Origin of the sequence: Candidatus Pelagibacter sp. HIMB1623, from assembly GCF_052047695.1 — a bacterium.
Classification (GTDB): Bacteria; Pseudomonadota; Alphaproteobacteria; order Pelagibacterales; family Pelagibacteraceae; genus Pelagibacter.
In genome coordinates, this window is the sequence record NZ_JBNAJN010000012.1 from 57,672 (window position 1) to 278,558 (window position 220,887).

Annotated in this window: 221 protein-coding genes, 2 tRNA genes, 1 rRNA gene and 1 other RNA gene (1 of these 225 cut by a window edge); 86 read left to right on the forward strand and 139 right to left on the reverse strand. The window is 30.7% G+C overall.

Annotation, left to right across the window (positions count from 1 at the left end; translation table 11 throughout):
• The 3 genes in view from ACTTBN_RS03325 to ACTTBN_RS03335 are tightly spaced (at most 11 nt apart) and all read right to left on the reverse strand, a layout consistent with a single transcriptional unit that may run on beyond the window.
• Positions 1-428, reverse strand: the beginning of a protein-coding gene (locus tag ACTTBN_RS03325; RefSeq protein ID WP_440680982.1) for a hypothetical protein. 655 nt of this gene lie to the left of the window's left edge; the window shows 428 of its 1,083 coding nt (coding positions 1-428); its start codon is at positions 426-428; its stop codon lies off the left edge, out of view.
• An 8-nt stretch (positions 429-436) separates the two neighbouring features.
• Positions 437-1,477 carry a homocysteine S-methyltransferase family protein gene (locus ACTTBN_RS03330; protein WP_440680983.1) on the reverse strand — a complete coding sequence of 347 codons (1,041 nt, stop codon included), beginning with the start codon at positions 1,475-1,477 and terminating at the stop codon, positions 437-439.
• A gap of 11 nt (positions 1,478-1,488) precedes the next feature.
• The gene (locus ACTTBN_RS03335; protein ID WP_440680984.1) at positions 1,489-2,676 is read right to left on the reverse strand and encodes an aromatic ring-hydroxylating oxygenase subunit alpha; all 1,188 of its coding nucleotides are present in this window, start codon (positions 2,674-2,676) and stop codon (positions 1,489-1,491) included.
• A gap of 273 nt (positions 2,677-2,949) precedes the next feature.
• Between ACTTBN_RS03335 and ACTTBN_RS03340 the strand changes: the two genes are divergently transcribed.
• The 5 genes from ACTTBN_RS03340 (at position 2,950) to ACTTBN_RS03360 (ending at position 7,737) form a co-directional block, all read left to right on the forward strand.
• Positions 2,950-3,960: a glycine betaine ABC transporter substrate-binding protein gene (locus ACTTBN_RS03340; protein ID WP_440680985.1), complete on the forward strand. Its 1,011-nt coding sequence runs from the start codon at positions 2,950-2,952 to the stop codon at positions 3,958-3,960.
• A 56-nt stretch (positions 3,961-4,016) separates the two neighbouring features.
• A complete protein-coding gene (locus tag ACTTBN_RS03345) occupies positions 4,017-4,904 on the forward strand; it encodes an ABC transporter permease (protein ID WP_440614127.1) in 888 nt (295 codons plus the stop codon).
• Positions 4,905-4,961: 57 nt separating this feature from the next.
• Positions 4,962-5,690, forward strand: coding sequence for a methylenetetrahydrofolate reductase (locus ACTTBN_RS03350; protein ID WP_440680986.1), 729 nt, complete (start codon positions 4,962-4,964; stop codon positions 5,688-5,690).
• Positions 5,683-7,041, forward strand: coding sequence for an aminomethyl transferase family protein (locus ACTTBN_RS03355; protein WP_440680987.1), 1,359 nt, complete (start codon positions 5,683-5,685; stop codon positions 7,039-7,041). Before ACTTBN_RS03350 ends, ACTTBN_RS03355 begins: the two co-directional genes overlap by 8 nt.
• A gap of 150 nt (positions 7,042-7,191) precedes the next feature.
• A complete protein-coding gene (locus ACTTBN_RS03360; RefSeq protein ID WP_440680988.1) occupies positions 7,192-7,737 on the forward strand; it encodes a hypothetical protein in 546 nt (181 codons plus the stop codon).
• Here ACTTBN_RS03360 and ACTTBN_RS03365 read toward each other — a convergent pair.
• The 4 genes from ACTTBN_RS03365 to ACTTBN_RS03380 are packed head-to-tail and all read right to left on the reverse strand — an operon-like array spanning position 7,734 to position 11,138.
• The gene (locus tag ACTTBN_RS03365) at positions 7,734-7,901 is read right to left on the reverse strand and encodes a hypothetical protein (protein WP_440680989.1); all 168 of its coding nucleotides are present in this window, start codon (positions 7,899-7,901) and stop codon (positions 7,734-7,736) included. The genes ACTTBN_RS03360 and ACTTBN_RS03365 overlap by 4 nt on opposite strands.
• On the reverse strand, positions 7,894-8,505 hold the full coding sequence (locus tag ACTTBN_RS03370; protein WP_440680990.1) for a DUF3726 domain-containing protein: 612 nt from the start codon (positions 8,503-8,505) through the stop codon (positions 7,894-7,896). Before ACTTBN_RS03370 ends, ACTTBN_RS03365 begins: the two co-directional genes overlap by 8 nt.
• A 2-nt stretch (positions 8,506-8,507) precedes the next feature.
• Positions 8,508-10,169, reverse strand: coding sequence for a hypothetical protein (locus ACTTBN_RS03375; protein ID WP_440680991.1), 1,662 nt, complete (start codon positions 10,167-10,169; stop codon positions 8,508-8,510).
• A 3-nt stretch (positions 10,170-10,172) separates the two neighbouring features.
• Positions 10,173-11,138 carry a membrane dipeptidase gene (locus ACTTBN_RS03380; RefSeq protein ID WP_440680992.1) on the reverse strand — a complete coding sequence of 322 codons (966 nt, stop codon included), beginning with the start codon at positions 11,136-11,138 and terminating at the stop codon, positions 10,173-10,175.
• Between the two features lie 94 nt (positions 11,139-11,232).
• Between ACTTBN_RS03380 and purE the strand changes: the two genes are divergently transcribed.
• The 7 genes from purE to ACTTBN_RS03415 all read left to right on the forward strand — a co-directional run bounded on the left by purE (position 11,233) and on the right by ACTTBN_RS03415 (position 15,733).
• Positions 11,233-11,724: a 5-(carboxyamino)imidazole ribonucleotide mutase gene (gene purE, locus ACTTBN_RS03385; protein ID WP_440680993.1), complete on the forward strand. Its 492-nt coding sequence runs from the start codon at positions 11,233-11,235 to the stop codon at positions 11,722-11,724.
• A 1-nt stretch (position 11,725) separates the two neighbouring features.
• On the forward strand, positions 11,726-12,772 hold the full coding sequence (locus ACTTBN_RS03390) for a 5-(carboxyamino)imidazole ribonucleotide synthase (protein WP_440680994.1): 1,047 nt from the start codon (positions 11,726-11,728) through the stop codon (positions 12,770-12,772).
• Entirely contained in the window at positions 12,773-13,231 is a 459-nt protein-coding gene (locus ACTTBN_RS03395) for a GNAT family N-acetyltransferase (protein WP_440680996.1), read from the forward strand.
• A gap of 122 nt (positions 13,232-13,353) precedes the next feature.
• The gene (locus ACTTBN_RS03400) at positions 13,354-13,560 is read left to right on the forward strand and encodes a cold-shock protein (protein WP_440680997.1); all 207 of its coding nucleotides are present in this window, start codon (positions 13,354-13,356) and stop codon (positions 13,558-13,560) included.
• Between the two features lie 132 nt (positions 13,561-13,692).
• On the forward strand, positions 13,693-14,439 hold the full coding sequence (locus ACTTBN_RS03405) for an aspartate/glutamate racemase family protein (RefSeq protein WP_440680998.1): 747 nt from the start codon (positions 13,693-13,695) through the stop codon (positions 14,437-14,439).
• Positions 14,440-14,442: 3 nt separating this feature from the next.
• Positions 14,443-14,877, forward strand: a complete 435-nt coding sequence (locus ACTTBN_RS03410; protein ID WP_440680999.1) for a hypothetical protein — start codon at positions 14,443-14,445, stop codon at positions 14,875-14,877.
• A 7-nt stretch (positions 14,878-14,884) separates the two neighbouring features.
• Positions 14,885-15,733, forward strand: a complete 849-nt coding sequence (locus ACTTBN_RS03415) for a DMT family transporter (protein WP_440681000.1) — start codon at positions 14,885-14,887, stop codon at positions 15,731-15,733.
• 6 nt (positions 15,734-15,739) lie between these two features.
• On the opposite strand, the gene ACTTBN_RS03420 is transcribed toward ACTTBN_RS03415, so the two are convergent.
• From ACTTBN_RS03420 to ACTTBN_RS03435, 4 genes are read right to left on the reverse strand one after another with little or no spacing between them, the layout of a single operon-like run.
• Complete coding sequence (locus ACTTBN_RS03420; protein ID WP_440681002.1) at positions 15,740-16,324, reverse strand: sarcosine oxidase; 585 nt, start codon at positions 16,322-16,324, stop codon at positions 15,740-15,742.
• Positions 16,321-19,317, reverse strand: coding sequence for a sarcosine oxidase subunit alpha family protein (locus ACTTBN_RS03425; RefSeq protein WP_440681004.1), 2,997 nt, complete (start codon positions 19,315-19,317; stop codon positions 16,321-16,323). The genes ACTTBN_RS03420 and ACTTBN_RS03425 overlap by 4 nt, the downstream gene beginning before the upstream one ends.
• Positions 19,317-19,586, reverse strand: coding sequence for a sarcosine oxidase subunit delta (locus tag ACTTBN_RS03430; RefSeq protein ID WP_440681005.1), 270 nt, complete (start codon positions 19,584-19,586; stop codon positions 19,317-19,319). Before ACTTBN_RS03430 ends, ACTTBN_RS03425 begins: the two co-directional genes overlap by 1 nt.
• Positions 19,587-20,843, reverse strand: a complete 1,257-nt coding sequence (locus tag ACTTBN_RS03435) for a sarcosine oxidase subunit beta family protein (RefSeq protein ID WP_440681007.1) — start codon at positions 20,841-20,843, stop codon at positions 19,587-19,589.
• A 124-nt stretch (positions 20,844-20,967) separates the two neighbouring features.
• Between ACTTBN_RS03435 and ACTTBN_RS03440 the strand changes: the two genes are divergently transcribed.
• Positions 20,968-22,653 carry a formate--tetrahydrofolate ligase gene (locus tag ACTTBN_RS03440; protein WP_440681009.1) on the forward strand — a complete coding sequence of 562 codons (1,686 nt, stop codon included), beginning with the start codon at positions 20,968-20,970 and terminating at the stop codon, positions 22,651-22,653.
• On the opposite strand, the gene ACTTBN_RS03445 is transcribed toward ACTTBN_RS03440, so the two are convergent.
• From ACTTBN_RS03445 to ACTTBN_RS03455, 3 genes are read right to left on the reverse strand one after another with little or no spacing between them, the layout of a single operon-like run.
• Complete coding sequence (locus tag ACTTBN_RS03445) at positions 22,645-23,433, reverse strand: type 1 glutamine amidotransferase (protein WP_440681010.1); 789 nt, start codon at positions 23,431-23,433, stop codon at positions 22,645-22,647. The genes ACTTBN_RS03440 and ACTTBN_RS03445 overlap by 9 nt on opposite strands.
• Positions 23,433-24,584, reverse strand: coding sequence for an iron-containing alcohol dehydrogenase (locus ACTTBN_RS03450; protein WP_440681011.1), 1,152 nt, complete (start codon positions 24,582-24,584; stop codon positions 23,433-23,435). The genes ACTTBN_RS03445 and ACTTBN_RS03450 overlap by 1 nt, the downstream gene beginning before the upstream one ends.
• A 26-nt stretch (positions 24,585-24,610) precedes the next feature.
• Complete coding sequence (locus tag ACTTBN_RS03455) at positions 24,611-25,687, reverse strand: ABC transporter ATP-binding protein (RefSeq protein WP_440681012.1); 1,077 nt, start codon at positions 25,685-25,687, stop codon at positions 24,611-24,613.
• Positions 25,688-25,769: 82 nt separating this feature from the next.
• Here ACTTBN_RS03455 and ACTTBN_RS03460 point away from each other — a divergent pair, with 82 nt between their 5' ends.
• Positions 25,770-27,101, forward strand: coding sequence for an NAD(P)-binding domain-containing protein (locus ACTTBN_RS03460; RefSeq protein ID WP_440681013.1), 1,332 nt, complete (start codon positions 25,770-25,772; stop codon positions 27,099-27,101).
• On the opposite strand, the gene ACTTBN_RS03465 is transcribed toward ACTTBN_RS03460, so the two are convergent.
• The 7 genes from ACTTBN_RS03465 to ACTTBN_RS03495 form a co-directional block, all read right to left on the reverse strand.
• Entirely contained in the window at positions 27,102-28,064 is a 963-nt protein-coding gene (locus ACTTBN_RS03465; protein WP_440681014.1) for a 2-dehydropantoate 2-reductase N-terminal domain-containing protein, read from the reverse strand.
• A gap of 8 nt (positions 28,065-28,072) precedes the next feature.
• Positions 28,073-29,551, reverse strand: coding sequence for a glycerol kinase GlpK (gene glpK, locus ACTTBN_RS03470; protein WP_440681015.1), 1,479 nt, complete (start codon positions 29,549-29,551; stop codon positions 28,073-28,075).
• Positions 29,552-29,555: 4 nt separating this feature from the next.
• Positions 29,556-31,709 carry an ABC transporter permease gene (locus ACTTBN_RS03475; RefSeq protein WP_440681016.1) on the reverse strand — a complete coding sequence of 718 codons (2,154 nt, stop codon included), beginning with the start codon at positions 31,707-31,709 and terminating at the stop codon, positions 29,556-29,558.
• 3 nt (positions 31,710-31,712) lie between these two features.
• Positions 31,713-32,744, reverse strand: a complete 1,032-nt coding sequence (locus tag ACTTBN_RS03480) for a quaternary amine ABC transporter ATP-binding protein (protein ID WP_440633620.1) — start codon at positions 32,742-32,744, stop codon at positions 31,713-31,715.
• A gap of 65 nt (positions 32,745-32,809) precedes the next feature.
• The gene (locus ACTTBN_RS03485) at positions 32,810-33,361 is read right to left on the reverse strand and encodes a hypothetical protein (protein ID WP_440681017.1); all 552 of its coding nucleotides are present in this window, start codon (positions 33,359-33,361) and stop codon (positions 32,810-32,812) included.
• On the reverse strand, positions 33,361-33,738 hold the full coding sequence (locus ACTTBN_RS03490; protein WP_440633621.1) for an MORN repeat-containing protein: 378 nt from the start codon (positions 33,736-33,738) through the stop codon (positions 33,361-33,363). Before ACTTBN_RS03490 ends, ACTTBN_RS03485 begins: the two co-directional genes overlap by 1 nt.
• A gap of 83 nt (positions 33,739-33,821) precedes the next feature.
• Positions 33,822-34,766, reverse strand: a complete 945-nt coding sequence (locus ACTTBN_RS03495) for an ABC transporter substrate-binding protein (RefSeq protein ID WP_440681018.1) — start codon at positions 34,764-34,766, stop codon at positions 33,822-33,824.
• A 145-nt stretch (positions 34,767-34,911) separates the two neighbouring features.
• On the opposite strand from ACTTBN_RS03495, the gene gcvT reads away from it, so the two are divergent.
• The 17 genes from gcvT to ACTTBN_RS03580 all read left to right on the forward strand — a co-directional run bounded on the left by gcvT (position 34,912) and on the right by ACTTBN_RS03580 (position 53,013).
• A complete protein-coding gene (gene gcvT, locus ACTTBN_RS03500) occupies positions 34,912-37,251 on the forward strand; it encodes a glycine cleavage system aminomethyltransferase GcvT (RefSeq protein WP_440681019.1) in 2,340 nt (779 codons plus the stop codon).
• Between the two features lie 4 nt (positions 37,252-37,255).
• Positions 37,256-37,606: a hypothetical protein gene (locus ACTTBN_RS03505; protein ID WP_440656951.1), complete on the forward strand. Its 351-nt coding sequence runs from the start codon at positions 37,256-37,258 to the stop codon at positions 37,604-37,606.
• Positions 37,607-37,708: 102 nt separating this feature from the next.
• On the forward strand, positions 37,709-39,037 hold the full coding sequence (locus ACTTBN_RS03510) for an NAD(P)/FAD-dependent oxidoreductase (RefSeq protein ID WP_440681020.1): 1,329 nt from the start codon (positions 37,709-37,711) through the stop codon (positions 39,035-39,037).
• A 70-nt stretch (positions 39,038-39,107) separates the two neighbouring features.
• A complete protein-coding gene (locus ACTTBN_RS03515; RefSeq protein WP_440681021.1) occupies positions 39,108-40,577 on the forward strand; it encodes a glutamine synthetase family protein in 1,470 nt (489 codons plus the stop codon).
• A 38-nt stretch (positions 40,578-40,615) separates the two neighbouring features.
• A complete protein-coding gene (locus tag ACTTBN_RS03520) occupies positions 40,616-41,560 on the forward strand; it encodes a glutamine amidotransferase (RefSeq protein ID WP_440681023.1) in 945 nt (314 codons plus the stop codon).
• Positions 41,548-42,402, forward strand: a complete 855-nt coding sequence (locus tag ACTTBN_RS03525) for a GXGXG motif-containing protein (protein ID WP_428079748.1) — start codon at positions 41,548-41,550, stop codon at positions 42,400-42,402. The genes ACTTBN_RS03520 and ACTTBN_RS03525 overlap by 13 nt, the downstream gene beginning before the upstream one ends.
• Positions 42,402-43,805, forward strand: coding sequence for an FMN-binding glutamate synthase family protein (locus ACTTBN_RS03530; protein ID WP_440652227.1), 1,404 nt, complete (start codon positions 42,402-42,404; stop codon positions 43,803-43,805). The genes ACTTBN_RS03525 and ACTTBN_RS03530 overlap by 1 nt, the downstream gene beginning before the upstream one ends.
• Before the next feature lie 9 nt (positions 43,806-43,814).
• Complete coding sequence (locus ACTTBN_RS03535) at positions 43,815-44,228, forward strand: hypothetical protein (protein ID WP_075506197.1); 414 nt, start codon at positions 43,815-43,817, stop codon at positions 44,226-44,228.
• A 126-nt stretch (positions 44,229-44,354) separates the two neighbouring features.
• A complete protein-coding gene (locus ACTTBN_RS03540) occupies positions 44,355-45,755 on the forward strand; it encodes an ammonium transporter (protein ID WP_440681024.1) in 1,401 nt (466 codons plus the stop codon).
• Positions 45,756-45,766: 11 nt separating this feature from the next.
• Positions 45,767-45,997, forward strand: coding sequence for a hypothetical protein (locus ACTTBN_RS03545; RefSeq protein WP_440618156.1), 231 nt, complete (start codon positions 45,767-45,769; stop codon positions 45,995-45,997).
• Between the two features lie 58 nt (positions 45,998-46,055).
• Entirely contained in the window at positions 46,056-46,208 is a 153-nt protein-coding gene (locus ACTTBN_RS03550; protein ID WP_440634356.1) for a hypothetical protein, read from the forward strand.
• A gap of 12 nt (positions 46,209-46,220) precedes the next feature.
• Positions 46,221-47,099 (forward strand): class II glutamine amidotransferase, encoded by an 879-nt coding sequence (locus ACTTBN_RS03555; RefSeq protein WP_440618154.1) that lies wholly within the window; start codon positions 46,221-46,223, stop codon positions 47,097-47,099.
• 3 nt (positions 47,100-47,102) lie between these two features.
• Positions 47,103-47,783 (forward strand): protein glxC, encoded by a 681-nt coding sequence (locus ACTTBN_RS03560; protein WP_440681025.1) that lies wholly within the window; start codon positions 47,103-47,105, stop codon positions 47,781-47,783.
• The gene (locus ACTTBN_RS03565) at positions 47,784-49,091 is read left to right on the forward strand and encodes an FMN-binding glutamate synthase family protein (RefSeq protein WP_440681027.1); all 1,308 of its coding nucleotides are present in this window, start codon (positions 47,784-47,786) and stop codon (positions 49,089-49,091) included.
• 34 nt (positions 49,092-49,125) lie between these two features.
• Entirely contained in the window at positions 49,126-50,451 is a 1,326-nt protein-coding gene (gene glnT / locus ACTTBN_RS03570) for a type III glutamate--ammonia ligase (RefSeq protein WP_440681028.1), read from the forward strand.
• A 4-nt stretch (positions 50,452-50,455) separates the two neighbouring features.
• Positions 50,456-51,586, forward strand: coding sequence for a diaminopropionate ammonia-lyase (locus ACTTBN_RS03575; protein ID WP_440681029.1), 1,131 nt, complete (start codon positions 50,456-50,458; stop codon positions 51,584-51,586).
• Positions 51,587-51,591: 5 nt separating this feature from the next.
• Positions 51,592-53,013 carry a cryptochrome/photolyase family protein gene (locus ACTTBN_RS03580; RefSeq protein ID WP_440681030.1) on the forward strand — a complete coding sequence of 474 codons (1,422 nt, stop codon included), beginning with the start codon at positions 51,592-51,594 and terminating at the stop codon, positions 53,011-53,013.
• Position 53,014: 1 nt separating this feature from the next.
• Here the strand turns inward: ACTTBN_RS03580 and ACTTBN_RS03585 are convergent, their stop codons facing one another.
• From ACTTBN_RS03585 to ACTTBN_RS03620, 8 genes are read right to left on the reverse strand one after another with little or no spacing between them, the layout of a single operon-like run.
• A complete protein-coding gene (locus ACTTBN_RS03585) occupies positions 53,015-53,434 on the reverse strand; it encodes a secondary thiamine-phosphate synthase enzyme YjbQ (protein WP_440681031.1) in 420 nt (139 codons plus the stop codon).
• Positions 53,431-54,486: a cell division protein ZapE gene (gene zapE, locus ACTTBN_RS03590; protein ID WP_440681032.1), complete on the reverse strand. Its 1,056-nt coding sequence runs from the start codon at positions 54,484-54,486 to the stop codon at positions 53,431-53,433. The genes ACTTBN_RS03585 and zapE overlap by 4 nt, the downstream gene beginning before the upstream one ends.
• Positions 54,486-54,917, reverse strand: coding sequence for a hypothetical protein (locus tag ACTTBN_RS03595; RefSeq protein WP_440614082.1), 432 nt, complete (start codon positions 54,915-54,917; stop codon positions 54,486-54,488). Before ACTTBN_RS03595 ends, zapE begins: the two co-directional genes overlap by 1 nt.
• Before the next feature lie 2 nt (positions 54,918-54,919).
• Positions 54,920-56,218 (reverse strand): PQQ-binding-like beta-propeller repeat protein, encoded by a 1,299-nt coding sequence (locus ACTTBN_RS03600; protein ID WP_440681033.1) that lies wholly within the window; start codon positions 56,216-56,218, stop codon positions 54,920-54,922.
• Entirely contained in the window at positions 56,211-56,855 is a 645-nt protein-coding gene (locus ACTTBN_RS03605) for a tetratricopeptide repeat protein (protein ID WP_440681034.1), read from the reverse strand. The genes ACTTBN_RS03600 and ACTTBN_RS03605 overlap by 8 nt, the downstream gene beginning before the upstream one ends.
• A 1-nt stretch (position 56,856) precedes the next feature.
• Entirely contained in the window at positions 56,857-59,526 is a 2,670-nt protein-coding gene (acnA, locus tag ACTTBN_RS03610) for an aconitate hydratase AcnA (RefSeq protein ID WP_440681035.1), read from the reverse strand.
• Positions 59,527-59,529: 3 nt separating this feature from the next.
• Positions 59,530-60,123 (reverse strand): LysE family translocator, encoded by a 594-nt coding sequence (locus ACTTBN_RS03615; RefSeq protein WP_440681036.1) that lies wholly within the window; start codon positions 60,121-60,123, stop codon positions 59,530-59,532.
• 2 nt (positions 60,124-60,125) lie between these two features.
• Positions 60,126-60,467, reverse strand: coding sequence for a tRNA-binding protein (locus ACTTBN_RS03620; protein ID WP_440681193.1), 342 nt, complete (start codon positions 60,465-60,467; stop codon positions 60,126-60,128).
• Between the two features lie 27 nt (positions 60,468-60,494).
• Here ACTTBN_RS03620 and argE point away from each other — a divergent pair, with 27 nt between their 5' ends.
• Positions 60,495-61,673, forward strand: coding sequence for an acetylornithine deacetylase (gene argE, locus ACTTBN_RS03625; protein WP_440681037.1), 1,179 nt, complete (start codon positions 60,495-60,497; stop codon positions 61,671-61,673).
• Here the strand turns inward: argE and ACTTBN_RS03630 are convergent.
• Both ACTTBN_RS03630 and speB read right to left on the reverse strand, forming a co-directional pair.
• Complete coding sequence (locus ACTTBN_RS03630) at positions 61,670-63,103, reverse strand: aldehyde dehydrogenase family protein (protein ID WP_440681038.1); 1,434 nt, start codon at positions 63,101-63,103, stop codon at positions 61,670-61,672. The genes argE and ACTTBN_RS03630 overlap by 4 nt on opposite strands.
• A gap of 20 nt (positions 63,104-63,123) precedes the next feature.
• On the reverse strand, positions 63,124-64,083 hold the full coding sequence (gene speB, locus ACTTBN_RS03635; RefSeq protein ID WP_440681039.1) for an agmatinase: 960 nt from the start codon (positions 64,081-64,083) through the stop codon (positions 63,124-63,126).
• Between the two features lie 53 nt (positions 64,084-64,136).
• Here speB and ACTTBN_RS03640 point away from each other — a divergent pair, with 53 nt between their 5' ends.
• Together ACTTBN_RS03640 and ACTTBN_RS03645 are read left to right on the forward strand one after the other, a co-directional pair.
• Complete coding sequence (locus ACTTBN_RS03640; protein WP_440681040.1) at positions 64,137-64,865, forward strand: putative zinc-binding metallopeptidase; 729 nt, start codon at positions 64,137-64,139, stop codon at positions 64,863-64,865.
• On the forward strand, positions 64,862-65,512 hold the full coding sequence (locus tag ACTTBN_RS03645) for a peptidylprolyl isomerase (protein WP_440681041.1): 651 nt from the start codon (positions 64,862-64,864) through the stop codon (positions 65,510-65,512). The genes ACTTBN_RS03640 and ACTTBN_RS03645 overlap by 4 nt, the downstream gene beginning before the upstream one ends.
• Here ACTTBN_RS03645 and ACTTBN_RS03650 read toward each other — a convergent pair.
• The 5 genes from ACTTBN_RS03650 to ACTTBN_RS03670 all read right to left on the reverse strand — a co-directional run bounded on the left by ACTTBN_RS03650 (position 65,505) and on the right by ACTTBN_RS03670 (position 73,240).
• The gene (locus tag ACTTBN_RS03650; RefSeq protein WP_440681042.1) at positions 65,505-67,727 is read right to left on the reverse strand and encodes a 3-hydroxyacyl-CoA dehydrogenase NAD-binding domain-containing protein; all 2,223 of its coding nucleotides are present in this window, start codon (positions 67,725-67,727) and stop codon (positions 65,505-65,507) included. The two genes, ACTTBN_RS03645 and ACTTBN_RS03650, sit on opposite strands and share 8 nt — an antisense overlap.
• Positions 67,728-67,787: 60 nt before the next feature.
• The gene (locus ACTTBN_RS03655; protein ID WP_440681043.1) at positions 67,788-69,815 is read right to left on the reverse strand and encodes an ABC transporter ATP-binding protein; all 2,028 of its coding nucleotides are present in this window, start codon (positions 69,813-69,815) and stop codon (positions 67,788-67,790) included.
• Between the two features lies 1 nt (position 69,816).
• Positions 69,817-70,701 carry an ABC transporter permease gene (locus tag ACTTBN_RS03660; protein ID WP_440681044.1) on the reverse strand — a complete coding sequence of 295 codons (885 nt, stop codon included), beginning with the start codon at positions 70,699-70,701 and terminating at the stop codon, positions 69,817-69,819.
• 2 nt (positions 70,702-70,703) lie between these two features.
• Positions 70,704-71,660, reverse strand: coding sequence for an ABC transporter permease (locus ACTTBN_RS03665; protein ID WP_440681045.1), 957 nt, complete (start codon positions 71,658-71,660; stop codon positions 70,704-70,706).
• 92 nt (positions 71,661-71,752) lie between these two features.
• A complete protein-coding gene (locus tag ACTTBN_RS03670; protein WP_440681046.1) occupies positions 71,753-73,240 on the reverse strand; it encodes an ABC transporter substrate-binding protein in 1,488 nt (495 codons plus the stop codon).
• A gap of 158 nt (positions 73,241-73,398) precedes the next feature.
• On the opposite strand from ACTTBN_RS03670, the gene ACTTBN_RS03675 reads away from it, so the two are divergent.
• Positions 73,399-74,622: an aminomethyltransferase family protein gene (locus ACTTBN_RS03675; protein ID WP_440681047.1), complete on the forward strand. Its 1,224-nt coding sequence runs from the start codon at positions 73,399-73,401 to the stop codon at positions 74,620-74,622.
• Here the strand turns inward: ACTTBN_RS03675 and ACTTBN_RS03680 are convergent.
• The gene (locus ACTTBN_RS03680; RefSeq protein WP_440681048.1) at positions 74,619-75,347 is read right to left on the reverse strand and encodes a transporter substrate-binding domain-containing protein; all 729 of its coding nucleotides are present in this window, start codon (positions 75,345-75,347) and stop codon (positions 74,619-74,621) included. The genes ACTTBN_RS03675 and ACTTBN_RS03680 overlap by 4 nt on opposite strands.
• 57 nt (positions 75,348-75,404) lie before the next feature.
• Here ACTTBN_RS03680 and ACTTBN_RS03685 point away from each other — a divergent pair, with 57 nt between their 5' ends.
• The 7 genes from ACTTBN_RS03685 to ACTTBN_RS03715 are packed head-to-tail and all read left to right on the forward strand — an operon-like array spanning position 75,405 to position 82,526.
• A complete protein-coding gene (locus ACTTBN_RS03685) occupies positions 75,405-76,094 on the forward strand; it encodes a Type 1 glutamine amidotransferase-like domain-containing protein (protein ID WP_440681049.1) in 690 nt (229 codons plus the stop codon).
• Entirely contained in the window at positions 76,091-77,245 is a 1,155-nt protein-coding gene (locus ACTTBN_RS03690; protein ID WP_440681050.1) for an alpha-hydroxy acid oxidase, read from the forward strand. Before ACTTBN_RS03685 ends, ACTTBN_RS03690 begins: the two co-directional genes overlap by 4 nt.
• A gap of 4 nt (positions 77,246-77,249) precedes the next feature.
• Complete coding sequence (locus ACTTBN_RS03695) at positions 77,250-78,992, forward strand: thiamine pyrophosphate-binding protein (protein ID WP_440681051.1); 1,743 nt, start codon at positions 77,250-77,252, stop codon at positions 78,990-78,992.
• A gap of 4 nt (positions 78,993-78,996) precedes the next feature.
• Positions 78,997-79,332 (forward strand): hydroxyisourate hydrolase, encoded by a 336-nt coding sequence (locus tag ACTTBN_RS03700; RefSeq protein ID WP_440681052.1) that lies wholly within the window; start codon positions 78,997-78,999, stop codon positions 79,330-79,332.
• Between the two features lie 20 nt (positions 79,333-79,352).
• The gene (locus ACTTBN_RS03705) at positions 79,353-80,498 is read left to right on the forward strand and encodes a dimethylsulfoniopropionate demethylase (RefSeq protein ID WP_440681053.1); all 1,146 of its coding nucleotides are present in this window, start codon (positions 79,353-79,355) and stop codon (positions 80,496-80,498) included.
• Between the two features lie 19 nt (positions 80,499-80,517).
• On the forward strand, positions 80,518-81,639 hold the full coding sequence (locus ACTTBN_RS03710) for a thiolase family protein (RefSeq protein ID WP_440681054.1): 1,122 nt from the start codon (positions 80,518-80,520) through the stop codon (positions 81,637-81,639).
• A gap of 11 nt (positions 81,640-81,650) precedes the next feature.
• Positions 81,651-82,526 (forward strand): branched-chain amino acid aminotransferase, encoded by an 876-nt coding sequence (locus ACTTBN_RS03715; RefSeq protein ID WP_440681055.1) that lies wholly within the window; start codon positions 81,651-81,653, stop codon positions 82,524-82,526.
• 15 nt (positions 82,527-82,541) lie between these two features.
• Here the strand turns inward: ACTTBN_RS03715 and ACTTBN_RS03720 are convergent, their stop codons facing one another.
• From ACTTBN_RS03720 to ACTTBN_RS03745, 6 genes are all read right to left on the reverse strand, one after another.
• Complete coding sequence (locus tag ACTTBN_RS03720; protein ID WP_428079710.1) at positions 82,542-83,396, reverse strand: ABC transporter permease; 855 nt, start codon at positions 83,394-83,396, stop codon at positions 82,542-82,544.
• A gap of 2 nt (positions 83,397-83,398) precedes the next feature.
• Entirely contained in the window at positions 83,399-84,658 is a 1,260-nt protein-coding gene (locus ACTTBN_RS03725) for an ABC transporter permease (protein ID WP_440681056.1), read from the reverse strand.
• A 64-nt stretch (positions 84,659-84,722) separates the two neighbouring features.
• Entirely contained in the window at positions 84,723-85,847 is a 1,125-nt protein-coding gene (locus tag ACTTBN_RS03730) for an extracellular solute-binding protein (protein WP_440681057.1), read from the reverse strand.
• A 116-nt stretch (positions 85,848-85,963) separates the two neighbouring features.
• Positions 85,964-87,049 carry an ABC transporter ATP-binding protein gene (locus ACTTBN_RS03735; protein WP_440618131.1) on the reverse strand — a complete coding sequence of 362 codons (1,086 nt, stop codon included), beginning with the start codon at positions 87,047-87,049 and terminating at the stop codon, positions 85,964-85,966.
• Between the two features lie 45 nt (positions 87,050-87,094).
• Entirely contained in the window at positions 87,095-88,264 is a 1,170-nt protein-coding gene (locus tag ACTTBN_RS03740) for a M24 family metallopeptidase (protein ID WP_440681058.1), read from the reverse strand.
• The gene (locus ACTTBN_RS03745) at positions 88,264-89,010 is read right to left on the reverse strand and encodes a maleate cis-trans isomerase family protein (RefSeq protein ID WP_440681059.1); all 747 of its coding nucleotides are present in this window, start codon (positions 89,008-89,010) and stop codon (positions 88,264-88,266) included. Before ACTTBN_RS03745 ends, ACTTBN_RS03740 begins: the two co-directional genes overlap by 1 nt.
• Positions 89,011-89,069: 59 nt before the next feature.
• Between ACTTBN_RS03745 and ACTTBN_RS03750 the strand changes: the two genes are divergently transcribed.
• The 3 genes from ACTTBN_RS03750 to ACTTBN_RS03760 are packed head-to-tail and all read left to right on the forward strand — an operon-like array spanning position 89,070 to position 92,332.
• Positions 89,070-89,939: a DMT family transporter gene (locus tag ACTTBN_RS03750; RefSeq protein WP_440681060.1), complete on the forward strand. Its 870-nt coding sequence runs from the start codon at positions 89,070-89,072 to the stop codon at positions 89,937-89,939.
• Positions 89,939-90,880: an NAD(P)-dependent oxidoreductase gene (locus ACTTBN_RS03755; RefSeq protein WP_440681061.1), complete on the forward strand. Its 942-nt coding sequence runs from the start codon at positions 89,939-89,941 to the stop codon at positions 90,878-90,880. The genes ACTTBN_RS03750 and ACTTBN_RS03755 overlap by 1 nt, the downstream gene beginning before the upstream one ends.
• A 21-nt stretch (positions 90,881-90,901) precedes the next feature.
• Complete coding sequence (locus ACTTBN_RS03760) at positions 90,902-92,332, forward strand: aldehyde dehydrogenase family protein (protein WP_440681062.1); 1,431 nt, start codon at positions 90,902-90,904, stop codon at positions 92,330-92,332.
• Between the two features lie 2 nt (positions 92,333-92,334).
• Here the strand turns inward: ACTTBN_RS03760 and ACTTBN_RS03765 are convergent, their stop codons facing one another.
• The 6 genes from ACTTBN_RS03765 to ACTTBN_RS03790 form a co-directional block, all read right to left on the reverse strand.
• Positions 92,335-93,255: a glycerophosphodiester phosphodiesterase family protein gene (locus tag ACTTBN_RS03765; protein WP_440681063.1), complete on the reverse strand. Its 921-nt coding sequence runs from the start codon at positions 93,253-93,255 to the stop codon at positions 92,335-92,337.
• Complete coding sequence (locus tag ACTTBN_RS03770) at positions 93,252-94,310, reverse strand: ABC transporter ATP-binding protein (protein WP_440681065.1); 1,059 nt, start codon at positions 94,308-94,310, stop codon at positions 93,252-93,254. Before ACTTBN_RS03770 ends, ACTTBN_RS03765 begins: the two co-directional genes overlap by 4 nt.
• A 5-nt stretch (positions 94,311-94,315) precedes the next feature.
• Entirely contained in the window at positions 94,316-95,170 is an 855-nt protein-coding gene (gene ugpE / locus ACTTBN_RS03775) for a sn-glycerol-3-phosphate ABC transporter permease UgpE (protein ID WP_440681066.1), read from the reverse strand.
• Positions 95,170-96,051, reverse strand: a complete 882-nt coding sequence (ugpA, locus tag ACTTBN_RS03780; protein WP_440681067.1) for a sn-glycerol-3-phosphate ABC transporter permease UgpA — start codon at positions 96,049-96,051, stop codon at positions 95,170-95,172. The genes ugpE and ugpA overlap by 1 nt, the downstream gene beginning before the upstream one ends.
• Before the next feature lie 45 nt (positions 96,052-96,096).
• A complete protein-coding gene (gene ugpB / locus ACTTBN_RS03785; RefSeq protein ID WP_440681068.1) occupies positions 96,097-97,407 on the reverse strand; it encodes a sn-glycerol-3-phosphate ABC transporter substrate-binding protein UgpB in 1,311 nt (436 codons plus the stop codon).
• A gap of 113 nt (positions 97,408-97,520) precedes the next feature.
• Complete coding sequence (locus ACTTBN_RS03790) at positions 97,521-98,648, reverse strand: TauD/TfdA family dioxygenase (RefSeq protein WP_440681069.1); 1,128 nt, start codon at positions 98,646-98,648, stop codon at positions 97,521-97,523.
• A 131-nt stretch (positions 98,649-98,779) separates the two neighbouring features.
• Between ACTTBN_RS03790 and ACTTBN_RS03795 the strand changes: the two genes are divergently transcribed.
• From ACTTBN_RS03795 to ACTTBN_RS03810, 4 genes are all read left to right on the forward strand, one after another.
• Entirely contained in the window at positions 98,780-99,796 is a 1,017-nt protein-coding gene (locus tag ACTTBN_RS03795) for a glycine betaine ABC transporter substrate-binding protein (RefSeq protein WP_440681070.1), read from the forward strand.
• 239 nt (positions 99,797-100,035) lie between these two features.
• Complete coding sequence (locus ACTTBN_RS03800) at positions 100,036-100,887, forward strand: ABC transporter permease (protein WP_428081204.1); 852 nt, start codon at positions 100,036-100,038, stop codon at positions 100,885-100,887.
• Positions 100,887-101,912 carry a quaternary amine ABC transporter ATP-binding protein gene (locus ACTTBN_RS03805; RefSeq protein WP_440681071.1) on the forward strand — a complete coding sequence of 342 codons (1,026 nt, stop codon included), beginning with the start codon at positions 100,887-100,889 and terminating at the stop codon, positions 101,910-101,912. Before ACTTBN_RS03800 ends, ACTTBN_RS03805 begins: the two co-directional genes overlap by 1 nt.
• 3 nt (positions 101,913-101,915) lie before the next feature.
• Positions 101,916-102,704, forward strand: coding sequence for an SDR family oxidoreductase (locus ACTTBN_RS03810; RefSeq protein ID WP_440681072.1), 789 nt, complete (start codon positions 101,916-101,918; stop codon positions 102,702-102,704).
• On the opposite strand, the gene ACTTBN_RS03815 is transcribed toward ACTTBN_RS03810, so the two are convergent.
• Genes ACTTBN_RS03815 through ACTTBN_RS03825 form a run of 3 tightly spaced genes read right to left on the reverse strand, consistent with a single transcriptional unit; the run spans position 102,701 to position 104,930 of the window.
• Positions 102,701-103,099 carry a GFA family protein gene (locus ACTTBN_RS03815; protein WP_440681073.1) on the reverse strand — a complete coding sequence of 133 codons (399 nt, stop codon included), beginning with the start codon at positions 103,097-103,099 and terminating at the stop codon, positions 102,701-102,703. The genes ACTTBN_RS03810 and ACTTBN_RS03815 overlap by 4 nt on opposite strands.
• Entirely contained in the window at positions 103,099-104,043 is a 945-nt protein-coding gene (locus ACTTBN_RS03820) for a 3-hydroxyacyl-CoA dehydrogenase NAD-binding domain-containing protein (protein ID WP_440681074.1), read from the reverse strand. The genes ACTTBN_RS03815 and ACTTBN_RS03820 overlap by 1 nt, the downstream gene beginning before the upstream one ends.
• Positions 104,043-104,930, reverse strand: a complete 888-nt coding sequence (locus ACTTBN_RS03825; protein WP_440681075.1) for a 3-keto-5-aminohexanoate cleavage protein — start codon at positions 104,928-104,930, stop codon at positions 104,043-104,045. The genes ACTTBN_RS03820 and ACTTBN_RS03825 overlap by 1 nt, the downstream gene beginning before the upstream one ends.
• A gap of 48 nt (positions 104,931-104,978) precedes the next feature.
• Between ACTTBN_RS03825 and ACTTBN_RS03830 the strand changes: the two genes are divergently transcribed.
• The 14 genes from ACTTBN_RS03830 to ACTTBN_RS03895 all read left to right on the forward strand — a co-directional run bounded on the left by ACTTBN_RS03830 (position 104,979) and on the right by ACTTBN_RS03895 (position 119,590).
• The gene (locus tag ACTTBN_RS03830) at positions 104,979-105,446 is read left to right on the forward strand and encodes a thioesterase family protein (protein WP_440681076.1); all 468 of its coding nucleotides are present in this window, start codon (positions 104,979-104,981) and stop codon (positions 105,444-105,446) included.
• 2 nt (positions 105,447-105,448) lie between these two features.
• Positions 105,449-106,276, forward strand: coding sequence for a TauD/TfdA dioxygenase family protein (locus ACTTBN_RS03835; protein ID WP_440681077.1), 828 nt, complete (start codon positions 105,449-105,451; stop codon positions 106,274-106,276).
• A gap of 3 nt (positions 106,277-106,279) precedes the next feature.
• The gene (locus ACTTBN_RS03840; RefSeq protein WP_440681078.1) at positions 106,280-106,816 is read left to right on the forward strand and encodes an HD domain-containing protein; all 537 of its coding nucleotides are present in this window, start codon (positions 106,280-106,282) and stop codon (positions 106,814-106,816) included.
• The gene (locus ACTTBN_RS03845; protein WP_440681079.1) at positions 106,813-108,396 is read left to right on the forward strand and encodes a choline dehydrogenase; all 1,584 of its coding nucleotides are present in this window, start codon (positions 106,813-106,815) and stop codon (positions 108,394-108,396) included. The genes ACTTBN_RS03840 and ACTTBN_RS03845 overlap by 4 nt, the downstream gene beginning before the upstream one ends.
• Positions 108,393-109,343: a DMT family transporter gene (locus ACTTBN_RS03850; protein ID WP_440681080.1), complete on the forward strand. Its 951-nt coding sequence runs from the start codon at positions 108,393-108,395 to the stop codon at positions 109,341-109,343. Before ACTTBN_RS03845 ends, ACTTBN_RS03850 begins: the two co-directional genes overlap by 4 nt.
• Positions 109,340-110,296, forward strand: a complete 957-nt coding sequence (locus tag ACTTBN_RS03855; RefSeq protein WP_440681081.1) for a DMT family transporter — start codon at positions 109,340-109,342, stop codon at positions 110,294-110,296. The genes ACTTBN_RS03850 and ACTTBN_RS03855 overlap by 4 nt, the downstream gene beginning before the upstream one ends.
• On the forward strand, positions 110,293-111,261 hold the full coding sequence (locus ACTTBN_RS03860; protein ID WP_440681082.1) for a 2OG-Fe(II) oxygenase family protein: 969 nt from the start codon (positions 110,293-110,295) through the stop codon (positions 111,259-111,261). Before ACTTBN_RS03855 ends, ACTTBN_RS03860 begins: the two co-directional genes overlap by 4 nt.
• Positions 111,262-111,315: 54 nt before the next feature.
• Positions 111,316-112,467, forward strand: a complete 1,152-nt coding sequence (gene glpD, locus ACTTBN_RS03865; protein WP_440681083.1) for a glycerol-3-phosphate dehydrogenase — start codon at positions 111,316-111,318, stop codon at positions 112,465-112,467.
• Positions 112,468-112,590: 123 nt separating this feature from the next.
• Positions 112,591-113,760 (forward strand): LLM class flavin-dependent oxidoreductase, encoded by a 1,170-nt coding sequence (locus tag ACTTBN_RS03870; protein ID WP_440681084.1) that lies wholly within the window; start codon positions 112,591-112,593, stop codon positions 113,758-113,760.
• Entirely contained in the window at positions 113,757-115,460 is a 1,704-nt protein-coding gene (locus ACTTBN_RS03875; RefSeq protein WP_440681085.1) for a thiamine pyrophosphate-binding protein, read from the forward strand. Before ACTTBN_RS03870 ends, ACTTBN_RS03875 begins: the two co-directional genes overlap by 4 nt.
• Positions 115,457-116,044: an amino acid synthesis family protein gene (locus tag ACTTBN_RS03880; RefSeq protein WP_075506232.1), complete on the forward strand. Its 588-nt coding sequence runs from the start codon at positions 115,457-115,459 to the stop codon at positions 116,042-116,044. The genes ACTTBN_RS03875 and ACTTBN_RS03880 overlap by 4 nt, the downstream gene beginning before the upstream one ends.
• Before the next feature lie 6 nt (positions 116,045-116,050).
• Entirely contained in the window at positions 116,051-116,833 is a 783-nt protein-coding gene (locus ACTTBN_RS03885; protein WP_440681086.1) for an alpha/beta fold hydrolase, read from the forward strand.
• Positions 116,826-118,307: an aldehyde dehydrogenase gene (locus tag ACTTBN_RS03890; RefSeq protein ID WP_440681087.1), complete on the forward strand. Its 1,482-nt coding sequence runs from the start codon at positions 116,826-116,828 to the stop codon at positions 118,305-118,307. Before ACTTBN_RS03885 ends, ACTTBN_RS03890 begins: the two co-directional genes overlap by 8 nt.
• A 92-nt stretch (positions 118,308-118,399) precedes the next feature.
• On the forward strand, positions 118,400-119,590 hold the full coding sequence (locus ACTTBN_RS03895; RefSeq protein ID WP_440681088.1) for an ABC transporter substrate-binding protein: 1,191 nt from the start codon (positions 118,400-118,402) through the stop codon (positions 119,588-119,590).
• Between the two features lie 50 nt (positions 119,591-119,640).
• On the opposite strand, the gene ACTTBN_RS03900 is transcribed toward ACTTBN_RS03895, so the two are convergent.
• The 17 genes from ACTTBN_RS03900 to ACTTBN_RS03980 all read right to left on the reverse strand — a co-directional run bounded on the left by ACTTBN_RS03900 (position 119,641) and on the right by ACTTBN_RS03980 (position 133,927).
• On the reverse strand, positions 119,641-120,402 hold the full coding sequence (locus tag ACTTBN_RS03900; RefSeq protein WP_440681089.1) for a sulfite exporter TauE/SafE family protein: 762 nt from the start codon (positions 120,400-120,402) through the stop codon (positions 119,641-119,643).
• Positions 120,402-121,571, reverse strand: coding sequence for an MFS transporter (locus ACTTBN_RS03905; protein ID WP_440681090.1), 1,170 nt, complete (start codon positions 121,569-121,571; stop codon positions 120,402-120,404). Before ACTTBN_RS03905 ends, ACTTBN_RS03900 begins: the two co-directional genes overlap by 1 nt.
• A 74-nt stretch (positions 121,572-121,645) precedes the next feature.
• Complete coding sequence (locus tag ACTTBN_RS03910) at positions 121,646-122,977, reverse strand: branched-chain amino acid ABC transporter permease (RefSeq protein WP_440681195.1); 1,332 nt, start codon at positions 122,975-122,977, stop codon at positions 121,646-121,648.
• Positions 122,978-123,012: 35 nt separating this feature from the next.
• Positions 123,013-124,023: a branched-chain amino acid ABC transporter permease gene (locus ACTTBN_RS03915; RefSeq protein ID WP_440651770.1), complete on the reverse strand. Its 1,011-nt coding sequence runs from the start codon at positions 124,021-124,023 to the stop codon at positions 123,013-123,015.
• Between the two features lies 1 nt (position 124,024).
• The gene (locus ACTTBN_RS03920) at positions 124,025-124,732 is read right to left on the reverse strand and encodes an ABC transporter ATP-binding protein (protein ID WP_262590337.1); all 708 of its coding nucleotides are present in this window, start codon (positions 124,730-124,732) and stop codon (positions 124,025-124,027) included.
• Positions 124,732-125,520: an ABC transporter ATP-binding protein gene (locus ACTTBN_RS03925; protein WP_440681091.1), complete on the reverse strand. Its 789-nt coding sequence runs from the start codon at positions 125,518-125,520 to the stop codon at positions 124,732-124,734. Before ACTTBN_RS03925 ends, ACTTBN_RS03920 begins: the two co-directional genes overlap by 1 nt.
• A complete protein-coding gene (locus ACTTBN_RS03930) occupies positions 125,521-126,288 on the reverse strand; it encodes a pyrroline-5-carboxylate reductase (protein ID WP_440681092.1) in 768 nt (255 codons plus the stop codon).
• Between the two features lie 34 nt (positions 126,289-126,322).
• Positions 126,323-127,234 (reverse strand): glutarate dioxygenase GlaH, encoded by a 912-nt coding sequence (glaH, locus tag ACTTBN_RS03935; RefSeq protein WP_440681093.1) that lies wholly within the window; start codon positions 127,232-127,234, stop codon positions 126,323-126,325.
• A gap of 40 nt (positions 127,235-127,274) precedes the next feature.
• Positions 127,275-127,598: an AzlD domain-containing protein gene (locus ACTTBN_RS03940; protein WP_440614041.1), complete on the reverse strand. Its 324-nt coding sequence runs from the start codon at positions 127,596-127,598 to the stop codon at positions 127,275-127,277.
• Entirely contained in the window at positions 127,588-128,292 is a 705-nt protein-coding gene (locus tag ACTTBN_RS03945) for an AzlC family ABC transporter permease (protein ID WP_440681094.1), read from the reverse strand. The genes ACTTBN_RS03940 and ACTTBN_RS03945 overlap by 11 nt, the downstream gene beginning before the upstream one ends.
• Positions 128,292-129,077: an ABC transporter ATP-binding protein gene (locus ACTTBN_RS03950; RefSeq protein WP_440681095.1), complete on the reverse strand. Its 786-nt coding sequence runs from the start codon at positions 129,075-129,077 to the stop codon at positions 128,292-128,294. The genes ACTTBN_RS03945 and ACTTBN_RS03950 overlap by 1 nt, the downstream gene beginning before the upstream one ends.
• Positions 129,077-129,817 (reverse strand): ABC transporter ATP-binding protein, encoded by a 741-nt coding sequence (locus tag ACTTBN_RS03955; RefSeq protein WP_075506243.1) that lies wholly within the window; start codon positions 129,815-129,817, stop codon positions 129,077-129,079. The genes ACTTBN_RS03950 and ACTTBN_RS03955 overlap by 1 nt, the downstream gene beginning before the upstream one ends.
• The gene (locus ACTTBN_RS03960) at positions 129,814-130,866 is read right to left on the reverse strand and encodes a branched-chain amino acid ABC transporter permease (protein ID WP_440681096.1); all 1,053 of its coding nucleotides are present in this window, start codon (positions 130,864-130,866) and stop codon (positions 129,814-129,816) included. Before ACTTBN_RS03960 ends, ACTTBN_RS03955 begins: the two co-directional genes overlap by 4 nt.
• On the reverse strand, positions 130,853-131,035 hold the full coding sequence (locus ACTTBN_RS03965) for a hypothetical protein (protein ID WP_440681097.1): 183 nt from the start codon (positions 131,033-131,035) through the stop codon (positions 130,853-130,855). Before ACTTBN_RS03965 ends, ACTTBN_RS03960 begins: the two co-directional genes overlap by 14 nt.
• Positions 131,032-131,925: a branched-chain amino acid ABC transporter permease gene (locus ACTTBN_RS03970; protein WP_440681099.1), complete on the reverse strand. Its 894-nt coding sequence runs from the start codon at positions 131,923-131,925 to the stop codon at positions 131,032-131,034. Before ACTTBN_RS03970 ends, ACTTBN_RS03965 begins: the two co-directional genes overlap by 4 nt.
• A 64-nt stretch (positions 131,926-131,989) precedes the next feature.
• The gene (locus ACTTBN_RS03975; RefSeq protein ID WP_440681101.1) at positions 131,990-133,228 is read right to left on the reverse strand and encodes an amino acid ABC transporter substrate-binding protein; all 1,239 of its coding nucleotides are present in this window, start codon (positions 133,226-133,228) and stop codon (positions 131,990-131,992) included.
• Between the two features lie 84 nt (positions 133,229-133,312).
• A complete protein-coding gene (locus tag ACTTBN_RS03980) occupies positions 133,313-133,927 on the reverse strand; it encodes a LysE family translocator (protein WP_440681103.1) in 615 nt (204 codons plus the stop codon).
• Positions 133,928-134,052: 125 nt separating this feature from the next.
• Between ACTTBN_RS03980 and ACTTBN_RS03985 the strand changes: the two genes are divergently transcribed.
• Positions 134,053-134,349: a TIGR03643 family protein gene (locus tag ACTTBN_RS03985; protein ID WP_075506249.1), complete on the forward strand. Its 297-nt coding sequence runs from the start codon at positions 134,053-134,055 to the stop codon at positions 134,347-134,349.
• A 3-nt stretch (positions 134,350-134,352) separates the two neighbouring features.
• Entirely contained in the window at positions 134,353-134,610 is a 258-nt protein-coding gene (gene grxC / locus ACTTBN_RS03990; RefSeq protein WP_440681104.1) for a glutaredoxin 3, read from the forward strand.
• Positions 134,611-134,618: 8 nt separating this feature from the next.
• Here grxC and msrB read toward each other — a convergent pair whose 3' ends face one another.
• From msrB to hflK, 23 genes are all read right to left on the reverse strand, one after another.
• The gene (gene msrB, locus ACTTBN_RS03995; protein WP_440681105.1) at positions 134,619-134,993 is read right to left on the reverse strand and encodes a peptide-methionine (R)-S-oxide reductase MsrB; all 375 of its coding nucleotides are present in this window, start codon (positions 134,991-134,993) and stop codon (positions 134,619-134,621) included.
• The gene (locus ACTTBN_RS04000) at positions 134,994-135,887 is read right to left on the reverse strand and encodes a histone deacetylase family protein (protein WP_440681106.1); all 894 of its coding nucleotides are present in this window, start codon (positions 135,885-135,887) and stop codon (positions 134,994-134,996) included.
• A 2-nt stretch (positions 135,888-135,889) separates the two neighbouring features.
• On the reverse strand, positions 135,890-136,840 hold the full coding sequence (locus tag ACTTBN_RS04005; protein WP_440681107.1) for a D-2-hydroxyacid dehydrogenase family protein: 951 nt from the start codon (positions 136,838-136,840) through the stop codon (positions 135,890-135,892).
• Positions 136,833-137,735, reverse strand: coding sequence for a DMT family transporter (locus tag ACTTBN_RS04010; RefSeq protein ID WP_440681108.1), 903 nt, complete (start codon positions 137,733-137,735; stop codon positions 136,833-136,835). The genes ACTTBN_RS04005 and ACTTBN_RS04010 overlap by 8 nt, the downstream gene beginning before the upstream one ends.
• Positions 137,736-138,977 carry an NAD(P)/FAD-dependent oxidoreductase gene (locus ACTTBN_RS04015; RefSeq protein WP_440681109.1) on the reverse strand — a complete coding sequence of 414 codons (1,242 nt, stop codon included), beginning with the start codon at positions 138,975-138,977 and terminating at the stop codon, positions 137,736-137,738. It lies immediately after the preceding gene.
• A gap of 62 nt (positions 138,978-139,039) precedes the next feature.
• Positions 139,040-140,167 carry a rod shape-determining protein RodA gene (gene rodA, locus ACTTBN_RS04020; RefSeq protein ID WP_440681110.1) on the reverse strand — a complete coding sequence of 376 codons (1,128 nt, stop codon included), beginning with the start codon at positions 140,165-140,167 and terminating at the stop codon, positions 139,040-139,042.
• Positions 140,168-142,072 (reverse strand): penicillin-binding protein 2, encoded by a 1,905-nt coding sequence (gene mrdA, locus ACTTBN_RS04025; RefSeq protein ID WP_440681111.1) that lies wholly within the window; start codon positions 142,070-142,072, stop codon positions 140,168-140,170. It abuts the gene before it with no gap.
• Complete coding sequence (gene mreD / locus ACTTBN_RS04030) at positions 142,065-142,583, reverse strand: rod shape-determining protein MreD (protein ID WP_440681112.1); 519 nt, start codon at positions 142,581-142,583, stop codon at positions 142,065-142,067. Before mreD ends, mrdA begins: the two co-directional genes overlap by 8 nt.
• Before the next feature lie 2 nt (positions 142,584-142,585).
• A complete protein-coding gene (gene mreC, locus ACTTBN_RS04035; RefSeq protein WP_440681113.1) occupies positions 142,586-143,431 on the reverse strand; it encodes a rod shape-determining protein MreC in 846 nt (281 codons plus the stop codon).
• A 3-nt stretch (positions 143,432-143,434) separates the two neighbouring features.
• A complete protein-coding gene (locus tag ACTTBN_RS04040; RefSeq protein WP_440681114.1) occupies positions 143,435-144,469 on the reverse strand; it encodes a rod shape-determining protein in 1,035 nt (344 codons plus the stop codon).
• Positions 144,469-146,040, reverse strand: coding sequence for a 2-isopropylmalate synthase (locus ACTTBN_RS04045; RefSeq protein ID WP_440681115.1), 1,572 nt, complete (start codon positions 146,038-146,040; stop codon positions 144,469-144,471). Before ACTTBN_RS04045 ends, ACTTBN_RS04040 begins: the two co-directional genes overlap by 1 nt.
• Before the next feature lie 101 nt (positions 146,041-146,141).
• Positions 146,142-147,821 (reverse strand): dipeptide ABC transporter ATP-binding protein, encoded by a 1,680-nt coding sequence (locus ACTTBN_RS04050; RefSeq protein ID WP_440681116.1) that lies wholly within the window; start codon positions 147,819-147,821, stop codon positions 146,142-146,144.
• Positions 147,818-148,750, reverse strand: coding sequence for an ABC transporter permease (locus ACTTBN_RS04055; RefSeq protein WP_440681117.1), 933 nt, complete (start codon positions 148,748-148,750; stop codon positions 147,818-147,820). The genes ACTTBN_RS04050 and ACTTBN_RS04055 overlap by 4 nt, the downstream gene beginning before the upstream one ends.
• Positions 148,743-149,726 (reverse strand): ABC transporter permease, encoded by a 984-nt coding sequence (locus ACTTBN_RS04060; protein ID WP_440681118.1) that lies wholly within the window; start codon positions 149,724-149,726, stop codon positions 148,743-148,745. Before ACTTBN_RS04060 ends, ACTTBN_RS04055 begins: the two co-directional genes overlap by 8 nt.
• Positions 149,727-149,788: 62 nt before the next feature.
• Positions 149,789-151,351, reverse strand: coding sequence for an ABC transporter substrate-binding protein (locus tag ACTTBN_RS04065; protein WP_440681119.1), 1,563 nt, complete (start codon positions 151,349-151,351; stop codon positions 149,789-149,791).
• An 81-nt stretch (positions 151,352-151,432) separates the two neighbouring features.
• Positions 151,433-152,455: a ketol-acid reductoisomerase gene (gene ilvC, locus ACTTBN_RS04070; protein ID WP_440681120.1), complete on the reverse strand. Its 1,023-nt coding sequence runs from the start codon at positions 152,453-152,455 to the stop codon at positions 151,433-151,435.
• Positions 152,456-152,472: 17 nt separating this feature from the next.
• A complete protein-coding gene (ilvN, locus tag ACTTBN_RS04075; protein WP_440681121.1) occupies positions 152,473-153,021 on the reverse strand; it encodes an acetolactate synthase small subunit in 549 nt (182 codons plus the stop codon).
• A gap of 5 nt (positions 153,022-153,026) precedes the next feature.
• Positions 153,027-154,793 carry an acetolactate synthase 3 large subunit gene (locus tag ACTTBN_RS04080; RefSeq protein ID WP_440681122.1) on the reverse strand — a complete coding sequence of 589 codons (1,767 nt, stop codon included), beginning with the start codon at positions 154,791-154,793 and terminating at the stop codon, positions 153,027-153,029.
• Between the two features lie 52 nt (positions 154,794-154,845).
• Entirely contained in the window at positions 154,846-155,754 is a 909-nt protein-coding gene (gene miaA / locus ACTTBN_RS04085) for a tRNA (adenosine(37)-N6)-dimethylallyltransferase MiaA (protein ID WP_440681123.1), read from the reverse strand.
• A gap of 2 nt (positions 155,755-155,756) precedes the next feature.
• Positions 155,757-157,172, reverse strand: a complete 1,416-nt coding sequence (locus ACTTBN_RS04090; RefSeq protein ID WP_440681124.1) for a Do family serine endopeptidase — start codon at positions 157,170-157,172, stop codon at positions 155,757-155,759.
• A 1-nt stretch (position 157,173) separates the two neighbouring features.
• Positions 157,174-157,359 carry a DUF2065 domain-containing protein gene (locus tag ACTTBN_RS04095; protein WP_440681125.1) on the reverse strand — a complete coding sequence of 62 codons (186 nt, stop codon included), beginning with the start codon at positions 157,357-157,359 and terminating at the stop codon, positions 157,174-157,176.
• A 7-nt stretch (positions 157,360-157,366) separates the two neighbouring features.
• Positions 157,367-158,239, reverse strand: coding sequence for a protease modulator HflC (gene hflC / locus ACTTBN_RS04100; protein ID WP_440681126.1), 873 nt, complete (start codon positions 158,237-158,239; stop codon positions 157,367-157,369).
• Between the two features lies 1 nt (position 158,240).
• Positions 158,241-159,350 carry an FtsH protease activity modulator HflK gene (gene hflK, locus ACTTBN_RS04105; protein WP_440681127.1) on the reverse strand — a complete coding sequence of 370 codons (1,110 nt, stop codon included), beginning with the start codon at positions 159,348-159,350 and terminating at the stop codon, positions 158,241-158,243.
• Between the two features lie 51 nt (positions 159,351-159,401).
• Between hflK and ACTTBN_RS04110 the strand changes: the two genes are divergently transcribed.
• Positions 159,402-160,226, forward strand: coding sequence for an Mrp/NBP35 family ATP-binding protein (locus ACTTBN_RS04110; RefSeq protein WP_440681128.1), 825 nt, complete (start codon positions 159,402-159,404; stop codon positions 160,224-160,226).
• Here the strand turns inward: ACTTBN_RS04110 and thyX are convergent.
• On the reverse strand, positions 160,207-161,154 hold the full coding sequence (gene thyX / locus ACTTBN_RS04115) for an FAD-dependent thymidylate synthase (protein ID WP_440681129.1): 948 nt from the start codon (positions 161,152-161,154) through the stop codon (positions 160,207-160,209). The two genes, ACTTBN_RS04110 and thyX, sit on opposite strands and share 20 nt — an antisense overlap.
• A 4-nt stretch (positions 161,155-161,158) precedes the next feature.
• On the opposite strand from thyX, the gene ssrA reads away from it, so the two are divergent.
• Positions 161,159-161,457, forward strand: a transfer-messenger RNA (tmRNA) gene (gene ssrA / locus ACTTBN_RS04120).
• On the opposite strand, the gene ACTTBN_RS04125 is transcribed toward ssrA, so the two are convergent.
• From ACTTBN_RS04125 to ACTTBN_RS04145, 5 genes are read right to left on the reverse strand one after another with little or no spacing between them, the layout of a single operon-like run.
• The gene (locus tag ACTTBN_RS04125) at positions 161,458-161,664 is read right to left on the reverse strand and encodes a DUF1737 domain-containing protein (protein ID WP_440681130.1); all 207 of its coding nucleotides are present in this window, start codon (positions 161,662-161,664) and stop codon (positions 161,458-161,460) included.
• Between the two features lie 10 nt (positions 161,665-161,674).
• On the reverse strand, positions 161,675-164,335 hold the full coding sequence (gene ppdK, locus ACTTBN_RS04130) for a pyruvate, phosphate dikinase (RefSeq protein WP_440681131.1): 2,661 nt from the start codon (positions 164,333-164,335) through the stop codon (positions 161,675-161,677).
• Positions 164,335-166,401, reverse strand: a complete 2,067-nt coding sequence (gene glyS / locus ACTTBN_RS04135; protein ID WP_440681133.1) for a glycine--tRNA ligase subunit beta — start codon at positions 166,399-166,401, stop codon at positions 164,335-164,337. Before glyS ends, ppdK begins: the two co-directional genes overlap by 1 nt.
• Positions 166,401-167,297 (reverse strand): glycine--tRNA ligase subunit alpha, encoded by an 897-nt coding sequence (locus ACTTBN_RS04140; RefSeq protein ID WP_440681134.1) that lies wholly within the window; start codon positions 167,295-167,297, stop codon positions 166,401-166,403. Before ACTTBN_RS04140 ends, glyS begins: the two co-directional genes overlap by 1 nt.
• Positions 167,263-168,066: a S49 family peptidase gene (locus ACTTBN_RS04145; RefSeq protein WP_440681135.1), complete on the reverse strand. Its 804-nt coding sequence runs from the start codon at positions 168,064-168,066 to the stop codon at positions 167,263-167,265. Before ACTTBN_RS04145 ends, ACTTBN_RS04140 begins: the two co-directional genes overlap by 35 nt.
• A 114-nt stretch (positions 168,067-168,180) precedes the next feature.
• On the opposite strand from ACTTBN_RS04145, the gene ACTTBN_RS04150 reads away from it, so the two are divergent.
• Entirely contained in the window at positions 168,181-169,194 is a 1,014-nt protein-coding gene (locus tag ACTTBN_RS04150) for a polyprenyl synthetase family protein (protein WP_440681136.1), read from the forward strand.
• Here ACTTBN_RS04150 and pdxH read toward each other — a convergent pair.
• The gene (pdxH, locus tag ACTTBN_RS04155) at positions 169,191-169,817 is read right to left on the reverse strand and encodes a pyridoxamine 5'-phosphate oxidase (protein WP_440681137.1); all 627 of its coding nucleotides are present in this window, start codon (positions 169,815-169,817) and stop codon (positions 169,191-169,193) included. The genes ACTTBN_RS04150 and pdxH overlap by 4 nt on opposite strands.
• Positions 169,818-169,850: 33 nt before the next feature.
• Between pdxH and aroC the strand changes: the two genes are divergently transcribed.
• Positions 169,851-170,933 (forward strand): chorismate synthase, encoded by a 1,083-nt coding sequence (gene aroC / locus ACTTBN_RS04160; protein WP_440681138.1) that lies wholly within the window; start codon positions 169,851-169,853, stop codon positions 170,931-170,933.
• A 4-nt stretch (positions 170,934-170,937) separates the two neighbouring features.
• On the opposite strand, the gene dxs is transcribed toward aroC, so the two are convergent.
• The 3 genes from dxs to ACTTBN_RS04175 are packed head-to-tail and all read right to left on the reverse strand — an operon-like array spanning position 170,938 to position 173,956.
• A complete protein-coding gene (dxs, locus tag ACTTBN_RS04165) occupies positions 170,938-172,854 on the reverse strand; it encodes a 1-deoxy-D-xylulose-5-phosphate synthase (protein WP_440681140.1) in 1,917 nt (638 codons plus the stop codon).
• On the reverse strand, positions 172,851-173,723 hold the full coding sequence (locus ACTTBN_RS04170; protein ID WP_440681142.1) for a polyprenyl synthetase family protein: 873 nt from the start codon (positions 173,721-173,723) through the stop codon (positions 172,851-172,853). Before ACTTBN_RS04170 ends, dxs begins: the two co-directional genes overlap by 4 nt.
• Positions 173,720-173,956: an exonuclease VII small subunit gene (locus ACTTBN_RS04175; RefSeq protein WP_440681143.1), complete on the reverse strand. Its 237-nt coding sequence runs from the start codon at positions 173,954-173,956 to the stop codon at positions 173,720-173,722. The genes ACTTBN_RS04170 and ACTTBN_RS04175 overlap by 4 nt, the downstream gene beginning before the upstream one ends.
• Positions 173,957-173,976: 20 nt before the next feature.
• Here ACTTBN_RS04175 and ACTTBN_RS04180 point away from each other — a divergent pair, with 20 nt between their 5' ends.
• The 3 genes from ACTTBN_RS04180 to ACTTBN_RS04190 are packed head-to-tail and all read left to right on the forward strand — an operon-like array spanning position 173,977 to position 176,425.
• A complete protein-coding gene (locus ACTTBN_RS04180) occupies positions 173,977-174,912 on the forward strand; it encodes an L-threonylcarbamoyladenylate synthase (protein WP_440681145.1) in 936 nt (311 codons plus the stop codon).
• On the forward strand, positions 174,909-175,637 hold the full coding sequence (locus ACTTBN_RS04185; protein WP_440681146.1) for an ABC transporter ATP-binding protein: 729 nt from the start codon (positions 174,909-174,911) through the stop codon (positions 175,635-175,637). Before ACTTBN_RS04180 ends, ACTTBN_RS04185 begins: the two co-directional genes overlap by 4 nt.
• Entirely contained in the window at positions 175,634-176,425 is a 792-nt protein-coding gene (locus tag ACTTBN_RS04190) for an ABC transporter permease (protein WP_440681147.1), read from the forward strand. The genes ACTTBN_RS04185 and ACTTBN_RS04190 overlap by 4 nt, the downstream gene beginning before the upstream one ends.
• Position 176,426: 1 nt before the next feature.
• On the opposite strand, the gene ACTTBN_RS04195 is transcribed toward ACTTBN_RS04190, so the two are convergent.
• Positions 176,427-176,503: transfer RNA gene (locus tag ACTTBN_RS04195), tRNA-Arg, on the reverse strand.
• Between the two features lie 23 nt (positions 176,504-176,526).
• On the opposite strand from ACTTBN_RS04195, the gene ACTTBN_RS04200 reads away from it, so the two are divergent.
• Positions 176,527-177,507, forward strand: coding sequence for an RluA family pseudouridine synthase (locus ACTTBN_RS04200; RefSeq protein WP_440681148.1), 981 nt, complete (start codon positions 176,527-176,529; stop codon positions 177,505-177,507).
• A gap of 53 nt (positions 177,508-177,560) precedes the next feature.
• Positions 177,561-178,442, forward strand: a complete 882-nt coding sequence (gene rpoH, locus ACTTBN_RS04205) for an RNA polymerase sigma factor RpoH (RefSeq protein ID WP_440681149.1) — start codon at positions 177,561-177,563, stop codon at positions 178,440-178,442.
• Here the strand turns inward: rpoH and ACTTBN_RS04210 are convergent.
• From ACTTBN_RS04210 to ACTTBN_RS04295, 18 genes are all read right to left on the reverse strand, one after another.
• Positions 178,439-179,731 carry an adenylosuccinate synthase gene (locus ACTTBN_RS04210; protein WP_440681150.1) on the reverse strand — a complete coding sequence of 431 codons (1,293 nt, stop codon included), beginning with the start codon at positions 179,729-179,731 and terminating at the stop codon, positions 178,439-178,441. The two genes, rpoH and ACTTBN_RS04210, sit on opposite strands and share 4 nt — an antisense overlap.
• Positions 179,731-180,543: a bifunctional hydroxymethylpyrimidine kinase/phosphomethylpyrimidine kinase gene (gene thiD / locus ACTTBN_RS04215; protein ID WP_440681151.1), complete on the reverse strand. Its 813-nt coding sequence runs from the start codon at positions 180,541-180,543 to the stop codon at positions 179,731-179,733. The genes ACTTBN_RS04210 and thiD overlap by 1 nt, the downstream gene beginning before the upstream one ends.
• Position 180,544: 1 nt before the next feature.
• Positions 180,545-181,876, reverse strand: coding sequence for a phosphoglucosamine mutase (gene glmM, locus ACTTBN_RS04220; RefSeq protein WP_440681152.1), 1,332 nt, complete (start codon positions 181,874-181,876; stop codon positions 180,545-180,547).
• A complete protein-coding gene (gene folP, locus ACTTBN_RS04225; RefSeq protein ID WP_440681153.1) occupies positions 181,876-182,928 on the reverse strand; it encodes a dihydropteroate synthase in 1,053 nt (350 codons plus the stop codon). Before folP ends, glmM begins: the two co-directional genes overlap by 1 nt.
• 4 nt (positions 182,929-182,932) lie before the next feature.
• Positions 182,933-184,840, reverse strand: a complete 1,908-nt coding sequence (ftsH, locus tag ACTTBN_RS04230; protein WP_440681154.1) for an ATP-dependent zinc metalloprotease FtsH — start codon at positions 184,838-184,840, stop codon at positions 182,933-182,935.
• A gap of 63 nt (positions 184,841-184,903) precedes the next feature.
• A complete protein-coding gene (gene tilS, locus ACTTBN_RS04235; RefSeq protein WP_440681155.1) occupies positions 184,904-185,932 on the reverse strand; it encodes a tRNA lysidine(34) synthetase TilS in 1,029 nt (342 codons plus the stop codon).
• Positions 185,892-186,899, reverse strand: coding sequence for a tol-pal system protein YbgF (gene ybgF / locus ACTTBN_RS04240; RefSeq protein WP_440681156.1), 1,008 nt, complete (start codon positions 186,897-186,899; stop codon positions 185,892-185,894). Before ybgF ends, tilS begins: the two co-directional genes overlap by 41 nt.
• An 81-nt stretch (positions 186,900-186,980) precedes the next feature.
• Entirely contained in the window at positions 186,981-187,541 is a 561-nt protein-coding gene (gene pal, locus ACTTBN_RS04245) for a peptidoglycan-associated lipoprotein Pal (RefSeq protein WP_440681157.1), read from the reverse strand.
• Positions 187,542-187,659: 118 nt separating this feature from the next.
• Positions 187,660-188,997 (reverse strand): Tol-Pal system beta propeller repeat protein TolB, encoded by a 1,338-nt coding sequence (tolB, locus tag ACTTBN_RS04250; RefSeq protein WP_440681159.1) that lies wholly within the window; start codon positions 188,995-188,997, stop codon positions 187,660-187,662.
• Between the two features lie 14 nt (positions 188,998-189,011).
• Entirely contained in the window at positions 189,012-189,878 is an 867-nt protein-coding gene (locus ACTTBN_RS04255) for an energy transducer TonB (RefSeq protein WP_440681160.1), read from the reverse strand.
• Between the two features lie 5 nt (positions 189,879-189,883).
• On the reverse strand, positions 189,884-190,300 hold the full coding sequence (gene tolR, locus ACTTBN_RS04260) for a protein TolR (protein ID WP_440681161.1): 417 nt from the start codon (positions 190,298-190,300) through the stop codon (positions 189,884-189,886).
• Entirely contained in the window at positions 190,301-190,975 is a 675-nt protein-coding gene (tolQ, locus tag ACTTBN_RS04265; protein WP_440681162.1) for a protein TolQ, read from the reverse strand. It lies immediately after the preceding gene.
• Positions 190,976-191,053: 78 nt separating this feature from the next.
• The gene (locus ACTTBN_RS04270) at positions 191,054-191,533 is read right to left on the reverse strand and encodes a crossover junction endodeoxyribonuclease (protein WP_440681163.1); all 480 of its coding nucleotides are present in this window, start codon (positions 191,531-191,533) and stop codon (positions 191,054-191,056) included.
• Positions 191,533-192,255, reverse strand: coding sequence for a YebC/PmpR family DNA-binding transcriptional regulator (locus ACTTBN_RS04275; protein WP_440681164.1), 723 nt, complete (start codon positions 192,253-192,255; stop codon positions 191,533-191,535). The genes ACTTBN_RS04270 and ACTTBN_RS04275 overlap by 1 nt, the downstream gene beginning before the upstream one ends.
• 6 nt (positions 192,256-192,261) lie before the next feature.
• Entirely contained in the window at positions 192,262-193,065 is an 804-nt protein-coding gene (locus ACTTBN_RS04280; RefSeq protein WP_440681165.1) for a TIGR00282 family metallophosphoesterase, read from the reverse strand.
• Positions 193,062-193,607 carry a 5-formyltetrahydrofolate cyclo-ligase gene (locus ACTTBN_RS04285; RefSeq protein WP_440681166.1) on the reverse strand — a complete coding sequence of 182 codons (546 nt, stop codon included), beginning with the start codon at positions 193,605-193,607 and terminating at the stop codon, positions 193,062-193,064. The genes ACTTBN_RS04280 and ACTTBN_RS04285 overlap by 4 nt, the downstream gene beginning before the upstream one ends.
• Positions 193,608-193,611: 4 nt before the next feature.
• Positions 193,612-194,058: a cell division protein ZapA gene (locus ACTTBN_RS04290; protein ID WP_440681167.1), complete on the reverse strand. Its 447-nt coding sequence runs from the start codon at positions 194,056-194,058 to the stop codon at positions 193,612-193,614.
• On the reverse strand, positions 194,046-194,369 hold the full coding sequence (locus ACTTBN_RS04295) for a 5-formyltetrahydrofolate cyclo-ligase (protein ID WP_440681168.1): 324 nt from the start codon (positions 194,367-194,369) through the stop codon (positions 194,046-194,048). The genes ACTTBN_RS04290 and ACTTBN_RS04295 overlap by 13 nt, the downstream gene beginning before the upstream one ends.
• A gap of 53 nt (positions 194,370-194,422) precedes the next feature.
• Here ACTTBN_RS04295 and tkt point away from each other — a divergent pair, with 53 nt between their 5' ends.
• The 12 genes from tkt to ACTTBN_RS04355 all read left to right on the forward strand — a co-directional run bounded on the left by tkt (position 194,423) and on the right by ACTTBN_RS04355 (position 204,184).
• Entirely contained in the window at positions 194,423-196,375 is a 1,953-nt protein-coding gene (gene tkt, locus ACTTBN_RS04300) for a transketolase (protein ID WP_440681169.1), read from the forward strand.
• Between the two features lie 10 nt (positions 196,376-196,385).
• Positions 196,386-197,393, forward strand: a complete 1,008-nt coding sequence (gap, locus tag ACTTBN_RS04305) for a type I glyceraldehyde-3-phosphate dehydrogenase (RefSeq protein WP_440681170.1) — start codon at positions 196,386-196,388, stop codon at positions 197,391-197,393.
• Positions 197,393-198,568 (forward strand): phosphoglycerate kinase, encoded by a 1,176-nt coding sequence (locus tag ACTTBN_RS04310; protein WP_440681171.1) that lies wholly within the window; start codon positions 197,393-197,395, stop codon positions 198,566-198,568. Before gap ends, ACTTBN_RS04310 begins: the two co-directional genes overlap by 1 nt.
• 1 nt (position 198,569) lies before the next feature.
• Entirely contained in the window at positions 198,570-199,580 is a 1,011-nt protein-coding gene (locus ACTTBN_RS04315; RefSeq protein ID WP_440681172.1) for a class I fructose-bisphosphate aldolase, read from the forward strand.
• A complete protein-coding gene (locus tag ACTTBN_RS04320) occupies positions 199,567-200,181 on the forward strand; it encodes a thiamine phosphate synthase (protein WP_440681173.1) in 615 nt (204 codons plus the stop codon). The genes ACTTBN_RS04315 and ACTTBN_RS04320 overlap by 14 nt, the downstream gene beginning before the upstream one ends.
• Positions 200,178-200,738 (forward strand): elongation factor P, encoded by a 561-nt coding sequence (efp, locus tag ACTTBN_RS04325; protein ID WP_440681174.1) that lies wholly within the window; start codon positions 200,178-200,180, stop codon positions 200,736-200,738. Before ACTTBN_RS04320 ends, efp begins: the two co-directional genes overlap by 4 nt.
• 4 nt (positions 200,739-200,742) lie before the next feature.
• Complete coding sequence (locus ACTTBN_RS04330; RefSeq protein ID WP_440681175.1) at positions 200,743-201,483, forward strand: inositol monophosphatase family protein; 741 nt, start codon at positions 200,743-200,745, stop codon at positions 201,481-201,483.
• Positions 201,484-201,582: 99 nt separating this feature from the next.
• Positions 201,583-202,944: a hypothetical protein gene (locus ACTTBN_RS04335; RefSeq protein WP_440681176.1), complete on the forward strand. Its 1,362-nt coding sequence runs from the start codon at positions 201,583-201,585 to the stop codon at positions 202,942-202,944.
• An 87-nt stretch (positions 202,945-203,031) separates the two neighbouring features.
• The gene (rpmE, locus tag ACTTBN_RS04340; RefSeq protein ID WP_440681177.1) at positions 203,032-203,262 is read left to right on the forward strand and encodes a 50S ribosomal protein L31; all 231 of its coding nucleotides are present in this window, start codon (positions 203,032-203,034) and stop codon (positions 203,260-203,262) included.
• On the forward strand, positions 203,262-203,843 hold the full coding sequence (locus ACTTBN_RS04345) for a cell cycle transcriptional regulator TrcR (protein ID WP_440681178.1): 582 nt from the start codon (positions 203,262-203,264) through the stop codon (positions 203,841-203,843). Before rpmE ends, ACTTBN_RS04345 begins: the two co-directional genes overlap by 1 nt.
• A gap of 63 nt (positions 203,844-203,906) precedes the next feature.
• Positions 203,907-204,101, forward strand: coding sequence for a 30S ribosomal protein S21 (rpsU, locus tag ACTTBN_RS04350; RefSeq protein ID WP_075521090.1), 195 nt, complete (start codon positions 203,907-203,909; stop codon positions 204,099-204,101).
• A gap of 6 nt (positions 204,102-204,107) precedes the next feature.
• A tRNA-Met gene (locus tag ACTTBN_RS04355) sits at positions 204,108-204,184 on the forward strand.
• Between the two features lie 6 nt (positions 204,185-204,190).
• On the opposite strand, the gene ACTTBN_RS04360 is transcribed toward ACTTBN_RS04355, so the two are convergent.
• The 18 genes from ACTTBN_RS04360 to ACTTBN_RS04445 all read right to left on the reverse strand — a co-directional run.
• A complete protein-coding gene (locus ACTTBN_RS04360; RefSeq protein WP_440681179.1) occupies positions 204,191-204,889 on the reverse strand; it encodes a transaldolase family protein in 699 nt (232 codons plus the stop codon).
• Between the two features lie 5 nt (positions 204,890-204,894).
• The gene (locus tag ACTTBN_RS04365; RefSeq protein WP_440681180.1) at positions 204,895-206,289 is read right to left on the reverse strand and encodes an NAD(P)(+) transhydrogenase (Re/Si-specific) subunit beta; all 1,395 of its coding nucleotides are present in this window, start codon (positions 206,287-206,289) and stop codon (positions 204,895-204,897) included.
• A gap of 3 nt (positions 206,290-206,292) precedes the next feature.
• The gene (locus ACTTBN_RS04370) at positions 206,293-206,601 is read right to left on the reverse strand and encodes a proton-translocating transhydrogenase family protein (protein WP_262590263.1); all 309 of its coding nucleotides are present in this window, start codon (positions 206,599-206,601) and stop codon (positions 206,293-206,295) included.
• A gap of 4 nt (positions 206,602-206,605) precedes the next feature.
• Positions 206,606-207,694 (reverse strand): NAD(P) transhydrogenase subunit alpha, encoded by a 1,089-nt coding sequence (locus ACTTBN_RS04375; RefSeq protein ID WP_440681181.1) that lies wholly within the window; start codon positions 207,692-207,694, stop codon positions 206,606-206,608.
• 19 nt (positions 207,695-207,713) lie between these two features.
• Positions 207,714-207,824: an aa3-type cytochrome c oxidase subunit IV gene (locus ACTTBN_RS04380; RefSeq protein ID WP_075506037.1), complete on the reverse strand. Its 111-nt coding sequence runs from the start codon at positions 207,822-207,824 to the stop codon at positions 207,714-207,716.
• A 4-nt stretch (positions 207,825-207,828) separates the two neighbouring features.
• A complete protein-coding gene (gene ykgO / locus ACTTBN_RS04385) occupies positions 207,829-207,954 on the reverse strand; it encodes a type B 50S ribosomal protein L36 (protein ID WP_008545413.1) in 126 nt (41 codons plus the stop codon).
• Positions 207,944-208,837, reverse strand: a complete 894-nt coding sequence (locus ACTTBN_RS04390) for an NAD-dependent epimerase/dehydratase family protein (protein WP_440681182.1) — start codon at positions 208,835-208,837, stop codon at positions 207,944-207,946. Before ACTTBN_RS04390 ends, ykgO begins: the two co-directional genes overlap by 11 nt.
• A gap of 9 nt (positions 208,838-208,846) precedes the next feature.
• Positions 208,847-208,961, reverse strand: a 5S ribosomal RNA gene (rrf, locus tag ACTTBN_RS04395).
• Between the two features lie 107 nt (positions 208,962-209,068).
• Entirely contained in the window at positions 209,069-210,322 is a 1,254-nt protein-coding gene (locus ACTTBN_RS04400; protein WP_440681183.1) for an O-antigen ligase family protein, read from the reverse strand.
• Positions 210,323-210,342: 20 nt separating this feature from the next.
• Positions 210,343-212,319, reverse strand: coding sequence for a polysaccharide biosynthesis protein (locus ACTTBN_RS04405; protein WP_440681184.1), 1,977 nt, complete (start codon positions 212,317-212,319; stop codon positions 210,343-210,345).
• Positions 212,320-212,547: 228 nt separating this feature from the next.
• A complete protein-coding gene (locus ACTTBN_RS04410; RefSeq protein WP_440681185.1) occupies positions 212,548-213,270 on the reverse strand; it encodes a sugar transferase in 723 nt (240 codons plus the stop codon).
• Entirely contained in the window at positions 213,267-214,373 is a 1,107-nt protein-coding gene (locus ACTTBN_RS04415) for a DegT/DnrJ/EryC1/StrS family aminotransferase (protein WP_440681186.1), read from the reverse strand. Before ACTTBN_RS04415 ends, ACTTBN_RS04410 begins: the two co-directional genes overlap by 4 nt.
• A 17-nt stretch (positions 214,374-214,390) precedes the next feature.
• The gene (locus ACTTBN_RS04420; RefSeq protein ID WP_440681187.1) at positions 214,391-215,380 is read right to left on the reverse strand and encodes an alpha-ketoacid dehydrogenase subunit beta; all 990 of its coding nucleotides are present in this window, start codon (positions 215,378-215,380) and stop codon (positions 214,391-214,393) included.
• 4 nt (positions 215,381-215,384) lie between these two features.
• Complete coding sequence (locus tag ACTTBN_RS04425; RefSeq protein WP_440681188.1) at positions 215,385-216,413, reverse strand: thiamine pyrophosphate-dependent dehydrogenase E1 component subunit alpha; 1,029 nt, start codon at positions 216,411-216,413, stop codon at positions 215,385-215,387.
• A 130-nt stretch (positions 216,414-216,543) separates the two neighbouring features.
• Positions 216,544-217,188 (reverse strand): methyltransferase domain-containing protein, encoded by a 645-nt coding sequence (locus tag ACTTBN_RS04430; RefSeq protein ID WP_440681189.1) that lies wholly within the window; start codon positions 217,186-217,188, stop codon positions 216,544-216,546.
• 69 nt (positions 217,189-217,257) lie between these two features.
• Positions 217,258-218,544, reverse strand: a complete 1,287-nt coding sequence (locus ACTTBN_RS04435; protein WP_440681190.1) for a nucleotide sugar dehydrogenase — start codon at positions 218,542-218,544, stop codon at positions 217,258-217,260.
• Between the two features lie 11 nt (positions 218,545-218,555).
• Entirely contained in the window at positions 218,556-219,881 is a 1,326-nt protein-coding gene (locus ACTTBN_RS04440; RefSeq protein WP_440681191.1) for a glycosyltransferase family 4 protein, read from the reverse strand.
• A partial coding sequence (locus ACTTBN_RS04445; protein WP_440681192.1) for a hypothetical protein occupies positions 219,878-220,887 on the reverse strand: 1,010 nt, incomplete at its 5' end. The genes ACTTBN_RS04445 and ACTTBN_RS04440, both read right to left, overlap by 4 nt.

A 220,887-nucleotide genomic window follows, 5' to 3' on the forward strand; every position in this document is an offset into this window, starting at 1 on the left:
CTCATTAAGGTCTTAGTAAAATCAATACCTTTTTTTCCAACTAATTCTAATTTTTCAAATTTTACATTTTCAGATGTAGAGTTATTTATATCTTTATAGCTACAGTTAGTAATATTAAAAATTAAAGTTTTATGTTCTGCAAATCTATCCCCTAAAAAACTTAGAAGCACATTAATATCATCGATACTTATTTCTTTACCTACAACAAATATAGGTTTATTTGGCAAATATTTATGCAGACCAGACAAAAAAGTAGATATAATTGTTCCCTCACCAGTACCCGCGTCTAAAACGTTAAAAATTGGTGACCGAGTACTGATTTTTTCTATTTTTTTAAATAAATAAAAAGCAATTTTTGATTTTTCATTAGTTGAGTTTACAAATGATAGATATTTGTCTCTAGAGTCAAAAAAAGTTTTTCTCTTCATATTTGTTATTAGTATTTGATCTCCTTATTTACTTTTTTTAGAGATTTATCTGTTCCATGGTGAAAATGTTTGCTCATATCTGGCATATATTTCATTGAAATTGGTTTTTTACCAATTGCAACAGACATTTCTCTGACATGATGAGCTTCGGCACCACAACATATACCAATAAAATTTATTTTATTCTGAACACACTCTTTTGCAAATTCTGCCATTTCAAATCTGTTGCAAAATAAATTATCTAAAGCTACGGGGAATGCATTTCCACCAGGAATACAATCACAACCATGATCGGTAATATTTAAAAAACCAGGTTCTTCCTCTGTAGTTCTGTAAGGAACTGGAAGCCCTGATACATGACATGAAACTTTGTCTCTAACTTTTTTTAAAAGTTTCATTGTCATCTCTGGTCCTCTATAACAATTCAATCCAACAACATCAGCACCCTGATCTTCCATCATCTTACATGCATCCTCAGCACTGTGTCCTTCTCTAGTTTTATCCCCTCTTGGAATTGCAAAATTGCACACTGCAATCAGTCCTGCATCCTTAATTGCTTTTAATGCAATTTTCATTTCATCAGTCCAACTTATTGTTTCGGCAATAACAAAATCAACTCCAGCCTCTTTTGCCCAAGCTACTTGCTCTTCGTACATTTGTTGACATTGTTTGTGAGTATTAGGATCACCTGGATCAAATACGTTTGTGTTTGCAACATCTCCACAAACCATCAAATCTAAATCTTTAAATTCAGCAGCAGCATCTTTTGCAATTTTAAGAGCACCTTTTTGCATTGGTTCTAACAAGTGTTCTTTGCCAATTATTCTTAGTTTTTCTCTATGACCATAATATGTAAACGCCTGAACAACATCTGACCCAGCTCTGATAAATTCTCGATGTAATTGAGTTACTACTTCAGGATGCTCTAACACAACTTCAGGGACAAATGGACCCGCTGAAAGATAACCTCTTCTTTCCATTGCAAAAAGATATCCTTCTGCACACATTATTGGACCTTCATTTAATCTTGTAATAAGATCTTTTTTCATAATTTACCCTCTCATTTAGTTAAATTGGTTGCAACCCACTTGTGAAACATCAAAGTAGGAGTATCCATTACAGGTGAAAAATTTCCACCATTGTAAGCTGGGGAACTTCGACCTTTTTGCATTCCTTCTATTGCAGTTACATCTTCGTTCATAACTTCTTGCCAAAATGCAAAATTTTTTTCTCTTATCCCTTTAAACTCGTCACTCGAAGCGCTTTCATCTCCGATATAATATAATTCAAAGTGTTCTTTTGTCTGATTGTTTGAAATTGGTTCTAACCAAAATGCATAAAAATGATCTATATGAATTCCTAACATCACATTTGGGTACAGTGATACATATTCAGATTTTTCAGAAAGTTCACTTGGCCAATTTGGAAAACATTTAAATTTTATGTTTCCATCAAACTGTTGTGAATATTTATTACTTCCTTGTCCAGAAAAATTAAAATTTTCATCTTCTATATGATAATGATCTGCAATATTTGAAACTCTATTTAATTCTGGATGTATCCAAGGTAAGTGATAGCTTTCACAATAATTCTCAATAGCAAATTTCCAATTACTATTTACTGTCATATTAAAGTAACCATTGTCAGAAGCATGTCTTATTAATTGTTGATCTTTTTTAGAAATAAACTTAGACCATCTATCTTCTAAGGGTTTAATATATTCTTCAAATGGTTTTGCATTAGAATTAATATTTATGAAGATTAAATCCATCCAAACTTTTGATTTTATTTCTTTTAGGTTGCTATTATTTTTATCAAATCCTTCTACATCATGTTTTCCTAAACCTCCTATATGAGGAGTAACAGTTAATTTCCCATTAAAATCATAAGACCAAGAATGATAAGGACATCTAATTACATTTTTTAATTTACATTCTTGATCAACTAATTTGAAACCTCTGTGACTACAAACATTATGAAAAACTTTTACTTCGTTCTCTTTATTTCTGACTATTAATATCGGTATGCCTAAAAGATTAAAAGGTTTTGCATCACCAGGATTTGGAACAGAGCTTGCAACTCCAATCATTGTCCAATTATTTGTAAAAACTTTTTCTTTCTCAAACTCTAAATAGTCATCATTTAGATAACATTCATTTGGTAATCCATGAGCTTTTTCTATGGGATTTTTAACAACTTCTATTTTTTTAGGATCTAAGATGTCTGATAATTTTTTATTTAAATTCATAAACCTCCTTTAATTAATTAATTAAAAAATTAATTTAGGGCTTAAAAATTACGACTCTCTAATGATGATTTGCTGAAAAACTGTTTTGCAATTTAAAATATAAACAAACTCTTTGAAAAAAAAATTTGCTGAAAATTTCATAATAAAACCATAACTAAATTTATTTGATAGTTAAAGACAATTTGACTTCAACTTATAATTGAATTTAATTTGCAATATTTCTCTCAATATGTTCAACTTGGTTTTTAAATGAATCAAATATTGGGAGATATAATGAAAATTAAAAGAATAATTCTTTCCCTAGCCGTTGTTTTTGGTCTTACTTCTTTTGGAAGTGTAGCTAATGCTGCTTGTGGAAATATAACTATCGCTAATATGAACTGGGCCTCAGCAAACTTTATGGCTGAAGTTGATAAAATTATATTAGAAGAAGGTTATGGATGTTCTGTGGAATTGGTGCCAGGTGCAACAATGCCTACATTTACATCTATGCAAGAAAAAGGTGAGCCAGATGTTGCTCCAGAATTTTGGGCTAACGCTGCAATAGTTGCTTTGAACAAAGCTGTTGATGAAGGCAAAATGCATTCAATCAATAAAGCACCAATCACTGGTTTAGGTGAAGGTTGGTGGGTATTACCTGCAACTCTAGAAAAGCATCCAGAGCTTACAACCGCTGCTGCAATTTTAGAAAGACCTGATCTGTTTCCTCACCCTGAAGATCCTTCAAAGGGTGGCTTCCACATTTGCCCTCCTGGATGGAACTGTGAATTAAGTAACAGAAACCATTTCAGAGCTTGGGGCATGGAAGAAAAAGGTTGGGCAATTGTTGAAACTGGTTCTGCTGCAGGACTTGATGGTTCAATTGCTAAAGCTGCTGAAAGAGGAGAAAATTGGTTTGGTTACTATTGGTCACCAACAGCTTTAATAGGAAAATATGATATGAGAGCTGTAGATATGGGTGAATGGGGTGGTAAAGATAACTGGGACAACTGTATAGTTTTACCAGAACAAGAATGTGCTGACCCTAAAAAAACTTCATGGGTTAAATCAGAAGTTTTCACTATCGTAACAGATAACTTCAAAAACACAGCTGGAAGTTCTGGTATGGATTATTTCAAAAAAAGAACTTATCCTGGTCCAGTGATGAACGGTATGTTAGTTTGGATGGGTGAAAACCAAGCAGAAGGTGCTGACGCTGCAATTGAATTCCTAAAAACACAAGAGGGTGTTTGGTCTAAGTGGGTTTCAAGTGACGCTGCTGCAAAAATCAAAAAAGCACTTTAATTAAATAAAATTATCGAACCCGTTGTCAAACGGGTTCGATTTTAGAAAAAAAATTTATGGATTTCTTTACTAAAATTCCAGTAATGGATAGGACAGCCTTAAGAGAGTTAAAAAAAGGTATTGATTTTAGCTTTAAAGAATTTTCACGAGCGTATGGTGATGGAATAGAAGGTTTTTTTGATCCCCTATTATATTTTTTAATTTGGCTAGAAAAACTTTTAGTAAATAGTCCTTGGCCAATCGTTATTGCAGTCTTTGCAATATTAGCATGGATAGGTTCAAGAAGTATAAAATTAACTATTGGAACGATTGTTTGCTTTTTGATAATTGGTTATTTTGGTATGTGGAAAAACTGTATGGCTACAGTTGCCATTATATCAGTTTCAACTTTAGTTTGTATTGTAGTTGGGATTCCAATTGGAATTTTAATGTCTAAATCTTCAAGAGCAGAAAAAGCAATTTTACCTATATTAGATATGATGCAAACTATTCCAAGTTTTGTTTATTTAATTCCTATAATTATGCTTCTAGGTATCGGTAAAGTTCCAGGACTTTTAGCTGTTTGTATTTATGCCTTGCCTCCAATTGTAAGACTAACCAATCTGGGGATTAGAGAAGTAGATAAAGAAACTTTAGAGGCAAGTGAGGCGTTTGGAGCAACTCCAATGCAGAAACTTAAATCTGTTCAAATTCCATTGTCACTTCCAACAATTTTTGCTGGGATTAACCAAACAATTATGATGGCTTTAGCAATGGTTGTGATTGCATCCATGATAGGTGTAAAAGGTCTTGGAGTGCCTATTTTACAAGCAATTTCTAACCAATATTTGGCATTAGGAATGATGAATGGTTTAGCTATTGTAGCCTTAGCAATTATCTTCGACAGAGTCACTCAGCAGTACGGTCAAAGAATTCAAAAGCACAGAGGTCAGCTTAAGAAGTAATTTTAGCGCGAACGAATTTTCTAGACTCATATTTCAAAATCAATAAAGATCCGAAATATGAATTTTTCTTTGGAGATTGGTCCAAAAACAGATCTTGAAACTTTACCTCCATTAAGTGATGTCTATATCACTATGCTCCCAGGAGGAGATTATAAAGAAACAGCAGACAAAGCAGTAGAACTTGTAAAAAAAGGATTTAATCCAGTTCCACATTTTCCAGCAAGGTCAATGCATGATGATAGAGAACTAAAAGATTATGTTACAAGATGCAAAGATGGAGGAGTGAAGCAAGCACTAATTATTGGGGGAGGAAGAGAACCTCTTGGAAAATTTGATAGTTCATTTCAACTTTTAGAAACAGGTTATTTTGAAAAAATGAAAATAGGAATAGCTGGACATCCAGAAGGGAGTCCTGATATATCCAACACAGATTTAGAAAAAGCAATGATAGATAAAAAGCCTTACGCTGATTATATAGTAACTCAATGGTTATTAGATCCTCAGCCTATCATTGATTTTATTTCTAAACAAAGCGTGCCAGTGCATGTTGGAATTACTGGGCCATTAAAAATATCTAGCTTAATTAAATTTGCTAATATTGTTGGGGCAAAAAATTCCTTAAACTTTCTTAAATCTAATTTTAGTAAGGCGTTAGATTTATTGAAACCTAAAGACCCTAATGATTTAATTGGGAAAGTTAAATCGCACACTGATAACTTCCACATTTATACATTCGGCGGCTTGAAGGAAACTAACAAGTGGTTGAGGGAGAATAGTTATGTCTAATGAATTTGACTATACTAAATTAAAACATGTTACTTCTGTTGATCAGTCAGACAGAGAAGTACCATATAACTTAAGACAAAGTGGGCCAACAAAAGTTGAAATGTTAATTTCAACAAGGGTAAGAAAATCACCTTATTGGCATTTATCAATGCAGGCAGGTTGTTGGAGAGCAACTGTATACAATCGTATTTATCACCCAAGAGGTTATGTAAAACCTGAAGATGGTGGAGCGATGGTTGAATACGATGCTATCGTAAACCATGTAACAATGTGGAACGTTGCTGTTGAAAGACAAATAAGAGTTAAGGGTCCAGATGCAGAAAAATTTACTGACTACGTGATCACCAGAGATGCAACTAAAATTTCACCAATGAGAGCAAGGTATGTAATTTTATGTAATGCCTATGGTGGAGTTTTAAATGATCCAATTCTTTTAAGAATATCTGAAGATGAATTTTGGTTTTCATTATCAGACTCTGATATTGGAATGTATCTTCAGGGTGTAAATGCAGATGGAAGATTTGATTGTACTATTGAAGAAATTGATGTGAGTCCAGTTCAAATACAAGGTCCTAAATCAAAAGCACTAATGAAAGATTTGTGTGGAGATCAAGTGGATTTTGACAACATGCCTTTCTACGGACTAGCTGAAGCAAAAGTTGGAGGAAGAGATGTTGTAATTTCACAATCTGGTTTTTCAGGAGAAGCTGGTTATGAAATCTATCTAAGAAACTCTACATTATATGCCGAAGATATGTGGAATGCAGTACTTGCAGCTGGAAAAGCACATAACTTAATGGTTATTGCACCAGCGCACCATAGAAGAATTCAAGCTGGAATTCTTTCTTGGGGTCAAGATATGGATGCTCAACATAATCCTTTCCAATGTAATCTAGGTTATCAAGTTTCATTATCTGGAAAAGGTGAATGGCAAAAAAAAGGTGACTACGTAGGTAAAGCTGCTCTTGAAAAAATGGGCGCTGAACTAAAAGAGGGAAAAAAACCATATAAACTTCAATTGGTTGGACTTGAATTTGGTGGTAAGCCAGTTGAAGATTATGCGCCTGACTTTTGGTTAATTTCACCAGAGAGTGGTGGAGATCCTGTAGGATTTATTACGTCTCCTTGGTATCACCCTGAGAAGAAGCAAAACATTGCAATGGGATATGTACCATTCGATGGAACTTTAAATGCAAATGGTTTTCCAAAAGGAAAAGTAGGAACTAAATTTAAAGTTCATCTACCTGAACAATACTCAGATACTCCAGGAACACCTGTTGATGCTGTAGTAGTGGATATTCCATTCAAAGAGTCTTTCAACGCTAACACAAGAGAAGTTGTAAAAGGCTAAATTTATTTAGGGGGAGTTATTCAAACTCCCCCAAAATTCGATGACAAAAGGGTTTTTAATCGCAGTTTGCATTATTATTGCGATTGCTTTAATAGTATTTCCATTAATCGTTTCTTACAAAGCTCAAAGAAATAAAAAAGATAAAAATTAATGTTTGGTGAATTTTTAAATATAGTTTTTAAGTCAATAAAATTAGATAAAACACTTTATTCTGATAACAGAAATTTTGGTGAGGCTTCAATATATTTTGCTGGATTGATAATGATTTTAGACGGAGTTGCTGGAGCCGTTGCTGCAAACACTGTAATTAAAACTGCTGTTGCAATGTCGGGTCTGACTGCAATTGTTACGTGGTTGATATGGGCTATTTTTATTTTTGTTATAGGAGTTAAACTTTTTCCAGATAAACAGACTAAAGTTTCATTTAAAAAAGTACTAACAGCAGTTGGATTTGCTCATGCACCAGGTTTATTAAGATTTTTTGCAGTAACTCCAGATTTAATGATACCTATAATTTTTCTTACTCAATTCTGGATTTTTGCAGGCTTAATAATTTCTACAAAACAAATTTTAAATTTAAAATCTAATTTCAAATCTTTTGGTATTATATTGTTGTCTTTTTTAATAATTGCTTTTTTGTCAATTTCTTTTGTAATGAGCAGAATGAATATGCTCCCAGTTAATCAAATTAGCTAAATTGGAAAAATAGTTTTAGAAACTCTGCAAGATTTACAAATTTTAAAACCAGTTAATATTAGATTTTGAGATACACTCTCATCTTCATCTTTACACTCATCACAAATATTATTTAAATCTTCAATATTTTCTTGATTATTAATTTCATCAAAATTATCAGTCATTGTCTGTCAAACCTGCTCCCGCTCCACCTTGTTTTAGACTGTCAGATTCCTCAACAAAAGTATCTTCAGACAATTTGTATAAATTATTCCACTCCTCTTCAGTAAAGCTATCTATATTTTCTAAAAAACTAATCTTCAAATGATTTGCAACAGATGGAAATTCATAGTTGGCAATATTAGAATAGATATTTACATTTAAATTTAAAATAATTTCTTTTTTATCAAGGTTTATTTGGATTTTTTTTCCAATAATTTCTGATGCCCTACTCAAAAAAGCTAAAAAAATTGATGGGTAAGCAACGTTATTTAACTCAATTTTCTTAAGTGTTTCCAAAAATTTTGATTGGTCTAAAAAACTAACTCCTAAGACAATTGGACAATAAGGATTTGTAGAAGGTATGTTGTTTTCTAATATTAAATTTAAATTCTCAAAACTATTTATTTTTCGTTCACAAAAATAATCATTTATATGTTTAATTCCTGGAAGACCAAACGATTCTAAAAGTCTAATACACTTTGCTGTTTCTTCAGCAACTCCCCATGAATATCCAATAGCTTTCGTTGCTCTTTTAACAGTAGTTTCAATTTCACTTAATGATTTCATGATTAAATATTAGTTTTATAAACCCACTGCTCGTCATAATTTTTTAATTCATGTGGTAGTGGTGCTCCTTGAAACATGCATATTCTTAACCATTTATCAGATCTTGGGTCAAATTTTAAAGCTCCAAAAAATGATAGCTTTAACCTTAACATATCTATGGGTATTATGTTTTTGCCAATAGTATTATCTTGAATTTCAGAATAAGGAAATTTTTCAACAATAAAAGCTCTTCTAATTACATGTCTTAAATCTGAATTATTTATTAAAAATTCAGATATACTTTGACTATTTTTTGAAACTGACAAAATATCATAAAGTTTTTTTATATCTCTTGCTATAGCTAAAGGTTGTTCTAATTCTGAACCATGTTCTTCAAATCTATCAGCTAATCTTGGTTCTTCTTTGTTTTTTGAGATGAACCAAAAATTTTGATTGTTTTCTTTTTTTTCAAAATTAATTTCTAAAATATTTGGATATTTTTTTACTATAACATTTCTTAAATCTTCAACAGTTCTATGAGTAGGTATATTAAAATATTTTTCTTCATCAGAACTCATTTCTTTTACTAACGGGTCAGTAATTTCATTGTATGGCTCCATCATAATAGATACTACATACTCAATGCATTCTTCACATGTTTCTTTCTCTAACCATTCATAAATTGAATTAAATGGATAATCACTTGTAAAACTAAACTCTGTTTCAATGAATTTTAAAAATTTTTGAATGTCTGTTAGTAAATTATTAATTTTATTTTTTTGATATTCGCTCTCTGTGTTCCAACTGGTAATATTAGTTAGTGATTTTTTTACACAATCGATAAAAAGCTCTCTATCATTCTTATTTACATCTTTTATTTCTCTAATTTTTTTTAGAGCCACTTCTCTACATAAAATCCAATTATTTAATAACGTTGGATGATTAACAATAAAAGGTGCCATGCCCAATCCTGTTGAGTTACCAATACCTAAATTTTTACAAATTTGTTCATCTAACTTAACAGCCTTTTTTGGATTCATGTGGTAAGCGACATGATTGACTTGATCAAACGTAAATTGTCTTACTAGATAAACCAACATCATTTCTAGTCTAAATGGTCCGTTGATTTCATCTCGATTTTTAATTCTAAATCTATCTGCTAAACCAAATTTACCAGAACCATAAACAGCTGTAGTTCTGTATAAATACCCAACTTTTGACAATAAATTTAAATCAGGCTGCAATCCTTTGCTTAAGTTTTCAGTTACATGATTAAATAATCTTACAGATTTATTTGCTCTTGATAATGTTAGCTCTTTATAAGATAGCCTTCCAACTTCCTGTTTGGGTACTTCATTTTTTAATCTTTCAATATCTTTTTTACCTGGAACCCCGTCATGGAGAGTGAAGGCAGCATCCCACTTTGTAGCTATAACTCTATCCGATCTTTCTTCATCTTTAATCTGGTTTGCAAAACAAACTAATGAATAAACTCTTTTATTTTTTTTAAATGAATAAACTGCTTCACCATATCCATTTTCATTTAAATTAAATAAATCTCTACTAAATTCCCAATCTTTAAATTCACTCAAAAAACTTCTCAAAAAAGATAATTTAGACTGATGAAACGAACCTAAACGAGATAATTTCATTATGGTATTAGGATCTCTTAATTGTACTTTCATAAATTAAATAGATTTATAAAAATTGTACCAGTTATTTCCTAGTATTCCATGTGTCTCATCATCAGAAAAACCAATTTTTTTAAGACCTATTTCTATATTTGAAAATCCTCTTGCATCCTTAAACCAATCAGGTTGTTCTGGGAAGCCTGGTTTATTTTTTGATCCTTCTCCATAATTTTTGGTTTTAGTCCAAGTGCCATTTCTCATCCACTCAACTACACTATCAGGTTGATCGAGACAAAGATCTGAACCTATTCCAATTTTACTTACATCCATAATTTCTGCTGTCTTGGCAACCATTTCACAGAAACTATCAAGACTGCAATTTGTATTATCTCTCAAATGATGTGGATATAAAGATAATCCTAAAATTCCTCCACTGTCACTTAAAGCCTTGAGTAAATCTGAAGATTTATTTCTTTTTGCTGCATGCCAAAAAGATGGGTTTGCATGAGTAATAGCTATTGGTTTTTCACTTATTTCAATTGCATCAAATGTACTTTTTTCTGCAGAATGTGACATGTCAACAACAATACCTACTCTATTCATTTCTTTAATTACTTCTCTACCAAAATTTGTTACTCCACTATCAATTTTTTCATAACAGCCTGTGGCCAACAATGACTGGTTGTTATATGTAAGTTGCATAAATCGACAACCTAATTGATGAACTTTTTCAACTAAACCAATATCATCTTCGATAGGAGAACAATTTTGAAAACCAAAAAAAATTGCAGTTCTGTTTTCATCTTTTGCTTTTTCAATATCTTTAAAACCATATCCAGGAAAAATAATATCAGAATTATCTTCAAATAATATTTTCCACTTATTTACTTCAGTTTGTAATTCATCAAAATCTTCATGATAAACTATCGTGACATGTACTGCATCAAGACCCGCTGTACGGTTAATCTCAAATATTTTTCTCGACCATTTACAGTATTGCAAATTATCAATTTTATAATTCATAATATTCTAAACTTTATTCAATCTGTTTTTTAAATACTATGAATTTTATTGAAATTTTTAAATTATTTTGAAATAAACATATTGATTAATTTTCATGAAAAAAAACATAAAACTTAAAGTGTCAATTGTTATGGGTAGCCAATCTGACTACAAAACAATGGCACTAGCTGAGAAAATACTTAAAAAAATGGGCGTAACATTTGAAACAAAGATTGTATCAGCTCACAGAACCCCAAAAAGAATGTATGAATTTGCTAAAAATGCAGAAAAAAACAATATTGGAGTAATTATTGCAGGCGCTGGAGGATCGGCTCATTTACCTGGAATGATTTCAGCTCTAACACATATTCCTGTTTTAGGTGTCCCTATTGAAAGTAAAAAATTAAAAGGCTTAGATAGTCTTTTATCAATCGCACAAATGCCAAAAGGAATTCCTGTTGGCAGCCTTGCAATTGGAGAGGACGGAGCTATTAACGCAGCGTTAATGGCATCTGCTATAATTGCGAATAATAATTTAAAGGTGAGAAAAAAATTAAAAAACTTTAGGACTTTACAAACAAAATCAGTGAAGAGATTACCTAAATAATATGTCAGAAATTACACTTGGTATCATTGGAGGTGGTCAACTAGGCAGTATGCTTGCTATTGCTGCTAAAAAATTAAAAATTAAAACTGTAATTTTTTGTGACGATAAAGATGCACCTGCTCAAAATTTTTGTACTCAATTTATTTGTGGAAATTACGAAAATAAAGAAAAGATAATGGAATTTGCAAGTAAAGTGGACTTAGTAACTTATGAGTTTGAAAACATTCCTTACAATACTCTTAATGAAATCAATAAATTAAAAACTGTTTCGCCCAAACCATCTGTAAATAGATTGATCCAACATAGATTGGCTGAAAAAGATTTTATAAATAAATTAAATATTAGAACTACAAGATATGCCTCGATAGATAAAAAATCAGATATGGAATCTTTGGAAGATTTGTTGCCAGGAATTTTAAAAACTACAACTCTTGGATATGATGGAAAGGGCCAATATCGAATTCAGTCAAAAGATGAATTTGACTCACTCAATGTAGACTTCACTAAAGGTTATATTTTAGAAAAACTAGTTAAATTAAAAAAAGAAATCTCAATTATAATTACAAGGTTTGATAGAGATAAATATGAAATCTATGAACCAATAGAAAATACTCATGAAGATCAGATATTAAAATACTCTAAAATACCATCAGAGATTAGTGAAAAAATTTTTAATCAATCTAAAGAATGGGCAATTCAAATTGCAGAAGAATTAAAATATATAGGAACATTGTGTGTAGAATTTTTTATAGATAGAAATGATAACCTATATGTGAATGAAATTGCTCCAAGAGTGCATAACTCTGGTCATCTAACCATAAATGCTTTTAACGTAAGTCAATTTGAAAATCATGTAAGGGCAGTTTGTGGACTAGAACAAATACCCTTAAAAAAACTATCAAATGCAAAAATGATTAATTTGTTAGGAGACCAAATTTTGCATTATAGAAATTTGCCAAAATTAAAAGATAATGAATTTTTCTTTGATTATCTCAAGAAAGAGGTAAAAGACAAAAGAAAAATGGGACACATCACAATTTTAGAGTAAATGTTAAAATCAATCGAAGGTAATTTTGATAACCCTGAAGTTAATGAACTTCTAAATAAACATTTTATAGAACTTAGAGCGGCTTCTCCAGAAGGGAGTGCTCATGTTCTAGATATCCCAGGATTAAAAGTACCATCTATAAAATTTTGGAGCTTATGGGATGAAGAAAAATTGATCGGATGTGGTGCATTGAAATTTTTAGATAATGACCACGGCGAATTTAAATCAATCAGAATTCATGACAATTTTAGAAAAAAGGGTCATGGAATGGATGTTATTAATCACTTAATTAACGAAGCTAAAAAGCTAAAAATAAAAAGATTAAGTATTGAAACTGGCGCAGGAGATTTTTTTATACCTGCAAGAAAGCTTTTCAAAAAATCTGGTTTTAATGTTTGTAAACCTTTTGCGCATTACAAAAAGGATGTTAATTCAGTATATTTAACTAAGCTAATTTAAACGAAACAATTAAATTTCTAAAAATTAATCAATTTTGTTGACAAAACTGAACAAAATCTAAAGAAAGCCAATATTACTTAATTATAAGTAATAAATTAATAACAAAAAGTAAGAAGAAAAATATGAGTCTACAAGGAAAAGTAAAGTGGTTCAATCCAACCAAAGGTTATGGTTTTATTGAAAGAGAAGATAAAGAAAAAGATGTTTTTGTACACGTATCAGCAGTAAGAGATGCTGGTATGAATGGTTTAGATGAGGGTCAGGCTTTGACTTTCGATGTTGAAGATGGTCCTAAAGGTCCTTCAGCAGTTAACTTAAAAACTGCATAATTTCACACTTCCTATTGGCTGGAAAAAATTATTTAAGAATATTAATATTTAAATTTCAGCCAATACCAAGAATTCAAAAACAATCTTTAAACACAATTTTTGTTTAAAGATTAAAAAATTAAAAAAAAATTTATGATTGGAATTTTAGGTGGAATGGGAACTCAAGCTGGTCTTGATTTCTGTAATAAAATAGCAATTTTAAATAGAGGAAAAATAGATCAAGAGTATCCTTTATTTATCCTTTATAATAAATCAAACATCCCAGGCAGACCAGAATCTATTGGGTCTCAAACTAAAAATCTATCAAACAAATCTACAAATAAAACTAGTAAAGTAAAATACAACAAAGTTTTAAATAGCTTGCTTAAAGGATGCAGGCTACTTGAAAAAAATAAATGTAAATTCATTGTGATCCCCTGCAATACAGCTCATTACTGGTATGACGATCTACAAAAAAAAATAAACATTCCTATTATAAATATGCCAAGTGAAGTTTTTAAATTTACTAAAAAAAATTGTAAAAAAAATTCTAGAGTAGGTTTGCTAGCAACTGAAGGAACTTTAAAAACAGGAGTTTATAACAAGTTTTTTGATAAAAATTATGAGTTAGTTCAACCATCAGAAAGTCTTCAAAAAAATTCTGTCAATAAAGCAATTAAGCTTGTTAAAATGGGTAATGTTAAAGCTGCTGCCAAAGCTATTAAACCAGCAATTAATTCTCTAATTAAGCTCAAATGTAAAAAAATTATTTTAGGATGCACAGAGCTTCCTATTGCAATTTTTGCGTTTAAATCTTTTAAAAATATTAAATCCTCAAAAATTTTCTTAGATCCTAATTTGATATTAGCTCATTCAGCGATGAATAAATATAAAAGATAATATATGTCATCAAAAACTGAGAAGCCTTATGTTTTGAGAGTTGCTGAATTTATTTATTTGAAAATAAATGAAATTAAAATTCAAAATCCAGAAATAAATAATATCCAGGCCTTTGAGATTTTTATGTCCACAAAAGATTATGACTTTGTAAGCTCAGGCGAATTTCATAATAAATGGCTATTAGAGCTGAAAAATAATGATTTTATAGATAACAAAACTGGTAAAAAAATTAATAATGAAACATTGAGATTACTAGAGCTTCAAAAAGACAGTATGATTAAATTTCTGATAAAAATTCCTAAACTTTATTATACAAAAAGTCATTTTCCTTTAGAAATATCCCAAAGAGCATTTGATCATCTTTGGAGAGTATGTGAAAGTTATGAGATGTGGTGTAAAGAAACAAAACAAAATAACTTAATTAAACTAAATTTGTAAAATAAGAATGGTTAAGATTTTTCCATTCATTTTTATTCTTCTTTGGTCTTCTGCTTTTATAACAACAAAACCAATAATTGATAATAGCGAGCCATTTGCAGCTCTTGCTTTTAGATTTGCATTAGTAGCTTTAGGTTTTTTTTTATTTTCTATTTATACGAAACAAAAAATTATAGTTGATAGAAAAAATTTTATAGAGTCTTTTTTAAGTGGTGTACTATTTCATGGTTTTTATCTTGGTGGAGTATTTTACTCAATATCAAAAGGCATGCCAACAAGTATAGCAGCATTGATTGTAACTCTTCAACCTATTCTCACAAATATTTTAAGTGGACCAATTTTAAATGAGAAAGTTTCAATTAAACAATGGATTGGAGTTTTCTTAGGTTTTGTGGGAGCGCTATTTGTTTTAGGTTTTGATGTAGGCTCAGAAATACCTACGCTTGGATTGGTTGCTACTATTATTGCTTTACTCGCAATAACATTTTCAACTTTATGGCAAAAAAAACTAAGTAATAATTTACCTCTGTCAGTAAGCAACATGAACCAAGCAATAGGTGGCTGTGTATTTCATTTGATAATAATATTTTTGTTTGCAGAACCTTACATTAATTTTACTCAAACATTTATAATAGCTATGAGTCATCAAATATTCTTGGTTTCATTTGGTGCTTTTACAATTTTAATGTTTTTGATTAAAAAAAACTCAGCGAGTAAAACAGTATCTATATTTTTTCTAATACCCACAACTTCTGCTATCATGGCCTGGTTATTTTTAAATGAAAACTTAACCACGTTAGATGTTTTTGGATTTTTGATTACTTCAATCGGTGTATATATAGCTACAAGAGATTGAGAATTATTAAATAGATTTATAACCAAACTCTAAACATGCATCTGTAATAGAGTGATATAAAGACTCTCCAAAACTTCTTAAAGCAAACAATCTTACTGTTTCAGGATTATTATCAAGCATATCGATGGTCAAAGCTATTCCGTTATATGTTGAGTTTATTGAATTATTTTTTTCTAAAATATTAAAATTATAAGGACATCCTTTTTTCAAAACTTCTTTTACATTTGGTCCCTCTAACTGAATAACTGCTCTTGAGTGAGATAAATCAGTTACTGCAAAATCACTTTCAATAAAAATTTCAGAAATATTTTTGATTAATTCTTTTTTTGTTGAAGTTAAAAGCCAATTTTTTGGTCCATTCCAAAAAATTCTCGTTTCATTATTGCAATTAACATTTAACGGCGTGTTATCTAATTTCAAACCATCAATACTAATATTTTCAGCTAAATTTGAATTTTTATACTGAACTATTTGAATTATTAACAAATCCTTGACCTCAGAAATTTTAATTAATTCAGCTTCTTTTTTTTCCCTGAAATCACCAAAATTTCCTTTTTTATGAACTTCTTTTAAAGCTGATATAGAACTCATGATCTAACTCTTTCTCCTTTTGGATCAACATAATGTGAAGAAACTATCTCAACTGGAATAACTTTGTTTTTTAATGGTGACATCACAAAAAGTTTTTCACCAATCATATTTTTTCCATCTTTAAGTATAGCTAAGGAAAAAGGATTATCATGCTCAACGCTCCAACAAGAAGCAGAGATATGACCTAGTTTTGGATTTGGAAGTGGCGCATTAGCATCTTTAACTAAATGAGAACCCTCTGGAATACTAGTTTTTTTATCCAATGGAACAACTCCAACAATTCTTTGTCTGTCTTCAGATATAAATGCTTTTCTTTGCAAAGATCTTTTTCCAATAAAATCTTTCTTTTTACTAACTAATCCTTCTAAAGCATTATCATATGGTATAGTTCTTCCATCAAGTTCAGAACCAGCCACATGTCCCATTTCTATTCTTAGAGTAGATAAGGCCTCTGTACCGTAGGGTTGTAAGTTAAATTCTTCTCCTAACTCAATTATCTTTTCCCACATAAAATTACCATTGTCAGATTCTACGTTTACCTCATAAGCTAATTCACCTGAAAATGATATTCTAAAAATTCTTGCTTTTACTCCAAACAAGTCTCCTTCCATGTAACCCATAAATGGTAGTCCTTCATTGGATACATCGTTCTTAGGAAATAACTTTTGTAGTAATGATCTTGATTTAGGTCCTGCTATTGCAGCTCCAGCCCACTGTTCAGTAGTTGATACAACATTAACATTTAAATCAGGCCATACCAATTGTAAGTAATACTCTAGATGAGATAGAACATTCGCTGCTTGTGCAGTTGTAGTTGTCATGTGATAATGATTTTCTGAAATTCTAGTAGTAGTTCCGTCATCCATTACAATTCCGTCTTCTCTAAGCATAACACCATATCTTGCTTTACCTATTGGAAGTTTAAGCCAGGCATTAGTATAAACTCTATTTAAAAACTCAGCAGCATCAGGTCCCTTAACGTCAATCTTGCCTAATGTTGTTACATCACAAACTCCAACATTTGTTCGAACATTTTTTGCTTCTCTTTTTGAGGCTTCAAATAAAGTTTCATTACCTCTTTTATAATATCTTGGCCTTAACCAAATTCCTGCATCTACAAAAACTGCTTTATTTTTTTCATGCCATGAATGCATTGGAGATTTTCGAGTTGGTTTTGAATGTTTTCCAACCTCTCTTCCGACAATTGCTCCTATAGAAATAGGTGTATAAGGTGGTCTAAAGGTAGTATGACCAACTGAAGGAACTACCTTGTTTTCAATTTCAGAAACTAGCTGTAATCCGTTTAAATTACTTGTTTTTCCTTGGTCTGTTGCCATACCTAAAGTTGTATATCTTTTCACATGCTCTATTGAACGGTATCCTTCCCTAAGAGCAATTTCTACATCAGAAACAGCGACATCGTTTTGAAAATCTAAAAATCTTTTATAGTTTTTTCCTTTCGGTAATGGAACGCACCAAAACTTATCATGCACAGAAGATTTTTTCTCTACGACATTTGGGATAGAAATTTTATTTTCCTCATTAGTTATTTTTTTTGATAAATCATTACCTGCCTCAAATGATGTTTTTAAAGTTTCCTCAAGAGAAAATATTCCATTAGCAGCACCCAATGTAGTTTCATTTTGTTTTGAAACACCTGGAACAAACGCGTCTATCTCTTCATTAAATTTAGTTTTATTTCCAGATTGTGATGCTAAATGAATAGTTGGCGTCCAAAAACCAGAAACGCATATGCAGTCACAAATTATATTTTCTGTCTTTCCCAATGTTTTTTTGTCTTCTGAAATAGTTGCTATATCTGCAGATTTAACTTTTTTATAACCTTGTGCCGCAACTACTACATATGAGTTTTTGATATTTATTCCTAAGTTTTTAGCTTCATCAATAATCTCAGATTGAGGACTTGATCTTGAATCTAATACAATTGGATCAATTCCATGTTTTTTAAATTCAATCGCAGTTTCATAACCGCTATCATTGTTTGTAAACACTAAAGGTTTTTTTCCAACCAAGACACCATAAACTTTTAAATATTCTTTTGCAGCAGAAGAAAGCATAACACCAGGAGTATCATTGTTTCCAAAAACAATTGGTCTTTCAATTGAACCAGAGGAAATTAGAACTTCTTTTGCTCTAATGTACCAAAGTCTTTTGTTTGGATGATATTTTTTAGTTTTGGGTAAATGATCACTAACCTTTTCGGACATCACCAACATATTATGATCATAATAACCAAAAACTTGAGATCTGTTTTTTACAATTACATTAGGCATTTCTTTTAATTCTGAAACAATACCTTCTGCCCAATCCTTTCCAGATTGATTTCCAATATTAACATCGTTTGTAAGCAAAGATCCTCCAAACCTTGGTTTGTCTTCTGCTAAAATAACCTTAGCTCCATTTTTGGCAGCAGCATATGCACTTGCTAAACCAGAAGGACCTGAACCTGCAATCAATAGATCGCAATATTCATATTTATGTTCATACCTCTCTTTGTCATGCTTAGTTGATGCAACGCCTAAACCAGCTGCTTTCCTAATGAATGGTTCGTAAATTTTGTACCAGAAACTTTTTGGCCACATAAAAGTTTTGTAATAAAAACCTGCAGGTAAAAATATTTTTAAAAAATTGTTTATCGCTCCAACATCAAAGTTTACACTTGGCCAACAATTAACACTGTTTGCTTCTAAGCCCTCAAATAATTCTTGTTCTGTTGCTTTAATATTTGGCTCCGTTTCACCATTTCTGTAAAGCTGTACAACGGCATAAGGTTCATCTACTCCTGCTCCAAAAAACCCTCTTGGTCTATGATATTTAAAGCTTCTCCCTACCAAATGTACACCATTTGCTAATAAAGCTGAGGCTAAAGTGTCTCCTTCGTACCCAAAATAAGTAACTCCGTTAAACTTAAAAGAAATTTTTTTACTTCTATCTATTAAACCACCTGTTTCTATTCGATAACTCTGAGTCATTAAGCAATTTCTTCGTTAGCTTTATAAGTTTTAAAAATTTCGTGTGTTGCGGTATCTCTTTCGACTTTTATCCACTGTCTGCAACCAGATAAATGCTGCCAAAGTTCTAAATGTTTTCCTCTAGGACTAATTCTATTGTATACGAAATTATCCCATTCTTGATCTGTAACTTCTTTATTTAGCTCAGGTCTTTTAACAGTTGCATCTCCACCATAAGTAAATTCATTTTGAGATCTCATTCCACAATGTGGGCATTTAATATGAAGCATTTATGAAATCCAAGTTTTTGTACCAAGACCTTTTTCATCAATAAGATGACCAGTACTAAATCTGTTCAAACTGTATCCTGCATTTAATTCATGAACTCTATCTTGAGCAATAGTATGTGCAAATGTCCATCCTGATGCTGGAGTTGCTTTAAAGCCTCCGTAACACCATCCACAATTTAAATACAAACCCTCAATGTGAGTTTTATCAATTATTGGTGAACCGTCCATTGACATGTCCATAATCCCACCCCAAGTTCTTAGCATTTTTAATTTACTTAAAAATGGCATCATCGCAATTCCTTCGGTTAAAACATGTTGTAATGTTGGAAGATTACCTCTTTGAGCGTAACTATTGTAACCATCGAGGTCTCCACCCATTACCATTTCACCTTTATCTGATTGACTAATATAAAAGTGACCTGCACCAAAAGTTACAACTTTATCTAAAACTGGTTTCACTGGTTCAGAAACACAAGCTTGTAAAAGATGTGTTTCAATTGGCAAAGTCATATTTAATTTTTCTGCTAAAATATTTGTGCTACCTGCAACGCATAGACCAACTTTTTTTGCCTTAATATTTCCTCTCGATGTTCTAATCCCCTTAATTTTTCCTGCAGAAATATCAAAACCTGTAACTTCACAATTTTGAATTATATCTACTCCCATTGAGTCAGCTTGACGTGCATATCCCCAAGCAACAGCATCATGACGAGCAGTTCCAGCACTTGGTTGCATCAATCCACCAAAGATTGGAAACCTTACATTATCTGAAAAGTCAGCCATAGGAATTAATTCTTTTACTTCTTCTCTATTTAAAAGAACTGCATCAATTCCATTCAATCTCATTGAATTTCCTCTTCTTGCATATGCATTCATTTGTGCATCTGAGTGTGCAAGATTAATAATTCCTCTTGGAGAAAACATTACGTTGTAATTTAAGTCCTGACTCATCTTTCTCCATAAATCCATTCCAAACTCACTGAAAAGACCATTTTCATCGTGCATATAATTGGATCTTATAATTGTAGTGTTACGCCCAACATTTCCACCGCCAATCCATCCTTTTTCAATGATAGCTACTTTTGTAATTTGATGCTCTTTAGCTAGATAATATGCGGTAGCTAGACCATGGCCACCACCTCCGATGATAACGACATCGTACTCTTCTTTAGGATTTGGATCTTTCCAAGCTAAATCCCAATTTTGATGGCCTGTTAATGCATTTTTAACTAAGCTAAAAATAGAATACTTTTGCATACTAGAATTTTATATTAATGAATTTAAATAGTTCTTATTTTTTTTATATATATATTTTAGAAGTTTCGAAAAATCTCAAATAAGATAATTATTATGCAAAAAAATTTACAATAAAGGATAACGAATGAGCGAAGTAAAATCAGATATACAAATAGCTAGAGAAGCTAAAATGCAACCAATAAATGATATTTTAGCAAAAATAAATGTACCTGATGAAAGCTCTGCGTTTAGTCCTATGGGCAGACACATCGCAAAAATAAATTTGGAATATTTAGAACAACTTAAAGACAAACCAGATGGAAAATTAATTTTAGTAACTGCAATTACTCCAACTCCAGCAGGTGAAGGAAAGACTACAACTTCTGTTGGATTAAATGATGGTTTAAATAAAATTGGAAAAAAATCTATCGTGTGTCTTAGAGAACCAAGCTTAGGTCCTTCTTTTGGTATGAAAGGTGGAGCAGCTGGTGGAGGTTATGCTCAAGTTGTTCCAATGGAACAAATCAATTTACATTTCACAGGTGACTTTCATGCAATTACTTCTGCTCATAATTTATTATCAGCATTAATCGACAATCATATTTATTGGGGAAATAAACTTGATATCGATGTTAGAAGAATTGTTTGGAAAAGAGTTATGGATATGAATGATAGATCATTAAGATCCATAAATATAAATTTAGGTGGAATAGCAAATGGTTTTCCAAGAGAAGATGGCTTTGATATCACTGTTGCATCAGAGATAATGGCAATCTTTTGCTTATCAAATGATTTGGAAGATTTAGAAAAAAGAATTGGAAATATAACTATTGGGTATACTAGAGATAAAAAACCAGTTTACGCAAAAGACTTAAATGCTCAAGGTCCTATGACAGTTCTTTTAAAAGAAGCTATCAGACCTAATGTTACACAAACTTTAGAAAACAATCCTGCAATTATTCATGGTGGTCCATTTGCGAATATTGCTCACGGTTGTAACTCAGTTATTGCAACAAAGACTGGTTTAAAATTAGCAGACTATGTAGTGACTGAAGCAGGATTTGGTGCTGACCTTGGTGCAGAAAAATTCTTAGATATTAAATGTAGAAAATCAAATTTAAAACCAAGCTGTGTTGTAATTGTTGCAACTATAAGAGCGTTAAAAATGCACGGTGGTGTTGCTAAAGATGATTTAAAAAATGAAAATGTTGAAGCTTTAAAAAAAGGGTTAGTAAATTTAGAAAGACATATTCAAAATGTTCAAAAGTTTGGTTTACCTGTAGCAGTAGCTGTTAATCATTTTATAAAAGATACTGATAATGAAGTAAAAGCGCTTATAGATTTTTGTGATAATTTAGGTGTTAAAGCTAGTCTATGTACTCATTGGGCAAATGGGGGTGAAGGAACAAAAGAATTAGCAGCTCATGTTTCAGAATTATGTGAAAAAGATGAAGCTAAATTTCAATTTTTGTATGAAAGCAAAACACCTTTGTTTAAAAAAATAGAGACTATTGCAAAAGAAATATATAGAGCAGATGAAGTAATCGCTGATACAAAAATTAGAGATCAACTTAAAAACTTTGAAGAAGCTGGATATGGTGATTTGCCAATTTGTGTTGCTAAAACTCAATACAGTTTTTCAACAGATCCAAATCTTAAAGGAGCACCGACAGGTCATGCTTTGCCAGTGAGAGAAGTAAGACTATCATCAGGAGCAGAGTTCATTGTTGTTATTTGCGGTGCAATCATGACTATGCCTGGATTACCAAGGGTTCCTGCAGCAGATTCTATTAAACTAAATGAAAAAGGTGAGATTGAAGGATTATTCTAAATTAAGATAATCTAACCAATTCTCTAACTCTCTCATTCTGGAAATTTTATCTAATTTTTTGTTTTCTATTTCTATATTTTTAATGTGATCATCAATATGATTTTGGTCTTTAAAAGCACCACGTTCTATAAGTCTATCTTTTCTAAAAATAATTAAGTTAATCATCTTATTGTAAGTAATTTCTGGATGATACTGAAGGCCCCACACATCACAATTTCCAATTTTAAAATTTAAACCTTGAACGTTATTAATTGGGTTCGAAGCTAGCAGTGTTGAATTTTCTGGAAGAGTTACAACTTCATCAAAATTAAATGCTGGAGTATTAAACTTTTTATTTTTGTTTTTATACAATGGATGATTTAGTCCATTTTCATTAACTTCAATATCTCTTGCAATGCCTCGATGTGATCCCTTCTCAGCTTTTTTTACTTCACCGCCAGCAGCAGTTACTGCAACTTGCATCCCCCAACAAATCGCTAGAACTTTTTTAATTTTTTTCTGACACTCTTTCATAAATTCTATTTGTCTAAAAATTTCAGGTGTCTTGTTATAAATATTTAGACTACTTCCGCCCCAAATAAGACCATCATAACTTTCTAGTGGATCTATATTCTCACTTATATTTTCATCTGAGGATGGATTAACCACATCTATATTTAATTGATCGGTAAAATAAGAAAGGCTATGCTTTAAGCTTTCTGTATGAGTTTGAATGCCAGCCTCTGTAAAACTTTGATTTTCCTCTTGTAAATTACCTTCTACTACCAAAATTTTCTTCATTAAAATAATTCTCCTGAAATACTTTTTTTATACATCTCTTTTAAATCATCTTGAGTTATTTTTTTTGGATTGCCTCCTGTAGATGGATCTTCAAATGCCATTAAAGAAAGTTTTTCTAAATCAATTTTACTACAGTCCATAACATCTGAAAGTTTATGGGGAATGTTTAATTCTTTACGCAAATTTAATATCCATTCTAAAAAACTTTCAAATGTATTATTTAAATTAAGATAATTACAAATAGATATAATTTTATTTTCAATAACTGATTTATTGAAAGTTAAAACATAAGGCATAAATATCGCGTTACTTAAACCATGATGCACATCAAATTGTGCATTTATTGGATGACTTAGAGAATGTATTGCACCAAGACCCTTTTGAAATGCAGTAGAGCCCATGCTAGATGCTGCTAACATTTCAGATCTAGCTTCTATATTCAAACCATTTTTATAAACCTCTGTTAATGAATTTTTAATTAACCTCATACCCTCAAGCGCGATACCATCTGCCATTGGGTGAAATCCAGGTGCACAAAAAGCCTCGAGATTATGAGCAAGTGCATCCATACCTGTTGCAGCTGTTATTCTTGGTGGAAGATCTTTGGTTAAATGTGGATCTAAAATTACAATAGAAGGCAAAATTTTTGGATGAAAAATTATTTTTTTTATTCCTGTTTCTTCATTAATAATGGCTGAAGCCCTTCCTGTTTCTGAGCCTGTTCCAGCTGTGGTTGGAATTGCTATAATTGTAGAAATTTTATTTTCATCAGCTCTTGTCCAATAATCTCCTATATCCTCAAAATCCCATATAGGTCTTTTTTGACCGCACATAAAAGCTATTCCCTTACCAACATCTAATGCACTACCTCCTCCAAAAGCAATTACTCCATCACAGTTTTTTTCTATATATAAAGAAACTCCTTCCATTACATTTTTCCCAGTTGGGTTTCCTGAAAATTGTGAAAATACTTGTAAATGATCAAAGTCATTTTTTAATTTTTCAATTACTTTTGAAGTCATTGGTAGATTTAAAAGATCATTGTCAGTTACAAAAAGTGGACTTTTAATTTTTAAGTTCAAACAGGCGTTTGTAAGATCTTCAATTTTACCTGCTCCAAACCAAATAGTAGTAGGATAATTCCAGTTCATAAATTAATTAATCACAAACAATATTTTTACCTAAATGCATTATTTTCAGAATCAAATAAATGACATTGATTTAAATCAAAACTTAAGCCAAGCCTGTCACCAACTTCAACTTTACTAGCTCCATCAGTTTGAACTACTAATGGCTCTCCCTCTTTTTCTAGATATAAAAAGGTAGAAGAACCTAATTTTTCAATTACGAAGACTTTGCTCTCCCAGCATTTTTCACCAGTATTGATTAAAATATGCTCTGGTCTAATACCAATCTTTACATTATCACCAGGTGAAACTGTATCAGAAGTTTTTGGAACGATAATTTTTCCTTGTCCTGAAATTTCAACTTCGGTGCTAGAGCTATTTGAGCTAATTACTTTAGAATTAATAAAGTTCATCTTTGGTGAACCAATAAAACCCCCAACGAATAAGTTTTCTGGCTTATTGTATAATTTTAAAGGTGATCCTTTTTGAGAAACAATACCTTGATCCAATACAACTATATCATCTGCAAGTGTCATTGCTTCTGTTTGATCGTGGGTAACATAAATCATTGTTGCATTTAATTGATCATGCAATTTAGCAAGCTCGACCCTCATCTGAACCCTTAAAGCTGCATCTAAGTTAGACAATGGTTCATCAAATAAAAATACTTTTGGTTTTCTTGTAATGGCTCTACCAATTGCAACTCTTTGTCTTTGTCCTCCTGACAATTGTTTTGGTTTTCTCTCTAAGTATTCTTCAATTTGAAGAATTTTAGCAGCCTCCATAACTCTCTCTGTAATCTCCTCTTTAGATTTTTTTTCAATCTTTAAACCAAAAGCCATGTTATCAAACACTGTCATGTGTGGATACAATGCATAAGATTGAAAGACCATTGCTATATTTCTTTCTTTTGGTGGAAGATCGTTTACAACTTGTCCGTCAATTGAAATTGTTCCCGAGTTGATCTCCTCTAAACCAGCAATCATTCTTAACATTGTTGATTTACCACATCCGCTTGGTCCAACTAATACGGTGAAAGATTCGCTTTTAATATTTAGAGAGACATCTTTGATTACATGTGTAGATCCAAAATATTTATTTATGTTTGAAATATTTATCTCTGCCATCTTAAGTTTAATATTTATATTGTAATTTTATTTTTAATTTGTTTATATTTAAAAAGCATATTTTTAAACTGGAGAAAATACAATGAGCAAAATTGCAATTATTGGAGCAGGACCTTGTGGTCTCTCAATGTTAAGAGCATTCGAACACCTTGAAAATAAAGGTGAAAAAATTCCTGAAATAGTTTGTTTTGAAAAACAAGAAGATTGGGGAGGTTTGTGGAATTATAATTGGAGAACAGGTAGTGACCAATATGGAGATCCAGTTCATAATAGCATGTATAGATATTTATGGTCCAATGGTCCTAAAGAATGTTTAGAGTTTGCAGATTATTCTTTTGATGAACATTTTGGGCAGCCAATTCCTTCTTTTCCTCCAAGAGAAGTTTTACAAGATTATATTCTTGGAAGAGTAAGCAAAGGCAAAATTAAAAATAAAATAAAACTAAACACAAAAGTAACCAATGTCACTTTCAACAATGAAAAATTTGAAATAACTTATCAAGACAAAGTAAAGGATGAAATTTCAAAGGATACATTTGATTATTTGGTTGTTTCTACTGGTCATTTCTCAGTTCCTTTTATTCCTGAATATAAAGGAATGAATTCTTTTCCAGGAAGAATAATGCACTCACATGATTTTAGAGATGCAGAAGAATTTAGGGGAAAAGATGTAATAGTTTTGGGAAGTAGTTATTCAGCAGAAGACGTTGCGCTGCAATGTAATAAATATGGTTCTAAAAGTGTAACTATAGGATATCGAAATGCGCCTATGGGATTTAAATGGCCTAAAGGTATGAAAGAAGTTCATTATCTAGATAGATTGGAAGGAAAAAAGGCAATTTTTAAAGATGGTACTGAACAAGATGCTGATGCAATAATTTTGTGTACAGGCTACTTGCATCACTTTCCATTTTTAGATGAAAGCATAAAGTTAAAGACACATAACAGATTGTATCCACCGAAATTATATAAAGGTGTTGTTTGGCAGGATAATCACAAACTTTTATATCTTGGTATGCAAGACCAATTCCATACTTTTAATATGTTTGATTGCCAAGCTTGGTTTGCAAGAGATGTAATTATTGGGAAAATTCAAATGCCAAGTGCAGATGAAATAAATAAAGATATCAACAAATGGGTTGCTATGGAGGAAAAATTAGAAAACCCTGATCAAATGATTGATTTTCAAACTGAGTACACGAAAGAACTTCATGATATGTCTGATTATCCAAAAATAGATTTTGAACTAATCAGAAAACATTTCAAAGAGTGGGAGCATCATAAAGTAGAAGACATCTTAACTTACAGAAACAAATCGTTTTCATCACCTGTTACAGGTTCTGTTGCACCTATACACCATACTCCATGGGAAACTGCGATGGATGACTCGATGAAGACTTTTTTAAATAAATAATTAATAGTTAAGTTTTAATTTTTTATTTTTTGTGATTGCACTTAATAGTGCATGCATAAGTGGTATTTTATTTTTATTAATTTTTTTCAATATGTAGGGTGCAATCTCTCTAGCCAGATCTGCGCCCTCAACTGTATCATTTTTCATAAACTTATTTTTTGCAATTTTAAAAGTATAGCCTTTTCCCAAATATTCGCCCATTTTGCTATTTCTTCCTCCAACTGCACTAACATATAAGTCACCCACTCCAGCTAACCCGTGAACTGTTTCTTTTTTACCTCTGAAATATTTTATTAAATATTCCATTTCATCTAATGATTTTCTAAATAAAGCTGAAGCAGTATTTTCACCTTCACCTGATCCAATAATCATTGAATATATATTTTTAATTGCAGATGAAAATTCAACGCCTTTTACATCGCTTGAATATTCTGTTTTGTAATATTTAGTTGAGATTAATTTTCCTATGTTTTTTGCGATATTAATATTCTTATCTGCTATCACAGTGTAACTTTTGATTTTTTTTGTCAACTCTTTTGCTAAACAAGGTCCTTTTAATACTGAAATATTTAAATTTTGATTTCCTTTGCTTAGTTGTTCCGACATAGTAATAATTTTTTTATTATTTCGATCATATTTAAGACCTTTGGTCAAAACGAGAATAGAAACTTTTTTCTTTATATTTTTTAAATGCTGTCTAACCATTTCAATTCCAATAGAACTTACTGCAACAACAACTAAATCCCATTTTTCATTAAGTAATTCTGATGAAAATTTTTTGATAGAAACTTTTTTTGATAATTTAAGTTTTAATGCTGGATGAAATTTTTTTTTTGTTATTAATTTATTTAAGAGATCTTTGCTGTAAGGCTCGGTTAAAGTTACTTTATGATTATTGTCAGCAAGAGGAAAAGTAAATGCAGCACCCATTGCACCCGCTCCTATTATTAAAACTTTTTTCATAAGAATGATTACGCTAATGTTTTTTTAATTGCTAGTTTCCACCCCGCTAAAAGTTCGTTTCTTAATGTTTTTTTAATATTTGGAGAGAAAACACGATCTTTTTTCCACATATTTTTGATTTGATTTAATGATTTATATTCTCCTATTTGAAGTCCAGCTAACAAAGCTACACCCAAAGCAGTTGTCTCTAATATTTTTGGTCTAACTACTTTTAAATTAATAATGTCAGCTAAAAATTGTGTAAACCAATTATTTGCAACCATTCCACCATCTACCTTAACTATTCTTGGTTTCAAACCATCCTTGTTCATTGAATCAAACAAATCAAAACTTTGATAACCAACAGATTCTACTGTTGCTCTCACTATACTTTTCCAATCACTGTCTCTTGTTAGTCCTGTAATTACTCCTCTTGCATCTGGTCTCCAATAAGGTGCCCCCATTCCGCTAAAAGCTGGTACAACAAAAACACCATCATTAATTTTAGATGACTTTGAAATTTTTTCTGTTTCAGGTGCTTTATTAATTAATTTTACTTTATCTCTTAGCCATTGTACTCCTGCGCCAGCTATAAAAATTGAACCTTCTAAGGCGTAAGTATTTTTATTATTTAATCGATAACAAATGGTAGTCAGTAATTTATTTTTTGAATTAATTTTCTTTGGACCGGTATTCATAATAACAAAAGCACCGGTACCATACGTACTTTTTATAGATCCTTTTTCAAAACAAGTTTGTCCAAATGCTGCAGCTTGTTGATCGCCAAGAACTGCAGAAATTGAAATTTCAACTCCTGTAATTTTTTTATCTGTTTTTCCAAAATTATCTGCTGAGTTTTTAACTTCTGGTAAAATTTTATGAGGAATATTTAGTTTTTTTAAAATTTCTTTATCCCATTTATTATTATTAATATTATACAGCATTGTTCTGCTTGCATTAGATGCTTCTGTTAAATGCTGCTTACCTTTTGTTAATTTCCAAATCAAAAATGTATCTACAGTCCCAAATAATAAATCATTTGAACTAAGAAGTTTTTTTGAAATTTTAACATTATCTAAAATCCATTTAATTTTAGTTGCTGAAAAATATGGATCTATAAATAATCCAGTTTTATTTCTAAATGAATTTTCATAATTTTTTTTCTTAAGTAATTTACAGTAGTCTTGAGTTCTTCTATCTTGCCATACAATTGCATTATAAATTGGCTTTCCTGTTTTTTTATTCCATAGAATTGTAGTTTCTCTTTGATTTGTAATTCCGATTGTGAGTATGTGGCCTTTTAATTTTTTTGCTTTATTTATTACTTGTTTTAAAGCGCTAAGTGTTGTGGACCAGATCTCATTTGGATTATGTTCAACCCAGCCATTTTTTGGAAAATATTGTTTAAATTCATATTGTGAAACAAAAACAATATTACCTTTTGTATCAAATAAAATTACTCTTGAAGATGTCGTTCCTTGATCGATGGAAATAATAAATTTTTTCAATGGACTAAGCTATACCTAAGTGTTTTTTTCTTTTCTCAACCCAAGTTCTGATTAAATTATCAAAAATCAATCCTATGAAAGCAACACAGATACCTAGTGTTAATCCTATTCCAGCTCCATTTTTATCTGACAATGCTTTTAAAATATATTGTCCTAAATCTTCTGTTCCAATAAAAGCTCCAATTATGACCATAAATAAAGCAAATACGATTGTTTGATTTATTCCAAGCATCATATGTGGGAAAGCTAATGGAAATTCAATCTTAGTTAATCTTTGAAATTTATTAACACCAGACATCGTTGCTGCTTCATGCAAACCAGCAGGTACACTTCTTAATCCTTCAATAGTGTATCTGGTTGCTGGAATTGTTGCGTAAACAATTACTGCAATTAAAACTGAAGTATCTGTAATTCCAAATAACATCATTACTGGAATTAAGTATACAAACGATGGGAACGTTTGAAAAATATCACAAACCCCTAACATAAACGCTGCAGACTTTTTATTTTGGAAACATAAAGTTCCAACTGTAAAACCTATTATGCAAGAAACTACTACTCCAAAAGTTGCCATGTATAATGTAACCAATGCTCTATCCCACCATGGACTTAATGCTATAAATAAAGTTAAAGCGGCAACAACTAATGCTGATCTAATTCCTCCAATTAGATAACCAGCTCCTACAGCTAATACTAAAGTGGCAACAGCTGGCATTCTTAAATATAAAGCTCTCATTGGTTGAAGCACTTCTGTAATTAACCATGTATTAAATGCTTTTATGTAAACAAAGAATGTATCAAAAATCCAATCAACACCCTTGTTCCAAAAATCAGCTGTTGAAAATCCTTTGTTGTGCGGAACTTCAAATAAATAATTAAATGTACCTTTGAAAACAAAAGTACCGATATAAGCAAGAACAATTCCAACAACTACTGATCCACCAAAAAATATAATATTTTTATTTCTTTGGAAAAAAGTAAGATTGCCGAAATAATCTTGTTGTTGATTTGCCCACGCTAATGACATTTTATCTAATAGAATTGCAATCAAACTAATACATAAACCTGCCTCAAGAGCGAGACCAATGTTAAGTTGGTTTAAAGCAAGCAATAGATTAAATCCTAGACCTTTAGCACCAATAAACGCAGAGATTACTGCCATAGAAAAACAAACCATAATTACTTGGTTAACTCCTATTAAGATATCTCTTCTTGCGGTTGGAATAAGTACTTTAGTCATTAACTGCCAATTTGTGCAACCACTCATTCTTCCTGCTTCGATCACCTCTGGAGGAACTGCTCGTAGTCCAAGAATGGTTAATAAAATCATTGGAGGAACTGCTACTACCATTGTAATTATTACAGCTGCATGATCACCAACGCCAAATAGAACAAGTGCAGGAACTAATACTGCATATTGAGGCATAGTTTGCATCACTAAAAGAATTGGATACAAAGCATTTTCAACTCTTTTACTTTTGTAAGCAGCAATACCTAGACTGATACCAAATGCAAATGACAAAGGAACAGCCACTAATATAAAAGAAAGTGTTTGCATTGAAGGTTTCCACTGACCAAAGATTGAAATATAGACCATTGTTAAACCTGCAAATAAAGCAAGTCCTATACCACTTAGTTTATATGCAAGTATTGTTGCTCCGGCTGCAACGATAGTCCAAGGTAAACCTGGTAATTCTAACCAAGGATAAGCATCAATAAAATCCCAGCTAGTGAACGCAACTATAGTTTCTAATCCACCAAGTAAAATTTCTCTAATCAACTCAATCAAAAACGTCATAAAAGACGTTAAATTTCTACTTATCTCTAATAACAGCGGTCTTGTTTTAAACTCTTGAGTATCTTCATTCCAAAACTCCATTGGCATCCACTCGTTCATTAAGAAAAATAAAGAGTCGTTTATCCAGATAGGCAACCAACCAAGTAAAGGTGGTAGTCTCCAAAACACATCAAACGCATAATAACGAACTTCTTTACCTAGAAAAAAATAAACACTTTGGTTAGGATCTTTTACAAATTCTGCTTGGCCTCTTATAAATTTATAAGTTTCAGGAACATCTATTGCAAAACATAGAGAAAAAAATACAACCAGCAAAAATATCCATTGAAACAACTTTGGGTATTTTTTTAAATATTCCATGGTCTAGCTACTATTTTTTCTTCCTCCAAAAACTGTATCAATGATTGTTGAAGGTTTTATTGAACCAATAATATTGTTATTGGAGTCAACCACTCCTACAATTTTTTCTTGGGTAAGAATTTTTTCTGCAACATTTTCGATAATGTCATCTTTTGAAACTTTTAAATCTCCTAAATTATCTTTATTTGAACTATCCATCACATCTTCAATAACTAAAACTTTTTCTCTTGGAACTTCTTCAGTAAATTTTCTTACATATTCTGTAGCTGGATTTAAAACAATGTTAGCAGGTGTATCTAGCTGTTCTATAATACCATCTTTCATAATCGCAATTCGATCCGCTAATTTTAAAGCTTCATCAAAATCATGAGTAATAAACATAATTGTTTTTTGTAATTTTTCTTGAAGTCTTAAAAATTCATCTTGCATTTCTTTTCTTATTAATGGGTCTAATGCTGAAAATGGTTCATCTAAGAACCAAATATCGGGTTCCACCGCTAAAGATCTAGCAATCCCAACTCTTTGTTGTTGACCTCCTGAAAGTTCTCTTGGAAAATAATTTTCTCTTCCATCAAGTCCAACTAGTTTGACCATTTCCATTGCTCTACTAATACTGTCTTCAGTTTTAATACCCTTTATCTGAAGTGGGAAAGCAATATTTTCTACAACTGTTTTATGAGGCAACAAAGCAAAGCTTTGGAAAACCATTCCCATTTTATTTCTTCTAAGCTCAATTAATTCTTTATTGTTTAATTGAAGTAAGTCTTGGCCTTCTATAAAAATTTTTCCTCCAGTTGCATCTGTTAATCTTGAAATACATCTTAGTAATGTTGATTTACCTGAACCAGATAAACCCATTACTACAAGCATTTCTCCTTTTGCAACTTCAAACGAAGCGTTGTTAACTCCAACTATGCAACCGTTTTCTTGAAATGTTTTTGCATCTACATTACCGTTAGATTCTTCAAGCATTTTTTTGGCATTCTCACCAAAAATTTTATAAACTGACTCACACTTAATAACGGTCTCAGACATAAATCTTTTCAAAGTTATATGAAATTCAATAAAATTTAAATGTTAATTATTGTAACCTTTCATCATTAAAAATTCTTAATATAGTAAACTCTTGTATCAATACCTGTGCTTAAAAAACTTAAGGCTTCTCCACTGACAGTGATACTTTCATCAATTCCTACATTGTTTCCACTTACAGTAAAACCTGCATAACACTTGCCTTTTTCTTGATCCCACTTAACAAATGTTTCATCAATTTTATTTCCATTTTTTGTGTAAATCTCATGTGCTCTAAAATTTAAAAAATTAGCTCCCATAATTGCACGTTGTGGAATTAATTTTGTAGCTTTACATACTTGTTCATACACTTCATCAGTTAATCTGTAATGATCAGTTCCATCGAACGATACTAATATTCCTGAAGGTAATTTAGATATTAATTCACTTAGTTTTCTTTCTTCAGCAATTCTTTGTTCTTCTAATTTCATTTTTTCTACAAGCTCATCTCCCCCTCCAAATATTCCATTTAAAACAGCAAAAAAAGCTATCACTATTGCTGTAACAATAACTAATCCAATAAATTGCTTTGTTGAGTTTGAATTGTCTTCAGTTTTATTTAAACTATTTTCTTTTGACATTACTCTTGTAACTTTCCGTTTACCCAAGTGCCTGATTTTTGTTTACCATCTGCCCAAGTAAATGTTCCTTGTCCATTCATAAAACCTTTGGACCATTCACCGTCATAAGTAGATCCATCTGGAAAAGTCAAAACTCCTTTTCCGCTCCATTGACTATTTTTAAATTCACCTTTGTAAATATATCCGTTAGGCCATGTCTCAACTCCTTGGCCTTCTTTTTTTGTTGCAACCCATTCACCTTCATAAGTTGTCTTATCGGTATAAATCCATTTACCAAAACCATTTTCACAGTTTCCTTCTTTACATCCTGTACTTCGAGCAAATGCAGATGAGTTAATTAAAGAAATTAAAAATATGAAAATTAGAAATTTTTTCATTTTGTCACTTTACACAAATTACAATAAAAAAAAATCCCCCCCAAACAAGTTGGGGGAGATTTTAATTTTTTTAACTTTTACCCTTATTTAGTAAAAGGTTTCCAAACTGACTCGTTGTCAGCTAACCATTTTTTAGCTGCATCTTCGTGAGTCATTTTATCAACATCAACTAAAGCTGCCATCGCACCAATGTGACTTGTTGAGAATGACATCTTTTTAAATGCTGCTGCTGCATCTGGGTGAGTTTTTGGGAAATCCTCATGAACAGCTTTTTTCAAGTATCCATCAGGAGAACCACATTTACCATCACCACCATCTTCCGGTCTGCAACCTGCTGTGTAAGGAGGGAAGTCAATAAATGTGAAACCAGCACCATCTGTAAAGTTTGGTGTCCAGTTAAAGATTATAGTTCCTCTTCCTTCTTTTTCAGCAGCTGCTAATTCAGCCCAAAGTGCATCTGCACCTCCAGCAAATTTAACCCACCAAAGATCACCTAAACCTAAAGCTTCAATTCTTTGTGGAATTAAATCACCGTGCCAACTTTGAGGTCCTTCCAACATTCTTCCTTTTCCATCTGGAGAGTCAGGTGTTGTAAAGTTTTTAGCACAGTCTGGATTTTTTAAAGCTGTCCAATCTGGTAGACCTGGGCACAAACCTTTTTCAACAACCCAGTTCGGGTAACCCATATCTTCAAGAGTTCTTGCCTCATGATCACCCCAGTCAAGTAAACCACCTTTGTCTAAAGCAGTAGTAAATGACTTACCGAATGCAGACTCCCATACTTCGTGAGAAATAGTTACGTCTCCAATTCTGATTGATTCATAAACTGCTTGTGAGTCAGCGTTTACATATTTTACGTTGTTACCCATGCTTTCAAAAATTCCACCAATAACGTAAGCCATTACAATTTGAGATGACCAGTTATGAGTTGGGATTACGATGGGCTTTTTGCTATCAGCGTTAGAAATTCCTGAGAAACTTACTACAGAAATAACTAGAGCAGATAATAATGACATTATTTTTTTCATTTTTTTCCCCTCTATTAATATTAATAACGACACTCTATGTTAAAACGAATAGCTAGGTAAAGAATTATTAGTTCTAAAAAATATATATATATTTAATCAATAAAAATGATGATAAAAAATATATCAATATTAAAAAATTTTAAAAATGTTTGGAACAAGTAAAGACATTAAAAATCCTGGATTAAATATTTTACCACCTGGGGTTGAAAGACATATTGTAAATGGCGGCGCTCTTACTGCTTTTCAAATTTTTCCAGACGATGAAATAGAAATTATTAATGATGAAGGAAATCAAATTTGTGAAATAATTTGTTTTAATAAAGATGGAAAGTCAGAATTAGGAATTTTAAATTTAAAAGAAAACAGTCAAAAAAATTTTATAAGAGACATTTTAAATAGAAAAGATGAAACAATCTTAGCAACAAATTATCAATTAAAAAAAAGAAACTTAAATATAAAAGAATCTAAATCGTCCATAATTTTTGATCTTGATACAAAAGCTGAAGAAAAGATTAAACTTAAATCAAAAGATAAATGTTATGCAATCTTTGCTGCACCTGGCGAAAATATGGATGTTACCAAACAAAATCCACCGACAGATTTAACTATATTTATTAAAAGAGCAAAAATTACAAATGATAAAGAGCTAAGCGTTATACCTGATCCAGTTTTTGAACCACTTTATGAAGAAAACATAGATAAAGAAACATCAACATCTTACCAAGTTAAAGAAGGAGATTACATTCAAGTTATAAGTCCAACTGGGAGACAATGTTCAGACTTTGTAGCATTTGATACAAAAAAATTAGAAAAAGGAATTGAAAAAGGATTGGATTGGCAAACTACTAGAACTTTTATGGGAAACACTTTTCCTGGTCCTGGATTACATTCAAAATTTTATGATACTGATCATGAACCCTTAGTAGAAGTAATAAGAGATACCGTTGGTAAACATGATACTTTTAATCTTGCATGCACTTCAAAATATTATGAAGATGCAGGTTACTTTGGTCATCCTAATTGCTCTGACAATTTAACTGAGAGTATGTCTAAATATGGAGTTCAAAAACAAAAGGGATGGCATGCAATTAATTTATTTTTTAATACTTCGGCTGCTGGATTAAACTCGGTAATATCAGACGAATCTTATTCTAGACCAGGTGACTATGTAATGTTTAGAGCGTTAAAAGATTTAACAATAGGTACTACCGCTTGTCCTAGCGATATTGATGCTTGTAATTCATGGAATCCTACTGAAATTTTTGTTAGAACTTATGACAAAAATAAAGAATTTAGAAAGTCATTTGCTTTTCGAATGAAAACAGATTCAGAAAAAAAATTAACAAGAAATTCAGGTTTCCACGAACGCACTTCTCAACTAACAAGAAATTTTGTTGATGCGAGAGGTTTTTGGCTTCCAAATGATTATACGAAACACGGAATAGTAAATGAATATAATGCCTGTAGAAACGATGCGGTATTAATTGATTTATCTTCACTTAGAAAATTTGAAATAATAGGTCCAGACGCTGAAGAATTATTAAACTACACACTTACAAGAAACATCAAAAAATTATCAGTTGGCCAAGTTGTATATTCTGCAATGTGTTATGAAAATGGAATGATGTTTGATGATGGAACATTATTAAGATTAAGCGAAACAGGATTTAGATGGATTTGTGGTGATGAGTATGCTGGAGAATGGTTAAAAGAAATAGCGAAGAAAAAAAATTTTAATGCAAATGTTAAAAATTCAACAGACCAAATCAGTAATGTTTCTATACAAGGTCCAAAAAGTAGAGAAATTTTAAAAAAGATAATTTTTACACCACCTACTCAACCATCTATTGATGAGCTTGGTTGGTTTAGATTTACAATTTGTAGAATTGAAGAATTACAAGGTATTCCATTAATCGTTTCCAGAACAGGTTATACAGGTGAGCTTGGTTATGAAGTTTGGTGTCATCCAAACCATGCTCCTGAGGTTTGGGATAAGTTAATGGAAGCGGGAAAAGATGATGGATTAATTCCTGCTGGTTTTGCTGCTCTTGATAAACTTAGAATAGAAGCTGGATTAATTTTATTTGGAAATGAATTTGATGGTCAACAAGATCCCTTTGAAGCAGGAATTGGATTTGCGGTTCCTTTGAAAACTAAAGAAGAAGATTTCATTGGTAAAGAAGAATTGATTAAAAGAAAAAACAATCCACAAAAAAAATTAGTTGGCTTAGAATTAATTGGAAAAGAAATTGCTGGGCATGGTGATTGTGTTCATATTGGCAGAGCTCAAGTAGGTGTTGTTACAAGTGGATGTCTATCATCAACTCTAAATAAAAATGTAGCCTTGTGTAGAATTGATGCTCAATACTCAGAAATTGGAACAGAAGTTGAAGTTGGAAAAATAGATGGTCACCAAAAAAGAATTAATGCAAAAGTTGTTGGGTTTCCATTCTACGATCCAACTAAATCTAGAGTAAGATCTTAAAAAAATGCCAAAAGAAAAGAAGACCCTTTTAGATTTTTGGGAAGAGCAAATGAAACAATCTCATACTTCTAGTAATTATTTTTTCAGAAAGTCACCTTCTCATTATCATATGATGTTGTTAGTTATGTCTGCATTTAAAGAAGGCTCAAAATTATCTGTTGAAGAATTAAAAACAAAATTATTTAAAACATCTAGGCCAAAATCAGCATTAATAATTACTGAAGCTTGTGAAAAAGGATTCTTTAAACTAGAAAAAACTTCAACTGATCAGCGAATTAAAAATATAGTCCCAAGTGAGTCATTTATTAAAGAATTTAATGACTACTTAGAAACACTAAAAAACATCAGTTATTAATTCATTTTTTGATTTATATAAAAAGTATCTAATTTTTATATATAATTTTTACTTCTATAAATAATTATATTAATTAACATTATCAAAAAATAATGTTTTGATATGACGACATTACCCTCAAAAGCAAAAGTAGTGATAATCGGTGGTGGTATTCACGGTTTGAGTACTGCATGGAAACTTTCAGAAACTTACAAAAATCCTGGTGACATAGTTGTTTTAGAGAAAAAAGATACAGCTGCTGGTGCGAGTGGAATTGCATGTGGAGTTGTTAGAAATAATTATTTTCAGCCAGCAATGAGAGAATTGATGGCTCATTCAGTTTCAGTTTGGGAAAGTGATCCTAAAGCATTCAAATATAATCCAGTTGGATACTTACAAATATCTCCAGAGGTAATGCATGAAGATGTTGCAAGTATTTATGAGCAACAAAAAGCAATTGGATATGAGTCAGTTTTTATTGAAGGTGAAAAAGATTGCACTAATTACATGAAGGGAATTTTTGATGATTGGCAAGCTCAAGGTATCACTTCTGTTCTTCATGAGAAAAAAGGTGGATACGCATTTAATAAAGATTCAATTAAAGCCCTTGAGAGTAAATCTACATCTAATGGTGTGCAAGTTATGAAAGGTGTAAGAGTAACAGGTTTTAAAAAAGGAAGTAACAGTCAAGCAGTAACTGGTGTTGAAACCGACAAAGGAACTATTGAGTGCGAACAAGTAGTTGTTGGTGCAGGACCATGGGCAAGAGATTTTTGGAATATGTTAGAGTTACCAAAGACAGCTCACATAAAAGGTAAAGATGGTAAGATGCATGAAACTGATATGTGGACTTACTGGATGCTTCAAGAAGGAGTAATTGGAGTTGAGCCAGATTTCTTAAAAACAAATGATGGTAAACAACCGCCTGTAGTTCACGTTGACTCAACAGCACCTTTGTACTCTGACAAAACAAAAAAATTATTAACAGATAAAATTTGGGGAATTTATTATAAACCTGATATTGAAGGTTTGGGTGTACAAGGTGGAACTTCTCCTTACATTGTTAAAAAACATTTTGATGAAGTAAATGTTGATCCTTATGGAATTGAATCTCCAGAGTATCAAACAACAGATGCTTTTAGTGAAATGTGGTGTTCAGCACTTGCGCACTGCCAAAAAAGATTTGAAGGAAAATCAGATTTATACAGAAAAGGACCATCGGGTGGTTTAGGCTGTATGACACCTGACTCTTTTCCTATCTTCGATAGATTTTTTGAAAACGTTTACATGATTGCTGATGCTAATCACGGATATAAAATGATTGGTGTTGGTGAACTTGTTGCAAAAGAAATTCTTGGTACTGAAAGTGATTTATTGAAGCCGTTTAGATTCAACCGTTACGAGAAGGGTGAACTTCATCCGACTTCTAACAGTCCGTTCCCTTGGAGTTAAACTCTAAGCCTAGACACGAATAAAGTTTTCAGCTACGCTTGAATATTTAATAATTCATTGAGGGGTGAAAATGACGGATCTAGAAAAACATGTTAACCAGCCAGGTAGAGCTAAACTAGTAAAAAAAGTTCGAGAAAAAATTAACGAACTTGGGATAACTTATATTTATTATCAATTTATTTCTGTAACAGGAAGAGTCGTAGGTAAAGGTATACCTGCAGATCACTGGGAAAGAACAGCAGAAAAAGGATTTCAATTAGTTTACGGAGCAACAGCAAACTTATTTTTAGATCGTCATAATAACTATATTGGTTATGGTCCAGAGGCTATGGAACTTGTTGGAATTCCTGATCCAGAAACTTTTGTTCAACTACCTTGGGACAAAAGAGTTGGAAGAGTTTTTGTAACATGTTTTAGAAACAGAGAAGAAAGAAAAAATCCAGGAGGTCACTTAACTTCAGACTGTAGAGGAAATCTAAGAATTTTCATGGATGAATTTAAGAAAAAACATGGTCTAGAATTAAGAGTTGGTACTGAGCCTGAAATGATGTGGTTAACAAAAAATGAGGATGGAACCCCTACAGGTAAAGGTTTTTCTAAACCATTCTGTTATCACATTGATCAATTTGAGTCGTTGAGACCAGTATTTATGAAGGTAATTGAATACGCAAAAGCGATGGGTCTTGATATGATTCAAGGGGATCACGAAGATGCACCAGGTCAATTAGAATTAAACTGGACTTATGATAACGTTTTAAGAAACGCAGATAGATTATCAACATACAGACAAATTTGTGCTCAAGTTGCAAGAGAACATAACTTGATAGCTTGCTTTATGACTAAACCTTTCATGGGAGTTTCTGCAAGTGGATGTCATACTAATATGTCTCTATGGAAAGGTGGAAAAGTTAAAGTAAACAAACTTGGAAACAAAAAACTTCCAGGTGTTGAAGAAGTATTTAGTTACGTTGAAGGTGGAACAAATACTTTTATGCCTGATACTAAAGATATGCAATTACCAGGTAAAATTGGTTTGCAATCAATTGCGGGTATCATGGAACACTTGCCAGCACTAACAGCATTAGGATCTTCTACTGTTAACTCTTATAGAAGATTATGGGACCAAGGTTTCTGGGCACCAGTTTATGCTGACTGGGGATACCAAAATAGAACTTGTGGATTAAGAGTTTCTGCACCAGGTAGATTTGAATACCGATCAGTAGACTCTATGCATAATCCATACTTATTAGGTGCAGCATTACTAAAAGCATGTGATCATGGAATTAGTAAAAAATTAAAACCAGCTGCTCCTGAGTCTAGAAATATTTACGAAGCTCAAAAAGCTGGTAAAGATGTTAAAAAACTTCCATTAAGTCTTGGTGAAGCTTTGGCTAGACTTGCAGAGGATGAGGTTATCAAATCTGCAATGCCAGATGAAATGTATAAAGTTTTCCACTGGTACAAAAATGATGAGTGGGAAAGATTCTTGGGTGCTACTACTCAATGGGATCTGGATACTTATCTTGATTGCTTACCGTAGGTCGTTAATTAATAGATAGATAGAAAGGTATAAAGGATATGTGTGGGATAGCAGGATTAATTCATAGAGGAAAATCCTCAAATGTTGGAAGCGAATTACAAGGAATGCTTCAAGCGTTAAAACATAGAGGTGAAGACTCTACTGGGTATGCTTTGTATGGAGATACAGACGGCAAAAATTTCATCATGCGTTTTAAAGTTGGTGAGAACGTTGGAGAAGGAAGTTCATCAATTATGGAAGATGTTTCTGTATATGATGAAAGAAAAAAAGTTGTAGATCAAACTTTAGCTGAAATGGGAGCTAAAGTTGTTAAAGAAGAAAGAACACTTCCCTACTCTTTAAGATATGAAATTGATTACAATGCAAAAGATTTGTTAGATTTTTCTCAAAGAATAGAAAGCATTCCGGGTGTAGAGATTTTATCTATGGGTAAATCATTAGAGGTTATTAAAGATTTAGGTAACGCGAAAATGGTTTGTGATAGATATAGTCTAGATAAACTTGTTGGAACTCATGCAATAGGTCATGCTAGAATGGCAACTGAGTCTGGTGTTGATATCAAATCTGCCCATCCTTTCTGGGGCTATCCTTTTAGTGACGTTTCTGTAGTTCACAATGGTCAGTTAACCAACTATTGGAACAATAGAAGAGTTTTAGAAAATAAAGGAATGAGATTTATGTCTGAGTGTGACTCAGAACTAATCGCAGTTTATCTTGCAGAAAAAATGAGAGATGGAGCAACTTTAGAAGAAGGTATGAAAGAGAGTTTAACTGGTTTAGACGGAGTATTTACTTACTTCGTGGCGACAAAAGACTCTTTAGGTATGGCTAAAGACACTATGGCTGCAAAACCTTTAGTTTTATATGAGTCAGATGATTTAGTTGCAATGGGATCAGAAGAAATAGCTATTAGATCTGTATTACCACAAGAAATAGACACATATGATCCATTTGATGGGGAGGTAAAAGTATGGCAAATCTAAAAACTGTATCTAAAAAATCTAAAGCCCAATCTATGGGTATGCATACTGAGGTTTTAACAGGAAGAACTCAACAAAAATTCTTTAATCCTGATGAAGCTGAAAACTTTTATTATTTTGGAACATACGATGTAGATTTTAATAAAAGAACTGAGCTTGATGTAAAAGACATGACAGCTCCAGAAGCTAACAAGGAAATTGATAATTTAATGAGCCAAGGTTACGGAACAATTGTAATCAAAAACCCTCAAGGAAAACACAGTTTAGGTGTTGGTATTTTAAATAAACTTAATTTAATTTTTGAAGGAAGTTTAGGGTATTTTGGAATGGGTTCGTGCGATGGTCCAATCGTTAGAATTAACGGAAGAGTTGGTTGGTCATGTGCTGAAAACCTTATGGCTGGAAAAGTGGTTATTGAAAAAAATGCTGGATCTTGTTTTGGCGCTGCTATTCGAGGAGGAGACTTAATCTGCAAAGGTAGCGTTGGTGCTAGAACTGGTATTGATATGAAAGGTGGAACTATCATTATTGGTGGAGATGCTGGTGCATTCACTGGTTTCATGATGCAGAGAGGAAGAATAATAATTCTTGGTAATGTTGGAATTAATTTAGGAGACTCGATGTACGATGGAACTATTTTTGTTGGTGGTGAAATTGGATCTTACGGAAGTGATGCCGTAGACGCTGAACTAACAGATAGTGACCAAGATTGGTTAAAAAGAAAATTAAAAGTTGCAGAAATTGGTGAAAATTTTGATGTAAGTAAAATGAAAAAAATTGTAGCTGGTAAAAAACTTTGGAATTACGATAATTTAGAACCTACAGAGAAGAAGGGAGCAATTTAATGCCTAAGAAAAAAAGTAAAAAGAATGGTAAAGGCGTTGGTGGAAAAGCTGATGTCCATGTACATGAAGAAGGAAAAAGAAATAAAAGTCTACTAGGACATAATGCTATTTTTACTCCTGAAGTAATAGACGACATTCACATTAAATCTCAATTAGGAAGATACAGAATGCGTGGAATGGCATTAATGAAAAAGATTCCAACATTTGATGATTTGGTATTTTTGCCTGGAACACTTACAAGATTTGTAATCGAAGGTTATAGAGAAAAGTGTGAAACTAAAACTGTAATTGGTCCAAGATGTGAGAACCCAATTGAATTAGATATACCTGTTTACATTACAGGAATGAGTTTTGGTGCACTTTCATATGAAGCAAAAACTGCTTTAGCAAGAGGAGCTACTATGGCGGGAAGCGCTACTTGTTCAGGTGAAGGTGGAATGATACCAGATGAAAGAAGATATTCAGAGAAATGGTATTACCAATGTATTCAATCAAGATATGGTTTTAATCCTCATCACGCTCAATTAGCTGATGGAATTGAAGTATTTATTGGACAAGGGCAAAAAGTTGGTATGGGTGGACACTTAATGGGTCAAAAAGTAACCGACCAAGTTGCAGAAATGAGATCACTACCATCAGGTATTGACCAAAGATCACCTGCAAGACACCCTGACTGGTTAGGTCCAGATGATTTAGCTCTAAAAGTTGAAGAGTTAAGACAATTAACGAAAAATAAAGTTCCAATTCAGTTAAAACTTGGCGCATCTAAAGTTTATGATGATGTGCGTATGGCTGCAAAATGTGATCCAGACTCTATTTATTTAGATGGTATGGAAGGATCTACTGGAGCAGGACCACACATTGCTGCTGCAAACACTGGAATTCCAGGAATTGCTGCTATTAGAGAAGCAAGAAGAGCAATTGATGATGTAGGTAAAACTGGAAAAGTAACATTAATTTATGCAGGTGGAATAAGAGATGGTGCTGATATGGCTAAAGCTTTAGCACTTGGTGCTGATGCAATTGCAATTGGTACAGGATCAATGATTGCACTTAATTGTAATAAAGATATTCCAGAGGCTGATTTCGAAAAAGAAATGGGTGTAAAAGCTGGAGAGTGTTATCACTGCCATACTGGAAGATGTCCAGTTGGTGTTGCCACACAAGATCCTAAATTAAGAGCAAGATTAAATCCTGATGATGCTGCATTGAGAGTATATAACTATCTTCACTCAATGACATTAGAAGCTCAATTGTTAGCTAGAGCTTGTGGTAAGACAAATATTCATTCGTTAGAACCAGAAGATTTAGCAGCTTTAACTTCTGAGGCGTCTGCATTAGCGAAAGTTCCACTTGCAGGTACAAACTACACTGTCGGTGTTGATAACTATCATAAAATATAAGAGGTAACGATGGCTAAAAAGAAAACTAAAAAAACTAAATCAAAAGCTAAGGTTTCAAAAGTCAAGTTTGGAGTAAAAAAACAAACTGCTAGAGAAAAAATGATAGGCCAGTCGATTGGTTATAGATATGACGTTAACCTGTTGCCTGATTATAAGAAAATAACTCCATTCTTAAAAAAATATATTGAGGCAATGGGATGGGATGATTTAAATTGGTTAGAAGATGTGCACATGGGTTATGAAGAAGGAAGACCTGCTGTGTTTTGCAGAAATGCAAATGGATGGGTAACAATTCCAAAATCAATAAAACTTCCTAACAATCAACAAGACAGAGACATGATTGCAAGAGAACTTTTAGTTAAGTTTCAAATGTCTCCAAAACATCCTCTTGTTGATTTGAAAAAAGCATACCTAAAATTTTAAATCACAATCAATAGTTGATTTTAAATCTAAAAACCTAGTGATCTCACTGGGTTTTTAGATCTCTTTATATTTGTAACAAACTCAATAATTTTATAAAGTTTAGCAAAACTAATATGGAGAGAGAAAATGACTGATCAGTTAGCTGCTCTTACTACCATATTTACAGAGTTCTACTATTGGGTAACAGTAGTACTGATGTTTTTAATTCACGTTGGATTCTGTATGTATGAAGTTGGAGCTTCTCGATACAAACACCATCAACATACTCTTATGAAAAACACAATGCTGATACCTTTGGTAACAGTAACTTGGTTTTTATTTGGTTGGTGGATTTACTGGGCTTTTCCAACAGGACCTGGATTAGCACCTTCAATAATGAATGAGAGTACTGCTCTAATCACAGACGAGTCTGCGTTTAGTGCTACTTGGTATACAGCTACAAGTGAACTTATGGCTATCAATCTAGGAGATCACATTTCTGGTGTCTTCTGGGCTGCTTTCCTTCTGTTTTCTTGGACAGCTGCTTCTATCGTTTCAGGAGCAATCATTGAAAGAATTACAACATTTGCATTTGGTGTTTTAGCAATTGCAATTGGATCTGTATTTTGGACAATTGATGCTGCTTGGGGATGGCACTTTGATGGATGGATGCTAAAACTTTTAGGATATCATGATGCATATGCATCAGGAGTAATTCACGCAGTAGCAGGTGGATTTGCTTTAGGTGTTCTTGTGGTTTTGGGTCCAAGAATTGGAAAATTCTCATCAAGTGGTGAACCAAGAAACATTGGGCCTAGAAATCCTTGGCTAGTAACAGTTGGATTATTTTTAATTTACACTGGTTTCTGGGGATTTTATGCTGCATGTAACATTCCAATTTTTGACTTAGGTCCAGAATATGGAATGGAAGGTATATCTTATTGGACAGCTACAAACATATATGTAACTCCTACAACACTTAGTGGTATTACCTTTAACTTCTTGATGTCGTTATCAGGAGGATTATTGGCTGGTTATTGGATTGCTAAAGGTGATCCTTTCTGGACATACTCTAGTGGACTAGCAGGTGTTATCTGTGCTTCAGCTGGAAATGACTTATATCATCCAATTCAATCAATGATCATTGGTATGATCGGTGTTGTGATTGCATACAAACTACATTACTGGGTTGAACGAAAGTTCAAAATCGATGATGCAGTTGGTGCAGTAGCAGTTCACGGTTATGCAGGAGTTGTTGGTCTAATAATTTGTGGTTTTGTTTTATGGGGCTACCCTTCATCTGGTTACAGTGTGGGTGCTATGTGGGATGGAACTACTTATGCAACAATCAATCCTCTTGGACAGTTCATTGGAGCAATAATTATGTTTGTTGTTCTTGGACTAATACCAGGCTATGTCATAGCTAAAGTGCTTCACGGTATGGGTAAATTAAGAATCCCTCGAGAGGTAGAAATAGCTGGACTAGATTATGAAATGATGGAGGCTGCTAAAGAAGATGAAAAAGCAGTTTCATCTGCAACCAGGTAAAGGAGAAATATATGGCTACAGTAACAAACTGGATAGATCACCTTAACAAACCAGCTGAGGAAGTGGTTGGTGCTGTTTACCCTGGTGCTGGATCTAGTGAAGGAATACTGGTAATCATTGCTGTAATCTTATGGATTGGTTGGCATGTCTTAACTGCAAAATCTGAGAGTGATGAACTTTCAAGATTAGCTAAAAAGAAACATGGTGCTAACGACCATAAAAGCAATATTACTGATTGGTAATTAAAATTAAAAGAAGGCGTCACATAATTTGTGGCGCCTTTTTTTTTTGGAAAAAATTATGAAAGATCAAAATAATGAAGAATTAAGACCCTCTAAAATGAGAGGGGTAGCTTTTCCTAAGGCGAAATACGGAGTTATAGCTGCTGTGATAATTATTGTAGTGGTTAATCTAATCTACTATAAGGATTTTTTAATATCTTTATTTAAATAATCTTAAGAAATTATGTGTGGAATAGTTGGAATTTATTTAAAAACAAAAAAATACGAAAAACATTTAGGTAAATTTTTATCTGGAATGCTAGATGGTATGGCAACAAGAGGACCTGACAGTGCAGGATTTGCAATTTACACCAAAGAAAATAATAAAAATTATAAATATTCAATTTGTCTTAACAAATTAGAATTCAGCGAATTTAAAAAAAAAATATCCAAATATCTAAAAGGAATAAAATTAAATAACTACTCAGATCATGTAGTTTTAGAAACAAGAGAGAAACCCGCTAAAACTCTTAATTTACTAAAAGAAAAAATACCTGAAGTTTCTTTGGTTGGTTACGGAAAAAGTATTAATATTTTTAAGCAAACTGGAAATCCTAAAGATGTAGTTAAAAAATTTAAACTTTCCTCTTTTTCTGGAACACATGGAATTGGACATACAAGAATGGCAACTGAAAGTGCAATCACAACTGAAGGGTCTCATCCCTACTCTACATCAGAAGATGAATGTTTAGTGCACAATGGTTCTTTATCAAACCATAACAATGTAAGAAGATCACTAATCAAAGAAGGTCAAAATTTTAATTCAGAAAATGATACTGAGGTCGCAGCAGGATATATTTCAAATCAAATATCAAAAGGCAAAGATTTAGAAAAAACTTTAAAAAATAGCTTAAAAGATCTTGATGGTTTTTATACATTTATAGCAGGAACAAAAAATGGCTTTGCATTGTTAAGAGATGAAATTGCTTGTAAGCCAGCAGTTGTTGCTGAAACAAAAGATTATGTTGCAGTCGCATCAGAATTTCAAGCAATGGCTCATCTTCCAAATGTAAACTCAGCTAAAATTTTTGAACCAAAACCTGGTGTGGTTTATCACTGGTAAAATATGAAGTTTGATTTAAATAAAAAAACACTTAGAGAGGTTAATAATCATCTGCAAAATATTGATCGAAAAAAAAATAATAGAAAATTTGAAATTTTAAATCCTCAAGGGCAACATGCTATATGTGCAGGATTAAAAGATGATATAGATATTAAAATTAAAGGACATACTGGATATTACTGTGCTGGTATGAATCAAAAAGCAAATATTACAGTTGAAGGAAATGTAGGAACTGGCGTTGCTGAAAACATGATGTCAGGTCAAGTTGTTGTAAAAGGAAATGCATCTCAATCTGCAGGTGCAACAGGTCATGGAGGAGTATTGGTTATTGAAGGTGATGCAAGCTCTAGATGCGGAATATCAATGAAAGGTATTGACATTGTTGTAAAGGGTTCTGTTGGTCATATGTCAGCATTCATGGCTCAAAAAGGAAATCTTGTTGTGATGGGTGATGCAGATTCTGATCTAGGGGATTCGATTTATGAGGCTAAAATATTTGTAAAAGGTAAAGTTAAAAGCCTAGGTGCAGATTGTGTTGAAAAGAAAATGGATAAAAAAAATATAGATGAATTAAGTAAACTATTTAAAAAACTTAATATTTCAGAAGATCCTAAAACTTTTAAAAGATATGGATCATCTAGAAAATTATATAATTTTAAAATTGATAATGTTGGATCTTATTAAATGAAAAAAAATCTTAAAGAATTTAAAACATTTCCAAGCTCAACCATTAAAGAGATACAAAGAGCTGCTAATGAAGGAATTTATCAAATAAGAGGTTTAGGAGCTAAACGTAAAGTTCCAGATTTTGATGATTTAGTTTTTTTAGGAGCATCAATGTCAAGATATCCATTAGAAGGTTACAGAGAAACTTGTAATACCTCAGTAGTCTTAGGAGACAGATTTGCCAAAAAACCAATTGAATTAAACATTCCAATTACAATTGCTGGAATGAGTTTTGGGGCCTTAGGAGCAAATGCGAAGGAAGCTCTTGGAAGAGGTGCTTCTGCAATGGGAACTTCTACAACAACAGGTGATGGTGGTATGACTAAAGAAGAAAGAGGTTCATCAAAATATTTGGTTTATCAGTTATTGCCATCAAGATATGGAATGAATCCAGATGATCTAAGAAAAGCTGATGCTATTGAAGTTGTTGTTGGTCAAGGTGCTAAACCAGGCGGCGGCGGAATGCTCCTTGGTCAAAAGATTAATAAAAGAGTTGCCGGTATGAGAACTTTACCTGAGGGAATAGATCAAAGAAGTGCATGTAGGCACCCTGATTGGACAGGTCCTGATGATCTTGAAATTAAAATTCAAGAATTAAGAGAAATAACTAATTGGGAAAAACCAATTTATATTAAAGTAGGTGCTGCTAGACCTTATTACGATACAACATTGGCAGTAAAAGCTGGTGCAGATGTAGTGGTGTTAGATGGAATGCAAGGAGGAACTGCAGCTACTCAAGATATATTTATAGAACACGTTGGAATTCCAACTTTAGGAGCTTTAAGAGAAGCGGTTGATGCACTTAAAGAATTAAATATGCATAGAAAGGTTCAATTAATTGTATCTGGAGGAATAAGAACTGGTGCTGACGTTGCAAAAGCAATGGCATTGGGTGCTGATGCTGTATCTATTGGATCAGCAGCAATGATGGCTCTAAATTGTAATGCTGAATTGTATGTTGATGATTATAAAAAACTAGGAACTGAACCTGGATATTGTCACCATTGTCATACAGGTAAGTGTCCGGTTGGAGTTGCAACACAAGATCCTAAATTAGAAAAAAGATTAGACCCAATAGAAGGTGGAAAAAGAATTAAGAATTATTTAACAACTTTAACTTTAGAGTTGCAAACATTGGCAAGAGCTAATGGAAAATCAGATGTAAGAAACTTAGAACCTGAGGATTTGGCGGCACTAACTGTTGAGGCTGCAGCAATGGCAAGGGTTCCATTAGCTGGTACAGATTGGATACCAGGAAAAAAATAATTGAATTCAACTTTTTAAACAAGTAGGATTAATTATGCCAAAAAATTTATCTCAAATTGCAAAGCAAAAAAAAATAAAATATTTTTTAATTAGTTTTGTAGATCTATTTGGAGTTCTGAGATCAAAATTAGTCCCTGCCCAAGCAATTGGTGAAATGCAAAAAAATGGTGCAGGATTTGCTGGATTTGCAACATGGCTAGATATGACACCAGCTGATAGTGACATGTTCGGTGTGCCTGATCCAGACAGTTTAATTCAATTGCCATGGAATAAAGAAGTTGGTTGGTTAGCATCAGACTTATATATGGATGGTAAACAAGTAAAGGCATCACCAAGAGTAATGCTTAAAGAGCAAATTAAAAAAATGTCTCAAAAAAAATTACAAATGAAATCAGGCGTTGAGTGTGAATACTTTTTAATATCAGAAGATGGAAATTCAATAGCTGATGGAAGAGATATCCAATCTAAACCTTGCTATGACCAGTCTGCATTAATGAGAAGATATGAATTAATCAAAGAGATTTGTGATTGTATGCTTGCTATGGGATGGAAGCCATATCAAAATGACCATGAAGACGCAAACGGTCAATTCGAAATGAATTGGGATTATTCAGATTCACTTGTCACAGCAGATAGGCATGTATTCTTTAAGTATATGGTTAAAAGTTTAGCCGAAAAACATGGTTTAAGAGCAACATTCATGCCAAAACCTTTTCATAATTTAACAGGTAATGGTTGCCATGCGCATGTATCAGTATGGAATGGAAAAAATAATAAATTCTTAGATAAAAAAGATGATCTTGGGCTTAGTAAATTAGCCTACAATTTTTTAGGTGGTATAATGAATAACACTCAAGCTTTGTCTGCTTTTTTTAATCCAACAATAAATAGCTACAGAAGAATTAATGCACCACCAACAAAATCTGGTGCAACTTGGTCACCAAGCAGTATTTCCTATACAGGTAATAACAGAACTCACATGATCAGAATACCGGATCAAGGAAGATTTGAATTAAGATTAATGGATGGGTCTGCTAACCCTTATTTGTTACAAGCAGGAATAATTGCTGCTGGTCTAGAAGGTATAAATAAAAAGCTAAATCCAGGAAAACCACTTCACTGCAACATGTACGAAGATTTTAAAAAATATCCTAATTTAAAAAAATTACCTAATGATATTGAACAAGCCATAAAAATGCTTGAAAAGAGTAAATCTTTATCAAATGCTTTTGGAAAAGATGTTATTGCTAGCTATACAAAATTAAAAAGATCTGAAATTAAAAATTTCAAAAGCTCATCAACTTTTAATAAGAGAAAACCTGTAACTAAGTGGGAAAAAGACAACACCCTAGATTGTTGAAACAATGACTGTTTTATCTAATGGTCATCAATGGAAATTAACTGAATTTGTAGATAATAAAAAATATTCATTTGATAAAGGTCAAATTTTAAACTCATTAACTTCAAAAGACCTGGATGATGCGTACAATTCTATCTCAAAATGGGAAGGATACTCCCCTACACCCTTAATTAAATTAAACAAATTAACAAAAGAATTAAATTTAAAAAATATTTTTTATAAAGACGAAAATAAAAGATTTAATTTAAAATCTTTCAAAGCTCTAGGAGGAGCTTATGCAGTTGAAAAAGTTACTAAAGGAAATAAAGAAATAGTAGTTGCGACTGCTACAGCTGGAAATCATGGTAGGTCTGTTGCTTGGGGTGCAAAAAGATTAGGTTTAAAATGTAAAATTTTTATTAGTGAATTTGTAAGTGATGCAAGGGGCAAAGCTATGGAGGCACTAGGTGCAGAAGTTATAAAAGTTAAAGGCAATTACGAAAATTCTTTGATTGAATGCATAAAACAATCTACAGAAAATGATTGGCAAATTGTTCAGGATGTTGCTTGGAAAGATTATATGCTAGTTCCTAAATATACTATGGCTGGGTATTCAGTTATGATGAAAGAAATAGCTGAACAAATTAATGATGAAAAAATTTCTCATATTATTCTACAAGCCGGAGTTGGTGGTATGGCCGGTGCAATGGTAGCTGGAATTGCAAGATATCTAGATAATATTCCAACGATAATTGTCGTAGAACCAGATAGTGCAGCTTGCGTAATGGAAAGTATTAAAACTGGTAAAATAGAAAAAATTGATATTAAACGAGAAAGTTTAATGGGTGGGATGTCGTGTGGAGAAGTGTCACTTGTGCCATGGGAGATCTTAAAAAACTCGGTTAAACACTGTATAAGTTTACCCGATGATGATATTGCAAAAACTATGAAATTACTTGGAAATGCAAGCTTTAGTGAAGAGAGTATAATTGCAGGTGAAAATGCTGCACCAGGTGTAATTAGTTTAATTGCAAGCTGCGAAGATGAAACAATTAAGACAAAAATTGATCTTAATGAAAATTCTAATGTATTAATTTTTGGTTGTGAGGGCGATACTGATCAAGAAATGTATCAAAAATTAGTAAATCAAAAATAATTATAATGAAAAGTACTGGAATATTTTGGATTAGAGAAGATTTTAGAATTGATAACAATCCAGCTCTTTCCTTTGCAACTAATAATCATGAGAATGTGATTGCGTTATATATTTATAACAATAATGAATTTGATAATAAAAGAGAAGCTCAGAAATGGTGGTTATTTAAATCATTAGAGTCAATAAAAACAGAACTTTCAAAATTTAAAATCAATCTAGAAATTTTAAAAGGTGATGAGTTGGATATTTTTTCAAAGCTTAAAAAAAAAGATAATGTATCTATCTATTGGAATAAAATTTATGAACCAGATGTTATATCCAAAGGAAAAAAAATAAGAGATGTATTTATAAAAAACGAAATAGAATACAAATATTTTAAAGGAAATATTTTAAATGAATTTCAAAAAGTAACTAAAAATGATGGTACACCGTTTAAAGTATTTACACCTTTTTGGAGAACTGCTGAACAAATTTATCTAAATCAAATACCAAGTAAAAATTACATAGTAAAAAAGAAAAGTAAAGCAATCAATTATTTTAAAAATTCTATTGATGTAAAAAATATTTTACCAAATAAAAAATGGTATGAAAAATTTGATAAATATTGGAAAGTTTCAGAAAATGATTCTCAAAAAATTCTAAAAGATTTATTAGAAAATAAAATTAAAGATTATGGGACTAATAGAGATATCCCTTCTATAAATGGTACTTCTAGGTTGTCCCCATATTTAAAATTTGGTCAAATTCATGTGAATACAATTTGGAAAAAGTGTAGTGAGCTAAAATCAAAAGGAATAGGATATAGAAAATATATAAACGAACTTGGTTGGCGAGAATTTTCTCATAGTCTAATTAATTACTTTCCTGAATTCTTAAAAGGCAACTTTAGAAAAGAATTTGATAAATTCCCATGGGCTAAAAATGAAAAATTTTTAAAAGCATGGAAAAAAGGTATGACAGGTTATCCGATAGTTGATGCTGGTATGAGAGAATTATACGAAACTGGATGGATGCATAATAGAATTAGAATGGTTGTAGGATCCTTTTTAGTAAAACATTTGAGAATTAATTGGATAGAGGGAGAGAAGCATTTTAGAAACTGCTTACTTGATTTTAATAAAGCTAATAACGTTGCGCAATGGCAATGGGTTGCTGGTTGTGGAGCTGATGCTGCACCATACTTTAGAATTTTTAATCCTATTCTTCAGGGAGAAAAATTTGATAAGGAAGGAATTTATGTAAAAAAATGGGTTCCTGAATTAAATAGAGTTCCTGCAAAATTTATTCACAAACCTTGGGAAATGGAAATCAAATATCAAGAGGCTATTAAAACAATTATAGGTAAAGACTATCCACAACCAATAGTTATTCATGAAAAAGCAAGAGCTGCTGCATTGGATGCATTTCAATCTCTGAAGAAAAAATAACTTATTCGCCCAAAAAATGATGAATTATAAATCTTTTTTGAGAGTCTAATCTATGTTCAAACAGATAGAGACCTTGCCAAGTTCCCAGTAATAATTCTTTATTTTTAATACTAAGAGAAATTTGATTATTCGTTAATGCAGATTTTATATGAGCTGGCATATCATCTTTACCTTCAGTTGTATGAATATAAAGCGAATTATCCATTGGTGCTAACTTATCAAAATATTTAATCAAATCAGTTTGCACATCTGGGTCGGCATTCTCCTGTACAATCAAAGATGCACTTGTATGCTGAATACTTAAATTTAAAATTCCATTTTTGAAATTATTTTCATTTATCCAATCAAGGGTTTGATGAGTAAATTCATATAACTTTTGACCATTGGTGTTTATTTGAAGGTCAAAAAATTCTTGTTTCATGAATTTATCGATTTGGATGTTAATTCATATAATCTGCTGATTGTTCTTTCAAACGGTTTTTCTAACAGTTTTGATGATGTAAATTTATCTAAACTTTGATCAGCTGTTACAGCAATTGGGACACTGTTATCATAAATTATGTCTAATAAAGTTATAAATCTTTGCTGTTGGTTAGAATTAAAATTATCAAACTGTGGTATTTGATCGATTACTATAAAAACACAATTTTTAATAATTTCTAAATAATCTTCTGCACCTAAATTTTGATCACATAATGTTTTAAAATCAAATCTAGCCACTCCTTCATAAAAATTTTCTATTTTAAAATTTCTTCCTTTTACATTAATTATTTTTTCAGTTTTGTTTTTATCTTTAGTAATAGTTCTAAAAAATTTATTTATTTTAAAATTAGTTTCTTCATTAAGTGGAAAAAAGTATCTATCTTGAGAATTATTAGATTTTCTATAGTCATCTTCAATTATAAGTTCGTATTGAAAAGATTGATCCTCCATTATTTTTATAAAAGGTTTGAACTGATCTCTTTGAAGACCATCTTTGTAAAGTTCAGAGATTTTAGTATTTGAAGTTACAATTATTTTTATATCTTCTTTGAAGATTTGATCAAATAATTTTCCTAAAATCATAGCATCAACAATGTTAGTTACTTGAAACTCATCAAAGTAAATTATTATTGCTTTTGATTTTAAGTCTTTAACAAATTCATTAATAATATTTTCTTGGTTGCTACCTTTTCTTTCGTGAACAAAATTATGAAAATTCAACATAAACTCATTAAAATGTAATCTTAATTTATTATGATCTAATTGATCAAAAAAGAAATCTAAAATCATTGTTTTGCCTACGCCAACATCACCATATAAATAAAATCCTTTTTTAGAAGATTGGCTTTGAAAAATTTTTGATATTATTGATTGGAAATTACCCTCATAGTATTCTTGTAATTTTTTGACTAAATCTATCTGACTAGGATTAATTTCTAAATTTTGTTTTTTACAGTGAGATATAAATTCTTTTTCAAAAGGTAGGGACATCAACTTCTTTTAGTTTTAAAATCAATACCATATTCTGATCGTGGTCCTTTTCGTAAACCAAATGGTCCTGGAATAAATATTGTCATTGGTTTTGTGCCTGGTTCTAAATCAACTCTATGAAAAGCATTTGCCGATCTAAAACCAATGTATCCAGGCTTTCTCCAAAACCTTCCATTTTTTGTTGTTTCCCAGTACCCTCCTCTTAAAATTATTGTAATGTATGGGCATAAATGGTTATGCACCCCATCACCATGGTCATCATCTAACATTTCGTGAATTAATATATTAAATGGAAACCATTTAGGTCTATTTCTGAATATCACATAATATCTATTCATCCACGGTTTTGCTTCTTCAAATTTTGGGTGTGATGGTCCTCTGTCTAGAACTACTTTTTTTCTTCCGATCTTTTCTAAAAATTTCAAGATCATATTTAATTGTATTGTACGATAGAACCGTTTCTAACTACATACAAATTATTATTAAATATAAATGGCTCTGAAACAATATCTCCAGAAATTTTTTCTACGTTTAAAACTTTTCCTTCACTTAAGTCAGCAATTATTATTTTTCCGTCAGTATTTGTTAAATACAAATTAGTATTCCCTATCACAAAGCCAACTGGTTCAATTTCTTTTCTTTTTTTAATTTTATAATTTTTAAAAAGATCTGTAATTCTAAGAATGTTGCCTTTGTTTTTTTCAACTACATACAAATATCCATCATTTGAAACTGTAAAAATCAAATTACCAGTAATTATTGGAGTAATATTTGAATTTAAATCATTTATCCAGTTAACTACTCCTGTTTTAACATCTACTGAATAAAATTCATTTTTATTATTAGAAAAAAAGATAGAATTTCCATCTGATACTAGTTTTGATATTTTAAAATTATAAGTTTCATTGATAATACTACTGCTTTGAGTCGGTAACTGCCAAGTGATTAATCCAGTTTCAATATCAACTGCTGTGATATCTCCAATTGAGTTACTAAACACCACCATTTCATCAATTACAATTAATGAATATTTTGCATTTGATATTGTAAAAGAATCTTCTGTTTGTAAATTCCAACATTCAGATCCATCTTCAATTTTATAGCATCTCAAAGTATTTTTATAATCAACAACAAAAATTTTGTCTTTATAACTTTTGATATCTGAATTAAATGGATAGGTATTATTTTTTGTCCAATTCAATTCACCTGTTTCAAGATTAACGGAGTAATATTTTGCAATACTGTCCGTAATGAATATACTATTTTCTCTAATTGCAAAATTTAATTTAGGTCTTAATTTTTTTTCTAACTTGGTGTAATGATTTTTTTTCCATAACACTTTTTTATTATTATCGTATCTAATAATTGTACCCTTTTTATCAAAGAAAATTAATCCATCTGATAGGAAAATTGGTTTGTAATTAAGATTATTTATTTCATCTAACTTTGAAAATTTAAAATTACCTATTTTTTCTAATTGGCCATCATAGCTTTGAGCGCCATAGTTATTGGTATTATCAATTATTTTATTAGATGTTCTTAATCCAGATAAATCAAGTTTAAGTTCTTGATTAAATTCAGAGGCTTTTACTTCTTTCTCTGCAAATATTTTTTTTACATTTTCTTTTTCAGATAAATCTTTATCCTTGTCTTTCCAAATTCTTGAATTTTCATTGAAGGAACAATTATTTAGAATAAAAAATGTAATAAATAATGCTAATAGTCTAATCACTCAAATCTCTGTTTAATCTTTTCTCTGATTCTATTCTTATATCTGGATTTGGATTTTCTAAAGTCGTTATTTGTTGAAAAAATTCTTTTGCTTTTTGTTTTTGATCTTGTGCATAAAAATACTCAGCCATTAAATATAATGCATGAGATTTCCATACACTTTCTGAATTAATTAATGGATTTAGCATATTTAGTAAATCAGCTTCATTTGCCTGATCTGCATTAAATAGTGCCTTTTTATAGATAACTAAATTTTTAATTTCTTTATCTAGTGATGTTTCATCAATTATGACATCAAATAATTTATTAACCTCGCTTTGATCAGAAAGGAGATTGTTATCAATTATAAAATAAAGAGAGAGCGGAGAATAAGTTGGATCTTTTTGATTAATTATCTCCAACAATTTATTTAAAGTTGTGTCTTTAGAACTTTCAGAATGATCAATCGTAATTGAATTAAAATTATCAGATATCTGTCTTTTTTTATCAGTGGTATATTTATCGTAACTATAAACACCTATTACTATTAAAACCAAAATAATAACTGAGGAAATTAAAAGTTTTTTGTTGTTTACAAAAAAATTCTTAATTTTTTCGTTTCTAGTATTTGAATTTATTATTGATAAATCTTCATCCATATTAAATCATGTTCCTTAACACATATTGGAGAATTCCTCCATTTTTATAATATTCCAACTCATTTTTAGTATCTATTCTAGATAAAGTCTTCACTTTTTTAATTTCTCCAGAGATATATTTGATCTCTATAATAACTTCATCAGAAGGATTTATGCCTTTTTCAATATCAACTACGCTTATTAGTTCTGAGCCAACTAAATTTAAGCTTTTTCTATTTTCTCCATTTTTAAATTGTAGTGGCAAAATTCCCATTCCAATTAAATTTGATCTATGAATTCTTTCAAAGCTTTCAGCAATAACCGCTTTTACTCCTAAAAGTTTAGTTCCTTTAGCAGCCCAATCTCTTGAAGAGCCAGTTCCATACTCTTTACCACCTATAACTACTAAATCAGTTCCTCTTTTTTTATACTCAACTACTGCATCATAAACAGGCATTACTTTTTCTTCAGGATATAATTTTGTAAATCCACCTTCAGTTCCTGGAGCCATCTCATTTCTGATTCTAATATTTGCAAAAGTTCCTCTCATCATAACTTCATGGTTCCCTCTTCTTGAACCATAAGAATTATAATCTTTAGGTAAAATTTGATGTTCCATAAAATATTCTCCAGTTGGACTATCTTTTTGTATACTTCCAGCTGGCGAAATATGATCTGTTGTTATCATGTCACCTAATATTAATAACGGTCTTGCATCTTTTATTTCTTTAAATCCTTCTGGCTCATCTGACAAATCTTCAAAGAACGGAGGTTTTTTTACATATGTTGAGCCCTCATCCCATTTATAAATACTGCTTTTTTCAGTTTTAATTTGTTGCCATTGAGCAGGACCATCAGAAACATTTGAGTATCGTTGAATGAACATATCAGCATTTAAAGATTGTTTTAAAGTATCTTCTATTTCTTGATTTGATGGCCAAATATCTTTTAAAAATATATCTTTTCCATCTTTACTTTTACCTAAAGGATCTTTGTATAAATCAAACTCCATGTGCCCAGCAATTGCATAAGCAACTACTAATGGTGGAGAAGCTAAATAGTTTGCTTTAATATGAGGAGAAATTCTTCCTTCAAAATTTCTATTTCCTGATAGTACAGAAACTGCATGAATATTTTCTTTTTGAATTGCCTCTACTATATTTTCAGGTAATGGTCCTGAATTTCCAATACAAGTAGTGCATCCATATCCAACTAAATTAAAACCTAATTGATCCAAATAAGTATTTAAACCAGCTTTTTCTAAATAGTCAGTTACTACTTGAGATCCAGGTGCTAATGATGTTTTAACCCATGGTTTAACTTCTAATCCATACTCAACAGCTTTTTTTGCAAGCAAACCTGCTCCAATTAAAACATTTGGATTTGAAGTATTAGTACATGAAGTTATTGCAGCAATTAAAATTGAACCATCTTGAATTTCATAATCAGTATTTGAAACTTTCGATATTGATTTTTGATCTTTATTAGTTGCTTCAGATAAAACTTTTTTAAATGAAGTTGGTGCATCAGTTAACAAAACTTTGTCTTGAGGTCTTTTTGGACCAGAAATAGTTGGCACAACTGTAGACATGTCCAAAGAAATTACATCAGTAAACTCTAAGTCATTACTTGCCCACAAACCTTGTTCTTTCGCATATTTTTCAACTACTTCAACAGTGTGCTCATCTCTTCCTGAAAATTTTAGATATTTTAAAGTTTCGTCGTCTATTGGAAAAAAACCACAAGTAGCACCGTATTCTGGTGCCATATTTGCAATAGTTGCTCTATCTGCAAGAGTTAGATTTTTTAATCCCTCTCCATAAAATTCTACAAATTTTCCAACAACACCTTTATCTCTTAACATTTTTACCACTGTTAAAACAAGATCAGTTGCCGTTGTACCTTCGGGCATTTTATTTTTAACTTCAAAACCAATCACTTCAGGTATCAACATAGATATAGGCTGACCTAACATTCCCGCCTCTGCTTCAATACCACCTACTCCCCAGCCTAAAACAGAAAGTCCATTAACCATCGTTGTATGACTATCTGTACCAACAAGAGTATCTGGAAATATATAATTTTCTCCTTTAAATTCTTCAGACCAAACTACTTTAGATAAATATTCTAAATTTACCTGATGACAAATTCCTGTTCCTGGAGGAACAATTCTAAAATTATCAAAAGCTTGTTGTCCCCATTTTAAAAATGAATATCTCTCACCATTTCTATTGAATTCTATATCTACATTTTTTTCAAATGAATCTGCTTTTGCAGATTGATCAACTTGAACAGAATGATCAATAACAAGATCAACTGCTGATAATGGATTGATTGTATTTGGATCTTTATTTTTTTCTTTAACAGCCTCTCTCATTGCAGCTAGATCTGCAACAGCAGGAATTCCTGTATAATCTTGGAGTAAAACTCTTGCAGGTCTATATGCAATTTCAGTTTTTGATTTTTTTGTTTCCAACCAATTTTTAATTGCTTCTATTTGAGATTTTGTAACACTCAAATCATCTTCATATCTCAATAAGTTTTCTAATAAAACTTTTAGAGATTTTGGAAGTTTATTAATCCCATCTAGTCCATTTTTTTCTGCTTCGCTTAATGAGTAATAGTTGTATTCTTTATTGTTGATGCTAATTTTTTTTAGTGAATTGTAAGAATTTTTGTTTCCTGGTCTCATATTTTATAAATAAAAAGTTATTATGCTTGTTAAAAGAAGCAGTGACATAGCATAATTAAAATAATTAATAAATTTCTGATTTGTCGCAAATTTCCTAAAGAATTTACCTAAAAATGTCCAAAGAGTTATACTCGTTACTGAAACTAATAAAGCCATAACAAGAATTTGAGTCGTATAACTCACAAATGTTTCGCCCGGATTAATATAAGTCGATACAAGAATAATAGATGCGATAACACCTTTTGGATTTAAAAACTGAAAAATAAAAGTTTCATAAAATTTAATCAGATTTTTATTTTTATTTTCTTGGTTTGATGGACCTGAAAAAGAAATTTTATAAGCTAAATAAATCAAGAAAAGAGTTCCTAAGTATTTTAATATTTCTTGAATTAGAGGGTAAAGCTTAAATATATTTATCAAACCTAAAGCTAGGCATAATAATAAAAATGGAAAACCTAGAGTAACCCCGATTATATGCGGAAGCGTTCTAAGTATACCAAAGTTAAAACCTGAATAAAAAGCTACAAAGTTATTAGGACCAGGTGTAAATGCAACAACAATTCCAAATAAAGTTATTGAGAGAATTTCAGGATGCATTGCTAAGCGATTGGTAAACCATTCTCAGCTTTTTGCGATGGGTGCACAAGTGTAACTTTTCCTTCATTATCAATTGCTCCTAAAACTAATACTTGTGAAACTACACCAGCAATATTTTTTTCAGGAAAATTACAAACTGCAATAACTTGTTTTCCTTTTAAATTCTCCTCATTATAATAATGAGTAATTTGTGCTGATGATTGTTTAATGCCAATTTCACTTCCAAAATCAACTTCAACTACTAAAGATGGTTTTCTTGCCTTTTCATTTTTTTTTACTGAAATTACAGTGCCAACTCTAATATCTACTTTGTCAAAAATGTCATAGGTAATTTGCTCTTTAATCATAATATAATATAGTGTCTTAAATTTATGAGTATAGATAACAATTTATATGAAAAATCAATCAAGATTTTAACTGACTTAATAGCATTTAAAACTGTTTCAGGACAAGATAATAGTAATTTAATTGATTATTGTGAAAACATTTTAAATAGCATTGGAATAGAAACTTTTAAAGTTTACGATGATGATAAGAAAAGAGTAAATCTTTTTGGAACTTTAAAAGCAAAAAACCAAAGTACAAAAAAACCAATCATACTATCAGGACACACTGACGTGGTTCCAGTTTCTAAAGGTTGGAGCAGCGATCCATTTGTTGCAACAATTAAAAACGATAAGCTTTATGGAAGGGGCTCATGTGACATGAAAGGTTTTATTGCATGTACACTTGCTTATGCACCAATCTTTAAAGAAAGTAATTTAGATAGAGATTTGCATTTCTGTTACACTTTTGATGAAGAGACTGCATGTATTGGCGCTCCCCTGTTGATAGAGGAATTGAAAAAAAGAGATATCAAAAATGGAATTTGTATAATTGGTGAACCAACTACAATGAAAATTATTGATGCCCACAAAGGTATGAATGAATACACAGTTCACTTTGGAGGACTAGCAGGACATAGTTCAAAACCACATTTGGGAGTAAATGCCGCTGAATATGCAACTAGATATGTTGGAAAACTTTTAGAGATAAGAGAACAACTAAAAAAAAGAGTTAAAGAAAATAGTATTTTTGATCCTCCACATTCAACTTTATCAATTGGAGGCATTAAAGGTGGTATTGCTCATAATGTTATTGCAGACAAATGTAGTGTTGAATGGGAAACAAGACCAGTTGCAAAAGAGGATGGAGAATTTGTAACAAATGAAATTGATAAATATGCAAATGAAGTACTTTTACCAGAAATGAAAAAAGTATTTCCAGATTCTTATATTAAAAAAGAAACAATTGGTGAAGTGGTTGGGTTTAATAGATTGGACGAGTCTGAGGCATGTGAATTTGTATCAAATATAACTGGTGATAATTCCAGGGAAGTAGTTTCTTTTGGAACAGAGGCTGGTTTATTTCAAGAACTAGGAATTAGCACAGTTGTTTGTGGACCTGGATCTATAGAACAAGCCCACAAAATCGATGAGTTCATAGAATTAAATGAGATGAAAAAATGCCTTAAATTTTTAGAAGGTGTAAAAAATAAATCAGTAAATTAACTCCAACCACCTACTGCTTTCACCTCTAAAAATTCTTCTAAGCCATGTTCGCCAGCTTCTCTACCGATACCAGAATGTTTGAAACCTCCAAATGGTGCATCAACAGCAATACCAGCTCCATTAACATCTACCATTCCAGATCTTAATTTTCTAGCAACTCTTTGAACTTTTTCAGAGTCTTGAGTTTGAATATAGTTTGTTAATCCATAAGAAGTATCATTTGCAATTTTAATTGCTTCTTCCTCTGTTTCAAATGGGATAACAGATAAAACAGGTCCAAAAATTTCAGTTCTTGCAACATCCATATCATTATTTACATCTGCAAAAACAGTTGGTTTAACAAAGTAACCTTTGTCCAATCCATCAGGTTTACCTACTCCTCCAGCAACTAATTTTGCTCCTTCATCAATACCTTTTTGGATTAAAGTTTGAATTTTATTGTATTGAGTTTCTGAAATAACAGGACCTATATGTTCACCCTCTTTTTTAGGATCACCTACCTCAAAGCTTTCAGTATATTTTTTTAATCTTTCTATAGCCTCGTCATACATTGATTTTTCAACCAACATTCTTGTTGGAGCATTACAAGATTGTCCAGAATTTCTAAAACATCTTAAAGCACCTCGTTCAATTGCTTCTGGATCAGCATCTTTAAAAATAATATTTGCTCCTTTTCCACCTAACTCTAAGCTTACTCTTTTAAAATCTTTAGCAGCATTTTGAGAGATTAAAGCTCCAGCCCTTGTTGAACCTGTGAAAGAAATCATATTAATATCCGGATGGCTTGTAAGAGCGTCACCTGTTGTTGCTCCATCACCATTAACTAAATTAAACACACCTTTTGGAAATTTTACTTCATCAATAATTTCAGCAAGTATCATAGATGAAAGTGGCGCTAATTCTGATGGCTTTAACACCATTGTGCAACCTGAAGCAATTGCTGGCATAACTTTTAAACAAACTTGGTTCATTGGCCAATTCCATGGCGTTATTAATGCACAAACACCTTTTGGTTCATAAATTAATCTTTGGTTAGGAGCGTGTTCTCCTAAAGGTTTTTCAAATTCAAAATTTTTTAAATATCTGATGAATGATTTAATATGACTTGCTCCTGTTCCTGCTTGCAATTTTGTAGCAAAATCTTTTGGAGCACCCATTTCAAGAGTTATAGCTTCTGCAATATCTGCCCATCTTTTCTTATAATTTTCATAAAGTTTTTCTAATAGTGCAATTCTCTCCTCTTTAGAAGAAAAGGCCCAAGACTCGTAAGCATCTTTTGCTGCAGTAACTGCTAAATCAACATCTGTTTTATTTCCCAAAGAAATTACAGCACAGTTTTCTTCTGTAGCTGGATCGATTACTTTAATTTCCTCAGCGCTATTTGGTTTAACCCAAGCACCATTAATATAAAAATTTTTTTTATCTAACATATTTTGACGTTATCCTTTCTTTATGTTTTTGCAAATAAATTTGTTAATTCGTAAACAATTGTAGCAGCTGCAAGGGATGTTACTTCTGCATGATCGTATGCAGGTGAAACTTCCACTACATCGGCTGAGACTAAATTTAATCCAGACAACCCTCTTAAAACATTTACCATTTCTCTGGTTGTCATTCCTGCTATTTCTGGTGTTCCTGTACCAGGTGCAAAAGCTGGATCTAACACATCAATATCTATAGATAGATAAAGTGGATTATCTCCTACTCTTTTTCTAATCCTTTCTGCAATTTTATCTGTTCCTTCAGTTTGAAATTCATCACAGTGAATTATTTTGAAACCAAAACTTTCATCATTTTTAATATCATCTCTACTATAAAGAGGTCCTCTAATTCCTACATGCATTGAGGCATCATCTAAAAATAAACCTTCTTCTCTTGCTCTTCTAAAAGGAGTTCCATGCGTATATGGAGCACCAAAATAAGTATCCCAAGTATCTAAATGAGCATCAAAATGAACTAAAGAAACTGGTCCTTTATTTTTTTTATTAATCGCTCTTAACAATGGCACTGCAATTGTATGATCACCGCCTAAACTAATTATTCCACCTACTTTATTTAATAAATCAGTTGCTCCCTCTTCTATTTGCTTAATAGCTTCATCAATACTAAATGGATTACACGAAATATCACCGGCATCTGCAACTTGTTGAATTTTGAAAGGCTCCACATCATAACTTGGATGATAATTTGTTCTTAAATGTCTAGATGCTTGTCTTATACTCTGAGGACCAAATCTCGCTCCTGGTCTATAACTGGTTCCAGCATCAAAAGGAACACCCACAATCGCTACATCACAGCTCTCGACATCTCTTAATTCTGGTAATCTTGCAAAAGTACTTGGACCAGCATATCGAGGTACTTTTGTTCCACTTACTGGTTGAATAGGATTTTTGTTTCTTTCTTTTGTCATTTTTTAATAATCTAAGATAATATTATCTAATCTAATTCGTCTATAATAAATTAATGAAAATTATTATTTTATTCATCTTAATATTTCAGTTTTCTCATGTAAATGCTGATGAATTATACAATCTAATCAAAATTCCGAACTTAGAAATCTATAAACTAAAAAATGAGAACAATATCCGTTATTTAAATGCAAAGGGAGATTTTAAAATAGGAGTAGATGACAACATTACTTGCAATAAGACAAATCAAGAAAATCTAAATACAAAATTTCCAATCATTGAGAGAAATATTAAAAGATACAATTCTAAATTTCTTAAAAAAATAAATTTAAAATACGTTGTATTTTGTGAAGGTTTATTTATTTCGAACATTAATACTGGTGGAGTACCAGATAACAAAAATAGAACTTTAATATTAGATATAAACTTTAACGAAAAATATTTTGAAAGAATGATTCATCATGAAATTTTTCACATGATTCAAGATAGTTATGAGGATGATTTTAATGATAAGAAATTTTCTTTATTTAATAATACTGATTTTGAATATGCTGAATGCTCTACTTGCTCAGATAGATTAAATTTAGATTTATATAAAAATACCAATGGTTTTTTAACAGAATACTCCAAATCAATTCCATCAGAAGATATGGCTGAAATCTTTTCTTTTTTAATGGTTAATAAAAATTTGATTGAAGAGAAAATAAAAAACGACCCTATATTAAATAATAAAGTTAATTTTATTAAATTAAACATATCTAAAATTGATGAAAATATTTTATGATTAAATCAATTAAAGCTTCAAACTCAGAAAAAATTTTATTTATTTTTTTAATAGTTTTAGCTGTTTCAGCTTTTTCGTCTTTTTTTTTATTAAAAAATAAATGTCTATTTATAGACAATAATAATTTAAAAAAATTAAACTTTAAAAACCCAGATAATATTGCAGTAATGAATTTAGAATGTGGAAATGTTATTATTGAATTATATCCTGAAATTTCTCCAAAAGCTGTTGAAAGATTTAAAATATTAATTGAAAAAAAAATGTATGATGGCTCAGCTTTCTATAAGGTAGTTGAAAATACTTTAGTACAAGCTGGTGATATTGAATTTGGAAACATTAAATATTTAGATTACTCAAAAATTGGAAGTGGAAAATCAGGATTAGGATTATTAAAATCAGAACTTAGTGATGATTTTGAATTTACTGAAGGTAGTGTTGGTTTTGCAAGATCAACAGAATTTGACTCTGAAGATAGTGAATTTTTTATTACCTTGAAAGATATCCCAATTTATCAAGGGGAATATACTCCACTTGGAAAAGTAAAGTTTGGTATAGATATTCTTAAGAAAATAAAAACAGGGAATAAAGCAATCTATGTACTTAGACCTGATTATATAAACACTTTTAGAATGTTAGAGACTAATTAACTAAAGGTTTTCCTGTTGAAAGAGTGTGTTTAATTCTATCTTGAGTTTGTTTGGTTTCTATCAATCTCATAAAAGAGTCTAGCTCTAATTTATAAAGATCATCTTCTGATAATGTCTTATCTATTGTGGTGTCTCCCCCACTTAGGACATGGGCCAATTCTTGAGCTACTAATAAACCATGATCAAGAATAACCTTGTCATTGTATAGTTTTTCTAAAATTTTATTCATCTCTTCTTTAACTACTTTTCCAGGAAGTTTAAATTCTGTCTCGAAGGGAGCTTTAAAGTCTTTGTTATTGTTTAAAATTTTTTTTGATACTTCTAAAAGACTATTTCTATTCATTATTTTTTTATCTTCAGGTCTCAAATATTTCATAGGCTCTGCTTCAACTGGAGAAGATGCTGTTCTTCCGTAACCAATAATATCAAAAACTTTCAATGGGGCGTAATTAGGATCATTTTTGGCCTCTTCTGTATCAAGCCATCTTGCTAACATTTCCTTACACCCACCTCCTGCTGGTATTAGACCAACGATGGTTTCGACTAGTCCAACTACAATATTTGTATGAGATGCTACGAAATTACTTTGAACCATTACCTCAAATCCACCACCAAGAGTTAAACCTGAAGGAGCAGATACTACAGGATGATCAGAATACTTAAGATGTTTGCATGTTTCTTGAAAGTATCCAACAAATTTTTCTATAGACTTAAAGTCACCTTTTTTAGCAAATTCCATAGTATAGCTTAAATTTACTCCAGCAGAAAATTGCATACTTTCATTAATAATTATTAAAGGTTTATCAGTAGCTTTTTTTAAAGCATCCATTGAGTCATAATCAAGAGCATTTGCTTTAGTAGTAAATTCAACAATATTGTAATCATTGAATCTATAAATAGATGCTGAGCTATTACCGTCAATATTTGATACCGTTTTTTTAACTTTTCCTAAAGTTTCAATGTCTGTATATTTTTGTCTTATTCCATGAAAATTTTCATTTTTTGTTTCAGCTAAATTCTCTAAAAATTTATTTCCTTTATAATTTTTGAACTTACTAAAAAAATTAGAAACACCAATTTCCTCTAACATTTCAAATGGTCCTTTGCTCCAATTAAATCCAAGTCGCATTGCTTCATCAATGTCATTAAATTCATCTGTAATTCCTGGTACTAACGAAGAAGAATAATTAATAATTTTTGAGATAACTGACCATGCGTATTCTCCATATTTGTCATCTCTATTGATTAATGTTTTTAAATCTACTTTATCAGACTGAATATTAATTTTTTGAGCAGGATAGTACTCACCAGATTCTAAATTAATTGCTTCAAGAATTTTTTTATTATCAACTTTATTCATTCTATAAAAGCCACCCTTGCCTTTACGTCCTGTATACCCAGTTTCAATTAATTTTTTTACTAGTGGTATTTCTTTTGCTACTTCTTGAAATTCATCTGACTCTGGCAACTCTTTAATAAAACTTTTTAAAACATCGGCCATTAAATCTATTCCAATTAAGTCATATAATCCAAATACTCCAGTTTTGGGGATACCCATTGGTCTTCCAAAAACAGCATCAGCTTCTTCTATGGATAATTTCATTTTAAAAGCCTCTGTCATCGCAACTTGCATTGCAAAAACTCCTATTCTGTTTCCTAAAAAGCCTGGGGTATCATTACAAACTATTGCACCTTTTCCTAAGCTAATTTCACAGAATTTCTTTAGTGAATTAATTTTATTTAGATCATTGTTTTCACTTTTTACAATTTCAAGTAAATCCATATATCTAACAGGATTAAAAAAATGGGTGATACAAAAATCTTTTTTGTCTTCAGCTGATAATTTTTCTGAAAGTACACTTATTGGTATTGAGGATGTATTAGATGATATTATAGATCCAGCTTTTCTTTCTTTAAAAATTTTTTCGTAAATATTATGTTTAATATCTATTCTCTCAACAACGGCTTCAACAACCCAATCTGCTTCACTAACAACATTAAAATTATCATTAATATTTCCAACATCAATATTAACTATTTTTGATTTATCAAATAACAGAGGTGGTCTTGATTTTCTAATTCTTTCTCTTGCCTGTTCACTTATCTCTGTAGTAAGGTCTAATAAAGTGACAGGTACATTTGCATTACACAAATGAGCTGCGATCCCACTTCCCATTGTACCAGATCCGATTACTACTACTTTCTTGATTTCCATAAATAAAGTGCTCTTATATTAAAATTAAATCAAACTTGAAATAAATAAATCGTCCCAACATTAACTTTGGAGAACCTTTAATTCTTCAATATTAATATGACATCGAATTGCATTTCCATTTTCTCCAAGTTGCCACGGAGGCACTTCTTCTCTACATTTGTCACCTAATATTCGTGGACAACGTCCTTGGAAACAACAACCTTTTTCTGGAGGTTTTTCCTCAACTATATCCTCTGCAATTAATTTTGGTTTAATATCTGGATCTGGTTCAAGAACAGCACCCAATAGAACTTCTGTGTATGGATGTGATGGAAATTTATAAACATTTTTAGATGGTCCAATTTCACATAATCTTCCTTGATAGAGCACTGCCACTCTGTCACTAATAGCTTTAACAACTGCTAAATCATGAGAAACAAAAATATATGTCGTTCCAAAATCATCTTTTAGTTTTTTTAATAAATTTAATACAGCCGCTTGAACCGAAACATCTAAAGCAGAAGTTACCTCATCACATAATATAATATCAGGTTTCGCTGCAAACGACCTCGCTACTGCAATTCTTTGTTTTTCACCACCAGACAATTGTCTAGGATATCTTGTCAAATAAAATTCACCCAATCTTACCTTTTCAAGTAATTCTATAATATTTTTTTTTAACTCATCTCCTTTAAGACCAAAGTATAACTTTAATGGTTGAGAAAGTATTTGTTCAACAGTATGATTTGGATTTAATGACTCGTCAGGGTTTTGAAAAATTAACTGTATCGCTCGCAAATCATCTGAGCTTCTATTCTTCAAATCTTCTGATAATATTCTATTCTGAGCAAAATTTATTTTGCCATCTTTAGTTTTTAATAAGCCAGCAATTGATTTTAATATTGTAGATTTTCCACTACCTGACTCACCAACTAAAGCAATAGTTTCTCCTTTGTTTACATTAATATTTATATCCTTAACGGTAGGATTAGAGTCCGTAAGTTTATTAAATAATTGATCCAAAAAACTTTGTTTTGCATAAGAAATAGACACATCTGACAAACTTAAAATTTCATTATTTTCTACATTTTTTTCATCTAAGTTTTTTATTTGAATATCTTTACTTTGATCAATAATAACTTTTTTATAATTAAAGCACCTAACACTAGTATCTATTTCTGATAAAAATTCTAAATCTGGAGCCTTAATTTTACATTTTTCATCTGATATATTGCAGCGATCATAAAAACTACAACCTTCTCCTATATGGCCTGGTTGAGGTTGAGCGCCTGACATTGACTCGGGAAGACCTTCAAGAGATAGTTTTGGTATCGATTTTAACAAACCATTTGTATAAGGGTGAATTGGTTCTTTTAAAATTTTTCTTACTGGTCCTTCTAAAACAATTTCACCTGCATACATAACGATAACTCTATCGCACACTTGCGCTATTGCTCCTAAATCGTGACTGACATAAACCATCGATGTCCCGGTATCTTTAGCAATATCTCTTAAAAGTTCTAAAACATGCGCCTGTGTTGTTACATCAAGTCCAGTAGTAGGTTCATCTAACAATAATAATTCGGGATTTCCAGCCAAAGCCATTGCAACTGCTACCCGTTGTTGTTGACCTCCTGAAAGTTCATGTGGATATCTTAAGGCCATTACGTCAGGTGATGGTAATCTAACGTTATTTAATAATTCAGAAATTCTATTTTTTCTATCATTTTCGTTTAAATTTGTATGCAGTTTTAAAGCTTCCTCTATTTGATAACCTATTTTAAGATTAGGAGTTAATGATTGACCAGCATTTTGAGGTATCATTGCTATTTTTCTACCTCGTATTTTTTCCAATTCATTATTACTTAAATCCAATAAATTTAGAGAATTAAACAAGCACTCACCACTCATAGTAAACAATCCATGTTTAACATAACCCATCATTGCTAATGCTAATGTACTCTTCCCAGAGCCAGACTCTCCAACTATCCCGACCGTCTCTCCTTTTTTAATATTTGTAGTAACATCTCTAAGAATTGAGATTTCTTTTCCTTTTTGACTTCTAAATCCTATTGATAAATTTTTAACTGATTGAATATTGTTGCTCATATTAAACAGGTGCCTTAGTAGATCTATCAATTCCTAATGCTTTAGCAAAAGCGTCTGCAGTTAAATTAATTCCAATAATTAAACTGCTTAAACCAACTATTGGGGCAATTACTGCCCACCAAGCAAAAGACATTAATCCACGTGCATTTGATATCATTAATCCCCAATCAGGTGTAGGTGGACTAACACCAAAACCTAAAAAAGATAAAGAGCTAAAACCAAGCAACATCCACGACCATCTCATTGCGCCTTCAACTAAAATTGCATCTCTAACATTAGGTAAAATCTCATTCCAAATAATTGATAAATTGTTATGTCCTCTTGCTTTAGCAGACAAAATATAATCTTTAGCAATTACGTCGTGAGTAGCTGCCCTAGCAACTCTCACAATTCCTTTTCCATAAAAAAAACCAAGTGCAGGAATTAAAACTTCAGTAGATGTTCCAAGAAGAGAAACTATTAAAAGCATAGCCAATATCCAAGGAATAGATAAAAAAGCATCAACTATTCTCATGACAACGTCATCAATTTTTCCACCAACTAATCCACAAAAAATTCCTAATAAACCACCCCACAAAAGCGCAATTAATGATCCAAAAAAAGTTACTATAAGTGCAGTCCTTCCACCTAACGCAGTCCTAGTAAAAACATCTCTACCCAAACTATCAGTTCCAAACCAAAAATCTGCTGACGGTGCCTGCAGCATTAGAGATGGGTTAATTGCCTTATAATCATAAGGCACAAACCATGGGCTTGAAATTGCTAAAATTACATGAAAAATTAATATTGCCAGTCCAATAAAACCAGATGGTTTAGATGCCATAGTGATTAGCACTTCTGAAATTTTATTAATGATATTTTTTTTATCTTCTTTATTAATTTCCATTATTATTTTCTAATTTGCATTGATTTTAATCTTGGATTCAACATTAAAGTCATTAAGTCTGCGATTAAATTTATGCTCACATAAATTGAAGCAAGTATTATTGCTAAAGCTTGAACAACTGGCAGATCTCTATTCGATATTGACTCTATGACTAGTCGACCTAGACCTGGATAATTAAACACAACCTCTGTAACTACAACTCCTCCTAAAAGCCAAGCAATAGTTAAGGCAACAACATTAATTGCTGGCAATAAAGCATTTGGCAAAACATGCTTAAAAACCATTTTCCAATAAGGAACTCCTTTTAAAATTGCCATTTGTACATAGTCACTTGCCATTACTTGAATTACACTTGACCTAACCATTCTGGCCATGTGTGCCGTCATTATCATTGCAATTGCAATAACTGGTAAAATTATATTTGGTAATAACTCTAAAATTGTTGCGTCGGTTGACACAATAACTATTCCAGGTAGCCATTCCAACCAGATCGCTACAATTAAAATTAGTAGAGTGGCACTGATAAACTCTGGGATAGTCATTGAAAATATTGCAATAGTTGAAATAACTATATCTGGGAATTTATCTCTCCATAAAGCTGTAATTATTCCAAGTATTAAAGCCATTGGTATTCCTATAATAATTGCAGCAGAAGCAAGGATCAGTGAATTTTTTACTCTTGGTCCTAAAACTTCATTGATTGGCATTTCTCCACTTAAAGAATAACCAAAATTACCTTGAACAGCATTGTAAGCCCAGGATATATATCTTTCATGAGCAGGCACGTCTAATCCTAATCTTTTTATACACGCTTCCAAAGCTTGTCCAAATGCTTCTCGCTCAAGATAAGCTGTACATGCGTCACCAGGCAATACTTCGACGCCAATAAAAGTAATTAAGGATACAATAAACAATGTTATTAATCCTAATCCAATTCTCTTACAGATTAAAAAAAGCATAATTAAGTTTTGACTTAATCTTAAAATTAATTTTAATAAATGGAAGTAAATTTACAGGCCTAAATTTAGGCCTGTAAAATAATATTTTTGTATTAATCTACTTTTACTTTATGCCACTGTATCGAAAAAACCTCAACTTCATCAAGGTTTTTTACTCTTGAATTAGTAACAACTAATTTAGATACATGGTAAGGAATCAAAGTACCTGATTCCTCCCATAAAGTTTTTTGCGCATTTTGATAAGCTTTTTTTCTTTTATTAAAATTAAGCTCAGCTCGTGCGCTAGCTAGATTTTTATCAAAATCTGAACTTTTATAGTATGACTCATTCCATTTTGCGCTACTGTGGTAAACTTCATGCAACACACTGTCAGCAGATCTCTCATTCCAACGTGTCATTGCAACATCTTTTTTCATCCAAGTTTCATTCCAGTAACTTTTTGATGGTGTCATAACAATTTCAGCTTTAATTCCTGCTTTAGCTACTTGTTGTTGAATTACTTCAGCAATTGTAGGCCAAGTAGGTTCTTTTGTAGATACATGGATTGCCATTTCTATTCCATCTGAATATCCAGCTTCAGCAAGAAGTTTTTTTGCTTTGCTAATGTTTTGAGGACACTTCATATTCAAACGATATTGATCAGCTGGTGCAACTGGTGTATCGCATGACACAATAGCTTCTCCACCCATAACAACATCTACAAGTTCTTGTCTATCAACAGCTAAACGCACAGCTTTTCTAACTTTTGGATCATTAAATGGAGCACGCTCTGTGTTCATAACCATCCCTCTCCAGTTACCTGTTGGAATTACTGAAGTTTTAAATTTAGGATTCCCCTCAAATATTTTTTTTTGACTAAATTGAACATATCTATTCATATCAATCTGACCAGTTAAAAGAGCTTGTACTCTTGCTTCACCATCAGGTATTGCAATAACATGAACTTCAGCAAGTCCAGGTGCTCCTTCCCAATAATTTGGGTTAGCTTTAAGAATAGTAGTTCCTTCTGCATCAAATTTATCAACCATAAAAGGACCTGTTCCAATTCCAGTTTGACCTATAGTGTCTCCAGATCCTGATGGTATCATTCTTAATCTGTAATCAGTTAAATTAAGAGGAAAATCAGCAAAAGAAGTGCTTAATTTCATTTTTACTGTATGAGAGTCAATTACCTCAATATCAGTCACAACACTTAAGCTTTTTTTTGCGGGTGAATTAATTTCTGGATCTTTAACTCTCATTAAAGAATATTTTACATCTTCGGCATCAAAATCTGATCCATCATGAAATTTAACTCCTTTACGAAGATTAAAAGTCCATTCAGTTGCATCTGCATTAGCTGACCATTTTGTAGCTAGTTCTTCTGAAACTTTACCTTTTAGATCTTTTCTTACTAAACGGTTTTGAGTCATTATTACTACTTGAAACAATCTACCTTTAGTAATTGCGTCTAAGTTTGTATCTTTTCCAAATCCAAGATCATGTGAAATTTTAAAAGTCCCACTTGATGCATTTGCAAATGAAAACGACATCATTAGTGATAACAGTGAAACTGATATCAATTTAAATACATTATTCATTATAAATTCCTATTAGTTAATTTAGGTAAGGCTAACATCTTACTTAATTTAGAACAATAATAATGTAGTATACAATCATAGATTGTAATTAATTTAGTTTTTTACTGTGACGATATTTTCTAGATTAAAATTTAGTTTTAATTTAATAAAAATTATTCATGCATAAATCTCTACAAAACATTAGATTTTCTATCAAACCTCAAAAAGATAAAGGTAATAGACCTGTAGAATTAGCTCGAACTATGAGCATTCATCCTTTAACTTATCAGGAGCTACCTTTTGACCCAGAATATTCGCATTACGCAGGAAGATTGACAACTGAAAAATTATCAAATGCTTCGCCAGATGAGCAATACTGGAAAACAAAAAAAGAAATTATTCTTAGACATACAGGAGAACATCCTTATGAAATTTCAGGTCCAGATGCGCTTAAATTATTACAGAAAATTTTTCCACGAGATATTTCAAAAGTTAAAAAAGGAAGATGCTCATATCAGTTTGCTTGCTACCACGACGGAGGAATGATAACTGATGGATTACTTTTGCGAATTGATGAAAATTGTTATTGGTTTGCTCAAGCAGATGGAGATTTGTTTTCTTGGTACAAAGCTAATTCTGAAGGATTAGACGTAAAAATAACTGAACCAAATGTGTTTGTAAGTCAAATTCAAGGACCAAAATCAATGGAACTTCTTGACCAGTTAATTGAAGAACCAATAGCAAATAAATGGAAATATTTTGATTGGGTTGAGATTACTATAGCAGGTGAAAAAGTAATAATTAGTCGAACTGGTTTTACTAATGAACTTGGTTGGGAAATTTATTTTCGTCCAGAGAATGATGCTGAAAAATTAGGGGATTTAATTCTTAGTGAAGGAGCAAAAATGGGAATGATTATTACAGCCACACCTTCATTTAGAGGCAGAAGAATTGAAGCTGGACTTTTATCTGCAGGTCAAGATTTTACAAGTGAGACAAACCCATTTTCTGTAGGACTTGGTCGTTTTGTTGATTTAGAAAAAAATAACTTTATAGGTAAAAAAGCTCTGTTAAATGCAGACAAAAAATGTCGAAGCTGGGGTATCAGGGTTGTTGATGGAATAGCAAAAAAAGGAAGGTCTATAAAAATAAACGACCAATACATTGGAAAAGTAACTTCCAGCACATGGTCTCCTTACCAAGTCTGTGGTGTGGGTATAGTGTTATTGGATAAGTCAGAAATTGGTCCTGGAACAGTAGTTGATGTTGAATGTACTGATGAAAAAACTCATAAAGCTGAACTTTGTAAATTACCAATGTATGATCCAAAAGGTGAAATTGTAAGAGGTATAAATAAGAAGATACCTACAAAGCCTGAACCATGGGTAGGAATAAAAAGCTAATCAATTTTAGGTATACTTAATTTATCCTGGACTTTGTGTTTTTTTAATAGTCCCTCTATAAAAGCTTCTTTAATTAGTTTAGCGATAAACTTATTTAAAAAATCTAATATTTCAGGATTACCTTTTTTAATACCAATAGATTGTTTTATATAAGTAAATGGATTTGATATAATTTTAAAATCACTATTAAACTCAAGCTCTTCTATTAATTTAGGTTTTAAGCCAGCAAGAACGTCTGCACCACCTTCTCTAAATAATTTATGAGAATTATCCATTGTATTAACTTTAATTAATTCAGCTTTTTTGAAATTTTCAGTTAACCATAAATCATAAGCACTTCTTTCAAGGACAGCTATTTTTACACCTGATGAATTAATCTCTTCATTGCAAATAAAATTATCTTTTTTTCGATAGATAAAATTAGCGTCAATATTTACATATGGGTCACTAAAATCTATAAATTTTTCCCTCTCCTTTTCAGAAGCTATATTACCTATGTCCCATTTATCATCATTTACAGCGTCAGCTAATAATCCAGGTTTTTCAAATTGAACTAATTTACAAGTTACATTTAATTCTTTTGCAAGTTTTTTTCCAATATCTGGAGACACTCCTTCAGGTAAACCATTTGAATCTATCGAGCTAACAAGTAAAAAGTTACTCATATTTAGACCAACACGTAGCTCTCCTGTTGGTGCTAATTTTTTAGATATACTATCAATCATTAGAAACTTTTTGTAACTAGTACTATATGTATTATTTTATAATTTAAATTTAATTAAATGAACAATATAGAAAAAAAAATAATTTCAATAGGTGGAGGTGGATTTACACATCAGTTAGATGAGGGTTTAGATCAATTTGTAATTGATCAATCAAAAAAATCGAAAAATAAAATAGGCTTTTTAGCAACTGCAAGTAATGATGATGAAAATAAAATAAATTTATTTTATAAAAGGTATCAAGATACTCAGTCTGAATTGTCACATTTTAATTTAACATCAGCTAAAGATGGATTTTCTGAATGGATATTAAATAAAGACATTATTTATATAGGAGGTGGAAATACTGCCTTTATGTTGGATATTTGGAAAAAAAATAAATTAGAAAATATTTTTAAAGATGCTTATGAGAAAGGCATTATTTTATCAGGCGTAAGTGCTGGGGCAGTTTGTTGGTTTGATTGGATACTATCAGACTCTGTTGGCCCTGGATTTAATGCACTAAGAGGAATTAATTTCATATCGGGAAGTTGCACACCCCATTCTTCGAATATTGAAAGAATAGATCAATTTGAATTAGATATTAAAAATAACAAATTACCTCATGGTATTGCAATTGATGATGGTGTGGCTGTAGTTTTTATTGACGGAAAACCAACTGAAGTTTATTCTTCAAGAAAAAATCATACAGCTTATTTTTTAGATAAAAATAAAAAAATTAATCTAGAAGAATATATAAAAAATATATGAAAAACATAACTGCGAGCAAAAAAATTCACAGTATAAATGATGCAAGAAATTTAGCTAAAAAAAGAATGCCTAAATTAATGTTTGATTTTGTAGATGGTGCATCTGGAGATGAAAAACTTTGTGAAATTAATAGTATAGCTTTGGATCAAATTAGACTTGAGCCAAAAGTTTTACGAAATGTTGAAAATAGAAATTTAAAAAAGAAATTTTTAGACATTGAGTTTGATCAACCATTTGGTTTTTCACCAATGGGAATGTGCAATCTCACTTGGACTGGTGCAGATAAAATGTTAGCTAAAGAAAGTATTGTAAACAATTTACCTGTGTGTGTTTCCATGGCTTCCTCAACATCTTTAGAAAAAATGTATGAATTATCTGAAGGTCGTTCTTGGATTCAATTATATAATTTTCAAGAGAGTTTTGTAATGGAGCTTTTGCAAAGAGCAGAACAGACTGGTTATAAAGTAGCAATACTAACTGTAGATGTTCCCATTCAATTTAGAAGAGCTAAGGATAATAAAAATGGTTTCACTGTCCCTTTTAAAATAGGTCCTAATCAGATGTTTGATTTTATAACTCATCCTCATTGGTCTTTATCAACTTTATTAGGTGGTATTCCAAAACCAATGAATTACGAAACATCAAAGAGTGGTAACAAATTTGTAAGAAGTGAAAGCAGAGGAGCTACAGATTGGAAAACTCTTAAAAGAGTAAGAGATGCTTGGAAGGGAAAATTAATAATTAAAGGAGTAATGTCGCCAGAAGATGCTTTAAAAATAAAAAATGAAGGAGTTGATGCCATACAAGTATCCAACCACGGTGGAAGACAACTAGATAGTGCTACTGCAGCTATTGAAGCATTGCCGCTAATAAGAAATGTGTTAGGTAAAGAATTTCCTTTGCTATTTGATAGTGGCGTTAGAGGTGGAAGCGATATTATAAGGGCTTTAGCATTGGGAGCAAATTATGTGATGCTTGGAAGACCGCTAATGTATGGTATTGGGGCTGATGGTGAAAAAGGCTTAAGAAGAATTTTAGATATTATTAAAGACGAATTAAGTACCGCACTAGGTTTAGTTGGTTTAACTGATATTAATGATGTTACTTCCGAAATAATTGCTAAAAAATTTATTGAAAATATGAAATACTAAAAAAATGTCAGAAAAAAAAATTAGAGGCGGATCACTTATAGCTAGAGCTTTAAAAGATAAAGGAGTTCAGCACGTTTTTACATTATCTGGAGGGTTCTGTAATCCTGCTTTAGAGGGATTTATGGAGTGCCAAATGGAAGTTATCAATTGTCCTCATGAACAAATAGCAGGTCATATAGCTGATGGGCATACTAGAATTACAAGAAAACCAGCAGTTTGTCTTGTTGGTCCTGAGGGATTTGCAAATGCAGTGCCATCAATGATGGAAGCTTGGGGTGAAAGATCACCTGTAATATTTATAACTGGTTCAAGTAGTTTAAAAAGACAAGGCTCTGGTGGATTTAAAGAAATCGATGATGTTGCAATCGCAGCACCTTTAACAAAATATAGCGCAAGTATTACAGATGGAACTAGAATTAGGGAATTTGTAGATAAGGCATATAGAATTGCAACAAATGGATATCCTGGTGCAGTACATTTAAGTATGCCAGTTGATATTATGTTTTCATCTTTTTCCGAAGATGCAGGACTTGAGGAAAGACCTTTTTCTCATCAAACAAAACCAATAGTAAAAGCTTGGCCTGACCCAGCGCAAATGTCAGAAATATTAGAACTTGCTTGTAATTCAAAAAAACCAGTTTTAATAGGTGGTCATGGAATTTGGTGGTCTGGTTCTGAAAAAAAATTAGAAGAAGCTGGAAATAATTTAAAAATTCCAATATTTAATATTCCTTATCATCAAAAATTACTTGGAGAAGAGGCTAATGCCTATATGGGTTTAGCAGATATTCACCAATATCCTCCTTCAAAATTTGCATTACATGAATCTGATTTAGTATTAATGATTGGAGCTAGATTAGATAATCAAATGAATTTTGGAAACCCACCACTTTTTCCTAAATCAACTAAGCTTGTATGTATTAATGGGTCTCATGAAGAAATAGAACTTAATAGAGCTGCTGATTTAAATTTATTATGTGATCCGGGAGTTTTTTTTGACACATTAAATAAACTTAAATCAAATAATAAATGGACTTTAAGTAGTGAATGGTTTGATCTTAACAGAACCAAAAAACAAGAATGGGTTGATAAGACTTTAGATGATTTGAGCAAAGACACAAAAGAAGCTGAAGCTAAAGGAGGTAAAATGCATCCACTTCAATTAGCCTTAGATGTTCAAGATGCTATTGGTGAAAAAGATTGGTTAGTCATTGATGGAGGTAACACTCACTTCTGGTCTGAAATTGCAATAAATATTGCTGGATCAAAAGGAAAAAAAATAGGTGGAATTCTTCATCCTGGTACATTTAGTATGTTGGGTGTTGGTGTTCCATTCGCGCTTTCTGCAAAAAATATAAACCCTGAATCAAATGTTATTTTAATCAGTGGAGATGGAGCTTTTTTATCTGGAGGATTATCAATAGAAGCTGCTTTTCAAGAAAGCAAACCTATTGTGGTAGTAATTGATAATAATGGTGGTTTAGATTGTATATCTCAACAACAAGAAAGATTATTTGAAAGTGGAAAACATTTTGCAACTGATTTTAGAGATATACCTTTTCATAAAATTTTTGAAGGATTTGGAGGTCATGGAGAGCTAGTCACAAAAAGAGAACAATTAGCTCCAGCATTAAAAAGAGCAATAGAAAGTGGAAAAACTGCTTGCATCAACGTAAAAGCAAAAGGTGTTATAAGCCCAATTGTGGCTGCAGTTAGCGACAAAAGAGACAAAGCTTCAATTGAATAACATAATGGCAACTATATCGTCTCACTTATTAAACTCAGTTGATGGAAATCATGCAAATGGTGTTAAAGTCACAATTTATCAAATAAATTCTTCTGGTGAAAAAAAAATTTTTTTTGAAACTGAGACAGATGAAGGGGGAAGAATTTTAAAAGATTTTGAACTTTCAAATAATGACTGTGCATGTGAATACGAAATGGTTTGCAAAACTGGAGATTATTTTTCTGAAAAAAAAGTTGTGTCAGAAATTATTGTAAAATTTAAAATGGAAAATCCTAAAAAAAAATATCACTTACCAATTATTATATCTCCAAATGGATATTCTATTTGGTGGTCTAAATAATTTTAAATAATTAATTCCTTATGTCAAAAAATTTAAAATTGAATATGTCTAGAAGAATAAGAAGAACGCCATATACTAATCGAGTTGAAGAACATGGTGTTTCAGATTTTACTGTAGTAAACCATATGCTTTTACCAAAAAGGTTTAAAAATTCTGTTGAGGAAGATTACTGGCACCTAAGTAAGGATGTCCAAATTTGGGACGTTTCTTGTCAAAGACAAATTCAAGTTAGTGGACCAGATGCAGCTACGCTTATTCAAAAATTAACACCTCGTTCCATTAAGAATATGCAAATTGGAAAATGTTTTTATATACCTATGCTTAATGATGATGCAGGAATGATAAATGATCCTGTTTTACTCAAATTAGATGATGATATGTTCTGGATATCAATAGCAGACTCTGACATTTTGCTTTGGGCAAAAGGATATGCTTTGGGTTTGAATTTAGATGTAAATATTGAAGAGCCCGATGTGTATCCATTAGCAATTCAAGGACCTAAATCTGAGGAACTACTGATATCAATATTTGGTCAGGAAATAAAAAAAATTAAATTTTTTAATTTCAGAGTTTTAGATTTTGAAGGAACAAAGCAAATTATTGCAAGATCTGGATATAGTAAACAAGATGGGTTTGAAATTTATTTCAAAACACATGAGAAATATTTTGATAATGTAGAAATGGGTGAAAAACTTTGGGATACAATCTGGGAAGCTGGAAAAAAATACAATATTTCGCCAGGCTGTCCAAATCTAATTGATAGAATTGAAGGAGGACTTATGTCTTATGGTAATGACTTTACAAATGAAAATAATCCTTTGGAATGTAACTTAGAAAAATATTGTAACGGTCATGTTTCTCATGATTTTATTGGAAAACAAGCTTTAACAAAAATTTACAATGAAGGAGTAAAACAAAAAATAAGGGGCATCATATTTGATGGAGATCGTTGTTCTGGTATAGGTCAGCCCTTAAAAGTATTATCCAAAGATGATAAAATAATAGGACAAATAACTTCAGGCATTTATTCCCCAAAAATAAAAAAAAATATTGGTTTATCTATGATTTTAAAAGACTACTGGAAAATAGGTGAAAAAATATTTGTCCGAAATCTTGATGGCACAAAAAGAAATGGGACCATAACAACTTTGCCATTTCCAGATTAAATAGCTATATATTAACCTTATGTTAAAAGCAGTTATTGCAGGTTACTCAAGATCACCTTTCACAATGGCAAGAAAAGGTGAATTAGTAGATGTAAAACCAGTTAATTTGCTTGCTGAAGTTATTAACAACCTTGTCTTAAAAACTAAAATCAATAAACAAGACATTGAAGACATTGTAGTTGGTTGTGCTTTCCAAACTGGAGAGCAATGTTTTAATATTGGAAAATTAGTAACTTTTTTAACCAACATGGATATCAACACATCAGGAATGACAGTAGATAGGTGGTGTGGATCATCAATGGAAGCTATTCATATAGCTGCAGGAAAAATATCAATGGGATCTGGAAAAGTTTTTATATGTGGTGGGGTAGAAAGTATGACTAGAGTAACAACAGGCTTTGATCCTATGCCATATCCTTATACAGAAGAAGATAACCCTAATGTTTATTTTTCAATGGGTATTACTGCGGAAAATGTAGCCAAACAATATTCTATATCAAGAACAGAACAGCAAGAATTTGCAATATCAAGCCATAAGAAAGCATTTGATGCTCAGTCGAAAGGTAATTTTAATAATGAAATTGTTGCAATAGGGAATTGTTCTCAAGATAGCAATATAAGACCTAATAGTAATCAAGAAAAATTGGATAGTTTAAAATTAGCGTTTGATCAAAATGGAACTGTAACGGCAGCAACATCATCACCACTGACAGATGGTGCAGCTGCTACTTTGATTTGTGAGGAACAATATGCTAAAGATAATAATTTAGAAATTTTAGCCAGGATTGTTTCAACCTCTGTTCAGGGATGTAAAGCTGACACCATGGGTCTAGGACCAATTGGAGCTTCACAAAAAGCATTAGAAAGAGCCAAATTAACAATCAAAGATATTGATATCGTAGAACTTAATGAAGCTTTTGCATCTCAATCATTGGCTTGTATAAAAGATTTAAAAATAGATCCAAACAAAGTTAACATAGATGGTGGAGCACTAGCGTTAGGCCATCCTCTTGGAGCAACAGGTGCAAGAATTACCGGGAAAGCAGCTCAACTATTAAGAAGAGAAAACAAAAAATTTGCTTTAGCTACTCAATGTATAGGTCTTGGAATGGGTATTGCTACAATAATTGAATCAATATAATAAATTTTTCTATGCAACAATTGCCTTTTGACAAAAGATCAGGAAAAATTTGGTTCAATAATGAACTGTGTGAATGGCAAGATGCCAGAGTTCACATAATTAGCCATGGAATGCACTATGCTAGTTTAGTCTTTGAAGGTTTGAGAGTTTATAATAAGAAAATTTTTAAATTGAAAGAACACACTGATAGACTTTTTAATTCTGCAAAAATTCTAGATATGAAAATTCCATATTCATCTAATGAAATTATGGAAGCAACAAAAAAACTTGTTTCTGATCAAGATATTAAAAACGGATATATAAGACCATTTGTATGGAGAGGAAGTGAAATGATGGGAGTTTCAGCACAGAATACAAAAATCAATGTAGCAATAGCGATATGGGATTGGCCTACATATTTTAATCCTGAATTAAAATTAAAAGGTATAAAATTAAATATATCTAAGTGGCAAAGACCACCTCAAAATTCATCACCATGGAAAAGTAAAGCAGCTGGCCTATATATGATTTGTACACTTTCAAAACATCAGGCAGAAAAAGATGGATACACTGACTCTTTAATGTTAGATCACGAGGGCAATATAGCTGAGGCTACAAGCGCAAATATTTTTTTTAAAGATAAAATTAATGAGCTACACACACCAATACCAGACTCTTTTTTAGATGGTATAACTAGGAAAACAGTAATTGATCTTGCAAAATCAAAAAATATAAAAGTTCATGAGAGAAAAATATCTCCAAATGAACTAGGTCACTTTAAAGGTTGTTTTATTACAGGTACAGCAGCAGAAATAACACCCGTTGGAAAGATTCTAGATAATAATTTTGAAATATGTGATTTAATTAATGACTTATCTAAAAGTTATGAAAAACTTGTAGGAAAATAATTCAAACTTCTTAATTTAACGATTTATTCCTCTTAATCTCTCAGATCTTCTTCTTAATAATTCTGCACTAATCAAGATTAAAGTTGAAAGAATAATTAAACATGTTGCAACAGCTAAAATTGTTGGACTTAACTGTTCTCTTAAACCAGTCCACATTTGAACTGGGATAGTAGTATTTTCTAAACCTGCAAGAAATAAAACTACAACTACTTCATCAAATGAAGTTACAAATGCAAATAAACCTCCTGATATTACTCCTGGTAATATTAAAGGAAGAGTAATTTTCATAAAAGTGTTTACAGGATTGCTCCCTAAACTAGCCGCAGCTCTTGTTACACTATGATCAAAACCAGATAATGTTGCGGTTACAGTGATTACAACAAACGGAGTTCCTAGTATTATATGAGCAAATACTATTCCTGTATGCGTTGCTGCTAAACCAACTTTTGCCATGAAAAAGAATATTGCAACACCTGATATAATTAATGGAACAATCATAGGTGAAATAAGAGTAGCCATTATAATTCCTTTATAGGGCATGTGCCTACTACTCAAACCAAGAGCAGCTAAAGTCCCAAGTATTATCGATCCTATTGTTGCAAATATCGCGATTATAAAACTATTTTTTGCAGCCAATCCCCATGGGTTTTTGGTTCCATAGACCATATCCTTATACCATCTTAGAGAAAAGGCATCAGGATCAAGATTTTTCATTCCCTCAGAGAAAACTAAAAATTCTTCAGCGTTAAATGATAACGGAAATATTACGAATAAAGGTGCAATTAAAAAGAAAAATACAAAAGCACAAATGGCTAAATAAAAATAATGCCAAATTCTATAACGTGTTTCTGTATAACTTGGTAATGCCATTTTTATCCTAACTTAATATTATCTACTCCAACTAATTTGTTATAAATCCAGTAAATTACTAAAACTCCAGTTAACAACATTAAACCCATTGCAGATGCAAAACTCCAATCCAAAGTTTGCTTCATATGAAATGCAATCTGGTTACTAATCAATGTTCCAGATGCTCCACCTACTAATGCTGGTGTAATGTAATATCCAATTGCTAAAATAAATACCAACAAACATCCAGCTCCAATACCTGGAATAGTTAATGGAAAATAAACTTTCCAAAACGCAACGAAGGGAGTTCCTCCTAAAGATTTTCCTGCTCTCATTAAGCTTGGTGAGATCGTTTTCATCACGCTGTAAAGTGGAAGAACCATAAATGGTAACAGTATCTGTGTCATCGCCACATAAGTTCCAACTTTATTGTACATCATTTCTGGCCTGTTATCGTCTGCAACTAATCCTATCATGACAAAGAAATCATTAACTACTCCCTGTTGTTGTAACAAAATCATCCAGCTTGCAGTTCTAACTAGTAGTGAAGTCCAAAATGGAAGAAGGACACAAATCATCAATAGATTTGAGTACTTCATAGGCAATGTAGCTAGTAAATGAGCAATTGGATATCCCATTAAAAAACAAAATAAAGTTACAAAGAATGCTATTTCGAGAGTTCTCAGCCACAAAATTCTATGAATCCTTCTATCTTCATCTACTTGGGCAATGCTTCCATCTGGTGCATAATACATATCCATACCTTTAAGATATTTAGCTAATGTGTAAGGTGGTGCTGTTCTTTTTATAGCCTGCCAATACTCAACCTTGCCCCAATTTTTATGCACTTTCATCATCTGTTCTTTGATGCTAGTGCTTTCATCTATTTTTTTTCTTTTAATATTTCTAAACAATCTTTTGGTTGTTGAATTAAAACCATTTTTTTCTTTATTTAATCTTTGGCCAAGTTTTCCATGTTCTTGTCTTTCAACAAGTGTCTTGTAATCATAATAGAAACCAGCAAAAACTTCTTCGGGTGGTAATTCTTTTCCATCCCAATTCTCCATTTCTTTAAATGTTTTAGGAAGCATATTGGTAATCATCTTGTCATCAATACTTCTTGTAAACATTTCTCCAATTGGAAAAATATAAGTGATAACTAAAAATAATAATAGAGGAGCCACTAGAAGAAAGGCTTTAATTTTGTTTTTTCTTTCAGCTTTTTTTAAGCTGACTTCAAGTGGTATACCGTCGGTAGTTAATATTTTAGTTTCTGAGCTCATAAAAAAAGGGCGGTTAAAAAAACCGCCCTTAAATATTATATAATTTTTAAATTAAAAACTAGGTTTAATTTAAACCTGCTTTCATTGCTTCCCATTTTTCACCAATCTCTGTTCCATAATCAGCCCAGAAGAACGGGTCAACTAAAAAGTAATTTTTAGTGTTAGCAGGAGCTGTAGGCATTTGAGGCATCATTTCAGTTTTACCATCTTTATACCAAGGCTCACCAGCTTTGATTATTTCAAGAGAAGATTTTCTCCATGGAGCGTATGCAATGTACTTAGCACTTCCAGCTAACATTTCAGTGTTAGTCATCATAGCTAAAGCTTTCATAGCATTCTCTTGGTCAGGACCACCATCAACAAGTGCAAAATATTCATAGTCTAAACCTTGACCATCCCATACTTGTTTAATAGGAGCACCTTCACCAACTTCAGCGTTGAAGAATCTTCCATTCCAACCTGTTGCCATAACAACTTCACCTGCAACTAATAATTCAGGTGGTTGAGCACCAGCAGACCAGAATACACATCCTCCATTTGGATCTTCACAAAGTGCTTTTATTTTGTTCATTGCTCTATCGATGTATCCATCTTTTTCTTCCATAAATCTATAAAGTCTATCACCACCTTGACCCATTTTAACTCCATCAGCAGCTAAAGCGATTTCAAGGTTAGTTAAAGCACTTGTGTAGATTGCTCTTTTTCCTGGGAATTTTTTAGTGTTAAAGAAGTCTTTGATTGTTTTAGGCTCTTTACCACCAAATGCTCTTGTATCAAACGCATAGTTCCAAGAATATAAGATGTTTCCTACAGCACATTCACTTGGCATTCCTGTGAAGAAATCTTCACTTGCAGGAGTTCCATCTGGTGCAGCTGGGAAGTCTTTGTCAAAATCAAATTTAACAAATAAACCTTCATCACATCCGTTAATTGTATCGAATGCAAAAAGATCGATGATATCCCAAGTGATCGCACCCGCTTCTTTTTGTGCTTTGATTTCTGATAAACCACCAGAGTAGTCAACCCAGTTGATTTCTACTCCAAGTGCCTTAGCAGTTGGATCACCATACCCTAACTTTTGAGACTCTGTATAAGCTCCACCCCAAGATGCAACAGTAACTGCAAATGCTGATGAAGTTATTGAAAGAGCAAAAGAAAGAGCAAGTAATAATTTACTTAATTTTTTCATTATTCCTCCGTTTAAACGTTAATATAAATTAATTTATATAATGAAAGTACACCAAAATGAGCAAGTGAAGTCAACAGCTCATTTTATCTTATAATGATTTGGATTTTTAAATGAAATTATTTTGGATCTAAAGCTCTAGCATCAACACTGTTCCAACCAATATTGATATCTTCTTTAACTTTTAGCTCAAGATTTGAGGTACTATTTGGTACTTTTAAAATAAACTCAGAACTACCAAGTAAGTCCAGTCTAACTCGTGTGTGGTCACCATGGTAAATAACTTCTTCAATTTTTCCAGTAAACATATTATCCATTTTGTCAGTTGGATTTATTAAAGCTCTTTCTGGTCTTAAAGATACTGTAGTTTTTTCACCTTTTGATTTTACCGAAATAGGATTAGCTAAAATTTCTGCATTACCTAATTTAACTTTACATTTATCTTTATCAATATCAGACACTTCACCATTAAAAGTATTATTTTCACCAATAAATTCTGCAACGAAAGAGTTTACTGGTTTCTCATATAGTTCTGCTGGATCAGATAACTGTTGAACTTTACCATCGTTAAATACAGCTATTCTGTTTGACATAGTAAGAGCTTCACTTTGATCATGAGTTACATAAACAACTGTTACACCAATACTTTCATGAATATGTTTAATTTCATACTGCATGCTCTCTCTTAAATTTTTATCTAATGCCCCAAGTGGTTCATCCATCAAGACAACTGCTGGATCAAAAACAAGTGCTCTTGCAACAGCAACCCTTTGTTGTTGTCCTCCAGAAAGTTGTGCTGGCATTCTAGATTCAAATCCATTTAAAGAAACCATTGATAAAGCTTTGTCTACTTTTTTATCAATTTCATCTTTTTCAACTTTTCTTACTCTTAAAGGAAAAGCTAAATTTTCGTAAACTGTCATGTGTGGAAACAGTGCATAATTTTGGAACACCATTCCAATTCCTCTTTTGTGAGGTGGAATATTTGAAATAATATTTCCGTCTAATAAAATTTCTCCATTAGTTGGAGTTTCAAATCCAGCTAACATCATTAGGCAAGTTGTTTTACCTGAACCAGATGGTCCAAGCATTGTTATAAATTCACCTTCAGCAATATCTAATTGAAGATCTTTAACGACGAGTACTTTCCCATCATAACTTTTATCTACTTTATCAAATTTTACAAATTCTGGATTTTTAGACATAAAATTGATTATTAAACATTTGTGAAAGTAGATTTCAATAGTAAATTAACTCTTGATATGAAGCTCTTTTGGAAAATTACAAAATAACTCTGATCCGCTTTCTGTAACCCTAATAGCCTCAGACGCCTCAACACCCCAATCACCAAATTGCATCACAGCAATCATATGAAAACAAACATTAGGCTCAAGAACTGTCTTATCTCCTTTATATATATTAAGAGTATGCTCACCCCAATCAGGAGGGTAACCAATCCCTATTGAATAACCAGTTCTTGATCTTTTTTCGATACCATATTTATCGAGTATTTTCCAAAAAGCTTGAGCAACATCATCTACAGTATTTCCTGCTTTAATTGCACTAATACCAGAGTTTAATGCTTCAATAGTTTTATTCATCGTATCAATTTTTTGCTGATTAGGCTCTCCAAGTAGTACTGTTCTAGCCATAGGAGCGTGATATCTTTTATAAACTCCAGAAAGCTCAATAATTGTTGCTTCTCCCTCAACAAATTTATCTTGAGTTGCTGTTAAATGAGAAGCAGAAGTCCCTTTTCCTGTGGGTAGTAAAGTTGCAATACTTGCATATTCACCACCAAATTCTTCTGTCCCATAAAAAAGTGCTTTTTGAATTTCACCAACTGCATCACACTGCCTTACACCAGGTTTAATAACTTCCATTGCAGTTTTCATTCCTTGTTCTGAAATTTTTGCTGCAGATTTCATATAATTTATTTCTGCATCAGATTTTGTAAATCTTGCCCAATTCACCAATCGATCACTGTCTTTAATTTTAGCATTTGGCAAACCTTGTTTTATTTTTTCATAACAAAAAGCTGTAAAATAGTGAGCATCCATCTCTAACCCAATTGATAAATTATCCCATTTTCTTTCTTTAATTATTTCAACTAATCTATCGTAAGGATGTTTTGGCCAAGTATGAATGTATTCTTCATCATACACTAAAATATTTTCATCTTTTAAATAAGTTTTTATATAAGCTCCTCCTGCATCTTGAGCTCTAACAAAACATAATGGCTCATCAGAATTTACATGAACAATAGCGCATTGAGCATAATAGAATGACCAAGCGTCATAACCAGTTAGATAATATAAATTATTAGTGTCATGAGAAATTAAAAGTTCGATGCCTTTTTCTTGCATCATTTTTTGAACTTTTTTTAACCTTTGTTTGTATTCTTCTTTAGTAAATGACATTAGTTTGCCTCAAATAGTTTTCCAAATCCCTCAACAGAGTTATTTTTATTTATTTTTACAAGTGTATCCCAAATTAATGCTTGATTACTAGATAAAACTACGGTGTTTAATTTTTTCTCAAGTTTATCAATAATTGGTAATACAGGTAGTGCTGTACATGAAACAAATAAAGCCCCTGCCCCATTTAAATCAATTTTAGATAACACTTCATATAAATAATCTTGATCTACTTTACCAATGTCATAATCAGCTTCGATATCAAAGTAAGAATTAGAAGTAATTTCAAATCCCTCAGTTTTAAAATATTCTAAAACCTCATCATTTAGTTTTTTGCTATAAGGAGTAAACAATGAAATTTTACTTATATTTAATTTTTTTAAAGCTTTAATTGCTGCAGTGCTAGGCGTTGTAACATCAGCCATTGGTTTTGCTGCTTTAACTTTTTGTTCAATAGAATTATATCCAGCTGCAATGGTTCCAGAAGTACAGCCATAAACCACACAATCTATATCTTGGTCTGGTAAAATATCTTTTGCAACCTCAGTTACTTTATTAGACATTTTAATTAGATTTTCTCTAGTTAAAGGATTGTAACACTCAATACGGTTAACAAAAAAATCAATTTCCCTGTCTTTTATGACATTAATGAAATCTCTCTCAATCATAAAGTCGCTTGCAAGAGCTATTAAGCCAACTCTTGGGTTTGATTTGCTAATATATTTTGGATCTATTTTTGTTGAATTCATATTTTAAAAGATGAATATATCAGAAGTTCTTTAATAATCATTAATATTAAATTTACGACATGAATTTAAAAGATACCTTCATTGCATCATTGGTTCCGATTTTTTTAGGCTTTGGATTTGTCATTGCTAAACCAGCATTTGAATCTTTTCCTCCAATTTTATTAATGGGTTTGAGATTTATCTTTGCGGCATCAATTTTAATATGGTGGTTTCCAATACCTAGAGGTTACTTGCTAAAAATCTTCATAGCTTCTTTGATAGCTAATACTTTGCAGTACAGCATTACTTATTCTGGATTAGATTTAATTGATGCATCATCTGCAGTTTTATTGGTTCAAATGGAAGTGCCGTTTGGAGTTATTTTTGCATATTTTATGCTTAAAGAGAAACCAACAGTTAGAGCATTAATTGGTATTGGTATAGCGTTTATCGGTGTTTATGTTTTAACTGGCTCACCAAATTTAGATGGAAAAATTATTGGTATAGGATTGACGATATTAGGCTCTGCTATTTGGGCTCTTGGGCAAGTAATGGTGAAACCTTTGAGTAAAGAAATAAATCCTTTAGCATTGGTTGCTTGGATGGCATTATTTTCTGGTCCAATTTTAATATTATTGTCGGCAATCATTGATGGAAATACTATAAATTATATTACTAATGCAAAAATTGATCATTGGATAATTGCAATTTACATTGGTTTTATAATGCAGCCAGTTACATATGGTTGCTTTTATTATGTCATAAAAAATAATCCAATTTATAAAGTTCTGCCTATTGTAACCATGGGAATTCCTCCAACAGGATTATTGGCTGCAATTTTTCTTTTAGGAGAAGAACCTACGAAAGAATTATTCATTGGTGGAGCAATAATAATAGTTGGTGTGATACTGATAGTCTTTACAAAAAATAAAAAAGAAGAGGTAAATTAATGAAGATAGGTTTTATTGGTCTAGGAAATGTAGGTGCTAAACTTGCAGGAAGTTTATTGAGAAATGGATTTGATTTAACTGTAAGAGATATAGATCAAAATTTAACAGATCAATTTAAAAATTTAGGTGCAAAAATTGCAAACTCTGGAAAAGAACTTGCGGAACAAGTTGATCTTATAATTACTTCTCTACCATCTTTAAAGGTAAGCGCAGAAGTGATGGAAGCTGAAAACGGAGTACTTGAAGGTCTTTCTCAAAATAAAATATGGCTTGAAATGAGTACTACTGATGAGGCTGAGGTAAAAAGAATTGGTAAAAAAGTAATTGCAAAAAATGCAGTACCTTTAGATGGTCCAGTAAGCGGCGGTTGTCATAGAGCTGCCACAGGAAATATTGCAATTTTTGTAGGTGGTGAGAGAAAAGCATTTGAAAAAATTTTGCCTGTTTTAACAGTAATGGGAAGAAAAGTGTTACATACTGGTGAGCTAGGTACAGCAAGTACTCTTAAGGTGATTACAAATTATTTAGCTTCTGTACATTTGGTAGCTTTAGGAGAAGCTTGGACTGTGGCTAAAAAATCTAACCTAGATCTTAAAAAAACATTTAAAGGTATTGCTGCATCATCAGGAAATTCATTTGTTCACGAAACAGAAAGTCAGGTAATTTTAAATGGTTCTTATAATATAAATTTTACTATGGATTTAGTTTTAAAAGACACAGGTTTATTTGATGATTTGGCTAGAAAGTTAAATGCTCCCCTGGAGATATCTCCAAAAATAGTTGAGATATTTAAAGATGGACAAAAAAAATATGGCTCTAGAGCATGGTCTTCAATGATCGTAAAGAGAATGGAAGATTTAAATAATATTGAATTTAGAGCAGATGGTTTTCCAGAGGAATTAATTGATAATGAACCTGAGGAAAAAGGATATGAAATTTAAATATTATGCTAAAATAAAATCATGTTAGATAAAAGAAAATTTTATATAAATGGTAAATGGATTGATCCTGTTAAAAAAAACGACTTTGAAGTAATTAACCCATGTAACGAAGATCCTTGCGCAATTATTTCATTAGGTTCAAAAGAAGATACGGATAATGCTGTAAAAGCTGCAAAAACTGCATTTGAGAGCTTTAAAGAAACTAGTAAAGAAGAAAGATTAGATTTACTAGAAAAATTATTAGCTGTTTACAAAAGAAGATTTGGTGAAATGGCTGAAGCTATTTCTTTAGAAATGGGTGCTCCTATGGATTGGGCTACAGATGTACAAACTGCATCGGGACAAGCTCACTTGGAAGATTTTATAATTAGGTTAAAAGAATTTGAATTTGATGAGCACTTTGATGAAAAATCAAACAACCATATTTATTATGAACCGATTGGTGTTTGTGGATTAATAACTCCATGGAACTGGCCTATAAATCAAATAGCTCTAAAAGTAGTACCTGCATTAGCAACAGGATGTACGATGATTTTAAAACCATCTGAAATAGCACCTATATCTGGAATGTTATTTGCTGAAATGATAGATGAAGTTGGTTTTCCAAAAGGTGTTTTTAATTTAGTTAATGGCGATGGTGCTGGAGTTGGAACTCAAATTTCAAGTCATCCTGATATTGATATGGTTTCATTTACTGGATCGACAAGGGCTGGGAGATTAATTTCAAAAAATGCAGCTGAAACAATAAAAAGAGTTTGTCTTGAGCTTGGAGGCAAAGGTGGAAATATAGTATTTGCCGATAGTTATAAAAATGCAGTTCGAGATGGTATCAGAAATGTAATGAGTAACTCAGGTCAATCCTGTGATGCTCCTACAAGAATGTTAGTTGAAAAATCAATTTATCAAAGAGCTGTAGATGAAGCGGTTGATGAAGCAAATAAAATTAAAGTAGATCAAGCCTCTAAAAAAGGAGATCACATTGGACCTGTTATTTCAAAAACTCAGTATGATAAAATTATAAATTTAATTGAAAGTGGAATAAAAGAAGGAGCAACCTTAGCTGCAGGAGGTCCTGAACTACCAAATGGATTAAACAAAGGTTACTTTATCAAACCAACCATTTTTACAGATGTTACAAATGAAATGAGAATAGCAAAAGACGAAATTTTTGGTCCTGTTTTATCCATTATTCCATTTGAAACTGAAGATGAAGCTATAAAAATTGTGAATGATACTTCTTATGGTTTAGGAAATTATTTACAAACCGAGGACAGAGAAAAAGCTCATAGAGTTGCAAAAAAATTAAGATCAGGTTGTGTTTATATAAATGGTAATGCTGCTGATGCAGGAACACCTTTTGGAGGTTACAGGCAATCTGGAAATGGAAGAGAAGGTGGAGTTTGGGGGCTTGAAGAATATTTAGAAGTAAAAACTGTTACAGGCTGGAAATAAATCTAAAACCACTTAACATTATTTGTATCGCAAACTTTTTTAAGTCTATTTGGATAATCTGTTATAATTCCGTCCACACCATATTTTATCATCTTAATCATATCTCTTTCACTATTTACGGTCCAAACGTTAACACCTAATCCAAGATCATGGGCCAGAGATACATTTTGTTTAGTTATATCTCTATGAAATGCACACCAAACATGACCATCTAATTTCTTAATCAATTTTGGTAATTCAAACATGTTAAACTCTTCATCTGTGTTCATCCAAGGAGAGCCTTCATAAATAGTTTTTTTGGAAGAACCTAAGTCTTGTTGGAAACTAAGATAGCCTCTTAATGTATCAGGTAACTGTTTTTTGCATTCAGATAAAATTCTCCAATCAAAGGAAGAAATTAAAATTTTATCTAAATATTTAGATTTTAATATTTCTTTCTTAACAATACTTACCATTTCTTTAGGATTTGGTGTCAGACCTTCTTCTAATGGTGTTGATTTAATTTCTAAATTTATAAAAAAATCTTCTTTTGGAAATTTCTCAACTAGCTCAAACAATTCCTCTAATTTAATTATTTTTTGATTATCAACACTTTTTTGATCTTTAAATCTTTTGCCATAACTTGTTGATTTATTTAATTTTCCTACTTCATATTTTTTCAATTCTTCATATTTTAAATCATAAATTTTGATGTTATTTTTTTCTATCCAATTTCCATTACTGTCTTTAGTTAAATCTGGGTTTAGATAAAAATCGTGAGTGATAACTGGAATTTTGTCTTTTGATATTAATATATCTGTTTCAAATGCTAAAACATTGGAGTCAAAAATATATTTAAAACCAGATAAAGTGTTTTCTGGCATATCTCCTCTCGCGCCTCTGTGACCATAAATTTTAATATAATTGGGTTTTGATAATATCAATTTTGATTGATCCTCATATTATTTTTTTGATCAAATAAATGAATTTTTGATTGATCAAAATTTAAATTTATTTCTTTTTGGGATAAATTTTCTTCTACTATTCCAGGTACACTTACAACAATTATTTCATTTGACGATTGTATCCTGCAATGAATTAGAGTATTGGACCCAATTAATTCAATAAATTCTACATGTACCTTAATTGACCCCCCTTTATCTATTGTTAAGTGCTCAGGTCTAATACCAAAATAAACATCCCCATTAAAAGAAATTGCAGATGAAGTTTTAAAATTTGCAAATTTAATTTCATTTCCATCCATTCTACCATTTAAAATATTCATCGCTGGGCTACCAATAAATTGTGCAGTAAACAAAGTTTCAGGCTGTTGATAAACATCAAGCGGTGTTCCGATGTGTTCCACGTTACCCTCGTTCATTACAATCATTTTATCTGCTAAAGTCATTGCTTCTACTTGATCATGAGTAACATATAGAGATGTGACATTTAATTTTCTTTGTAATTTTTTGATTTCTAATCTCATTTGAACCCTTAACTTTGCATCCAAATTAGATAATGGTTCATCAAATAAAAATACATCGGGCTTTCTGACAATTGCTCTACCCATTGCAACCCTCTGTCGTTGGCCACCAGACAATTGATTAGGTTTTCTATCTAATAATTCGCTTAGTTCCAAAATTTCAGCAGCCTCATTTACTCTTGATATAATTTCATCTTTGGGTGTTTTTTGAATTTTTAAACCATAAGACATATTTTCAAAGACTGTCATATGAGGGTAAAGTGCATAATTTTGAAAAACCATTGCAATATTTCTATCCATTGGCTCAAGATCATTCATTCTTTTTTCATTAATTATTATTTCCCCACTGTTGATCTCTTCTAGGCCAGCAATCATTCTTAATAGAGTTGATTTCCCACATCCTGATGGCCCAACTATAACTATCAATTCTCCATCTTTAATATCAACACTTAAATCATGAATGACATTGTTCTCCCCATATGATTTTTTTATATTTTGTAAATTTATCTTAGCCATATCTTTTATTTTTCACTTTCTAATAAACCTTTAACAAAGAATCTTTGCATAGTTATAACTATTAAAACTGGAGGTACCATTGCCAGAATTGAGGTTGCCATGATTGTTGGCCAATGGCCAAAGTCGTCACCACCTGGTATCATTTGATTAATACCCATCACAATCGTATTCATATTTGGATCAGTTGTCATCAATAGAGGCCATAAATACTGGTTCCATCCATATATAAATAAAATAACAAATAAAGCTGCAATATTTGTTCTACTTATAGGTACTAAGATATCCATGAAAAATTTCATAGGTTTCGCTCCATCCATTCTAGCAGCTTCAACCATCTCGTTTGGTATGGTCATGAAAAATTGTCTAAATAAAAAAGTCGCTGTAGCTGATGCTATTAATGGAAATATTAATCCTGCATAACTATTTAATAGATTCAATTTCGCTGCAATCTCATACGTAGGCACGATCCTTACTTCTACAGGTAGCATCAATGTTAAAAAAATTAACCAAAAGAAAAATTTTCTCCCAGGAAATCTAAAATAAACTATTGCAAATGCTGAGAGTAAAGAAATTGTAATTTTTCCTATAGTAATTCCAAGCGCCATTACCGCTGAATTAAACAACATTCTTAAAACTGGAATATTTTTTTCATATCCTTCTGCTGATTTCTCAGTTAAAGCATAGGTATAATTTTCAATAAAGTGAGACCCAGGTAAAAGTGGAAGTGGTGGCTGAATGATATCCTGTTGAGTAACTGTCGAAGCAACAAAAGTTAGCCAAACTGGAAAGAAAATAAAAGCAATTCCTATAATCAAACCTAGATGAGACATAAAATATCCTTTTTTATTTCTTTCAATCATCAGTAATGAACTTTTCTTTCTATGTATTTAAACTGAATAACAGTTAACAAACCAACAACTACTAATAAGATAACAGATTGTGCTGCACTAGATCCTAAATCTTGACCAACAAAACCATCTGAATAAACTTTATAAACTAAAGTTGTAGTTGATTGTTCAGGTCCCCCAGATGTAATTGTGTGAATTACACCAAATGTTTCAAAAAAGGCATAAACGATGTTAACAACTAATAAAAAAAACGTAATTGGTGATAACAAAGGAAACACTATTGTTCTAAATCTTTTCCAAAAACTGGCTCCATCAATTGCTGCTGCTTCTATGATTGATTTTGGAATTGCCTGTAATCCTGCAAGAAAGAACAGAAAATTATAGCTTATTCTTCCCCATGTCGAAGCTAATACAACTAATCCCATTGCCTCTTCGCTATTTAAAGCATGGTTCCAATCGTAACCCAATAAACCTAAATACCAAGAGACAACACCAACTCTACTTGAAAATAAAAACATCCACAACACACCTGCAACAGCAGGAGCTACTGCGTATGGCCAAATTAAAAGTGTTTTGTAAATTCCTGCTCCTCTAAAAATTCGATCAGCCAGTAAAGCAAAGTACAAACCTAGTCCCATTGATAGAACAGAGACACTTGTGGAAAAGAAAATTGTAGTTACAAAACTGGATAAATAATAACTGTCACCAAATAAAAATAAAAAATTTTCTATTCCAACAAATTCTGAACTTAATCCAAATGGATCAGGTAGATATAATGAATTTGAAATAGCCTGCCCCGCAGGATAGAAAAAAAATATTATAGAAATTATTAATTGTGGTGAAATTAATAATAAAGGTAACAACCATCCTCTAAAAAAAACTTTTTTTTCCATATGAAAAATCTGGGGGTTGGATAACCCCCAGATAGAATAAACTAATTACTTATTAGCTTTTTCAAATCTTCTTAAAAGAGCATCTCCTCTTTTAACAGCACTATCCATAGCCACTTGAGCTGATTTGCTACCAGTCCAAATTGCTTCTAACTCTTCATCGATAATACCTCTGATTTGATCAAAAGAACCAAGTCTTAAACCTTTTGAGTTATCAGTTGGTGCTTTTGCCATCATTTGTTTTCCAGCAATATCCGTACCAGGATTTGCATTGTAAAAACCATCTGCAGCTGTCTTTTCACTTGCTGCAATTGTGATTGGCAAATAACCAGTATCTTGGTGCCATTTAGCTTGAATATCAGTTCCTGATAGGAAATTAATAAAAGCTGCTACACCTTTATACTCGTCTGCAGAGTGACCAGACATTACCCATAATGAAGATCCTCCAATGATAGTATTCTGAGGAGCTTTTGTTCCTGCGTGATAAGGTAAAGGTCTAATTTCAAAATCAAACTTAGCTTCTTTTTTTATGCCAGCATATCCAGCAGAACTTTCTGTAAAGAACATACACTCACCCGCTCTAAAGTTTGCTCCACCTTCGTTTCTTCTTCCAGCATAAAAGAATTTGCCATCTTTGGCCCAGTTACCCATCATTTCTAAGTGCTTAACGTGTAATGCACTATTAAATGATAGAGAAGTGTCTAAACCTGCAAATCCATTTGCTTTACTTGCAAAAGGAACATTGTGGTAAGCAGAAAAGTTTTCTAAATGAATCCAACTTTGCCAAGCAGTAGTAAGACCACAAGAAGTTCCTGCAGATTTCGCTTTATCTAATGCCATACCAACATCTGACCAAGTAGCAAGACTCATGTTTGGATCTAATCCTGCTTTTTTCATCAAATCTCTATTAACCCATAAAACTGGAGTTGAAGAGTTGTATGGTAATGAAAGCATTTTACCATCTGTTGTGGTGTAGTATCCTTTAACAGGTGGAATGTATGCATCAGGATTAAAACCTAAACCAGACTCAGCCATTACTTCGTAAACTGGTTTAATCGCACCTTTTGCAGCCATCATGGTTGCTGTTCCAACTTCAAAAACCATAAGTAAATGAGGTTGTTGTTTTGCTCTAAAAGCTGCAATACCAGCGTTTAGTGTTTCAGAGTAATTTCCTTTTCTAGTATGAACAACTTCATAGTTATTCTGACTAGCATTAAATTTTTGAACCTGTTCGTCTAAAAGTTCTCCTAGTCTTCCTCCAAATGCATGCCACCACTCAATTTGTGTTTTTGCAAACACAGAAGTAGTAGAAAGCATTAGGAAAATACTAAATTGAATAAATAGTTTTTTGATATTCATTTTTTCCCTCTTGTTAATTTTTGTGAAGATTACAAAAAAATTTAAAAAAATTCCAAATTTAATTTGAAGTTATTCAAATTGAGACAAATAAGATATTAATTTCTACTTCAGGTTTAATTATTTTTTAAATATCTTAATCGACCAACTATTTCATCCCTATCCATATAGTAACCTTGTAAATGCCTGTGTCCTGAATTTGGATCAAACTCTGTTCTTCCATGAAGCAATCTTCTATTATTAAATGAAAATATATCACCCGGCTCTAATCTAAAATTTATTTGAAATTTAGAATCATGTAACAAATTTCCAAATCGATGATGAGCTTTATAAACTGAGTCCATTATATCTGGATGACAATCAAGGGCATCTAGTGTTGCAATACTATATCGAATATCATTATAATCTCCGTCTTTAGTGAGTGATATTGCTGTACCATAAACACTTCTTATAGCTTCTTGAGTATAATCTTTGTCTCTGAATTTTAATGGAGTATTTACTAATATATCAAAAGTATCTTTTTCATTATTTCTTAAATAATCTGCTACAGCAAATGCATCTACCGCTGATGAGTCGCCTCCTCTCGCTGAATTTATTAAGCAGTGTAAAAATTGATATCCAGGAGGATTTTCAAACCATGGTAAATCCATATGATTTCTCAAAGCATGCGCGGTATATGCTGAATTATTAGGTTTTGGAATATTAATTACTTCGAAAGGAGTATTAAAAAAAGTCTCTCGAGTATGACTAATACGATTTAAAACTTTTAATGCAGAATTTTTTTCTATTGGTGCATTTTTGACTATAGCTATACCTGTGTAGTGCAAAAGTTCTAGCCACTTAACCAAACCTTCGTCTGAATTTATAATTTCATCGTGATCGATTTGAATTGATTTTAAATTTTTTTGTAATGAACTATCCCATAACTTATAAGGAGAAACATATTTTTGTTTATTTTTTATGGTATAACAATTTTCTCTAAGCCAATTAGGATCATAATAACTTGTATGATCTCCTTCACTCCACTCTATTTCAAGTTTACCATCTTCTTTTACAGAATAATTTTTTGGATTAATGTCTTTGGAAACTTTCAAGATATTAAACATTCGATGTCTCGAATCTTTATCATGAGCAGTCGGGCAATTGTCTCTTAACCATAAATAATTAAATTTACTCTCTTCACCATCATTCCAAATGACTTTTAAATATGTTGAATTTTTTTCTAATTTAGAAATAGAGTTCATACTTAATAATTATCTAAAAGAGTATTCAAATCAACTCAATTTATAGTTGTATTATTAATTCAAAGCTTGTTTTTTATCCTCATTCATTATTAAATCTCTTAATTAAAACTTAACCTTAAGGAGATAATTAAATGAAGTTTTTTAAAAAATTAACTATCTCAATTTTCTTTTTATCATCTTTAATTTCTACAACTGCAAATGCTGGTGATTGTAAAGCAAGATTGGGGGACTTTGACTGGAGTAGTGCAAATATTCATACTGCGATTACACAGTTTATTCTAGAAAAAGGATATGACTGCGAAGTTTCAGTAACGAAAGGAAGTACTACACCAATTATGGCTGCACATTATGACAAGCAGTTAGATGTCATTACTGAAGTTTGGTATGACAATATCATAGCTAACTACGAGCCACACGAAAAAGCTGGTACTATTAAAAATATTGGAGTGAACACACCAGACTCGCAACAAGCTTTTTACGTTGATAAGGCAACAGCTGATAAATACAATTTAAAATCTGTAGAAGATATGAAAGATCCAAAAATAGCTGCGCTATTTAAAGATCCAGAAGATCCATCTAAAGGAAGAATGACTAGCTGTATTTCTGGTTGGACTTGTTACACGGTTAACATGGTTAAACAAAAAGAATATGGTTTAGATGAATTCTACACTAACTTTGACCCAGGTTCTGGAGGAGCTTTAGACGCTGCTATCGCAGGTGCTTTTGCAAAGAAAAAACCTATTTTCACTTACTACTGGGCACCAACTGGTTTAATGGGAAAAGTTGATCTTGTTAGATTAAGTGAACCTGCTTTTGATTCAGATTGTTGGAACAGAATGTCTGCAGTTGTTGAAGATATCAAAGCAAATGGTCCAGATGTTTATAAACCTAGCTGTGCTTGTGAATATAGAGATATGGCTTTAACTAAATCTGTTTTAACTGATTGGGCAAAAGCTCATCCAGCTGAAACTGCATTTTTAGAGAAATATACAATTCCAACAGCTACAGTTAACAAAATGTTAGCTTTCTACGAAGATGAGTCAGATGGTGACATGGAATTAACTGCTAAGGAGTTTTTAAAAACTGAAACAATGTGGAAAAGCTGGGTTCCAGCTGATGTAGCTTCTAAAGTTACTGCTGCGTTGTAGTCTTTAATTAAATTTGAAAGAGCCCTTTTTGAGGGCTCTTTCAATAATTTGAACAAATTCATCTTATGGAAATAAAAAAAAATAAAAATTTATTTTTCAATATTGGTCTACTGTTATTTTTTGTATGGCTATTAATTATTAGTTATAGCTCATCCAAAAGAAAACCAGACAACATAGGTGAATTGCTAAATGATTTTTCATGGCTTCAAAAATGGCCAAAGTGGTTAGACCTTCCTTTAATGAAGTGGATAAATATTGGTTTTAAAAAACTAAATGAAACATATGGTTTTATATTTGAAGCTATTAATAACTTTTTATTAGCTATGTTGGTTGCGCTTAAAAATTTTTTAATTTTAGCTCCATGGCCTACTGTAGTTTTGGGAGTTACTGCAATTGCATATTTTGCAAGTGGTAGAAAAATAAAGACAACTGTTTTTGTTGGTTTCTGTACTTTCTTTATTGGATTTTTACATCCAATTTTTTGGCAAAAAGCAATTGAGACAACAGCTATTATGCTGATTAGCATCTTTTTATGTTTAGTTTTTGGTATGCCTATAGGAATACTTATGTCTAGAGCTGAGAGAATAAGAAATAAAATTCTTCCTATTCTTGACTTGATGCAGACTATACCTGCATTTGTATATTTAATTCCTGGAATAATGTTGTTTGGTTTAGGAGCAGTTCCAGCAATTATTGCTACTTTTATTTATGCTGTGCCTCCTTTAGTAAGACTTACTGATCTAGGTATAAGGCTGGTCGATAAAGAAGTAATAGAAGCAGCAGATGCTTTTGGAGCAAGTAAAAAACAAAAATTATGGGGTGTTCAAATGCCTCTTGCTTTACCAAATATTATGCAAGGAATAAACCAATGTACAATGATGGCCTTATCAATGGTTGTTATTGCATCGATGATAGGAACAAGAGGTTTAGGTGACGAAGTACTTCTGGGTTTACAGCAGTTAAACGTTGGTAGAGCTGCAGAGGCAGGAATTGCGATAGTGCTTTTAGCAATTGTTCTTGATAGAATAACACAATCTTACGGAGAAACATTACAAGAGAGACGTGCTCCAGAAAAAAAGAAAGGTAAATAATGTCTAAAATAGAAATAAAAAATGTTTACAAAATTTTTGGAAACAATCCTCAATCTGTAATGCCAATGGTTAAAGAAGGCGCAAACAAAGAAGAAGTTTTAGAAAAAACTGGTCATACTGTTGGTCTTGATAATGTTTCATTGAACATTGAAGAGGGAGAAACATTTGTATGTATGGGTCTTTCTGGTTCTGGAAAATCAACATTAATTAGACACCTAAATAGATTAATCGATCCAACGGATGGGGAGATATTAGTTGAGGGTACAAATGTCATGTCTTTCAATAAAGATCAACTAATTGAATTTAGAAGACATAAAATGAGCATGGTGTTTCAAAGATTTGGATTATTCCCTCATAAAACAGTTTTGCAAAACGTTGGTTATGGTTTGGAAATGCAAGGAAAACCTGAAGATGAAAGAGACAGAGTTGCGATGGAAAAAATTGAAGCTGTTGGATTAAGTGGATTTGAAAATCAATTTCCAAATCAGTTATCTGGAGGTATGCAGCAACGTGTTGGCTTAGCAAGAGCTCTTGCTACAGACAGTGATATTATGCTTATGGACGAAGCTTTCAGTGCGTTAGATCCCTTGATTAGAAGTGACATGCAAAAACAGTTACTTGATCTTCAATCAGAATTAAAAAAAACTATTGTATTTATTACACACGACTTGGATGAGTCTCTTAGACTTGGTGATCACATTGGTATACTAAATGCTGGAAAATTAGTGCAAGTAGGAACTCCAGTAGATATCATAATGAACCCAGCTGATGACTATGTTAAAGCATTTGTAAAAGATGTTAATAGAGCAAAAGTTATTAAAGCTAAAGTCGTTATGAAAGATATTAACAATGCTAATGATATAGATAAATCTAGCTTAATAAAAGTAAATGAAGATCAGTTTATTGAAGAATTCCTGCCACAAATAGTTTGTTCAAATTCAAACTGTGAGGTGGTTGACAAAAGTGGAAATGTTAAAGGTTATATATCTAACAAGGAATTGCAGTCGTCTTTAACAAAATCATAATTAATGGTTAATCAATCATTAAAGAATAAAAAAATAATTATTTCTGCAGGAGCATCTGGTATTGGGTGGGCTACAGCAAAAGTATGTCTTGATAAAGGTGCTATAGTATTTATATGTGATATTAATAAAAAACATTTATTGAAAGCAAAAAAACATAAACTTAATAAAAAAAAACTTTTTGTTTATGAGTGTGATGCTTCAGATGAAAAAAAAGTTAAAGAATTATTTACTCAAATAAATAAAAAAACTAAAACAATTGATTGCTTAATTAATAATGTTGGCATTGCTGGTCCAACTGGAACTGTTGAAAAATTAAAATCAAAAGATTGGGAAAATACTTTAAAAGTAAATGTTATAAGTCATTTTTATTTTACTAAACTAGCAATACCAATGCTTAAAAAAAATAAAGGTGGATCAATAATTAATTTATCATCAGGGGCAGGTATTATGGGATTTCCACTAAGATCTCCTTATGCTGCTAGTAAGTGGGCAGTAATTGGAGTAACCAAAACACTAGCAATGGAACTTGGAAAATTTAAAATTAGAGTAAATGCAATTTGTCCTGGAACTATTAAGGGAGACCGTATGGTCAGAGTTATAAGAGATAAATCAAAATTCCTTAAAATTACAAAAAAACAAATCGAGAAAGAGTTTGTCTCTATGGCATCAATGAATTGTTGGATTTATGAAGAAGACATAGGAAAAATGTGTAGCTTCTTAATTTCTGATGAGGCATTAAGAATATCTGGCCAAGTCATTGGTGTGGACGGTAATGCTACAAGAATAGATTAATTGGAAAATCTTTTAAATTTAGGAAGCTTGTCATTAATTTTATAAAAATCTGATTTAGTTCCTACAAATATATTTCTAATTGTCTTAAGACCTGTTTTTCCATTAAACATACCTGCTGCAATAGAAATATTATCTGATTTTTTAAATTTAAAAAAAATACTTGCACCACATTTATTGCAAAATCCTCTTTTTGCATTCTTTGATGATTTAAACCAACGAAGAGTTTTTTTATTTATAAAACTAATGTCCTCATCTTTAACATTTGAATATGCGCCGTATATGCCATGAGTCTTTCTACATTGAATACAATGACAATTTGAAACATTTCTATGCTCACCGCTTGTTTTAAATTTAACCCCTTTGCACAAACAACTAGCAGTTAAAGTCTTTTTCATTAATTTCTTAACTTTTTTTCGTATTTTTTTCTTAACTTTTGAAGATCAACTAAATACTGATCTCTAATATTTGAAATCTTTACAATTGATTTACCTTTTGCTTGTTTTGCTGTCCCTGAAATCAGCCTTGATGATAATTTTTTTGTAAGTTTTGGTGCCTTTAATTTTGTCCAAGGTAGTTTTAGTGCAGGTCCAAACTGTTCTAACATATGCTTCATGCCTGCCTTACCTCCCGCAAGATGAAAGGTTAAAAATGTTCCCATTAAAGACCATCTCAAACCAGGCCCATCTTCAATTGCTCTGTCTAATTCCTCTGTAGTTGCATATCCTTCATTAATAATATGTAAACCTTCTCTCCATAATGCTTCCTGTAATCGATCTGATAAATATCCAGGTAATTCACTTTTCACCATAATTGGATTCATTGAAATTGATTTGTAAAAAGCTTTAGCAATATTTAAGTTTTTTTTTGAAGTTTTTTTTCCAGGTACAATTTCTACTGCAGGCAAAAGATATACTGGGTTAAAAGGATGTCCTATCAAACCTCTTTGTGGATTTTTACATTTTGAATATATTCTTGTTGGCAACAAACCTGATGAACTTGAAGAAATTATAGAATTTGGTTTTGCATATTTTCCAATAATATTCATTAATTTTGTTTTTAAAGAGTAGTTTTCTGTGGCACATTCTTGGATGAAATCTGCGTTCTTTAATGTTTCTTCAATAGAAGTGAAAAAATGAAAATTTTTTAAATTTAATTTTTTTTTATTAAATAATTTTTTTACAGAAGGCCAAGTTCTTTTTATTTCAAAGATTAAATTTTTTTTTAATTTTATATCTTTATCAAAAGCATAAACAATTTTGTTATGTGCTAAGCAACGAATAATCCATCCTGCTCCAATTACTCCTGTGCCTATTACTGCTACTTTATTTATTTTTGACATTACTTGTGTTTAACAAGTTTTAACTTTTCTCTAGTTTCTGCAGGTGTCATGGGTGAATACCCAATCTCATCTACAATTCTTATAGCTTTTTCAACTAGTTGAGCGTTGGTAGCAAGTTTTCCTTTTGATAAATATAAATTATCTTCTAATCCAACTCTTGGATTGCCTCCCATTAAAACTGTTTGAGCAACAAATGGCATTTCATTTTTTGAAATTGCAAAACCGGACCAAACACCCTCTTTTGGCATAATGTCTTTCATTGCTTGCATGGCTAATGTGGTTGCAGGTGCTCCCCATGGAATTCCTAAACACATTTGAAACATTGGTGGATCACTTAACAATCCTTCCTTATATAACTGAGCACCAAACCACATGTTTCCTAAATCAAATGCTTCTATTTCTGGTTTAACACCTATTTCTTTTAATTTTTTTGCAGCTTTTCTTAAATCATTTGGTGTATTAACTGTAATAACCGAACTATCACCAAAATTTAAAGTTCCAGCATCTAACGTACAAATTTCAGGTAAAAACTGTTCAGCATTTGCAATTCTTTCCATGACATTTGCCATATCTGTCATAGGTCCAAATTCTAAAGGATTGTCTCCCTGACCAATATCTAGATCTCCGCCCATTCCAGTTGTTAAATTTAAAATAACGTCTGTATCACTTGAACGGATTCTATCGACAACTTCTTTATATAATTCTAATCTTCTACTTGGGGTTCCATCTTCTTCTCTTACATGAATGTGTGCAATTGCTGCTCCAGCTTTAGCAGCCTCTATTGATGCTTTTGCAATTTGTTCTGGAGTTTTTGGTAAATCAGGATGTTTAGAAGCGGTGTCGCCCGAACCAGTTACTGCACAAGAAATAAATACTTTGTTGTCCATTTTAATGATAGATTTATACTATCAAATAAAGTCATAGGAAATAAAAATATGTCAGTTCACGTTTCTAATGAAATTATCAAATCTGAATGGACCGATTATAACAACCATCTTAACATGGCTTACTATGTGTTAATTTTTGATGTTGCTTGGGAAGTAATATTAAAAAAATTTAACATGGGTGAGCATTCTGCAAAAACTAGTGGCATGAGCACCATGGTTGTAGAAACAAGAACCACATATGATAGTGAAGTAAAAGAAGGTGATGAAGTTGAAATTTTACTTACTTTTTTTGATCATGATAAAAAAAGAATTCATTTCAAATTAGAAATGATAGAAAAAAAAACAAAAAAATTGTCTTCTACAATTGAAATGCTCTCACTTTTTGTTGATTTAAACAAAAGAAAAGTTTCAGAGTTTGATGAGGAAAGAATTAATTTAATGGAAAACTTTATTAAAGAAAATCAAGGAAAGTTCAAAAAAGATAATTTACAAATTTTAAATAAATTAAAAAAATAAACATGGAAATAAGTTTATTATCTGGTGCACTTGGAGCTGAAGTTAAAGGAATAAATTTAAAAGATTCTTCAAATGATAATTGGCAACAAATAAATAATTTGATGCTAGAACATAAAGTTCTTTTTTTTAGAGACCAAGATATTAGCTCTGAAGAACAAATTAATTTAGCAAAAAAATTTGGTCCTTTAGAAAAGCATGTGTATGTTAAAGGATTAAAAGATTATCCAGAAATTGTTAGAATAATAAAAGGTCCTGAAGAAAAGCATCAATGGGGTGAAACCTGGCATACAGATGTCAGTTACAGTTCAAAACCAACTAAAGTTATAATTTTAAGATCAAGAAAAATACCTCCTGTTGGTGGTGATACAATGTTTTCTAATATGGAAATTGCATATGAAACTTTAGAAGATGATATTAAAAAAAAAATTGAGGGAAAAAAAGCTATCCACACGTCTTTAGGTGCTGCTGCTTTTGTTGATAAGTATGAAGAAATGGAAGGTAACGGAAATTTAGTTGAATATACCAATGAACACCCAATCGTAAGAACTCATCCAGAAACAAATAAAAAAATTTTGTACGTAAACTCGATGTACACAAAAAAAATTATAGATATGGATAAAAAAGAAAGTGATGAAATTCTAAATAAAATTTTTCAACATCAAGAAAGATTGGATTTTACATGTAGATTTAAATGGACAGAAAATGCAGTAGCAATTTGGGATAATAGAAGCACACAACATCAAGGTTTAACTGATTTTTTCCCCGGAAGAGGTCTTGGTTTTGAGAGAATAATGGATCGTATCGCTGTAGAGGGTGATCATCCTAAATAATAGATGCAAACAATTCATAAAATAATTTCAAATTTCATCAATAACAAATCTTTATATATAGGTGAAAAAGTAACGATGTCAGAGCATATGATACAATCAGCAATGCTTGCAGAAAAAGCAAAGTGTGATGATGATTTAATTTGCTCTTGTTTGTTACATGATTATGGTCATTTTCTTCTAGAGGATCCTGACGAACTTGTAAAAAATAACTTAGATGGTGAGCATGAAAATATTGGATACCTTTACTTAAAAAAATTCTTTAGCGATAAAATTGTTGAACCGATAAAGTACCACGTTCTTGCAAAGCAGTATTTAGCAAGAGATAAAAAATATTTTAATTTTTTATCAGATGCCTCCAAAATTAGTCTTGAATTACAAGGTGGAATTTTAAATGATCAAAAGAGTAAAGAATTTGAAAATAAAAGTTATTTTAAACCCTCTATTCTGCTTCGAAAATTTGATGACGCGGCTAAAAGAACTGACATTAAAATGAAATCTATTCATAACTATGAAAAGTTGCTAAGTTCCAAGCTTATATGAATTTTGATTATTTAATAATTGGTGCAGGGAGTGCAGGCTGTGTACTTGCAAATCGATTAACAGAAAATGATCAAAATAATGTAGCAATATTTGAAGCTGGAAAACCAAGTGATATTTGGAAAGTAAACATGCCACTTGCAATATTATATACGATGCATGATCCAAAATATAATTACAAATATTATTCAGAACCAGAACCTCATTTACATAATAGAAAATTATTTTGTCCAAGAGGAAAAATGATCGGTGGATGTTCTGCGCATAATGGAATGGTATTTGTTCGTGGTAATCCTAATGATTATCAAAGATGGGCATCTTTTGGGTTGGATGATTGGTCATATGAAAAAGTTCTTCCCTACTTTAAAAAAATTGAAACATGGTCTGAAGGAGAAAATGAATACCGAGGTGGTAGTGGAATATTACCAGTAAACCAATCTAAAAATAAAAATCCTTTATTTAAAGCTTTTGTCAATTCAGCTGGTGAGGCTGGTTACAAAATAAATAACGACATGAATGGTAAAGAACAAGAGGGTTTTGGAATGTACGATGTAACTATTCACAAAGGTGAAAGAGCTAGTGTTTCAAAATATTATTTAAATCCTGCAAAAAAAAGAAAAAACCTTAAGGTATTTACAGAAGCTTTTGTTGAGAGAATTATATTTGATGGAAAAAAAGCTATTGGGATTGAAGTTAAAATTAAAGATAAAGTTGAAAAAATTTATGCGAGTAAAGAGGTAATTTTGAGTGGTGGTGCAATAAATTCACCTCAGCTACTTATGCTTTCAGGAATTGGACCAAGCCAACACTTAAAAGATAAAGGAATTAATGTTGTTCATAACTTAGAAGGTGTAGGTAAAAACTTACAAGATCATTTAGAAACTTATGTACAGCAAGAGTGTAAAACTAAAGATACTTTGTATTCATATGTGAATAAGCTTAATATGATTAGAATTGGTATCCAATGGTTTCTAAATAGAAGTGGTCCCTGCTCTACTTCTTTTTTAGAAGCTGGAGGTTTTTGCAAATCATCACCAGAAAGAGAATATCCAAATATTCAATTTCACTTTTTTCCAGCTTTTGTAATTGATCATGGATTAGTTGATCCTGATAGACATGGTTACCAGTTACATGCAAGTCCAAATCATCCAAAAAGTAGAGGTCATATAACTTTAAATAGTTCAAATCCTTATGATTATCCAAAAATTCAATTCAATTATTTAGAACATGAAGACGATTTAAAACAAACAATAGAGTGTATTCATGTTGCTCGAAAAATCTTAGGACAAGATTCATTAAAGCCTTTTGCTGGTAAAGAAATTGGACCTGGAGAACATGCTCAAACTAATGAAGTGTTTGAAGAATATATAAGGTCTAAAGCTGAGACTGCCTATCATCCATCCTGCACTTTAAAAATGGGTGTAGATAATATGGCTGTAGTTGATCAAAAATTGAAAGTTCATGGTATCGAAAATCTAAGAGTAGTTGATGCGTCTGTAATGCCTGAAATTACAAGTGGAAACCTTAACGCTCCTACTTTGATGATTGCTGAAAGAGCATCAGATTTTATTCTTAACTCATGACACAATCTCAAAATAACCCTAGGGGTATTGTCTTTATTCTTCTTGGAATGGCAACTTTTTCTATTCAAGATGCTTTGATTAAATTTATCTATGAAGATGCAGCTTTGTATGAATTGTATTTTGGTAGAACACTTGTTGCTTGTATTTTATTAATAGCTTATCTCATGATCTCTAAACAAAAAATAAATCTTAAGACTCATTATCCCGTTTTAACTGTTTTAAGAGTAATTTGTTTCTTTTTTGGATTTAGTTTTTTTTATATCTCTCTTACTTACATGTCTCTTGCAATGGCAAATGCACTTTTTTTTTCTAGTCCTTTTTTTATATCCATATTGGCAATAATCTTTTTAAAGGAAAAAGTTGGAATAAGAAGATGGATTGCAATTTTTGCTGGTTTTTTTGGAGTGTATGTAGTTTTAAATCCAGACTTTAATAATTTTGATTTCATGAAATTAGCACCTGTTGCATGTGCTTTGTGTTATGCAATTTCTATGACCATTACTAAAATTACATCTGATAAAGACAACGTTTATACTCAAATGTTACATTTATATTTTGGAGCACTTTTAATTAGTATTTTGTTTTTTATTTTTACAGGACAAGGACAATTCAGTAATTTTAATGATGAAACTTTTCAATTTATTTTTAGAGAATGGTTTACAAATCCTTCTTATACTTGGCCTTTTATAATAGCTATGGGATTTATTGGTGCATTTTCATTTTATTTCGTATTTAATGCCTATAGTATTGCATCACCCTCAGTTGTCTCACTATATGAATATTCTTTAATAATATGGTCAATTATAACTGGGTATTTGTTATTTAATGACATTCCTACAATAAGAACACTGATAGGTGTTTCAATAATAATAGGATCTGGGGTGTATATATACTTTAGAGAAAAAGTAAGAGATCAAATGATTGTGACTGATACTCCAAATCGATGACTAATACAGATAATAATTCAAAAGGGATAATTTTAATAATCATTGCAATGACTTTATTTGCAATGCAGGACTCATTAATTAAATTTATATTTGAAAAGGCAGCGTTATATGAAATTTTTTTTGGTAGATACTTTGTTGCTGCGATTTTACTCTTTTGCTACATCAAATTTAAAAAGCAAAAGGTTAGTTTAAAAACTCACTATCCAATATTAACTTTAGTAAGAGTAGTTTTACACTTTTTGGCATTTTCTGCGTTTTTTATTTCTCTAACTTACATGCCATTAGCAACAGCTAATGCACTTTTTTTCTCCTGCCCCTTTTTTGTATCAATCTTTGCCAAATTTTTTTTAAAGGAATTTATTGGAATTAGAAGATGGTCTGCAATTGTATTTGGTTTTGTAGGGGTATTTATAGTTTTAGATCCAAATTTTTCAGACTTTGAATACAAAAGTCTACTTCCAGTTGGATGTGCATTTTTTTATGCAGCCTCTATGACAATAACAAAATATACCTCTGATAAAGATGATGTAAACACTCAACTATTTTATTTCTATTTAATTGCTCTAATATTGTGTGGAGTGATTTATCTCTTTATGGGTAATGGTCAGTTGAACAATTCTAATTTTGATCCAACAACTCAATTTATTTTTAGAGAATGGTTTTCTAACATTGATTATACATGGAAATTTATATTATTTTTTGGTGTTGCTGCATCAATTGCTTTTCTTTGTATATTTTCTGCTTACATAGTTGCCTCTCCATCAGTTGTATCTTTATTTGAATATTCTCTGATTATAATGTCGATGATACCTGGGTATTTCCTGTTTAATGAAATTCCGTCTGGAAGAACATTTTTGGGTGTTGCCTGTATAATAGCAGCAGGAATATATATCTATTTAAGAGAAAGAGTTAGGGAGCAATACATTGCTACAGAAACACCTGTTAGAAGATGACCAAAAATTATATACCTACAATTAACATCTCTTCATTAATCAAAAATAATTTTGAAACTCGACACGCATTTAAAACAATTAAAGAAATTGAACAAGCTTGTATAAATATAGGTTTTTTTCAAGTGACTGGACATGGTCTTAGTGTGAAAGAAATTAAAAAAATTTGTGAAGTAGGTAACAAATTTTTCAAATTATCAGACAGTAAAAAAAGAAAATTATCACCAAAAAAGTGGAACAAAAAAAATAAAAATCTTTATAGAGGTTATTTTCCAAATGATGTGAATGGCAAAGAAGGATTGGATATTGGGGACTTGAAAATTACCAAAAAATATTCATCAAAAACTAAAAACCAATATATTGAATATTTAGATCTAAATACATGTTTTAACAAAACTTCTATTAAGGTCTTGAATAAATATTTCGAAAATATTTATAATTTAAGTGAAACTTTGTTTAAAAGTGTCATTAAATTAAACAAACTTAATCCAGATATTTCAAACAAAGCTTTTTCAAGACTAAAAACACTAAGCACCTTAAGATTTAATTATTATCCAAATCAAACGAAACCAGTAGAAATTTCAAAACAAGATGGAGTTGCACTTGGATGCGAAACACATGTTGATAGTGGAATATTTACAGTTCTATACCAAGATAAAAAAGGTGGTCTTCAGGTACAGAATAGAAAAACAAAAAAATGGCATGATGTACCATTTGACAAAAAAGCTTTGGTCGTAAATACAGGTAGAGCTTTAGAGTTTTTAAGTAAAGGTAAATTTAAAGCTACAAATCACAGAGTACTATGGAATAAAAGCAAGAGACTATCCATTCCTTTCTTTTTTGAACCTTCCTATGATTTCAAAATGAATAAATCTTTCCTTAATTCAAAAAAATATTCAAACACAGGACAGATTTATGAAAAATTTCTAAATCGATCTTTAAAAAAATTTGTTGAATACCAACGTTAAAATAATTTAAGTCGTTGAAAATTTATAATTACATTTTATAAACAATCTAATTTGATGTCTAAAGTATTTGATTTATTCATAATTGGTGGCGGTATAAACGGAGCTGGTATAGCAAGAGATGCTGCAGGAAGAGGTCTGTCTGTATGTTTGGCAGACAAAGGAGAAGTAGGAGGCGCAACTTCTTCTTGGTCAACAAAATTGATTCATGGAGGTCTTCGTTATTTAGAAAATTACGAATTTAAATTAGTAAGAGAGTCCCTTAAAGAGAGAGAAATTGTTTACAAAATTGCAAAACATATCTCAAAACCAATTCCATTTATTATTCCTCATACTGATAAAATTAGACCAGCCTGGTTAATTAAATTTGGTTTGCTTTTGTATGATAATTTGGGTGGGAAAACTACTATTCCAAAATCAAAAACATTAGATCTTAATAAAAAATTTCCAAGTATTCTTAAAGAAAAATACAAAACAGGTTTTCAATATTATGATATTCAAATTGATGATAAAAAATTAACAAAACTAAATGCTCAAGATGCAAAAAGAAATAAAGCCAAAATACTAGAATACAACAAAGTTAAAAAAGCTGAAATTATTAATAATGAATGGGTCATTAGTCTTCAAAATAGAAAAAAAATAAAATCAAAAGTTTTAATCAATGCCTCTGGACCATGGATAAATGAAACTTTACATAAAAATATAAAAATAAAATCTAAGAATAAAATAAGATTAGTTAAAGGAAGTCACATTATTACTAAGAAACTGTATAAAGAAGATGTTGCATTTACATTTCAAAATACAGATAAAAGAATAATATTTGTAATCCCTTACAAAAAAAAATTTTCATTAATTGGAACAACTGAGGTGGAAGTTAAATCTCCAGAAAACAGTGTAATATCAAAACAAGAAACTCAATATTTAATTCGTTCAGTAAATAATTATTTAAATAAACAAATTAGCAAAAAAGATATAGTTGATACTTATTCGGGAATAAGACCTCTAATAGAGGATTTTAAAGAGGCCTCAAAAGTTACAAGAGATTATGTTTTTGATTTACAAATTGTAAAAAAATTGCCACTTTTAAACATTTATGGAGGAAAACTTACTACATACAGAAAGTTATCTGAGAAAGTCCTATTAGATCTTAAAAAGTTTTTACCCAAAACAAAAAAAGGCCCATGGACAGATAAAAAGAAGCTTTTTTAGATTTTCACTAGGATTAAAAAGTGATATCGTTATTCTATAAAGCGATACATAACTCGTCGTTAAAATCAAAGATTTACGAAAGTGGGATCGGTCGTCTTTAAATTAACTTTTAAAGGAGGCTTTATGAAATTTGGTTATTTTTGCAATACCACTAATTGGACACACAAACCCTATCATCAATTATTAGACGAAACTAAAGAAATCACAGAATATTGTGATCAAAATAATTGGAACTCTATTTGGTTTACTGAACACCACTTTAATCATGAAGGAATGGAGTCATGCACTAACCCAATTATGATGGGAGTAGATGCGGCTGCAAGAACAAAAAATATTAGAATAGGACAAGCTGCAAATGTAATTACATTTCACAATCCTATAAGACTAGCAGAAGATATTGCAACACTAGATCAACTTTCAAAAGGAAGAGTTGAGGTTGGTGTTGCTAGAGGAATCTATGGAAGAGAAGCAATCAATTTGAATAAAGAAGCTGATCTTAAAGATCAGGCAAAAAACTTTAGATTGTTTGCTGAAACATTAGAAGTGCTAAAAAAAGCATGGAGCGAAAAGTTTTTCAATCATCAAGGTGAGTTTTATACTTATCCTTCTCCAAATTACGTTTGGCAGCACGATATGAGTCCGCCAAGTGAAGAATTTATGAATATGGAAGATAACACGATGAAAAAAATTAGTGTTTTGCCACAACCTTTTCAGAAACCTTATCCTCCTATTCATCAAGTAGTTGATGGAATTAGATCAATTGAGTGGGCAGCTGAGAATAATATTAATATTATAATGTGGATACCAACAGTAAAAGCTCTAAAGGCAAAATTTGAAGCTTATAAAAATAAAAGATCTGAGGTAACCAAAAAAAATATTCCTTTAGGTGAAGGTGTATCTCTTGTTAGAGATATGTTTGTAGCTGATACAATGGAAGAAGCTAAAGAAAAAGCTGGTGAACACATGGTAAATTATATGCGTTGGGTTTGTCATTGGCGTGGTCTAGGCAATCATATGGATCCAGGTGAAGAACTTCCAGAAACCAAAGGTAAGCTGGATTTATTAAATTATGAATTTTTACACAAAAGAAACATGTTATTTGGAACACCTGAATATGTGATTGATAAAATTCATGAATTAAAATCTGAATTAAATTTACAAAACTTGCAAGTTTGGTCAAACTTTCCTGGTGTGAAACATAAAGATTGTATGAAAAGTATTAAACTTTTTACAGAAAAAGTGATGCCTCATTTTCAAGATGATTTAGGAACTGAAGTTAAAAAAGTTTCGTGATCAACTCCAAACGAAAAATAAGCGGTGGTCAAGCTGCCGTTAGAGCTCTTAAGAGAGAAAAAACTAAACACGTTTTTGGTTTAATTGGTTCTGCAACAATGGAAATGTTTGATGCTCTTTATCATGAAAAAAGTATAAAATTTATTGGAGTTAGAGATGAGCGAACTGGAACACATATGGCTGATGGATATGCAAGAGCATCTAATAAGCATGGCGTAATTATTGCAGGTCAAAATGGACCAGGTGCAACAAATTTAGTGACTGGGGTAGCGCAAGCAAAAGCCGCTTTCTCTCCTGTAGTTGCGATTGCAGGTTCTTACTCGACAAAAGATAAAATGGAAGATGCTTTTCAAGGCCTAGATCAACAATCCTTGTTTACTCCAATTACAAAAAAAACTTGGACTGTAAAAAATTCTAAGATTGTTCCTAAAGTAATTGGTGATGCATTTAATTTATCAATGAAACCAAGAAGAGGACCTGTTTGTATCAATCTTCCAAGAAACATATTGGCGGAAAAAAATACTTACAATATTAATTTAAATAAACCTTCTTTCTCAAGTGAAAGTAATCTTAAAGGAAATAAAGAGAGAATAAATAAAGCAACTAAATTGCTACTGAAATCAAAAAATCCAACAATAATTGTTGGGGCTGGAATAAAATATAACTCAAAATATAGAGAAGTTATTAAATTGGCAGAATTGCTTAATGTTCCAATTGTTACAGCCGCAGGTCATGGAGATGCTATACCATTTAGTCATAAATTAAATGCAGGGCAAATGGGACCAAGAGGCAATCCTGTTGCATCAAGATTAGTCAAAGAAGCAGATGTTATTTTGGCTATCGGTACTCGGCTAGGATTTAATTCAACATTTTACTCTTATGAAAATATAAATAAAAAAGCAAAAATAATTCAAATTGAATTAGAAAAAAAAATGATTGGAAAGTATTTTCCAGTATCAATAGGAATTCATGCAGATGCTGCAACAGCAACTGTTCAATTATATAAAGAAATTAAAAAAGAAAAAATCAAATTAGATGTAAAAAAATGGACTGATTTGTATTTTAAAGAAAGAAAAGAATTTTTAAATAATAGAGAAAATGAAAATTTAGGAAAAAATTTTCCAATCCAACCAAAAGGTTTGTTTAAACAACTAAGAAAAGTATTACCTAAAAATTCAGCGATCACTTTAGATGCAGGAACCTTGTGCTTACAAGCAACAGACGCTTTAGAATACTATGATCCCCCTTCTCTATTTACACCCCTAGATTTTGGCCTAGTTGGTTTTTCTTTCGCTTGTGGACTTGGAGTAAAAGTTGCAAAACCAAAAAAAACAGTTGTAAGTTTGATGGGTGATGGTGGTTTTGGAATGACTATTTCTGAATTAAGCACAGCTGTTGAATATGGAATAAATACAACAACTATAGTGATGAATAATCAAAGTTGGGGAGCCGAAAAAGCTTATCAAAAAGATTTTTTTGGTAAAAGATATTTAGGTGCTGATATAACAAGTCCATCTTTTGACAAAGTTGCTGAATTATATGGGGCAAAAGGATTTAAAGTCAAAAAAGTTTCTGAAATAAATGAAGCAGTTAGAGCTGCAATAAAAAGTAATAAACCTGCCGTGATAGATGTTGATGTAGATCCGAAAGCATTATACAGTTTTAGAAGAGATAGTTTTCAACATAGAATTAAAAAATGAAATTAGAGCTAAGAAAATTTTCAAAATTTGTAGACAAAACTTTTATTGAAGGAGGCAAGGAAGCAAAAGAGCCTGTATTATTAGTATCTGTTGCTGCAGTTTTTAAAAATCCATGGCATGGTCAAGGATTTGTTGAAGACTTAAGACCAACTATTTTAGATCTGGCTCCTAAGTTAGGTGATTTACTTGTTCCAGAATTAATAAAAGAAATAGGATCTCCAGAAAAAATACTAGCATATGGTAAAGCAGGAGTAGTTGGACTGGATGGAGAAATAGAGCATGCATCAGCATTTATTCACACTTTGAGATTTGGAAATAAATTTAGAGACGCTGTGGGAGGCACATCTTATTTAAGTTTTACAAATACAAGAGGACCAGCTGGATCAAAAATTTCTATCCCGATGATGCATAAAACTGACTCTGGGTTAAGACCTTATTATCTAACACATGAATTTACTATACATGATGCACCATTTAATGATGAGGTGGTAATTGCGATAGGTGGAGCATCTAGTGGAAGAGCTCATGCTAGAACAGGTGATCGATATCAAGATATGAAAGAAATGGGAATTGAACCCAAATAAATCTTGATGACCACTGGAACTACTGCTTCTGGAACTTTTTACTCATACATAAAAAAAGACCAAGAAATTCCAATTGTATTTGTTCATGGTGTAGGTTTAACCCACGAGATTTGGAAACCTCAATTAGATTTTTTTAATGATTATAGTACTCTTGCATATGATATTCTTGGTCATGGAAAATCATCTTTAGATAAAGAAATAATTTCGTTTGATGACTTTTCGGATCAATTAATTGATTTAATTAACCACCTTAATATAAAAAAAATTCATTTGGTTGGTTTTTCAATAGGTTCTTTGATTGCTAGAAATTTTGCTATCAATCACAGTTCACATTTACAATCACTAACTCTTTTATGCTCAATATATAAAAGGACCGAAGAGCAACAAAAAATTGTAAATCAAAGATTTGAACAAGCAAAGAAAGATCTTAAATTATCAAGACAAGCTCTTAAAAGATGGTTTACAGACAAGTATATTGAAAACCATCCAAGTATTTATGATAAAATTAGCTCTATTTTAGCAGCTAATAATATGGAATATTTTCTGAAAGTTTATGAGCTGTTTGTAAAACATCAAAATGATGAGGATTTTAATAAAATTCAAAATCACACCTTAGTTATGACTGGAGAATATGACATTGGCTCTACAGTTAAAATGTCTCAAGAATTAAATGCTTTAATACCAAAAAGCCAATTAAAGATAATCAAGGATGGAAAACATCTTTGTGGTATTGAGTGTGCCGATGATGTAAATTTAACTCTTAAGAATTTTATTAAAGAAAATGAGTAAACTTAAAAAATATCAAATGTATATCGATGGACAGTGGGTCGATGCTGAAAACAATAAAACATTTGAAACTTTAAACCCAGAAAATAATGAACCTTGGGCAGTTGTTCCTGAAGCAAGTGCTAAAGACACTGATAAAGCAGTTAAAGCTGCACAAAAAGCATTCGAAGGTGAATGGCCTAAATTACTTCCTAAAGAAAGAGCAAAATTTTTAAGAGCTATTGGGGATCAGTTAAGAGAAAATGCAGAAATGCTTGGGGAAATAGAAACAATAGATACAGGAAAATTGTTTAGAGAAACAAAAAAACAAGCAATCTATATTGCAGAATACTACGATTACTATGCAGGTTTAGCTGATAAAGTTGAAGGTACAGTTTTGCCAATTGATAAACCAAATATTCAAGCAATAACCACTAGAATACCGATAGGTGTGGTGGCAGCCATTATCCCTTGGAACTCACAAATGTTTTTAACTGCTACTAAGTTAGCTCCAGCACTTGCAATGGGAAATACTGTTGTAATTAAATCGTCAGAACTAGCACCCGCGGTATTATTTGAATTTGCCAAATTAATTGAAAAAACTGGGATACCTAAAGGAGTAGTAAATGTAATAACTGGATTTGGAGATCCATGTGGAAAAACTTTAACAACACATGATTTAGTTGAAAAAATTGCCTTCACAGGTGGACCAGAAACCGCAAGACATATAATTAAAAATTCAGCAGAAAATCTTTCTGAAGTGAGTTTAGAGCTTGGAGGAAAAAGTCCAGTGGCTGTTTTTGATGATGCCGAGCAAGAAAATGCAATTAATGGAATTACAGCAGGGATTTTTGGAGCAAGTGGTCAAAGTTGTATAGCTGGTTCAAGACTTTATATTCAAAAAGGTATCTATGACGAATTTTTAAACAAACTTTCTGAAAGAGCTTCTAAAATAAAAATAGGAGCACCTATGGATCCTGAAACTGAAATGGGCCCTTTGAGTAATTTTAAACAATTAGAAACAATAGAAAAAAATATTAAAGAAACTATTGATCAAGGTGGAAAAATTAAATGTGGTGGTGAGAGACATTCTTTTTCAAATAAAGGTTATTATTTTCCACCCACTATAATTGAATGTGATAATCATAATTTACCTGTTGCAGAAAATGAATTATTTGGACCTGTTTTATCAGTAATGAAATTTGATACTGAAGAAGAGGTTATCTCAAAAATGAATGACAATCAGTATGGATTATCTTCTGGAGTATATACTAGCAGTTTATCTAGAGGCATGAGAGTATCAAAAGCAATTAGAGCTGGAATAACATTTGTTAATACTTACAGATTAATTTCACCGTCAGCTCCATTTGGAGGTATCAAGGATAGTGGATACGGTAAAGAAGCTGGAATTGACTCAATTAAAGATTACACAAGAGTAAAAACAACTTGGTTCTACACATCAGATGAACCATCTTTAGACCCATTCTCTATCAGATAATAGTTTAAAATAAGCCAATTTTGTCATTGAATATTCAGATTATTCATACTTAAATTAGATTTTATAAATTGTTAACAATAAAGAGGAAGATAATGAGAAAACTATTTATCGCTGCATTTATGTTTGTATCAAGCTTTGGTTCAAACGTTATGGCAGACGGACATTCGATCAAAATGGGAATCATATTAGGATTTACTGGTCCTATTGAATCTCTTACTCCAGCTATGGCTGCATCTGCAGAGCTTGCATTTAAAGAGGCTTCAGATTCAGGTTCATTACTTGGTGGGAAAAAAATTGAAGCAATGAGAGCAGACTCAACTTGTGTTGACTCAGCAGCAGCAACAGCAGCAGCTGAAGGTTTGATATCAGGTGGTGTAGCTGCAATTATGGGAGCTGACTGTTCAGGTGTAACAGGTGCTATTGCAACAAATGTTGCTGTACCAAACGGTGTAGTAATGATTTCACCTTCAGCAACTTCTCCAGGATTAACTACTCTAGATGATAATGGATATTTCTTTAGAACTGCTCCATCAGATGCTAGAGGTGGTCAAATCTTAGCTGACATTACTAAAGACAGAAAAGTAAAAAGTGTTGCAATCACTTATACTAACAATGACTATGGAAAAGGTTTGGCTGATGTTTACAAAGCAGCGGTTGAAGCTCATGGTATTAAAGTAACAACTGTAACTGCTCACGAAGATGGTAAAGCTGATTACTCTTCAGAAGTAGCAACTCTTGCTTCTGCTGGTGGTGATGCCGTAGCAGTTATTGGTTATCTTGACCAAGGAGGAAAAGGAATTATTCAAGCTTCTTTAGACTCTGGTGCATTTGATACTTTCGTTTTATCAGATGGTATGATTGGTCAATCATTAGTTGATGCGTTTGGGAAAGACTTAAGCAAATCATTCGGATCTCTACCAGGATCTACTGGTAAAGGTGCTGGTGTATTTGCAGAAGTTGCAAAAGCTGGTGGTATAGATTCTTCTGGTCCTTACACTGGAGAGTCTTATGATGCAGCTGCTTTGATCGTTCTTGCAATGCAAGCAGGTAACTCTGCTGATAGAGCATCCATTGCAAAAAATGTTATGGATGTTGCTAACGCTCCTGGTACTAAAATCTACCCAGGTGAATTAAAGAAAGGTTTAGACTTACTAGCAAAAGGTAAAAAGATAAATTACGAAGGTGCTACTGGAGTATCTTTTACTGAAGTTGGTGAAGCTGAAGGTTCTTTCTTAGAGCAAGAAATCAAAGGCGGAAAATTTAAAACTAAAAAACAAAGATAATATTTTTTATCTTATTAAAAACCCCAGTAATTTTTATTACTGGGGTTTTTTTATAAACCACTTATAATTCTAAAAATTCCAAATATTGAGATAACTATTAAAAAGTAAAATACTACTTTTCTATAGAGAACTTCCTTGCTTTTAACAAAAAATTTATCACCTATGAAAACTCCTATTGGCAAAACAATTATCAAAGTAATTGTTCTATAAATTGTTGTCATGTCGACAATATCTGCAAAAAAACTTAACACAAACGCATAAATATCAGTAAAAAAGAATAACGCAGTTAAAGTTCCTCTAATTACTGCCGGCTCGATACAGGTAACTAACAAAAATAAAGCAGCAGGCATACCCCCTAGTGTCGTTAATCCATTAAGGGTGCCAGATACAATTCCTGTAAAAACTTTTGTTCTATCGTTATTAAGTCCTTTATTTGTATATCCCTTCATTAATAAGATTGAGAAAAAGATAATGATTATACAAACCGATAAATGAGTAATTTCTGGAGAGAGATATTTGAGTAAAAACAATCCAAAAGGTGAGCCTATTGCCATGCCAATTAAAATTTTGAAAACCATATTCCAGTCAATTTTTTTCCAAACGTATGGAGCCATAAAAATACTAATTAAAACCTCAAGGATTAAAATAATTGGAACAATTTCAATTGTAGGAATTACAAAAGAAAAGCCAGAAATACAGGTTGCTGAAAAACCAAATCCATTAAAACCCCTTATAATTGAAGCAATAAAAACAGTAAAAATAATGAATGAAAATTCAAAAAAAGTTAGATCAAAATAAGATAACCAGTTCATTATATACTTTTTTTGAAGTCAGCTCTAATTATTGAATACAAAATTAATATCAAAAAAGGGATACACATAAAATTTATTATTTTCCAACTCAAAACTGAAATTAAAATTCCTGCTGATAAACTTCCAATTGCTGTAGCAGAAAAAACTATAAGATCATTAAAACCTTGGGCTTTAAATTTTTCATGCTCGTTATAAGTAGTTACTAATAAGCTGGTCCCTGAGATATATAAAAAATTCCATCCTATGCCTAAAAAGATCAACGATGCAAAATAATTTATAAAGTTTGGCTCAAACAGACTTAATGATATCGTTAAAGCATAAAAAAACACTCCCATGTACATTATTTTTGAAAAACCAAATCTTTTTATTAGGTTACCAGTGAACAATGATGGAAGAAACATTCCAAGCACATGAAATTGGATAACTAATCCAACTTTATCTACACTTAATTTGTGGACATAATGCATACTGATTGGAGTTGCAGTCATCAGAAATGCCATAACCACATAACCAAAAGTTGCAGCCATCATAGCTTGCAGGAATTTTGGATCAGAGACAAATTCTCTATAAGTTCTTACATCATTATTTATTAAAATATTTTTATTAGTGATATTTGAATTTTTATAAAAACTTAAAAAAATTGCAGGCATAATAGTTAAACATGCTAGTGCTATATACGATCCAACATAAACATGATCGCCTATTAAATCTTTTGTTTTATTTGCTAATGTAATTCCTATAAATGCAGAAATAATTCCTGCTAACAAAAGCATAGAAACAGCTTTTGGTGCTTTCTCTTTTTCAACTGTTTCAGCTGCTGCAAATCTATATTGATGAATGAAAGCCATTCCTGTGCCAAGCATAAAACAAGAAGACGAGAATATTATAAAACTATCAATGAAGATTGAGTAAGCAGCAATTAAACAAGCTAAAGAACTCCCTATGGATGCCAAAACAAAACCTAAACGTCTACCAATAATTGACATAATTTTTGCTGCAAAAATAGTAGAGATAGCAATACCAACAACATAAATTGAAGGAGGAAAAGTTGATAAAGATTTAATAGGTGAAAGTTGACTTCCTATTATTCCACTTAAAAAAACTGTTACATTTGCTGCAGTGAAGCCAAAAACTTGACTTGAAATTAATAGAAAAAGATTTCTATTCATCAAAACATATACTTGTCAGCCATATACATAGCCCAAGCAATTGCAGCACCTAAAATAATATATTTCATGTAAAATTATTTTATTTCTACTTTTTCTGGAAGTATACCTTTGGGTCGGTATCTCATAATGAACAACAAACCAAGACCCATCAATAAAAATCTAAAATAAGGAACACTTTCAATAAGATGAGCTTTAATAGCATTTGTTTCTGGAATACCTGCAGTAAATAAATTAATTAAATACATTGAAATAGGTGCGGCTTCGATCCATAAAAACCAAACGACAAAACCACCTAGAATCGCTCCAAAGTTATTTCCACTACCTCCAACAATTACCATTACCCAAATTAAGAAAGTATATCTCATGGGTCTATAACTTCCTGGTGTAAATAATCCATCCTGAGTTACTAACATTGCTCCTGCTATACCAACAATTGCTGAACCTAAAATAAATATTAGCAAATGTTGTTTCACAACATTTTTACCCATAGCATTTGCTGCTTCTTCATTATCTCTTATTGCTCTCATCATTCTTCCCCATGGAGAATAAAGAGCTTTCTGAGTTAAAATTAAAAGAATTATAACTACAACCAAGAATAAACCTGAGTAGCAAAGTTTAACAAATATCGAAGAACCTTCGATTACAAATTGACTCAATGCTGCTTGTCTTTCAGATAAATCAGTAATTAAATCTAACTTACCAGATTTAAATTTCTCAACTAAATTTATAAACCAATCTGTAGTCTGAAGATCGACCTCATATGGAGCTGGCCTCTTTAAGCCAATTACATTTTTAACCCCCCTGGTTAACCAATCTTCATGCTTAATTATTGCTATTACAATTTCAGAAATTAAAAGTGTTGCGATCGCTAAATAATCAGCTCTCAAACCTAAAGCAACTTTTCCAACTATAAATGCTAACCCACCCGCAAAAAATGCTCCTACGATCCATGAGAAAATTATTGGTAAACCAAAACCGCCTAGGAAACCAGTTGTTGCTGGATTCACAGCTTCAATTTTTTCAATACCTGGCTCTGCTGTTACTCTTATAATTATAATTCCTGTTATAATAAGTGCTGCTATACTGTAAGTTCTTAATTTTGATTTCTCAAAATTTTTTAAAATGAATCTGATAACAAGTATCATTACAATTATAAGCCATAAGCACATTAAGATATCAAATCCACCCACTCTCCATGCTTCTTGAACAGGATCAACAGAAATAATAACTGCTGCAAGACCACCTAATGCGGTGTATCCCATAATCCCAAAATTAATTAGACCTGCATATCCCCACTGAATATTAGCCCCCATTGTCATTACTGCCGAAATTAAGCAAAGATTAAATATTGATAATGCAATATTCCATGATTGAAAAATTCCAACTAATAGAATTAGAACCATCATGATACTGTATGCTGCAATAACGTTTAGATTTTTTCTCACAATACTTTCCCTTTGAATATCCCTGATGGTCTATAAAGTAATACAATCACCAAGATTGAAAATGAAACTGCAAATTTGTAATCGGTCGAAAGTAATTGAATTAGGCCTTCTGGTTCCATACTTTCAGGTAATATGTACATAAAAAATTTCTTATATGCATATGTTAATAAAATTTCTGAAAAAGCAATCACATAGCCACCCAAAAATGCACCAAAAGGATTTCCAATTCCTCCAACAATTGCTGCAGCAAAAATTGGAAGCATATTATTAAAGTAAGTGAAAGGTTTAAAACTTTTATCTAAACCATACAAAGCTCCTCCAATAGTAGCTAAAATTCCTGCAATTACCCAGGTTACCAATACTATTTTCTTAGGATCTATTCCTGAAAGCAAAGCAAGATCCTCATTATCAGAGTAAGCTTTCATGCTTTTTCCTGTTTTAGTTTTATTTAAAAACCAGAACAATAAAGAGACTAAAACTATTGTAACAAAAATAGTAATGACCTGAGTAGATTTAAGGGCAAGTCCTTCGTTTAAACCTGTCATTTCTTTAAATTCTCTAGCCTTGATAATGAATTTTTCTCCATCAAAAAACCTTCTATCTCCTGGACCTATTATAATTCTAACAACTGCTTGGGTCACAAACATCACACCGATACTAACCATGGCAAACTGAACTGGAGGACTTTTTTGAGTTCTGTAATACTTAAAAACAAATTTATCGATTGTAAGCATGTATAAAATCATAAAAAAAATACCAAATGGAAGTGCAATTAAAGCTGTAGGCAGAACTCCAAGAGAAATACCTAAAGATTGAAAATACCAAGTGAATAAAATTGTCATCATGGTTCCAAATGACATCATGTCTCCAGTTGCAAAATTAGCAAATCTCAGAATTCCATAAATTAAAGTAACAAAAATTGCACCCAAAGCTAATTGAGAACCATAAGTAAGTCCTGGAATAAAAATATAATTTAGTAAAAGAATTATTGCATTAATAAGATCCATATTATCCTCCTAAGAAAGAGCTTCTTACTCTTGGATCGTTCAATAATTCTTTGCCTGTTCCTGAATAACGATTTTCTCCAGTAACTAATACGTAGCCTCTATCAGAAATATTTAATGCTTGTTTAGCATTTTGTTCTACCATTAAAATAGCAACATTAGTTCTTTTTACTTTAACGATATGATCAAACAATTCATCCATAACAATTGGTGATACCCCTGCAGTTGGTTCATCTAACATTAGTACTGTCGGTTTAATCATTAGCGCTCTTCCAAGTGCTACTTGTTGTCTTTGACCACCAGATAATTCACCAACCATTTGGTTTCTTTTTTCTCTAAGGATTGGAAATAGTTCGTAAATTTCCTCAATAATATTTTTTATCTCAGAGTTTACTAAAAAGGCGCCCATTTCTAAATTTTCCTCAACCGTCATTCCCGCAAAAACATTTTTTGTTTGAGGAACAAATGAAATTCCTTGTTTAACTCGATCCTGTGGAGAAAGTTTTGAAATATCTTTACCGTCAATTTTAACTGATCCAGATTTTAAATTTAATAAACCTAACATTGCTTTCATAGCTGTAGATTTTCCAGCTCCATTAGGACCTAGAATAGAAACAATTTCTCCTTTGTTTACTTCAACAGAACAAGAATTAATTATATCTGGTCCATTTCCATAACCACCTGTCATCTCTATTCCCTCAAAATATGCCATTAAACTTCATCCTTTAATTTTGATCCTCTGCCAAGATAACTTTCTATTACCTTTTCATCTTTTTTAGCTTCATCAACCGTACCCTCAAATAAAACCGAACCTTCGGCCATAACAATCACGGGATCACATAATCTCCCTATAAAATCCATATCATGCTCAATCATACAAAAAGTATAACCTTTTTCTTTATTTAGCTTTTCGATTGCAGTGCCGAGATCTTTTAATAAAGTTCTATTTACTCCTGCCCCTACTTCATCCAGTAATACTAATTTTGCATCAACCATCATAGTTCTTCCAAGTTCTAACAATTTTTTTTGACCTCCAGAAAGATTTCCTGCAAGCTCATTTGATAAATGCCCTAGATTTAAGAATTCAACTACTTCTTTTGCTTTTTCTTTAACTTCTGCTTCCTCTTTTGCAACTAACCCTCGCTTGAATAAAGCTGTCATTAGCTTTTCACCTGATTGATTTCCTGGAACCATCATCAAGTTTTCTAGAACAGACAAATTTGAAAACTCATGTGCTATTTGAAAAGTTCTAAGTAATCCTTTTGAAAATAATTCATAAGATGGAACATCTGTAATATTTTCTTCATCAAAGGTTACACTCCCACCTGAAGATTTTAAATTTCCAGCAATTAAATTAAATAAAGTCGTTTTACCAGATCCGTTTGGTCCAATTATACCTGTGATAGTTCCTCTTTTAACTTTAATTGAACAATCAGAAACTGCAGCAAGTCCTCCAAAATACTTTGATAAATTATTTATCTCTAAAATATTATCAGACATTTATTTATCTAATCTTTTGTAAATGCTATTTAAAGTTTTCTCTAATGATTTATAAAAACCAGATTTTGTCAATTCATTTACACCCTGCTCATTTAATCCTTTAGGTGTTTGCGACTCTTTAACTAACTCTCTTAAGTTTTCTTTAGAATGTATAACTGCATCTTCTGACAAAGCTAAAAACAAAGAAGTTATATATTTTTGAGCATTATTTCTTTTTACCCCTTTTTTAACTAACCAATCAGACATTACTCTTTGCATTTCATAAAAAGGCGCCATCATTCCAGAAGTAGACCAAAAGTTTATTGAAGATTTTTCATTTTTGATTTCTACAGTAGTTCCTAAATGGTTAAAAAAAGCTTTCACTTTTGAATTCGGAGGACAAATTGGAACTGGTCCTTTCTTTAATGATATTGGTGGCAAAGGAATTGCTCTTACTATTTTTGCTTTTACTTTAATGGCTTTTTTTAACTGTGATAGAGTTATTGTAGATATAAAGCTAACAATTGTTTGACTAGACTTAAATTTTAAATCTTTAATTATCTTCTCTCCCACCGTAGGTGTAATAGATAAAAATACCCAAGTAGATTGATCAACAATTTGTTGATTGTCTTTAGCAATAACTATTTTTTTGAACTTTTTTTTTAAACTTTTTGCAATCTGTTTATTCCTTGGAGAAATTATTATTTTTTTATATTTAAGACTGGATTTACATATTCCAGTTATTACTGAAGATGCAATTTTACCCGTACCAATAAAACCTAAAATCATAATATTTTGGTTACTTTATATTGATTATATTGAATTAATTAACAAAAAAAGATCCTCTAATTCTCAACAATTCTCTGCTTAATTCTTTATTTTCTTTGAAAGGTTTTCTTCCATGAAGCCAAAAATAGTTATTTGCAATTATAGAACAACCAACTGGTAACTTTGTAATTACTTTATTTTCACTTCCTTCCAGAGCATCAGATAATCTCTGTAAAAAATTACCCTGTTCCATGTTTTTCGGTTCAGGAAATTGGTCAATATATGAAATATGTGGTCTTCCTTTATCATCTGAAAAAAAAACTGGATGCTCAACTTTATAATTTACATTTTTACTTTTGGGTGAACTCCAAAGAAAATCTTGTTTACCCACAGGATCATTTGATAATTCTTTGCAATGTTCCCAATCATCTAAATGCAACATAGCAGTTTCTCCACCTTCTACGTTTTCTTCTTCTAATTTTGTCATAATTAACCAGTCTGTAATTTCTTTAACATAAGTTCCGTCTGTATGAAGATCCATATTACGGTAAGCTTTTCTTAAATAAGAGTCACTTGCATCTTCGTGTTTAACATGAAAACGGGCATAGTATTTTCCAGCCATTGAATCATGGTTAGGATTTCCAATTAAATATGCAATAGCAGTTGATAATTTTACTAAAAACTTATCATCTATTTTAGATGAAATATTTTTTGGTCCAATTATAAAGCATCCAGTTGAACGATCTCTAATTATTGAGTTCATTAATTTACTGAGTTTATTTTCTGTTAAATCGTCTAAACTTTTTGCTATTGTAAACCTTGTGAAAGGCTTTAGTTCTAAAGCTGTTAAGTCGAATTTATTAAATGGAAAAACTAATTTCTTAATGATTTCATCAGTAAATTTAATATTCAAAATTCTTTTTGATTTATCATGTTCTTGAATTTCTAAACCTGGTATTTTTTCCATAAGAAACCTTAAGTTAACTTTTTTAATAAATCAATTTTATTTAGAAATAATTAACTAATATTGCCATACTTATGGCAGAGAAAATTGTTGGATAAACATAATTTTTTTTAGAAATAAAAAAAACAGTTAAAGAAAGTACAACAACAACAAATCTTACTAAGTAGCTTGAGTCATCCATTACACCAACTGGAAAAATTATTGTTCTTGCAATTAGGGCTGCTAAAGTTGCATAAGCTAAACAGTTGAACCATTTAAATATCTTAGAAGTTTCTTTTATGCCCTCTGAGCTTACTGCCCCAAGGAATCTTGATAAAAAAGTTGCAAGGGATGTCACTAAAATTGCTAAAACGATACTAGTTGACATTTTTTTCTCCTATTAAATAAGCAATAGTACCACCAACTACTCCACCTAATAAAATAGACCATTCAGGTGAAAAAAAATAAAAAACAGGTCCCAAAATAATTCCAAGTGAAACTGATAAAGTGACTTGTCTTGTCTTTGAAGCTCCTACCATCATACATAAAAAATAAACAGGATTTAAAATAGCTAAACCTATCATCATTTCTTTATTTAAATATTCTGAAAAATAGAAACCCATTAAAGTACCAATTACAGCAACGCTCCAAGTAGCACTTCCAATCCCTATCCAATAATCAATTCTATATTTTTCGGGAATAGTCTTATAATTACTTTTCATAATCAACCAAGCCGATACAGCAATGAAATGGCAGGAAAAGTAATATTTCCATTTTGGTTGATCTTCATGCATCATTAGTGGAAATAAAGAAACAGCCATTGGATATAAACGAGCATTAACAAACCAAACTGCTAAAAAAATATTTAATAAAGAAGCACCAACCAATAAAGATTCTGCCATAACCAGAGATCCTGGCAAAGCGTAAGTCAGCATAGTAGAAAAAACACTTTCTTGAATGTTGAAGCCAAGATTTTTTAAAAGAGCTCCTATAGCGATAAAGCAACAACCTAATGCTATTGCTGGACTATCATGTGCTAAAATTGATTTATAACCTTTAAAAAAAAAATCTTTATTTATCATTAGCCACCAAGGAATAGTCTACCGACATCAGGGTTTTTTAATAATTCATCCCCTTTGCCAGCGATTGCAGTTTGTCCAGATACTAATACATATCCGATGTCTGCAAATTCTAAACCTTTTTTGGCATTTTGTTCAACTAAAATAATAGTTTTCTTTTCATTTTGCTGAAGATCTTTAAGTATCTCAAAAACCATATCGATATATCTTGGTTCTAAACCAATTGATGGTTCGTCAACCAACAATACTGATGGTTTCATTACTAGTGCTCTAGAAATTTCTAACAATCTTCTTTCACCACCAGATAAAACTTTGGCAGGCTGATTTCTTCTATTTCTCAATCTCTCATATTTTTCTAAAATTCTTTCAGCTTCTTCAAAAGACTCCTCTGTTTTATCTTTAATATATCCACCCATTAACAAGTTTTCTTCAACTGTCATGTCTGGGAATACTGAGTTATCTTGTAAAATATATGCAATTCCAACAGATTTTAATTTTTCAGCTGGTGTAAGATTTGTAATTTCTTTTCCTTCTATTTCAATTTGACCAGAAAAAATATTTGTAAATCCATAAATTGAGTGGAGAATTGTAGATTTACCTGCTCCATTTGGTCCTATTAAGCATAACGACTGTGCTTTATTCACAAATAAATCAAAATTATGTAAAATTTCCATTTTGCCATAACCAGCATTTAAATTTTTAATTGTCAGATGTATTTCATCTGGAGATAGTTTTTTTAAATCTTCTGGTGTTGGAGCTTTTCCTAAAACTTCATATTGATTTGACATTATTGAGCTCCTAAATATGCATCGATAACACGTTTATCGTTTTTAATTTCATCTGGCGAACCATTTGCCAGCATTTTACCATGAGCTAAACAAAAGATATTTTCAGCTAATTGCATTATTACTCTCATGTTGTGCTCAATAACTAAAAGAGTAATACCAAAATCTTGATTTACTTTTATCAATCTATCTATAATTCCATTAATTAATGTTGGGTTAATACCAGCTGTTGGTTCGTCTAATAATAACATTTCTGGTTCATTCATTAATGCCATAGCAAGTTCTAAGAGTTTTTGTTGTCCAAAAGATAAATCTCCTGCTCTAAGTTTTCTCTTTTGATATAATCCAACAAAATTTAGTAAATTTTCTGCTTTTTCTGTAAGCTCTTGAGGTATTTTTGAAAACAGTTTTAATAAACTTTCATCACTACCTTTATGGCTAATAAGCATATTATCAATGCAGTTCAGTTTTCCATAAATTCTTGTTTGTTGAAATGTTCTTAATAATCCTAGCTTTGCTATTACGGGAACAGGAAGTTCAGAAACTTCTTTTCCATTAAATTTAATTGAACCCTGGTCAATTGGATAAGTGCCTACAATTGAATTAAACAATGTTGTTTTTCCTGAACCATTCGGACCAATCAATCCTACAATTTTACCTTTTTCGACTGACATGGAAATATCAACATTAGCTTTTACTCCTCCAAAAGATTTACTAACATTATTAACTTCTAAAATACTCATTTTATCTCTACCTGGGCCTTTCGATCAGCCTCGTCAACTACTTCTCCAAATCTATGAGGATATTTTTCTCTCAACCATCCCATTAATCCCTCAGGGAAATAAATTACAATCACCACAATTAAAACTCCTAAGGCTACATACTGCCAGCCTAGGAAGAATGTCCAAAATCCTTCTTTGAAAATATGGAATATTGTTGCACCGATAACTGGTCCCCAAAGTGTTCCTTTGCCACCTAATATTGCCATTAAAACCATGAACACTCCCATTTCTCTTCCATCAAAAGCAACATCTGTAGAGTCGATATATCCAACAAGGCCTCCCATTATTCCTCCGGCCAAACCACAGAAAAATGCAGAAATCATCCAACCAATGATTTTATATTTCATTGTAGCAATTCCCATAGCTTCAGCCTTATCTTCATTGTCTCTGATTGCATTAAGAATTAATTTAAATCTAGTAGAGTAGATTGCTTTAACAGCAACGAATGTAAGTATCAAAACTAAGAAACTTAAAAAATAGAAAAACTCCCCTCTAGCTTCTAAGCCTCCCACGTTAGGAAAAGGTGGAGTAGTAAAACCTTGTCCTGCTCCAATAATTTCTATTCCTCCAGAAATTTCTCCTGCAGCAACTCCTAATCCTAGGGTACAAATAGCAAAGTAGTGACCTCTCAATCCTAAAATTGCATAACCAATTAAACCAGCAACAATCGTTGGAACCACTGCAGCAACAACTAGTCCCATCGCCATACCTTGGAAAAATTGGGTAGGAGTATGTACAAATGTTTTTTCACCACCACTTTCTGTCCATTCAGCTAATGGAAAAAACATTCCAACTTGAACAGAGGCACATAAATACATTCCTAATCCATAGAATAAAATATTTCCAAATGTATTGTATCCCATCTCCCCTCCTTGAATATTCCAAGTCGTTGCAAGCACAATTAGAATGCAAAGAATAGATAATTGAACTTTAAATGCTGGAAATATAAATGGAGCAGCTAAACCAAATACTAAAATTCCTAAGTAGAGTATTAAATTATTTTTGTTCATATAGACTATTAATTTTTTCTCTAAAGTTTTGATCTACTGTAAAATAATGACCATCTTCATCATGTACACTTGAGCCTGATGAATGATATTCGTCTAAGTGTCTTTTAAATTTATCTATGTCAACTTCGACTGATTGACCTTGATTATCATTAATTTTAACTTTCCTCATTTTAAGTACTCTCTTTTTCTTGAAAGTTTAAATCTTCGGTAAACTAAAATTAAAACTAGTAATAAAAATACTGATCCAATTCTAAATTCTGTTCCTAAAATATAATCTGCAAATTCCTCAAAAACACCTAATCCCATACCCGACATAGCAACACCTGGTAAATTTCCTAAACCAGCAACAATCACAATCATAAAAGATCTAATCGTATAAGGTAAACCCATATAAGGATGAATAGTAAATGTTATAGAGATTAAAGCTCCAGCAACACCACATAAAGCAGCATTAATTCCAAAAGTTGCTGCATAAACTTTTTCTGTATCTACACCTAAAATTTTTGCAGCACGTGCGTTTTGTGCAGTTGCTCTAATTGCTCGTCCAAGCTTAGATTTTTTCATATAAATCACTAAACAAACTGCAAATAGAATGCTTATAAAAGCTGAGAATATTTTTGAATTTGGTAGAACAACGCTATTATCAAATAGCATTGTTGTTCCATAATCAGAGTTTGCAAGCACAACATCTGCGCCAAATGCAAAGTTCATTAATTGCATGAACAAAATACTTATTCCAAATGTTGCTAAAATCGAAATGAATAAATCTCTATCGACTACCTTATTAATAACTAATTTGTAGATCGCTATTCCTACAAAATACATTATGATTGGAGCAACAATTACTCCCCATGCCGGATGAATACCGTAAAGATACATAAAGTAAGCAATGTATCCTCCTAAAATAACAAGATCACCTTGTGCAATATTAATTATATTCATAACACCCCACTGAAGAGCCATTCCATAAGCAATTAATGCGAATAAAACTCCTAAAAGAATACCGTCCAAGCAAGCTTGAACCGTTATCATTGGGTATTGAAATACAAGAAAATCCATAAAAACTTTTTTTGGTTTATATAAAAAAAAGCCCCCTATTACTAGGGGGCTCAATTTTTAATTATTATCTTTCAGACCACTTAGGTACTGGGTGAATTAACTTAGCAGATGCCCATTTTAATGGAGCAACAACTTTGTTTTCACACTTACCAGCGTCATCACACATTACTTGGAAAAGTACCATTGGCTTATCAACATTCTGACCACCAGGTGCAAACTTAATATTTCCATAGAATGTTTGCATGTCTGTAGCTGCAAGAGCATCTCTTACTTTCTTTTGATCAAAAGAATTTGCTCTTTCAAATGCATCTTTGAATACTAACAATGCAGCTGAAGACTCAGCAGACTGGTATGGTGGATCATATCCAAACTCTTTCTCAAAGTCAGCAGCATAAGTCATTCCATCTTTAAAGAAGTCATCTTTATAAGTTAAAGATTTATGCCATTGAGAAGCACAAAGTGCATACTGAGAGTTTTTACCATGTTGCTTTGATAATTTCGCAGCATCGCAGTGAGTCATAGCTAACATTGGAACATCAACCTTCATCTCAGCAATTTGTCTTACTGCAGTCAATGCACCTTTAGTATGTCCTGATACTACTAGAACGTCTGGTTTAAGTTGTTTAACTTTAACCAAAGTTGCAGCCATATCATTTAACTCTTTAGGCAGTTTGTCATCAATAATGATTTCTGATCCAGTTCTTTTCGCAGCATCTAAAATACCTAATCTAACGTCCTGTGAAAAAGCATCTTGTTCAAAAGCTTGAGCAATTCTAACTGGTTTTCCACCATTTAGTTCAACTGCTGTTTCAATTGCTACATCAAGATATAAGTTCGCCGGAGCTAATACCGCAAATAGATATTTGTAACCTTTAGTAAACAAAGATCTAGATGCACCATTCGCCTCAACCATTGGAACACCATATTTTTCAGTTACAGGTGCAATTGCTTTTGTCAAACCTGAACTGTATGGGCCAAGCATAAACTCAACACCATCTTGTGAAATTAATCTTTCTGCAAGCTGTGCAGCTCTCTTTGGGTTTGACTCATCATCATAATAGATAATGTCAAACTTATAAGTTTTTCCACCAACTTTAACTCCACCCATGCTGTTTATTCTATCTACGGCCATGTTATAACCGTTTTGAGTATGAACACCGTTAGATGAGTACTTACCAGTTAAGGAAATTGCAGCACCTAAAATAATTTTGTCGCCAACTACTTTTGCAAAAGATGCAACAGAAGTTGAAAATAAAATTACTAATGCAGAAACAAAACTTAAAATTATTTTATTTAACTTCATTTTATTTCCCCTTTAATTAATTAATACATAATTAAATAAAGAAATTTCATACAATGCAAGTGGCAATAAAGACTTAGTTTGGTTTTAATATTGTTGTGTAATAACAATAATTCCAGCAATAATTACTAAAACACTCGCTGAAATTGTATTAATCGTTTTAGGATTTGCTGTAATCCATTTAATTAATTTTTGCGCAAGTATTGCATAACCTATCAAAGATAAAAAATCTAATACAATGTAAGTTGAAATTAAAATTATAAATTGACCTAAAAGATTAGAACTAAAATCAATAAATTGTGGAAATATAAAAGGAAAAAACATCCATGCTTTAGGACTGGTTCCTGCAACTAAAAACCCATCTCTAAAAAAAGATAAATTGCTTTTTGTAATTTCTTCCTTGTCTTTTAAATTTTTTGGGCGGGACTTATAAATATCATAAGCAAGATACAAAATGTAAAGAACTCCAATCCATTTGAAAATATTAAGAATTAATGAATTTTCAGAAAAAAAAGAGCCTAATACAAAAATTACTAAAGTTGCTTGAATTAAATTTGCAGTAACATCACCTAGCGCTGACCAAACACATTTTCCAACACCGTAATTCATTGAGTAAGAAATTATGACTATTCTAGGAGTGCCAGGAGTAATGAATAAAAAAATGATAATTTGTAAGTAAAGTATAAATTCTAATGGAAGCATATTTTTATAGAGAAGATAGTCCTTAAAAACCGGGAGCTAAAGATGGCTAAGAAGGACTATCAATATAATAATATCAGAGGGTAAAAAAAAATGCATTAAATTTTTTTTTCAAATATAAAGGATTTATGAAAAAAAAAGGCTACACCCCTGTAACCAAAGTTAAAAATCCTGAGCCCAGTATTGATGATCCTGACTGGGTAATTTGGGCAGCATGGGCAGACCGGATTACTTTTGAGGAAATTGAGAAAAAAACTGGTAAGCGAGAATCTGATGTAATTAAAATTATGAGAAGATCTCTGAAACCTTCTTCTTTCAGATTATGGAGAAAAAGAGTAAATCAAAAAAGTATTAAACATAGAAAAAAATTTGAATATTCTAGAAAAGAAATCACTAGCAAAATTAAAAAAGGTGACTATCTATAGTGTATGAAAAAAATTACTATGTATACAGGTCCACTATGTAACTATTGTGAGGCTGCAAAAAGATTACTGACAAGAAACAACGCTCCATATAACGAAATTGATATTTCAAAAATTGAAGGTGCAATGGATGAAATGATTAAGAAAGCAAATGGAAAAAGAACAATTCCACAAATTTTTTTTGATGAGCAACATATAGGTGGCTATGACGAAGTTCGAGCACTAGAAAAAGAAAATAAACTTCAAGAGTTGCTAAAAAATTAAAATTATTCTTAAGTTTTTGGTTTAAAAACTAAACAGACACCATTGTTACAATATCTTTTTCCAGTTGGTTCTGGACCATCATCAAATATATGTCCATGGTGACCACCACATTTTTTACAATGATATTCTGTTCTTCCATAACCTAAATGATAATCTGTTTTTGTTTCAAATACATCTGGTAAAGACTCATAAAAAGATGGCCAACCAGATCCACTTTCATATTTACTATTTGAATCAAATAATTTCTCACCACAATTTGCACAATGAAAACTTCCTTCTCTTTTTTCATGATTAAGCTCACTTGATCCAGCAAGTTCTGTACCCTCCTCAAACAAAATTAATTTTTGTTCAGCTGTAAGGTTAGGGTTAATTTTTTTTGTCATTTAAATATATTTAGCACAAGTTTGATGTAACATAGAGTGTAATTCTACTAATTTATTGAAATCTTTGTTGTATCCTCCTCCTAAAACACCGCAAAAAGGTATTCTTTGTGAATAAAAGTTTTCTACAATAAGTTCATCTCTCAATTTAACACCTTCGTCAGAAATTTTTAGTTTTCCTAATCTGTCATTAAAATGAATATCTACTCCTGCAATATAAAAAACAAAATCAAAATTTTCTTGATTTAACTCTTTTAGATAATGTTTTAACATTTTAATGTAAGTATCATCTTCCATATTATCTTCTAACTCTACATCTAAGTCACTAATAGATTTTTTTGCAGGATAATTGGTTTTTGAATGCATACTAAATGTAAAAACATTTCTATTTTCTTTAAAAATATCTGAATTTCCGTTCCCTTGGTGAACATCAAGATCAACTATTAAAATTTTATTTGCAAAACCTCTATTAAGCAAATAATGAGCAGCAACTGCTACATCATTAAATACACAGTAACCGGCACCACCATTGTAATTAGCATGGTGGCTTCCCCCTGCAGTGTTACAAGAAATTCCATAATTTATTGCAAGTTTTGAAGCCAAAACAGTTCCTCCTGTTGCAACTAAAGATCTCTGAACAACACTGTCTACTAAAGGAAAACCTATTTTTTTAACACCATCTTTGTCTAAAGTTTTGTTTTTAATATCTGTTATATATTTTTCTGAATGAGCAAACTTTAATGTTTCAGATGAACAGGGATAAGGTTTATGAAACTTTTTGACCAAATTTATTTTTACTAAATAATTCGCAAGCTCACTAAATTTGTTTATTGGAAATTTATGATCATCTCCAATTTTTGCAAAATAATCTTCGTGATTTACAACTGGCAACTCCATGGTTACTCTAAAACTCTAATCGGCTTTCCATTAACACAAGCCTCTAATCCCTCGATCATTTGATTGTAAAAAATACTGTAATTTTCTGCTGTTACATATCCTATGTGCGGAGTTAACAGGGCATTAGGCAAAAATCTTAATTTATTATTTTCAGGCAAAGGTTCTTTTTCATAAACATCAATTCCAGCTCCAGCAATTACATTAGTAGACAATGCAATAATTAAATCGTCTTCATTTACTATTGGACCTCTTGATGTATTAATTAAAAAAGCTGTCTTCTTCATATTGTCTAACTCTTTTAATGTTATGCAATCTTTGTATCTTTCTCCTCCTTGAACATGAATTGAAATAACATCGGAGTTTTTAATCAAATCATCTTTACTGCAAGGAAGAACATCTAATTCTTTACATTTGTCTAAACTTAAGTTTTCACTCCACGCCATAACTTGCATTCCGAAAGCTTTTCCAATTTTAGCAACTTCACTACCTACTCTACCTAATCCAATTAAACCTAATATTTTTCCTTTTAATTCAACACCAATGGTAGTTTGCCAATACCCTTGGTACATATTATCAAGCTCTTCCTTGAAATTTCTTGCTAAACCAAGAATTAAAGCCCAAGTTAATTCAGGTGTTGGGTTGATATTTATTTCTGTGCCACAAACAATAATTTTTCTTTTCTTGGCAGCATCAAGATCAATAGATCGGTTTCTTAATCCGCTAGTAATAACAAATTTCAAATCATTTAAATTATCGATTAAATTTTTTGTAATAGGAGTTCTCTCTCTCATTATTAAAAGAGCTTCAAAATCAGCCAACTGTTCAATTGCATCTGCTTCATCTAAAAAGGGTTCACTAAAGATCTTGAACTCATATTTTCCAGATAGCTTTTCTAAATCAACAAATTCTTGAGCGACGTTTTGGTAATCATCTAATATAGCAACTTTAAGCATTTTTAACTTTCTTATTTGACAACAATATTCCTGTAATTATAAAGCAAGCGCCTAAAATATGATAAAACATAAATTTTTCACTAAAAAAAAACATAGCCATTATTGCACTTAAAATTGGCATAAGATGTAAAAAAACACCTGATCGATTAGCACCAATCATGGATATACCTTTGATCCATAACAGAAATGAAGCTAAACCTGGAAATAAAACAACATAGGATAATATTAGTATAAACGGTAATTCTAAATTTATTCTAAATCCTACTTGATATTCAATAAAATAAATTGGAATTAAAAAAATCAATCCAAAAGTTATAACTACTTGAAGTAATGACAACTGAGATAGTTCATATTTTTTTCCTTTAAGTAATGTAGAATAAAGTGCCCATGAAAACATGGCTACAACCATTGTTAAATCACCTTTATTAAAATCTAAATTTTTTAATATTTCAAAATCTGCTTTAGTTATAATCATCAATACACCTAAAAAAGAAAAAATTACCCCAATGATTTGAAAGATATTTGTTTTTTCAATTTTTAAAATTGATGAAAATAACATAATCATTACTGGTATAGTTGATATCATCAATACTCCACTGATTACTTGAGTAAAATTTAAGGAGAAATAAACAATAGAATTAAATATAGTAATGCTAGTAACGCCTAAAATAATAAACAATTTATAATTCTGAAATATATAATTTTTTTTGCTTAATATTTCTGGGATCGTAAATGGTGCCAAAATCATCCAGGCAAAAAACCAACGATAGAAGTTTAAAGAAAAAGGTGGAACCTCATAAAAACTAGCTAATTTTCCAACAACAAAGTTACCTGCCCAAAATGTAACTGTCAAAAATAGATATAGATACGCTAAATAATTATTATCTTGTCTCACCTAATTAAATCTTAGTGAGCTATAAGGTTTTAAATCCAAATTTGTATTTTCATTTGCAATCATTCCGGAGACGATCTTTCCAGATATTGGTCCTAAAGTCCATCCTAAATGATGATGGCCAAAACAATAATAAACATTTTTATAATTTTTGGATGGACCCATTACAGGCAAAAAGTCAGGTAATGTAGGTCTAAAACCTAACCATTCATCCTCATGTTCAGGTAAATCACCAAGCATATATTTTGCATTATTGATTAAGTTTTTAACTCTAGATTTAGATAATGGATTATCTAAGCCTCCAAATTCAACAGTACCTACAACTCTTAATCCTTGCTCCATAGGAGTTATTCCAAATCCTCTATTAGAAAAAATTACAGGTCTACTTAATAAGTGATCACAATTCTTAAAATGAACATGATACCCTCTCTCAGTATCTAATGGAATTTTTTCACCAAGATTATCAGTTAATTTTTTTGAAAAAGCACCGCAAGCAATTACAATTTTATCAAAATTATAACTTTGAGTTTCGGTTTTAAACACAGGTTTTTCTTCATCAAAACTAATATCTTTGATGTTTACTTTGTTAAATTTTCCACCTTTCTTTAAAAACAAGTCAAATAATTTTAGAAGAATTCTTTTTGGGTTTCTTGCATGTCTTGCATAGGGATAAAATACACCTGCATGATAAAAAGGTTTTATATGCGGTTCAAGATCATGTATTTCAGCTTTATTAACTAATTGCTGCTTAACGCCTAATTCATCTCTAACTCTGATTTCTAGCTCTCTACTTTTCAAATCTTTGTCATTCCAAATATAAAGTATGCCTTTATTTTCTACTAAACCTTCTAGATCTATTTCATCAAATAACTCATCATAAGCCGGTAAGGCTAAATCTAAAATTTGATGCATGTTTTTAGCAGTATGCATCATCTTATTTTTTGTAGTGTTCATTATAAATTTTAAAAACCAAGGAATCATTTTTGGAACGTAGTTCCATTTTAAAGCAAGTGGTCCTGTAGAACTTAAAAGCATTGCTGGAACATCTGCTAGTACATCAGTTCTGTTAAGAGAAAGTGAAGCATAAGGTGAAAAGTGACCTGCATTACCATATGAAGCAGCTTGGCTTCCAGGATTGTCTCTATCAAAAATAGTTACATTGAAACCTTTTTTTTGGAGAAATAAAGCATTAGATACTCCTTGTATTCCTGCCCCAACTATTCCAATCTTAATATTTTTATTCATGGAATTTTTATATAAGAAAAAATTAAAAAATTAGAGTGACAAATTATACAGGCAATTAATTTTTACTGAGGAATTGTTTGTTTATGATTAATTTTTGCGCTTAATACGATACCAAAACCAATCATGGTAGCTAGCATCGAAGAACCACCATAAGACATGATCGGCAAAGGGGATCCTACTATTGGAAGTAAGCCAAGCACCATGGATAAATTTACAACTATGTAAATAAAGATTGCAAAAGCAAAACCGAAACAAAATAACCTAGCAAAATTACTTCTTGAAATTGCTCCAATTCTAATAATCCTAAAAATAATTATTGAATATAAAATTAATAAAAGAACAGAACCTATAAAACCGAACTCTTCAGAGAAAAGAGTAAAAATAAAATCTGTATGTTTTTCGGGCAAGAAATCTAAATAACTTTGAGTTCCTTTTAAAAAACCTTTTCCATCTAAACCACCAGATCCTATAGCTATTTTTGATTGTATAATTTGATAACCAGCACCTAATGGATCTCTATCTGGATCTAAAAATGTAAGTATTCTTAACTTTTGGTAAGGTTTAAGAAATGAAATAACAAAAGGCAATGAAATTAAAAAAACAATAAAAGAATATATAAAGTATTTTATTTTTACCCCACCTAGCCACAAAATTATAAGTCCACTTAGAACTATTAATATTGATGTTCCAAGATCAGGCTGGGAAAGTACCAGCATAACTGGAGCAACAATTATTGATAAAACAATTGCCATACTAAACAAAGAATTAACATTTTCTATTTTTAATCGATGGTAAAATTTTGCTAAACACAAAATAATAGCAATTTTCATTAATTCAGATGGTTGCAATACAAAAAAATAAAGATCCATCCATCTTTGTGACCCTGAGGATTTAATTCCAAAAAAAGAAACCCATATTAACAAAAGTATAACTGCCAAATAAATTATATAAGAAAAATTATACCAAAATCTTAAATTAAAAAAAGCTAGCACGATCATTACTGGGAAAAAAACTACCAGTTTAAAAAAATGATTTTTTGTATGAAATAAAATTTCACCACCATCTGTGGAATACATCACAAATAAACTAACCACAGATAATATAAGTACACAAAAAATTAAAAAATAATCTAATTCTTTTACTTTTTGAAAAAAAGTAATTTCATTATTTAATCTATCATGCTGAAACATTTAAATACTGATTTCCTCAAAATTAGACTGCTGGTTTCGCAATTCATGTCTATCAATAATTAGTTTAAAAAGCTCTTTAGCTATTGGTGCAGCTGTTCTGCTTCCAGAACCACCATGTTCAACTATAATACTAAGTGCATACCTTGGATTAACATAAGGCCCATACGCAACATATAAAGCATGATCTCTATCCTTATATGGAATTTGTTCAATATCTAAATCAAGTTCACGTTCTCGCTTACTAATTCTCTTAACCTGAGCAGTACCAGTTTTTCCTGCAAATTGATATTTAGGATCATCTATTCTAGATCTATAGGAAGTTCCAAATCTTTCATTTGTAGAACTAAACATAGTTTCTTGGATAATTTTTATATTTTTTTCATTTTTAAATAACTTTTTATTTGGATTTTTTTGTGCCTCTTCAAGCATTAAGTTTTTTGCTTCCTCAATTGACAAAGGATTATTATTAACAACTATTTTTGGTTTAATTGGATATCCTCCATTAGCTATTTGTGCAGTCATCAGGCATAATTGTAAAGGTGTTGTTTGAATATAACCTTGACCTATACCTGTGATTAAAGTCTCTCCTAAAACCCACCCTTTACCTAAATTATTTTTTTTCCATTTTGTGTTTGGAAATAAACCTGATTTTTCTATTTCAAAATAATCTCCAAGAACTTTTTTTCCTAAACCAAATTTTTCAGCAGTAACATTTAATCTATCTACACCTAACAATCTTGCAACTTCATAAAAGTAAGTATCACATGATTGCTTCATTGCATTTTTTAAACTTACCACTCCATGTCCTTTTTCTTTCCAACAATGAAATGTTTGTCCATATAACTCCATTTTACCTGTGCACTTTACTTTGAAATTTGTATCAACAACGTTGTTTTCAAGAGCCGATAATGCAACTATTGGCTTTATCGTAGATCCTGGCGAATATAATCCTGAAAGAGATTTATTAATTAGTGGTTTTAAAGGATTATTTCTTATCAGTTCCCACTCATCATTACTTATTCCGAACAAAAACAAATTAGGATTGTAAGATGGTGAAGAATACATTGCAATAATATCACCTGTAAAGATATCCATTACACTTATAGATCCCGCTCTATTATTAAGTAGTTTGGCACAAGATTTTTGAATTTCTGTATCAAGAGTTAATCTCACTCTAGATCCCTGTTCACCTTTTTGAAATTCTAGTTGATTTATTCTTTTACCATAGGCATTAACTTCATATCTTTGAATTGGATTTGTTCCAATTAAATAATTTTCCAATCTTTTTTCTAAGTTTAATTTACCTATTTTCATTCCTGGAACAAATCGCTCTGCAACAATATCATTGTTTAAAATTTCTTCTTCATTTGGTTGGCTGACATATCCTAGGACGTGAGTGTACATATCATTAAAAGGATAATTTCTAGAAATAGTCATTACTGGCTTTACACCAACTAAATCATACAAATAATTATTAATTTTTAAAAACTGACTCCAAGATAAGTTCTCAGAGACAATTATGCTTTCCCAAGGTTTGATCTTTTTTTTTGTTTTAATGATATTTTCAATTTTTTTGTCGCTTAATTCTAAAAGAGCTTTTAATCTTGAAATTAAATAATTAAAATTTTCTATTTGCTCTGGAATTATATGTAGTTGGTAAACTTTTAAATTTCCTGCAATAACATTGCCAAAATAATCAACTATATCCCCTCTAGTAGGTGGTAATTTCCATTCTCTAATTCTATTTTTATCAGAAAGGGTAAGGTATTTTTTATTTTCATTAATTTGTAGAGAAAATAATCTTGCCACTATTCCAGCGAATACAATAAATTTTGCAGCCCCAATAATAAACATTCTTCTATTGATAACATCAGTTTTTCTTATAATTGAGTTCTCTTTAATCATTTGGTTTTAATGAAATTTTATCGTTTATGAGATTAAAAAATAAATAAAATATTGGATAAAATATAAATGTAAATCCAGAATTAATTAAATAACGCATATAATCAACTTCAATTAAAAATATTAAATCTAGTATTATGACCTGAATAGAATTTACTAATAGAATGGCTACTATAAATGCAAACCAATCATTAATAAATTTGGGGCTTAATGTTATTTGTCTAATATATGAAGTAAAAACACAAATTAATAAATAACAGAAACTACTTATTCCAATAGGCAAACCAACAACTACATCATTAATTATTCCAGCTATAAATATTGAAAAATATCCTAAATCTTCTGAACCTCTCAATGTCCAATAAAAAACTAATATATAAACAAAATTAAATGAAAAATTATCAATTTTTAGATAATTTAAGTCAAACTCATTCAATACTGAAAAAAATAAAAAAAATAGTGGCAAGTATGAAATTAAAGATTTAAAAAAATTACTTTTATTTAAAGATGCCATAACTAATTTTTACCTAAATTAAATTTTACAATTTTTACATAATCCAGCTGACTAAAATCTGAGAAAAATATTATTTTATTACCTGAGTCTTTATAAATTCTTCCAATAGGTATTCCAGATTTAAACATGCCTCCTAATCCTGATGTATAAATTATTCGATCCTGTTCACTTAAATCATACTTGATGTCATCTTTGGTAAACTCAATAATTCCATAATCTTTTCCTGTCCCTGAAGACACAGCCTGAATAGAAGGAGGTTGAACAATAACTGGTATTTTACTGTTTAAATCAGACAAAAGTAGCGCTCTAGAATTTGTAAAATTGACTTCAATAATTTGACCAACAAGAAAACTATTATCTATTATAGCCATCCCCAATTTAACGTTATCTTTTGAACCTCTGTTTAAAATAACTGATTTTAAAAACGGGCTATCTTTATCGATTATAACTTTAGCTAAAATTTCATTTGAGCTAACATTTTCATTAATTAAAGATCTTAACTTTTCATTTTCTTGCTTTAAATAATCAGCAGATAATTTATTCTGCTTTAAATCCTCTAGTTCTTTTTTAATACTTTTATAATCATCATACAAAGTCAGATGTTCAGATAATTTTATTTTGAGCTCCCCTAATTTATTTTCTGGTATAGAAACGAAATATGTGGATCTATAGATAACTTCGTTAATTCCTATTCTAATATCTTGAATTAACTTAAAATTTAAATTGCTTAATATTAATATCAATATTGATAAAAATATTAAGGTTATTAAAGAAAATTTTTGTTTATCTTTTTTTTTAAAAAATGCTGATCTTAAGGCGGTTACAAATTCATCTCTGCCTAAAGCCATCTTTTAATATTCAGATAACATAGTAGAGAAAGTTTCCTCTTGATCTAAAGCCTTACCTGTACCAACTGCTACGCATGATAATGGATCATCTGCAACATGGACTGGTAGACCAGTCTCTTTCGCAAATCTTTTATCTATATTTTTTAATAAAGCTCCACCACCTGTTAATGTTAATCCCATATCTACTAAATCAGCTGATAATTCAGGAGGTGTATTTTCTAATGCTTCTTTAATTGCATTAATCATTTCTTTCATTATGTCGTTAAGAGCTTCTGCGGTATCCTCTTCTGTAATATTTACTTCTTTAGGAGTACCTGATCTTAAATCTCTTCCTTTAACTGGATAAGTATTTGTTCCAGTTGGAATAGCTGTTCCCATTTCTTTTTTAATTTTTTCAGCTGTAGTATCACCTATCAATAAATTATATTCTTTTCTCATATAATTAACGATAGCAGTATCCATTGCGTCTCCTGCAACTCTCAAAGATTTAGAATATACTAAGCCACCTAAAGACATCACTGCAATCTCACTAGTACCACCACCTATATCAACTATCATTGAACCAGTTGCTTCTGAAATTGGAAGTCCCGCACCAATTGCTGCAGCAATTGGTTCTTCAATCAATTGGACTCTTCTAGCACCTGCTGCTAATGCACTATCTTGAATAGCTTTTCTCTCGACTGGTGTAGAGCCTGTTGGTACACAAATTAAAATTCTAGGATTTGCAAAAGTACTTCCTTTGTGCACTTTTTTAATAAAATGTTTAATCATTTCTTCAGTCACAATAAAGTCTGCAATAACTCCATCACGTAATGGTCTAATGGCACTAATGTTTCCTGGAGTTCTTCCAAGCATTGTCTTAGCTTCGTCTCCAACAGCTAGAACATTTTTCTTGCCGCCTTGATCAACAATTGCAACAACAGAAGGTTCATTTAGTACAACACCTTTTCCTTTTAAAACTACTAAAGTATTTGCCGTTCCAAGATCGATCGCCATGTCTTGGCTCCAAATTTTTTTTACACTATCAAATAATCCCATTATATTCCTTTTACCTTTTGACTTTCTTGCTCCATAGGAGCTGTTTTATCTCGTTTAATTATCATTTTATTTAATGCATTAATATAAGCATTCGCTGATGCAACCAGCGTATCCGTATCAGCTGCTTGACCAACCGTTGTCTTTCCTTTTTCCTCAATTTTAACACTCACCGTAGCTTGAGCATCCGTTCCCTCAGTAACAGCATGAACTTGATATAATTGTAAATTCACATCGTGGGGATAGAGTGTTTTAATGCACTTAAATATGGCATCAACTGGGCCATCCCCAGTTTCAGTAGCATTTTTAATATCTCCATAAACATCAAGTGTCATTTCTGCTTTTTGGGGTTCGCCTGTACCAGCAAAAACCTTTAATGATTTCAAGCTTATAGCATTAACTTTATTATCAGTAATTAAACTATCATCCACTAATGCAATAATATCTTCATCATAAACATGCTTTTTCTTATCTGCTAAGACTTTAAATTTTGCAAATGCATTTGCCACAACATCATCTGTCAAATCTGGATAACCCAAACTATTCATTTTATCTTTAAAAGCATGTCTTCCAGAATGTTTGCCCATTACTAAAGAAGTTTGTTTTACTCCAACACTTTCGGGTGTCATGATTTCATAAGTCTGTCTATTTTTTAACATTCCATCTTGATGAATTCCTGCTTCATGAGCAAAAGCATTTTTTCCTACAATTGCTTTATTGTATTGAACAGGAAAACCAGTAGCATTCGAAACAATTTTTGAAGCTTTGCTTAAAAGCGTAGTATTAATCCCTGTCTCATACGGCATTAAATCAGGTCTTGTTTTGATTGCCATCACAACTTCCTCAAGTGCAGCATTTCCAGCTCTTTCACCTAAACCATTTATTGTACACTCAATTTGCCTTGCTCCAGCTTGAACTCCAGCTAAAGAGTTAGCCACAGCTAAACCTAAATCATTATGACAATGGGTTGATAAAATTGCTTTATCTATATTTGGAACTTTATTTAATAAAGTTTCTATTATTGTAGTAAATTCAGATGGTATCGTATAACCAACAGTATCAGGAATATTAATTGTTGTTGCTCCATTTTTAATTGCTAGCTCTACTGTTTTGCACATATAGTCCATATCTGTTCTTGTTCCATCTTCACAAGACCATTCAACATCGTCTGTAAATTTTCTTGCATAAGCAACGTGTTTACCAATTGACTCATAAACATCCTCTGGAGACATATTTAGTTTATGTTTCATATGAAGAGGACTTGTAGAAATAAATGTATGAATTCTAAATCTTGGTGCATGCTTCAAAGCTTCATAAGCTCTATCAATATCTTTAACTGAATGTCTTGATAATCCTGCAGGAATAGAATTTTTTAAAATTTTACTTACTTCAGAAACTGCTTCAAAATCACCTGGCGAAGCTATTGGAAATCCTGCTTCAATAATATCAATACCTAACTCATCAAACACTCTTGCAATTTGAATTTTTTCTTCCAAACTCATAGATGCACCTGGTGATTGCTCACCATCACGCATAGTAGTATCAAATATAAAGACTCTATCTTTATCGCTCATAATAAAATTTTTAGAAAATCTATAATACAATCTATAAGAGAGATTGCAAAATAATTAGTAAAATTGATCCTTTTTGACCAGATATTTTAGTTTGGTTGAAATTAATTATAAATAGACTCAATTTTAGGCATTAAATGTAAAAGTTCTTTTGTGTATTCATGATTGGGGTTTTCGAACAAATCCTCAGTATTAGAAACTTCGCATAATTTGCCATCTTTTAATACACCTATTCTATCACACATTTGTCTAACAACAGGTAAGTCGTGACTGATAAACAGAATAGTTAAATTCAATTGCTCCTGAAGATCTTTTAACAAATTTAATATTTGAGCCTGGATACTAACATCTAATGCAGATGTAGGTTCATCGCAAACTAAGAGCCTCGGCTGAGTTGCTAAAGCTCTTGCAATCGAAATTCTCTGTCTTTGGCCACCAGAAAATTCATGTGGATACCTATCTGCAGATTTTTGAGTCATTTCAACAGAGTCCAATAAATCGTAGACGTAATTATTTAGGTCAGAATTAGATATTGAAGGATTGTGAAGTGTAATTGGCTCAGAAATAATATCTTTTACTTTCAATCTACCATTTAGTGATGAATAAGGATCTTGGAAAATCATTTGTATTTGTTTTCTAAATTTCATCAGTTCTGATCTATTTTTTATTTTTGTAATACAAGTACTATCAAAAAATATATCTCCTGAAGAAGGTTTGAATAAATTTACAACCATTTTTGCAATTGTAGATTTGCCACTTCCACTTTCACCTACAAGACCAAAAGATTCACCTTCTTTAATTTCAAATGAAACATTATTTACAGCTAACACAGAATTTTTAGAATTTTCTGTAAAAAAATTATCGTCAAAACTTTTATTTAGATTTTTTACCTGTACTAAGTCTTGTTTGGTTATTTCTTTTTTAGTCCATCTATTCAATATTTTAATATTATTTTCTTTATTTTTGCTTTCTTTTTCTACTATTACAAATCTTGAAATTTTCTTATTGGTAGGTGGAACTGAACTTACAAGACTTTTTGTATAACTTTGTTGAGGAGTTGTTAATATTTTTTTTGTTTCACCAATTTCGACTAAATTTCCACTTTTCATCACAGCTACACGATTAGCTGTTTCAGCTATAACACCCATATCATGCGTGATTAAAATCACAGCTAAGTTTCTTTCTTTTGTGAGTTTTTTAATTAAATCTAGAATCTGTGATTGAATAGAAACATCTAAAGCTGTTGTGGGTTCATCTGCAATTAATAATTCTGGCTCACAACATAACGCTAAAGAAATTACTACCCTTTGTCTCATTCCTCCTGAAAATTGATGAGGGTAATTATTAAATCTTTTTTCAGCATCTTTAATTCCAACTTCTTTTAATAGATTAATAGATTTATTTTTTGCTTCCTCTTTGCTTAAATTTAGATGAGTTTGTATAGTTTCAATTAATTGGTCACCAACTGTTAATATTGGATTTAAAGATGTTTGTGGATCTTGAAATATTAATCCAATTTTATTACCCCTATATTTAATGATACTTTCTGAATTTTCATGAATATTTAAATCTCCCAGTATTACGGAGCCACTTGAAACCTTTCCTGGCTCATCAATTAAATTAATTATAGCGTTTCCAACGGTACTTTTTCCAGAACCAGACTCACCGACTAATCCTAAAATTTCACCTTTATTTACCTCAATATTAACATTTTTAGCCGCGTAAACAGTCTCTTTACGCATTTGGTAATCAACACTTAGATTTTTAATTTTTAAAAAACTCATTTTTTTAATTTTGGATTTAAAGTATCTCTCATCCAATCTCCTAATAAATTGATTGAAAAAGCTAAAATTACCAAAAAAATTGCTGGGAAAAATGTAATCCACCATTCTCCTGAAAATAAAAAATCATTTCCTAATCTTATTAATGTACCTAAAGAAGGAGTTGTTGGAGGAACCCCAACACCCAAAAAACTTAAAGTCGACTCTGCCAAGATAGCAAGAGCTAAACCAATTGTACCAATAACCAAAACTGGTCTCATAATATTCGGTAGAATATGTTTAAACATAATTACTATATTTGAAACACCAATTATTGTTGAAGCAGATACATAATCTTTATTTTTTTCTACCAAAGTTGCTGCTCTTGATACTCGTGCAAACTGTGGCCATTCTGAAATCCCAATAGCAAATATCAAAACATAAATAGCCATTTCATCATGCATTTCTCTTGAAATTAACCCTCTTGCTATTCCATCAACCAAAAGCGCCATCAATATACTTGGCACTGTCAATTGAACATCAGTAAGTCTCATTACTACCATTTCATATTTGCCACCAAAATATCCAGCTGTTAATCCTAAACCAACTCCAAGAATTAAACTAAATATAATCGCAGCAAAACCAACAATAAGAGATATTCTGCATCCATATAAAATTGTTGATAACATATCTCTTCCTTGACCATCGGTACCTAAAATAAATTGTGCCAAACCATCATCCGTCCAAGATGGAGGTGTAAATGCATCCATCAAAGATAAAGATGATGGGTCAAAAGGCGTATAAGGTGTTAAAAACTCTATAAAAAATGAACAGAAAAAAATTATAAATAAAATAGCTGAAGATATAATTGCTGTAGGGGATTTTATAAAGCTATGATAAATATCGCTATCCTTAATTCTTTCCCATCTTGTCAAATTTAAATTATTATCCACTTACAGAATCTCCTTTAACTCTAATCCGTGGATCAATAAAATAGTATAAAATATCAACTATGAAATTTATCATTACAAAAACAAATGCGATGAAAACTAGATATGCAGACATTATTGGTATGTCTACAAACTGAACAGCTTGTATAAACAAGAAGCCCATACCAGGCCATTGAAAAACCGTTTCAGTTATAATTGAAAAGGCAATTAGAGTTCCTATATTAATTCCAGCAATCGTTATTACTGGTATCAAACCATTTTTTAATGCATGTTTGTATTTAATGCTATCTTCACTAATTCCACGTGCTCGAGCAAATTTTATGTAGTCAGTTTGTAAAATTTCCATCATTTCAGCTCTTACTAACCTGATAATGTATGTCATTTGGAAAAGGCTTAATGTAACAGAAGGAAGAATTATTGCTTTAAGACCTGAAACTGTTAAAAAACCAGTTGTCCAAAATCCTAAATCAACTACTTCTCCTCTACCAAATGATGGAAGTATTCCTAAAATCACAGCAAATAAGTAAATAAATAATATCCCTATTACAAATGTGGGTAGTGAAACTCCAAGCAAAGAAACTGCCAAAACGAAGTCACTCAAAAAACCCTTTCTATTTATACCTGTGTAAACTCCTAAAAGAGTTCCTGTCACCAATGCTATCAAAGCAGAAATTACAACAAGTTCAATAGTAGCTGGCAGTCTCTCAACAATGAGTTCAGATACGGGTCTTCTTAATTGATAAGAAATTCCAAACTCTCCTTTGGACGCATTAATTACAAATCTTGAAAATTGAACATGAATTGGATCCATTAAGCCTAATGTTTCTCTTAATTCAGCTCTCTCTTCATCTGAGGTTTCTTCTCCAACCATGTTATTTATTGGATCTCCAACAAAATTGAATAAGGAGAAAGAAACAAAGGCAACAACTAGCATCACCAAAGCTGATTGAAATAATCTTTTAAAAAAATAATTTATCAATTTGAGAGGATTTTAAATTTATAAGCCCCTTATAAATTTAAGGGGCTTATAATAATTTTTATTTAATTTACGCTAGCAGCTCTAAATAACGGTTCATTATTAGGTCTGATAGGAACATTCACGTTGCTTTTAGACGCCCAAGAAATTACTTGGTGGTGTAAAGGAAGATATGCAATATCATCTTTTACAATTTTCCAAGCATTTGCAATTGCGGCATTTCTTTTATCTAAATCAACCTCACCTTCCATAATTCTAATTGCAGCATCTACATCAGCGTTACTGAAGTTAACTTTGTTCCAACTTGCACCTGTTTCATATAAATAATGAAATACATAATGACTGTCTAAAGTTGGTACACCCCATCCAAGCATATAAAAATCACCTTGATCATCTTTTAGCTCTTTGAAGTGTTTACTTTTAGTTTGAGCAAACAAGTTAACGTTAACTCCAATTTTACCCAACATACCAACAACAGCTGTACAGATTGCTTCATCATTTACATATCTATCATTTGGACATCTTAGCTCAACATCAAATCCATTAGGATATCCTGCACTAGCTAAAAGTTTTTTTGCAGCATCAACATCATAAGGTAATCTTTTATCAAGTTCTGCTGTGTAACCATTTACACCTGGAAATGTAATTATTCCAGCTGGCTCACTTAGACCTCTCATTACTTTTTTCTTGATAGCCTCAATGTCAATTGCTTGATAAAGTGCTTGTCTAACTTCTTTTTTCTTGAAAGGATTATCCCCAGTATTTCCGGTTCTTAATTTATCTGCAGCTTGATCCATTCCTAAAAAGATTGTTCTCATCTGTGGTGTACTCACAACTTGATGTCCCGAAGAAGAACCAATTCTTTTTAAATCCTGAACAGGTGCATCAGTCACTAAATCAATCTCACCAGACAGTAAGGCAGCTACTCTTGTTGCAGCATTTTTAATTGGAAGTAATTCAATTTGCTTTATGCCATCATCTTCCATTTTACCCCACCAATGTTTATTTCTTTTAAACACTGTTTTTGTATTTGGTTCTCTCAAAGTAATTCTAAAAGGACCAGTTCCTAAAGCATTAGTTGCTGAAAATGTTTCTTGTCCTGCATCCCAATTTTGTGGAGACATTGCAAAGTTTTTCTCAGACCAAGCTCTAGACATTATAAATATGTTTGATAATTGATTTAAAAGTATAGGGTTTGGTTTGCTTGTTGTAATTTTAACAGCATATTCTCCAACTGCTTTCACATCAGAAATTGTGCTAATATATTCTTTAAAATCAGATGTTCTTTGTTTAGCTCTTAATATACTAAATACAACATCAGCTGATGTCATTTTTGAACCATCAGAAAATTTCACATCTTCTCTTAAGTTGAAGATCCAAGTATTAGGATCAGTTGCTTTCCATTTTCTTGCTAACGCTGGTTCAATTTTCATATCTACCGCTCTTTGCACAAGAGCTTCATAAACTTGTCTAGATACCTGAGTAGTAGGACCCTCGTTTTGTGCGTGTGGATCTAGTGTAAGACTGTCTCCTTGCATTGACCACTTGATAGTTTTTGCCCATGCTGAAGAAAATCCAAATACTAGAACTAGTGATAGTAATATCCTTACTAAATTTTTAGTCTTCATAATTAACCTCTTTCTTAAATTTATAAAAAAAATTATAAGTGAAAAAAAAAGATTATTACAGATATAAATTTACGCTAAAAATTAACTTTTATCGCTATCTACTAATTTCTTCTTACTTATCCAAGGCATCATGGCTCTTAACTCTGCTCCTACTTTTTCTACAGAATGTTCAGCCAATTTTGCTCTAGTTGCTAAGAAGTTTTTTTGACCATTTTTGCATTCATCCATCCATTCTTTGGTAAATTTACCTGATTGGATATCAGCCAAAACTTCTTTCATTCTCTTCTTGGTCTCTTCCTTATTGATAATTCTTGGACCAGATTGATATTCTCCATATTCAGCTGTATTTGAAATAGAATAATTCATATTTGCAATTCCACCTTCATAAATCAAATCAACAATTAATTTAACTTCATGTACGGTTTCAAAATATGCCATTTCTGGTTCATACCCAGCTTCAACTAAAGTTTCATATCCATTTTTAATTAGTTCAACTAAACCACCACATAAAACAGTTTGTTCACCAAATAAATCTGTTTCAACTTCATCCTTGAAAGTAGTTTCAATTATTCCTGATCTTCCTCCGCCTACTGCTGAAGCATAGGAAAGGGCTAAATCTCTAGCTTTACCAGATCCATCTTGATGAACTGCAAACAAACATGGAACTCCACCACCTTTTTCATACTCACTTCTTACCAGGTGGCCAGGTCCTTTTGGAGCAACCATAAATACATCTAAATCTTTTCTTGCTTTAATTAAATCATAATGAACATTTAAACCATGAGCAAAAGCAATACTTGTGCCTTCTCTAACTCTTTGTTCTATATGATTTTTATATATTTCAGCTTGTAGCTCGTCTGGAGTTAATATCATTACAACATCTGCCCATGCAGCTGCATCAGATAAGTTCATTACTTTTAACCCTTTAGACTCTGCTTTAGCAACACTTGATGAACCTTCTCTTAGTGCAACAACAATTTCTTTAACTCCACTATCCTTTAGATTAAGTGCGTGAGCATGTCCTTGACTTCCATAACCAAAAATTGCAATTTTTTTATTTTTAATTAGATCTACATCTGCATCTTTTTCATAAAACATTTTCATAGTTTATCTCCTGTTAATTAGTTAAATATTTTTGCACCTCTTGTCATTGCAACGGCCCCTGTTCTTGAGGTGCTTATAAGTCCTAAGGGTTTTAATTTTTTACTCATTTTATCAATCTCTCTTCTAAGTGCTGTTATTTGAATAACAGCAGATGATTTTGTTTCATCCAATACTACTGGGTTAAATTTTTTACAAGCATTTAAACATTTTTCAATTTTATTTTTTGTTCCAACTATTTTAAATAGTGCCATCTCTTTAAAAATTACGTCTTTATCGTCTCTTTTAAATTCAGCAACTTTGTGTACAGGTACTAATTTGGTTAATTGCAGTCTAATCTGGTCAATTACCTGTGGTGTTCCAGTTGTTACAATTGTTATTCTTGATATGTTTTTAATAGCATCAACTTCAGCTACTGCCAAAGACTCAATATTATAACCTCTTCCAGAAAATAGACCGACTACTCTTGCAAGAACACCAGCTTCATTATCTACCCAAACAACAAAAATATAAGTATCTGATTTTTGTTTTATAGATGGAGAGCTATAAGCTGACTTTGATTTTGGCATTTTGATTAAACTAAGGCTTTGCCTTTTCCTTTAATTTTATTCTCTTCTTGATCGTTTGGTCCAAGTATCATTTGATTATGAGGTTTACCAGAAGGTATCATTGGAAAACAGTTTTCATTTGGATCCACATGACAATCAAAAATAACAGGGCCATTATGGTCGATCATTTCCTGAATTTTTTCATCAAGCTCTGATGGATCATTAGCCTTAATTCCTTTACAACCATAAGCATCAGCCATTTTCATAAAATCTGGAAGTGCTTCTGAATAACTCTCAGAATAATTCTTTTCATGAAGCAGCTCTTGCCACTGTCTTACCATTCCCATGTACTGATTGTTCAAAATAAATATCTTTATTGGTAAGTTGTATTGAACAGCCGTAGACATTTCTTGCATTGTCATTAAAACTGATGCTTCTCCTGCAATATCAATAACTAATTTTTTTGGGTGAGCTACTTGAACTCCAACAGCAGCAGGTAATCCATATCCCATAGTTCCCAATCCCCCTGAAGTCATCCATCTATTTGGTTTATTAAATTTATAATGTTGAGCAGCCCACATTTGGTGCTGACCCACTTCTGTTGTTACATAAGTGTCTTTATTTTTGGTTAACTCATAAAGTCTTTGAACAGCATGCTGAGGTTTTATGCTATCGTCACTGTTTATAAAATTTAAAGAATTTTTATTTCTCCATTTTTGGATTTGTTCCCACCATTTTGCAATATTAGGTTTATTTGATTTACCATTGCCATTTTTCTTTTTAACAATTGTTTTATTTACTTTATCAATTACTTTTGTAACATCACCTACGATTGAAAGATCTACTTTAATAATCTTATTTATTGAAGATGGATCAATATCAATATGAACTTTTTTTGAATAAGGAGAGAACTTATCAATTTTTCCAGTAATACGATCATCAAATCTTGCACCAATATTAATTAATAAATCACAGTCATGCATTGCATTGTTTGCTTCATATGTTCCATGCATTCCTAGCATTCCTAAAAACTGATTATCATCTCCAGGATAAGCACCTAAACCTTGTAAAGTTGAAGTAATTGGAAATCCAGTTAGTTCAACAAATTTTCTAAGAGCTTCACTTGCTTTTGGTCCTGAATTAATTACACCCCCACCACTATAAATTATTGGCTTCTTTGCTTTATTAATTAAATTAATTAATTGGTCAATTTCATCAGCTGAAAATTTGTTGTGAGATTTTCCATTTAAACTTTTTTCTTTTTTTGGTTTTTTATATTTTGCTTTTGCAAACTGAATATCTTTTGGAATATCAATTAATACTGGACCAGGTCTTCCAGTTGTTGCAACTTTAAAAGCTTCATGCATAACATCTGAAAGATCATTAATATCTTTTACTAACCAGTTGTGCTTTGTGCATGGTCTTGTAATTCCTGTTGTGTCACATTCTTGAAATGCATCTGTACCAATAAGATGTGTTGGAACTTGACCCGAAATACAAACCATTGGAACTGAATCCATATAAGCATCAGTTAAAGCAGTGACTACATTAGTTGCACCTGGACCTGATGTAACCAAAACAATACCGGGTTTTCCAGAAGATCTTGCATAACCTTCAGCTGCATGACCTGCACCCTGCTCATGTCTTACAAGAATATGTTTAATGGATGGATGATTTTTTAATTCATCATATATTGGTAGTACAGCACCACCAGGATAACCAAAAATATGGTTTACCTTTTGGTCTTCAAGACACTTAAATACTATTTCTGCTCCAGTTAATAATTTTGGCATTTCGCAATCTAGCTGAAGTTGTGCTAATTGGTCAAGGTTAAGTATGGAAAATTTAAATTTTTTTTAAAAATTTATTTATCTCAGATGGGTTTAATTTTATCCAATCGCTCATGTGTCCACGAGCCCATGTCCTTTGTCTTTTGGCATATTGTCTAGTTTTTATTGAGATTTTTTCTTTGATTTGATCAATTTTTTTTTCTTTAGCTAAATATTCCTGAATTTCATTTATTCCAATTGCCTTGCTTGCAGTCATCTGCTTATTAATTTTTAGTTTTAAAAATCTTTTAACCTCATTCACAGCACCCATTTTAATCATTTTTCTGGTTCTTTGATGAATTCTTTCAACCAACTCATCACGTGGATAATCAATGTAAATTTTGAGAAAATCCTCGTCTAAATAATTTGATTTAGTATTTTTAAACCAATCATGAAGAGATTTTTTTGTAAACTTTTTAACTTCAAAAGCCCTAATTGATCTTTGGGTATCAGTTGGATTAATTTTATATTTCGATAGAGGATCCAGTTTTAATAATCGCTTATAGAATTTATTTTGGCCAATTTTTTTGTTTAGATTTCGAATTTGATTTCTAAACCTTAGTGGAATGTTTGGAATCTGAACTAAACCATCAGTTAGTGCTTTGAAATAAAGTCCAGTTCCTCCAACAAGAATTGGAATTTTTTTTCTTTTTTTAACTTCAATAATTTTTTTATTTGCAATTTTAAGCCAATCACCAGTTGAAAAACTTTTCTTTGCATCTTGGGAACCATATAGATGATGTTTAATTGATTGATAGTTTTTTGGGCTAGGTCTTGCAGACAAAATTTTAAGTTGCTTATAAACTTGAATGCTGTCGGCATTAATAATTTCTCCTTTAATTTTTTTTGCAAGCCTGATTGCAAAACTTGATTTTCCAGATGCGGTGGGTCCTGAAATTAAAATTATCTTGGATTTAAAATCCATTATTAATCTAATTTAACACCAATATATCTTCTTTGATTTTGATTGTTATAAATTGCAATTAAAATAGTTTTTTGATTTGAGTTTATTGTTTTTTGAACAATATCTCTTAAATCATCTGCTGATTTAATTTTTTTCTTTTGAACTTCAATAATAATACTATTGATCTCAATTGAATTTACTAAAGGACTATTATTAGCCATATTAGTAATTACTAAACCAGTTGTTTGGTTTGGTAATTTTCGATTCTTTATATCTTCTTTGTTTAAAGGTCTCACTGATATTCTTAAACTCTCAATAATTTCATCTAAATTATTTTCATCTTTTTTTGGATTTTCACTTACTTTGAAATCATCTGAGGTTTCTAATCTTCCTAACAAAACTTTTTTAGTTATTTCTTTTTTATTTCTCCAAATTTTTACATCTACATTTTTTCCAACTTCTGTTCTTGCAACAATTGTTGGCAACTCTTTCATTTGCTTAATCTCAACTCCATTAAACTCTAAAATTATATCTCCAGCCTGAATACCAGCTTTTTCGGAAGGACTGTTTTCGGCAACACTTGCAACTAAAGCACCTCTTGGTTTATCAAGTTCTTCAACCTCAGCAATTTCTTTAGTTACATCTTGAATTCTCACACCTAACCAACCTCTTTTTGTTTCACCAAATTCAATTAGTTGTTTAATTACTTGTTGAGCACTATTTGATGGAATTGAAAATCCTATACCAATAGAACCATTTCTTCCTAAGATAGCTGTATTAATTCCAATCACATTTCCTTCCATATCAAATAAAGGTCCACCTGAATTACCAGAATTAATTGATGCATCTGTTTGAATAAAATCCTCATATCTTGATAACCCAATTGATCTGTTTCTTGCTGAAATAATTCCAGCAGTTACTGTTCCACCAAGGCCAAATGGATTTCCAATAGCTAACACCCAATCACCAATTCTTGCTTTATCAGAGTCTCCAAAGCCAACTGGTTTGAATTTTTCCTCTGTTTCTAATTGTAATACTGCAATATCCATTAAAGGATCAGCACCAAGAACTTTTGCTTTATATTCTTGGTCGCCATTGACTCGGACAATAATGTCATCAGCATCCTTAATTACATGATTATTTGTTACCACTATTCCTTTTTCATCAATAATAAATCCAGATCCTAAAGCTGCAGATTTTCTTTCTTGAGGAGTTCCAAATTCTTTAAACATATCCCCAAATGGAGAACCTGGAGGAAATTGAAATGGAAAAGGATTGCTATTAGTAACTACAGTTGTTGAAGTAGAAATATTTACTACAGATGGCATCAGTTTTTCTGCAAGATCTGCAAAAGATGCTGGAACGGATTTAGAGTTTGACTGTAAAGTAAAACTTAAGGAAAAAATAATTGTTAAAAATATTAATCTTATTTTTTTCATATTAACTTTTTACAAAATAAATAATTACAAAACCAATAATTGCAAAGATTAGTCCACCTGATCTTAATTGACTATCTTTTACAAGATCTAGCTTCTTTAACATACTTTTCATTTTTGATGGAAATAAGGCATATAAAATTCCCTCTACAAATAAAAAAAGACCAAAGGCTATGACTAGCTCATTCATCTAAATTCTATTGTTTGATTTCAGGTTTTATATTTCCAAAAAATTTAAAGAATTCACTATCAGGAGACAAGATTAAAGATGTTTCTCCCCCAATTAAAGCTTTTTCATATGCTTGCATCGCCCTATAAAAAGCAAAAAACTCAGGGTCCTGACCAAAGGCATCTGCAAAAATTTTATTTCTTGTACCATCACCTTCCCCCTTCATTATCTCTGACTGTTTTTGAGCATCTGCTAAAATTACTGTTACTTCTTTATCTGCAGTTGATGTAATCGTCACTGCCATTTCTGCACCCTGTGCTCTAAATTCTTTTGCTTCTCTTTCCCTCTCAGTTTGCATTCTTCTATAAATTGCATCACTGTTTGCTTGTGGAAGATCTGCTCTTTTAATTCTAACGTCAACAATACTTATACCAAAATTCTGTGCTTCATTATTTACACCTTCTTTGATCAATTCCATTTGCTTAGATCTATCTTTAGACAATAGAGTTTGCAACTCTTCCTGACCTAGAACATTTCTAATTCTTGAGTTTATAATCGTTGACAACCTTGATCTTGCAACTCTTTCGTCTCCAACAGAAATATAAAATTTCAAAGGATCAACTATTTGAAATCTTGCAAACGCATCTACAATTAATCTTTTTTGATCAGATGCTATTACCTCTTCTGGTGGGGTATCTAAATTTAAAATTCTTTTGTCTAGGTAAACAACGTTTTGAATAAATGGAATTTTAAAGTTTAAGCCTGGTTTCATTATAATTCTTTTTGGATCACCAAATTGAAGAATTATTGCTTGGTTTACTTCTTTAACTATAATTATTGATAGAAACGCTACAACACCAATTAAAACTAATATTCCAGCAAATATTTTTCCAGCTTTCATTTTAATTTGTCGCTTTCTTTTTTAATTCAGGTAGAGGCAAGTATGGTACCACACCTGAACCTGCATTTTTTTCTATAATAACTTTGTCAATATCTGCTAGTACTTTTTCCATAGTTTCTAAATACATTCTTTCCTGAGTAACTGCTTTTGCATTTTTATATTCATTATAAATTGATATAAATCTACTTGCTTCACCTTCTGCTTTAGCGACAACCTCTTTTTTATAAGCTTCTGCAGCTTGTAAAATTTTTTGCGCTTCCCCTCTTGCTCTTGGAATTACATCATTTGCATAAGCTTCTGCCTCGTTTTTAGATCTTTCCATGTCTGCTCTTGCAGCTTGAACATCTCTAAATGCATCAATTACTTGATCAGGTGGGTCAGCTTTTTGTGTTTGAACTTGAGTTATCTGAACTCCACTTTCATAATCATCTAAAATAGTTTGAATAATTTCTTGTGTTTCAATCTCAATACTAGATCTACCTTCTGTTAGTATTGGTTGAATATCACTTTTAGCAATCACTTCTCTCATTGCTGTTTCTGCAGCAGCTTTAACTGTTCCTACAGGATCTTGAATTTTAAATAAAAAGTTTCCAGCATCTTTAATTACCCAAAATACAGAAAAATCTATGTTTACGATATTTTCATCTCCAGTAAGCATTAAACTTTCTTGAGGAACATCTGCAACTCCTCCACCTGTAGAAAAACCGCTGTCTCGCTCAGATCTAAATCCAATATCAATTCTATTTACTTTAGTTACTTTTGGAGTTTGAACAGTTTCAACAGGAAAAGGAATATGGTAATTCAATCCAGGTTGAGTAGTTTTTACAAATTTTCCAAATCTTAACACTACACCTTGTTCATCAGGCAATACTCTATAAAGTCCACTAGCAAGCCATACAAAAAGTAGAATTAACAAAATTAAACCGACAGATTTTCCACCTGAAGATTTTCCTCCTGGTAAAAACTTTTTTATTTTATCTTGAAATTCTCTTATGATTTCATCTACGTTTGGTGGTGTTGGACCTCTACCTGAGCCGTTACCACTTCCACTACCACCTCCAGGAGGTGCTCCCCATGGGCTTCCGCCTCTCCCTCTGAAATCATCTGACATATGTCAAAGTATATAGTGTCTTTATTGCAAAAAACAAGTAAGGATAGGAATATGCCTGATAAAAAAACTGAACTAAGTGACGCAATGAAAAAGAAGGTGGAGCCTAGAGTTTTTACTAAAAATCCAATTTTAGGAACTAAGTTTACGATTGCAATCTCAAGTGCAAAAGGTGGTGTAGGCAAATCTACATTTGCAACGAATCTTGCCCTAGCTTTAAAAAAAGTTGGATGTAAAGTTGGATTGTTAGATGCTGATATTTACGGCCCTTCCATTCCAAAAATGTTCAACATCAATGAGAAACCAAAAAGTGATGGTCAAAAATTAGATCCTATAACAAAATATGACATTCAATGTATGTCGATAGGATTTTTAGCAGATCAGCAAACTCCAATGATTTGGCGAGGTCCAATGGTAACAAGTGCAATCAAAACCTTTACTCAAAAAGTTAATTGGAAAGATTTAGATTTTATAATTGTTGATATGCCACCAGGTACTGGAGATACTCAATTAACTTTTTCACAAGAAATCAAAATGGATGGTGCAATTATAGTTTCAACTCCACAAGAAGTTGCTCTTCTGGATGTGAAAAGAGGAATTAAAATGTTTGATAAACTTGGGGTAAAAATTTTAGGTTTAGTTGATAACATGAGTTTTTTTGTTGGAGATGATGGCAAGAAGTACAAAATATTTGGAGAAGGTGGAGTTAAAAAAACTGCTGAGGAATTTCAAAAAGAATTTTTAGGAGAAATACCGATTAATCCTGAAGTTGGTAATTCTGGTGATCAAGGAAAACCTATAGTCGAGTCAAATCCTGATCATGAAATTTCAAAAATATATTTAGATTTTGCTGAAAAGATTAAATTAACTTATCTTTAAGATCAAAAGCAATCATTAGTTCATTCCATTCTCTTTTTGAAAGGCCTGAACTTTCAACATCTACGTTTTCACCTTTGATAAGTTTTTGAATAATAACCTTTCCTTTAGCGGAAACTTCAGTTCCTCCTACCCTGTAATCCATAAATGCATCATAAGTAATTGGTACCCATTTTTTAACTGTGTCTAACATTATATCTGCATATACTCTTATTTCATACTGGGCATGACTGTCAGCCCTTAATCTTAAAAAATTCATTAAATTTAGAAGATCAGTTTTCCAATACCATTGGGTGTAAGTATTTAAAGTCAAATTCATTCTTGCCAGCTCTCTTGCCAATCCTTTTTTATTCTCATCAATTGTTGAACCATCATATCTTTCATTTAGCATCGTCTCATAATTATCATAGGTTCTCTCCGCATCACTTTTTAAAAGTTCTAAAACTTCTTCTGCCTGTTTTCCTTCAAGAACATCGCCTCTACCTTGTCGATTACTTGTAGACTGTGCTGCTAAATTTTCTGCAGATGGTAAATAAAATTCTTTATCAAGAATTGAGTATCTTGCAGAATATTCATTTACATTTGCAGTTCTATGTCTAATCCATTGTCTTGCTATAAATATTGGAAGTTTTATATGATATTTAATTTCACACATTTCAAATGGTGTACTATGCCAATGCCTCATTAAATATTTTATCAAACCTTTATCTGTAGAAACTTGTTTTGTACCTTTTCCGTATGAAACTCTCGCAGACTGAACTATAGAGGTATCATCGCCCATATAATCGACAACTCTAACAAAACCGTGATCTAATGCTGGCAAAGCTTCGTATAATATTTTTTCAAGCTCTGGAGCAGTAACTCTTTTAGTTTGATTGCTTTGGGATTGCTGGTTTTTTATTTCTTCTGATTGTTCTTTTGTTAATTTCATGATTGTTATTGAATCTGTTGTAATTACTTTTATATTATTAATGTTGGATTTCCAACTACGACGATAAACGAATTTCGTAATAACCATTGCGGACGTGGGGGCAGTACCCACCACCTCCACCATTACAACTTACGGGGGTGAACTAGAATCGACGGGTGACTAAAGGCTATTCTTTCGTTCGGGATTGTTCCACCGTAACGGGCTAATTTATAATTGCTAACGAAAGTTACGCACTTGCTGCATAATTAACTTAGTTAATTAAGCACGGGGTCCGGGGCACCTGGCAACAGAACGCCCCCTACTTTAAATTGATGATAAATTAATTTTTTTTGAGTATTTTTTTTTAGGTGAATTTTTTATCACTGCTTGTCCACAACGCATAACACCTCTCTTTTTATCAAATATCATTTTTGGCTCGCCATATAAAGTCCAACCATTTGACAAAGCTTCGGTCACACGATGACAAAATTTTGATGTGTCATCGTCTGTAATAAATCTATATCCTTTCATAAAATTCTCACTATTTATCTTTTAATTCAGCTTGTGCAGCAGCCAATCTTGCTACAGGAACTCTGTATGGAGAACAAGAAACGTAATTTAATCCTGCTTTTGAACAAAATAAAATACTGTTAGGATCACCGCCGTGTTCTCCACAAATTCCAAGTTTTATATTTTTATTTTGACTTTTTCCCTTTTCAACAGCTATTTTTATTAAATCACCAACTCCATCATCTATCGAAATAAACGGATCAATTGAAAAAATTTTATTGTCTATATAATCATTTAAAAATTTTCCGCTATCGTCTCTGCTTATTCCAAATGTAGTTTGAGTTAAATCATTAGTTCCAAAGCTAAAAAATTCAGCATGTTTTGCAATATCTTTGGCTTTTATAGCCGCTCTTGGAAGCTCAATCATCGTGCCAACTATAAATTCAATTTTTAATTTATGTTCTTTTTGAACTTCTCTTGCTACTCTAATTACCAAATCTTTCATTATTTTTATTTCTGCCTCAGTTGAAACTAACGGAATCATAATTTCTGGAAAAGCAGATTTAATTTTTTTTCTTTTAAGTTCAGCTAAAGCTTCAAATATTGCTCTACATTGCATTTCATATATTTCAGGAAACGATATTCCAAGTCTACATCCCCTATGACCCAGCATGGGATTTTGTTCGTGCAATTCATCAATTCTAGACTCTACTTCTTTTACTGGGAGATTAACAATATTTGCTACTTCATTAATCTCTTTATCTGTTCGAGGCAAAAACTCATGAAGAGGTGGGTCTAACAATCTTACTGTAACTGGTAATCCACTCATAATTTTAAATATTTCAATAAAATCCTTTTTTTGATGAGGTAAAAGTTTTTTTAATGCAATTGATCTATCTTCTTTAGTCTTCGATAAAATCATTTCCCTTACTGATAAAATTCTCTCTTCATCAAAAAACATATGTTCAGTTCTGCATAGACCAATTCCTTCAGCTCCAAAATCTTTTGCTGTTTTAGTATCCTTAGGTGTTTCAGAATTTGTTCTAATATTTAATTTTCTAAAACTATCTGCCCAAGTCATTATTTTTGAAAAATCTCCAGATATCTCTGGTTTAACAGTTGCCACACTACCTGATATAATTCTACCAGTTGATCCATCTATAGTAATAACGTCACCTTCTTTAATTTCCATTGAGGATGTTTTAAATGTCTTCGTCTCATAATTAACATCAATTTCACTTGAGCCAGATACGCATGGTCTTCCCATGCCCCTTGCAACTACTGCTGCGTGACTCGTCATTCCTCCTCTAGCTGTCAAAATTCCTTTTGCAGCATGCATTCCTTGTATATCTTCAGGTGACGTTTCTACTCTTACTAAGATAGTGTCTTGCATCATCGAAGTTAATCTTTCAGCTTCCTCTGAAGTAAATACTACTTTCCCACTTGCTGCTCCTGGTGAAGCAGGTAAACCATTTGCTATTACATTGATTGTACTCTTTTCATCAAGTGTAGGATGCAAAAGTGTATCTAAAGAATTTGGATCAATTCTTAATACTGCTTCTTTTTTTGATATTAATTTTTCCTTAACCATATCAACTGCAATCTTTACCGCAGATTTTGCAGTTCTTTTTCCCGATCTAGTTTGAAGCATCCACAGTTTATTATTCTCAACTGTAAATTCTACATCTTGCATATCTTTGTAATGTTTTTCCAATTTTTTTAAAATTTTTTTTAATTCTTTGAAAACTTTTGGCAAAGACTCCTCCATTGAAGGTTCTTCAACTTTAGCATTTTTTCTTGCCTTCTTAGTTATATACTGAGGTGTTCTTGTACCAGCAACAACGTCCTCACCTTGTGCATTAATTAAGTACTCACCATATATTTCATTTGATCCATCTGATGGATTTCTTGTAAATACAACTCCAGTAGCACAATCATCACCCATATTACCAAAAACCATAGATTGAACGTTGACTGCTGTTCCCCATTCTGCTGGTATTTGATTTAATTTTCTATAAACTTTTGCTCTATTACTTTCCCATGATAAAAATACAGCGTTAATTGCTCCAAATAGTTGTTGAAATACATCTTGAGGAAATTCTTTTTTTGTTTTTTCTTTTACTGTTCTTTTAAAATCTTCAATTAAACCATCCCAGTCATTTTCATCTAAGTCCGTGTCTAACAAAACACCTTTTGTTAATTTATAATTTTCAATTAACTCTTCAAAATGATAGCTCTCTACACCCATCACAACGTTTCCATACATTTGAATAAATCGTCTGTAACTGTCTTTGGCAAATCGCCCATTGGAAGTCTTCAAAGCTAGCGCGTTTACTGTTTTATCATTTAAACCTAAATTAAGAATTGTATCCATCATTCCTGGCATAGATACTCTAGCACCCGATCTAACAGATAATAACAAAGGATTTTTTAGGTCTCCAAATTTTTTAGAAACATCTTTTTCTATAATTTTTAATTCTTTTTTAATTTGAGAAATTAAATTGTTGTTCAATTTTTTCTTATCTTTATAAAAAATCTCACAAACTTTAGTAGATATTGTAAAACCAGGAGGAACTGGCAAACCCATTCTTCCCATTTCAGAAAGGTTAGCACCTTTTCCACCTAAAAAATTTTTGGGATTTTTAATACTTTTAGATTGTTTCGAATTGAAGTTTAATATGAGTTTCGTCATTAGCTAGACTCGATTAAAGAAAAATTAACATAATTGTCGAATGTTTTACACATCATTTGAATTAGTTCTAGTCTATTTTTCCTAATTAGTAGATCATCCTCATTCACAATTACATTATCAAAAAAATCAAATACCTCTCTTTTAATACTTGCTAAATTGTCCAATGTTTGAACAAAATTTTCATCATTATTAATACTTGAAAAATATTTCCTCAATTCATTAATTTTTTTAAATAAATTTTTTTCAAGCTCAGTTTTAAAAATACCAGGGTCGGTTGTATTAGATAATTCGATTTTATCTTTTTTAAGTTCACTTTCTAGAATATTTGATGCTCTTTTATAGCTTGAAATAATATCTATTCCGTTTTGTTTATTGATTATTTTATTTAAATTTTTTGCTTTATTAAAAATAATTACAGATTGATCTAAGTTAGAAGAATTTATTGAAGCTTGTATTATATCGTTTCGGATATTTTCCTCCTTCATATAATATTTCAATCTCTCTAATAGAAAATCTAGTAATTCTTTTTGTAAGGATTTATTCTCAAATTCAAATCCTTGATCCCGGTACAAACTTGAAGAATAATTTATTAAATCTCTAATTTTAAAATCTTTTTTATTTTCAATGATAATTCTAACAATCCCTAATGCCAATCTTCTTAAGGCAAAAGGATCCTTGGAACTTGTTGGTTTTTGGTTTACACCAAAAAATCCAACTAAAGTATCAATCTTATCAGCTAAGGATAAAGCAATGCTATAAGGTTTTTTTGGAATTTTTGTTCCAGATCCAACAGGTAAATATTGCTCACTAACAGCAAGTGATATTTCTTTATCAAAACCTTGCACATTTGCAAAATAACCTCCCATAATCCCTTGAAGTTCTGGAAATTCACCAACCAATTCAGATAACAAGTCTACTTTGCTTATCGATGCTGATAATTCTACTTTTTCTTTGCTAATTAACAACTCATCAGAAATAATAGCACCAAGCTTTCTCATTCTTTGAGCTTTATCAAAATAATTTCCAAGACCTTTGAAATAATTCATTAATTTTAAATCAGAAATTTTTTTGACCATGTTTTGAGCTTTATCTTTCTGCCAGAAAAATTCTGCATCACTTAATCTTGCTTCAACTACTCTTTCATTTCCTAATTTAATTAATCCTTTTTTATCTTTATTGTTTGCAACTACCAAAAATTGATTTGTAATGTTTCCTTTTTTATCAAAAGTAGGAAAATACTTTTGGTGATGTTGCATAGTTAGTATTAAAATTTCTTTAGGTATATTTAAAAATTTTTTATCAAATTCACAAATAATTACATTTGGTTGGTCAGTTAAATCGACTACTTCCTGAAGAAGCTTGTGGTTGTTGTCAATATTTATATTTCTTTTTTTTAAAATAATATTGAATTTTTTTTCTATTAAATCTTTTCTCTCAGTGTGATCAATAAGTATATCTATTTTTTTAAAAAAATTTTTATAAGATTTAAAGTCTGAAAATAGTTTTTTCTTTTCTTCAAATTCTTTATCAACAAATGTTGAGTTAGATGAAATGAAATGATGAAATTTAAAATTTAGTTTTTTTTTATCAAAGATGGACAAGATAGATTTTAATGGCCTGCCCCAAAATAGTTCATAATTTGACCATTTCATTGACTTTTTCCATTGAATTTTATTCAGTATTTGAGGTATTGCTTCCTCTAGTAATGTATGAGTATCTAATTTTTTTGATCTAGTTTTATAAAAATAGAACTCACCTTTATCTGTTTTTTTTATAAACAACTCTTTTTTTGAAACACCATTTGATCTTGCAAATCCCTCCAACGCAGCATCTGGAGACTTTGTATTCGGACCTTTTATTTCCTCAGATTTTAAAATTATCTTCTTTTCAACTCCCTCAAACAAAATTAATAGCCTATTAGGTGTTGAGTAAGATGAATTTTTTTTAAATTTAATAGATTTTTCTAAAAAAAATTCATTAAAACTTTTTAGTAAATTTTCTCTTAAATTTTTTTGTAAATTTGAAGGTATTTCCTCACTAAACAATTCTAAGAAAAATTCAGACATTATTTTTGACTATCTAACCAAATACTAGCAGCTGATTTTGTAATATCTCTTATTCTTGCAATATATCCTGCTCTTTGAGCAACGCTAATTGCTCCACGTGCATCTAATATATTAAATACATGACTTGCTTTTAAACATTGATCATAAGCTGGTAATGAAATCTTTTTTTCAACTAATGACTTTGCTTCCAACTCGTGCATATCAAACATTTTAAAAAGTGACTCTACATTCGCATGTTCAAAATTATATGCCGAAAATTCTCTCTCAGCTTGATGAAATACTTCTTTATATTTTACACCATCATCATTCCATAACAGATCGTAGACATTTTTTTGTTGCTGAATAAACATACATATTCTTTCTAATCCATATGTAATTTCTACAGAAACTGGTTTGCACTCAAATCCTGCCATCTGTTGAAAATAAGTAAATTGAGTAATTTCCATGCCATCACACCATACCTCCCATCCAAGACCAGCAGCACCCAATGTTGGACTTTCCCAGTCGTCTTCTACAAATCTAATATCATGATCTGAATGATCAATTCCTATAGATGATAAACTATTGAGGTAAAGTTTTTTAATATTTTCAGGTGAAGGTTTTATAAGAACTTGAAACTGATAATAATGTTGAAGTCTATTTGGATTATCTCCATACCTTCCATCTGTAGGTCTTCTTGATGGCTGCACATATGCTGTCTTCCAAGGTTTAGCCCCTAATGATCTCAATGTAGTTGCTGGATGAAATGTGCCTGCTCCTACTTCCATATCATAAGGTTGGAGAACTACACATCCTTTTTTGCTCCAAAACCTTTGGAGGTTTAAAATTGTATCCTGAAATGTAATAATTTTGTCTTTTGATTTAGAAACCATATCTTTGCCAGATCGATCTTTCATCTAAAATATTTGCAAATTGGTCAATGTGATTTGAAGATGAAAGTTTTTGACTTAACCATCCTTTTGCTTTTTCAAATTTTTTAATTACTACATCTTCACCAAACTTTTCTTTTAGGATTTCATGAGCATCTCCTATGCCATCTATTAATCCTAATTTCTTAGCTCTAGAACCTGACCAAAATTCACCAGAAAATAACTCTACTTCTGTTTTATTTAATTTTGCTCCACGACTTTTTTCAACTACATTTATGAAATCTTGATGTAAATCTAATTGAATATTTTTAAGTCTTTGAATATCTTCTTCCTTTTCTTCCATAAAAGGATCAAGAGTGCTCTTATTCTTTCCAGCTGTGTGAACTCTTCTTTCAACACCTATTTTCTTAATTAATTCAGTAAAACCAAATGATGAATATATAACCCCTATAGATCCAATAATTGAACTTGAATTTGCATAAATTTCATCTCCAGCACATGAGATAAGATATCCCCCGGATGCAGCAACATCTTCTGCAAAAAAAATAACTTTCTTATTACTTTTTTTAGCTTGCTGACGAATAAAACTATAAATTAAATGTGACTGTACAGGTGAACCTCCTGGAGAATTGATTGATATTGCTACTGCAGCAGCTTTTTTTAGTGAAAAAGCTTTTTTAATAATTTCTTCCTGTCCTGCAAAATCAATACCTTGCTTAAATTTACCGGCATTACCAATGACGCCATTTAATTTAATATGTGAAACTATTTTTTTCTTTTTTAAAAAGGAGAACATATTTATCTCTTACAGAATATTTTATTGATTATAAAGACTACTTATAATTGAAGAAATAGGTGCGTCAAATGATAAGTAATAAATATAGCTTATTTATATTAATTTAAAATTAATATGGGAACAGTAGTACAGCTTAAAAACCAGATAAATAATTCATATTTCCAATTAAAAGATTCTGTTGAAGAAAAACTAGCTTTGACTGAAGAAAGAATAAAATCTAAATTAATTAGTGATGTTCAGTTAGTTCAAAAAATGACTAATTATCATATAGAAACTGGTGGCAAAAGACTTAGGGCTTTATTGACATTAGGAAGTGCTAAGTTATGTGGTTACTCAAAAGGTTCAAGAGACGTAAATTTAGCAGCTTGTGTAGAACTTATTCACAGTGCAACTTTGATGCATGATGATGTTATCGATGAAGGTGAGATTAGAAGAGGTAAAGAAACTTTAAATAAAATTTGGAGTAATCATTCCTCGGTTTTAATTGGAGATTATCTCTTAAGTAGATGCTTTGAGATGATGGTGGAAGATGGAAACTTAGAGATACTAAAATTATTATCATCAACTTCATCTAAAATTGCCCAGGGAGAAGTATTACAACTACAACATAATAATGAAGTTGATATGCTTGAAGAAACATATCTAAAAATTATCTCTGCCAAAACTGCAGAACTATTTGCTGCTTCAACAAAAGTAGGTGCAATTTTAGCTGAAGTAGAAAATAAAGAAAAAGATGCGCTAGAATTTTATGGAAGGAATTTAGGGTTAACTTTTCAAATTGCAGATGACACATTAGATTATAATTCTGAATTAAAGTTATTTGGAAAAAAAATAGGAAAAGATTTTTTTGAAGGAAAGGTGACTTTACCAATAATCTTGCTTTACCAAAAATTAGAAAACAATGAAAAAAATAAGCTAAAAGAAGTATTTAATAAAAAAGAGAGAACAAAAGAAGATTTTAATAATATTATGACTTTGATTAATAAATATAAAATTATAAATGAATGCTACCAAAAAGCTCAGCACTATATTAATTTAGCATCAAATTCTTTAAGTGTGTTCAAGGATAGTAAAGAAAAAGAAATTCTTAAAAAACTTACATCTTTCAGTTTAGCAAGAAATTTTTAAGGACTTAATAAAGATTTATTCCATAATCCATTCTGGCTTTTTGTATAGAGTAATCTTTCATGAATTCTATTTTCTCCATCTAGCCAAAACTCTATATTTTGTGGATTTAAATTCCATCCAGACCAGTGTTTTGGTCTAGGAACTTTTGTTTCATCAGAATATTTATTTATATACTCCTTAATTGAATTTATTAATTCATCTCTATTTTTTAATTCTTGGCTCTGATTTGATGCCCATGCACCAATTCTACTTTCATATGCTCTCGAAGAATAATATTCATCTGCAACATCATCAGAAACTAATGATACAGTCCCAGTAATTCTTACTTGTCTTAAAAGACTTTTCCAATGAAAACACATTGAAGCGTTAGGATTTTCCTTTAGTTCATTACCTTTCCTACTATTTAAATTAGTATAGAAAACAAATCCATCTTTATTAAAACCCTTAAGGAGCACCATTCTGACGGATGGAACATTATTTTTATTTGAAGTTGCTAGCGCAACTGCATTTGGATCATTTGGTTCAGTCTGTTTAGCTTTTTCCATCCATATTTCAAATAACTTAATTGGGTCATCTAAATTCAAAAAACAGTTATTGATACCAAGTTGGTTTTTTTCATTCATAATTTAAACAAAATAATCTATATATTATAAATAATGTCATTTAACACATTTGGAAAGCTATTTCGTTTCACGACTTGGGGTGAATCTCATGGTCCTGCTATTGGCTGTATAGTTGACGGCTGTCCTCCAAACATAAACCTAGATGAAAAAGATATTCAATTAGAATTAGACAAAAGAAAACCTGGGCAATCAAAATTTACTACCCAAAGAAAAGAGGACGATAAAGTCCAAATACTTTCAGGTGTATTTGAAGGAAAAACTACTGGCACACCAATTTCTCTAATTATTTACAATAAAGACATGAGATCTAAAGATTATGGAAATATAAAAGATAAATTTAGACCAGGTCATGCAGACTTTACCTATTTCAAAAAATATGGAATTAGAGATTACAGAGGTGGAGGAAGATCTTCAGCTAGAGAGACAGCTTCAAGAGTTGCAGCTGGTGCTATAGCTAAAATAGTACTTCAAAAAAAATTAGGAAAAAAATTTAAAGTTATAGGTGCTGTCACTCAATTAGGAATCTTAGGATGTGACACGTCACAATGGAATGATAAAATTATTTCAAAAAATCCATTCTTTTGTCCAGATAAGTCTATGATTAAATTATGGGAAAAATATTTACTTGGTGTAAGAAAGTCAGGGTCATCATGTGGAGCTGTAATAGAAGTTAGAGCGAGAGGTATTCCTGCAGGTCTTGGTGCGCCTATTTATGCAAAATTAGATTCTGATATTGCATCAGCTTTTATGAGCATTAATGCAGTTAAAGGGGTAAATGTTGGTGCTGGGATGAATTCTGCACAACTAAGTGGTGAGCAAAACTCTGATGAAATATCATCAAAAAATAATAAATTAAAATTTAACTCTAACAACGCAGGCGGTATTTTAGGTGGAATTTCTTCAGGGCAAGAAATAATAGCATCATTTGCAGTTAAACCGACATCTTCAATTTTAACTACAAGAAAAACGATTAATAAATTTGGAAAAAATACCACAATATCCGTTAAAGGAAGACATGACCCGTGCGTAGGAATAAGAGCTGTTCCAGTTGGAGAAGCTATGATGAATTGTGTATTATTAGACCACTATCTAATGAATTTGGCTCAGTGTGGATAACTAATTAGTTTTTAACTACTCTAATTGAATCCTTATTAAATAAAACTTCTAACACTTTTTTTATTATTTGGGGACTATTCAGTCCAGCAATATCATACATTTTTTTTGGGTTATCTTGCTCTATAAATTCATCTGGAAGAGTCATGGATCTAAATTTTAAACCTTTATCGAATATCCCTTTTTCAGCTAATAAATTTTTAACATGTGAACCAAATCCTCCTATAGAACCTTCTTCAATTGTAATCATTAATTCATGTTCTCTTGCAGATTTTAAAATTAAATCTTCATCTAAAGGTTTAGCAAATCTTGCATCTATGATTGTTGTTGAAATACCCTTTGCTTTCAATTCTTCTGCTGCTACTTTGCATTCTTCAAGTCTAGTTCCTAAACTCAATAAACAAACTTGGGTTCCTTGTTGAATAATTTTTCCTTTACCTATCTCTATTTTTTCCTCTATTGAAGGAAGTTCAACTCCAATACCTGTTCCCCTTGGATATCTTATTGCACAGGGTTTATCATTAATATCAACCGAGGTATTAATCATTTTTACTAACTCAGCTTCATCACTAGCTGCCATCACAATAAAATTTGGTAAAGTTGACAAATAAGTAATATCAAAAGACCCTGCATGCGTTGATCCGTCTGCACCAACTAGTCCAGCTCTATCAATTGCAAATCTTACAGGAAGACTCTGTATTGCTACATCATGAACAACTTGATCATAAGCTCTTTGAAGAAAGGTAGAATAGATTGCTGCATAGGGTTTATACCCTTCTGTTGCAAGACCTGCTGCAAAAGTAACAGCATGCTGTTCAGCAATACCAACGTCAAACATTCTTTTAGGAAATTCCTTTCCAAAAATATCCATACCTGTTCCACCTGGCATTGCTGCAGTTATTCCAACAATTTTACTGTCTTTTTTTGCATGTTTGACAAGTGTATTCGCAAAAACTTTTGTATAGGCTGGTAAATTAGAACCGCTCTTTTGTTGCTCTCCAGTTTCAACATTAAATTTTGATACTCCATGATAGTGATCGCTGGCTTTTTCAGCATATGAGTATCCTTTTCCTTTTTGAGTTTTAATATGTATCATAATTGGACCTTCATGCTTTGAGTCTCTAGCATTTCTTAAAATAGGGATAAGTGTGGAAAGATCATGTCCATCTATTGGTCCTGCATAATAAAAACCTAGTGAGCTAAACAGTGTTCCACCTGTAACAGCTGAACGAAAAAAATCTTCTGCCTTGCCAGCTTTAGCACTAAATCTTTTTGAAAAAGCTGAGGTGATTAATTTTAAAGTTTCTCTTAAGCTAAAATAAATTTTTCCAGTAAATAGCTTTGCTAAATATGTTCTCATTGCACCTACTGGTTTTGCAATAGACATATCATTATCATTTAATATAACGATCATTTTAGTTTTAGATGCACCAGCGTTATTCATAGCTTCGTATGCCATACCAGCACTAATTGCACCATCTCCAATAACAGCTATTACATTTGAAGATTTATTTTCTAATTTATTTGCTTCAGCCATACCAAGTGCAGATGATATAGATGTGGAACTATGGGCTGCACCAAATGGATCATATTCACTCTCAGATCTTTTGGTAAAACCTGATAAACCATTACCTTGTCTTAAAGTAGTAATTTTTTCTTTTCTTCCTGTTAAAATTTTATGTGGATATGCTTGGTGTCCTACATCCCAAATTAATCTATCATTAGGGGTGTCAAAAACATAGTGTAGAGCTACAGTCAACTCAACAACACCTAGACCTGCCCCTAGATGTCCCCCAGTTTTAGATACTGCTCTAATCATCTCTTTTCTAACTTCGTCAGCTACTTGTTGTAAATCATTTTCAGAAACTTTTCTTAAATCAGATGGAAAATAAATATTATCTAAAAACTTGTAATTATTTTTCATTTATTTCTATTCAATATAAATTCTAATGTATCATTTAATTTTTTTGATTTTGAACCATAAATTTTTAAATTTCTATTAATATCTGAAATAATCTTAACACAATATTTGGTTGAAGCATCATAGCCTAGCAAACTTATAAGCGTAGCTTTGCCTTTTTTTTGATCTTTTTTGGTTTTTTTCCCAGCAATTTTAGAATTACCTTTAAAGTCTATTAAATCATCTGCTATTTGAAAAAGAAGACCAATATCAGAACCAACACTCTCAAAAAATTTAATTTCCTTTACACTTTTCTCTTTAATGATTGCTGGGACCGCACAACAGAAACTAAAAAGTTTTCCTGTTTTTTTAATCTCCATATCTATAATTTGTTTTTTTGAAACTTTTTTTTTTTCAAAATCTAAATCTAAATATTGACCACCCGCTATACCCAAATGTCCTGAACATATAGAAAGTTTATCTACTAATTTAACTTTAATTTTATCGCTCAAATTTAACTTTGAGCTAGTTAAAATTTCAAAAGCCATTGTTAATAATGAATTTCCTGCAAGGACAGCTGTTGACTCGCCAAATTTAATATGAGCTGATGGTTTGCCTCTTCTCATATTATCATTATCCATACATGGTAAATCATCATGAATAAGAGAATAAGCATGAATGCATTCCACAGCCGCTCCTATAGTAATTAATGTTTTATAGTTAATTGAAAATAACGATCCAATATCAATTAATATTTTAGATCTAATTTTTTTTCCTCCAGGAAACAGTCCATATTTCATTGCATAAATTAATTTAGAATTTCCTTGTTCCTTAATGTATCTTTTCAAGAATACATTTGTATCTTTTGCAATTTTAGTAAGTTGATTTTTCACTTTCTCTTAATAATTTCCTTAATTTTTTTATTTGTATTTTCACTAATAGATTTAAAATTTTTCTGAAATTTTTTTTCAATTAATTTATTTAATTTTAATAGCTCTTGATAACTCTCTACAGAGTTGTTTAAATCATCCTTTTCCTCTAATGATTTTATTATTTGATTTGCTTCATCTGTCAATTCCTCGATCGTTCTATTATTATAATCGAGTGGTAAATTTTTATCTTTCATATATTAATCATTACTATTACATGAAAAATATTCAATCAAATATCAAAAAAGCAAAAAATTACTTGGATAAGAGTCATTGTATAGCTGTCCCAACAGAAACTGTTTATGGACTTGCTGGTAATGCATACTCGGACAATGCTGTTAAAAAGATTTTTAATCTAAAAAAGAGACCTGCTAACAATCCATTAATTGTTCACTATTATAATTTAAAAAAAATTTCAGAAGATTGTGAGATAAATGATAGTTTTGTTAAACTTTATAAAAAATTTTCTCCAGGGCCTATAACATATATACTTAAACTTAAAAAAAATTCCAAGATATCAAAGTTAGTTACTAATAATAAAAAAACAATTGCTATACGATTTCCAAAACATCCTTTATTTAGAAAATTACTTAAAAATTTAGATTATCCAGTTGCAGCACCAAGTGCTAATATTTCTTCAAGATTAAGTGCTGTAAAAGCAGAAGACGTCAAAGAAGAATTTGGCAGAAAAATAAAATTTATTTTAGATGGTGGTGTTTGCAAGATAGGTGTTGAGTCCACAATTATAAGCATAATAAACAAACCTAGAATACTTAGATATGGGGGATTAAGTGTTTCAAAAATCAAAAAAACTTTAAATCAAAAAATAATAATTAATATAAATTCAAAAAATAAAATTTCTCCCGGTCTTTTTCCTTTGCACTACTCACCAGGAATACCTTTAAGAATGAATGTGAAAAAAAATAAAAAAAATGAAGCTTTCATACTCTTAAAAAAAAGAGAAAATGTATCTAAAGATGTTTATTATTTAAGCAAAACAAATAACTTAAATGAATCTGCTAAAAACCTGTATAGTGTTTTGAGGAAAATAAAAAATGATAAATATAAATCAATAGCTGTAGAAAAAATACCGAATAAAGGAATTGGTAAAACAATAAATGATAGACTCAAGAGAGCATCGAACTTCAAATGAAAAACTCAATAGAAGTCATAAGTCTTTCAAAATCATTTAAGACTAAAAAAGCAGTCAATAATATAAATTTTAAAATTAATGAAAATGAAATAGTAGGACTGTTAGGTCCAAATGGTTGTGGAAAAACAACAACCATTGGAATGATATTAGGATTATTAAAACCCTCAAGTGGCCAGGTATTAATTAATGGCAAAAATATTGAAAATAATAAAATCTCAATTCTGCACAAAATGAATTTTATTTCTCCCTATATTGAATTACCTAAAAAATTAACTGTAAAGCAAAATCTTATTGTATATGGGAAGCTATATAATATTAAAAATTTGAATGAGAGGATTATTTTTCTTTCAGAAAAATTAAGATTAGAAGATCTATTAGATAAAATTACTGGAGAACTGTCATCAGGTCAAAAAAATAGGGTCAGTCTTGCGAAAGCATTAATTAATGATCCAACTGTTCTCTTATTAGATGAACCAACTGCTGCTCTAGATCCAGAAACAGCAGATTTTATAAGAACCTTTTTAGAAAAGTACAAAGAAGAAAAAAAAATATCTGTTTTATTGGCTTCTCATAACATGGATGAAGTGAAGAGATTATGCAATTCAGTTATGATGATGAAAGATGGTAATATCGTGGATAGTGGAACTCCAGAAGATTTAATAAAAAAATATGGACAAAAAAACCTGGAAGAAGTTTTTTTAGAAATTGTTAGGAAAGACAAATGAATATTACAAGAATATATGGATTATTTTTAAGGCATTTTTATTTAATTACTAGATCGTTCCCCAGAATACTTGATTTAATATATTGGCCTTCTATCCAGATAACTCTTTGGGGTTTCATTTCAAATTTTTTTGCAGCACACAGTTCATACTATAGTGGAGCTGTAGGAGTTATTTTGTCTTGTGCAATTCTTTACGATTTCCTATTTAGAACCAGCATAGGTTTTAATATGTTATTTTTAGAAGAAATTTGGAGTAGAAATTTTACCAATTTATTTATTGCTCCAATGAAAATTAGTGAAATAATTACTGCACTTGTGATTACTGCTTTAATACGAGCTTTGATTGGATTGATACCAGCAATATTATTAACTTCGCCATTATTTGGCATATCTATATTAAACTTGGGATTGCCATTAGCTTTTCTTTTTTTAAGTTTGTATATTTTTGGTATCACATTAGGTCTTTTTGTTTCAGCTGGATTGCTAAGATTTGGACCATCATTTGAGAATATCGCCTGGTCTACAATGTTTTTGCTAGCACCTTTTGGTTGTATATATTATCCAGTTGAAATTTTACCAGAAATATTTCAATCAATAGCATTTGCATTGCCGTTGGTTTATATATTTGAAGAAACCAGAAATATATTAGTTAATGGAACTGTAAGCTACGAAAATGTTCGTATCGCACTTTCACTAAATGCATTTTATTTCACAGCTGCTGTAGCAACTTTTTATTTTTCGTTTGATAAAGCAAGAGAAAAAGGGACATTAATTAATATTGGAGAGTAAATGGTGCGCCTGCAAGGAGTCGAACCCTGAACCTCCAGAGCCGAAATCTGGCGCTCTATCCAGTTGAGCTACAAGCGCATATAGTATTAATATTATATTTTATGGAAAAAAGCATTAATTTTATAGTTGAAGAAGAAGAAAAGAATTTAAGAGTCGATGTATTAATTAACAAAAGAAACGAAATTATTAGTAGGACCAGAGTTAAAAATTTAATTTTAAAAGAAAAATTAAAACTAAATAATGAAATAATTAAGAACCCATCGAAAAAAGTTTCGATTGGTGATATGGTAAATCTTACAATTCCAGAGCCAGAGATTGCATCTTTAAAACCTTATAATTTTAAATTAAATATTGTTTTTGAAGATTCAGATTTATTAGTAATTAATAAACCTGCAGGAATAATAATGCATCCTGGGGCAGGCAACTATGACAAAACAATTGTAAATGCATTAATGCATTACAACAAAGAATCTTTGTCAACAATTGGGGATGAATTAAGGCCTGGAATTGTTCATAGAATTGATAAAAATACCTCAGGTTTAGTTGTGATAGCAAAAAATAATGAGACCCATGAAAATTTATCGAAACAGTTCAGCAACCATACAATTATTAGAGAATACCAACTTTTAATATGGGGAAAACTTAGACCGTCTTTTGGAAGAATAGAAACATTTATAACTCGTAGTTCAAAAAATAGACAACTTATGGAGGTGAGCCGCTCTAAAGGTAAGAAAGCTATAACAAATTACAAAACAATTGAAATTTTTGAAAATAAAAAAATTCCAACATTAAGTTTAGTCGAATGTAAATTAGAAACTGGGAGAACTCATCAAATAAGAGTACACATGAACTATAAAGGCAATAGTTTAGTTGGTGATGATAAATATAAAAAAAAATATAAAAAATTAAAAAATGTCGATTTTGACATTCAAAACTCAATTACAAATTTAAACAGACAATTTCTACACGCAAAAACTTTAGGCTTTGTTCATCCTAGAACTCAGAAAGAGTTGATTTTTACCTCAATTTTGCCTCAAGAACTAAATAGTATTTTAAAAATGCTAAGAAATACTGAAGAATAAATTATTGAAAATTAGGTATAATTAACTAAATAAACACTGCTATGAGCACAACTATGAGCAATAATCTACCTGCACTTTCCAATGAGGGTGGTCTTTCTGCATACTTGGAACAGATTAAAAAATTTCCAATGTTGGCTGCAGAAGAAGAATATATGTTAGCTAAAAATTGGAGGACAACTGGAAATGTAAAAGCGGCAGAAAAACTAGTTACAAGCCATTTAAGGCTGGTCGCGAAAATAGCTATGGGTTACAAAGGGTATGGTTTACCAGTAAATGAAATGATTTCTGAGGGAAATGTCGGTCTCATGCAGGCTGTTAAAAAATTTGAACCTGAAAAGGGTTTTAGATTAGCGACATATGCAATGTGGTGGATTAAAGCATCTATCCAAGAGTATATTTTAAGATCTTGGAGTCTTGTAAAAATTGGAACTACTACAGCTCAAAAGAAATTATTTTTTAATTTAAAGAAAATAAAAAATCAAATATCTCCTGAAACTGAAGGTGATTTGAGAGATGAGCATGTAAACCATATTGCTAATAAACTTGATGTAAGCAAGGAAGAAGTTGTTTCAATGAATAGAAGACTTTCTGGAAAAGAATTTTCATTAAATGCTCAAGTTGGAGAAGATGGAGATGAATGGCAAGATTGGTTAGTTGATAAAGAACTTGATCATGATTTAAAATTTGCTCAACATGAAGAAATGGAAAATAGAAAAGATCTCTTAAAAGACTCTATAAAAATTCTTAATGATAGAGAAAGAGAAATTTTATATTCGAGAAGACTGAATGATGATCCAACCACCCTGGAAGATTTAAGTAAGCAGTATAAAATTAGTAGAGAACGTGTCAGACAGATAGAAAATAAAGCATTTGAAAAACTTCAAAAACAGATGCTTCTTTTAGCTAAATCTAAAAACCTATTACCTGCAAATTAAATATCAAAAGGATTTTCAATTAAAATTGTATCTTCTCTTTCAGGACTCGTGGATACGCTTGATACTTTTGCACCAATAAAATCTTCAACTGCAAAAATATATTTTTTTGCATTTTCTGGTAACGAATCCATATTTTTAATTCCACTTGTAGAAACATTCCATCCTGGAAAAATTTTGTAAACAGGTCTAATTTTAATTTGATCCTCTACAGCTGCCGGCAAATAATCTATTGTTTTTCCATCAAGTTCATATGCTATACACATTTTAATTTCATCTAATTCATCAAGAACATCTAATTTGGTTAATGCTATACCATCTATTCCTGAAACTTTTATTGTTTGTCTTACTAAAACTCCATCAAACCAACCACATCTCCTTTTCCTACTTGTTACTGTTCCAAATTCCTTTCCTCTTGTTCCTAGCAATTCACCTATATTGTCAGTTAATTCGGTTGGAAAAGGACCTTCTCCCACTCGAGTAGTATAAGCTTTGGTAATTCCTAGAACATAATTAATAGAGTTGGGGCCACATCCAGTTCCTGTAGCTGCACTAGATGCAACTGTATTTGATGAAGTTACAAAAGGATATGTTCCATGATCAACATCTAACAAGATTCCTTGCGCTCCCTCAAATAATATTTTCTTTTTTTGTTTTTTGAATTGATCAATTTTTAGCCACACAGGTTGTGAAAATTCTAATATTTTAGGTGCTATTTTAAGTAATTCAGATTTCAGCTGATCTTTCTCAAAAATTTTTTTTCCTAAACCTTTTCTTATCGCATTGTGATGAACTAGAACTGCTTCTAATCTCTGATCTAAGTTTTTTTCAGATCTTAGGTCCATTACTCGTATAGATCTTCTTCCAACCTTATCCTCATAAGCAGGTCCAATTCCTCTTCTTGTAGTTCCTATTTTACCTTTTCCTGCAGCATCTTCTCTTATCTCATCCATTTCTCTATGAAATGGTAGAATTAAATTTGCAGATTCTGATATAATAAAGTTATCTGTGTTAACTTCTACACCTTTAGATTTAATTTCTTCAATCTCATCTAGTAAAGCCCATGGGTCTACAACCACTCCATTTCCAATTATTGAAATTTTTCCTTTTCTGACAATTCCAGATGGAAGCAGTCTTAATTTGTATGTTACTCCATCAATGACAAGTGTATGTCCTGCGTTATGCCCTCCTTGAAATCTAATTACAATATCTGCTTGCTCTGATAACCAATCAACTATTTTGCCTTTTCCTTCATCACCCCATTGAGATCCAACAACAACTATATTTTTCATTATTTAAATTTTTTATCTATTTTTATTGAAATGAGATGGTTTATTGGGCCATGTCCTTTTCCATATTTAGGGTTAGAATTAATTGCAGAATTTACATACTTAATTCCAAGCTCACAAGATTTCTTTACAGTTTTTCCACATGATAAAAATGTTGTTATTGCACTAGATAAAGTACACCCAGTTCCGTGTGTATTCTGTGTATTATATCTTTTGTTTCTAAAGATTTTAAGTTCATCCTTACTTACAAAAACATCCTCTACAAATTTGCTTTCTAAGTGACCACCTTTAATAAGTACATTTTTTGCTCCAAAATTAATTAATTTATATGCTGCATAAATCATTTCTTCTTTAGATTTTATTTTAGTTTTAGTAAGAATTTCTGCCTCTGGTATGTTGGGTGTGATAAGCAAAACTTTTTGTATTAATTTTGATTTTAAAAGATCGATTGCTTTACTATTTATTAATTTAACGCCACCTTTAGCAACCATTACTGGATCTAAAATTATTTTTTTAACTTTGATTTTATTTAAAGATTTTATTACAAACTTAATTACCTCTGGAGAATGAAGCATACCAATTTTTATTGCATCTGGTTTTATATCATTAGATGTAAAAACAATTTGATTTAAAATTTCTTTTGGGTTAATTGCAATAATTGATTTTACTCCCGTGGTATTTTGAGTTGTTACTGCTGTAATAGCTGTCATCGCATATGACCCTAAAGCTGTTATAGTTTTTATATCAGCTTGAATTCCAGCACCACCTGATGAATCAGATCCTGCAATAATTAAAATTTTTGATTTTAGTCTCAAATTATTTTATTTTTTTTTGTATAATATTTAAACATTTAGATAAAAGAATTTTATTTTCACTTTCACCCATTAATCTTATTTTTGACTCTGTTCCTGATTTCCTTACTAAAATACGTCCATGACCTTTTATCAACTTCTCTGCAATTTTAATCTGTTTTTTAACTTCATCATTCTGAATTATATTTTTATTTTTTACATCTATATTTATTAATATTTGTGGAGTTTTCTTAAATGTATTAAAAAAATCACTTGCTCTTTTTCCTTTTCTTAATGCAAAAAGAGTCTCCAAGGCCACAAGCAAACCATCTCCTGTTGTAGCGAATTTACCTAATATAATATGTCCAGATTGCTCGCCACCTAAATTAAATTTATATTTTTGCATTTTTTCTTTAACATATCTATCTCCTACATCTGCACGAATAAATTTTATTTTCTTAGATTGAAAATATTTTTCTAAAGCAAAGTTTGACATCAGTGTGCCTATAACACCACCCTTTAGCATTTTTTTATTTTTCCATCTTGTTGCTAGAGCAGCAATAATTTGATCTCCATCTACAATATTACTTTTTTCATCACACATAATAATTCTGTCAGCATCACCATCTAAAGAAATTCCAATATGTGCATTATATTTTCTTACTGCAGATTTAATTTTATTTGGAAAAGTTGAACCACAATTCTTATTTATGTTTAAACCATTTGGTTTAACTCCTATAGCTATAACTTTTGCACCTAAAGATTTTAGTAATTCAGGTCCCGCTCTATAGGCAGCACCATTTGCACAATCGATTACTATTCTTAACCCTCTTAAATTAAATTCTTTATTAAAATTTTTTTTTAAAATTTTAATGTATTTTTTTGTACCAGTCTCTAATCGTTTTACCCTACCTAATTTTTCAGGCTTTGACAAATTGTGTAAAATATCTTTATCAATAATTCTTTCGATTTTCTTCTCTATTTTATCTGATAATTTCATTCCATCGGGACCAAATAATTTCAATCCGTTATCATAATGTTGATTGTGTGAGGCCGTAATCATAATGCCCAAATTAGCTTTCATCGCTTTAGTCATCATGGCTAGACCATTTGTTGGCAATGGTCCTAAGGTAAATACATGCATTCCAGCAGAAGCTAGACCCGCTACCAATGCAGGCTCCAAAGTATATCCAGATAATCTTGTGTCTTTTGCAATAATTGCTATTTGTTTTCTTCTTTTTTGAGATTTGAAATAAGTTCCACTTGCTAAACCAAATTTAAAAAACATGTCCCCATTAATCTTTTGTCCATTAATAGGTCCTCTTATTCCATCAGTTCCAAAGTATTTTTTTGCCATTAATTTTTTATGATTTCTTTATAAGTTTTTATACCCTGCATAAGCTCATTTACATCATGAATTCTTAATATTTGAACCCCTTGAGACATTAAAAAAATTGAAGATGCCAATGTCCCTCCTATTCTAAATTTACTATCGTTGATACCTGAAATTTCTTTAATAAATCTCTTTCTTGAATTACCAACAAGTATAGGAAAACCCAGTGAATGAAAAATAGAAATACCTCTAATTAAATTCATATTATGTTTCAAATTTTTTCCAAATCCAATACCAGGGTCTAAGATAATATTATTGTGTCTAATTCCTTTAGATCTTATTAGTTTAATTTTCTCTTCAAAGAAATCATAAATATCTAACAATTCATTCATGTACTTTGGATTTTTTTGCATATTATCTGGATTGCCTTGTGTGTGCTGAATGACAAAAGGAATTTTATAATTTTTCAAAACATTAATAGTATCAGAATCATAACTTAATCCCGAAACATCATTGATTAATTTAACACCCAATTTAATACCTTTTTTCATAATTTTAGATTTTCTTGTATCTAAAGATATTGGAAATTTTTTACTTAAAAAATTTAATATTTTTTTAATTCTATTCCATTCAATTTTATCATTGATAGATTTTGATCCTGGCCTTGTAGACTCGCCTCCAACATCAATTAAATTACTTCCTTGATTAAATAATTGAATAGCTCGTTCAATTGCTTTTTTTTTTGTATTATATTTTCCGCCATCAGAAAAACTATCTGGCGTTAAATTTAATACACCTAAAATATTTGGAATTTTTTTAAAATTAAAATTTGAAAAATTTTTTTTACTTGATTTAATTTTTTGAATATCAAATTCAACTTTTGCTTTTAATGACCTTGGTAAATTTTTAATTTGATTAATAAATATTTTTTTTTTTGATTTTCTTGTAATTATTTCAATTTGATCGAAAGATATTTCTTTTATTTGACTTAAGGGAATTGCTTTTTTTTTATTTACTAATTCTTTTGATTGGTTTCCATAGTAGAAATTACACGCTCTAGTGTAATGTCTATGCATAAATTTAATGTACTATTTTTGGCTTTAAACCCATCGCTCCTAAAGCTGAGTCCTGATCATCTTTTTGATCAGTATTTTCTAAAACTTTATCTTTAGGGTATAAATTTTTATTAATTATATTTTCAATTTCTTCACCTGTTAAAGTTTCATAAGTTATAAGAGCTTTTGCAATTTTATGAAGATCTTCAATTTTTTCTGTTAATATTTTTCTAGCTTCATTGTATCCCTCATCAACTAATTTTCTTATCTCTTTATCTATCTTTTGAGCAATGTCTTCTGATACTGATTGAGTTTGAGTCACTGATCTTCCCAAAAATACCTCTTCTTGATTTTCACCATACTCTACTGGTCCCATTTCTTCACTCATTCCATATTTAGTTACCATTGCTCTAGCTAATTGTGTTGCTTGGCTAATGTCAGAACCGCTTCCGCCACCAGCACCTGTAGAAATATTATCTTTTCCAAAAATTAATTCTTCCGCAACTCTGCCACCAAAACAAACAGCCAATCTAGCTTTTAGATATTTAATTGAATAACCATGCTTATCTCTTTCGGGTAGATTCATTACCATTCCCAAAGCTCTTCCTCTAGGTATGATTGTAGCTTTATGAATAGGATCATAGCTTGGCATATTAAACGAAACCAATGCATGACCCCCTTCATGATATGCTGTTAATTTTTTTTCATCTTCAGTCATAACCATTGACCTTCTCTCAGCACCCATCATAACTTTGTCTTTTGCTTCTTCAAATTCTAACAATGTAACGATTCTTTTATTTTTTCTTGCAGCCAAAAGAGCAGCTTCGTTAACTAAATTAGCTAAATCTGCACCTGAAAAACCAGGTGTTCCGCGAGCTATAGTTCTCAAATTTACATCTGGTGATATTTTGATTTTTTTGACATGCACTTTCAAAATTTTTTCTCTACCAATAATATCTGGGTTTGAAACAACAACTTGTCTGTCAAATCTTCCGGGTCTTAGTAATGCTGGATCAAGTACATCAGGTCTATTAGTTGCAGCAATAATGATAACACCTTCATTGGTATCAAAACCATCCATCTCAACCAATAATTGATTTAAGGTTTGTTCTCTCTCATCATTACCTCCACCAAGTCCAGCTCCTCTACTTCTTCCTACAGCATCAATTTCATCAATAAAAATTATACAAGGTGAATTCTTTTTTCCTTGCTCAAACATATCTCTTACTCTTGAAGCACCTACTCCAACAAACATTTCAACAAAATCAGATCCTGAAATTGTAAAAAAAGGAACTCCTGCTTCGCCAGCTATTGCTCTCGCTAATAAAGTTTTACCTGTTCCTGGAGGACCTACGAGCAATGCACCTCTTGGTATCTTTCCTCCTAGTCGACTAAATTTTTTTGGATCTTTTAAAAATTCTACTATTTCTTCTACTTCTTCTTTCGCTTCCTCAACGCCAGCAACATCATTAAAAGTTACTTTACCCTTCAACTCGTTCATCATTTTTGCCTTTGATTTACCAAATCCCATGGCACCACCTTTACCACCTTGCATTTGTCTCATAAAAAATATCCAAACAGCAATTAAAAGAAGCATTGGAAACCAGGAAAGAAGTACGCCAAATAAAGAAGGCATTTTTTCCTCTAAAGGTGCAGCAGATATACTTACACCTTTTTCTGATAACTTTTCTATTAAATTAGGATCGTTAGGTGCGTATGTAGAAAAAGTATTACCATTAGAATAAACTCCTTTTATATTATTTCCTTGAATTTCAACTTTTAATACTTCACCATTCTCCACAGAAGATAAAAAATCTGAAAAAATTATTTGATTTCCTCCTCTAATATTAGATTGAGGATTTTTGAACATATTATAAAGACCAATAGTTAAAAAAACTATTATTCCCCACATAGCTAGATTTTTTAAATTCATATAGTTAAAATAAGAATTATTAGCCAATTAACAAGTGACAAAATATCAGTTATTTCTTTTACTTTAGGCCTCTTTTGTCACAATGATTGTATTATTAACTTTCTTTAACAAACAATTCCCTAGAGTTATTTTAAAGGGATTAGGTTTGTTAACGAGTTCTATTATCATATTAATTTTTTTTCCTCTAACTGGATAATATTTATGACCTACAGATTTTATAATTTGTATCAAAGATCTAAATACTATTTCCTCTGGCTGATTAAAAAAATTTTTATTCAAAAATATCGAATCTTTTTCATCAAACCCTACACTGTTATCCCTAATATTTTTTTCAACAAAATAACTCATTGAAAAATTTGCAAATTTTAGATTTTTTATAGTTAAATTAAATTTATCTTTATCAAAGCCTTGAAATTGGAGATTCTGTATTAAATTTCTAATATAAGTTCTCTTATACTTATCATTTTTATTTGATGGATCCTCAACATATTGTTCAAAAATATTTTTTGACATAAATATCAGATCTTTCTTAGAAAATTTAAGTAAAGGTCTAATCAAATTAAGTCCTTTATACTCAGATTGAGCATCAAATGAGACCAGTCCATTTAGGCCAGAACCCCTGGTCATTCTAATAAAGAAATTTTCAATTAAATCATCATTGTGATGGCCTAATAAAATATTCTTTATATTCAATTTTTTTGCTTGACGGATTAAAAGATTGTATCTTTTAAACCTTGCTGATGACTGAATGTTTTTAATAGGTTTTTTTCCATTCCACTTAAGGACATTTAATTTAATCAAATAATCTTTTAATAGATTCTTAACAAACTTTGCTTCCTCTGAGGAATTTTTCCTTAATTTATGATCAACTAAAAAATAATGTGCTTTAATCGAATTTTTAATTGCATAAATTTTTGTTAAAAAAGCAAGAGCTAAACTATCTGGTCCTCCTGATACAGCTACTAAGAAATCATCTTTTAATCTAAACTCTTTTTCAAATTTTTCATAAATTTGAAAAATTTTTTTATCTTTTAGTTTATTGATTAAAATCCTATGAGTCTTGTTTGATGCAGTCAAATTTCTTAGACTCATATTTTGCTTTTTGTAATACAGATTGATTAGCTTTTGGATATTGCAATTCTACACCATTTATCATTTTACAACCTTGGTCTTTCTCACCAATTTGAACCATTGAAACTCCAAGTTTGAGTAAATTAATTGGAGCCTTTTTACCTTTGGGGTATTTCTGATAACCTTCTAAATATGCAGATGCTGCATCAGTGTAAAGTTGTCTAATTCTAAAAGTTTCTGCATACCAATATTGAGCACTACCAGCTAACTCATCATTGGGATGAGTTAATACAAACTCTCTAAATGCTTTTTCCGCTGTTCCGTAGTCTCCAACCTTTAAAAAACTTGTTGCGAATTCATATTGTTTTCTAATTGACAAATCCTGAGGTAAAATTTTTTCTTCATTCTCAAAAATTTCTGTAACTACCGAAGCAGTTGTATCAACTGACTCGATTTTTTGTGATGTATCAGATGTTTCTGTGTCTTTATATGTTATCGAGCCTAGAAGCTGTGGTTGAGAACTTCCAGGTAGCATCTTGTTTTCCTCTACTTTGGGTTTTGAGCTTAATTGTTTAGCGGCATTAGTGTTAATGTTACTTAAATCGGTTTCTATTTCTTGAAATCTGACTTGTGTATCAGCTTGAATTTTTGTTAATCTATTTGAAAGTTTATCTAATTTAAAATTAATTTCCTCAAATTTATTTGTTAGTTCCCTAAATTGATTTTCAACCTCAGACAACTTAAGTAAATGTCGTGTTAAGACATCTTCAGAATTTGTATCAGTTTCAACAAAATTTTGATCATTTGCTTTTGTTTTAATTTCAATTGAACCTGAGTAAACTGCTCTTTCAAGTGTTTTAAGATCATTTTTTATAATTTCTAATGTCTCATAAATGTTATGATTATCTGCAAAAGAAATGTTGGTTGTAAATAATATAGTAAAAAAGAAAATGAATTTAAAAGATAGAATTTTAAATTGATTTTTCATTTATAAATAACTTTATGTATTAAAATGGCAAAAAAAAGACCCCAAAACTTTTAATAGTATTGGGGTCTTATAATTTTAATTTTAGTTTGCTTTAACAGTTACTGATCTTCTGTTTTTTGACCATGCTAATGGGTTAGAACCTGAATCTACTGGTCTTTCTTTTCCATAACTTAAAACTGTTATCCTGTCAGAAGATACACCGTAAGTCATTAAGTAGTCTTTAGCAGCATTTGCTCTTCTCTCACCAAGAGCTAAGTTGTACTCTCTAGTTCCTCTTTCATCTGCATGACCTTCGACAACTACTGTAACGCCAGGATTTTGTCTTAACCAAGCAGCTTGGGCTCTTAATGTTTCTCTTGAAGCAGTTGTAAGTATTGACTCGTTAGTCGCAAAGAAAACTCTATCAGGAACACCATCAGCCAAATATTTTACCGATTCTGTTCCCACATATACATCGCCTTGCATTTGTCCTGCAATTTTTTCAATTTTAGTTACCTCCTCTTTTTTCTCTTCTTTCTTAGGCTCTTCTTTTTTAGGAGGCTCCTCTTGTATTGCTACTTCTTTTTTTGTTGCACACGCAGATAAAACTAGGCATGCCGTTAATACCAATAATGTATTTTTAAAAATTTTGCTTAAATTCATTAAATTGCTCCTTGCTGCTAAATTCAATTTTACACTTTTTCACAACTAAATAGATGTTTCAAGTATAAAAATCAAGAAATTTAGTATTATTCAATTAGAGGTATACCTTTGATTTTTATTAATTGCTTAATAAAGATGACCATGATGGGTCAGAGGCATCTGTGGGCGTAATTATTTGTCGTTCATTGTAGCCTGTTAAATCAATTGACCATAATTTTGCAGTAAAACCCTCACCTTTCGAATCTGTTTTAGTTTCTCTATAAAATATTAGAACTCTTCCATTAGGTGACCAAGACGGTGCCTCTTGATAATAGTTTTCTGTTAATAATCTTTCACCACTTCCATCAGTTCTCATAACTCCTATATAAAACTTACCTTTATGTAATTTTGTAAATGCAATTAAGTCTCCTCTTGGTGACCATACAGGTGTACCATACAAGCCATTTCCAAAAGAAATTCGTTTGACGTCACTGCCATCACTTTTCATAATATAAATTTGCTGATATCCACTTCGATCTGAGTTGAATGTAATATATTTTCCATCAGGGGAATAGGATGGTGAAGTATCAATTGAGGGATGATTGGTAATCCTCTCTACTATTCTATTTTCTAAATCCATTGTATAAATATCTGACTTACCATCATTCGCAAAACTCATAATAATTTTTTTTCCATCAGGAGAAAATCTAGGTGCAAAAGTCATGCCAGGAAAATCTCCAACTACTTCTTGGGTTCCAGTTTCAATATCTAATAAATATACTCTCGGAAGATTTCTAAAATAAGATAAATATGTCACCATTTGACTCGTTGGATTAAATCTTGGAGTTAAAACCAATTCGTTTCCTAATGTTAAAAATTTATTATTGAATCCATCTTGATCCATGATTGCTAATTTTTTTATTCTTTGAGTCTTTGGGCCCTCTTCTGCTACATAAATTATTCTGGTATCAAAATATCCTTTCTCACCAGTCAATCGCTCATAAATTTTATCTGAAATAATATGACCTACTCTTCTCCAATTTGTTGGAACAGTTGTAAATGCTAAAGCCATCATTTCTTTAGCAGCAAGTACGTCCCATAATCTAAACTCAACTCTCAACTTATCATTTTCAAAACTTACTTTCCCGGTAACAAGTGCTTGGGCTTTAATTAGATTCCAATCCTCAAATCTAGGCTTTAAATGAGCTATGTCTGGAGCTTGCAAGAAAGCATCTTTATTTAATGGATTAAACAAACCTGAGGTTCTTAAATTATTTTCAACTATTAGTGAAATTTCCTCTCCAATATTTTCTTTTTCAAGAACTTTTTCAAAGCTTAATCTTGATTGTTCATTTATAGATAGAGGTGATATTGCTAATGGTAGAGGGTTTAAGTTTCCTCTAGTAATATCAACTTCAATTAGAGCAAAAGATTTTAAGGGAATAAAAATTAAAATTAAAAAGAATATTCTTATCATATATCTCGTTTATATTAGCCTTCTAACATTTCTCTTGCATCAAAATTTAATTGTAACTCTTTCCACCTTTCATAGCCAGTGCTAGGGACTCTCAAAGGTTGACATAATTTTACTGCTCTCAATGCACTTTCAGCCAAAACCTTATAAAATCCTTGTCCAGGCTTGTTCATCCTTGCATGATCTAAAATTTCTGTTTTAGTAACTGATCCATCTGGTTTTAATTCCAATTTAATTCTTACCAATAAATTTTCATTGTATGGTAAACCCAATGGTATACTCCAACAACCAAAAATTTGAGCTTTAAGAGCATCCTCTTCACTTAAGGTGAGGCCGGTGCTTTCAATATTTTTTACTTTATCTTGAGTAATATCATCATTATTTTTTTTAATTGTCTCAGCAGCCTCCTCTTTTGACTTATCAATCAAAGCTGCAATATTATTTGGATCAAATAAATCTTTTTTTTCAAATTCAGATACTTGTTTAACTTTAGTATCTACTTTGTCAGGGTTCTGTTTTTTCTCTTCTTTTGTTTCAATTTTTTTTAAATTTTTTTTTGGTAAAGGAACAGCTTCTGGATTTTGTTTTTCAATTTTTTTTTTAGTTTTTTCAGAAGAAACTACAGTTTTAGTTTTGTTTTTTTTTACTTTTTTTGGAGGAGCTTGTTCTGAAACTAATTTTTTTTCTTTCTCTTTTACTTTTTCTAAAGTTTTTTTTGCCTTTGGTGCATAAGGAATATTTGTCTTTTCAGCTATCTGAATTAGTTCAACAGATACTATGGGAGGAATATCAAGTGGTTTTTTAGCTAAGAATGGCAAACTTAAAGCTGTTACTAAAATTAATGCAGCATGTAGAATTGAGGAAACTATTATACTTCCATTCACACTTACTACCTCTGCTTATAAGGTTCTGAAATTAATGCTACTTTAGTAAAACCTGATCCTGACAGAAGTCCCATGATTTCAAGAACCCTACCATAATTAATAGTTTTATCACCTCTAACATATATTCTAGTATCAGTTCTATTTTTTGAAACTGCTAAAACTTTTGCAATAATATTATCATATTCAACTTTAGACTCTTGAATAAATATTTCTCCTTTTGCATTAATTGATAAGGTTAAAGGTTCTGTTTCTTCTGGCAATGAATCTGCAGAACTTTCGGGTAAATCAACTTGCACACCTACTGTCAACAAAGGAGCTGTTACCATAAATATTATTAACAATACCAACATAACATCCACAAAGGGTGTGACATTGATTTCACTCATTGGTTCTTTTGAAGAGCGATTTAACTTAAAAGCCATTTAAATAATTGTTAAAAATCTTTTGGAAAAATTCTCTAACTTTTCAGAATATTTTTTTGAGTCATTATTAAATTTATTGTAAGCAACTACTGCCGGGATTGCAGCTAAAAGTCCTAAGGCAGTAGCAAATAAAGCCTCGGCGATACCAGGTGCTACAATCGCTAAACTTGTATTTCTAGAAATTGCAATCGATTGAAAAGAATTCATGATTCCCCAAACTGTTCCGAATAATCCAATAAATGGCGCTGTTGAACCAACCGTTGCTAAAAAGGTAAAACCTTTTTCAATTTTTGTCATTTCTTTTTCCATTCCAGCCTCTAAAGATGCACTCATTCTCTCGCTCAGATTATTTCTTGATTTCTTTTTCAATAAACCTTCCATTGCACTTTGAAATACTAGAGACATAGGATCGTCAAGTTTACTAGGTAAGCTATTGTAAAAAGTTTCTGCAGACTTAGAATTCCAAAATTTCTCCTCAAACTCCTCAGACGATTTGTTAATTCTTTTAAATAACCTGTATTTATCAAAAATAATCGCCCAGGAATAAACTGAACAAAGTATTAAAATTATCATTACAGATTTTACAATTATGTCTGCTCTAAAAAATAAACTAAATAAGGAGAAGTCTGTGTTAGTTCCTAACTCGACTGCTTTTGACGCGATATCTGCTTCCATAATTACTAATCACACTGAAATGTGTCTTTATTTTGACTCTTATTTAGTAATTATATAATCAAAAATTTAATTAGAGACCTATTTTGGTAAGTTTTCATAAAAATATTTTGCTATCAAAATTGCATCTGCCTTATTAGAATCTTTTTTTTTAGAGACTTCAGAAGCAATATATGGATACATTTCAATTACCTTAGTTCTACTAGCATCCTTCTCAGAATTTAATAAGTTAAAATGTTTTTTCCATTTAACAGGCCTCACTAAATGTAAAGATAACTTTAAAGCAGCACAAACTCCTTTAATTACTCCAAAAGATTGACCAAAACTAAACATTCCTGTTACTCCTTGACCGGGCATAGCACTCACACTCTCTAAAATTACCTTATCCTCAAAATTTAATTTTTGGTTAATTAAAATATTAGCAAGTTCAGCTGCATTAATTTGTCTTTTTGATTTAGTACCATCAATCATGATCGGCATATCACAGATCATTGTAATTTTACCATCTCTTAATACACAAATTGCTCCGCTTACACCAGGATCTATGCCAACTATAGTCATTAATAAATCATTTTTGAGTTTGTAAATATATTTTGAACATCATCATCTTCATCTAGCTGTTCTAAAAACTTAATCATATTTTCTTTGCCATCCGAAGATAAATCTAAAGTATTTAATGGCACCCACTCTATATTAGTGGAAATAAAGTTGCTTATATTTTCTTCTAATTTTTTCTTAACTTCATAAATTTCATTTATCTCTGTATGTATTTCATGATGATCTTCTTTCGACAAACAATCTTGTGCACCTGCACTTATTGCTAGATCTAAGATATCATCATTACTAATTTCTTTTTTTTCAATTTTAATAACACCTAACTGTTTAAAGTTATGAGAAGCAGATCCTTGGGTACCTAAACTACCTCCAGCTTTTTGAAACATGGTTCTAATGTTAGATGCTGTTCTATTTTTATTATCAGTCAAAGTTTCAACAATAACTGCAACTTTTTCTGGTCCAAAACCTTCGTATCTTAAGCTTTCAAAATTTGAACCTGTTGCAGCAGATGATTTATCAATTGCTCTTTCAATATTATCTTTTGGCATATTTGCTGATCTAGCAGCCTGGACAGCTGATCTTAATCTTGGGTTCATTGCTGGATCTTTATCACCAAGTTTTGCGGCAACTGTAATCTCTTTTGATAATTTTGAAAATATTTTAGACCTTTGTTTATCAGCCTTTCCTTTTTTATGTTTAATTCCAGCCCAATGAGAGTGTCCAGCCATAATAAATTAAAAATTTTTTAATTGGTTTCCAAATATATAACTTTGTACATTATTTGCTAAACCAGTATTTATATCACAATCTACAATAACTCCAGATAAAGTAGCATCACCTGTTGCAGGAAAATGTTTTACTGAATTTTTTTTTAAAAATCTATTAAGTGAATTTTCTTTGTTCATTCCAATAACAGAGTCATAATCTCCACACATACCTGCATCAGTTTGATAGGCAGTACCACCTTTTAAAATTCTAGCATCATTTGTAGGTATATGTGTATGTGTACCTACCACTAAAGTTGCGTGACCATCAAAAAAGTGACCAATAGCATTCTTCTCACTTGTTATTTCTCCATGAAAATCAATTATCAATAAATCATAGTCATGTTTTAACTTATTTTTTTCTAAAAATTTTTGAGAAATTTCAAATACATCTTCACATTTTTTCATAAAAACGTTTCCCATTAAATTCAAAACTCCAACTTTTACGTTATCTTTTGAGTGATATACATGAAATCCTTTACCTGGTGCTGGCTCAAATAAATTTTTTGGTCTTAATAATCTCTCTTCAGTATCAATATATTTCATTATATCTTTTTGATCCCAAACATGGTTTCCCGTTGTAATAACATCTACTCCACATGCAAAAAAATCTTCACATATTTCTTTTGTTAAACCAACTCCCTGAGCAGCAGCATTTTCTCCATTGGCAATCACAAAATCTATTTCTTTTAATTTTTTTTCACTCATCAAATTACTAACAAGTTTTGAGCAACCTGATACTCCTACAACATCACCTAAAAATAATACTCTCATTCAAATATTTCTTTTTCTGTTATAATATAATCTAATTTCTTATCAAATTTAGATATGGGAATTTTTTTTACTCTTTGATGTGAAAAAGCCAAACCAATATTCACTGTTTTTTTAATCTTTGTAATTTTTTCTAAATAACGGTCATAAAATCCTCCACCATAACCCAATCTATTAAGATTTCTGTCAAATGCTACTAAAGGAATAAATATTATATCTGGATAAACTTTTTTTGAAGATGAAGGTTCAGATATTCCATATTTATTTATACTAAAAGGATCACTCATTGAATGCTCAAAAAAATTCATTTGATTATTTTTTTTTATTACAGGTAATGAAATTCTAATGTTTTTTTTTTCAAAGAAACTCAAAATGTCAGAATCATCAATTTCAAAATTACAAGGATAATAACCACCTATACTGTTAAATTTAAAACCTTTATTTTTAAAAAATAAATTAATTATCGAAGGAATAATTTTTAAATTTTCATTATAATTCTTTTTTCTAATTTTTAAAATTTTTCTTCTTAACTTTGATTTTGTCACTAAATTATTGAGAAATATTTTCTAATTTTGCTTTTTTTACAAAATTTGAAATTTCATCAGCAGCTTCATCAATCAACTGCTCATATTTTTTTTGATTTTCTTCAATTTCGCTTTTGAAATTTTTATGATTTAAATTTAATTCTTTAATCTCTGAATCTTTCTGATCTTTATATTCATAAATTAATGATTTCAGCTCCTTAAATTTATTAGTCAAATCGTAAAGTTCCTTCTTTTTTTGATCTACTTTTTTTTTTGTTTCGTAATATTCATCCATAATTTTAACTGCGGTAATTAAAAGAAGCTTATTTTCCCCTAGATTTCCAAGATCATCTTTAAGCTGGTTAAATTTTTGATTAATATGAAATAATAATTCTTCTAAATGCTCTTCCTGTCCATCATCACAGGATAATAAAAACTCTTTGTTGTTAAATTTAACTTTTACATTTGCCATTTATCAATTTCCTCTAATAAAGTATCTGTTTCTTGATTTAATTCATCTATTTTTTCAGAAAATTCTATTTGCTTTCTTTGCTCTAGTTTCTCTTTATCTTTTATTTCTTTAAGTTTTTTTGACAAATTTTCATGTTCCTCTAATAAATTTTTGTATTTATTTTCAAGTTCATTTTTTTCAATTTCTAATTGATTTTTTTGCAAATTTAAATTCTCAATATTTTTTTGTAAATCAGGATTGCTAAGATCCAAATTTTTTAATTCCTCCAAAGCTATATTTAATTTTTTTTCTTTTTCGTTTATAGAATTCATATATATATGTTTATATTATAAAATAGATTCTTCTTAGTCTAGTCAGGATAATTTTGAGTAAACTACACAATCAATTAGCTAATTGCATTAGATTTTTATCAATCGATGCTATTCAAAAAGCAAATTCTGGACATCCGGGGATGCCAATGGGTATGGCTGATGTTGCAACAGTATTGTTTAAAGATTATTTAAAATTTAATCCAAAAAATCCAGATTGGTTAAATAGAGATAGATTTGTTCTTTCAGCTGGGCATGGTTCGATGTTGTTATATTCTCTACTGCATCTAACAGGATATAAAAGCGTTTCAATTAATAGCATAAAAAAGTTTAGACAACTTAATTCTGTTTGTGCGGGTCACCCAGAATATCATCCAAAAACTGGCATTGAAACTACCACGGGCCCTCTTGGACAAGGAATAGCTAATGCTGTTGGTTTTGCAATCGCTGAAGAAATTTTAAAAAAAAAATTAGGGGAAAACTTAATTAATCATAAAACTTATGTTTTAGCTGGTGATGGTTGTTTGATGGAAGGAATTAGTCATGAGGCAATGAGTTTGGCTGGTCATTTAAAACTTAAAAATTTAGTAATGCTATTTGATAATAATAAAATTTCAATTGATGGTCCAACTAGTCTTGCGGTATCAGATAATTTTAAAAAAAGATTTGAAAGCTATGGTTGGGATTATATTTTAATAGATGGTCATAATGAAAAACAAATCAATAGAGCTTTAAAAAAAGTTCAAAATGCAAAAAGACCAACTGTTATTTCTTGCAAAACAAAAATAGGATATGGTTCGCCAAATAAATCTGGTAAATCATCTTCACATGGCAGTCCGTTAGGACTAGAGGAAATTAAGCTAGTCAGAAAAGTTTTAAATTGGAATTATAAACCTTTTGAAATTCCAAATAAATTATTGAAAGAATGGAGAAAAATTGGAGACAAAGGTCAATTTATTGAGAAAAAGTGGAATATATTATTTAAAAAAAATAAAAAAAAATTTAACCAAGTTGCAAAAAATAACTTTAAAAACATTCTTGATGCAGAAAAGAAAAATGCTTTAAAAGAACTTAAGAGCTTGGCAACAAGGAAATCCTCTGAACTAACTTTAAATGCATTAACTAATAAAAATAATTGTCTTATTGGAGGATCTGCAGATTTAGCTGGATCTAATAATACTAAAACAAAAAAACATAAGATTATTGAACCAGGAAAATTTGATGGAAATTACATACACTATGGTGTTAGAGAACACGCAATGAGTGGGATAATGAATGGAATTGCACTACATAGTAATTTTATTCCTTACGGTGGAACTTTTTTAATATTTTCTGATTATTGCAAACCTTCAATTAGATTGTCAGCTTTAATGCAGCAAAGGGTAATTTACGTTATGACCCATGACTCCATTGGTCTTGGAGAAGATGGTCCAACACATCAACCAATAGAACAATTATCAGGCTTACGATCAATACCAAATTTGAATGTTTTTAGACCAGCTGACAGAGTTGAAACAATTGAATGCTGGGAACATGCCTTAAAAAGCTCAAAAACTCCAAGTATTTTATCTTTAACCAGACAAAATTTAAATCCAATTAGAAAAAAATATTCACCAAAAAATAAATGTTCACTTGGAGCTTATGAAATTCTTAGAACTAATAAAAAAATTAAATTAACTATTTTTGCTAGTGGCTCAGAAGTTAATCTTGCAATCGAAACAAGTCATAAATTAGCCAAAGAAAAAATCTATAGTAAAGTTGTATCAGTGCCATGTATGGAACTTTTTGATCAACAATCAAATTCTTATAAAAAGAAAATTGTAAATGAGACAAAATATAAAATATCAATAGAAGCTGGTTCGAGTGATTGTTGGAAGAAATACATTGGCGAAAGTGGAAAAATTTTTGGAATTAACGAATTTGGTAAAAGTGCACCTTACAAAGTAATTTATAATTACTTTGGACTAACAAAAGAAAATATAACAAAAGAAACAAAAAAATTAATATAGAAATAATTCTGTGACTATAAAAATTGGAATAAATGGAATGGGTAGAATTGGTCGAATGGTAGTTAGATCAATAATTGAAAGTCAAAACAAAAATTTACAAATTAAACATATCAATAACAGATCAAATTCAGAGACTACATGTACACTAATTAAATACGACTCTATTCACGGAAAATTTAATGCAGATGTAGGATTTGATGAAAATCACTTAATTATAAACAAAGATAAAATTTCATTTTCTCAAGAATCTAATATTGAAAACATTAATTGGAAAAAATTTGATGTTGATTATGTTTTTGAATGCACAGGAAAATTTAATTCTAAAGAAAAACTTATAGCTCACATAAATAATGGAGCTAAGAAAGTGATTGTATCAGCTCCATGTAAAAATGCAGACAAAACAATTGTCTTTGGAGTAAATGAAAAAAATATGTCTAAAGATGATCTCATAATTTCAGCAGCTTCATGTACTACAAATTGTTTAGCACCAGTAGTTCATGTATTAAATGAAAACTTTGAGATAGAAAAAGGTTTTATGACTACAATTCATGCTTTTACCAGTGACCAAAGAATTTTAGATAATTCTCATAAAGATCCTCGAAGAGCAAGAGCAGCTAGCCAATCTATTGTGCCAACATCAACTGGGGCATCCAAAGCAATTGGTGAGATAATCCCAAGTTTAAAAGGGAAATTAGAGGGTGTAGCTATGAGAGTTCCAACACCAAATGTTTCTCTTGTAGAATTAGTTTTTTGTACCAAAAAAAATATTGATATTAAAAAAATAAATAATTCATTTGAATTAGCTTCAAAAAATAAACTCAAAAATATATTAGAAATTACTCGAGAAAAATTAGTGTCTATTGATTTTAATCATCATTCTGCCTCAGCAATTGTTGATAGTTCATTAACAAATGTTGTGGGAAATAATATGGGAAAAATTTCTGCTTGGTATGACAACGAATGGGGTTTTTCTAATCGTATGTGTGATATCGCTGAATATATTGATCAAAACTCTTAATGAGAAGTATTTTAGGGCAGCACAATCTTGAAAATAAAAAAATAATTTTAAGATTGGACTTAAACGTTCCGTTAATTGATGGAATAATTACAGATACTACAAGAATAGATAAAATCGTTCAGACTATTAAATTTTTATTAGAACAAAATTCTAAAATAATTATTTTATCACATGTAGGAAGACCTAAAGGCAAAATTGTAGAGGAGCTTTCATTAAAGCCAATTGGAGAAGAATTAGAAAAAAAATTAAATGAAAAAGTAAAATTAATAAAAGATAATATTTATAAAATTGATAAAAATTTTATTGAAGGTTTTAATGAAAAAATTCTACTTCTAGAAAATATAAGATATTATCCAGAAGAAGAAAATAATGATGAAAAATTTGCAGAACATTTAGCAAGTCTAGGTGATATTTATGTTAATGATGCTTTCTCATGCTCTCATAGGGCTCATGCTTCAGTTTGTGAAATTTCAAAATTTTTACCTTCATTTTCAGGTTTACAATTAGATTTAGAAATTGAGGCTTTAAAAAAAATTACTTCTAATATTACAAAACCTGTTACATGCATTATTGGAGGATCTAAGATTTCAACAAAAATTAATGTTATTAAAAATTTAATATCAAAGTTTGATAATATTATAATTGTTGGAGGTATGGCTAATAACATTATTGAGTATCAGGGAAATAATATTGGAAAATCGATTAAAGAAGAAAATGTGAATTCAATTGTAAATGAAATAATTTCGCTTTCAAAAAAAGAAAATTGTAAAATTATTTACCCTGAAGATGTTGTTGTTTCCAATAATTTAAATGGCCTACCTAAAATAAAAGAATTAAGTGAAATTAATTCAGATGAAATGATTTTAGACATGGGACCAAAAACAATTAAAAAAATTTCTGAAATTATAGATATTACTAAAACAATATTGTGGAATGGGCCCGCTGGATATTTTGAAAATCCTGATTTTGCAAATGGCAGTATTGAAATTGCAAAAAAAATAATTGAAAATAATAAAGAAAATAAAATTTATTCAGTTGCTGGTGGTGGTGATACTGTATCATTACTGAATAGTTTAAATGCTGTTGAAGATTTTAATTTTGTTTCAACTGCTGGTGGAGCTTTCTTAGAATATCTTGAAGGGAAAGAGCTTCCTGGTATAAAAGCTCTTAATTAATATGTCTGAACTTAACAAAATAGCCCTTAAAATACTCGCTAATGGTAAAGGAATACTTGCAGCTGATGAAAGTAATGGCACCATGACTAAAAGACTTGAAGCAGTTAATGTTCAGTCAACTCCAGAAAATAGACTAGCATTTAGAGAAACACTTTTAAGTTCTGAAAGCATGAATGATTGTATAGGTGGTGTGATTTTATTTGATGAAACTATTAATCAAATAACAAGTACAGGTAAATCTATACCAGATGTAATTTCAAGCACTGGTGCTGTTCCTGGAATTAAAGTGGATACAGGTGCAAAAAATTTAGCAAACTCACCTGAAGAAAAAATTACAGAAGGCCTCGATGGGCTAAGAGAAAGATTGAAAAAATATTATGAACTTGGTGCAAGATTTACAAAATGGAGAGGTGTTTATTCTATAAGCGAAAAATACCCAAGTAAACTTGCAATTCATTCTAACGCACATGCACTTGCAAGATATTCAGCCTTAGTTCAAGAATGTGAGATGGTTCCAATAGTTGAACCAGAAGTTTTAATGGATGGAGATCATTCTGCTGAAGACTGTCTAAATAAAACTTCTGAGGTTATCAAAAAGTGTTTTGAGGAATTAATCTTACATGAAATTGATTTATCAGGAATTATTTTAAAACCTAATATGATTTTAGCAGGTAATAATTCAAAAAATAAAATTTCAAATGAAGAAGTTGCAGAAAAAACACTTGAGTGTCTTAAAAATTCAGTGCCGTCTGAAGTTCCGGGTATTGCTTTTTTATCAGGGGGTCAGTCAGAAATAGAGGCAACTGAAAATTTAAATTTAATTAACAAAAAAAATTATACTAATTTTATCATGACCTATTCTTATGGAAGAGCCTTACAGCAAAGTGCACTTAAATTTTGGTCAACAGATACAAAAAATATTATTGGAACTCAAAATGTTTTCAACCACAGAGCTAGAATGTGCACATTAGCTGCACAAGGAAAATGGACAAGCGAACTTGAGAATAAATAAAAAAAAATTTATTTATCTCATCTCTCCAAATAAAATTTATTCAAATTTTTACCAGGATCTTAAACAAGTATTTAAAACAAATAAGATAAGTTTTTTTCAAATGAGATTGAAAAAATATTCTTACAAAAAAAAATTATTAATTGGAAAGAAAATTAAAAAAATATGTAAAATAAATAGTGTAAAATTTATTGTTAATGATGATCCTATCCTTGCAAAAAATTTAAATGCAGATGGATGTCATTTAGGTCAAAAAGATGTAAACATTAAAGAAGCAAGAAATATTATTGGTAATAAAATTATTGGAATAACTTGCCATAATTCAATAAAACTAGCAAAATCAGCAATTAAAAATAATGCTAGTTATATTGCATTTGGGGCATTTTTTGCCTCCAAAACAAAAAAACCACTTTTTAAATCAAATATAAAAACGTTAAACAAAGCAAAACAATTAACAAATATTCCAATAGTTGCCATCGGTGGAATAAATTCAAATAATTATAAAAAACTTTTATTGAATAACGCAGATTTTTTAGCTATCTCAGGCTACATTTGGAATAATAAAGAATACAAACCTATAAAAGCAATAGAAAGTTTAAAATGAAAATAAATGCGAGTGAAATAAGAGTTGGAATGCTTTTAGAATATAAAAATGATTTATGGCAAGTATTAAAAACCCAACACGTCAAACCTGGTAAAGGAGGTGCATTTGCACAAGTTGAAATGAAAAGTGTTGGTAAAAATACTAAACTCAATGAAAGATTTAGATCGAGTGAAACAGTGGAAAAAGCGTCATTAGAGGAAACAAAATTTAATTATTTATATGAAGATGAAAGTAATTATTTTTTTATGGAGCCAAAAACTTTTGAACAAATAGAAATTAAAAAAGAAATTGTAGGAGATCAGGGAAAATTGTTAACGGAAAATCTTGAAGTCTCTGTCAGTTTTTATAATGAAAATCCAATTTCAATAGAATTACCTAATCAAGTACAATGTAAAATAGAAACAACTGATGCTGCTCTTAAGGGTCAAACAGTATCTTCTTCTTATAAACCAGCAACACTTGATAATGGATTGAGCATTCAAGTACCTCCCTTCATTGAGGCTGGAGACGAAGTAATAGTAGATACAAGAAATTTAGAGTACGTTAAAAAAATCTAAATCAATGATCTCTATTTCATCAAATCTAAATATTATGATTAAAGCTGCTGAAAAAGCATCTAAATCTGTTATTCGTGATTTTGGGGAAGTTGAAAAATTACAAGTTTCTAAAAAAGGACCAAGAGATTTTGTAACAAAAACTGATAAACTAGTAGAAAAAATCTTAATAGAAGAACTAAGTAAAACTAAAAAAAATTATTCTTTTCTATCAGAAGAGGTCGGATCAATTAAAAATAAGGATCAAGAAAATATCTGGATCATAGATCCTATTGATGGAACCACAAATTTCCTACATGGCATCCCTCATTTTGCAATTTGTATAGCTTTACAATCAAAAAATGAAATTGTAAGTGGATTAATTTTTGATCCTATTAAAGACGAAATGTTTTTTGCAGAAAAAGATAAAGGTGCTTTTTTAAACAACCATAGATTAAGAGTTTCAAAAAAAAACTCTATTGAAGATTGCTTATTTTCAAGCAACCATGAGGGTGTAAAATTTAGCGACTTAAATATGCGGTATAGTGGATGTGCTGCTTTAGATTTGGCATATGTGGCATCAGGTAGATTAGATGGCTTTTTTCATAACAAAATTAATTTATGGGATGTCGCTGCAGGAAAATTGATAGTTGAAGAGGCAGGTGGAATTGTAAATAATATTCATGAATTTCCAACTAACAACATTGATATTAAAGCATCAAGTGCTTCCATAAACGATCAAATGCTAAAAACTTTGATTAATTTTTAAAATATTCCTAAATAAATTCAGAATTAATCTCAATTTTGGATAAAATATACTTTTTTTATAATGCTTGAATATCGTTTGTTTTCTATTATTTAAATACTTGTGAAAACAAATAAATCAAAGTTAAAAGAAGAAGAAATAGATATTTTAGAACTTTTAAAAAAATGGTGGAGTTCTAGAAGATTAGTTTTCTTTGGAACAATAATAATTGGCTTACTATCTTTATTTGGGACATTTCTAAATCAAAACTTTTTTCAAAATCAAAAACAACAATATGTCACCCTAATTCTAAGTGGCGAACTAGGAGAAAATAATTCACGAATTATCTCTGCTTTTAAATCTTATGAATATATTGAGGAAGCAATAATGCAAAGTTCACTTGATTTATCTGCAAGTGATTTTTCTAAAAACGTTAATATTATGTTTGCTAAAGATCCACTTTCAGAAAAGTTACAAGATATCATTGTCTCGCTGTCAGCAAAGGATGTTAAAAACTTAAATCTTTCAGAGGATAATTTAAAAGCATTAGTTGGTAATTTAAAAGACAGCAGTAAAGAATTAATTACAATAAAGCTTTATCATTTGCCTTTAAATCTATCTGCAAATCAAGCACAAAACTTTATTTTGAAACTAACAAATATTGTTAATAAAAATTTAATGCAAAAGTCCACTAATTTTGATTTTAAATTAAGAAATATTAATTTAGATTTAATAGAATCTTTAAGTGATACTGAGCTTTTAAACATTATCTCAAATACCGTTAGTTCAATCCAAAGTAATCTATCAGTGTTAAATAACAATTATTCAGAAATTTTAGTAAACTATGATCTAAACAGTATATCAAATAAAGCTGATTTTACTCAATTACTGGTAGTTAAATTATCTAATAAAATGGGAAATGATTTAGCAATTGAAAAGCTAGATATAGATATTAAAAGTAAAGAAAGACACATAAAAAGCTTAAAAGATAGTTTAGAATATTTAGATATAAATGATAAATTTAATATAAACTCAGATTCTAATCAACAAGATAACGATCGTTCAAGCACAACTCAATTAGATGGAGAAGTTTTTGATAAAATTTTGTCAATAGGAAGTGAGCTTGAACTAAATAGCTTCAAACTAGAAACGATTTCTAAAATTCAGGACATTGAGATGGATAAAAATAATTTAATTAGACAAAAAGAATTGCTTCTATTGCCCATTGCAGTTTCTGAAAAAGAATATTCAATTGAAAAAATATTTAATAGAATTCAGAGTTTATCAAAACTCATTAATGAATTGATTAATCAAGTTCGTAGTTTGACTGAGCCTAAAAATCCAGTGACAATTGTTAAAAACCCAGAATTAAGTATAGAAAATTCAGTGAGCTTAAATCAAATAGCTAAATTAGTTGGTATATTATCTTTATTAGCATTCTTTATTATTTCATTTATCTCCCTTTTACTTCCAGCTAAAAAGTAAATTAAATCACCATTTTTGAAGATAAATTAATTTAATTTAATTAAAGTTTTAATTGTTTTAGTAATTTCTTTTGCTATAAGTTTCGCCATGAAAAAAAATATACATCCAAACTACCACTCTATTAAAGTTGAAATGACAGATGGCACTCAGTTTGAAACTAGATCTACTTGGGGTAAAGAAGGAGAAATTTTAAAATTAGAAATTGATCCTAAATCTCATGCAGCCTGGACTGGTGGAAAACAAAAATTAATGGATAAAGGTAGAATTTCAAAATTTAATAAAAAATTCCAAAACTTTAAAACAAGTAGCAAAAATTAATGTCAAACGCACCTTTAATGCCTATGGCGACAGCTGTATGGCTAGTAGATAATACAACACTCAGTTTTAAACAAATTGCAGATTTTTGTAAGTTGCATGAAGTTGAGGTTCAAGGGATTGCTGATGGAGAAGTTGCAAAAGGAATAAAAGGATATAATCCAATTATTTCAGGTCAATTAACAAGAGAAGAAATTGAGTTATCATCGAAAGATAATGAAAGACCATTACAGATAAAAAGTACAGATGTTGAAGTTTCAGGAGAAGACAAAAAAATTAAAAAATATATTCCACTTTCAAAAAGACAAGATAAACCAGACTCAGCTTTATGGTTGATTAGACAACATTCAATTTTAAAAGATTCACAAATTGCAAAACTGGTTGGGGTAACTAAAAATTCTGTAACTTCAATAAGAAATAAAAGTTACTGGAATTATAATAGTTTAACTCCAAAAGATCCTGTTGCTTTAAATTTATTTTCTCAAAAAGATTTGCTTGATGCTATTGAAAAAGCAGAAAGAAGAATAGTAAGAGAGAAAAAGCAAAAAGAAAAAGCTAAACTTGCACAACAAGTAAGTAATTAATGAATAAAACTTATAGACATAAAAATATAAAAGTGTTATCTACTCACTTTTTTGGAGGTAGTTATTAAAATAGAAGTTAAAGATAACAATGTTGAACAAGCTCTTAGAGTTTTAAAAAGAAAACTTCAAAGAGATGGTTTTTTTAAAATCATAAAGTTGAAAAATACTTATGAAAAACCATCTGAAAAAAAGAAAAGAATTCTCCAAGAAAATATTAAAAGAGTTAAGAAGCTTAACAAGCTTAAAAACAGAATTTAATTATACCGCGGGGTGGAGCAGTCTGGTAGCTCGTCAGGCTCATAACCTGAAGGTCGGCGGTTCAAATCCGTCCCCCGCAACCAATTCTTTTAGATTTTAAAATTAGACTTTTTACTATCAACAAGAAATGCTTTAACAGTTTCTTGTGTTAATTGATCAAACGACTTTCCAAATTTTTGAATTTTTTCGATAATTGAAGGTGGGATTGTTATGATGTGGCAGCCCAATTGTTTTGCTTGTAAATAATTATATGGCTCTCTTACACTTGCCCATAAAATCTCAACATTTTTAAATTTTTTTGCCAACTTTATACTTTTTACAAACTCTGGAACTGGATCTTTTCCAGTATCTCCTGCTCTACCAGCAAAAATTGAGATAATTACTCTTGTTTTTTTATTTAAAACTTTTAAAATTTTTTCTGTTTGTTTAGCAGTATAAACAGCTGTTATATTTAATTTAATATTACTATTATTTAGCTCTTTTATTACATTACCTGTAAATTTATTTTTTGAGTTAACTACTGGAACTTTAACATATACATTTTTACCCCAACTATTAATTTTTTTTCCCTGTTCAATCATTGATTGTTCATTATCAGCAAATACTTCTAAAGAAATGGGTTTGTTTCCACAAATTTGAAGTATTTGTTTTGAGTATGATTTATAATCTTTAGCTCCAGCTTTTCTCATTAAGCTTGGATTTGTTGTGAAACCTTTTACAATTTTAAATTTATTAAATTTTTTTATCGAGGATAAATTCGCAATATCACAAAAAATTTTTGTATTCATTAAATCTACAGGTTTTTTGTAATATCTTCTGTCATTTTTTTAGCATCTGCAAATAACATTAAAGTATTTTCTTTATAAAATAAATCGTTATCAATTCCTGCATATCCTGGAGATAAACTTCTTTTAACAAACAATACTGACTTACATTTTTCAACATCTAAAACTGGCATTCCATAAATTGGACTTTGGGGATCTGTTTTTGCTACAGGGTTAGTAACGTCATTTGCACCAATTACAAACGCAACATCTGCATTAGCAAAATCATTATTAATTTCCTCTAATTCAAATACTTCATCGTATGGAACATTAGCTTCAGCTAATAAAACATTCATATGTCCTGGCATACGTCCTGCAACAGGATGAATAGCATATGATACCTTGATATCATTTTTCTTTAATGTATCAACCATTTCTCTTAACGCATGCTGTGCTTGTGCTACTGCCATTCCATAGCCAGGAACAATTATAACTGAAGATGCATTTTTCATTAAGAAAGCTGCATCATCTGCATTACCACTTTTAACTGGTTTTTGTTCTTTATTTTGACTTTGAGAAGTTTGGTCTGTTGCACCAAAACCTCCTAAAATAACATTAAAGAATGATCTATTCATTCCTTTACACATTATATATGAAAGTATTGCACCAGATGATCCAACCAGTGCACCTGTAATAATTAAAGCTGTATTTTCTAAAGTAAATCCAATTCCAGCAGCAGCCCAACCTGAATAAGAATTCAACATTGAAATTACAACTGGCATATCTGCACCACCAATTGGAATAATAATTAAAAATCCAATTAAAAAAGATACTGCTATTAATATCCAAAATAAATTAGCAGATTGTGATGAACAAAGATAAATTGTTAAAATAACAATTAATACTAATAATAATGCATTTAATAAGTGTTGACCTTTAAAGGTTATAGGCGCACCTGACATTATTCCTTGTAATTTTAAAAAAGCTATTACAGATCCAGAAAAAGTGATTGCACCAACAGCTGCTCCAATTGCCATTTCTATTAAACTTGCAAGCTTAATATTTCCCGGTGTCCCTAAATTAAATGCAGCTGGATTAATAAAGGCTGAGATTGCAACAAATACTGCAGCTAAACCAACTAGACTATGAAATCCAGCAACTAATTCTGGCATTGCTGTCATTGGAATACGATATGCAATAAATGCCCCAATACTTCCACCGATAGCTAAAAATATTAAAACATAAATAAATCCAGAACTAAAATTTCCAACTGAAAGAAATGTTACAGTCACAGCTATCACCATTCCAATAATTCCAAATAAATTTCCTTGTCTTGAAGTTTCAGGAGAGGACAAGCCCCTTAAAGCTAAAATAAATAATACTCCAGATACCAAATACAAAATTGCAGATAAATTTGCAGACATGAATTATTTATCCTTTTTCTTTTTTTTATACATAGCAAGCATTCTTTGGGTAACTAAAAAACCTCCAAATATATTAACGGCTGCTAAAATAATCGCTAAAAATCCATAAATACTAGATGAAGAAAACACTACTCCATCACTCCCCGATAATGCTGCAATAATTGCACCAACAATAATTACTGAAGAGATTGCATTAGTTACTGACATCAATGGTGTATGTAACGAGGGCGTTACACTCCACACCACATAATATCCAACAAAAATTGACAATATAAATATACTTAATCTGAATATAAAAGGATCTATTTCCATAATACTATTTAATAAGTGTTTTCTCTATTATTTCATCTTCTAAATTAATATTTAGTTTCTTATTTTCTTTATCATATAAATTAGAGATAAAATTAAATACATTTTTAGCATACAAATTAGAAGCTGATACAGGTAATTTATTTAAAATATTTGCCTCCCCTAAAATTTTAACACCATCTTTTTCAACAATTTTGTCAACTTCAGTAAAAGTGGTGTTTCCTCCTTGAACGGCTGCTAAATCATAAATAACTGAACCTGGTTGTAAGTTTTTAAACATATCTTCTTTAATAATTTTTGGAGCTTCTCTTCCTGGAATTAAAGCAGTACAAATTATTATATCAATTTTTTTTAATGTCTCAGTTAATAATTCCTCTTGTTTCTTTTTAAATTCATCTGAAGCTTCTTTTGCATAACCACCTTCTGTTTCTAAATTCTCAGATCCTTCAACGGTTAAAAATTTACCACCCAAACTTTCAACTTGTTCTTTTGATGCCATTCTGACATCAGTTGCAAATACAACAGCCCCCATTCTTTTCGCAGTTGCAATTGCTTGTAATCCAGCAACCCCTGCTCCAACCACTAATACTTTTGCTGCAGGAATGGTTCCTGCTGCTGTCATCATCATCGGAATTGCTTTTTCATAAACTTGGAAAGCCTCCACAACAGCTTTATAACCAGCAAGGTTAGCTTGTGATGATAAAATATCCATAGATTGAGCTCTTGTTATTCTTGGTAGCAACTCTAATGAAAAACAATTTATTTTTTTAGATTTTAAATTCTCTAATTTTTCTTTATTTAAAAAAGCATTCAATGAACCGATCAAAGTTTGATTTTCTTTAAATAATAATAACTTTTCTTCATCAGGTAATCCTAATTGAATAACAATTTCGGAATTTTTTATTATTTCATCTTCATTATCTAAAAAATTAACTCCTAAATTTTTATAGTCTTCATCACTAAAACCTAAGTGGGTTCCATAATTATTTGGTAAAGTTAAATTAAATCCTAAACTAATATATTTTTTCGCAATTTCAGGAGTTATAGCTATTCTCTTCTCAATATTATGGTTTTCTGAAATTGAGGCTAAATTCATAAAAATTTAAATTAAGATATTATAAAAGAAATATTGCCATTAAAACTAAAACTGTAATTACAGCAACTGTTCCCCATAAAACAAACTTAGTAAAATTATTCCAAGTATTTTTATGGTTTTCATTATCCATAAAACTATTTCTGTCTTGCTTTAAATTTTGGGTTCGTTTTGTTAATGACGTAAACTCTTCCTCTTCTTCTAACCAACTTAGAGTTTAAGTCTCTTTTTTTAATAGATTTTAATGAGCTTTTAATTTTCATAATTGTGGCTCTTAATAAAGGAACTTACATAATCTTTCAATTGTAATTTTCCATATTTTTGAATTATTTTGTTATTACTTGATATTTTAGTCAAAGCAGATGCATATCTTTCACCTAATCTTGGTTTTAAGAACCTAATTTTGCTTTGAAACATTTTTGCAACTTCTAGTATTGAATATGAGTTTTTATTACTAATACTATAATATTTACACTTATCTGCTTTAAAAGCTTCATAACAAATTTGAACAGTGTCATTTATATGAGTAAATCGTCTTGACTGTGTACCAGGTTTAACAACAGTTAACGATTTTTTTTGTTGATATTGATTTTCAAATATACCAATTACTGTTGCCATGTCTCCGACTTTAATTTGTCTTGGACCGTATACATTATAAAAAAAAATAACTTCAAATTTAAAGTTAAACCATCTTTTTAAATTTTCCAATAATTCTAAATTTTTAGATTTTGTAAAAGCATAAGGAGAAAGATTTTTATCATCACCTTTGCTTCCTAAACTTGCAGAAGTTGCTGAATAAATTAATTTTATATTATTATCTAAGCAAAACTTAAAAACTGCTTTTGAGCCAATTGAATTTGATCGATAGCATTCATCAAATTTTTTAAAACTTTGAAAAATTCTCGCAAATTCTCCAAAATGAAAAATAGAATTTGTTTTTTTTTTATATTTATTTAATATTTTATCAATATTAGAAGTGTCGCCTTTTAGGTAATTAACTCTTTTATGATTGATATGATTTTTTTTTGATCCTGAAGAATAATTGTCTAAACTAATAATTTTATAATTGGTTTTCTTAAGTAATAATTCGATTAGATTTGATCCAACAAATCCTGCACCACCAGTAACAATTATGAGATTTTTCATTTTAGATATGCCTGGCAATGTCCTACTCTTCCATGTCTTAAGACAAAGTACCATTGGCGCTGAAAGGCTTGACTTCCGAGTTCGGAATGGGATCGGGTATTACACTTTCGCAATAATCACCAGGCAAGTTTAAATACTAAAAAAACATTAACATGTAAAGATTAATCTATTTATCTTTCCTCAAAAAAAACTCAATTTTTAAACAATAAAATCATCTCAACATAAGTTTGTTTATTTTATAGCTTTTTTAGAATAAATAGATTGAAGATAAAAACCTATGGGTAAACTATAAACAACCATCAACCAATTATTAAAAAAATTACCATTAGGTGTTAAAGGCCATACAGTTATTAAAATTCCAGCTAACAAACAAACTTGGTAATCTGATAAAGGCCTTTTTTGTCTAAAAATTATTGATTTAAATTGTCTTAAAGATGTATAAATCACATAACTTAAAGCACTAAACAAAAATAAAAATCCTATTATTCCAGTTTCTGCCAATAATTGAATATAAAAATTATGAGGATGAGTGCTACAAGGATTAATACCAAATCTATATTTTGGATCTTTACATAATAATCTAAACATTTTAGGACCGTGTCCATAAATTGGCTGATCTTTAAAAATATTAAAACTGGTCCGAATTAAACTGTCATGATGAGGTGTAAAAATAAAAGTTTTTTGATTTTTTTTAAATATTTGCATATGTGAGATTGGGTCGTCAATAAAACGATGCTGTAATTTTTCATTAGTTGAAATCAAAATACTTAAAAAAACTATTATAAAGAAAGCTAAAATTATCTTTAATTTAACAAAACGATTAATCAATATAAATATAAATAACAATGAAATAACGTGAAAAAATAAAGCGGTTCTTTCACCTGACATTAAAATTAAAACAGATGCAAGTATAAACAATAAAGACACAAAATAAATTTCAAACAATCTTTTTTTTTTTATTAAGAATAACGCAAACAATAATGGATAGAGCCTTGAAACATAAGAGCCCATTATTAACTCATCTCCAAAAAAAGATGAGATCCTATAATTTTCCCAATGAGTAATTCCTAAAATATTTTTTCCTGTAAAATATTGAATGTAGCCATCAATTACTAATGCTGAAAAACATAAAACTAATGAGTAGTAAAAGAAAGTTAAAATACTTTTATCTTTGTCAATTAAATACCAAATAAAACAACTAAACACTCCTATTCTAAAATAAAATAATGAGCTTTCAAAACTAAGCTTTATGTCTTCAGCTACAAATATACTTAGTAAAATACAATAAATACAAAAAATAAAAAAAATTATTAATGGTTTGTTATTAAAGAAATAAAATTCTTTATTTTTAAATACATAAAATAAAAAAAATAGTGCTGAAATACTTACAATTAAATCTGGAAAAAAAGGTCCCCATATTAAAAAAGGGATGATAGAAACTATTATTAAATTAATTAAGACTGAATTTAAATATTTAAGATTCATTAAATTTCCAAGTTAAAAAATTATTTAGTTTTAATTCTTATAACTTTATTTTGATCACTATTAATTATTTTAGTTGATGTTAAATAATTCCTTGAATTTGATTTTTGTTCATAAAAATGATCAACTATTTCTGAATTTGATTGATAAGATGTAACTAAATTTTCCAGCATATGTTTAATTTTATCTAATTTATTTTCCTCAATTAAATTTGATAAATGATCTAAATCTATTTTAAGTTTATTGAAGGGGATAAAAGGATCTTTAGCTTTTTGAATTTTTTCATGATAAGTTTTTTCAGGATTGTCCCCTAGTAATAATTCTTCATATAATTTCTCACCTGGTCTAAGGCCTATTATTTTAATCTCAATATCTCCATCTAAATTTTTATCATTTTTAATCGTAAGTCCTGAAAGTTTTATCATTGTTTCAACTAAATCTTTAATTTTAATACTTTCACCCATATCAAGAACATACACCTCACATTTTTCAGCCATAGCACCTGCTTGAATAACTAATTGGGATGCCTCAATTATTGTCATAAAATAACGAGTTACATCAGGATGAGTTAGAGTTACAGGACCACCTTCTTTAATTTGTTTTTTAAATTTTGGAATAACAGAGCCTGAAGACTCTAATACATTACCAAATCTTACAATTGCAAATTTGGATTTTTGATTTTGATTATCATAAAGAGATTGTACACAAATTTCAGCAAGCCTTTTAGTGGCACCCATAATATTTGTTGATCTAACTGCTTTATCACTGGATATTAAGACAAAATTTGAAACATTATATTTAAGTGCGCTTTCTGCCAAATTAAACGTTCCAAACACATTATTTTTTATACTTTCACAAATATTTTCTTCAACTAAAGTCACATGTTTATAAGCGGCTGCATGATAAACGGTGTCTATGTTAAAAGTTTTAAATACTTGTTCAATTTTTGATTTAGTTTGAACGTTAATTAGTAAAGGAATAATAATTTCATTTTTAATTATATTTTTTAATTCCTCAGTTATTTTATAAAGAGCAAACTCACTTGATTCGATAAGAATTAGCTTTTTAGGATTTAATTTTATGATTTGTCGAGATAGCTCTGAACCGATAGAGCCCCCTGCACCTGTAACCATTACAACTTTTGAATTTATATTTTTAGATAATAACTCTAAATTAGGTTTAACTTGTTCTCTATTTAAAAGATCATCAATGTTAAAATCTTTAATATCTGATACGGACACTCTGCCATCTACAATATCTTGTACACTTGGAAGTGTTTTAACAATTACTTTATATTTATTTAAATAATTAATAACTTTATTTCTTTTATGTCTACTAATTGAAGGAAGCGCTAGTAAGATTGTTTCTATATTTTGTGTAATAATTAATTTATTTATATTTAAAGGATCATAAACTGTTTTACCTAAGATTAATTGTCTATGAAATTGAGGGTTATCATCTAAAAAACCAACAACTTTCATCTCTGTATTGCTTTCTAAACTAGTCAGTAACTGTCTTCCAGCTGTTCCAGCTCCATAAATTAACACATTAGTTCTATTTTTTGATGTTTTTAAATTTGATAAAAATAAAAATTTGATACTTAATCTTGATAATGAAATTGATAGAAATAATAAAATAGGCTGAATAATACCAATAGATCTTGGAATACCTTGAATTCCATAAATGCCAATAATTGAAAAATATAAAATTGAGTAAGCGAAAGAAGCAATAAACACTGTAAAAATTATTGACAGACCTTGAAAACGAATAATAGTTTTATACAAACCCATTAACCAAAATATTGGAATTGAAATGAGTATTGAAATCTCAACAGCTAAAGTTGTTACATTATTAATTCTAACAAATTCCTCTAACCTTAAAAAAAACGCAAGCCAAGTACAAAAAATACATAGACCTATATCTATTAGAATTGCTATTATTCTCTTAGTATTACGAGGGAGGTTAAAAATATTTTTAGATACTTCTGTTAAAATTGACATGATCGTAATTTAAGAATTAATATTAAAGCAGAAATATCAAAAAACAATAACAATGAAAATTTATGATAATTATTAGTCATAATATTGATAGTTTTTCTGTTATTTAAACCTCCAGCTTTGAGAGCGATCTAAGCTATTTTGATTTATCATCCTAAGAATTTGACAAAACCATGCTATAATTAAGCTATTTCTTAACTTATATTAAATTTAAAATAAATTATTGGGTCTTTATACAGCAATTTTATCTGATCCTGGAGGAGGATAAGGGTAAAGTTCATTTTCTCTTTTTGCAACTTCAATAATTTTTTTATTAACATTAAATTTTTTTAATTTTTTAACTATTCGTTTTAAAGCTATAGGTTTTGAAATTAAAGCGACTAAAGTATAAATTATAAGCTCAAAATCTAAAAAGATTGACTGATGCTTTATATAAATTAAACCCAACCTACTCTTCCAAGGTCTTATCAGTTGATTATATGAAAGATCTGGATTTTCTTTATTTTCTAAAATTTTACCTTCATCTGAAAATACTATGGATGAAAAATCGGTTATCCCTGGTTTTACCAAGAGTAATTCTTTTTCAACTTCGGTATAAAAATCTACTTCAGATTTAACATTAGGCCTAGGCCCAACTAAACTCATGTTACCAATCAAAACATTAAATAACTGTGTTAACTCATCTATTTTATACTTCCTGATTTTTTGTCCTATTGGAATTATACGAGTGTCATTATCACTTGTAGAACTAATACCTTTTTTGTCTGCATCAAAAGTCATAGTTCTTATTTTTATTAAATTAAATATTTTACTATTTTTTCCTATTCTTTGAGAGATATACAGAGGTGATTTTTTATCATATCTCCATACTAAAATTAAAAATAGAATTAAAATTGGAGAAAAAAACAACAAACCACTTAATGAAAATATAATATCAATAGTCCTTTTTATCACTTTCTATAAAATTCCTTTATAGATTTACAAATATAATCAATATCGTCATTACTTACAAATAAATTCATTGGTAGCATAATACATCTTTTAAAAAATTTATCTGTATTAGGTAATACTTGATTAAATCCTAAATTTTGAAAATGATGAATTCCTTTACCACCCCACTGGATTAACGTTCCTATATTTTTTTCATTCAAATAATTTTTTAACTCATCTCTCTTATCGGCGGTAATCTCATAGTTTTGATAAACATCAAAATGATCAGAATTTTTATTTGGATATGGTGGAAGCTGTATCTCCTCAAGGTCCTTTAATAAATCTTGATACATTTGTGCTATAGCTCTTCTTCTTTCAACAACTTTGTTATATGTTTTTAATTTATGACTTAAAATTGCAGCCTGAATATTATCAAGTCTTGAGTTTCGTCCCCATCTTTTAACTTCGCCGTCAAGATCTCGTCCATGATCATGTATTTGAAAAATTTTATGATATAGGTTTTTATCATTTACCAGAACAGCTCCTGCATCACCAAAACACCCTAATACTTTTGCAGGGAAAAAACTGATACATGATGCTAATCCAAAAGTACCAGCATGTTGTCCCTTAAATCTAGCTCCTAGTGCTTGTGCTGCATCTTCAACAATAAACAGACTATTTTTTTGTGAAATCTTTTTAATTTTATCCATATCACAGACTCTTCCATTTAATTGGGTAGGCATAATTCCAACTGTGTTTGGAGTGATAGCTTCCTCAATTGACTTTGGGCATATTAAATTATCATCACCTATGTCAACTGGTACAGGAGTTCCTCCTGCAACTTTTATAGCAGAAGCAGTCGCTAACATTGTGTGAGATGATATAATAATTTCATCACCTTTTTTTAGACCTATTGCTTCTAAAAATATTTCCATTGCATCAGTTGCATTTCCAACTCCAACAGAATAATTAGCACCAGTAAATTGGGCTAGATCGATCTCAAAGTTTGATAATTCTTTTTGTAATATAAATCCACCAGATGATGCAACTTTATCAATTATAGAACTATACTCATATTTATAATCATTCCACAGTTTAGGATATTCAAAAAAGGGGATATTTTTCATATTTAAGATTTTGGTATTTATTTAAGAACTAAGTTTTTAACCTTTTTATAGACATCTTCAACTGAAGTATAATATTTCTTTTCAAGAATAGTTGCTGTAGGAGCAGGCGCATCCGGCAAAGCAATTCTCAGAGGTTGACTTTTTAAAGTTTGAGCATCTAAATTTTCAACTACTTTTGCAACTAACTCAGCTGAAAACCCCGAGGATACCCATCCAGGATCTATCACGACCAATTTTCTAGTCTTTGTTACAGACTTTACAATATCTTTAATATAAAGAGGATTTAATACTCTCACATCAATAATTTCAGGATTAATATTAACTTTTCTCAATCTTTCCTTTGCTTGTCTTGCTAGATATGAGGAGTAGCCCGAAGCTATGATGGTAACATCTTTTCCTTTTGAGGTAATTTTCGGTTTTTGAGTTTTTAAATCAAGTTCAATTATTTTAGGTAAATTTTCTTCTTGTTCGTATAACCACCTGTCATCAATATAAATTACTGGATCTTTACATAAAACCGAGGCTATAAGTAAATCTCTTGCATCTGCAACTGTTGAAGGCATTACAACTCGTAAACCTGGAACATGGGCAAACCAAGAATGAAGAGCTTGAGAATGTTGTGCTCCCTGCTCTCCTCCTCTATTGATAATACCTCTAATTGTCACTTCAGGATTAGCTTGACCTCCAAACATATGAGACCATTTAGCTGCCTGATTAACAATTGCATCCATTGAATATAACATAAAATCCATTCTTGGATGAACTACAATAGGCTTCATTCCCGCAAGAGAGGCTCCTATAGCAGCTCCTGTTACTGCAGACTCAGAGACTGGTGTATCAATAATTCTATTTTTACCAAATTTTTTATCTAAATCTGTCATTGAATTACCTACGTACCAAGGACTCCATAAACCTTGACCAATTACGAAAGTTTCTTTGTAATTTTTTAACAAGTACTCAAATGCAGCCAAAATTGCTGTGCCATAATTATATTTTTTGGTTTTCATCTAATTAATCCTTGGAGTATACATGTTTATTAATTGAGTTTATTGAGGGAAATGGATCCTTCCTTGCTTTATCCCACGCAATTTTAATCTCCAAATCAATTTTATCATTTAAATCTTTTTCCTTTTTTAATGACCATAATTTAGAATTAATCATAGATTGTGACAATCTTTTAATCGGATCTCTTTTTTTCCAATGTTGAATATCATTTTTAGATCTTTTTATTCCCACATCAATATCTTCCCTCCAATCAACATGACCATACCATCGAAAAGTTATTAGCTCTAAAATTGCAGGTCCACTACCATTGCGAATTTTGTTTATAATTTTTTTCGAGTTCTCATATACTGAGACAACATTATTTCCATCTAATAATTTAAATGGAAGACGATTAGCGTCTGCAAATCTTGAGCTAAATTCATTTGGTTGTCTACTTGAAATGTGCATGTGACTTGCGAATAAATTATTCTCTATTACAAATAATATTGGCAATTTGAGCATTTTAGCCAAATTAAAACTTTCATGAACAACTCCTTCTTCGATTGCACCATCTCCCAAATAAGACACACTAATATCTTTCAAATTGCTTTTTTTTGCCGCGATAGCAGCACCAACAGCAAGCGCAACAGTACCAGCAACAATAGGTGTTGATCCATAAAACCCATGAGTTTTATCATAAAGATGCATAGATCCACCCATACCTTTAGAAAAGCCAGTTTTTTTACCAAGAATTTCAGCAAATAATTTATAAAAATTTGGATTAAGTGAAAGTAAGTGAGAATGTGAACGATGATTACCAAATACTCTATCTGTTTTTTTTAAATTTTTAGATATACCTACCGAAATTGCTTCCTGCCCAACACTAAGATGAACTGGCCCACCAATGAAACCTTTTTCTCTTTCAAAAGCTAATTTTTGCTCCGTTTTTCTAAGAATATACATTAATTCTAGAAATTTTTTTAATTGATGCGAACTAGTCTCTTTAATTGAAATTGGTTGTTGGAATTTGTATGGATTAATTAAATTCCTGATCATGGAATTGATAATAATCAAATAAGTGAGAATTAAAAGAATTAATTTAAATTAATAAATTTATATTTAAAAATGCTTAATTAAGAAGAAATTTGATTTTAAAATTAATATAGTAAATAATTTTTTTTATATTTCAAAAACTTTGATTTCTAAATAAAGCTGATTTTACATTTGAATTTAAAACTTTTTTGTATGGTGATTTTCCATAAAAAATTTTTTTAAATTTAAATTTTTTAAATATTAAGTCAAAATTAGTATGGTTATAACCAAACAAATTTTTTCTTAATTTCAAAGATTTTTTATTATAAAAAAAATCGTCAATATATATATATTTAGAGTTTTTGCATATAATTCTAAGAATATTATTTAAATCATTAAGATCTAAAATATAACAAACTCTATCTAATATTGCCAAATCAAAGATTTTTAATTTGCTTTTTTTTAAAAATTCAGAAAGTTTTTTTTCAGTTAAACTAACATCAAAGTTTTTAAAAATTTTATTATATCTAAATTTTTTTTTACAAGTATGAATTGCTTTTTTATTTATATCTATACCAAAAATATATTTAGCATCTCTAGAAACAAAGTACTCTAATTTATCTCCTGTGGCACATCCAAAATCTAATACAGAAATAATTTTTTTTTTTTTAAAAACTTTTTTAAAATGATTTGTTGGCAATATGCCATATGATTTTTTAAAGATATTTTTTTGTATTAAATGTCTATATTTCCAAAAATAATTATTTGAAGCTAAAAATCTTTTGAAAGATAAGTACATTTTTTAATTATTTATCAAAAATAGTATTATTTTAAAAAAATTAAAAATTTAGTTTCATTTATTTATATCTTATAACTGAATAACTTTATTGCTTCTAAATTTAATTTTATTTCTGGTATCAAATATCATCTTAGAGTTTTTAAAAACATTTTTGTAATTAACTTTATCATGATCAGTAACTATAACTATTGCATCAAATTTTTTAATATTATTTTTTGTGAGATTGATTTTTTTTACATTTTGCAAATCATAATTTCTTGTTTTAGGAATTTTATTAAAAAAAGGGTCAAAAAAATTTACTTTTGCGTTATATTTGATTAAATGATCAATAATTTCTAAAGCAGGACTTTCTCTAGAATCATTAATATTTTTTTTATAAGCAATACCTAAAATCAAAAACTTTTTACCTTCAAAATTAATTTTGTTTTTTTTTTTAAATATATGAAAATAAATTTTCTTAATTATCCATAAAGGCATGGATCTATTAATTTTACCTGAAATTTTGATAAAATTTGTCTGTAGACCTAATTTGTTAGCTTTCCAACTTAAATAAAAAGGATCAATTGGTATGCAATGTCCGCCAAGACCAGGTCCTGGATAAAAAGGCATAAAACCAAATGGTTTTGTTTTCGCAGCATCTATTACTTTATAAGTATCTATATTCATTGCATTACAAATTTTTTTCATTTCGTTCACAAAACCAATATTTACAGCTCTAAATACATTTTCGTATATCTTGGTCATTTCGGCTATTTCAAGTGAATCAACCTTAATTGCTCTATTAAAAATATGTTTATACAAATTATAAGATTTTTTAAGACAATTTTTTGAATAACCACTTACTATTTTTGGAATTGAGTCAATGTTTAACTTTAATCCTGGATCATTTCTTTCTGGCGAAAAACTAATATAAAAATTTTTACCTAAAGAATACTTTGTTTTTAAATATTTTACAAAAATATCATATGTTGTGCCTGGATAAGACGTGGACTCTAAACAAATTAACTGACCCTCTCTAATTATATTTTTTAGCTTGAAGAAAGTTTTTTTAATAAAAGATAAATCTGGGTTAAAATTTTTAGTAAGTGGTGTTGGTAGACAAATAATAATGTTCTCAACATCTTGTAAATCAGTAAATTTTATACTTGGTAAAAAAAGTTTTTTTTTTATAAATTTTTTAATTTCATTTTCATTCACATTAGTAAGATAACTTTTTCCAGTTTTTAATTTTTTAATTTTTTTTATGTCAGAGTCTATACCACATACAGTAAAACCTTTTTTACAAAACTGAAGTGCGCGTGGAAGACCAACATACCCAAGGCCAATTATTCCAATTTTGTATTTAAATTGCTTCACTAATAAAATAATTAAGTTTTTAAAGTATATAGATCAGTTTTATTTTTATGAATTTTTTCAATTAAATTTACTGCATCTCCATAAACTATATCATAAGTATAGTTACTTTTATAAAGTTTTTTTGCATTATTTGAGTATAAATTTAATTTTTTTTTATTATTCAAAAGTTCATATATCTTGTTTTTTAAAGAAACATTTGAACCATCTTTATAAGAAATACCTATTTGCTTTTTTTTAATTAATGATGACACTTCTCCTTTAAGTGGTGATAATATAGGTAATCCAAAAGATATATAATCAATAATTTTATTTGGAATATTGTCCTTAAAGTTATTAAAATTTTTATATGGTGCTATTGCTATATTCGATCTAGACGCTATTGAAGCAATCTTGTCACTATCAACCCACCCCATAAATTTAATATTAAATAAATTTTTGCTATTTTCTATTAAACTTTTTTTTAACTCTCCATCTCCGCAAATAATAAAATTAATAATCATATTTTTATTATTTTTAATATCTTGAATATTTTTTGCACATTTAATAATAGTTTCAAAATCAAAACTTCTTGATAAGGATCCTAAAAATAAAATATTAAACGAATTTTTATTCGATATCTTATTTTTATCACACCATTTATTTGATAAGGTTTTATTATAATGATTTGTTTTATTTTTATTTGAAACAAGAGGTATTACTTTATTAAGCACATTATTTTTTTTTTTTGAAATTTTCAGACTCCAATTTATGAATGAATTTGACATTGAGGTTATTGAGGTTGCTTTTTTAATTGTTTGTTTAAAGCAATAATAATAAGGAAATAAAATTAATTTAATTAAAAAATGTAATTTTTTTGGAAAAATTTCTACAATAAGATCGGGCCATTGATCTTTAATATCTAGAATATAAGGTATATTACGTTTATAAAGCCATCTAGACATCACATAGGATATTTCAATAGGCGGATAACCTATAAAAACTACATCTGGCCTACTTTTTTTTTGGTTAATTATTTTATTCAAATTTAAAGCTAGAATTAAATGGTCATAAAATCTTTTAATACTTATATTTTTTTCATAACCTGGGCTGTCAATTAATTGAAAGCTCAATTTTGAATTAAAATTAATAATTTTATTTTTATTATACCTAAATAATTTTTTTTGATGATCAAAATTACTGGAAAAAAATAATACATTGTGACCTTGATCAACTAATTTATTTGCAAGATTCATGCCCCTCATAAACCTTGATTTTTTTCCATCAATGATTAAGGGTTCTCCTGTCTGCAGAATCCATACATTTAGTTTTTTTTTTAAATTTTTGAAATATTTTTTCATTGATTTTTATAAAAATTTAAATTTCTTTTTATTATCAAAACAAACCCCAATAAAAAATAAAAGAAAAAAGATACTCTTGGTTGCTCAATATAAAAACCTCCTATCGAAGTGAAAAACATAAATATGTGCCAAATAAGAAATGATAGATTAAATATTTTGTAATCATTAAATTTATCTAAATTATTATTATTAATTAACAATAATCTGAAAATAATTATATAAACTGTAAAAAAAAACAATATACCAAGATACCCATATCTAAATAAAATATATACAATGGCTGACTCCAAGTGTTCAGAGTAATATATTTCTCCAGATTTATAAAAACCAAGCTCTAAGCCCTTTGAAGGACCGTTTCCAAATAATGCAAGCGATGGGTGATTTATAGCTCTTTCAAAAACTAAAATTAGTTGTTCTATTCTTGCTTGACCAGATTGTCCTATATTTCCTTCTGTAAAAAAATCTAAAAACTGACCATATATAATGGAATAATCTTTTGAAAGCACTCCGGAAATATCAAATAAATGAAAAATTACAGGAACAATAATAAGGTGTGATAAAAAGAATAATTTTTTTTTCAATCGTAAATTAGAAAATATAATACTAAAAGGTATAAATATTATAAAGATTATCAAAAAACCAAAAGCATTAGATCTTGAACCAGACTCAAGTAACATCCACAAAGATATAAAAAAAGGTATTATAAATTTAAGACCTAAAAAAATATATTTATAAAAAAAAAATATACAAAAAAACATTACTATAAAAGCGTGATCATATGGGTTTCCAAACGGAGCTGTTAATCTATTAGAATTATAAATATTTAAATCAATGTAAAGTAAAGAGAAAGTACGATAATGATTTGTCTGAATATAAGCAAAAAATATAAGTATGATAAATATTAAATATATAATTTTTGTAAAATCAATACTTTCAGGATTTTTATAATAAAGAATATAAATTGATGAAAATATAAATATATATAATAAAGGTTTATGAAATTCAT

What these genes read in the sequence shown, in the direction of transcription:
- ACTTBN_RS03330 (WP_440680983.1), bottom strand. Translation starts at nt 1,477, where the DNA reads ATGAAAAAAGATCTTATTACAAGATTAAATGAAGGTCCAATAATGTGT.
- ACTTBN_RS03335 (WP_440680984.1), bottom strand. Translation starts at nt 2,676, where the DNA reads ATGAATTTAAATAAAAAATTATCAGACATCTTAGATCCTAAAAAAATA.
- ACTTBN_RS03340 (WP_440680985.1), top strand. Translation starts at nt 2,950, where the DNA reads ATGAAAATTAAAAGAATAATTCTTTCCCTAGCCGTTGTTTTTGGTCTT.
- ACTTBN_RS03345 (WP_440614127.1), top strand. Translation starts at nt 4,017, where the DNA reads ATGGATTTCTTTACTAAAATTCCAGTAATGGATAGGACAGCCTTAAGA.
- ACTTBN_RS03350 (WP_440680986.1), top strand. Translation starts at nt 4,962, where the DNA reads ATGAATTTTTCTTTGGAGATTGGTCCAAAAACAGATCTTGAAACTTTA.
- ACTTBN_RS03355 (WP_440680987.1), top strand. Translation starts at nt 5,683, where the DNA reads ATGTCTAATGAATTTGACTATACTAAATTAAAACATGTTACTTCTGTT.
- ACTTBN_RS03360 (WP_440680988.1), top strand. Translation starts at nt 7,192, where the DNA reads ATGTTTGGTGAATTTTTAAATATAGTTTTTAAGTCAATAAAATTAGAT.
- ACTTBN_RS03365 (WP_440680989.1), bottom strand. Translation starts at nt 7,901, where the DNA reads ATGACTGATAATTTTGATGAAATTAATAATCAAGAAAATATTGAAGAT.
- ACTTBN_RS03370 (WP_440680990.1), bottom strand. Translation starts at nt 8,505, where the DNA reads ATGAAATCATTAAGTGAAATTGAAACTACTGTTAAAAGAGCAACGAAA.
- ACTTBN_RS03375 (WP_440680991.1), bottom strand. Translation starts at nt 10,169, where the DNA reads ATGAAAGTACAATTAAGAGATCCTAATACCATAATGAAATTATCTCGT.
- ACTTBN_RS03380 (WP_440680992.1), bottom strand. Translation starts at nt 11,138, where the DNA reads ATGAATTATAAAATTGATAATTTGCAATACTGTAAATGGTCGAGAAAA.
- purE (WP_440680993.1), top strand. Translation starts at nt 11,233, where the DNA reads ATGAAAAAAAACATAAAACTTAAAGTGTCAATTGTTATGGGTAGCCAA.
- ACTTBN_RS03390 (WP_440680994.1), top strand. Translation starts at nt 11,726, where the DNA reads ATGTCAGAAATTACACTTGGTATCATTGGAGGTGGTCAACTAGGCAGT.
- ACTTBN_RS03395 (WP_440680996.1), top strand. Translation starts at nt 12,773, where the DNA reads ATGTTAAAATCAATCGAAGGTAATTTTGATAACCCTGAAGTTAATGAA.
- ACTTBN_RS03400 (WP_440680997.1), top strand. Translation starts at nt 13,354, where the DNA reads ATGAGTCTACAAGGAAAAGTAAAGTGGTTCAATCCAACCAAAGGTTAT.
- ACTTBN_RS03405 (WP_440680998.1), top strand. Translation starts at nt 13,693, where the DNA reads ATGATTGGAATTTTAGGTGGAATGGGAACTCAAGCTGGTCTTGATTTC.
- ACTTBN_RS03410 (WP_440680999.1), top strand. Translation starts at nt 14,443, where the DNA reads ATGTCATCAAAAACTGAGAAGCCTTATGTTTTGAGAGTTGCTGAATTT.
- ACTTBN_RS03415 (WP_440681000.1), top strand. Translation starts at nt 14,885, where the DNA reads ATGGTTAAGATTTTTCCATTCATTTTTATTCTTCTTTGGTCTTCTGCT.
- ACTTBN_RS03420 (WP_440681002.1), bottom strand. Translation starts at nt 16,324, where the DNA reads ATGAGTTCTATATCAGCTTTAAAAGAAGTTCATAAAAAAGGAAATTTT.
- ACTTBN_RS03425 (WP_440681004.1), bottom strand. Translation starts at nt 19,317, where the DNA reads ATGACTCAGAGTTATCGAATAGAAACAGGTGGTTTAATAGATAGAAGT.
- ACTTBN_RS03430 (WP_440681005.1), bottom strand. Translation starts at nt 19,586, where the DNA reads ATGCTTCATATTAAATGCCCACATTGTGGAATGAGATCTCAAAATGAA.
- ACTTBN_RS03435 (WP_440681007.1), bottom strand. Translation starts at nt 20,843, where the DNA reads ATGCAAAAGTATTCTATTTTTAGCTTAGTTAAAAATGCATTAACAGGC.
- ACTTBN_RS03440 (WP_440681009.1), top strand. Translation starts at nt 20,968, where the DNA reads ATGAGCGAAGTAAAATCAGATATACAAATAGCTAGAGAAGCTAAAATG.
- ACTTBN_RS03445 (WP_440681010.1), bottom strand. Translation starts at nt 23,433, where the DNA reads ATGAAGAAAATTTTGGTAGTAGAAGGTAATTTACAAGAGGAAAATCAA.
- ACTTBN_RS03450 (WP_440681011.1), bottom strand. Translation starts at nt 24,584, where the DNA reads ATGAACTGGAATTATCCTACTACTATTTGGTTTGGAGCAGGTAAAATT.
- ACTTBN_RS03455 (WP_440681012.1), bottom strand. Translation starts at nt 25,687, where the DNA reads ATGGCAGAGATAAATATTTCAAACATAAATAAATATTTTGGATCTACA.
- ACTTBN_RS03460 (WP_440681013.1), top strand. Translation starts at nt 25,770, where the DNA reads ATGAGCAAAATTGCAATTATTGGAGCAGGACCTTGTGGTCTCTCAATG.
- ACTTBN_RS03465 (WP_440681014.1), bottom strand. Translation starts at nt 28,064, where the DNA reads ATGAAAAAAGTTTTAATAATAGGAGCGGGTGCAATGGGTGCTGCATTT.
- ACTTBN_RS03475 (WP_440681016.1), bottom strand. Translation starts at nt 31,709, where the DNA reads ATGGAATATTTAAAAAAATACCCAAAGTTGTTTCAATGGATATTTTTG.
- ACTTBN_RS03480 (WP_440633620.1), bottom strand. Translation starts at nt 32,744, where the DNA reads ATGTCTGAGACCGTTATTAAGTGTGAGTCAGTTTATAAAATTTTTGGT.
- ACTTBN_RS03485 (WP_440681017.1), bottom strand. Translation starts at nt 33,361, where the DNA reads ATGTCAAAAGAAAATAGTTTAAATAAAACTGAAGACAATTCAAACTCA.
- ACTTBN_RS03490 (WP_440633621.1), bottom strand. Translation starts at nt 33,738, where the DNA reads ATGAAAAAATTTCTAATTTTCATATTTTTAATTTCTTTAATTAACTCA.
- ACTTBN_RS03495 (WP_440681018.1), bottom strand. Translation starts at nt 34,766, where the DNA reads ATGAAAAAAATAATGTCATTATTATCTGCTCTAGTTATTTCTGTAGTA.
- gcvT (WP_440681019.1), top strand. Translation starts at nt 34,912, where the DNA reads ATGTTTGGAACAAGTAAAGACATTAAAAATCCTGGATTAAATATTTTA.
- ACTTBN_RS03505 (WP_440656951.1), top strand. Translation starts at nt 37,256, where the DNA reads ATGCCAAAAGAAAAGAAGACCCTTTTAGATTTTTGGGAAGAGCAAATG.
- ACTTBN_RS03510 (WP_440681020.1), top strand. Translation starts at nt 37,709, where the DNA reads ATGACGACATTACCCTCAAAAGCAAAAGTAGTGATAATCGGTGGTGGT.
- ACTTBN_RS03515 (WP_440681021.1), top strand. Translation starts at nt 39,108, where the DNA reads ATGACGGATCTAGAAAAACATGTTAACCAGCCAGGTAGAGCTAAACTA.
- ACTTBN_RS03520 (WP_440681023.1), top strand. Translation starts at nt 40,616, where the DNA reads ATGTGTGGGATAGCAGGATTAATTCATAGAGGAAAATCCTCAAATGTT.
- ACTTBN_RS03525 (WP_428079748.1), top strand. Translation starts at nt 41,548, where the DNA reads ATGGCAAATCTAAAAACTGTATCTAAAAAATCTAAAGCCCAATCTATG.
- ACTTBN_RS03530 (WP_440652227.1), top strand. Translation starts at nt 42,402, where the DNA reads ATGCCTAAGAAAAAAAGTAAAAAGAATGGTAAAGGCGTTGGTGGAAAA.
- ACTTBN_RS03535 (WP_075506197.1), top strand. Translation starts at nt 43,815, where the DNA reads ATGGCTAAAAAGAAAACTAAAAAAACTAAATCAAAAGCTAAGGTTTCA.
- ACTTBN_RS03540 (WP_440681024.1), top strand. Translation starts at nt 44,355, where the DNA reads ATGACTGATCAGTTAGCTGCTCTTACTACCATATTTACAGAGTTCTAC.
- ACTTBN_RS03545 (WP_440618156.1), top strand. Translation starts at nt 45,767, where the DNA reads ATGGCTACAGTAACAAACTGGATAGATCACCTTAACAAACCAGCTGAG.
- ACTTBN_RS03550 (WP_440634356.1), top strand. Translation starts at nt 46,056, where the DNA reads ATGAAAGATCAAAATAATGAAGAATTAAGACCCTCTAAAATGAGAGGG.
- ACTTBN_RS03555 (WP_440618154.1), top strand. Translation starts at nt 46,221, where the DNA reads ATGTGTGGAATAGTTGGAATTTATTTAAAAACAAAAAAATACGAAAAA.
- ACTTBN_RS03560 (WP_440681025.1), top strand. Translation starts at nt 47,103, where the DNA reads ATGAAGTTTGATTTAAATAAAAAAACACTTAGAGAGGTTAATAATCAT.
- ACTTBN_RS03565 (WP_440681027.1), top strand. Translation starts at nt 47,784, where the DNA reads ATGAAAAAAAATCTTAAAGAATTTAAAACATTTCCAAGCTCAACCATT.
- glnT (WP_440681028.1), top strand. Translation starts at nt 49,126, where the DNA reads ATGCCAAAAAATTTATCTCAAATTGCAAAGCAAAAAAAAATAAAATAT.
- ACTTBN_RS03575 (WP_440681029.1), top strand. Translation starts at nt 50,456, where the DNA reads ATGACTGTTTTATCTAATGGTCATCAATGGAAATTAACTGAATTTGTA.
- ACTTBN_RS03580 (WP_440681030.1), top strand. Translation starts at nt 51,592, where the DNA reads ATGAAAAGTACTGGAATATTTTGGATTAGAGAAGATTTTAGAATTGAT.
- ACTTBN_RS03585 (WP_440681031.1), bottom strand. Translation starts at nt 53,434, where the DNA reads ATGAAACAAGAATTTTTTGACCTTCAAATAAACACCAATGGTCAAAAG.
- zapE (WP_440681032.1), bottom strand. Translation starts at nt 54,486, where the DNA reads ATGTCCCTACCTTTTGAAAAAGAATTTATATCTCACTGTAAAAAACAA.
- ACTTBN_RS03595 (WP_440614082.1), bottom strand. Translation starts at nt 54,917, where the DNA reads ATGATCTTGAAATTTTTAGAAAAGATCGGAAGAAAAAAAGTAGTTCTA.
- ACTTBN_RS03605 (WP_440681034.1), bottom strand. Translation starts at nt 56,855, where the DNA reads ATGGATGAAGATTTATCAATAATAAATTCAAATACTAGAAACGAAAAA.
- acnA (WP_440681035.1), bottom strand. Translation starts at nt 59,526, where the DNA reads ATGAGACCAGGAAACAAAAATTCTTACAATTCACTAAAAAAAATTAGC.
- ACTTBN_RS03615 (WP_440681036.1), bottom strand. Translation starts at nt 60,123, where the DNA reads ATGCATCCTGAAATTCTCTCAATAACTTTATTTGGAATTGTTGTTGCA.
- argE (WP_440681037.1), top strand. Translation starts at nt 60,495, where the DNA reads ATGAGTATAGATAACAATTTATATGAAAAATCAATCAAGATTTTAACT.
- ACTTBN_RS03630 (WP_440681038.1), bottom strand. Translation starts at nt 63,103, where the DNA reads ATGTTAGATAAAAAAAATTTTTATATTAATGGTGCTTGGGTTAAACCA.
- speB (WP_440681039.1), bottom strand. Translation starts at nt 64,083, where the DNA reads ATGACAAAAGAAAGAAACAAAAATCCTATTCAACCAGTAAGTGGAACA.
- ACTTBN_RS03640 (WP_440681040.1), top strand. Translation starts at nt 64,137, where the DNA reads ATGAAAATTATTATTTTATTCATCTTAATATTTCAGTTTTCTCATGTA.
- ACTTBN_RS03645 (WP_440681041.1), top strand. Translation starts at nt 64,862, where the DNA reads ATGATTAAATCAATTAAAGCTTCAAACTCAGAAAAAATTTTATTTATT.
- ACTTBN_RS03650 (WP_440681042.1), bottom strand. Translation starts at nt 67,727, where the DNA reads ATGGAAATCAAGAAAGTAGTAGTAATCGGATCTGGTACAATGGGAAGT.
- ACTTBN_RS03655 (WP_440681043.1), bottom strand. Translation starts at nt 69,815, where the DNA reads ATGAGCAACAATATTCAATCAGTTAAAAATTTATCAATAGGATTTAGA.
- ACTTBN_RS03660 (WP_440681044.1), bottom strand. Translation starts at nt 70,701, where the DNA reads ATGGAAATTAATAAAGAAGATAAAAAAAATATCATTAATAAAATTTCA.
- ACTTBN_RS03665 (WP_440681045.1), bottom strand. Translation starts at nt 71,660, where the DNA reads ATGCTTTTTTTAATCTGTAAGAGAATTGGATTAGGATTAATAACATTG.
- ACTTBN_RS03670 (WP_440681046.1), bottom strand. Translation starts at nt 73,240, where the DNA reads ATGAATAATGTATTTAAATTGATATCAGTTTCACTGTTATCACTAATG.
- ACTTBN_RS03675 (WP_440681047.1), top strand. Translation starts at nt 73,399, where the DNA reads ATGCATAAATCTCTACAAAACATTAGATTTTCTATCAAACCTCAAAAA.
- ACTTBN_RS03680 (WP_440681048.1), bottom strand. Translation starts at nt 75,347, where the DNA reads ATGATTGATAGTATATCTAAAAAATTAGCACCAACAGGAGAGCTACGT.
- ACTTBN_RS03685 (WP_440681049.1), top strand. Translation starts at nt 75,405, where the DNA reads ATGAACAATATAGAAAAAAAAATAATTTCAATAGGTGGAGGTGGATTT.
- ACTTBN_RS03690 (WP_440681050.1), top strand. Translation starts at nt 76,091, where the DNA reads ATGAAAAACATAACTGCGAGCAAAAAAATTCACAGTATAAATGATGCA.
- ACTTBN_RS03695 (WP_440681051.1), top strand. Translation starts at nt 77,250, where the DNA reads ATGTCAGAAAAAAAAATTAGAGGCGGATCACTTATAGCTAGAGCTTTA.
- ACTTBN_RS03700 (WP_440681052.1), top strand. Translation starts at nt 78,997, where the DNA reads ATGGCAACTATATCGTCTCACTTATTAAACTCAGTTGATGGAAATCAT.
- ACTTBN_RS03705 (WP_440681053.1), top strand. Translation starts at nt 79,353, where the DNA reads ATGTCAAAAAATTTAAAATTGAATATGTCTAGAAGAATAAGAAGAACG.
- ACTTBN_RS03710 (WP_440681054.1), top strand. Translation starts at nt 80,518, where the DNA reads ATGTTAAAAGCAGTTATTGCAGGTTACTCAAGATCACCTTTCACAATG.
- ACTTBN_RS03715 (WP_440681055.1), top strand. Translation starts at nt 81,651, where the DNA reads ATGCAACAATTGCCTTTTGACAAAAGATCAGGAAAAATTTGGTTCAAT.
- ACTTBN_RS03720 (WP_428079710.1), bottom strand. Translation starts at nt 83,396, where the DNA reads ATGGCATTACCAAGTTATACAGAAACACGTTATAGAATTTGGCATTAT.
- ACTTBN_RS03725 (WP_440681056.1), bottom strand. Translation starts at nt 84,658, where the DNA reads ATGAGCTCAGAAACTAAAATATTAACTACCGACGGTATACCACTTGAA.
- ACTTBN_RS03730 (WP_440681057.1), bottom strand. Translation starts at nt 85,847, where the DNA reads ATGAAAAAATTAAGTAAATTATTACTTGCTCTTTCTTTTGCTCTTTCA.
- ACTTBN_RS03735 (WP_440618131.1), bottom strand. Translation starts at nt 87,049, where the DNA reads ATGTCTAAAAATCCAGAATTTGTAAAATTTGATAAAGTAGATAAAAGT.
- ACTTBN_RS03740 (WP_440681058.1), bottom strand. Translation starts at nt 88,264, where the DNA reads ATGTCATTTACTAAAGAAGAATACAAACAAAGGTTAAAAAAAGTTCAA.
- ACTTBN_RS03745 (WP_440681059.1), bottom strand. Translation starts at nt 89,010, where the DNA reads ATGAATTCAACAAAAATAGATCCAAAATATATTAGCAAATCAAACCCA.
- ACTTBN_RS03750 (WP_440681060.1), top strand. Translation starts at nt 89,070, where the DNA reads ATGAATTTAAAAGATACCTTCATTGCATCATTGGTTCCGATTTTTTTA.
- ACTTBN_RS03755 (WP_440681061.1), top strand. Translation starts at nt 89,939, where the DNA reads ATGAAGATAGGTTTTATTGGTCTAGGAAATGTAGGTGCTAAACTTGCA.
- ACTTBN_RS03760 (WP_440681062.1), top strand. Translation starts at nt 90,902, where the DNA reads ATGTTAGATAAAAGAAAATTTTATATAAATGGTAAATGGATTGATCCT.
- ACTTBN_RS03770 (WP_440681065.1), bottom strand. Translation starts at nt 94,310, where the DNA reads ATGGCTAAGATAAATTTACAAAATATAAAAAAATCATATGGGGAGAAC.
- ugpE (WP_440681066.1), bottom strand. Translation starts at nt 95,170, where the DNA reads ATGATTGAAAGAAATAAAAAAGGATATTTTATGTCTCATCTAGGTTTG.
- ugpA (WP_440681067.1), bottom strand. Translation starts at nt 96,051, where the DNA reads ATGGAAAAAAAAGTTTTTTTTAGAGGATGGTTGTTACCTTTATTATTA.
- ugpB (WP_440681068.1), bottom strand. Translation starts at nt 97,407, where the DNA reads ATGAATATCAAAAAACTATTTATTCAATTTAGTATTTTCCTAATGCTT.
- ACTTBN_RS03790 (WP_440681069.1), bottom strand. Translation starts at nt 98,648, where the DNA reads ATGAACTCTATTTCTAAATTAGAAAAAAATTCAACATATTTAAAAGTC.
- ACTTBN_RS03795 (WP_440681070.1), top strand. Translation starts at nt 98,780, where the DNA reads ATGAAGTTTTTTAAAAAATTAACTATCTCAATTTTCTTTTTATCATCT.
- ACTTBN_RS03800 (WP_428081204.1), top strand. Translation starts at nt 100,036, where the DNA reads ATGAAGTGGATAAATATTGGTTTTAAAAAACTAAATGAAACATATGGT.
- ACTTBN_RS03805 (WP_440681071.1), top strand. Translation starts at nt 100,887, where the DNA reads ATGTCTAAAATAGAAATAAAAAATGTTTACAAAATTTTTGGAAACAAT.
- ACTTBN_RS03810 (WP_440681072.1), top strand. Translation starts at nt 101,916, where the DNA reads ATGGTTAATCAATCATTAAAGAATAAAAAAATAATTATTTCTGCAGGA.
- ACTTBN_RS03815 (WP_440681073.1), bottom strand. Translation starts at nt 103,099, where the DNA reads ATGAAAAAGACTTTAACTGCTAGTTGTTTGTGCAAAGGGGTTAAATTT.
- ACTTBN_RS03820 (WP_440681074.1), bottom strand. Translation starts at nt 104,043, where the DNA reads ATGTCAAAAATAAATAAAGTAGCAGTAATAGGCACAGGAGTAATTGGA.
- ACTTBN_RS03825 (WP_440681075.1), bottom strand. Translation starts at nt 104,930, where the DNA reads ATGGACAACAAAGTATTTATTTCTTGTGCAGTAACTGGTTCGGGCGAC.
- ACTTBN_RS03830 (WP_440681076.1), top strand. Translation starts at nt 104,979, where the DNA reads ATGTCAGTTCACGTTTCTAATGAAATTATCAAATCTGAATGGACCGAT.
- ACTTBN_RS03835 (WP_440681077.1), top strand. Translation starts at nt 105,449, where the DNA reads ATGGAAATAAGTTTATTATCTGGTGCACTTGGAGCTGAAGTTAAAGGA.
- ACTTBN_RS03840 (WP_440681078.1), top strand. Translation starts at nt 106,280, where the DNA reads ATGCAAACAATTCATAAAATAATTTCAAATTTCATCAATAACAAATCT.
- ACTTBN_RS03845 (WP_440681079.1), top strand. Translation starts at nt 106,813, where the DNA reads ATGAATTTTGATTATTTAATAATTGGTGCAGGGAGTGCAGGCTGTGTA.
- ACTTBN_RS03850 (WP_440681080.1), top strand. Translation starts at nt 108,393, where the DNA reads ATGACACAATCTCAAAATAACCCTAGGGGTATTGTCTTTATTCTTCTT.
- ACTTBN_RS03855 (WP_440681081.1), top strand. Translation starts at nt 109,340, where the DNA reads ATGACTAATACAGATAATAATTCAAAAGGGATAATTTTAATAATCATT.
- ACTTBN_RS03860 (WP_440681082.1), top strand. Translation starts at nt 110,293, where the DNA reads ATGACCAAAAATTATATACCTACAATTAACATCTCTTCATTAATCAAA.
- glpD (WP_440681083.1), top strand. Translation starts at nt 111,316, where the DNA reads ATGTCTAAAGTATTTGATTTATTCATAATTGGTGGCGGTATAAACGGA.
- ACTTBN_RS03870 (WP_440681084.1), top strand. Translation starts at nt 112,591, where the DNA reads ATGAAATTTGGTTATTTTTGCAATACCACTAATTGGACACACAAACCC.
- ACTTBN_RS03880 (WP_075506232.1), top strand. Translation starts at nt 115,457, where the DNA reads ATGAAATTAGAGCTAAGAAAATTTTCAAAATTTGTAGACAAAACTTTT.
- ACTTBN_RS03885 (WP_440681086.1), top strand. Translation starts at nt 116,051, where the DNA reads ATGACCACTGGAACTACTGCTTCTGGAACTTTTTACTCATACATAAAA.
- ACTTBN_RS03890 (WP_440681087.1), top strand. Translation starts at nt 116,826, where the DNA reads ATGAGTAAACTTAAAAAATATCAAATGTATATCGATGGACAGTGGGTC.
- ACTTBN_RS03895 (WP_440681088.1), top strand. Translation starts at nt 118,400, where the DNA reads ATGAGAAAACTATTTATCGCTGCATTTATGTTTGTATCAAGCTTTGGT.
- ACTTBN_RS03900 (WP_440681089.1), bottom strand. Translation starts at nt 120,402, where the DNA reads ATGAACTGGTTATCTTATTTTGATCTAACTTTTTTTGAATTTTCATTC.
- ACTTBN_RS03905 (WP_440681090.1), bottom strand. Translation starts at nt 121,571, where the DNA reads ATGAATAGAAATCTTTTTCTATTAATTTCAAGTCAAGTTTTTGGCTTC.
- ACTTBN_RS03910 (WP_440681195.1), bottom strand. Translation starts at nt 122,977, where the DNA reads ATGATGGTTCTAATTCTATTAGTTGGAATTTTTCAATCATGGAATATT.
- ACTTBN_RS03915 (WP_440651770.1), bottom strand. Translation starts at nt 124,023, where the DNA reads ATGGATCTTATTAATGCAATAATTCTTTTACTAAATTATATTTTTATT.
- ACTTBN_RS03920 (WP_262590337.1), bottom strand. Translation starts at nt 124,732, where the DNA reads ATGGCATATTTTGAGGGAATAGAGATGACAGGTGGTTATGGAAATGGA.
- ACTTBN_RS03925 (WP_440681091.1), bottom strand. Translation starts at nt 125,520, where the DNA reads ATGTCTGATAATATTTTAGAGATAAATAATTTATCAAAGTATTTTGGA.
- ACTTBN_RS03930 (WP_440681092.1), bottom strand. Translation starts at nt 126,288, where the DNA reads ATGATTTTAGGTTTTATTGGTACGGGTAAAATTGCATCTTCAGTAATA.
- glaH (WP_440681093.1), bottom strand. Translation starts at nt 127,234, where the DNA reads ATGGAAAAAATACCAGGTTTAGAAATTCAAGAACATGATAAATCAAAA.
- ACTTBN_RS03940 (WP_440614041.1), bottom strand. Translation starts at nt 127,598, where the DNA reads ATGTCAACTAGTATCGTTTTAGCAATTTTAGTGACATCCCTTGCAACT.
- ACTTBN_RS03945 (WP_440681094.1), bottom strand. Translation starts at nt 128,292, where the DNA reads ATGATAAATAAAGATTTTTTTTTTAAAGGTTATAAATCAATTTTAGCA.
- ACTTBN_RS03950 (WP_440681095.1), bottom strand. Translation starts at nt 129,077, where the DNA reads ATGTCAAATCAATATGAAGTTTTAGGAAAAGCTCCAACACCAGAAGAT.
- ACTTBN_RS03955 (WP_075506243.1), bottom strand. Translation starts at nt 129,817, where the DNA reads ATGAGTATTTTAGAAGTTAATAATGTTAGTAAATCTTTTGGAGGAGTA.
- ACTTBN_RS03960 (WP_440681096.1), bottom strand. Translation starts at nt 130,866, where the DNA reads ATGAACAAAAATAATTTAATACTCTACTTAGGAATTTTAGTATTTGGT.
- ACTTBN_RS03965 (WP_440681097.1), bottom strand. Translation starts at nt 131,035, where the DNA reads ATGAGGAAAGTTAAAATTAATGATAATCAAGGTCAATCAGTCGAAGTT.
- ACTTBN_RS03970 (WP_440681099.1), bottom strand. Translation starts at nt 131,925, where the DNA reads ATGGATTTTCTTGTATTTCAATACCCAATGATAACGGTTCAAGCTTGC.
- ACTTBN_RS03975 (WP_440681101.1), bottom strand. Translation starts at nt 133,228, where the DNA reads ATGAAGTTAAATAAAATAATTTTAAGTTTTGTTTCTGCATTAGTAATT.
- ACTTBN_RS03980 (WP_440681103.1), bottom strand. Translation starts at nt 133,927, where the DNA reads ATGCTTCCATTAGAATTTATACTTTACTTACAAATTATCATTTTTTTA.
- ACTTBN_RS03985 (WP_075506249.1), top strand. Translation starts at nt 134,053, where the DNA reads ATGAAAAAAAAAGGCTACACCCCTGTAACCAAAGTTAAAAATCCTGAG.
- grxC (WP_440681104.1), top strand. Translation starts at nt 134,353, where the DNA reads ATGAAAAAAATTACTATGTATACAGGTCCACTATGTAACTATTGTGAG.
- msrB (WP_440681105.1), bottom strand. Translation starts at nt 134,993, where the DNA reads ATGACAAAAAAAATTAACCCTAACCTTACAGCTGAACAAAAATTAATT.
- ACTTBN_RS04000 (WP_440681106.1), bottom strand. Translation starts at nt 135,887, where the DNA reads ATGGAGTTGCCAGTTGTAAATCACGAAGATTATTTTGCAAAAATTGGA.
- ACTTBN_RS04005 (WP_440681107.1), bottom strand. Translation starts at nt 136,840, where the DNA reads ATGCTTAAAGTTGCTATATTAGATGATTACCAAAACGTCGCTCAAGAA.
- ACTTBN_RS04015 (WP_440681109.1), bottom strand. Translation starts at nt 138,977, where the DNA reads ATGAATAAAAATATTAAGATTGGAATAGTTGGGGCAGGAATACAAGGA.
- rodA (WP_440681110.1), bottom strand. Translation starts at nt 140,167, where the DNA reads ATGTTTCAGCATGATAGATTAAATAATGAAATTACTTTTTTTCAAAAA.
- mrdA (WP_440681111.1), bottom strand. Translation starts at nt 142,072, where the DNA reads ATGATTAAAGAGAACTCAATTATAAGAAAAACTGATGTTATCAATAGA.
- mreD (WP_440681112.1), bottom strand. Translation starts at nt 142,583, where the DNA reads ATGGCATCTTTAAATAAAAGTAATTTTTTTAAATCTTTAATTTCATAC.
- mreC (WP_440681113.1), bottom strand. Translation starts at nt 143,431, where the DNA reads ATGGCTTTAGGCAGAGATGAATTTGTAACCGCCTTAAGATCAGCATTT.
- ACTTBN_RS04040 (WP_440681114.1), bottom strand. Translation starts at nt 144,469, where the DNA reads ATGGGATTATTTGATAGTGTAAAAAAAATTTGGAGCCAAGACATGGCG.
- ACTTBN_RS04045 (WP_440681115.1), bottom strand. Translation starts at nt 146,040, where the DNA reads ATGAGCGATAAAGATAGAGTCTTTATATTTGATACTACTATGCGTGAT.
- ACTTBN_RS04050 (WP_440681116.1), bottom strand. Translation starts at nt 147,821, where the DNA reads ATGAGTTTTTTAAAAATTAAAAATCTAAGTGTTGATTACCAAATGCGT.
- ACTTBN_RS04065 (WP_440681119.1), bottom strand. Translation starts at nt 151,351, where the DNA reads ATGAAGACTAAAAATTTAGTAAGGATATTACTATCACTAGTTCTAGTA.
- ilvC (WP_440681120.1), bottom strand. Translation starts at nt 152,455, where the DNA reads ATGAAAATGTTTTATGAAAAAGATGCAGATGTAGATCTAATTAAAAAT.
- ilvN (WP_440681121.1), bottom strand. Translation starts at nt 153,021, where the DNA reads ATGCCAAAATCAAAGTCAGCTTATAGCTCTCCATCTATAAAACAAAAA.
- ACTTBN_RS04080 (WP_440681122.1), bottom strand. Translation starts at nt 154,793, where the DNA reads ATGCCAAAATTATTAACTGGAGCAGAAATAGTATTTAAGTGTCTTGAA.
- miaA (WP_440681123.1), bottom strand. Translation starts at nt 155,754, where the DNA reads ATGGATTTTAAATCCAAGATAATTTTAATTTCAGGACCCACCGCATCT.
- ACTTBN_RS04090 (WP_440681124.1), bottom strand. Translation starts at nt 157,172, where the DNA reads ATGAAAAAAATAAGATTAATATTTTTAACAATTATTTTTTCCTTAAGT.
- ACTTBN_RS04095 (WP_440681125.1), bottom strand. Translation starts at nt 157,359, where the DNA reads ATGAATGAGCTAGTCATAGCCTTTGGTCTTTTTTTATTTGTAGAGGGA.
- hflC (WP_440681126.1), bottom strand. Translation starts at nt 158,239, where the DNA reads ATGAAAGCTGGAAAAATATTTGCTGGAATATTAGTTTTAATTGGTGTT.
- hflK (WP_440681127.1), bottom strand. Translation starts at nt 159,350, where the DNA reads ATGTCAGATGATTTCAGAGGGAGAGGCGGAAGCCCATGGGGAGCACCT.
- ACTTBN_RS04110 (WP_440681128.1), top strand. Translation starts at nt 159,402, where the DNA reads ATGCCTGATAAAAAAACTGAACTAAGTGACGCAATGAAAAAGAAGGTG.
- thyX (WP_440681129.1), bottom strand. Translation starts at nt 161,154, where the DNA reads ATGAAATTAACAAAAGAACAATCAGAAGAAATAAAAAACCAGCAATCC.
- ACTTBN_RS04125 (WP_440681130.1), bottom strand. Translation starts at nt 161,664, where the DNA reads ATGAAAGGATATAGATTTATTACAGACGATGACACATCAAAATTTTGT.
- ppdK (WP_440681131.1), bottom strand. Translation starts at nt 164,335, where the DNA reads ATGACGAAACTCATATTAAACTTCAATTCGAAACAATCTAAAAGTATT.
- glyS (WP_440681133.1), bottom strand. Translation starts at nt 166,401, where the DNA reads ATGTCTGAATTTTTCTTAGAATTGTTTAGTGAGGAAATACCTTCAAAT.
- ACTTBN_RS04140 (WP_440681134.1), bottom strand. Translation starts at nt 167,297, where the DNA reads ATGAAAGATCGATCTGGCAAAGATATGGTTTCTAAATCAAAAGACAAA.
- ACTTBN_RS04145 (WP_440681135.1), bottom strand. Translation starts at nt 168,066, where the DNA reads ATGTTCTCCTTTTTAAAAAAGAAAAAAATAGTTTCACATATTAAATTA.
- ACTTBN_RS04150 (WP_440681136.1), top strand. Translation starts at nt 168,181, where the DNA reads ATGGGAACAGTAGTACAGCTTAAAAACCAGATAAATAATTCATATTTC.
- pdxH (WP_440681137.1), bottom strand. Translation starts at nt 169,817, where the DNA reads ATGAATGAAAAAAACCAACTTGGTATCAATAACTGTTTTTTGAATTTA.
- aroC (WP_440681138.1), top strand. Translation starts at nt 169,851, where the DNA reads ATGTCATTTAACACATTTGGAAAGCTATTTCGTTTCACGACTTGGGGT.
- dxs (WP_440681140.1), bottom strand. Translation starts at nt 172,854, where the DNA reads ATGAAAAATAATTACAAGTTTTTAGATAATATTTATTTTCCATCTGAT.
- ACTTBN_RS04175 (WP_440681143.1), bottom strand. Translation starts at nt 173,956, where the DNA reads ATGAAAGATAAAAATTTACCACTCGATTATAATAATAGAACGATCGAG.
- ACTTBN_RS04180 (WP_440681145.1), top strand. Translation starts at nt 173,977, where the DNA reads ATGAAAAATATTCAATCAAATATCAAAAAAGCAAAAAATTACTTGGAT.
- ACTTBN_RS04185 (WP_440681146.1), top strand. Translation starts at nt 174,909, where the DNA reads ATGAAAAACTCAATAGAAGTCATAAGTCTTTCAAAATCATTTAAGACT.
- ACTTBN_RS04190 (WP_440681147.1), top strand. Translation starts at nt 175,634, where the DNA reads ATGAATATTACAAGAATATATGGATTATTTTTAAGGCATTTTTATTTA.
- ACTTBN_RS04200 (WP_440681148.1), top strand. Translation starts at nt 176,527, where the DNA reads ATGGAAAAAAGCATTAATTTTATAGTTGAAGAAGAAGAAAAGAATTTA.
- rpoH (WP_440681149.1), top strand. Translation starts at nt 177,561, where the DNA reads ATGAGCAATAATCTACCTGCACTTTCCAATGAGGGTGGTCTTTCTGCA.
- ACTTBN_RS04210 (WP_440681150.1), bottom strand. Translation starts at nt 179,731, where the DNA reads ATGAAAAATATAGTTGTTGTTGGATCTCAATGGGGTGATGAAGGAAAA.
- glmM (WP_440681152.1), bottom strand. Translation starts at nt 181,876, where the DNA reads ATGGCAAAAAAATACTTTGGAACTGATGGAATAAGAGGACCTATTAAT.
- folP (WP_440681153.1), bottom strand. Translation starts at nt 182,928, where the DNA reads ATGCATAGACATTACACTAGAGCGTGTAATTTCTACTATGGAAACCAA.
- ftsH (WP_440681154.1), bottom strand. Translation starts at nt 184,840, where the DNA reads ATGAATTTAAAAAATCTAGCTATGTGGGGAATAATAGTTTTTTTAACT.
- tilS (WP_440681155.1), bottom strand. Translation starts at nt 185,932, where the DNA reads ATGAGTCTAAGAAATTTGACTGCATCAAACAAGACTCATAGGATTTTA.
- ybgF (WP_440681156.1), bottom strand. Translation starts at nt 186,899, where the DNA reads ATGAAAAATCAATTTAAAATTCTATCTTTTAAATTCATTTTCTTTTTT.
- pal (WP_440681157.1), bottom strand. Translation starts at nt 187,541, where the DNA reads ATGAATTTAAGCAAAATTTTTAAAAATACATTATTGGTATTAACGGCA.
- tolB (WP_440681159.1), bottom strand. Translation starts at nt 188,997, where the DNA reads ATGATAAGAATATTCTTTTTAATTTTAATTTTTATTCCCTTAAAATCT.
- tolR (WP_440681161.1), bottom strand. Translation starts at nt 190,300, where the DNA reads ATGGCTTTTAAGTTAAATCGCTCTTCAAAAGAACCAATGAGTGAAATC.
- tolQ (WP_440681162.1), bottom strand. Translation starts at nt 190,975, where the DNA reads ATGGAAGCAGATATCGCGTCAAAAGCAGTCGAGTTAGGAACTAACACA.
- ACTTBN_RS04270 (WP_440681163.1), bottom strand. Translation starts at nt 191,533, where the DNA reads ATGACTATAGTTGGCATAGATCCTGGTGTAAGCGGAGCAATTTGTGTA.
- ACTTBN_RS04275 (WP_440681164.1), bottom strand. Translation starts at nt 192,255, where the DNA reads ATGGCTGGACACTCTCATTGGGCTGGAATTAAACATAAAAAAGGAAAG.
- ACTTBN_RS04280 (WP_440681165.1), bottom strand. Translation starts at nt 193,065, where the DNA reads ATGAGAGTATTATTTTTAGGTGATGTTGTAGGAGTATCAGGTTGCTCA.
- ACTTBN_RS04290 (WP_440681167.1), bottom strand. Translation starts at nt 194,058, where the DNA reads ATGGCAAATGTAAAAGTTAAATTTAACAACAAAGAGTTTTTATTATCC.
- ACTTBN_RS04295 (WP_440681168.1), bottom strand. Translation starts at nt 194,369, where the DNA reads ATGAATTCTATAAACGAAAAAGAAAAAAAATTAAATATAGCTTTGGAG.
- ACTTBN_RS04310 (WP_440681171.1), top strand. Translation starts at nt 197,393, where the DNA reads ATGAGAAGTATTTTAGGGCAGCACAATCTTGAAAATAAAAAAATAATT.
- ACTTBN_RS04315 (WP_440681172.1), top strand. Translation starts at nt 198,570, where the DNA reads ATGTCTGAACTTAACAAAATAGCCCTTAAAATACTCGCTAATGGTAAA.
- efp (WP_440681174.1), top strand. Translation starts at nt 200,178, where the DNA reads ATGAAAATAAATGCGAGTGAAATAAGAGTTGGAATGCTTTTAGAATAT.
- ACTTBN_RS04330 (WP_440681175.1), top strand. Translation starts at nt 200,743, where the DNA reads ATGATCTCTATTTCATCAAATCTAAATATTATGATTAAAGCTGCTGAA.
- rpmE (WP_440681177.1), top strand. Translation starts at nt 203,032, where the DNA reads ATGAAAAAAAATATACATCCAAACTACCACTCTATTAAAGTTGAAATG.
- ACTTBN_RS04345 (WP_440681178.1), top strand. Translation starts at nt 203,262, where the DNA reads ATGTCAAACGCACCTTTAATGCCTATGGCGACAGCTGTATGGCTAGTA.
- ACTTBN_RS04360 (WP_440681179.1), bottom strand. Translation starts at nt 204,889, where the DNA reads ATGAATACAAAAATTTTTTGTGATATTGCGAATTTATCCTCGATAAAA.
- ACTTBN_RS04365 (WP_440681180.1), bottom strand. Translation starts at nt 206,289, where the DNA reads ATGTCTGCAAATTTATCTGCAATTTTGTATTTGGTATCTGGAGTATTA.
- ACTTBN_RS04370 (WP_262590263.1), bottom strand. Translation starts at nt 206,601, where the DNA reads ATGGAAATAGATCCTTTTATATTCAGATTAAGTATATTTATATTGTCA.
- ACTTBN_RS04375 (WP_440681181.1), bottom strand. Translation starts at nt 207,694, where the DNA reads ATGAATTTAGCCTCAATTTCAGAAAACCATAATATTGAGAAGAGAATA.
- ACTTBN_RS04380 (WP_075506037.1), bottom strand. Translation starts at nt 207,824, where the DNA reads ATGGATAATGAAAACCATAAAAATACTTGGAATAATTTTACTAAGTTT.
- ykgO (WP_008545413.1), bottom strand. Translation starts at nt 207,954, where the DNA reads ATGAAAATTAAAAGCTCATTAAAATCTATTAAAAAAAGAGACTTAAAC.
- ACTTBN_RS04390 (WP_440681182.1), bottom strand. Translation starts at nt 208,837, where the DNA reads ATGAAAAATCTCATAATTGTTACTGGTGGTGCAGGATTTGTTGGATCA.
- ACTTBN_RS04400 (WP_440681183.1), bottom strand. Translation starts at nt 210,322, where the DNA reads ATGAATCTTAAATATTTAAATTCAGTCTTAATTAATTTAATAATAGTT.
- ACTTBN_RS04405 (WP_440681184.1), bottom strand. Translation starts at nt 212,319, where the DNA reads ATGTCAATTTTAACAGAAGTATCTAAAAATATTTTTAACCTCCCTCGT.
- ACTTBN_RS04415 (WP_440681186.1), bottom strand. Translation starts at nt 214,373, where the DNA reads ATGAAAAATATCCCCTTTTTTGAATATCCTAAACTGTGGAATGATTAT.
- ACTTBN_RS04420 (WP_440681187.1), bottom strand. Translation starts at nt 215,380, where the DNA reads ATGAAAACCAAAAAATATAATTATGGCACAGCAATTTTGGCTGCATTT.
- ACTTBN_RS04425 (WP_440681188.1), bottom strand. Translation starts at nt 216,413, where the DNA reads ATGATCAGGAATTTAATTAATCCATACAAATTCCAACAACCAATTTCA.
- ACTTBN_RS04430 (WP_440681189.1), bottom strand. Translation starts at nt 217,188, where the DNA reads ATGTACTTATCTTTCAAAAGATTTTTAGCTTCAAATAATTATTTTTGG.
- ACTTBN_RS04440 (WP_440681191.1), bottom strand. Translation starts at nt 219,881, where the DNA reads ATGAAAAAATATTTCAAAAATTTAAAAAAAAAACTAAATGTATGGATT.